Source organism: Ectopseudomonas composti, from assembly GCF_001567565.1.
Classification (GTDB): domain Bacteria; phylum Pseudomonadota; class Gammaproteobacteria; order Pseudomonadales; family Pseudomonadaceae; genus Aquipseudomonas; species Aquipseudomonas composti_A.
This window is the reverse complement of record NZ_LSSW01000021.1, coordinates 55,908-286,593: the sequence shown is the minus strand read 5'-3', so window position 1 is coordinate 286,593 and position 230,686 is coordinate 55,908. Positions and strand designations below refer to the sequence as shown.

Below are 230,686 nucleotides of genomic sequence, written 5' to 3'. Positions count from 1 at the left end.
CCGCACATGTGCGCGCTGCAGAACGTGATCGAGGCGCCGATGCAGGTGCTCGGCATGAGCAGGAAGGAAGCCAGCGAGCGTGGCGAGGAGCTGCTGGCGATGGTCGGCCTCGGCGAAAAACTGCGTCACTACCCCTCGCAGCTCTCCGGTGGCCAGCAGCAGCGCGTGGCCATCGCCCGCGCACTGGCGATGCGGCCGAAGGTGATGCTGTTCGACGAGGTGACCTCGGCGCTCGACCCGGAGCTGTGCGGCGAAGTGCTCAACGTGATTCGCCGCCTGGGCAGCGAGCACAACCTGACCATGCTGATGGTCACCCACCAGATGGGCTTCGCCCGCGAATTCGCCGATCGTGTGTGCTTCTTCCACCAGGGCTGCATCCACGAGCAGGGCACGCCGGATCAGCTATTCGGCAACCCGCAGCAGGAGCGAACGCAGGCCTTTCTCAGTGCAGTGAACGAAGCCCACTGAGACGCCCGGCGCATGTGGCAGGCGCTGCAGCGGCGACGGGACAGCCGCCACTACGACCACATGGATGCAGGAGGTAGAGCGAAGCAGGATGCCGGAGCCGACAGCCCACAAAAGCGACCGCCACAGCAATTTTCTCTGACACTTCGTAGGAGCGGCTTTAGCCGCGATTTTTCGCGGATGAATCCGCTCCTACAGAATCACGGCAATCCATTGGCATGCGTCAGCGAGACTAACGCTGCTGCCGCGCCTTGATCGCCGCCAGCATCTTCTGCGCCAGCGCCGCGTAGTCGCCGTCGAAGTGGTGGCCGCCTTTGATCATCAGGTGCTCGCCCGGGGCACCGGCTTCGGTGCAGCCACTGTCGGCGGCTTCTTCGCTGCCGTAGATGCAATACACCTTGGCCGCCGGCACCTTGCGCAGTTCGGGGCCGGTGGCCGCTTCCGCACCGTCCTTGCCGAGCCAGCCGCTGACGGCGATCTCGAAACTGCCGCTGCGGGCGAAGGCCAGCAGCAGCATGGCGTCGACCTGCTGCTGATCACTAACCGGCAGGCGGTTGTAGATCGCCGGCAGCACGTCGGCGCCGAAGGAGTAGCCGGCCAGCACGAAGCGCTTCACATGCCACTTGTCGCGGTACTGCTGCATCAGCCGCGACAGGTCGGCGGCGCTCTGCTCCGGACTCTTGTGCTGCCAGTAGTAACGCAGGGTATCGATACCCACCACCGGATAACCGGCAGCAGCCATGTATTCGGCAGAGGCGCGGTCCAGATCGCGCCAGCCGCCGTCCCCGGAATAGAACAGGGTCAGGGTATCGGCCGGTTGCGCCGAGGGATGTTCGATTACCGGCATCGCCGCGCCCTGGCCGGCGAGCATCTGCTGCAGCTGATCAGCCAACAACGTTGGCAGCGGCGTACCCAGCGTGCCGATGCGCGACTCGCCGTTGCTCTGCTCACGCAGGAAGCGCGCGTTGTCATCACCCGGATTGTCGTTCCACAAAGCGATCCAGTGGCCATGCTCGGCCTTATCCGGCAAGGGGTCGGCGCAATCGGGCTTGGCCAGGTCGAAGCCGACCGAAAGTGCCTGAGCCTGATCATCGTGCTGCGCCGCCAGCCAGCGCCAGGCCGTAGCCGCCGCTGGGCCGACACCCGCCACCAGGGTCGGCGCGCCGCCCAGGCGCTCGCTAGCCTGGCTGAGCAACTGCTGTTGCGCCTTGCAGTCGCCCGCGACGAAGGGCAATTGCAGCAAACGCAGATCGCCTGCCTCGGCAAGCCGCCGTAACCTGGTTTCGTCCAGCGCCTGGCCAGCCGACGCGATCACCAACACGCGCTGGCGCGCCTCGCCCTGACTGAGCAGTTGCGCCGACGCGCCTTGTATCTGCAGCGTCTCGATGCGGGTCGCCCCGCGCGTCGACCACCACCAACCCGCAGCGCCAGCCGCCAGGGCCGCCACCAGCAGCAATCCGCCCAGCGTCCTAATCGTCTTGCTCATCTCAACGCCTCACCAGTCCACCCAGGCCGCCCGCGATCAACGTCGCGGTATCGGCCAATGCCATCCAGGGGTCGAGCCCGGCCGGCACGGCCAGGTAACGCGGCTCCCACTGCGGCAGGAACTTGTCCTTGAAGCGGCGCAGCCCCTGGAAGTTGTAGAAACTTTCACCGCGATCGAACACCAGTGCGCCCAGGCGCAGCGGCAGCGGCGCGCCCTTGCGCGTCTGCAGGCCGGCCAGCGGCACCATGCCGAGGCTGAAGCGCGCATAGCCCTCGCTCTGGAACTGCTGGATCAGGCCGAGCATGAGGAACTCCATGGTCGACTTCGGCGCATCCGGCAGCACGCGCATCAGATCGAGGCTGGCCACCGCGCGCGTCTCGCATTCGAGCAGGTTGGCGAAAGCCACGGCGCGGCCCTCGAAACGCACCACCACGACGCGGAAATGCGCCAGGTACTCGGGGCTGAAACGGCCCAGGGAAAAGCCCTTCTCGCGCACGTTCTTGCCCTGCAGCCAGGCGCTGGAAATGCTCTGCAGTTCGTCCAGAGGCACCTGGCCAGGAGCGTGAAATTCCAGGCTCAGGCCATCGCGCTGGCCACGGTTCCAGGTATAGCGCAGGGCCTTCATTTCCTTGCCGTTGCTGGCCAGGTCGAAGGTCTTCAGGTCCACCAGTGCCTCTTCGCCCAGTTTCAGCGCGGTCAGGCCGATATCGACGTAGCCCGGCAGGTTCTCCGCGCGCACCTGGTAGAACACCGGCCGCGCATGGTGGCGGTCGCACAGGTCGCGGAACTGCCAGATCAGCTCGGCACGCGCGGCGCTCGGCCCGATCGGATCGAACAGCGCCACCAGGCTGCGCCCACGACGGGCGTACATCAGAAACGCATCGCCATCGGGGTGGAACAGCAGCGCCTTGTCGCCACTCAGGGCCAGGCTACCCTCCGGCTGCCGTGAGGCCTGGACGATGGCGCGGGCACGCAGCAGCGCGGCTTCGTCCGGCAGGCTGATGCTGGGCGGCGTGGCGCGCAGCAGCCAGGTCAGACCGACCGCCAGCAACACCAGCGCACTGCCCAGCGCCGCACGCAGGCCGCGCGGTGCATTGGCATCGAGCTCGAACTGCCACCACAGCTGATGGCTGTAGGCGACATCCTGATAGGCGAACAGCAGCAGCCAGACCGAGGCGGCGATCACACCAACCGTGGCCGCCAGGCCCAGGCCGGACGCAGGCACCTCCATCAGTCGGCTGCGGCGGTAGAACTCACGGCGAAACAGTGCCAGCAGGCCGGCGATGACCGCCAGGGCGAGCGCCTCCGGCCAGTCGAAGCCCTTGAGCAGCGACAGCACCACGCCCAGGCAGAGCAACACCAGGGTCAAGGCCCAGGCCGCCGACAGGCGCCGACGCAAGCCTTGCGCCAGCAGCAGGCAGAGCGTGCCCACCAGGCTGGCGGCCAGGTGCGAGGCGGCGATCAATTGCGGCGGCATGAGAAAGCCCAGTGCTTCCAGATGCTCGTCCATGGTCGGCGTCACCCCGGAAAACAACAGCAGCGTGCCGGCACAGAACACCAGCAACGCCAGCACAGGCACCGCCATGCCACTGGCAACACGTGCCACCTGGCGCGGGAACCACAGACGGCGAGCCTCGGCAGCGAGCAACAGCAGCCCAGCGCTTACCAGTGGCAGCACCACATAGAGCAGGCGATAGAGCAGCATGGCCGCAACCAGCCCGGCCGGGTCGATGCGCGAGGAAAAGGCCGCCAGCAGCACCGCCTCGAACACCCCGACGCCGCCCGGCACATGGCTGAGCACCCCGGCCGCCAGCGCCAGCATGTAGATCAGCACGAACGAGGAAAAAGGCGGCGCGTCGGGCAACAACAGGTACAGCACGCTGGCGGCGATCAATACGTCGAGACTGCTGATCAGCAACTGCGTCAGGCTCATGCGCGCGCCCGGCAGACGCAGGCTGAAACGCCCGAAATCCACCTGCCAGCAGCCGGGAGCAGGGCGCTCGGCCAGACGTTTGCGGCTCACCAGCAACACCAGGGCCAACGCCCCGACCAGCACGGCGACGGCTAGCACCGCCAACAACGGCTGGGGCAGGTGTAGCGCAGCGGCGGCGTCCTCCAGGTCGAACAGCGCCGCCAGCGCCGCGAGAATCGGCAGACTGACGCCAAGCGACAGGCTGGCGAACAGGCTCATGCGCGCCACATCGCCCGCACCCAGGCCGCTGCGCCCATACAGGCGATAACGTACCGAACCGCCGGACAGCGCCGACAGGCCGATGGCATTGCCGATGGCGAAGGCGCAGAAACCGCCCAACGCCAGGATCGGTGGCGGCAGATGGACGTTGGCATAACGGCTGGCCGACCACTCGTAGGCGAGCATCACCACAAAGCCCAGCACGGTTGCCAGCAAGGCGCCGAGCAGCGCCTGCGGCGGCACGGCGGCCAGCGAATCACGCACCTGATCCGGGTTGATCTCGCGCACCAGATGCCAGCAGGCGAGCAGCGCCACGCCGAACAGCAGCAGCGACAGACCGAGGCCGATCAGGTGACGGTTGCGTTGCAGCCAGCCGGGTTGTGAAGGGGGTAGAAGATCAGGCGCGTCAGCGCCCTGGATGGGAAGATCGGGTACCGCTCGACTCATGTCGAAAACGCCTCTGATGGACGCACCCTCGGAGTGAGGTTTTGATCAGAGTGTAGATGTAACAGAATGTTCCATTGATCTGAAACATTCGAGCGGCATGCAGTCGCTCAGGCCTCGCCGAGAAAACGCAGGCCCGCCCCTTCGGCATCCACACGCACCACTTCCATCTTCAATACCGGCGCGGGGAAGGGCAGATCCTGCACCTGGCCGGTCACCTCGGTGCCGACCGACAGGCCCGCCATATCCGGGTGCTTCACGTAGACGCCACTATCGGACAGGTCACGGGTCTGTGCCAGCAACTCACCGAAACTGGGGTGGCTGATCTTGATCCGGCACTTCATCGGGGTACGCACCTGCTGACGCTGGTTCGACATGGAGGCTCCGGGCTGGGCTGACGATGCAGCCTTTAATAGCGCAAAACCGAATCAATTCCCAATGGTCGACGGAAAAAAGGCGCCATCAAGGCGCCTTCGTTCAGCATCGCGCTCGCAAGCAGTACGTCAGTACCACTTCGCCTCGCCATCGGGGCGTTTCTTGAAGCGCTTCATGCTCCACATGTACTGGCTCGGGTAGGTACGCACATAACGCGCGATCACCTCACTCATTGCCGCCACGCCCTCTTCCACGTCCTCGCTGTACATGCCCTGCGGCGCGGCCTCGAGAATCACCTTGTAGCCGCTGCCGTCGTCCAGGCGCACAGCATGCAGGAACACCCCGACTGCCTTGCCACCCGCCAGCATGCCCGGCACGAACTTGCTGGTCAGCGCAGTGGTGCCGAGGAAGGGCACGAACACCCCCGCCGAACGGCTCGGTTCCGGGTCGGCCGGAATACCCACGGAACCGCCCGAGCGCACTTCCTTGATGATGCGCAGGATGCCTTCCTTGGTCGACGGCGCTACACGGTTGCCCATCTGCACGCGCTGCTGCTGTAGCAGCTCGTCGACTGCCTTGAGCTTCGGCGGGCGATAGAAAACGATCGGTTTGCACTGACGACCATAGAAGTGATTGAGCACCTCCCAGTTGCCCAGATGGCTGGTGATGCCGACCACTCCCTTGCCCGAGGCCAGCGCCTGTTGCAGTACCTCCAGGCCTTCCACTTCGCGCACCAGTTCGAGCGATTTGTGCGCCGGCCAGATCCAGGCACAGGCGCTTTCGGTCAGCGTCTTGCCGATGTCCTTGAGGCTTTGCCCAAGCAGGCGCTCGCGCTCGGCCTCGCTGAGCTCGGGGAAGCACTTGGCCAGGTTGATGCGCGCCACGTCGCGCGAGCTGTTCGGCAGCTTCCACATCAGCCAGCCGATGGCGTTGCCCGCGGCCTGCACGGCACGCCAGGGCAGCAGCGCGAACAGGCGCAAAAAGCCGACCACCAGGGCGCCCTTGAGTTTTTCCACGACAGACTCCAACCGCTCAGAAAAACGTCAATTGTAGCGATGGGGGGCAATGCAGTCAGTACAGGCCGGTCCGAAGCCTTTGCTGCAGGTCACGTTCATAGGCCTCGACGTCGAACTCCTCATAGATGCAGCGGAAGATATCGCCGGCACTGGGCAGGCTGGCGCGCTCGACCTGGCGGGCGGCATCCCACAGGCCCGAACGCAGCGCCGCCTTGGAGCACTGGAAGTAGCAGCTGTCGATATGAATACGCAGCGCGCTGCGTGGCAACTTGCCCTGGGCACGACCCAGTTCCAGCAGCTCGGGATCCAGGGATATCTCGGCACGGCCGTTGACCCGCAGGCTCTCGCCGACACCCGGAATCAGGAACAGCAACGCCACCTGCGGGTTCTGCACGATGTTGCGCAGGCTGTCGATGCGGTTGTTGCCGGGGCGATCCGGCAGCAGCAGGGTCTGATCGTCGAGGATGTGCACGAAACCGGGCGCATCGCCACGCGGCGAACAATCCAGACCATCGGGGCCAACGCTGGCCAGAACCACGAAGGGCGACGCCTCGATCAGCGCACGGTAGGGTGCGATCAGTCGGGGCAGCTCCTTGCGCCGCGAGCGTTCGTGGCTTTCGCCGTACAGTGCCAGCAATTGATCCAGTGTGGTGATGGTGGTCATGGCGCCCTCAGTTGCGCATAGCGGTCGCAGTCGGTGGTGTGGTCCATCACCATACCCGTGGCCTGCATGAAGGCATAGCAGATGGTCGGGCCGACGAAGGTGAAGCCGGCCTTCTTCAGCGCCTTGCTCATCGCCTCGGCCTCGGGCGTTACCGCCGGCATCAGGCTGCGATCACTGAAGTGGTTGATCTTCGGCACGCCGCCAACGAACGACCAGAGCCAGGTCACCGGATCCTCCAGCTTCAGCCAGGCCTGAGCGTTCTGGCGTACGGCCTTGAGCTTGAGGCGATTGCGGATGATGCCCGGGTCCTGCATCAGCACCTCGATCTCTTCATCGCGCAGGCGCGCCAGACGCTCGGGATCGAACCCATGCAACACCTGGCGATAACGCTCGCGCTTCTTCAGCACGGTGATCCACGACAGCCCGGCCTGCGCGCCTTCGAGCAGCAGCATCTCGAACAGATGACCGGCATCGCGCTGCGGCACTCCCCACTCCTCGTCGTGATAAGCCTGGTAGAGCGGATCGTCGGTACACCAGAAGCAGCGGGGCATGGCTGTGGGCCTCGGTCAGGGTCGAAGCGATGACTATAGCGGCAAAATAACTGGATATAAATACAGCTCAGCTACATCCTGGGTGATGCCGATATGCCGTACCCTGCGGCCTGCGCCGAGTTTCGATATACTCCCCGGCTTTCCCTCGCAAGCCTCCACAGGTGATTTTTTCGTGAGCCAGAACAAGCCTGCCGTGCGCACCTTCCAGGACCTGATCCTGGCCCTGCAGAACTACTGGGCCGAGCAGGGCTGCGTAGTGCTGCAACCCTACGACATGGAAGTGGGCGCCGGCACCTTCCACACCGCCACCTTCCTGCGCGCCGTTGGCCCGGAGACCTGGAATGCCGCCTACGTGCAGCCTTCGCGTCGCCCGACCGATGGCCGCTACGGCGAGAACCCCAACCGCCTGCAGCACTATTACCAGTTCCAGGTGGTCTTGAAGCCCAACCCGGAGAACTTCCAGGAGCTGTACCTGGGCTCGCTGAAGGCCATCGGCCTCGACCCGGAAGTCCATGACATCCGCTTCGTCGAAGACAACTGGGAATCGCCGACCCTCGGCGCCTGGGGCCTGGGCTGGGAAATCTGGCTCAACGGCATGGAAGTCACCCAGTTCACCTACTTCCAGCAGGCCGGTGGCATCGAGTGCTACCCGGTCACCGGCGAGATCACCTACGGTCTGGAACGCCTGGCCATGTACCTGCAGGGCGTCGACTCGGTCTACGACCTGATCTGGACCGACGGCCCGTTCGGCACCGTGACCTACGGCGACGTGTTCCACCAGAACGAGGTGGAGCAGTCCACCTACAACTTCGAGCACGCCAACGTCGAGAAGCTGTTCGAGCTGTTCGATTTCTACGAGAGCGAGGCCAACCGCCTGATCGCCCTCGACCTGCCGCTGCCGACCTACGAAATGGTGCTCAAGGCCTCGCACACCTTCAACCTGCTCGATGCGCGCCGCGCCATCTCGGTGACCGCGCGCCAGCAGTACATCCTGCGTGTGCGCACGCTGGCCCGCGACGTGGCGCAGAGCTACCTCAAGGCGCGTGCCCGCCTCGGCTTCCCGATGGCCACGCCCGAGCTGCGTGATGAAGTGCTGAGCAAGCTCAAGGAGTCGGGTCTGCTGCAAGACGAAGGGCAAGGCAACAACGCGGAGGCGCAAGCATGAGTGCACAAGATTTCCTGGTCGAGCTGGGCACCGAAGAGCTGCCACCGAAAGCGCTGAAAACCCTCGGCGACGCCTTCCTCGCGGGGGTCGAGAAAGGCCTCAAGGCCGCCGGCCTGAACTATGCCAGCGCCCGCGCCTATGCCGCGCCGCGCCGTCTGGCGGTGCTGGTCGAGCAGCTCGAAGCGCAGCAGGCCGACCGCAGCATGAACCTCGACGGCCCGCCCATCCAGGCGGCCTTCGACGCCGACGGTAACCCGACCCAGGCCGCCCTGGGCTTCGCCCGCAAGTGCGGTGTGGACATCGCCGATATCGACCGCAGCGGGCCGAAACTGCGCTTCGCCCAGCACATCCCCGGCCAGCCGGCAGTGAACCTGCTGCCGACCATCGTCGCCGACTCGCTGAACGACCTGCCGATCCCCAAACGCATGCGCTGGGCCGCCCGTCGCGACGAATTCGTGCGCCCGACCCAATGGCTGGTGATGCTGTTCGGCGATGCCGTGGTCGATTGCAAGATCCTCACCCAGAAGGCCGGTCGCGTCTCCCGTGGCCATCGCTTCCACGCCAACCGTGACGTGCGTATCAGCAGCCCGACGAGCTACGCCGAAGACCTGCGCAGCGCCTATGTGCTGGCCGACTTCGCCGAGCGCCGCGAGATCATCAGCCGCCGCGTCGACGAACTGGCCGCCGCTGAGCAGGGCACGGCCATCGTGCCGCCGGCGCTGCTGGACGAAGTGACCGCGCTGGTGGAGTGGCCGGTGCCGCTGGTCTGCTCCTTCGAGGAGCGCTTCCTCGAAGTACCGCAGGAAGCGCTGATCACCACCATGCAGGACAACCAGAAGTACTTCTGCCTGCTCGATGCGAGCGGCAAGCTGCTGCCGCGCTTCATCACCGTGGCCAACGTCGAGTCCAAGGACCCGGCGCAGATCGTCTCGGGTAACGAGAAAGTCGTGCGTCCGCGCCTGACCGACGCCGAATTCTTCTTCAAGCAGGACAAGAAGCAGAAGCTCGAAGGCTTCAACCAGCGCCTGGCCAACGTGGTGTTCCAGGCCCAGCTCGGTTCGGTGTTCGACAAGGCCCAGCGCGTCTCGGCGCTGGCCGGTTTCATCGCCCGCGAAGTCGGCGGCGATGCCCAGCGCGCGGCCCGTGCCGGTCTGCTGTGCAAGTGCGACCTGGCCACCGAGATGGTCGGCGAATTCCCCGAGATGCAGGGCATCGCCGGTTACTACTACGCGCTCAACGACGGTGAGCCGGAAGATGTCGCCCTGGCCCTGAACGAGCAGTACATGCCGCGCGGTGCCGGTGCCGAACTGCCGAGCACCCTGACCGGCGCTGCCGTGGCCGTGGCCGACAAGCTCGACACCCTGGTCGGCATCTTCGGTATCGGCATGCTGCCGACCGGCTCCAAGGACCCCTACGCCCTGCGTCGCGCCGCCCTCGGCGTGCTGCGCATCCTGATCGAGAAGGGCCTGGATCTGGATCTGGCCGCTGCGGTCGACTTCGCCGTCGCCCAGTACGCCGGCAAGGTCAAGACCGACGGTCTGGCTGCCCAGGTGCTGGAGTTCATCTTCGACCGCCTGCGTGCGCGCTACGAGGACGAAGGCGTCGAAGTGGCGGTTTATCAGGCCGTGCGCGCGGTCAACCCGACCTCGCCGCTGGACTTCGACCAGCGCGTGCAGGCCGTAAAGGCCTTCCGCACGCTGCCGCAGGCCGAAGCCCTGGCTGCCGCCAACAAGCGTGTGTCGAACCTGCTGAGCAAGGCCGAAGGTGGCGTCGCCGCTCAGGTCGAGGCGCACTACTTCGACAATCCCAGCGAGTTCGCCCTGCACGCCGCCATCCAGCAGGCCGACCACGCCGTGCAGCCGCTGGCAGCCGCGCGTCAGTACAACGAGGCGCTGGCCAAGCTGGCCAGTCTGCGTGAGCCGGTCGACGCCTTCTTTGTGGCGGTGATGGTCAACACAGAGGACGCGCGCGTGCGCGCCAACCGTTACGCCCTGCTGGCCCGCCTGCGCGGGCTGTTCCTCGGCGTGGCGGACATCTCGGTACTGGGCTGACGTCCCCCTGAAGGAGCGGGCACGGCTCGCTCCTTCGGCAGAATGTGAATTGGCTGCATGAAACTACTGATCCTCGACCGCGACGGCGTCATCAACCAAGACTCCGACGCCTATATCAAGACGCTCGACGAATGGCTGCCGATTGCTTCGTCGATCGCAGCCATCGCGCGCCTGTCGAAAGCCGGCTGGACGGTGGCCGTGGCCACCAATCAGTCCGGCATCGCCCGGGGTTATTACGACCTGGCGACCCTGGAGTCGATGCATGCGCGTCTGCGCGAGCTGGTGGCCGAGCAGGGCGGTGAAGTCGGCCTGATCGTGCACTGCCCGCATGGTCCGGACGACGGCTGCGACTGCCGCAAACCGAAACCGGGCATGCTCAAACAGATCGCTGCGCACTACGCCACGGATCTGCCAGGAACCTGGTTCGTTGGCGATACCAGTGGTGACCTGCAGGCAGCGCTGGCCGTCGATTGTCAGCCCGTGCTGGTGAAAACCGGCAAGGGCGAACGCACCCTGGCCAAGCCTCTGCCGCCAGGAACCCTGGTATTCGATGATCTGGCGGCCGTCGCCGATCAACTGCTCTCATAAGGTGCGAAGTACATGGCGATCCTGCAGGCCCTCAGAATCACGCTTTTCTACCTGCTGCTGTCGTCCAGCTCGTTCTTCTGGTGCCTGATCAGCCTGGTGGTCGCGCCCTTGCTGCCGTTCCGCCAGCGCTACCGTTTCGTCGTCCAGGCCTGGTGCAACTGCGGGGTGTGGCTGGCCAAGGTGATCGTCGGCATCCGCTATGAAGTGCGCGGTATGGAGAACATCCCTGAGCGCCCCTGCGTGATCCTCGCCAATCACCAGAGCACCTGGGAAACCTTCTTCCTCTGCGGTTTCTTCGAGCCACTGTCGCAGGTGGTCAAGCGCGAGCTGCTGCGCGTGCCGTTCTTCGGCTGGGGCATGGCCCTGCTCAAGCCCATCGCCATCGACCGCAGCAACCCCAAGGCAGCGCTCAAGCAACTGGCCAAGCAGGGCGATGAGCGCCTCAAGCAGGGCGCCTGGGTGCTGGTTTTCCCCGAGGGCACGCGAATTCCGCCCGGCCAGATCGGCAAATTCTCCCGCGGCGGCGCGGCGCTCGCGGTCAACGCCGGCTTGCCGGTGCTGCCCATCGCCCACAACGCCGGCGAGTTCTGGCCCAAGGCCGGCTGGTCGAAGCGCTCGGGAACGGTTCAGGTGATCATCGGCGCACCGATGTACGCCGAAGGCGAAGGCCCGCGTGCCATCGCCGAACTCAACGAACGTGCCTTTCAGTGGGTGTGCCAGCAGCAGACCGAGCTACGCGGTGAAGAACCGCAGCTGAGCCGCCTCGCGGAAACCGCCTGATCTGTGGATAAGCTGTGCGTCAAATATAACCAAAGGGCCACTAGCGCTTGTATCTGACTGATTTTGCTGGCCAATTCGCCGCGCTAGGAAAATCACCGTCCAGGGTATAAGTTGTGCCTCAGAGGTAGGGCTGGCGCACAAGCCATTGCTGCGCCAGCGCTGAATCTGCGTCTACCTCGATGGGTTCACAGTCTCGCCCGCGGCAATGACCGAAGATGGGACAAGAAAAGGACTTCGCTACCATGCCATCGATCTACCAGCTCAAACCGGCCTTCCAGAACCTGCTGCGCCCTAGCGTCGAGCGTCTTTATGCGCGCGGCGTCACCGCCAATCAGGTGACCCTGGCCGCGGCCCTGGTCTCCGTACTGCTCGGTGCCCTGCTCGCAGGCTTCAGTCACATCACCTGGCTGTTCGCCCTGATCCCCGTGTGGATGCTGCTGCGCATGGCTCTGAATGCCGTCGACGGCATGCTCGCCCGTGAGTTCGGCCAGCAGTCTAAGCTCGGCGCCTACCTCAACGAACTCTGCGACGTCATCGCCGACAGCGCCCTGTATCTGCCCTTCGCATTGCTGGCGGGCGTCTCACCGCTGTTAGTGGTGATCGTCGTGCTGCTGGCGGTGATCAGCGAATACGCCGGCGTGCTTGGCCCCATGGTTGGCGCGTCACGCCGCTACGACGGGCCAATGGGCAAGAGCGACCGCGCCTTCTGCTTTGGCGTGCTCGGTGCCGGCGTCGCCAGCGGCCTGCTGCCCGCCCTGTGGATCAACCTGCTGCTGGCCCTGATCCTCGCCCTGCTGCTCTATACGCTCTATAACCGCGTTCGCCAGGGATTGGCCGAAACGGCCTGAGCCCTTCCCCGGAATAAGGAGATTCCATGCGCCCCGTACAGTTTCAGACCTTCAGCACCCATGACGGCGTCGAGCTGAGCTATCGCCATTGGCCAGCGACTGCGCCTGGCGACGGCCCACGTCAGGCCGTGCTGCTGTTCCACCGCGGCCACGAACATGGCGGGCGCATGGCCCACCTGGTGGACGAGCTGGACCTGCCGCACTGCGACTTCTTCGCCTGGGACGCCCGCGGCCATGGCCTCTCGCCCGGCGCCCGTGGCGACAGCCCGAGCTTCGCCACCAGCGTGCGCGACGTACAGACCTTCATCGAGCACATCGGCAGCCAGCACGGCATCGTCGAAGAGAACCTGGCCGTGGTGGCGCAAAGCGTCGGCGCGGTAATCATCGCCACCTGGGCCCATGACTACGCACCCAAGGTGCGCTGCCTGGTGCTCGCCTCGCCGGCATTCAAGGTCAAGCTCTACGTACCCTTCGCCCGCCCTGGTTTGAAGCTGCTGCACGCCTGGCGCGGCAACTTCTTCGTCAACAGTTACGTGAAAGCCGGCTTGCTTAGCCACGACCCGCAGCGTATTGCCTCCTTCGAGAACGACGCGCTGATCGCCCGGCCCATCTCGGTGACCATGCTGCTGGGCCTGTATGAAGCCGCAGACCGCATCGTCGCCGACGCTCAGGCGATCCAGGTGCCGACGCAACTGCTGATCTCCGGCGCCGACTTCGTCGTCCATCGCAAACCGCAGGAAGACTTCTTCGAGCGCCTCGGCAGCCTGCGCAAGGAAAAGCACCTGTTACCGGGCTTCTTCCACGACACCCTCGGCGAACGCGACCGTGGCCATGCCCTGAGCCGCGCGCGACGCTTCATCCTGCGCAACTTCGAGGAGCCCGTGACGCGCCCCTCGCTGCTCGACGCCGACCGCCTGGGCGCCACCTGCGCCGAAGCTGAGGAGCTGGCCGCGCCGCTGCCGAAAAACTCGCTGCGCGATCTCTACTGGCGCGCCACTCGCGCCGGCATGCGCCTGGGCAGCACCCTGTCGGCCGGGGTCAAGCTGGGCTTCGACACCGGCTTCGATTCCGGCAGCACCCTCGATTACGTCTACCGCAACCAGCCGACCGGCAAAGGTCCACTGGGCCGACTGATCGACCAGAACTACCTGGATTCCATCGGCTGGCGTGGCATCCGCCAGCGCAAGCTGCATGCCGAGGAGCTGTTGCGCCTGGCCATGAGCAAGCTGCGCGAAGCAGGCGAAGCCGTACGCATCGTCGATATCGCCGCCGGCCACGGCCGCTACATCCTCGAAGCGCTGGAAGATCAGGAACAACGCCCGGACGCGATCCTGCTGCGCGACTACAGCGACATCAACGTGCGCGACGGCAATGCCCTAATCCAACACAAGGGCCTGGGCGACATCGCCCGCTTCGTCAAAGGCGATGCCTTCGACCGTGACGACCTCGCCGCACTCGAGCCAAAACCGACCCTGGCGGTGGTCTCCGGCCTGTACGAACTGTTCGGCAGCAACCAGATGGTCGGCGACTCGCTGGCCGGCCTGGCGGCAGCGGTCGAGGAGGGCGGTTATCTGGTCTACACCGGCCAGCCCTGGCACCCGCAGCTGGAGCTGATCGCCCGCGCCCTGACCAGCCACCGCGACGGCCAGGCCTGGGTCATGCGCCGGCGCAGCCAGGCCGAGATGGATCAACTGGTGGCAGCCGCTGGTTTCCGCAAGGTGGCGCAGCGCATCGACCAGTGGGGCATCTTCAGCGTATCCCTGGCACAACGGGTGAAGTGATGGACTCCACGCGCGAACCCGGATTATGGAAGCGCGGCGTCCTCTGGCTATTGCTGCTCGGCCCGCTGTTCTTCGCCAGCTACGGCTTCGCCAACTGGTTCAGCGGGCAGCGTGATGACGTTGGCAGCCTGGTCTTTGCCTGGGAATCGCAGATACCACTCTGGCCCTGGACCATCGTGCCCTATTGGTCGATCGACCTGCTCTATGGATTGTCTTTCCTGCTGCCGGCCTGCCGCCGCGAGATGGATCGCCACGCCCTGCGCCTGCTTGCCGCGCAAGTGATCTGCATCCTCTGCTTCCTGCTCTGGCCGCTGCGTTTCACCTTCGAGCGCCCGGCGCTGGACGGCACCTTCGGCCTGATGTTCGACGTGCTGATGGGCTTCGACAAGCCCTTCAACCAGGCGCCTTCGCTGCATATCACGCTGCTGGTGATCATCTGGGCGATGTTCGCCAATCACACCCGTGGATTGCTCTGGCGTGGCCTGCTGCACCTGTGGATGGTGCTGATCGGCGTTTCCGTGCTGACCACCTGGCAGCACCATTTCATCGACCTGCCCACAGGGGCGCTGGCCGGCTTCCTTTGCCTGTGGCTGCTGCCACTGCAGGGCGATACGCCGCTGCGGCAGATGCACCTGAGCCGCGATCCACGCCGTTGGCGCCTGGCGCTGCGTTACAGCCTTGGCGCCTTCGCATGCACGGCGCTGGCAGTCAACCTGGGCGGCGCCTGGCTGTGGCTGTTCTGGCCGGCCGTTGCCCTGGCTATGGTCGCGCTCAACTACCTGCTATTCGGCGCTGGCGGCTTTCAGAAGCAAGCCAATGGCCGCCTCAGCCCAGCCGCTACGGTATTGCTCGCACCCTATTTGCTCGGCGCCTGGATCAACTCGCGGCTGTGGACCTATAGTCAGCCAGTGCCCAGCCAGGTGGTGGAGGGCATCTACCTGGGTCGGCTCCCTGCGTCGAAGGATCTCGAGGGCTTTACCGCCCTGGTCGACCTCTGCGCCGAACTGCCGCTGCAACGTAAACCCGCGCACTACTGCAGCCTGCCGTCGCTGGATCTGGTGGCACCGGACATGCTGACCTGCCAACGCGCCGCAGCAGCCATCGAACGCCTGCGTCATCACGGGCCGTTGCTGGTGTGCTGCGCCCTCGGCTATTCGCGCAGTGCCACTGCCGTGGCGGCCTGGTTGCTGCATAGCGGTCGCTGCAAGGATGTGAATGCTGCCGTCGAGCTGATCCGCCAGGCACGGCCTCAGGTCGTACTCGGCCCACAACATCTGGCCGCGCTGCAAAGCCTGATCGATGCCAACGTCCCGCTGGAGGTCGCACATGCAGGCTGACCTGTTGCTGGTCGCGGTACTGCTGCGCCGTGGGCGCAGCCTCGATCATTGCTCCGCCGCGCTGAGCCTGGTCGCCGTACTCTTCGGCCTGGCGCCCTGGCTGGGTGCACCCGCTAGTCCGGCGTTAGCGCTGATCTGCGGCGCACTGCTGATCACCGGCCTGGCCGAGAAATACTGGGCGCTGCGCGTCGCCCTGGATGCCGAACTGTTCCAGCGCCTGGCCGAGGCCGGCGAAAAGCTCGACGACCAGACTCATGCGCTGGATCAGGCCCTGCAGAATCTGGGGCTGCAAAATGCGCAGCAGGGCAGCCGCACATGGCACGTCCGCTGTCACGGAGCACTGCGCCTGCTGCGTAAACAGGCCCTGTGCCTGCTGCTACAGATCGTCATCGTCATACTCGGGATATTCATCGCTCTCGCTTAAGGAGTCGCCATGCTCGCTGCATTGACCGCTTTCGCCATCACCTCGGCAGCCCGCCTGCTGACGGGCGCGCGCGCCCTCTGGCTGGGCAGCACCGCTCAACCCACTCAACGTCTGTATTACGCCAACCACAGCAGCCACGGCGATTTCGTCCTGCTCTGGGCGTCACTGCCGCCGGAGCTGCGCAAGCGCACCCGCCCGGTAGCCGGCGCCGACTACTGGCAGAAGCCGGGCGTGCGCAGCTTCCTGATCAATAACGTGTTCAACGGCGTGCTGGTCGACCGCGAGCGCAAGGAAGGCGCCAACCCGCTGCAGGCGATGTTAGATGCACTGGATGGCGGCGACTCGCTGATCATCTTCCCCGAGGGCACCCGCAACCTCGGCGACGAACAGCTGTTGCCGTTCAAGAGCGGCCTCTATCACTTGGCCCAGGCGCGCCCGGAGGTGGAGCTGGTGCCTGTGTGGATCGCCAACCTTAACCGGGTCATGCCCAAGGGCAGGGCGCTGCCGCTGCCCCTGCTGTGCACCTTGAGCTTTGGTGCTGCACTGGAGCCCATCGAAGGCGAGGCGAAGGACGCCTTTCTGCAACGCGCACGTAACGCCCTGCTGGCACTGGCACCCGAGGAGGCCTGAGATGGATCACAACACCCTGCTGCTGTTCGCCGGTATCGGTGCCCTGCTGTTGCTCGCCAGCCTGATCGGCTTTGTACTCAAGTGGCGCAGTGGCGACCGCCCCAACCCTGTGGTCGACAACCTCAACGCCCGGATCAACGCCTGGTGGGTGATGGTGCTGGTCATCGGCATCGCCTTCCTGTTCGGCAACATCGGCGTCGTCGTACTGTTCTACTTCGTCTCCTTCTATGCCCTGCGCGAGTTCATGACGCTGACGCCAACCCGGCGCAGTGACTATCCGGCGCTGGTCGCAGCCTTCTACTTCGCCCTGCCGATGCAGTACCTGCTGATCGCCTTCGGCTGGTACGGCCTGTTCGCCATCTTCATTCCGGTCTATCTGTTCCTGCTGCTGCCGATCCTCGCCTCGCTGGGCGGCGACACCACGCGCTACCTGGAACGCGCAGCCAAGGTGCAGTGGGGCCTGATGATCGCGGTGTACTGCATCTCCTCGGTACCAGCCTTGCTGACCCTGGACATCCCCGGCTATGAAGGGCGCAACCTGCTGCTGATCGCCTGGCTGATCATCGTCGTGCAGCTCTCCGACGTGCTGCAGTACGTCTGCGGCAAGCTGGCCGGCAAGCACAAGATCGCCCCCAACCTGTCTCCCTCGAAGACTGTGGAAGGCTTCGTCGGTGGCGTGGCCCTGGCCACGCTGATCGGCGCCTCGCTGTGCTGGATCACCCCGTTCGCCTTCTGGCAGGCGGCGCTGTTCGCGCTGCTGGTGTGCATCCTCGGCTTCGCTGGCGGCCTGGTGATGTCGGCGATCAAGCGTGATCGCGGGGTGAAGGACTGGGGCCATATGATCGAAGGTCATGGCGGCATGCTCGACCGCCTCGACTCCGTATGCTTCGCCGCGCCCGTGTTCTTTCATATGGTGCGTTACTGGTGGGCCTGACTCCGCAGCAACATCGGGGCAGCGGATTGCACTAGAGTTAGGAAAACCTGCCAGGCAGAGGGATAGCCATGGTCGCTCATACGCAGACGCTGTTTGGCGCCGTGGCCCTCGTTGCGGTGATCATGGGCAGTTGCCTGATCCTGGTCGGGCAACTGCGTCATCGCGATGGCATGCTCACCACCGGCCTGGGCATGTTTTCCCACGCGTTGGCCTACATCGGCTTCACCCTGTTCGGGCTGGCCTCGATGTGGCTGACCTACGTGCTGGCCAACACCTTGCTGTCTACCGCACTGGCGCTCTACACGGTCAGCCTGCCGCTGATCCACGGCCGTCGCCCGCCCTGGCGGCTGGCCTTCGCGTTCCCGCTGGCACTGGGCGTGCTGCTCAGCCTGCTGATTGACACCGAGGAGCCCCGCCAACTGGTGGCCTGCGTGCTGCTGTTCAGCCAATGCCTGGTGATCCTGCACCTGAGCCGCATCCATGCCGTGCTCGGCGGGCGTGCCCATCGCATCCTGATGATCGGTGCAGGCATCAGCCTGTTCGGCCTGGGCATTCGCGTGGTGGTCATCCTCAGCGGCGCGCCGGCGGAGATGCACTACGACGTCAGCAACCTCAAGCAGACGGTATCGGTCGCCCTCGGTGCAGCCACCATCATCATGTTCTCCTTTGGCCTGGTGCTGCTGTCGCGCGAGCGCATCGAATCCGAGCTGCGGCAGACCGCCCGGCGCGACACGCTTACCCAGATGCCCAATCGCCTGGCGATACTCGAACAGCTCAGCAACGAGCTGGAACGCGCCCGCCGCCAACACACACCGCTGTCCATCGCCATGCTCGATCTGGATCACTTCAAGCAGATCAACGACAGCCACGGCCATCTGATCGGCGATGACGTGCTCAGGCACTGCGCGGACCATCTGCAGCAGCGTCTGCGGCGTAACGACAGCATCGGCCGCTATGGTGGCGAGGAGTTTCTGCTGGTCCTGCCCGGCACCGATGCCAACGGCGCACTGGAGTTGGTCGATCAGTTGCGCCAGTCGCTGACCCAGCAGCCGGCGCAGATCGACGGCAAGAGCATCGCCTTGAGCTTCAGCGCCGGTATTTACGGCAGCACCAGCCCAGCCGGCGAGGACATCACCGGGATGCTGCTCAAGGCCGACGCCGCCCTCTATCGTGCCAAGCACGCCGGACGTAATACGCAGGTACTGGCCACGGTGGACTGACGTGCACCTTATGGATTTACCGGGTGATCCCTGCCGTCACTCGACCGACTCGATACGCCATTGCATACGGCTCAGCAGATTATTCTCACTGGCTTTTACAAACAGTCGATAGTCACTCAAGTACCAGTAATCTTCGGTCCAACTGACCTGCTTGGTCTTGAGCCTTGTGCAGTTGAAGTGTTTTACCGCACCAAGCAAAGCTGGATGCAGGCTGCTAGCGGGCCGTTCGGCACCAATCCGGCAGGTGACGGTGTTGGAGTGGCGGGTTGCCTCGCCAGCGGTCGAAGGGGTTCTGCTGAAAGTCCGGGTATAGCTGACCTCGGTATTGGACGGCATGCTCTGCCAGTCTCCGCTGAAACTCAGGCCGATCGGCGATGCCCCTTTGACCTCTTCCTTTCCGGTTTTGGTGTCGATCGCACGAGCAGCCAGGTCAAACAGACCAAGGAAGGTCAGGTGAATCGATGCCGGATCTACTGTGGGGTCCTGAATCTGCTGCAGGACCTGTCCAGATGCTGCGTCAACGGAGAAAAACACCTCCTGCTGCAAGCCGCTGAGATTCACTCGATTCATCACCTGCGCATCGTAGCGATAACTCAGCTTGCGCAATGTGCGCTCGGGGGCAGGTAGTTTCAGGTCCAAGATGGCCGAGATAACTGTGTCGGCAGCAACCGGAGTATCGAGCACAGGCGGCAACGGTGCACGTGATGCAGCGACCGGCAACTTGCTCAGTTCCACGACCGGCTGGCAGGCCGCCTTGAACACCCGCTGCTGATAGTCGGACGCCTCGACGAGGGGCTGCATGGCTATCTGCCGTTTGATCTGACCGCCAGCGAGCTCACCCCGTGAATCAACGTAGAACTGACTCATTTGCATCAGGGTGTTCTGCTGACAGTTCAATGCCAGACGCTCCTGGCTGCGCCCTCTCAGCATCACGCCCTCTTGTTCGACCCTGTAGCGCAAAGGATTCTGCTCGGCCCAGACATAAAGCAGGTCGCCTTCACGCTGCAGGCTATTGCGATCCAGTGCCAGCCAATCGCTGTTCTGCGTTTGCTCCAACGCACGCCAATCCGGTGATGGCCTTTGCGTACAGACATCCCGCAACTGAGCACTGTTCAGGAACTGCTGGAGTTGAGGGGCAGGCAGGCCACTATCAGCTGCCGATGGTTCAGCGAAAGCCAGCATTCCCTGCGTGGTCGGGAAATACATGCTGGCAACGCCTTGAACGCAGGAGGCCTCGAAGCGGGCATACAGTGATTGCATCTCTGGACGCATGACCACATAGGTCACCTGATCGCCCTCGCGCACAATAGAGTGCGGATTTGCAGGCAAGTCGACAGCCTTTTCGAACACCGCAAGCCCCGGGTGAACTGCCGGCGCCTTCGCTGTGGAGGTGCAACCGGCCAATGCCAGAACCGTCAGCGAAATACTCAGTGCTAAAGGGAAACGGATACCGTTGTAACGAGCGTCCATGCGCTAGATCCTTGAATAAACGAGCGAGTGCGAATTCTAAAGGCCTAAGGTGGACCGATTCGACGGCTTTGCTCTCAGTTTGAATAGAGCGCTGCAAGATGATCGAGGGCAACAGCCAATATCCGTGCCGGCAACTACACCGGTCAGGCCGATCACGTTTACGCAGGCAACAAAAAACCCGCCGAAGCGGGTTTTTTAAGACCTTCCGACATCCTGTCGTTTGCCATCCTGGCGCGGTCTGTCTTCCTTGACTCGGGACATCCAGTTCCCAGTAGGTGTGAGTAGATTAACCAGCCCACACAGGCGACGGGAGAGGACCGTTGCGCTTCGGCGTGTAAGCCTTTTGCCATAGGAACCCTGCGCGAAGACCCAAAAGGGTCGTGGCCTAGTCGCGGCTACCAGTACGAGCGTCGATAAAGGGCACGGCGCTGTTGGGCAAGACGGTACTCGGCAGCTTGCCGTCCCAGCGTTCGGCCTTGGTCAGCTCGACCAGGGCCTGGTTGGCCTTGAGGGCATCGGCACGGGCCTTGATCGCGTCAGCCTCCGCCTCACCACGCAGTCGCGTCGCTTCAGCCTCTGCGCGGGCACGGGCGAGGGAGGAGTCCGCTGCAGCCTGGGCCTGGGTCACGGCAATTTCGGCATTGACGCGCTCACGGGCCAGATCCTGCTCACGGGTCTTTACCGCCACCTCGGCCTTCATGCGCTCCTCGATGGAACGTTCGTAGGCGTCGGAGAAGTCGATGTTCTCAAGTTGCACGCTGTCGATCACCACCGGGCCGGAGATGGCATCGGTAAAGGCCTTGGCATAATCGAGCCCGAGCTGGCCACGCTCCTGCACCGCACGCACGGCGGTATAGCCGCCGAAAATGCGCTCAGCCTGAGTCCCCACCTGACGGCTGATCAGCCGCGTGACGAGCGCATCCTCACTGCCGAACTGCTTGTAGACCTGCTCGACATCGTCAGGCGATACATGCCAGGACACCGAAATCGACATGCTCGCGGTCTGCTGGTCGCGACTGTAAGCCTGCACATTCTTGTAGGTCGTGGTCTGGTTCTGTACGGAAATGATCTTGACGCTGTCGATCCACGGCACCTTGAAGCCCAACCCCGGCTCGGCAATATCGACGAAGGCCCCGTTACGCAGCACGACGCCCCGCTCCTTTTCATCAATGGTGTACCAGCTGTTCATCACGCTGATGATCAGCAGCAGGACCACCATCAACGCAAGGACAGGGCGCCACAGGGTAGAGATGCGCGTACTGAGGGCATCGGTTTCTTTCACACTTTGTTCCTTATTTAATATTTTAAAAATGGTACTTATTTATTAGTCCGCACCTGCCGTGACCGAAAATAAATTTGCCCCCTTTTCACGGGCATTACCGGAAAGAAGGGATAGATTTATTTATTAGCCCACTTCACTGGCGGCCAAAAAACAAATCCGTCCCCTTTTTGTCCCTTCTCCTTCTTTATTCGTCGACATCTTCCTCGCCGATCAACCCTTGAACGAAGCTTGAAAAATCGGGGCAAATTACCGTTTCCGATTTTTGTTGATTGCCCTCAGCACTAAGTTCGTCGTAAAAGTTATCAACGGTAAAATAGCTGATCGCCCCGCTATCCAAGTCCAAACAGAAATAATTCCCTCCCCAGTCGTTTGCAAAAGGGAGTAATCGTGCAGGTATAACCTGCTTGCTTAGCATTGACTGATAAGTTGATTGTAAACTCGACTGAGCGCTCGAAATAGGTTTAAAGACAGAAACCTCTATTGGCTCAGCGTCTGTTTCGCTGAACCAATAGGTGCGTTCTGGTATGCCTCCATTGTATTTAAGATAGTGATCTCTAAAGGAGGCAGGTAATTTTTTCCTGATCAATCTTTCCAGGTTGTCTAAATCAAGCGAACCAATGGCGGACTCAGTATTTGAGAAGATATTTTCTTCCATCATTAACTCCTGCTTATTAACATCGGCCAGCTTTTGATCTTGGTATTTTATTGGCGAGCCACCCTTTTTTCGAGGACGCCAAAATCGATTCAGATGTTTCGTACTTTACTTTAAAATGCTTTTCATATTGCGATACTGAACCTGCATGAGGGAACGTTGCCTCGTGTGCAGACGTCTTGACCAGTTGCATTGTAGTAGTACCGGTTTTCGGATTGAAGTCATCAACATGGTGCCAGGTATAACCTGCTGCCGTCTTCTTAGCGATACCAGCTTCTTTAAATGCTTGAGTAAAGTCGCGTCCCCGGCTTCCCTGCATTTTGATAACAACAATATTCTTTTGCGATCCTGTTGTAGGGAATAGATCACTACTTCCAGTGAAATCGACTCCAGTTAAAGCCCACCCCCACGGATCCACCCACCCATACGGCTCCGGCGCGTACTGGAACAGGTTTATCCCCCCCGCCAAGCCAATCGGGTCCGGGCTGATAAACCGTCCGATATCCGGATCGTAGAACCTGAAGGTGTTGTAGTGCAGCCCGGTTTCGCGGTCCAGGTACTGGCCCTGGAAGCGCAGGTTCTGCTCGTCGATAAACAGGCTTTCCTGCGTTTCGGTCAGGGTGTTGCCCCAGACCTGATAGCTGGCCTGCCAGATGCACTGGCCGTCGTCTTCGGTGACTTGCTGGGGCAGGCCGTTGGGGTCAGTGTGGTAATAGCGCAGACGCGCGTGTTCGCCCTGGCCATCGACGCGCGCCAGCGGGTCGTAGCTGGCTTCGTCGTAGAGGTAAAGGCTGTGCCGGCCGTTGCGGGTCTCGCTGAGCAGGCGCAGGCCGTCCCAGGTGAAATCGGTTTGGCCGAGCAGTGCGCCGCGAGCATCGTAGTGGCTTTTGCCGATACGCCGGCCGAGCGGGTCGTAGTGCATGACCACGCGGCTGCCGTCGTTGTTGGTGACCTCCCGCACGCGGTGTTCGGCGTCGTAGCTCAGCCGTTGCACCTGGTGACGGCCGCTGCGTTTTTCCACCAGGCGGCCAAAGGCATCGTAGCGGTAGCGCTTGTCCTGGTAGGTGAGCAGTTTGTTGTGGCGCACCCAGCCACTGCTGGCCGCGTCACCGCCGACCGGGTGGAGCAGGTTGGCGGCGGCGTCGTAGCTGTAGGTTTCCAGATTGCCGCGAATCAGGTCCTGGCTGGCGATGATGCGCCCGCTGGCATCGTAGTGCAGTTGCTGCTTTTGTTCGCGCTGGTTGCCCGGGTCACGGTCGAGACGGCCGATCAGGTTGTCGCTGGGATCAAAGGCGTAGCGCCGTTCGGCTTCGGCCGGCAATTGCACGGGCGTGTCCTGACGCCGGCGCTGACGGGCGATGAGGCGACCGCTGCGGTCGTACTGGCTACGGGTGACGAGCTGGCCCTGGGTGCGCAGCACCTCGCGGTGCAGGCGATCACGCTCGAAGCGGCTGACCAGTTGATCGTCGAGACTGAGCAGTTGCAGGTGGCCGCTGCCGTAATACAGGCGGCGGATACGGCGCTGATCGGGCAGTTGCGTTTCCAGCAGGTTGCCGAGTTCATCGTAGGCATGCTGCAGCGCGCCAGCAGCACTCTGCTCGCTGAGCAACTGGCCAAGGGCGTCGTAGGCGAAGGCCAGCGACTGCACCTGGCCGTCAGCCGCGCTGAAGTCGATGGCGGTAAGACGGTCGAGTGGGTCGTAGGCGTATTCGGTACGACCGTCATCGGTGTGCTTGGCAATCATCCGGCCCACGGTATCGCGCTCGAAGCGATGGACGATCGCTGCCGGCGGCGCCTCGGGCACGCTACCCAGGCCGGTGCCGTGCGGCGCTGGTGTGTAGGCCAGGGCGATCAGGTTGCTTTGCGCGTCGTAACGGTAATGCCGGGCGCTGTCGTCGAGGTCGTGCTGGGCACTGAGACGGTCGAGCACGTCCCAGGTGAAGCGGTAGCGCTCGTCGTTCTCGTTGCTCAATGCCTGGAGACGGCCATAGGCGTCGTATTCGAAGCCGACGCTGCGGCCCAGGGCATCGGTACGCTGACGCACCTGGCCACGCCGGTCGTAACGGTAGCGCACGGGCTTGCCGGCAGGGTCGAGGTAGGCGCTGAGCTGGCCGATGGCGTCGCGTTGAAATTCCTCGCAGCGGCCATCGGCGAGTTGCGTCTGCAACAGGCGCCCCTGGCTGTCGTAGTGGTAGCGGGTGATCTCGCCGAGGGCATCGGTGATCTGCACCAGGTTGCCGCGCTCGTCGTAGGCGAAGCGCGTGGGGTAGCCGGAGCAGTCGACCTGCTCGGTGAGCTGGCCGAGGGCGTTCCAACGCAGGGTCTTGCGCTTGCCGCTGGCGTCGGTGATCTCCACCGGCAGCCCGCTGGCGTCATAGCGGTAGCGGGTGACATGGCCCAGCGGGTCGATCTCGGCGATGCAGTTGCCGCGCTTGTCGTAGCGGTACCGCCAGGCATTGCCGGCGGCGTCGGTCTCGGCTTCCGGCAGCGACCAGTGGCCGAGCCATTGGGTGAAGTCTCGGCGCCCCAGCGGGTCGAGGGTTTCGCAGAGGTTGCCGGATTCGTCATAGGCGAATTGCCAACGCGCGCCGTCCGGTGCGACGGCGGCCAGCAACTGGCGTTCGTCGTTCCAGTCGAACAGCCAGAGCTGGCCGAGGGCGTCGCGATAGCGGGTGATCTGGTACTGATCGTTCCACTGACGTTCGCTGGTGCGGCCAAGGCCATCGGTGACCCGGGTGATCCCCGCATCCAGATCGTACTGCAGGAGGTACTCATCACCGTCGTCGGTCCAGTGCCGTGTCACCCGCCATTCACGGCCATCGGCACCCTGAAACTCGTTCCATTCGTAGAAGCAGCGCAGGCCAGTCGGGCGCTGGTGTTCGATCAGACGGCGGCCGCTGTCATAGACGAAGCGACGCAGCAACTGGCCCTTGTCGTCGCGGACCTCACTGAGATCACCCTGCGCATCATAGGCATAGGCGACCAGTACCTCGCGCCGCTCATCGGCGAACAGGCGCTCGACCCGGCCCAGGCGCTGCGGGTGGCGGGTGTCGGCGATCAGTTCGATGCACAGCTGGTTATGACCATCGCGCACAGCACGCAGCCGGCCAGCGGCGTCATATTCCAGCAGCAGGCGGTTGTCGTTGCGATCACCCAGCTTGCTCAGGCGTAGCCGCTGCGGCGCTTCGGGCAAGGGTTCGAACAGGCGGTAGAGGCCATCGACACTTTCCACCAGCAGCGCGCCGCTTTCATCGCGGCGGAAGTTCAGGCCTTCGCCCGGGCTGTAGCAGGCATCGCCCGGCGGCAGGCTGCCAATTTCGACAGGACGGCCCTGCTCGTCGATATAGGTCAGCACTTCGCCACCCTCCGGGTGGGCGCGTACCTGCACGGCGATCTCGAACGGCAGACTCCAGCCAGCCCCCAGCAGGCCGTCACGGCGCTCGTCGCGACTGCTGTAGAAGCGCTGCCACTCGATGGGCATCAGCCCTGGCAGGACGAAGTCGAGGTCGTCGTCTTCGCCGAGCACCTTGGCCCCGGTGCTGGCGTGCACCGGGTTGGGTGCACCGCTGCTGGCAGAGCCGAGGGCGTTGGCGATGGAGTTGGTGGCATAAGCGGTCGCGCCGCCCATGGCCATGTTGCCGGCGAAACCGGCGATCAGGCAGGGCAGCTTGCTGCAAAGCTTGCGCGGGTTGCCACGCAGCGCCATGAGCACAGTCAGGGCCAGGCCGATGCCGGGGGTCTTGCCGCTGCGAATCGGCTGCACCACCACGGCGTCACCACCGATGCGCACGTTCGGCGAGATATTGCCGCTTTCCACCACCGTGGCCTCGCAGGTGCTGCGATCGCCGCTGCGCACTGCCGGTTGGCCTTCGATGCTGACCTTGATCGAGCCTTCGGCGAGCAATTGCACGGGCATCGGCGGGTGTTTCTTGCACTCGATGGCATCCAGCGGGCAGGGGATGACGCCAGGTGCCGGCTGGGCAACCGTCGGCTGCCACATCTCGCTGAAGAAGCTCTTGGCCATGTCGAGGAAGCTGGGCTCCGGCTCCTCGGCGGGCGGCGCCTGCTCCAGCTCGGTACCGGACGGCGCAGCGGCGCTGCCCAACTTGCCAGCGGCGCGCGCTGAAGGCAGGCCATTGGTTTTGGTCTTGTTGGCGCCGGTGACGATCTTGGCCTGGACATTGGGCGGGGAGATGGCGTTGCCCAGGCCTTCACAGAAGGTCGTGAGCCCCTTGTCCCAGCCGGTTTTGTTCATGCCGACCCCCACGGCGATACCGACTACTGCGGCGAGGGCAAATCCACCGACGCCGAAGGTGAGGACGGTCAGGCCGGTGGCGGCGACCACCGCGGCACAGGCCACGGCGGTGATGGCGGCATAGGCGGCCACTTCCAGCACGCCACCGACGATGTCGGCAAGCAATGTGGTGTGCAGCAGATCATCGCCGAGCCGGGCAGCCCAGAGCGCATCAGACATCGCAGGTCATCCGTTGAGGCTGAGGCTGTGCTTGATCTGCGCCCAGTGCGCGGCATCGGCATCATTGAGCGGCGTCGGCTTGACATAGCTGAGGGCGAGCAAGCGGCGCCCATCGGCCAGCAGTACGCCGAGCTGGAACTGGTAAACCTGCTCCGGCCCCTTGCTGAACTGGCTGCGCAGTTCGACGCCGATAATGGCCTGGGCCGGGCCGACCTGGACATCTCGCAGGGCGCTGGAGCGCAGGTCCTTGACCTGCTTCGCCAGCTTGGCGACCTGAGCTTCGAAGTGGCTGCGCAAGGTTTCGCCATCGCCGATGGCGCCACGGGTAATCACCAGCGAGGTGCCGAGATCGTTGAGGCGCAGGATGTTGATGCTGCTGTCCTGCAGGTCCTTGCCGGGCAGTTGCAGGCTCAGCTCCTGGGTGGTGTAGCTCATCACGAGTTTCCTTTCTCTTGCCCGAACATGGATTTGACGGCAGCGTCGATGCTGCCCTGGTCACCCTGACCATCGGGCGTGGCGCCAGGGCCGCCACCGATGTTCAGGTTGAGCACGCCGCCCGTATTGAATTCGGCGTCGCCGCTGGCGTGGAAGTTGATCGCCACGCCGCTGAGGTTGATCTGGCCGCTGGCATTGAGTTCGAGAATGCTCTTGCCGCAGACCAGACGCAGGTTCTGGCCGACTTCTATCAGGTAGCTCTGGCTGATGCTGTCACTCTTGGTGGTACCAACTATCAGCGTGTCCTGCAGCTGAACCGCACGCACACGGTTGCTGCCGATGGTCACGGTCTCGTTCATACCGATACTCTTGACCCGGTTGTTGCCCACCGAGTGGGTTTCATCTACCTCGACGACGATGTCCTGATTGCGCTCGGCGTGGATGTACAGCTGCTCGGCGCCCTTCTTGTCCTCCATGCGGATTTCGTTGAAGTTGGCTGGCGTGCCGCCCTTGCTGGAGCGGCTCTTGATGCCGCTCTGGGTGGCGTTGGCAGGCAGGTCGTAGGGCACGGTCTGCTCGGCGTTGTAGACGCGGCCGGTGATGATCGGCTGGTCAGGGTCGCCTTCGAGGAAGCTGACGATGACTTCCTGGCCGATACGCGGAATCTGGATATGACCCCAGTTCTTGCCGGCCCAGGATTGCGAGACGCGGATCCAGCAGGAGCTGTTTTCGTTGGACTGGTCGTGACGATCCCAGTGGAAGTGCACCTTGACCCGGCCGTACTGGTCGGTCCAGATCTCCTCACCGGCGGGGCCTACCACCACAGCGGTCTGCGGCCCCTGGACCATGGGCTTGGGTGTGCCGCACAGTGGGCGGAAGGTCTGCTGCGCGTCGGTGCAGGTGAGCTGACAGGTGAACTGGCCGCCGCCGCCATCGCCACTCTCCAGCGATTCCTGAGCGACGTGATAACGGGCGCCGACCACCAGGTACTCGCGGTTCTGATCGGCGCGGCCAAAACCGGTGAGGCTGAACAGGTTGCCCGACGCGATACCGCGCACGCTGCCGCTGACCTCGATGCGCTCGTGCAGGCTCTGCAGCGCCTCGATACGGTTGCGCGCGTACTGCTCGCCATCGCTGCTCTGCACGTAGGTACCCGGATAGTCGTACAGCGGGTAGTCGCCGGCACTGTGCGGGCGAGGCATGACCGAGCGCACGTCGATGCGCGCGCTGGGACGCTGGAAGTCGTAGTCGTTGAGTTCCATCGAGCCCGGCTGCACGTGCTGGGCCAGGTACCAGTCATTGAAGTGATCGCGCTCGCGGTGCTGCCCGTCGGGCGGGTAGTAGGGCACGCTGGCATAGCCGGGCGCCGGCTGGTGCGCACCGTAGGCATCGGCGAGTACCAGCACATGGCGGTCGGCCTCGTGGCGGAAGTAGTAGTAGATGCCTTCCTTTTCCATCAGCCGGCTGACGAAATCGAAGCTGGTCTCACGGTACTGCACGCAGTACTCCCACTCGCGGTAGGGGCGGCTGAGTGCGTCTTCGAAGTCGGAAAAGCCGAGGTCGCGGAACACCTGCTTGATGATCTGCGGCACGCTCATGTGCTGGAAGATGCGGCAGTCGGACGTGCGGCTGAGCAGCCACAGCCAGGGCCGCAGGGTGACCCGGTAAGCCGCGAACTGGCCACGGTCTACGGTCTGCCCGCAGGCGGCGACGATGCCATGAAAATGGCGGTCGCCACCGCCATGCTGCTGCACCGAGAGCGACAGCGGCTTGCCAAGCAATTGGTTGAGATCGAGGCTGGCGTCGTGGGACACCAATTGCATCTCGTACTCGAACAGCCGGCCCAGTTCGTCGCTGCCGTGCATCGAGCGCAACAGCAGAACGTCCGGCCCGAGCGGGCTGGTGATGCGGGCAAAACGGGAAGATTGGGCGAAGAACATAGGTCGGGGTTCCGGCCTGCCATGGTGCGGGCCGGCGCTAGCCGACCCGCACTCGGGCTCAGGCGTTGTCGGCGAAGCTGTAGTTCAAGTCGTTGTCGACCACGCTGATGCGCACGCCGGCCAGCGGCTTGCCTTCCATCATGCGGGTGAGGAACTCACGGCTCATGTCCGGCAGCATGCCGTTGGTGAGAATGGCGTCGATCTGCCGGCCGCCGCTCTCGCTCTCGGTGCAGCGCGAGACCACCAGGTCGATAACCGCTTCGTCGTAATCGAACGGCACCTTGTGGGTGCTTTCGATGCGCTTCTTGATGCGCCCCAGCTGCAGGCGGGTGATGGCCTTGAGCATGGCATCGCTGAGCGGGTAGTAGGGAATGGTCACCAGGCGGCCGAGCAGCGCCGGCGGGAAGATTTCCAGCAACGGCTGACGCAGGTCGCGGGCGATGCTTTCCGGGTCAGGCACGTTGTCCGGGTTCTGGCACAGTTGCGCCACGCGTTCGGTGCCGGCGTTGGTGGTGAGCAGGATCAGGGTGTTCTTGAAGTCGATCAGGCGGCCTTCGCCGTCTTCCATCACGCCCTTGTCGAACACCTGGAAGAAGATCTCGTGCACGTCGGGGTGAGCCTTCTCCACCTCGTCGAGCAGCACCACGCTGTATGGCCGGCGACGCACCGCCTCGGTCAGCACGCCGCCTTCGCCATAACCGACATAGCCGGGCGGCGCGCCCTTGAGGGTGGAGACGGTGTGCGCTTCCTGGAATTCGCTCATGTTGATGGTGATCAGGTTCTGCTCACCGCCATACAGCGCTTCGGCCAGCGCCAGCGCGGTCTCGGTCTTGCCGACGCCGGAAGTGCCGGCGAGCATGAACACGCCGATCGGCTTGCTGGGGTTGTCGAGGCCGGCGCGCGAGGTCTGGATGCGCTTGGCAATCATCTTCAGCGCGTGGTCCTGGCCGATGATGCGCTTGGCCAGCAGGCTGTCGAGGTTGAGCACGGTCTCGACCTCGTTGCGCGCCATGCGCCCGACCGGAATGCCGGTCCAGTCAGCCACCACCGAGGCCACCGCCTGGTAATCGACGGTCGGCAGAATCAGCGGGTTCTCACCCTGCAACTGGCTCAGGCGCTGTTGCAGCTCGACCAGCTGGGCACGCAGAGCCTGATGATCGCTGGCGCTGTCTTGGTCAACCACGCCAGCACTTTCACGCAGGCTGGCGCGGGTAGCCAGCAGTTCGTCGACCAGCTGCTTCTCTTCGGCCCAGCGGCTTTCCAGCTCGGTCAGACGCTCGCGCTCGGCGGCCAGCAGGCTCTCGCTGTTGGCCTGGCGCAGGCTGACGTCGATGCCGATGGCGTGCTCACGGGCGATGATCTGCAGTTCGGTTTCCAGCGATTCGATACGCCGGCGGCTGTCGTCCACCTCGGCCGGCACGGCGTGCAGGCTGATGGCCACGCGGGCACAGGCGGTGTCGAGCAGACTGACCGACTTGTCCGGCAGCTGGCGCGCCGGGATGTAGCGGTGCGACAGCTTGACCGCAGCGTCCAGGGCTTCGTCGAGAATCTGCACCTGATGGTGCTTCTCCATGGTCGAAGCCACGCCGCGCATCATCAGCAGCGCCTTGTCCTCGGAGGGCTCGGGCACCTGCACCACCTGGAAACGACGGGTCAGCGCCGGGTCCTTCTCGATGTGCTTCTTGTACTCGGCCCAGGTGGTGGCGGCCACGGTGCGCAAGCTGCCGCGCGCCAGCGCCGGCTTGAGCAGGTTGGCTGCGTCGCCGGTGCCGGCCGCGCCACCGGCGCCGACCAGCGTGTGGGCTTCGTCGATGAACAGGATGATCGGCTTGGGCGACGCCTGCACGTCTTCGATGACCTGGCGCAGACGCTGCTCGAACTCGCCCTTCATGCTGGCACCGGCCTGCAGCAGGCCGACATCCAGGCTGCGCAGCTCCACATCCTTGAGCGACGGCGGCACATCACCGGCGGCGATGCGCAGGGCGAAGCCCTCGACCACCGCCGTCTTGCCGACGCCCGCCTCGCCGGTGAGGATCGGGTTGTTCTGCCGGCGCCGCATGAGGATGTCGACCAGCTGACGGATTTCCTCGTCGCGGCCGACGATGGGGTCGAGTTCGCCCTTGCGCGCCTGCTCGGTGAGGTCGATGGTGAAGCGCTTGAGCGCCTCCTGCTTGCCCATCGCCGCCGGCGCCATGGCGCCACTGGCCTCGCCCGGTGCGGCAGCGGCGAAACCGTCGCTGGCAGCCAGGTTGTTCTCCGGCGAATCGCCGACGTACTCATCGAAACGCTCGCTGAGGGTCTCCACCTTGATCTTGTCGAACTCGCTCGACAGGCCCAGCAACACCTGACGCAGACTCGGCGTCTTGAGGATGCCGATAACCAGGTAGCCGGTGCGCACCTGGTGCTCGCCGAACATCAGGCTGCCGTACACCCAACCGCGCTCCACCGCTTCTTCGACATGCGAGGACAGGTCGGTGATCGAGGTCGAGCCGCGCGGCAGGCGGTCGAGGGCGTCGGTCAGGTCACGCGCCAGACGCGCCGGCTCGAGGCTGAACTGACGGATGATGCGATGCAGGTCGGAGTCCTGCAGCTGCAGGAGCTGATGGAACCAGTGCGCCAGTTCGACGTAGGGGTTGCCGCGCAGCTTGCAGAATACGGTGGCGGCCTCGATGGCCTTGTAACCAACGCTGTTGAGCTTGCCGAATAACGCGGTACGGCTGATTTCACCCATGTGGAAGTCTCCTTGATTGATCCGCCGGCGAAGTCGCTACGGCGTGATGGCGGGCCAGCACCAGATCCCTGGCGTCGTGCTGTGGCTGGCCAAGCCAGGTGGTGTAGCCCAGGCGAGCCTGGCCGTTGAGGTGCAGCGCGGGGACTTCCTCGCGCTGCAGGATCAGATTCAGTTGCCAGTCGAGTTCATCGCCCATGTATTCAGCGACCCAGGCCACCAGCGCGGCGAAGGACTCGCCTTCGGGCAGCATGGCGTTGTACTGCTCGAGCGTCAGCGGGCCGAAGCAGATGCGGAAGCTGTGCTGACGGTCCCAGACCTGGCTGCCCAGGCAGAAGTCCACGCCCAGCTGACTGGACTCGATGCCCAGGCGTGTACGCTCGGGCAGGCTCAACCAGCTGCCGGCGTACTCTTCGATCTGCACCGGCACGCCGAAATAGTCAGAGAGGATGGCCTTCAAGCCATCGGGGTAACGGGTCTGTGCAGCCAGATGACCGCTGAAGTGCAGCTTCGCCGTATCGTCCAGCAGGCCCTGCTGGCGCAGGCTGGGCATGCCGCGACCGCTGAAGGCAGCGAGGCGCGCCGACCAGTAGTCGTCATCCGGGCGGTCATGGCTGACGGTCGGCCGGGCTTCGGCCCAGGCACGATAGAACAGGCTCAGCAGACGATGATGGAACAGGTCGAGGAAGTGCTTGCTGGTGCTGTCGGCGTGGTTGCGCTGACGCTCGCGCACATACTCGGTCAGGTGCAGCGGCAGCGGCCCGTTGGGCCCGCCAAGGCCGAAGAAGTACTGCTCCAGACGTGCCGGACGCTCATCGCCGGTGGGCGTCACGGCAGCCAGCGTGGCCGGGGCGAAAGTGCCTTCCTGACGTTGCCCGAGGCGCAGCGGATCGTCCGCCAGGCGCCGGGAACGACCCAGGCGCGGCAAGTGCGGATGCTCGTTCTCGATACGTCGCAGGGCCTGGAAGAAGTCGTACTCCCAGGGCTGCGCCTGCATCTGTGCAAGCGTATCTAGAGGTTCGGACGACGGCCGGGCCGGGCTTTCCATCGCATGATCTCGCCGCGCTCGGTGCTGCGCAGCACCGTCTCGGTAAAGCTGTTGAGGGATACGTAGCGCGCCAGGAAACGCTCGAACACAGCGCCGAGGAGAAACACCCCGGTACCGCGAAAGGCGTTCTCGTCGAACTCCAGGGTGATTTCCAGGCCACGACCGAAAACGATCGGGCCCGGCATCGGCAGGCGCCGCGTACAGGGTTTGGCGCTGACCTCGCGCAGGCCTTCGATCTGCAGCTGCAGGGCCGGATTCTGCACATCGCCATACAGCCGCAGCATTTCGCGCAGCGCGGCGGCGCCCTGGCCCTGCTCGGCCAGTGACAGATAATTCAGCGACAGCTGGCTGATCAGCCGCCAGGCCTGGTTGTCGTGTGCCGCGCTGGCACGCGGCCGACTCGGCCCGGCGACGCAGCGCACGCTCTGCACCGGGGCACTGTCGGCCAGGGTGAAGTCGCTCTTGCCGCTGCCGACCGTCATGAACAACGGCAGGTCGCGGTTGGTACACAGGGCGCTGAGGCCCAGCTGGCGCAGGTCATGGCGATACGGCGCCTGCTGGCTGTCGACCAGGCTGATGAAGGTTTCGCTGCCCACGTAGCTGGAGCGCGTGCCGTTGCGGCGCTGCCCGGCCGAGAGCACGCGTGGCTCGCGACGCACGATGTAGTACGCCTGGTCGCGCCCATAACGCGCGGGGTCGCGCACGGCATAGAAAGGCAGGAAGGTCTGCTCCGGGCCACTGCCATGGCCGGCGACGCCGCGCAGCGAATGGATCTCGAAGTCCATCGGGCGCGTACGGTCGGCGATGGCATGGTGCTCGTGCACCTTGTCGCTCAGGTGGATGCGATCCAGGCGCCGCGGGAACAGGTTGATCGCCGGGGTGCAGAACGGCAGGAACTGGCTGGCATCGACCTGGTTCTGCAGATGGCTGTCGAGACGGTCGAACAGCACGATCAGCTCCAGCTCGTTGCCGCTGCACTGGCGTACGGCGCGGCGCAGACCGCAAAAATCGACGAACAGGAAACGCTGCGGCAGGGCGAAATATTCCTGCAACAGGCGATAGCCCTGGAAGGCCTGCGGCACTACCGGCAGGGCTGCCTCGGCATCATCGAAGCCGCACGGACGAAGGGCGTCGGCCGGTAACCGTTCGACCCAGTCGCGCCCTGGCTGGCGGGCAAACACGGTAAGGCGGTTGCCCAGCAGCTGCTCATAGAGGCGAAACGGCAGTTCGTCGAGGCCGTTGAGGTACAGCGGCAGGTTATCCAGATCCAGACTGGCGAAGGGGATTTCGGCGCCGCTACGCAAGGTGATGCGCAGTGCGGCCTTGGCGCGCGGCTCGCTGGCGGCGAGACGGCCGAGCGCTGCGGCGGGGTTGCTGATGTACTCGGCGTCGGCCACCTGCAGCGGCCACAGGGTCACCGGATGGGCCGTGCGGTACTCGCAGGGGGTCTGGCTGTCCTTGCCGAGGGTGGCGCGCAGCACGCTGTCGCGCGGCAGGTTGAAACTGCCGTTGAGCGCGCCGTCATTGGCGTCGGTGTGCAGCTGCACGACCGTCATCGAGGGCGTCGGCGCCAGGTAATGCGGGTAGGCAATTTCCAGCAGGTTGTGGGTGAACACCGGATACTCGGCGTCGAGCTTGAGCTGCACACGTGCGGTCAGCCAGGCGAAACCTTCCAGCAGCCGCTCGACATAGGGGTCGGTGCATTCCAGGCCGGACAGGCTCAGGCGGCTGGCGATCTTCGGATACTCGCGAGCGAACTCGGCTGCACCGTCGCGAATGTGTTGCAGCTCCTGGTTGTACAGCTCCAGCAAACGGGGGTTCATGAGCGTCTCCGCTGCTCGGCAGGCAGCACCTGCACATGGCCGGACTCCAGGTCCAGCTCGGTGCGCAGCAGCAAGGGCAGGGGCGCCGGCTGCCCCCAGAGGTCGCCCTGAATCTCGAAACTCAGCGCGTTGTGGTTCATCTGTTCATGGCCGACGTGCGCCCGCACCCGCACGCTGTGAGCCAGGATGCGCGGCTCGAAGGTGATGATGGCGCGCTGGATCAGGCTCTCCAGGGCGGCGATATCGATGCCGGAAACGCTGCTGCCGGCCAGTGCCGGCAGGCCGTAGTTGATCACCGAGGTACCCGCTGGCGTGTGCCGGGTGGTGTCGGCGTCGAGCAGGGCGATGGTGTTGAACAGCCAGGTCAGATCGCGCAGCACCGAGGCCTTGAGCTGGTTCAGCGAGAGCACGCGGCGGTCCGCGCTTTCCTGCGGATTGCTCGGTTCGTCATCGGTCAGGCGGTCAAGCAGCGATGGCTGCAGGCGCTCGCGCGGGGTCATGGTTACCAATCGAACATCCCGACGAAGGCTTTCTGATCCCATTGGCTCGGGCCGCAGGCGGCGATGCGGCTGACCGGAGCAGCCTCCAACTGGTCATGGTGCAGGCGCAACGCTTGCAGATCGGTCAGGCAACTGCGGCTCGGCGCTGGCTGCGGCTCGCTGCGCTCGACCATGATGATCGGTGTCTGGCGGAAGTACTCGACCCGCAACTGCTGCTGGGGTGTTTCACTGAAGCGGCAGGGCCACTGCATGTCCAGAGCCAGCGGCGCAGCATCCGCCAGCGTCAGCGCGCAGCGCCCCTGAACATCGCTGAGCCGCACGGTCTGGCCCGCGAATTCGGCCTGCGTGATGCCGACAGAGGGATTCGCGCTCTGCTCGGCACAGGCGCCGAGACTGAACAGCATGGTCGCCAGCAATGAGTTACGCAGCATGGCGCGCATCAGCTCAGCTCCCAGAACCAGACAGCCTTGGCCCGATGGAAATAATCACCGGTCAATGTCAGCCCACGGTTCCACAGGTCGATATGGTCTCCGCTGGGGCGGCCATCCGGATCTGTGGGCTGGTAATAGAAATCCTTGTAGAAAATGATCCCGGTCTTGCCGGTCAGGCTGGTTCGGTCGGCCGCGCTGTTGCTGTAGATCTTTGGAGCACCCAGCTGACGCTTCTTCCATAACCAGTTGGCCAGTGATTCGGCCCCCCGGGCATGGCCGTGGGCGCAGCGTGGTTCGCTGTAGGTCGAGGAGTTGATCTGCAGCGTACGCTCGTTGTTCAGCGCGAGACTCAGGCGAATGGCGCACTGGTTGGCCCAGTTGCCGTCGCAGGGCTTGCGGTCCGGATGTTCGACCAACAGGTTCTCGTAGGCTTTCCAGAGATTGATGAACGAAGGCTTGGGCATGGCAAGGTCTCTTTGCGCAACGGTCTCAGCGTGGCAACCGCCTGCGGCTTGTCGAGGATATCCACCTCCGGGCGGGAGCCCGGAGGTGGAGCGCGTCAGATCTTGACGTTAGAGCGGATGTTCCAGCCGTACTTGATCGGGCCGCCTTCCTTGGTGCCGTCGGCTTTCTGCGGTTGGTAGTCGACCGTGACCTTGGCGAAGTTCAGGGTGATGTTCTCGATCAGGCGATCGTCGTTGCCCGAACCGCCGGTGCTCAGCGAGGAGATCAGCACCTCCTCGAGGTTGATGATCAGGTACTCGACCTGGGAATCACCGCCTGCCTTGCGCACGGTCAGGGTGACCTTGGGCACGTGCTTGCCGCTGGAGCAATGCATCATCAGGTTGGGGGTCGCCTTGTCGACGAACTTGGTCAGCGACAGATCCTGGATGCTCACCTTGCCCGCACCACCACCGGTGCCGGTGTGCATGTTGCCGGACTGGGACATGCCCCAGCTCCAGTTGAGCACTTCGATTTCGTCCTTGTGGGTCTTGTCCTGAGACTCGCCCTTGATGTCACCGATCTTGATGAAGATATCGACAGCCATGTTTTCTCCTGACGTGGCATGGGCCACTGCGTATATGTGGGGATGCCCCCGGTAATCTCACTCGTCTTGCGCATCCGCTGGATGTGCCGCGGGAGCGGCGCAAGCCGCGAAGACGCATTCGCGGCTGAAGCCGCTCCCACGGTTACAAGGCGGTTAGGCGCCCTTGGCCGACGGCAGCTTGGAAACCAGCCGCAGCGACACCGTCAGCCCTTCGAGCTGGTAGTGCGGGCGCAGGTAGAACTTCGAGTTGTAGTAACCCGGGTTGCCTTCCACTTCTTCCACCACCACTTCGGCGGCAGCGAGCGGGTGCTGTGCCTTGGTGGTCTCGGTGGAGTGCGCCGGGTCACCGTCGACGTACTTGAGAATCCAGTCCTGCAGCCACAGCTGCATCTCGTCGCGTTCCTTGAACGAGCCGATCTTGTCGCGAACGATGCACTTGAGGTAATGCGCAAAGCGGCAGGTGGCGAACAGGTACGGCAGGCGCGCGGCCAGGTTGGCGTTGGCGGTGGCGTCCGGGTCGTCGTACTCGGCCGGCTTCTGCAACGATTGCGCACCGATGAAGGCGGCGAAGTCGGTGTTCTTCTTGTGCAGCAGCGGCATGAAACCGTTCTTCGCCAGCTCGGCCTCGCGGCGGTCGGAGATGGCGATCTCGGTCGGGCACTTCATGTCCACGCCACCGTCGTCGGTGGGGAAGGTGTGCGCCGGCAGGTTAGGCACTTCACCGCCGGATTCCACGCCACGAATGCGCGAGCACCAGCCGTAGTGCTTGAACGAACGGTTGATGTTCACCGCCATGGCGTAGGCGGCGTTGGCCCAGGTGTACTTGTTGCTGTCGGCGCCGTCGGTGTTTTCTTCGAAGGCGAAGGCCTCCACCGGATCGGTCTTGGCGCCATACGGCAGACGGGCCAGGAAACGCGGCATGGTCAGGCCGATGTAGCGCGCGTCCTCGGACTCGCGCAACGAGCGCCAGCCGGCGTATTCCGGGGTGGTGAAGATCTTGGTCAGGTCGCGTGGGTTGGACAGCTCCTGCCAGGAGCCCATGCCCATCACGGTCGGAGACGCGGCGGCAATGAACGGCGCATGCATGGCCGCGCAGACCTTGGACAGCTCGCCGAGCAGCTCGACATCGGGCGGCGACTGGTCGAAGTAGTAGTCCCCGACCAGGCAGCCATAGGGCTCACCACCGAACTGGCCGTATTCCTCTTCGTACATCTTCTTGAAGATCGGGCTCTGATCCCAGGCCGTGCCCTTGAACTTCTTCAGGGTCTTGTGCAGCTCCGGCTTGGAGATGTTGAGCACGCGAATCTTCAGCTGCTCATCGCTTTCTGTGTTGTTGACCAGGTAGTGCAGGCCACGCCAGGCGCTTTCCACCTGCTGGAAATCGCTGTGGTGGATGATCTGGTTGACCTGGGCGGTGAGCTTGGCGTCGATGGCGGCAATGATCGACTCGATCGACTTGATCGCATCGTTGGAGATCAGATCGGTCTGCGCCAGGGCCTGCTCGGCCAGGGTACGCACGGCCGTTTCCACGGCTTCCTTGGCGCGCTCGGTCTTGGGTTTGAATTCCTGCATCAGCAGCGAAGCAAATTCGCTGGTCTGCTCGGTATTGGCCAGTGCGGCCTGGTCGTGTTGCAACTGTTCGCTCATGGTGGTCATCCGAATCAGGCCTGGGGCTCGTTGTCCTGGGGTTTCGGCGCGCTGGCCAGGGCCTGCAGCAATGCCGGGTCCTTGATCGCCTTCATGATCACGTCCTCGGCACCGGTCTTGCCGTCCATGTAGGTCAGCAGGTTGGCCAGCTGAGTGCGGGCCTCCAGCAGTTGGTTGAGGGCGTCTACCTGGCGCGCCACGGCGGCCGGGCTGAAGTCGTCCATGCTCTGGAAGGTCATGTCGATGCTGAGGTTGCCTTCGCCGGTCAGTTCGTTAGGAACGTTGAAGGCCACACGCGGCTTCATCGCCTTGAGGCGCGAGTCAAAGTTGTCGACGTCGATTTCCAGGAACTTGCGATCGGCTACTGCCGGCAGCGGTTCGGCCGGCTTGCCGGCGAGGTCGGACATGACGCCCATGACGAAGGGCAGCTGGACCTTTTTCTCGGCGCCGTAGAGCTCGACGTCGTATTCGATCTGCACACGGGGCGCGCGGTTGCGCGCGATGAATTTCTGAGAACTGCTGTTCGCCATGGTTTCTCTCCTGGTCGCCTGACGCGACGCGGCGTGTCGGCCACCGGCCGTCTACGGTAAAGCGTGATCCCGCATACCTGGGCCGGTCGGCCTAGTACTCGTCGGGGCCGCGCAGGTTTTCGAACTGGCTCATGCCATCGGGTATCAGGTTGCGCACAATGGTCGCGAAGTCGGCGTTGACCAGGCTGCGAGCCCGGTTGAGCAGCACCGGCAGCGGGCTGGAAGGCTCGTGGCGGGCGTAATAGGTGAGGATTCGTTCCAGGCTTCTGAGCACGTCGTCGCGGTTGGCGATTTCGCCGCTGGCTCGCATTGCGGCAGGCGCCGACACCTGCGCCGCGGGCTGCTCGCCAGCGGCTGACGCGTCTATCGGATCGCTCTCTGCGCTTGCCACGGCAGAGCTGTCGCCCAGTACCTGCAAGGCCAGTTTGAGTGGTTGCTGCAGCGCAGACAGGTCCACGCCCTGAGCGGAACCGACCTGCTCGCTGACCAGACGCTCGATGGCGCTCAGGCTTTGCAGGGCACGGTTCAGAGCCTGGTGAGTGAGCTGTAGCGACTCGCTGTCAGCATCCTGCAAGGCGCCGCCGAGCTCTTCGATGCTAAGACTCTCGTCGCTGGCCACGTGCAGACCGGCGGCACTCAGTGCCGCCCGGGTGGTGATATTGCCGAACACCCGCGAACGCACCAGCACGGCATTGCGCAGCAAGCCGAGATTGGTTTCACAGGTCAGGCCGGAAAGAACGTTGATGCGTACGGTGGGGTCATTGTCGTCGTCGGCATCGAGCTGCGGGTGAATCTCGGGCCAGTAGCGCGAGAGTAGCTCGAGGATCAGTTCGAGGCTGTCAGCCAGACCTTCGATACCGCGCAAAGCCAGGCGGCTCTGCAGCAGATAGTGAGTAATGCGCAGATCCTTGCTGCGTTGCAGAAGGACGTGGCAGGCCTGCTCCAGCTGGCGCCATTCGGGCGGCTCGGCGGCCTGAATGGCATCACCCATGCTGCGCTCGGGGCGCCCCAGCGCATCGCGCTCAAGCTGGAGAAAGTCGCTGTCGTATTCCAGATCTTCACCACAGGGCGAAGTATCGGAAATAGCGGCGAGCAACAACGAAATCTCCACGTTTTCGATCTCCTTATCGATTTGAACTGTGTCACAAAAGTGCAGTCGCTTCATCCTAGCTAGCACTTTGCCAGTCGCTGATTAATACCAACTGGCCACTACACAATCTCGATGACGTCGTGCATTCTTCAACTTAAAAATATATAAAGTCAAGGTAGAATCCGCGCACCAAGAACCTTTGTGAACGACCCCAAAGTTTCGGTAACTTGTGCGTTTGAGTGCATACTTGAACCACGAAATGGAAGGTAAGATCGCGTGTTTTCGCGATCCACAGCCCGCTTGATGGACCATTCTCGAAAGCTAGATGCGGCCCGAGAGCCGCATTAATCAAGGCTTTCACGATTTCGCGGGTGTCACGAAAGCCGGGCAGGGAGGCCACATGGCGCTGCGTTTGACCATCACCAGCTATCACAAGATCACCCCCGGTCAATGCCCCGAGAAAACCCTGGAATATGGCTCGATGGCAATTGGCCGCGCGCCCGATAATGACTGGGTTTTACCGGACCCGGCGCGCCTTGTTTCATCGAAACATTGCCTCGTACAAAATAAGGACGGCCGCTACTACATCACCGACAGCAGCACCAACGGTGTGGAGCTGGTCAAGGCCGGTGTGCGCATGCAACGTGGCAACAGTGAACTTCTTAATCACGGCGAAGTTATTCGTATCGGTGAATATGAAATTCAGGTAGCGCTGGAAAGTTCCATTGCCGAAGGCTCGGCACCATTTTCCACGGCCCCGTCTGGCAATAGTTTCGAGGCCCTGATGGCAGGCCATCAGGACGCTCCATCTGACCCGTTCAGCGCGTCGCCAAACCCCTTCGACGCTTCAGCCAGTGCTCATCTGCAGAGCGTCGCACCACACGAAACCCTGCCTGATCTGTTCGACTTTCTCGGCCCTAGCGCATCGGCACCGAAGCCCGTTGCCGACCACGTCCCGGCGCAGCAGCATGATTTTCGTCCTCCGGACGTCAAAGCCCCACCGCTGCCACAGACGCCAAGCGTCGAGCCAGGCCTGATCCCGGATGACTGGGACCTGCTCGATGGCCTCGTGCCCGCTGCACCAGCACCGACTGCACTGCCACCCGCGGATTTTGACCTGTCGCCGGAGCCGACCGAGCCGGTATCGCTGCCTCCTCCGACGCCCGCACCGACGCCTGCGTCTGCACCCAGTCAGCCAGTGACCGCTCAGCAGGAAGATGCGCTGCTGCAAGCCTTCCTCCGTGGCGCAGGGCTGGAGCGCCTGCAGCTGGATACCCAGCATGCCGCCGCGCAGATGGAAAACATCGGCCGAAGCTATCGCCTGATGGTCGACGGACTGATCGACGTGCTGCGCGCGCGCAGCAGCCTCAAGGGCGAGTTTCGCCTGCAACAGACCATGGTCCAGCCAGTACAGAACAACCCGCTGAAGTTTGCGCCCAATGCCGAGGAGGCCCTGCTTCTGCTGCTGCGGGGCGGCAATTCGGCGTTCATGCCGGCCGACCAGGCCGTACAGGACGGTTTCGAGGATCTACGCGCCCATCAGTTGGCGGTCATGGCAGGCGTGCAGGCGGCCATCCGCCACTTGCTCGCGCGCTTCGAGCCGCAGGCACTGGAAGCGCGCATGGGCAAGGGTGGCGGGCTGGCCAGCCTGCTCCCGGGCTCACGCCAGGCGCAGTGCTGGCAGCAATTCGTGGAGCTCTACGCGACCCTGTCGCGCGAAGCCGAAGACGATTTTCAGGACCTGTTCGGCCGCGAGTTCGGCCGGGCCTATGAGCAACATATCGCCCGTCAACGACGCCCTTAGGGGCGTGGGCAAGGATGAACAACGTGCGAAAACGAACACTTCGGCCCGTTCTGCTGGGCCTTATGCTGACGGGGCTGACCAGCGGCTGCAGCAAGGACGCAATGGAAGAGGCCAGCCCTGCGCACGGGTCGACCACGGTCGTCCTGCAACTGCGGGCTGACGATGAGCTCAACCCCACCACTGACGGATACAGCGCGCCCGTGCGCGTGCGGCTGCTGGAACTGCGCAGTGCGGCGACCTTCAGTCGCACGGATTACTTCAGCCTCGCCGAACGCGCCGAGGCAATGCTGGGCGGCGAACTGGTGGCGGAGGATGAGTGGTTGGTGCATCCCGGCCAGACCCGTGAACTGACCCGCAAGCTCGCCCCGTCTACCCGTCATCTCGGCCTGCTGGTCGGCTACCGCGAAATCGACCGGGCGCAGTGGCGCCTGGTGCTGGAGCCGAAGCAGGGCGCCCTCAGTCATTACCGCATCGACCTCGGGACCCACGCCGCCAGCGCGGCTCAACTCACCGCGCCGTCTCGTCTCGACTCTCGCTAACAGGAGCCCGTATGTCCTGGAACAACCGTGTGATCTGGTCCGAAGGCATGTTCATCGGCACCCAGCATTTCCAGCAGCACGACCGCTATCTGGAGGCACTGATCGATGCCCGCAGCCGCCCTCTGTCTGCGGCCGGCTGGGGCTTCGCCGACCTGCAACTCGATGTCGGCCTGCTGGCACAGGGCAAGCTGGCGATCATCAGCGCGCGTGGCCTGCTACCCGACGGTACGCCGTTCAACATCCCGCAGGACGACGTGGCGCCAGAACCGCTGGATATCGCCGACGACCTGCGCGACGGCGTGATCTACCTGGCGCTGCCGCTGCGCCGGGCGGGTGTGCGTGACACCGTGGAAGCGGGTGAAGCACTGGGCGGCGCCCGCTATCGTGGCCAGGTGCGCGAAGTGCGCGACGACAACGCAGCCTTCGAAAGCCGCGTGCCGGTGATGGTGGGTGAACGTGCGCTACGCCTGCTCAGCGCGGCCGACGGCCTGCAGGAATATGCCACCCTGGGCGTGGCGCGCGTTCGCGAAAAGCGCGCCGACCGTGCACTGGTGCTGGATGAGCAGTACATCCCGCCGCTGCTCGATGTGACGGCCAGTGCGCCACTGGCCGCGTTTCGTGGCGAGCTACTGGGGTTGCTGCATCAGCGCGGCGAAGCCCTGGCCGGACGCGTCGTGGCCTCCAGCGCCGGCGGCGCCTCGGAGATCGCCGATTTCATGCTGCTGCAGCTGGTCAACCGTGCCCAACCGCTGTTCGCTCACCTGGCCCAACTACAGCCCTTGCATCCCGAGCGTCTGTACAGCGAATTGCTGGCTCTGGCCGGAGAATTCGCCACCTTCTCCAGCGCCGGACGGCGCCCGTCGGAGTTTGCGCCGTATCTGCACGATGACCTGCAGACCAGTTTCACCCCGGTGATGCAGGCGCTGCGCGAAGCCCTGTCGATGCTGATCGACAGCAAGGCCGTGCCGATTCCCATCGTCGAGAAGGCCTACGGCGTGCACGTGGCCATGCTGGCCGACCGCAGCCTGCTGGACAACGCCAGTTTCATCCTGGTGGTACGCGCCGACATGCCCGCCGAAACCCTGCGCGGACGCTTCGGCCAACAGAGCAAGATCGGCTCGGTCGAGCACATTCGTGACCTGGTCAACCTGCAGTTGCCGGGCATCAACCTGCTGCCGCTACCGGTGGCGCCGAGACAGATTCCGTTCCACGCCGGTTCGACCTACTACGAACTCGACCGTGGCAGCGAACACTGGAAGCAACTGGCGCAATCCGGTGGCTTCGCTTTCCACGTGGCGGGTGAGTACCCCGGCCTGAACCTGGCCTTCTGGGCGATACGGGGTTAATCCATGACGGATCAAGACGACTGGCTGAACAAGCCACCGGCGCCACAACAGCCGAACAACGATCGCACGCAATTCATGCCACGCCCGGGTGGCCGTGGACCGCAGCCAGCCAGCGAAGCGCCGGCCGCACCGCCCCTGCAAATGCCGGCCGCACCACTGCCGACGGGCCAGGCCCGCGGCATGAACCCACTGGAGCAGGCTGCTGGGCCATTGCTGAGCATGCTGACACGGCTGCGCAGCACCCTCGCCCATCCCGCGCCAGCCAGCCTGCGTGCGCAGCTGTTGGGCTACCTGCGCCAGTTCGAGCAACGTGCCGAGGCCGCCGGCGTGCCGCGCAACGAAGTGCTGCTGGCACGCTACGCGCTGTGCACCGCTCTCGATGAGGCGGTGCTGAGCACCCCCTGGGGCAGCACCAGCGAATGGGGCAAGCAAAGCCTGCTGATCACCGTGCACAACGAGGCATGGGGTGGCGAGAAGGTGTTCCAGCTGCTCGAACACTGCCTGCAAAGCCCACGCGAACGGCTCGACCTGCTCGAACTGTTGTACCTGTGCACCAGCCTCGGCTTCGAGGGCCGCTATCGGGTCATGCACGATGGGCGCAGCCAGCTGGAGGCGCTGCGCGAGCGCACTGCGGCGACCCTGCGCAGCGTTCGCGGCGAGCGCGAGCACGAGCTGTCACCCCACTGGCGCGGCGTCAGCGTGGCACCGGACCGACTGTCGCGACTGCTGCCGCCCTGGGTAGGGCTGGCCGTGGCGCTGGCACTGCTACTGGTGTTGCTGTTGGTGCTGCGGATGAAACTGACGTCCGACGCCGAGCCGGTGTTCCGACAGATTCACGCCCTGGGCGAGGTGCCGGTGCAGAGCATCGAGCCGGCTGTGGTCAAACCGCGAGTAATCGAACGCCCGCGCCTGGCCACCTTCCTCGCCGACGACATTCGCGCCAACCGCGTGGCGGTCGAGGATGGCGTCGATCGCTCGGTGGTGACCATCCGTGGCGATGAGCTATTCAGCTCCGGCAGCGCCAGCATCCGCGACGACTTCCAGCCATTGCTGCTGCGCATCGCCGAGGCGGTCGCCAAGGTCAAGGGCCAGGTGCGCATCACCGGGCACAGCGACAACCAGCCGATTGCGACATTGCGTTTCCCCTCCAACTGGGCGCTTTCTCGCGCACGTGCCGAGGAGGTGCTGCAGATTCTCGCGGCGCGCACTGGCCAGGCCCAGCGCTTCAGCGCCGAAGGCCTGAGCGACACCGAACCGCTGGCGTCCAATGCCACGGCCGAAGGACGGGCGAAGAATCGCCGGGTAGAAATCACCGTACTGGCGGAGGGTGTGGAGTGAAGGCGCTGTTCGGATTCATCACCCGCTGGGTCATCCCTGTACTCGGGCTGATTGCCCTGAGCCTGATCATCTGGTTCATCGGCCCACTGCTCAGCGCGCTACAGCCAGCCTGGACGCGTTGGACACTGATCATCGTACTGTTCGCCCTGTGGCTGGGCTGGCGTCTGTTCTGTGCGCTGCGCGAGCGCCAGCAGGAGCGCAAGGTGCTCGACAGCCTGGCCGCGCAAACGCCGCCGGACGCCGCCAGCGTGGCCACCGCCGAGGAGCTGGCGACCCTGCGCCAGCGCATGGACGAAGCCCTGGCGCTGCTGAAGAAAGCGCGCCTGGGTGGCGATGAGCGGCGCAACCTGTACCAGCTGCCTTGGTACGTGATCATCGGCCCGCCGGGTTCCGGCAAGACCACCGCACTGGTCAACTCCGGGCTGAACTTCCCGCTCGCGGCGCAGCTGGGTGCCGGCGCCATTCGAGGTGTGGGCGGCACACGCAATTGCGATTGGTGGTTCACCGACGAGGCGGTGTTGCTCGATACCGCCGGGCGCTACACCACCCAGGACAGCCATGCCCAGGTGGACAAGGCCGCCTGGCTCGGCTTTCTCGATCTGCTCAAGACCCAGCGCGCGAGCCGCCCCATCGACGGTGCCTTCATCGCCATCAGCCTGTCCGACCTGTTGCAGAGCAGTGACAGTGAGCGCGCCGCGCACGTGGCGGCGATCCGCTCACGGGTGCAGGAGCTGTATAGCCAGCTCGGCGTGCGCTTCCCGGTCTACGTCATGCTCACCAAGTGCGACCTGGTGCCGGGCTTCATGGAGTTCTTCGACGACCTCAGCCGCGAGGAGCGTGCCCAGGTCTGGGGCTTTACCTTCGCCTTGGACGACGGCAAGAGCGTTGGCGGCCCGCTGGAACAGTTCGATAACGAGTTCGTCGCCCTCGAACAGCGTCTCAACCAGCGCCTGGTCGAGCGCCTGCAGCGCGAGCGCGACCCGGCCCGACGCGACCTGATCTACGGCTTCCCGCAGCAGTTCGCGGCGATCAAGGGCCTGCTCGGCGAATTTCTCAACGGTGTGTTCAAGCCCAACGCCTACTCGGAGCGCACCTTGCTGCGCGGTGTGTACTTCACCAGCGGCACTCAGGAAGGTAGCCCGATCGACCGTCTGATCGGCGCCATGGCGCAGAGCATGAACCTCGACCGCCAGCACCTGGCGCGACAGAGCGGCAGTGGCCGCAGCTATTTTCTGCAGCACCTGTTCAGCCGCGTGGCATTCGCCGAGCGCGGCCTGGTCGGTGTCGACCAGAAGGTCGAGCGTCGCCGTCGCTGGATTGCCATCGGTTCGCTGGCAGCCAGCGTGGCTCTGGTATTGGTGGTGAGCACGCTGTGGCTACTGAGCTACAACGCCAACCGCGACTACATTGCTCAGGTCGGTGCGCGCATCGCGCCGCTGGAGCAGCAGGTACGCAGCCTCAGCCCGGCGCAACGCGACGTGCTGGCGGTGTTGCCGCTACTCACCGCCGTGCGCAACCTGGCTGGCGATGCGCCGGACTGGGCCGAAGGCTTCGGTCTGTATCAGGGCGACATGCTCGAAGAGCAGGCCGCCAGCGTCTATCGCCGTCTGCTGGTGGCCACCTTCGCCCCGCGCCTGGTCAGCCGAATCGAGGAGCAGCTGCGCAGTGGCGGAGGCTCCGACTACCTCTACGAAGGGCTCAAGGCCTACCTGATGTTCGGCGGTGGCGAGCAGTACGACGCCGAGTTCATCAAGGCCTGGGTCAGCCTGGACTGGGATCAGAGCCTGCCGCGCGACCTGCAGGACGAGCAGCGCCAGGCTCTCGATGGGCACCTGCAGGCGCTGTTCGCACGCCGTCCGCCGGATGCCCGCCTGGATCAGCGCCTGATCGACGAGCTGCGCATGCAGTTGCAGCGCCTGCCGCTGGCACAGCGCGTGTACGACCGGGTCAAGCGCCAGAAGCTGCCGGACGGGGTCAGTGACTTCCGCCTCAGCGAGGCAGCCGGACGCGACGCCGCACTGGTGTTCACGCGCAAGAGCGGCAAGGCACTGAGCGATCCGCTGAGCGGCTTGTTCACCCGTCGCGGCTACCGCGAAGCCTTCCTGCGCGCCAGCGTCGGCCAGGCCAGCGTCGTGGCGGAGGAACAATGGGTACTGGGCCGTCAGCTCGACAGTACCCAGGACGCCGTGAGCCTGGCCGCAGATGTTCGCCAGCTGTACCTGCGTGACTACGTGCAACAGTGGGACGCGCTGCTGACCGACCTCGACTTCGTGCCAATCACCAGCGTGGCTCAGGCCGCCGACGTGCTGCGGATCCTCTCGGGGCCTTCCTCACCGCTCAAGCAACTGCTGATCGCCGTAGCGCGGGAAACCGACCTGCAGCAGGCACCTGACTCCGCAGACGCGACCAAGGCGACCGACGAGGGCGTCGAGCAGCTCAAGCAAAAACTCGGCTCGTTGCTCGGCCAGACGCCGGCAGGCACCGCCGTGGCCGCGGTTACGCAGATCGACCCGGTCAGCTCGCACTTCGCCGAACTCAACAGCCTGGTCAGCCAGGATCCGTCGGCACCGATGGCCATCGATGGACTGCTGGCGGATCTCAACGAATTCTACGTGCAGCTCAGCAGCATGGTCGGCGCCAGCGGCGAGGCGCTGCTCGGCGAGGCGAAGAATCAGGCCAGCGCCGCCGCCGCGAGGGTCAATCTGACCGCCGCGCGGCAACCGCAGCTGGTTCAGGGGCTGGTCGCTTCGGTCGTCGCCGCCAGCACCAACAGCATGATGGGCGGGGTGCGCAATCAGCTCAACGCGGCCTGGCAAAGCGACGTCGTCAACGTCTGGCGGCAGTCGCTGAGCGGCCGCTATCCGATGGTACCGGGCAGCCAGCGCGATTCCACGCTGGACGATTTCGGCCAGTTCTTCGGCGTCGGCGGGGTGATGGACAGCTACTTCCGCAAGTACCTGCAGCCCTATGTCGACACCTCGGCACGCAACTGGCGCTGGCAGCCTGGCGCGGCGCAGAAGCTGGGCATATCCGCCGGCGTGCTGCAGACCTTCCAGCGAGCGGCGCTGATTCGCGACGAATTCTTCCGCAGCGGCGGCCTGCAGCCCAGCGTGCGCTTCGAGCTCAAGCCGGTGAGCATGAACGCCACCATCAGCCAGTCGCAGCTCGATCTCGATGGCCAGTTGATCGGCTTCGACCACGGCCCGAGCCGGCCCGTTGCGGTGCAATGGCCGAACCCCAACAGCATCGGCGTCGTACGCCTGACGGTGTCACCACCGGTCGAAGGCGGTCGCTCGGCGCTGACGCTGGAGGGCCCGTGGGCCTGGTTCCGCCTGCTCGATCAGTCCGAATTGATCGGTGGTGCCTCGCCGGATCGCTTCAACCTGCGGGTACGTCTGGATCGCTCCAGCGTCGCCTACGAACTGCGTGCCAGCAGTGCCTTCAATCCTTTCAAGAGTCGCGCAGTGGCCGGCTTCACCCTGCCGGAGCGGCTATGACGATGATGGGTTTTTACGGCAAGGTCGCCAGTCGCGGCGACTTCATCGAACGCAACCTGACGAAGGACTTCCAGCACAGCTGGGACACCTGGCTGTCGGCTGGTCTGCAGACCAGCCAGCACCAGCTCGGCGAAGGTTGGCTGGATGCCTATCTGACCAGCCCGCTGTGGCGCTTCGCGCTGGCTCCCGGCGTCTGCGGCAACGAAGCCATGGCCGGGGTGCTGATGCCGAGCATCGACCGCGTCGGCCGCTACTTTCCGCTGACGGTCGCCTGCCGTATTCCCGGCGGTCAACCGCTCAAGGCCTTGCAGGCCAGCGAAGCCTGGTTCGAGCGGATCGAGGATCTGCTGCTGAGCACCCTGGAAGAGGGTGCCCAGTTCGAGGCGTTCGAAGCCGCGGTACAAAGCCTGGAACCCCTGCCGGACACCGCACTGCCCACGTACGACGAGGCGCATGGCCTGCAGCATTGGCCGGTGATCGATGCGCCTGGGCGCCTGGCTGCGCTCGCCGCCCAGGCCTGCAGCGGTGCCAGCCTGTGGTGGGGACGCGGCTCGCAACGTATCGCTGCGGGGTTGAGACGTTGCCAGGGGTTGCCACCGACCGAGTCCTTCGCGGCCTATCTGCTGGGCTCGGAGGTCATCGCGCAATGACTGCACTGCATTATCAGTCTGCGGCCTACAGCCACGTTGGCCTGGTTCGCCAGATCAACGAAGACGCCTATCTGGAGCGTCCGGAGGCGGGCCTGTGGGTAGTGGCCGATGGCATGGGCGGGCATGCCGCCGGTGATTACGTCAGCAGCCTGATCGTCGACAGCCTGCGCAACATCAAGGCGAGCGACAGCCTGTGTGACTACGAGCATGTGCTGCGGCTCACCCTTAGCCAGGTCAATTCGGCCGTACGCGAGCAAACCCATCTGCGCGGCGTGACCATGATGGGTAGCACCGTGGTACTGATGGCCAGCCGAGGCGACCAGGGCCTGTGCCTGTGGGCCGGCGACAGCCGCCTGTATCGCCTGAGGGGCGGCGAGCTGCAGGCAGTTTCGCGGGACCACAGCTATGTGCAGGACCTGCAGGACAGTGGCCTGCTCAGCGAGGCCGAGGCCCGCCAGCACCCACGCGCCAACATCGTCACCCGCGCAGTGGGTGTGCAAGACCAGCTGGAGCTTTCCAGCAGCCTGTTCGACATCCTCCCCGGAGACACCTGGCTGCTGTGCAGCGACGGCCTTACGCGCACGGCCGAAGATCACGAGATCCGCGAGGTGCTGACGCACGCCGATCCCTATCAGGTGGTGCGCAGCCTGGTCCACCTGGGCCTGACCCGCGGCGCTCCCGACAACATCACCGCCATCGTCATCAAGGCAACCGAGACCGCCTCATGGACCTGAACATTCCCGGTTTCGACATCGACGGTGTGATTGGCGAAGGCGCCATGGCCACCGTCTACCTGGCGCTGCAGCGCTCCCTCGAGCGCAAGGTGGCGTTGAAGATCATGGCTCCGGCGCTGGCCGCCGATGCCTCGTTCTGCGAACGCTTCCTACGCGAGGGCAAGACCCTGGCGCGTCTGGCCCATCCGCACATCGTCACCGTGCACGACATCGGCAACGTCGGCGAACACTACTACATGGCCATGGAGTACCTGCCCAACGGTACCCTGCGTGAGCGCATCGCCGCCGGCCTGAGCCCCGAACAGGGCCTGCAGTACATCCGCCAGATCGCCTCGGCGCTGGGTTATGCCCATAGCCAGGGGCTGATCCATCGCGACGTGAAACCGGCCAATATCCTCTTCCGCGCCGACGGCACCGCCGTGCTGTCGGACTTCGGCATCGCCAAGTCACTCGACGACCGTACCCAGTTCACCCAGGTGGGCTTCGCCGTCGGCACACCCAACTACATGAGCCCCGAGCAGGCGCGCGGCCTGGATATCGATGGCCGCGCGGACCTCTATGCGCTGGGCGTGGTGCTCTACGAAATACTGGTCGGCGAGCTGCCTTACATGGGCACTGACGCACTGTCCACGGCGCTGGCCCATCTGACCCAGCCGCTGCCGGAGTTACCGATACAGCACAGTCGCTATCAGACGCTGTTGCAACGCCTGCTGGCGAAGAACCCCGATGAACGCTTCAGCAACGCCGCAGAGCTGCTGGCGGCGCTCGATGCCCAGCCCGCGCCGGACCCGGAGGCCACCCTGATCCGTCCTGTGGTCACTCAGCAGGCCACGCTGGGCGCGCCATCGGCCAGCGAACTGGGGGATCTGCAACCGGTATCCATCGACATTCCACGCAGCACACCGGCCCCCGCGCCGACCTTGACGCCTTCCCCGGCAGCCACTAGCGGTAACGCAGCGGCGCGACCGGCCACCAGCAACAGCAAACCACGTATGGCGCTGCTGGCGGTTGCCGTCGCTGCCGCGCTGGGTCTGGGCGGCGGCGCCTACTGGTGGCTCAGCCAGTCTGCCGCGCTGCAGGCCTCGGTCAGTACACCGCAAAGCGGCGCGCAGATTTCCCCAGACACCATTCCAGCCGCCGATACGGGCGAGGCGGGCGAACATCCGCTGCTCATGCCCGGTAAGCAGACGCTCTACCAGCGCGTATTGCTCAAGCCCGGGGCGCAACTGCTCAGTGCTCCGGGTGACAGCACTGGCACGGCATTGCCGGCCTTTTCGGTGCTCTACGTGTATGCCCGGCGCAACCAGGACGGGCAGGCCTGGTTGCAGGTCGGCGCAGCCAGCGATGGCCGGGTGCAGGGCTGGATCGCCGCCGAGCAGGCCAGCGACTGGAAACAGAGCCTGGTGCTGAAGTTCACCGAACGCTCCGGGCGGGCACCGGTAATGTTCATGCAGCGGGCCGGCGACGTGGAACAGCTGATCGACCGCACCAGCCAGGCTCGCGAACTGCTGCTGCAGGCGCAGAACGAGCCCGAGCAGGTGCCGCAGGTGGTGGCGCTGGAACCCACCGCCAGCGCGGTACCGCAGGACCAGTTCTACCTGATGCCGATCTTCGACTTCCGCGAGGCCTTCGACGCAGAAGGCCAGCCGGTGCAACTGCTCAACATCGCCTCGATCGACCCCGGCAGCGCTGCCCGCAGCTCCGAACAACAGCCGCCCGCCACCGCCCATGACGCAGGATTTCGCACCGGCATCGTGCTGGTGGTCGACACCTCGGTATCCATGCAGCCCTACATCGACCGTGTGCGCCAGGTGGTCAGCGAGCTGCAGAGCCAGCTGCAGGCCCGCGGCGAGCTGGATAACGTCAGCTTCGGCCTGGTCGGGTATCGCAACAGCACCGCGCGCACACCGGGCCTGAAGTACCTGAGCAAGACCCTGGTCAGCCTGCAGGAGGGCAGTGATCCACGGCGTTTCCTGCGCGCCGCCGAACAGGTGCAGGCAACCACGGTCTCCAGCCACTCGTTCAAAGAGGACGCCTTCGCCGGCGTCATGCAGGCGGTCGAGGGCATGGACTGGTCGGGTTATGGCGGGCGCCTGATCCTGCTGGTCAGCGATGCCGGCGCGCTGCGCAAGAACGACCCCTTCAGCAGCACCCTGATGAACGAGGCCGAGGTACGCCAGGCCGCGCTGAGCAAGCAGATCAAGATCTTCGCCCTGCACCTGCGCACCCCGGCCGGCAAAGCCAACCATGCCTCGGCCGAACAGCAGTATCGGGTGCTGACCGCCGACAGCAACCCGCAGATCGGCGACCTCTACGTCTCGGTACCGGGCGGCGATGTCGAAGCGTTCGGCGAGCGCGTGCGCGAGATCGGCTCGACCTTCGCCGAACTGGCCGCACAGGTCCGCGCCCAGCAAGCGCCCGTGCCGCCGCAGCTCGCCGATGGCGGCAGCCTGGCGGCCAAATCGCAGGCCATCGGTTACGCCATGCACATGGATTTTCTCGGCCGCCGCAGCGCCAGCCAGGCGCCGCAGCTGGTCAGTGCCTGGACTGCCGACCGCGACCTGAGCAACCCGAGCCTGCCGACGCTGCAGGTGTGCGTGATGCTGACCAAGCTGCAGCTCAACGACCTGCAGCAGTCGCTCAAGCTGATCGTCGACGCCGCGCGCAAGACCAAGACCTCACCGGCGGATTTCTTCAGCGAGATCGCCAGCGCCAGCGCCTACATGAGTCGCGACCCCGCTGCGTTACGCCAGGGCGCCAACCTGGCGCAGAGCGGCGTACTCGGCGAATACCTCGACGGACTGCCGTATCGCAGCAAGGCGCTGAGCATGACCCAGGACCTCTGGCTGTCGCTGTCGGTGGCTGAGCAGGAAGACTTCATCGACGAGCTGGAATCGAAGATTCGCCTCTACGAAACCTTCCATAACGACATGGCCAACTGGGTGCGCTTCGGTAACGCCGAGCCTGGCGACGCCCTGTACCGTGTACCGCTGTCGACACTGCCATGAAGATTCATCTGCAGCAGGTCCTCAAGCAGCGTGGTCAGGGCGCTCAGCGCTACAGCCTGGCCATCGAGCACCTGCTGCTGGAGCCTGGTGCGCGAGTCGCGCTGGTCGGCCCCAGTGGCTGCGGCAAGAGCACGCTGCTCGACCTGTTGGCCCTGGTGCTGGCACCGGATACCGCAGAGACCTTCGACCTGCAGCCGGCCAGCACCGCAACCGACATCGCCGGGCTGTGGCGACAGGGCCGGCAGAGCCAGTTGGCGCAGCTACGCAGCCAGCACCTGGGGTACGTGCTACAGACCGGCGGTTTGCTCGGTTTTCTCGATGTACGCAGCAACATCGCCTTGCCTCGACAGCTCCTGGGGATGCCGGACAACGGCCAGGTGCTGCGGCTGGCACAGGCCCTGGACGTGCAGGAGCAGCTGGACAAGTATCCGGCGCAGTTGTCGATCGGCCAGCGACAGCGCGTCAGTTGTGCGCGAGCGCTGGCTCACGGGCCACGCCTGCTGCTGGCTGACGAGCCAACGGCAGCACTGGACCCACTCAATGCCGAGCGGGTCATGCAGTTGCTGCTGAACCAGGCCGAGGCGACCGGTGCGACCTGCATCGTCGCGACTCATGACGAGGCACTGGCGCAGCATGCCGGCCTGAGCATCCTGCGCATGAGCTGCCAGCGTGACGCTGACGGCGGCGTCAGCGCTCACCTGGAACGGGCTGCCTGATGCGCCCGCTGCTGATCGCCGGCCTGGCCTGGCAGGACTACCGCCGCGAGGCGCGTCTGTCGGCGTGCAGCGTACTGGCGCTGGTGGCGGTGATCGCGCCGTTGCTGGTGCTGTTTGGCCTCAAGTACGGCCTGGTCGGCAGCCTCACCGAACGCCTGCAACGTGATCCCGCCGTGCGCGAAATCATCCCGCTGGGCGGCACTCGTCTGCAGGCAGAATTCATCGACGCACTGCAACAGCGTGAAGAGGTTGCCTTCGCCATCGCCCGCACCCGGCAGATCGCGGCTACCAGCGAGCTGCAGGCGCCAGCGGGCACCACGGTCAGCGTGGAGATGCTGCCGACCGCGGCCGGCGACCCGCTGCTGCAAGGCCTGCTGGTACCCCAGACACTGCAGCAAGTGGTACTCAGCCATACGGCCGCGGAGAAGCTTGGGGTCGCTGCCGGCAGCCAGATTCAAGCACGCTTCGCTCGCCAGCAAGGCGGCATTCTGCAGTGGCAGCAGACCTCCGTGCAGGTGCTGGCGGTGCTGCCATTGGCGGCGTTCGAGCGTGACGCGCTGTTCGCCCAGGCAGCGCTGCTGGAAGCCGTCGAGGATTACCGCGACGGCCTTGGGGTCGCCGCACTGGGCTGGCCAGGCGCGGCGGCCAGCCAGGCACCGCGGATCTACCCGGGTTTTCGTCTTTATGCACGCACGCTGGAAGACGTCGAGCCGCTGCGCCAGTACTTCGCCGCGCAACAGGTGCAAGTCGTTACCCAGGCGGCGCAAATCGCTCAGGTACAAGCGCTGAGCCGCAACCTCGACCTGCTGTTCTGGCTGATCACCGCCCTGGCCCTAGGCGGTGCGCTGGCGGCCACCGGCGCCGGAGCGCTGGCAGCCGTCGAGCGTAAGCAGCGCGAGCTGGCCGTACTGCGCCTGCTGGGCTTCGGCAGTGGTGCCCTGCTGCTGTTCGTGATCCTCCAGGCGCTGTACAGCGGCCTCTTCGCCAGCGTCTTGTCAGCCCTGCTGTACCGCCTGGCAGAGGGCGGCATCAACCACCTCTTCGTGCAGGTGCCGGGCGACTACGCCAGTCGTCTGCTGCCCGAACATTACCTGGTCGCCCTTGGCGCCGTTCTGCTGGCCAGTGCCTTTGCCGCTGCGCTGGGCGGGCGGCGCGCGGCCAGGATCGACCCCTCACAAGGAATTCGCGATGTCTGACAGTCGTTTCGCTGCTTCCGCCCTGATACTCGCCACACTCGCGCTGGCAGCCTGCTCGCCAGGCGACGACGAGCCGCCTGCGGCAAACAACGCCGCCGCACCCGCTCAGTCCCAGGCCCAGCCTTCTCGCACGCTGGACCCGGAGCAACTGGCGAAACTGGACAACCCCAAGCCGTTGCCCGGCGACGTCAGCCTGCCATTGCCCTGCGGCGGCGAGATGGTCTTTCGTCATGTCTACGTCCTCACCCAGGGTAGCCTGGACGACCGGGAAGTCAGCCTCGGCTATCCGTTCAGCGAAGGCGAAGCCGGCTACAAGCAGTCGTTCATTTCCGGCTACCGCCGCGACTTCATCAACGGACAGTTCAGCCTGCAGGACCTGGCACCAGAGTGGCAGAAGCAGATCGCTGCTCGCCTACCCAAGATCGACGTTGGCAGCCCGCTGAAACCGATGATGTATTTCATCGGCAAGTACGAAGTCACCGCTCACCAGTACGCCCAGGTCATGGCCCAGGCTCAGTCGCTGGCCAGCGGCGAGCCTGCCCCCGCTTGCGCACCGGCCACCGACATGAGTGGACGCCTGCCACAGGTGAAGCTGTCGCGTTTCGAAGCCGAGCGCTTCGCAGCGGTCTATAGCGCCTGGTTGCTGGCCAATCACCGGGAGCTGCTGCCTGTCAGTGGACGCGGCAAGAAGGCAGAGGAGGGCGGCACCGCCTTCGTCCGCCTGCCGACCGAGGTGGAGTGGGAGTTCGCTGCCCGCGGCGGCTCGGAAGTCAGCCGCCAGCAACTGGAAGCACGACTCTTCCCGCGCCCGGTCGAAGGTAGCGACGATGACGGTCCGCTGGGCAAATGGGCGGTCTTCAACCAGGTGGCAGGTGGCACCGGTCAGGCACCTCGCTTGATGCCAATCGGCACCAAGCAGAGCAATCCGCTGGGCCTGTTCGACGTGATCGGCAACGCCGCCGAGATGGTGCAGGAGTCCTTCCAGCTGGTCAGTGCCGGGCGCCGCCAGGGCACCTATGGCGGCTTCGTGGTCAAGGGCGGCAATTACCTGGAAGGCGAGGGCACGTTGTTTACCGGCATGCGCCGCGAGTATCCGCTGTTCGGCGCCGATGGCAGCGAACAACGTAATGAGACCACCGGTTTTCGCGTCGCCATCGGCGCACTGTCAGCGCCCCGCTCGCGTTATGACGAGCTTTTCAGCCAATGGCAGAAACAGGGGCGCCTGGCCGGTCTGACCGATGACATCGCCGCGGCCGATGATCCGACCCAACGCCTCGACAGCATCATCGCCAACGCCACCGACCCGCGCCTGCAGGCCGAGCTTGGCCTGGTCAACGAAGAGCTCAAACGCAACGTCTCGTTGATTGCACGCCAGCGCGAGGAGGCGGCCGGCAACCTGATCCAGTCGGCCGCGCTAGTGGCTGAAACCATCAACAACTACAACATCCGCCTGACCAACCTGCGTCAGAGCCAGCGTGAGGCCCAGCAGAAGAACGACACGGCCTCAGCACAGATCTTCGGTGCCGCCATCCGCAACGGCACCAGTGCGCTGAACGGGGCCGTAGCCATTTATATCGACAACATGGCCAGCGGCACCCGCTACACCAACGACGTCATCGAGGTGCAGTTTCAGCGCATCAAGGAGGAGCTTGCGCGCAAGCCAGTGATCGGTAACAGCCTGGTCAGTCGCGCCACCCTGTTCGTCAGCCATGTCGCCCAGTATCGCCGCCAGCAACGCGCCGATTCGGCCGAGATCCTCAAACAGTTACTGGAAACGCGGGCGGTCCAGCGACCATGAACCTCTTCGCGATAGCCCAGAAAAGTGAACGACCCAGATCAATCCACCACCAGCAGAGAGCCCTAGCTATGTCATCCACTGCACAAACCTCGCAACCCCGCAGCCGCGTACTGACCCTCGCCGCCATCGGTTTCACGTCGATGGCCGTACTGATCAGTGGCTGCTCCACCTCCGCCGTGAACCGTGTCGGCAAAAGCACCGAGGTGAACTACTACCCAAGCTGCTACCAGCCGGTTCAGCACCTGCGTGATACCGACTCCAACCTGACTCGCTCGGTAGCCACCGGCGCCGTACTCGGCGCAGTGGGCGGTGCACTGACCGGCGCACTGACTGCTGACAAGGAAGATCGCAAGCGCAATGCCGCCATCGGCGCCGCCGGCGGCGCCCTGGTCGGCGGCGCAGCTGCCTATTACACCACCAAGCAACAACAGATCAGCGACGACCGTCAGCGCATCGGTGCCTACTCGACCGATATCAATGCCAGCGCCACCACCTTCGACCGTAGCATCGCCTACGCCGAGGCTTCCCAGAGCTGCTACCAGAACGAGTTCAGCAACCTGCTGAAACAGCGCAAGTCCGGTGCGATCAATGAGCAGGAAGGTCGCAAGCGTCTGGCCGAAATCATCTCCGGTCTGAACGAGTCCAACGACCTGATCACCGCTGTCAACGGTAAGGCCGGCGAAGACCTGAGCAACTACACCCAGGCTTACGAGGCTGACCTGAAGAATGTCGGCGTCGAGCGCGCCGAAGTGACCACAGCGGCCAAGGCACCCGCCAAGAAGCCGGCCAAAGTGCCAGCCGAAGCAGTCAAGACCGAACAGGTTCTGCAGCAGGCCGAAGCCAAGAAAGCCAAGAGCCAGCAAGTGGCAACTGCCGGTGCCACCCAGGTCAACAGCATGTGCAACAACCCGGACATGGGCGATTGGGCACCGATTCCTTGCCCTGTCTGAGTCATTTCGGATGAGTAACTGACCGAGTGCTCCGCCGGTTCTCCTTCCAGGGCAGAACCGGCGGCCATCGGTACTTCGACCAAGGAGGGCCAATGTCCGACTACCTGATCGGGTTGAGAAACACCCCATCACAGGTCATGGCGCGGCAACGCATCGAGGCCATGATCGACCTGCGCAAACTCTATTTCGCCATCGATGCCGACCCGGCCATTTCCGGTGCCGGTGTGGTGTATATCGATTCCAATTTCAACGTGGTGACCCTGCGCGAGTTCACCCCGATCTGCAGCATCAAGCCCAAACGCATCATCATCCGTGAGGCGCCGCGCAATATCTCGCCGCAGCAGTTTGCCCAGCAGGTCCAGGGCAACCCGCGGGAATCGCGAGTAGTCGCAGAAAGCGTCAATACCACGCTGGCCTGCGCTGGGGCGGTCTTGGGTTGGATCGCGATTATCGGCGGATCGGCCATCGTGCCGTTCACCGGAGGTGCGAGCCTGGTGATTACCAGTCTCGGTGTCGCAGCAGCCTCGGCGAGTTCCTTGCAGTGCGTCGCCGGCGCAGCGAGGGTGTATACCGAAATCAAGGATCCAGAAGCTCTCGACAGGCTGGATAGCGAGGAGTGGTACCAGAATACCTCGAAGGCTCTGGATATCATTTCCCTGGGCGGTGTTGCCGGGAGTGGTGCAACGATTCTGCGCGTCATGAACATGCGTAGAGCCATGACCGGCCGCAGCTGGTATCAGAGCCTCAGTGGGCTCAGCCGACAGGAGCGCCGCCGCCTGACCAACGAGATCCTCGAAAATCGCAACCCGGCCCTCACTCCCGCGATGCGCAAGGCCCTGCAAAGCAGTGGTCAGCTTCCCAAACGCATGGCCACCACTGAGATTTCTTCGGCATTGGCAATCAACATCAAGGACGCCCTGGGCGCCGGTATCGGTTTGCTAGGGAGCTCTACGGTGCAGACCTATGCCATCGGCCTGTATGAGGAGCTGGACGAGTGAAACAGGGGCCGGATTTTCTGACGATACTGCGCCAACACTTTCTGATTTTCATCAGTGCGTTCTACCTGGCGCTATTTTCCCTGGCGATCAGCATGATCCTGTTGCTCGAGGTGTATCCACCTAGCCAGCAGCAGTATGGCGTCTACATGATGTCCTGCAGCGCCGGGATCGCGATCTACCTGTGCATGGCCAACCTGCTGATCATCCGCGGCCGCCCCTGGGCAGTGTGGCTGGTCGTCACGGCCATGGTGGCCTGCATGCTGGTGGCGCTCGGACACTGGGGTAGACGCGCTCCAGACGTGATGTACAGCATTGGCCTGATACTGCCCCTGGCTACTCTGCTGACGCTCAACAGCAAGCGCTACCGCGCCATGCTAGCGGCCATGGTGGAAGTGCGAGGGCAGCGCACGGCGTGGCGTCAGCGCTGCAGAAATCGCCGTTAGCAGGAACCTTGGAACATGACCAAGCCGCACCTCGTCGAGCGTCTCAAGCGGCTTCCACCTTATTGAGACTGTTGATCACAGCCACGATGCCATCGGCATCGGCATCACCGAAGGCGCCATCCAGCCCTTCGTGATGCAGTGCAGTAAAGGGCGGCTCGTAGAGCTGGCCCGGCTCGATGGTGCCGTGCTTGGTCAGGCGCTCGATGATCATTTCCACGAAGCGGATCTGCTGGCTGTTGTAGCGGCTGCCGTCGAGGAATTTGCCGAATGCCTGCAGCGCCGCGTTGCGATCCAGCCCCACCAGCGAGCGGATGAACAGCGGTAGCGGGCGCTCGTTGCCGAAGCACTCGACGAAACGCTCACGGCTTTCCACAGGCTCGGACTGATAGACGAAACGCTCCAGCTCGGCCAGGTCGCTCGCCGTAAGCGGCTTGTTGTGCTTGAGCTTGGCGATGGCCAGGTGATTTTCGTTGGCGCGGATATAGGCCTCGACCTTCTTGCGGTACTGCGCCAGGTTGATGCCCGTGCTGAAGTCATTGAGCACCACCTCGCTGGCCTCACCGATCTGGTCGGTAAGGAAGGTGTAGACCGGGTTGGATGTGCGCCGCTCAATGAGCTGGATCAGCCCACGCAGCCGGCGGCGTACCTGCTCGATCATCGGCAGGGTGATGTCCTGCCAGTATTCCTCTGTCTGCAGATCCTGGATCAACGCCAGCTCGGCGCGAATCGCCGGGATGCTCTCCATCAACTCCAACTGGCTGGCCAGCTCACGTACCCGGTCGCGGTAGACGACGAAATCGCCACTGGAGCGCAGCACGGCCAACTGCAAGTTGAGGCAGAGCAGGTCGAATAGCTTGGCGGTGATGTGCTCGGCTTCGCGTTCGCTGGGCAAACCCGCGACATGGGCGCGCAAATCGCCTAACGCTGCATCGTCGAGGTCGTTCCAGGCTGCTCGCTCGGCGAAACGCACCACATGCTCACGCTCGGTACGCACAATGAAGTTGTCCTGATTCATCGCCGCCACCTCGCCGTGCAGCTCCTCGGTCACCGCCTGGCGCAGGCTGCCCAGGCTGTCATAGCCGCCGATGGTTTCGGCGAGCCCCTCGGGCATGCGGGTGTCCTTGCCGGAGAGCAGCGACAGCAGTTCCAGCCGCGCCTTGAACAGACGCTTGCCGACCGGCTCGGCCATGCCGCCCAGTGCGCCTTTCGGGTGCTCGTTGAAGTACTCGAAGTTGGCGCAGAAATCGAAGATATAGAACTCACTCTTGTCCACGCCCGGTGCGAACAGGTTTTCGCACAGGCGCGTGCCACGGCCGATCATCTGCAGGAATTTGACCTTCGAGCGCACGGCCTTGAAGAACACCAGATTGAGCACCTGCGGCACGTCGATGCCGGTGTCGAGCATGTCCACCGAAATGGCGATCTGCGGCAGGCGGTTGTCCTTGGCGCCGAAGGCGTCGATCAGCGTCTGTACATAGGGTTCGCCATGCACGATGACACGGGCAAACTCGCCCTTGTACTGCGGGTAGTGATGATCGAAACGGCGGGCGATGAACTTGGCGTGCTCCTTGTTCACCGCGAAGATGATGGTCTTGCCGATCAGCTCGCCGCCATCGACCTTCAGCCCGTGTTGCATCAGGTGCTGCAGCATCAGGTCGACGGTGTGTTCGTTGAATAGCTGCTTGTTCACCTCCGAGGCCAGCACCTCGGCAGGCGCTTCGCCTTCCTCGTCGGCGCGGTCGCCCCAGTCCAGGGATTCCCAGTGCTCCTTCTCGGCATCGCTCAACTCGTCGTAGCGAATGCCCTCGCGGACGAACTTGATCGGTACCGAATGCGCCTTGGGCGGCACCAGATAACCGGCGGCCACGGCCTCGTCGAGGCTGTAGGCATCGGTGGGCACGCCGGTTTCCAGGCCGAACAGGTGATAGGTGTCGCGATCCACCTCATCGCGTGGCGTTGCGGTCAGGCCCACCAGGTAGCTGTCGAAGTAGCGAAAGATCGCCCCGTACTTCTGATACACGCTGCGGTGTGCCTCGTCGATGATCACCAGGTCGAAGTGGCCGATGCCATAACGGCGCTGCTCGCCGTCCATCTCATTGATCAGGCCCATCATGGTCGGGTAGGTGGACAGGTAGACGCGGCCTTGGCCGTTCTTCTCGGTCACCAGATTGACCGGATTGGAGTCGGGCAAGTGCTCCTTGAAGGCGCTCACCGCCTGATTGACCAGCGCCACCCGGTCGGCGAGAAACAGCACTCGCTTGACCCAGTTGGCGCGCATCAGCAACTCCACCAGAGCGATGGCGGTGCGCGTCTTGCCGGTGCCGGTGGCCATGGTCAGCAGACCGGCGCGGCGACCGCTAGCCAGTGCTTCGGCCATGGCGCGGATGGCGCGCTGCTGATAGGGGCGCCCGACGATATTCGCGTTGATCGGCAGGCTGCGTATATCGCCTTGCAACTGCCGACGCTGCACGGCCAGTTCAAGCTCGGCGCGGGTATAGAAGCCCTGCACTTCGCGTGGCGGCGCACGGCGGTCATCCCATAGCCAGGTGTGGTTACCGTTGGTGTAGAAGATCAGCGGGCGCTGGCCCTTCTCGGCTTCCAGGCAATCGGCATAGAGCTTGGCCTGCTGGCGGCCGATATCCGGGTCTTTCAGGCTGCTCTTGGCCTCCACCACCGCCAGCGGCTTGCCGTCCGCGCCCCACAGCACATAGTCGGCGAAACCTTCATTGGCCTTGTTGGGCATGCCCTTGAGCGGCACTTCGCTGGACAGATTCTTGCCATCTTCCCAGCCCGCTTCACGCAACAGCACATCGATAAAGAAGCGGCGCGTATCGGCTTCGTCGTAATCGTGAGTATCCGGCACGGCGATATTGGCAGCCTTGGCCTTGGCCAGTTCGGCACGCGCTGCCGCCAGATCAGCATTGACCTGCGCCAACAAGGCTTCACGCTCGGCGAGGGTGGCGGCCTGCTCGGCGATGGCCGCTTCGCGTTTTTCCAGCGCGGCATGCTGCTCGGTGATCTGCTGCTGGAACCTGGCCTCCTGCTTCTTCAACTCCTCGCGGGTGAAGGTGGCTGCATCGCTGCTGCTGACCAGTTGCGGTACGCGCTTGTCATCGAAGCTGGCGACGATGGCCTTGGGATCGCTGGCGCGGGTGTAGGTGCGCGCGAGCCAGAACAGTACATGGAACAACTCACGCAGCAGCTTCATCGAGTCGCTGAAGCCAATCGCACCGCTGCCATGCACCGCCTGGTTGCCGGCCTTCTGGATCAGGCGCATCTTCTGCAACACCTGCGGCGGCGGCAGATCCTCGAAGTCGCGGTTGCTCAGCAGCGCGTTGAGGCTGCGGTCATAAGGCATGCGCAGATCGCGGTCATGCTCGTACAACCAATGCACTGCCTGCTCCAGCGCATGGCGGGTACGCATGCAGCAGGCACGCGGGTCGGAATACACCAGTTGCTCGGCGCCCTGGGCAGGTTCGAGAAGGGCTTTGAACTCCGGCGCGAGAAACTGGAAGTTACTCATGGCTGACTACTCACTTTCCGTTGTGCGGTAGGCCTGCATCTGGTGTGTAGGCGTGGTGGGGAAGGCCAGGCGTAGCTGCCCGGACACGACCAGTGGTTTCAGATGCTGTTGGCGTAATGCATCCGGGCTACGTTGCAGCAAGCTGGCCAAGCTTGGCCCTGTTACATACTGCCCCTCGCACAAGGCCAGAATGACGCTACGCATGGCGCTTTGGCTCAGCCTTCCGCTACGTGCAGCATTCGCCAATGCCTCCATTTGTGCCTTGTAGCCGTGTGGCAAGCACGCCAGCGAGTCGAGAATCGGCGCATCGAGATGGCTGCTAAGCCTTCTGCCGTACTCATCACGTTCCGCCATTGAATGTTCGGAGCTAAGGGCCAAATGTTCGGAGCTCGCCTGCGAATGTTCGGAGCTGACGGGCAAATGTTCGGAGCTATCGGGCAAATGTCCGGAGCTACCGCCCAAATGTCCGGAGCTGTCCGGCAAATGTTCGGAGCTGACGGGCAAATAGTCGGCGCTACCTCCGAATACATCTTCCGGGGTGGGCAAGCCGGCACCGGGCAGGCAATACACCGCGCCACGCCCTGGGTTATGGCTCTCCAGATAGCCGCCACGTACCAGTGCCTGCAGCAGGCGCGAGGCCTCGACAGAGTGCAGGCCGGTCATCTCCATGATTCGCCCATGGCTGATGGTGCGCTCGGAGGCAGCGGCAGCCAGGGTCAGGCGCTCGTCATGGGAGAGCTGCTCGAACACTGGGCCAAACTGCAGACGCAAGGCCTGCAGCACATCCTCCGGCCACAGATCGACCATGCGCAGCTCAAGCAGCGTTTGGTTATACGGCTCGCTGCGCTCGAACAGTGCGGGCGGGCGCCAGTGCTGATCCTTCCAGCCGGCGTAGATCTTCGGGATACCCGAGCCGGCCTGTTCACCCACACCGACGAAGCGGAACATCTTGTGCAGCGTGCGGTTGCGGCAGTCGTGCTCACCGCCGCGAATGGCCACTTCCGGCGGTACGCGCATCAGCCCGGGGTTACGAAAGCCGAACATGTCCGGGCGCTTGACCACCAGCACCGAGGCACGGTCGGAGTAGTCGGCATGCACCAGCACATTGGCCAGGGCTTCGCGTAGCGCCACATGCACCGGCGTTTCGTCCTGGCGTTCGCCTTTCTCCAGCTTGAACGGCACCTTCAGGTCTGCGGTGAGCTTGAGGTAGACCTTGCGGTAGAAGTCGTAGAGATTGCCCGACCATTTGCCGTCCAGGGTCACGCGATCCACCCAGCGCAGCTCGGTGCGCGCTTCCGGGCGCTCCTGATAGTCGAGCATGTAAATGGGCAACGCTTCCTGGATGGTGCTCATCCAGCCGAACATCAGCAGCCCGGCCAGGGTCAGGCCCGCCGTATCGGTTTCCCGATCACGTCGCCAGCCGCCGATCTGGCGCAGGAACTCGTGATCGTCCAGGGCGTTCCATGGGTGCGCGGGGTCGCGATTGGCGAACACCTGGCGATAGGCACGCAGAGTTTCGCTGCACAGGTCGTCGAGGTGATAGCCCTTGAGGATGCGATCATCGCGGCTGTCTTCCACCTGCTCGGCGAGCATGCGCTTGACGTCTTCGTCGGCGACATGACGGTCGCCTTCATTGAGCCGCCGATAGGTATGGCCGAAGGGATTGGGCGTCAGGTGTACCGGACGCTGCTTGCGGTTGGCGCGCGGAATCTCCACCAGCAACAGGGTACGCCCCTCCAGCTCCACCTCGCGTACGTCAGCATCGCTCAGCAGGTTGGTGCTGACCTTTTGGCGGTTATTGAGGTTGTCGAACAGCTCCTTGCGCACCTTGGCCGGGTTGGCGATGCCTTCAAGAAAAAACTGCCCTTTCTTCTCGCGCACACCAAGCAGCACCACACCGCCATTGGTATTGGCTAAGGCGCTGTAGGTGGGCCAGAAGTCCTCCGGTAACGCCCCCTGCCCCTCGCGCCCAGCCGCCAGCTTGCACTCCAGGTCGATGGATTCGCGCAGCAGTTCGAGGTCGGCGGGGGAGTGGAGGTCGATCATGGGTTAGAGCGTTCCTGAGAAGGCCTGATCTTGTATAGCCGCGAATAAGTGTTCAAGCCGAGCTAGCTGAGACTCACTCCGAGCTTGTTGCTGACCAAGTTGCATTTTGATTGCTACGAATTGGCGCTGGCGTTCAATCGTTGGCAAGGCAATCGGCAGCTCTTTGATTATGCCCATGTTGAGACCGGACATGATCGCGCCCTTTGCCCTGCTCTCAAGGTAATTGCGCGCAACAGGGTGCATCAGGAAATAGGAATGTAAGAACTCAGGCTCACACTTGCTCCGATCCAGAGAAATGCAGCAAAGGTGCTTGGTGTTGATCGCAAGCGGGATATCCTCTGGAACAACAGCACATCGGCCACATGTACCCATGATGGTAATCAACACATCACCTGGCAGCACCCGATAACGAGATAGCTTCGCGTACTTTTGCTCGGTGATATAACGCGGCTTGCCCCAGGCAAACTTGTTGCTCACGGCGTTATCGATGCCCAGTACCGCAATTCCTGAATCAACGAACTCGCTATGCAAAAGCTGGCTGCCAAATGGCCCTGTTCGCATGGCCGTCTCTGAAGCGGTGATATCTGCAACTGTCACGGATGCATCGGTTTCATCACCAAACATCTCCATAAACACCGACTGCAGCAACTGGTCGAGCTTGGCGACGGCTTCGCGGCGCTTGGCGCGCAGCGCGTCGGCCTTGTCCAGAATCGCTGCGATACGGCGTTGTTCGGAGATTGGTGGAAGAGGTATTTTATACATCCAGAACTCGCTCATAACCATCCTTGGCATCTTTGCACCAGAGACAACGGTATGAGCAAAGCTCAGAAATTCAGGTGAGCGCAAATAGTAGGCCAAATACTCAGGCAGCACCTGAGCCGGATCACACCTTAAAGGCACGAGCTCAGTAGTCGAATATCCATCGTCATCTGCCACGACTACTTTATTCAAATATGGGCGTAGCTTTGAATAAAGCACCGTGCCCGCAGAAAATGGATGGGTTGATGGCCCTAGCTCAGAAATTTTCGTTAATTTCTTTTCGAGAATTTTTCCTGTCCCAGATTCAATCTGGTCAAGGTTGAGCTCCCAAACCTCATCCTTGATAGCCGCTATGCGCTGCTTTTCATTAATAACTAAATAAGCAATTGCTTTTCGCGGAAAGGCGGTCATTGCAGCATGTCCTGCAATTCATCCATCCCTAGCATGATCTCCGACTCCAGCGCCTTCAGCTCATCCAGAATCGTCTGCGGCGACTCATGTTCGACCTGCTCGTAAACCACCTGCTTATAGCGGTTGATCGACAGGTCATACTCCTTCTCGACGATCTCCGCCTTGGGCACCAGGAAGCTTTGCTCGGTGCGTTCACGCGCCGTTTCGCCATCGCGGTTCTGCCAACGCGTCAGGATATCCGGCAGGTTGTTGCTTGCATGCTGGTCAGCAGCCAGCGGGTTGCGTTTGTCATCCAGCGAGTAGCCGTCGGCCTGCATATCGTAGAACCAGACGTGGTCGGTGCCGCCGCTATTGGTCTTGGTAAAGATCAGGATGGCGGTGGACACGCCGGCATAGGGGCGGAATACACCGGAGGGCATGGAGACGATGGCGTCCAGCTTGTGCTCTTCGACGATCAGCCGGCGCAGCTCCTTGTGCGCCTTGGACGAGCCGAACAGCACACCGTCAGGCACGATCACCGCCGCACGGCCACCCGGTTTCAGCAGGCGCAGGAACAGGGCGAGAAACAGCAGCTCGGTCTTCTTGGTCTTGACCATTTGCTGCAGATCCTTGGCGCAGCTTTCGTAGTCCAGGCTGCCGGCAAAGGGCGGGTTGGCCAGGATCAGGCTGAACTGCCCTTCGACGCTGGCGTGGCCTTGGCTCAGCGAGTCGCGGTTTTCGATGGCCGGGTTTTCCACGCCATGCAGCAGCATGTTCATCGAGCCGATACGCAGCATGGTGCTGTCGAAGTCGAAGCCGTGGAAGGTGTCGTGGTTGAAGCGCCGCGCCGACTCACCGTCGCGGTAGATCTCGTCGCGGTGATGCTGGTACAGGTATTCTGCCGCCGCCACGAGAAAGCCTGCCGAGCCACAGGCCGGGTCGCAGATGCTGTCGCCGGGGCGCGGCGCCATCATCTCGACGATCAGCTTGATGATATGGCGGGGCGTGCGGAACTGGCCGTTCTGCCCGGCGCTGGCGATCTTGCCGAGCATGTATTCGTAAAGGTCGCCCTTGGTGTCGCGATCGTCCATGGGGATGGCGTCGAGCATGTCCACCACCTTGGCCAGCAGCGCCGGGGTAGGGATGGTGAAGCGCGCATCCTTCATGTGCGCAGCGTAGGTGGACTGACCATCCTCACCGCCGAGGGTCTTGATGAAGGGGAAGACCTTTTCCGCAACCAGGGTGTAGAGGCTGCCAGCATCGCCCAGCAGCTTGAACTGCGACCAACGCAGGTGCGCCTGGTAGGGGCTGAAGATGGGGCTCTCGATGGGCTGGCCGGTGCGCGCGGCCTTCTTTTCCTTGACTGTTTGCAGCTCGTCCAGCCGCTTGATGAACAGCAGGTAGGTCATCTGCTCGATGACCTCGATGGGGTTGGAGATACCGCCGCTCCAGAATGCGTTCCAGATTTGGTCGACCTGGGATTTGATGGCGCCTGTGATCACTGGGTATGACTGCCTGAATGGGTAGAAAAATGTCTGGCCTGGATTATCCACGCCTGGCCACACAAAGAAAAACCCCGGCACTCAGGCCGGGGTTGGGTACTTCATGGATGCCGCACTTGGCGTATCAGAAGTCCAGGTTCGAAACCGCGAGGGCGTTGGACTCGATGAAGTCGCGGCGCGGCTCCACCGCATCCCCCATCAGGGTGTTGAAGATCTGGTCGGCGCCGATGGCGTCCTCGATGGTCACCTTGAGCATGCGGCGAACCTCCGGGTCCATGGTGGTTTCCCACAGCTGATCCGGGTTCATCTCACCGAGACCTTTGTATCGCTGTACGCTGTGGCGCTTGGTGCTTTCATGCATCAGCCAGTCCAGCGCTTCCTTGAAGGTGCTGACCGCTTTCTTGCGCTCGCCGCGCTGCACGTAAGCGCCTGCTTCCAACAGGTTGTTGAGCTGGTCGCCCAGCGTCGTGACCGTCTTGTAATCGTTGCTGGCGAAGAAGTCGCGGTTGAAGGTGGTGTAGCTGGACAGACCGTGCGCCTTGACCTCGACCACGGGCAACCAGACGTGACGCTCTTGGTCTTCACGCAGGCTGGCAGTGTAAGTCTGGCCAGATTTCTCCATGGTCTTCAGGCGCGCGCTGAAGCGCTCCATCCAGGCCTGCATGCCGGCGTGGTCGGCCAGTTGCTCGAGGCCGATGCTCGGCAGGTAGACGAAGTGCTCGGTGATGTCCTTGGGGTAGACGCGCGACAGGCGATCCAGGGTCTTCATTACACGGCGGTATTCGCCCACCAGCTTCTCCAACGCGCCGCCGGACAGGCCCGGAGCGTTCTCGTTGACGTGCAGGCTGGCGTCTTCCAGGGCCGACTGGGTCATGTATTCATCCATGGCCTCGTCGTCCTTGATGTACTGCTCCTGCTTGCCTTTCTTGACCTTGTACAGCGGTGGCTGGGCGATGTAGATGTAGCCACGCTCGATCAGCTCGGGCAGTTGACGGAAGAAGAAGGTCAGCAGCAGGGTGCGGATGTGCGAACCGTCGACGTCAGCATCGGTCATGATGATGATGTTGTGGTAACGCAGCTTGTCGATGTTGTACTCCTCACGCCCGATACCGCAGCCCAGCGCGGTGATCAGGGTGCCCACTTCCTGGGAGGAGAGCATCTTGTCGAAGCGCGCCTTCTCGACGTTGAGGATCTTGCCCTTGAGCGGCAGGATGGCCTGGGTCTTGCGGTTACGGCCCTGCTTGGCAGAACCGCCCGCGGAGTCACCCTCCACTATGTAGAGTTCGGACAGCGCCGGGTCTTTCTCCTGGCAGTCAGCCAGCTTGCCGGGCAGGCCGGCGATATCCAGAGCGCCCTTGCGGCGGGTCATTTCACGCGCCTTGCGCGCCGCTTCACGGGCGCGGGCGGCGTCGATCATCTTGCCGACCACAGCCTTGGCTTCGTTCGGGTTCTCCAGCAGGAAGTCGGCGAAGTACTTGCCCATTTCCTGTTCGACCGCAGTTTTCACCTCGCTGGAGACCAGCTTGTCCTTGGTCTGCGAGCTGAATTTCGGGTCCGGCACCTTCACCGAAATGATCGCGGTCAGGCCTTCACGGGCATCGTCACCAGTGGTGCTGACCTTGAACTTCTTGGCCAGGCCTTCCTGCTCGATGTAGTTGTTCAGGTGGCGGGTGAGGGCAGAGCGGAAGCCCGCCAGGTGGGTACCACCGTCACGCTGGGGAATGTTGTTGGTGAAGCAGAGGATGTTCTCGTTGAAGCTGTCGTTCCACTGCAGGGCCACTTCCACGCCGACGCCATCTTCTTCGCGCTGGATATTGAAGTGGAATACCTGGTTCACCACGGTCTTGTTGGTGTTGAGGAATTCGACGAAGGCTTTCAGACCACCCTCGTACTTGAACAGCTCTTCCTTGCCGGTGCGCTCGTCACGCAGCAGGATGCCCACACCAGAGTTGAGGAAGGACAGCTCGCGCAGACGCTTGGCCAGGATGTCCCAGCTGAAGTGAATGTTGGCGAAGGTACCTTCAGAGGGTTTGAAATGAATCTGCGTACCCGTGCCATCGGTATCGCCAACAGCGGCCAGGGGCGCTTGCGGTACGCCGTGGACGTAGGTCTGCTCCCAGACCTTGCCGCTACGGCGAATAGTCAGCACCAGCTCCTTGGAGAGGGCGTTCACTACCGATACGCCCACGCCATGCAGGCCACCGGATACCTTGTAGCTGTTGTCGTCGAACTTACCGCCGGCGTGCAGGACGGTCATGATGACCTCGGCTGCCGAGACGCCTTCCTCTTTGTGCATGTCGACCGGGATACCACGGCCGTTGTCACGCACAGTGATCGACTCATCAGGGTGGATGGTGATGGTGATCTCGCTGCAGTGACCCGCCAGCGCTTCGTCGATCGAGTTGTCGACCACCTCGAACACCATGTGGTGCAGACCACTACCATCGTCAGTGTCACCGATGTACATCCCGGGACGTTTGCGTACGGCGTCCAGTCCTTTCAGCACCTTGATGCTGGAGGAGTCGTACGTTTGGTTCTCGCTCATGCCTTCACTCCCGATGGTCTTGGGTCTGGGTGATACGGCCATGTTCCACGTGGAACATGGCAACCGGCGTATCCGTTTGCCAGCCTTCCCTCAACAATTCATGATCTACACAGGTGATGAACACCTGGCAGCGCAAATCTTCCAGCAGCCGGCACAATGCCTGGCGATGCTGTTCATCCAGCTCCGACGGTAGGTCGTCCACCAGATAAATACACTGACCACGCTTGGCCTCATTGACCAAGTGGCCTTGGGCGATGCGTAACGCACACACCACCAGCTTCTGTTGTCCTCGCGACAGGATTTCCGCCGCGTTATGCCCCGCCAGACGCAAACGTAAATCGGCACGCTGAGGGCCGGCTTGGGTATGCCCGAGCTGCTGGTCACGGAGGAGGGTCGAGGCGAGCACTTCGCTCAGCTCCCGCTCCTTGTCCCAACCGCGGTAATAGCTCAGGGTCAGTCCATCCAGCTGCAACAGCTCGGCAAGCGTGCGCTCGAACACCGGTTTCAAAGCCTGGATATAGGCCCTGCGATAGGTGTCGATCTCTTCGCTCGCACTGCACAATTCACGGTCCCACGCAGCCTGCGAAGCACCGTCAAGTGTACCATGGCGCAGCCACGAGTTCCGCTGCCGCAGGGCTTTCTGCAGGCGTTGCCAGGCTCCGAGAAACCGATGTTCCACGTGGAACACGCCCCAGTCGAGAAACTGCCGACGAATCTTCGGCGCGCCTTCCAGAAGGCGAAAGCTATCCGGGTTGATCAACTGCAACGGCAACAGGTCAGCCAGCTGTGCAGCGCTGCGCGCGTTCTGTCCATCGATGCGAATCTGCAACTCGCCCTGGCGATCACGAGAAATACCCAGGTTGCTGGAGCCACCTTCAGCCAATTGCACCTGACCAAAGATGGTACAGGCGGGCTGTTCGTAGTGGATGACGGGTTGCAGGCGTGTGCTGCGAAAGGAACGGGCGAGGCCGAGCAGATGGATCGCCTCGAGCAGGCTGGTCTTGCCGCTGCCGTTAGCGCCGTGAAGGATATTGATGCGGGAGGAGGGGGAGAGGGTCACCGGGTGCAGATTGCGCACCGCGGTGACCGTGATACGGCTTAGGGACATTAAAGACGCATCGGCATGACGACGTAGGCAGAGTCGTCATTATCGGCTTCCTGCAGCAGGGCGCTGCTATTGGAGTCGGAGAGGATCAGGCGCACCTGCTCGGTACCCATCACGCCCAGCACATCCAGTAGGTAGCTGACGTTGAAACCAATCTCCAGACCGGCACCGTTGTAGTCGACAACGATCTCTTCCTCGGCCTCTTCCTGCTCCGGGTTGTTGGCCTGGATTTTCAGCAGGCCCGACGCCAGGGTCAGGCGGATGCCACGATACTTTTCATTGGAAAGAATCGCGGTACGGCTGAACGCTTCGCGAAGACCCTGACGATCTGCCAGCACCAGCTTGTCGCCACCACGCGGCAGCACGCGCTCGTAATCCGGGAACTTGCCGTCGACCAGTTTGGAGGTGAAGGTGAATTCACCGGTGTTGGCACGGATGTGGTGCTGACCCAGGACGATGGCCACTTCAGCGTCCTGATCGGTGAGCAGACGAGCCAGCTCGAGAATACCTTTGCGCGGCACGATGACCTGGTGCTTGCCGTCCTGCTGGATGGTCGCTTCCATCGAGCACATGGCCAGACGGTGACCGTCGGTGGCGACGGCGCGCAGCAGACCGCTTTGCACTTCCAACAGCATACCGTTGAGGTAGTAGCGCACGTCCTGCTGAGCCATGGCGAAGCTGGTGCGCTCGATCAGGCGGCGCACCTTGGCTTGCGGCAGATTGAAGGTCAGCGAGCCCGGGCCTTCCTCCACGGTGGGGAAGTCATTGGCCGGCAACGTCGACAGGGTGAAACGACTGCGACCAGCCTTGACCAGCAGCTTCTGGTCATCCACACGAATGTCGATCAGCGCGTCGCTTGGCAGGCTCTTGCAGATATCCATCAGCTTGCGCGCCGGCACGGTGATCTCACCCGGCTCGGCGGCGTCTTCCAGCGTGACGCGACCAACCAGTTCGACCTCGAGGTCGGTACCGGTCAGCGAAAGCTGCTGGCCTTCGACCACCAGCAGGACGTTGGACAAAACCGGCAGCGTCTGGCGTCGTTCCACGACACCGGCGACCAGTTGCAGGGGTTTCAACAGGGCTTCGCGTTGAATAGTGAAATGCATGGTCTAGTCCCTTGCCTCGTGGATATACGTGTAATTAGAACCTGTAAAAAGTCTCGCGAGCTAGCGCCATGCAAGGCGAAAACAGGGGTGGAACGATCGGAGTCGCGGGCGACTGTACTTTTGTACATGAGCATTCCGAGCCTGTTTTCAACGCAGCAGAGCCGACGCGCAGCAGACTGTAACGGGTTCAGGTAGTCAGGGTGCGCAGCAGGTTCTTGTAGTCCTCGCGGATGTCCGCGTCGGATCCCCTAAGTTCAGCAATCTTACGGCAAGCGTGCAACACCGTGGTGTGATCACGCCCGCCGAAGGCCACACCGATTTCCGGCAGGCTGTGGTTGGTCAACTCCTTCGACAAGGCCATGGCCACCTGACGCGGCCTGGCAATCGAACGAGAACGGCGCTTGGAAAGCAGATCGGTAATCTTGATCTTGTAATACTCAGCGGTGGTGCGCTGAATATTGTCGATGCTGACCAGCTTGTCCTGCAGAGCCAACAGGTCCTTGAGCGATTCGCGGATCAGCTCGATGGTGATGTCCCGACCCATGAAGTGCGAGTGAGCGATCACCCGCTTCAGCGCGCCTTCGAGCTCACGCACGTTGGAGCGAATACGCTGGGCGATGAAGAACGCGGCGTCATGCGGCAGATCGACTTTGGCCTGGTCGGCCTTCTTCATCAGAATCGCCACACGGGTTTCCAGTTCCGGCGGCTCGACCGCTACGGTCAGGCCCCAGCCGAAGCGCGACTTCAGGCGCTCCTCCAGGCCTTCGATCTCCTTCGGGTAGCGGTCGCTGGTGAGAATCACCTGCTGGCCACCTTCGAGCAGTGCGTTGAAGGTGTGGAAGAACTCCTCCTGGGAGCGCTCCTTCTTGGCGAAGAACTGGATATCGTCGATCAACAGCGCGTCTACCGAACGGTAGAAGCGCTTGAACTCATTGATGGCGTTGAGCTGCAGCGCCTTGACCATGTCAGCGACGAAACGCTCGGAATGCAGATAGACCACCTTGGCATTGGGATTCTTCGCCAGCAGGTGGTTACCTACGGCATGCATCAGGTGGGTCTTGCCCAGGCCGACGCCGCCATAAAGGAACAGTGGGTTGTAACCATGCTTGGGGTTGTCCGCCACCTGCCAGGCGGCCGCGCGGGCCAACTGGTTCGACTTGCCCTCGACGAAGTTGTCGAAGGTAAAGGTGCGATTGAGGTAGCTGGTGTGCTTGAGGCCACCTTCGACCTGCACGGTGCGTTCGGTACGCGGCGCTACAGCAGGTGTCGGCGCTTGCGGCGCGGAGCCGGCCATCGAGTCGAAGCTGGCGCGCGAAGGTTCTTCCTGAGCAGGCGGCGGAACCGGCTTGCTGACGGCAGCAGCAGCCTGGACCTGAGCCGCGCGTGCGGCGGCGGGAAGCGGTGCCGTCGGTGCGACGCGCGCAGTCGCGGCGCGCTTGCTGCCTATTAATAAGGAAAGCGCAGGGACCAAACCACCAGAGCGCTCACCGAGCAATTCGAGCAAACGACCCAGGTACTTCTCGTTGACCCAGTCGAGTACAAAACGATTGGGCGCATAGACGCGCAGCTCGTCGCCTTCGGCTTCAACCTGCAGAGGACGGATCCAGGTGTTGAATTGCTGGGCCGGCAATTCATCGCGCAGAAGCTCGACGCATTGCTGCCATAGTTCCACTGACACTGACTATCCCCTCGGGCGGCGATGCAAAAACAGCCGCTATTGTAACGGTCAACGACCGAGTTATCCACATAACAGCGGTTAGATGGCCAAGTAAAATCAAAGCCTTAGTTACATTCACAAGACTTATCAGCATGCTCATAAACCTTGTGGATAAGCACCCGATAAGCGTCTGCATAAGCCTGGGGACGAATGGGCGGATAACCTGCCTGTGGGTAAACCGCCGTTTCATCCTCAGGCTACATACAGGGCACGCACAGTCGAGACACCTCTTTTGGACAGGCTTATCATCGTCGCTCAAGCCCAAGCAGCGTGGCTGGCAGAGGGTTTTCCACAGCCAAGGGCGCTGCTAATCAACATAAACATAGAAAAAGAGCTTTAAACCCTTTCCTTTCTTTCTATTTCTATCTAGCGAATAAGGCTGGTTGGAAATTGACCTGCCGCGCGGCTTTCTCTAGAATTGCCGGTCTCTTTAAACCAGGGTCATTCCGACCCTAGTCGATCACCCAGGTAACGCACCATGAAACGCACTTTCCAACCCAGCACCATCAAGCGCGCTCGCACCCACGGTTTCCGTGCCCGTATGGCCACCAAGAACGGTCGTGCCGTCCTGTCGCGTCGTCGCGCCAAGGGCCGCAAGCGTCTGACTGTCTAATTCATCCAGACAGGTGGTGAGTCGAGGCTTCGACCGGGAAAAGCGACTGCTGACTCCCCGGCAATTCAAGGCAGTCTTCGACTCCCCAAGCGGCAAAGCTCCGGGCAAAAGTGTCCTGCTGCTAGCGCGCGATAACCAGCTTGATCATCCCCGCCTAGGTCTGGTGATCGGCAAAAAGAGCGTCAAGCTCGCCGTCGAGCGCAACCGCATCAAGCGTCAAATCCGCGAGTCCTTTCGCCTGAATCAGGACAACCTGACAGGCTGGGACATCGTGGTGGTCGCCCGCAGAGGGCTAGGTGATCTGGAGAATGACGAACTTGCTCAGCAGTTCGGCAAGCTCTGGAAACGCTTGGCCCGAAGCCGGCCCAGTCGCAACGCAGACTCACCCTCCGGGACAAGCGACAATCCCCATGCGTAAAGCGGCTCTAGCCTGTATCCAGGTTTATCGCTACGCCATCAGCCCGCTGATGGCCAGTCACTGTCGCTTCTACCCCAGCTGTTCCTGCTATGCCTACGAAGCCATCGAGCAACATGGCTTCCTGCGCGGTGGCTGGCTGACAGCGCGCCGTCTGGGCCGCTGCCACCCCTGGAATGCCGGCGGATTCGATCCGGTTCCACCCGTTAAAACATCCCGTTCCCCTTCGATGGCCGAATAATCATGGATATCCAACGTTCGATCCTGATCGTCGCCCTGGCAGTCGTGTCCTACCTCATGGTCCTGCAATGGAACGAGGACTATGGCCAGGCTGCCCTGCCAGCCGAGGTTAGTACCTCGACCGCTGCGACGCCTGCCCTGCCCGATACACCTGCTGCAACTGCAAGCGCTGCTAGCGACGACATTCCGACCGCCGTGGCAGAGCCCACTGCAGCCGCTGTCGCACCGAGCGCTGCAGCCAGCGATGAGCTGATCCGCGTCAAGACCGATGTGCTCGATCTGGCCATCGACCCGCGTGGTGGTGATGTCGTGCAACTGCGCCTGCCGCAGTATCCGCGTCGCCAGGACCGCCCTGACGTACCTTTCCAGCTGTTCGACAACGGCAACGAGCGTACCTACCTGGCGCAAAGTGGTCTGATCGGCCAGAACGCCCCGGACAAATCCAGCGGCCGTGCCCTGTGGTCCAGCGAGAAGCAGAGCTACGAAATGGCCGAAGGCCAGGACAGCCTGGTGGTCGACCTCACCTACAGCGAGAACGGCGTCAACTACATCAAGCGCTACAGCTTCAAGCGTGGTCTCAACCCGCAATGCTCGGCGCGTGAGCAACAGCTGAAGAAGCCTGGCTGCATCGATCCGGCGGCCTATCAGGTCGACGTGCGTTATCTGGTCGATAACAAGAGTGACCAGGCCTGGAGCGGCAATCTGTTCGCCCAGCTCAAGCGCGACAACAGCGGTGACCCGTCCTCCACCACCGCCACCGGCACCGCCACCTATCTGGGTGCCGCCGTCTGGACGCCGGACGAGCCGTACAAGAAGCTGTCGATGAAAGACATCGACAAGCACAGCTTCAAGGAAACCGTGGAAGGTGGCTGGGTCGCCTGGCTGCAACACTACTTCGTCACCGCCTGGGTACCGTCCAAGGACAGCACCAACCAGATTCAGACTCGCAAGGACAGCCAGGGTAACTACATCGTTGGTTTCACCAGCTCGGCCTTGCAGGTTCCGGCAGGCGCTCAAGGTGAGACCGGCGCTGTGCTCTATGCCGGTCCCAAGCTGCAGGAATACCTCGGTACCCTCTCGCCCGGCCTGGAGCTGACCGTCGACTATGGCTTCCTGTGGTTCCTGGCACAGCCGATCTTCTGGCTGCTGGAAGTCATCCACGGCGTGCTCGGCAACTGGGGTTGGTCGATCATCGTCCTGACCATCATCATCAAGCTGATCTTCTTCCCGCTGTCCGCCGCAAGCTACCGTTCGATGGCGCGCATGCGTGCCGTATCGCCGAAACTGCAGGCACTGAAAGAGCAGCACGGTGACGATCGCCAGAAGATGTCCCAGGCGATGATGGAGCTGTACAAGAAAGAGAAGATCAACCCGCTGGGCGGCTGCCTGCCGATCCTGGTGCAGATGCCGGTGTTCCTCGCCCTGTACTGGGTGCTGCTGGAATCGGTGGAAATGCGTCAGGCCCCGTGGATGTTCTGGATCACCGACCTGTCGATCAAGGATCCGTTCTTCATCCTGCCGATCATCATGGGCGCGACCATGTTCATCCAGCAGCAGCTCAACCCGACGCCGCCGGACCCGATGCAGGCCCGCGTGCTGAAGCTGATGCCGATCATCTTCACATTCTTCTTCCTGTGGTTCCCTGCAGGTCTGGTGCTGTACTGGGTGGTCAACAACTGCCTGTCCATCGCCCAGCAGTGGTACATTACGCGCAAGATCCAAGCCGCGACGAAACCGGCCAGCGCCTGATTCGCCAAAGCTTCCAAGCACCAAGCAAACGCCCCATGATTGGGGCGTTTTGCTATCCGCCACACAGCGAGTGAATGCGATGAACCACGCCCGAGACACTATAGCCGCCGTCGCCACTGCCCAGGGTCGTGGCGGCGTGGGAATCGTGCGTGTGTCCGGCCCACTGGCTGGGCAGCTGGCTCAGGCCATCTGCCGGCGTGAGCTGAAACCGCGTTTCGCCCATCACGGGCCGTTCTACGCTGATCAACAACTGACCCTGGACGAAGGCCTGGCCATCTATTTCCCTGGCCCGAACTCCTTCACCGGCGAAGACGTGCTCGAGCTGCAAGGCCACGGCGGCCCGGTGGTACTCGACCTGCTGCTGCGCCGCTGCCTCGAACTGGGCGCGCGTCTGGCCCGGCCCGGTGAGTTCAGCGAACGTGCCTTCCTCAACGACAAGCTCGACCTGGCCCAGGCCGAAGCCATCGCCGACCTGATCGAAGCCAGCTCCGAGCAGGCGGCGCGCAATGCGCTGCGTTCGTTGCAAGGTGAATTCTCCAAGCGCGTGCATGCGCTGACCGAGTCGCTGATCAAACTGCGTATCTACGTCGAGGCCGCCATCGATTTTCCCGAGGAAGAAATCGACTTTCTCGCCGATGGCCACGTACTGAGCCAGCTCGACATCGTTCGCGCCGACTTATCCACAGTGCTGCGCGAGGCGGGACAAGGGGCTCTGCTACGCGACGGGATGACCGTGGTCATCGCTGGGCGGCCCAATGCCGGCAAGTCCAGTCTGCTCAATGCCCTGGCTGGCCGTGAAGCGGCCATCGTCACCGATATCGCCGGCACCACGCGCGACGTGCTGCGCGAACATATCCACATCGACGGCATGCCCCTGCACGTGGTCGACACCGCCGGCTTGCGCGATACCGACGACCAAGTGGAACGCATCGGTGTGGAGCGTGCGCTCAAGGCCATCGGCGAGGCCGATCGGGTGCTGCTGGTGGTCGACTCCACCGCCCCGGAGGCGGCCGACCCGTTTGCCTTATGGCCGGAGTTCCTCGAACAGCGGCCGGATCCGGCGCGAGTGACGCTGATCCGCAACAAGGCCGACCTGTCCGGTGAGGCGGTCGCGCTGGAAACCAGCGCCGATGGCCACGTCACCTTGAGCTTGTCCGCCAAATCCGCCGAGGGTCTGGAACTGCTGCGCGATCACCTGAAAGCCTGCATGGGTTATCAACAGACCGCAGAAAGTGGCTTCAGCGCCCGCCGCCGCCACCTGGAAGCCTTGCACCAGGCCGAGCAATACCTCCAGCACGGCCGCAACCAGCTCACCCTGATGGGCGCCGGTGAACTGCTGGCCGAGGACCTGCGCATGGCTCAACAGGCCCTGGGCGAGATTACCGGTGCCTTTAGCAGCGATGACCTGTTGGGCCGGATCTTCTCCAGCTTCTGCATCGGTAAATGAAGGTCGTGGGCTAAAGCTCGACTGGCCCCTGTGCTTAGCCGATTCGCGCCTGGCATACATGGCTGCCGGCTGCCTTGCACTTTTATCCACAGCTGTATGGCCTGTGGCACCAGCCCATTATCGATCCCTGCTCGACCCCTCCTGCCGTTCACTTCCTGGCCATGCGGATAGCTGCGTGCCGTCAGCAAGCCCTCGCAGGCTGTTCATTCAGAAGTCCACAGCCAGCTCTCTAATGGATCTGCCCGGAAAATGCGCCTGGCAGATGCTCGCCTCCTACAATCCGCAAACTCCCCAACCATTCCATGGATGGCATTCGAGCCAACTCTGATCAGCAATAAATGCATGCCTGGAAACTATTTTCAGAGTTATTCAGGCCAGGATAAACCCTGTGGAAAACCGCCCATAAACCCTGCCCATAACCCTATGACAAAGCTGGGCGTAAATGCCCCTGTGGGTAACTGGTACTTCCATCCACAGGGGTTCAGCAGCTTTCTCAATGGAACCGAGCAGGATCAACACAGGCTTATCATTCGCTGTACATTAGATACTGCGAGGCCTGCAGAGCTTTATCCACAGAAAAGTGCTGCACCATACATAAACATAAAGAACAAGCTTTATAAACATTCTCTCTTTCTATTCTTTATAAGCCTGAACGTATCGCGCATTGGCAAACAGGTCGTCAGGTAAAGGCGCTCGGTGGAATGCAGATCACCTGCCGGTTGGCTATTTTTTGTGCAGAAGGCTTCATTCAAGAGGCTGAAGTCCCTATACTTGCCGCCTTTCTGAAAACCCCCTTTCTCAACAGGCACGAGGTGCGTGGTGGATTTCCCTTCCCGTTTTGACGTGATCGTGATCGGTGGCGGTCATGCCGGTACCGAAGCAGCCCTGGCTGCAGCACGCATGGGCGTGAAGACCCTGCTGCTCACCCACAATGTCGAGACCCTTGGCCAGATGAGCTGCAACCCGGCCATCGGTGGGATCGGCAAGAGCCACCTGGTCAAGGAAATCGATGCCCTTGGCGGCGCCATGGCCATCGCCACCGACAAAGGGGGCATCCAGTTCCGCATCCTCAACAGCCGTAAAGGGCCAGCCGTTCGTGCAACGCGTGCTCAGGCTGATCGCATTCTGTACAAGGCTGCGGTACGCGAGATTCTGGAAAACCAGACCAACCTGTGGATTTTTCAACAGGCTGCCGATGACCTGATTGTGGAAAACGCCGAGGTCAAAGGCGTGGTCACCCAGATGGGCCTCAGATTCCATGCGGACTCCGTGGTGTTGACCACAGGCACCTTCCTTGGCGGACTTATCCACATCGGCATGCAGAACTACTCCGGTGGTCGTGCCGGTGACCCTCCTTCGATCGCACTGGCTCATCGCCTGCGTGAGCTGCCGCTGCGCGTCGGTCGTCTGAAAACCGGCACCCCACCGCGTATCGATGGCCGCTCCGTGGATTTCTCGGTGATGACTGAGCAACCCGGCGATACCCCTACGCCGCTGATGTCCTTCCTTGGCAAGCGTGAGCATCAGCCGCAGCAGATCAGCTGCTGGATCACTCACACAAACGCGCGTACCCACGAAATCATCGCGGCGAACCTCGACCGCTCGCCGATGTATTCGGGAATGATCGAAGGGATCGGCCCGCGTTATTGCCCGTCGATCGAAGACAAGATCCACCGCTTCGCCGACAAGGACAGCCATCAGGTGTTCATCGAGCCGGAAGGCCTGACCACCCATGAGCTGTATCCCAATGGCATCTCCACCTCGCTGCCGTTCGACGTGCAGCTGCAGGTGGTGCGCAGTATTCGTGGCATGGAAAACGCCCACATCATGCGTCCTGGCTATGCCATCGAATATGACTACTTCGACCCGCGTGACCTCAAGTACAGCCTCGAGACCAAGGTCATCGGCGGGCTGTTTTTCGCTGGTCAGATCAACGGCACCACCGGCTACGAAGAGGCCGGCGCCCAGGGCCTGCTGGCCGGTTGCAACGCGGCCCTGCGCGCGCAGGGCAAAGAAGCCTGGTGCCCGCGCCGCGACGAGGCCTACATCGGCGTTCTGGTCGACGACCTGATCACCCTGGGCACTCAGGAGCCGTACCGCATGTTCACCTCGCGTGCCGAATACCGGTTGATTCTGCGTGAGGACAACGCCGACCTGCGCCTGACCGAGAAAGGCCGCGAGCTGGGTCTGATCGATGACCAGCGCTGGGCTTCCTTCGAGGCCAAGCGCGAGGGCATCGTGCAGGAAGAGCAGCGCCTGAAAAGCACCTGGGTGCGCCCGGGCACGCCGCAGGGCGATGCCATCGCCACCCGCTTCGGCACGCCGCTGGCTCACGAGTACAACCTGCTCAACCTGCTGGCTCGCCCGGAGATCGATTACGCCACCTTGGCTGAAGTGACCGAATCCCCGGCTGTGGATAACCAGGTGGCCGAGCAGGTCGAGATCAAGACCAAGTACGCCGGCTACATCGACCGCCAGCAGGAAGAGATCGCCAAGCTGCGTGCCAGCGAGGACACCAAGCTGCCGGATGATCTGGATTACAGCGGCATTTCCGGCTTGTCCAAGGAGATCCAGTTCAAGCTGGGCAACACCCGTCCGGCCACGCTCGGCCAGGCCGGGCGCATTCCTGGCGTCACGCCGGCGGCCATCTCGCTGTTGCTGATTCACCTGAAAAAGCGCAGTGCCGGCCAGAAGCTGGAGCAGAGCGCCTGATGTCGGTCACTCAGCGTCACGCCGAAGAACTGCTCCAGGGTGCCCGCGAGCTCGGTATCGAACTCAGTGCCCAGCAGCAGGAACAACTGCTCGCCTACCTGGGCCTGTTGATCAAGTGGAACAAGGCCTACAACCTCACCGCCGTGCGTGACCCCGACGAAATGGTGTCGCGCCATTTGCTCGACAGCCTGTCGGTGGTGCCCTTCGTGGCCGAGCGTGGGGATAACTGGCTGGATGTCGGCAGTGGCGGCGGCATGCCTGGTGTGCCGCTGGCGATCATGTTTCCCGAGCGGCAGTTCACCCTGCTCGACTCCAACGGCAAGAAGACCCGTTTTCTGGTCCAGGTGAAGCTGGAGCTGAAACTCGCCAATCTCGAGGTTGTCCACAGCCGGGTCGAAGCGTACCGACCTGAGCGCCCCTTCGACGGCATCAGCTCGCGGGCTTTCAGCAGCCTGGAAGACTTCAGCAACTGGACGCGCCATCTCGGCGACGGCAACACTCACTGGCTGGCGATGAAAGGCGTGCACCCGGATGACGAGCTGCAGGCGTTGCCGGCTGACTTCAGTCTCAGTGCCACACATGTGCTGCGGGTTCCCGGTTGCCAAGGCCAGCGCCATCTGTTGATACTGCGTCGCTCGGTCTAAGGGGAAAGAAGATGGCCAAGGTATTCGCGATCGCCAATCAGAAAGGCGGCGTGGGCAAAACCACGACGTGTATCAACCTGGCTGCTTCTCTGGTGGCGACCAAGCGCCGCGTGCTCCTGATCGACCTCGACCCGCAGGGCAATGCCACCATGGGCAGCGGTGTCGACAAGCACGGCCTCGAACACTCGATCTACGACGTCCTGATCGGCGAGTGTGACCTGAGCCAGGCCATGCAGTTTTCCGAGCATGGCGGCTATCAGCTGCTGCCGGCCAACCGCGACCTGACCGCAGCGGAAGTGGCCCTGCTGGAAATGAAGATGAAGGAGAGTCGCCTGCGCTATGCCCTGGCGCCGATCCGCGAGAACTACGACTACATCCTCATCGACTGCCCGCCTTCGCTGAGCATGCTGACCGTCAATGCTCTGGTCGCTGCCGATGGCGTGATCATCCCCATGCAGTGCGAGTACTACGCGCTCGAAGGACTGAGCGACCTGGTCAACAGCATTCAGCGCATCACCCAGTTGCTCAATCCCAAGCTGCAGATCGAAGGTCTGCTGCGCACCATGTACGACCCGCGCATCAGCCTGACCAACGATGTCAGTGCTCAGCTCAAGCAGCACTTCGGCGACAAGCTGTACGACGCCGTTATCCCGCGCAACGTACGCCTGGCCGAGGCACCGAGCTTCGGCATGCCGGCGCTGGTCTACGACAAACAATCCCGTGGTGCCATTGCCTACCTGGCCTTGGCCGGCGAGCTGGTGCGCCGTCAGCGTGCCGCCGCGAAAACCGCTACCGCTTAAGGAACATCCGCATGGCTGCGAAGAAACGAGGTCTGGGTCGAGGTCTGGACGCACTGCTCGGTGGCAACACCGTCAGCGCACTGCAGGAAGAGGCTGCCCAGGTCGACACGCGCGAACTGCAATACGTGCCCCTGGAGCTGATCCAGCGTGGCAAGTATCAGCCGCGTCGCGACATGGATCAGACCGCGCTGGAAGAACTCGCCGCCTCGATCCGTGCCCAGGGCGTGATGCAACCCATCGTGCTGCGCCCGATTGGCGAGGGTCGTTACGAGATCGTTGCCGGCGAGCGCCGCTGGCGTGCCAGCCAGCTGGCCGGTCAGGACAAGATCCCGGCCATGGTGCGCGATCTGCCGGACGAAGCGGCCATCGCCATGGCGTTGATCGAGAACATCCAGCGTGAAGACCTCAATCCGATCGAGGAAGCCGTGGCCCTGCAGCGGCTGCAGCAGGAGTTCGAACTGACCCAGCAGCAGGTCGCCGATGCCGTTGGCAAGTCGCGCGTGACCATCACCAACCTGCTGCGCCTGATTGCCCTGCCGGAAGAGATCAAGACGCTGCTTTCCCATGGCGACCTGGAAATGGGCCATGCCCGTGCATTGCTCGGTTTGCCCCTCGAACAGCAGGTGGAAGCTGCGCGACACGTTGTCGCACGTGGCCTCACCGTTCGCCAGACCGAAGCCCTGGTTCGCCAGTGGCTGTCGGCCAAACCAGCACCGACCAAAGCCAAGGCCGACCCTGACATCAGTCGCCTCGAACAGCGCCTGGCAGAGCGTCTGGGCTCGCCAGTGCAGATAAAGCACGGGGCCAAGGGCAAGGGCCAGTTGGTTATCCGCTACAACTCTCTCGACGAACTGCAGGGTGTGCTCGCCCATATCCGCTGAAACAATTCGCCACATCTGACCGTGTAGCGCACGGTCGGAAATCACTACCCGGCAGTTGAATGGGGGGGATAGGCCCCCTATACTCTGCGCGCAATTTTGTTGGCACTTTTTATGCCAATTCATTGAGTTAAAGCGTTCGATAGTCGAGGACATCAGTTGATGGAACGCCGCATGCCGAAGCGCTTGCCCTTCCATCGTCTACCGGTTTTTCCGGTTCTGGTGGCTCAACTCATCGTCCTGCTGCTGGCCGCTGCGGTGGGCTGGCAATGGCGCGGTAACGTCGCCGGATATTCGGCCTTGTTGGGTGGAGTGATCGCCTGGCTGCCGAATCTGTATTTCGCCCACAAGGCGTTCCGATTCAGTGGAGCGCGGGCAGCGCAGGAAATCGTCCGTTCTTTTTATGCGGGCGAGGCAGGAAAACTGATTTTGACGTTCGTGCTCTTTGCACTAGCGTTTGCGGGTGTGAAACCGCTGGAGGCACCGATGCTGTTCGGTGTCTACCTGCTGACCCTGATGGTCAGCTGGTTCGCTCCGCTGCTAATAACTAAATTCTCAAGACCTTAAAGCGTTCGGGGCAAATAATGGCAGCAGATACCGCTTCGGGTTACATCCAGCACCACCTGACGAACCTGACCTATGGTCAGCATCCGGTGAATGGTTGGAGTTTCGCCCACACCGCACAGGAAGCCAAAGAAATGGGCTTCTGGGCCTTCCACGTAGACACCCTGGCGGTGTCGGTGGTTCTTGGCCTGATCTTCATTCTTCTGTTCCGTCTGGCAGCGCGCAAAGCGACGTCCGACCAGCCTGGCGGTTTGCAGAACTTCGTCGAAGTGCTGGTCGAGTTCGTCGACGGCAGCGTGAAGGACACCTTCCACGGCCGTAACCCGCTGATCGCCCCGCTGGCTCTGACGATCTTCGTCTGGGTCTTCTTGATGAACTTCATGGACCTGATCCCGGTTGACTGGCTGCCGATGCTGGCCGCGACCATCGTTGGGGATCCGCACCTGTACTTCCGCGTGGTTCCGACCACCGACCCGAACGCCACTCTGGGCCTGGCCCTGTCGGTATTCGGCCTGATCCTGTTCTATAGCATCAAGGTCAAGGGTGTCGGCGGTTTCCTCGGTGAGCTGACCATGCATCCGTTCAGCAGCAAGAATATCGCCCTGAAGATCCTGTTGGTCCCGGTGAACTTCCTGCTCGAATTCGTCACCCTGATCGCCAAGCCGGTTTCCCTGGCGCTGCGACTGTTCGGCAACCTGTATGCCGGTGAACTGATCTTCATCCTGATCGCCATCATGTACAGCGGCGGCATGCTGCTGGGCGGTCTGGGCGGTGTGCTGCAGTTGGCCTGGGCCATCTTCCACATCCTGATCATCGTGCTGCAGGCGTTCATCTTCATGATGCTGACCATCGTCTACCTGTCGATGGCGCATGAAGATAACCACTAAGGCGCATGACGTTCCGTGGCGTCACTCGTGACGCCACCGGGACAACCCCTGTCATGGGGACGCAGTAAAAAACGATTTCGCTTTACCGCTTCAACAAAAACCTTAACCAATACGACTGTATGTCGGGAGGAAAAATGGAAACTGTAGTTGGTTTGACCGCTATCGCCGTTGCACTGCTGATCGGCCTGGGTGCCCTGGGTACCGCCATCGGTTTCGGTCTGCTGGGTGGCAAGTTCCTGGAAGGCGCTGCGCGTCAGCCGGAAATGGTCCCGATGCTGCAAGTCAAAATGTTCATCGTCGCCGGTCTGCTGGACGCCGTGACCATGATCGGTGTTGGTATTGCTCTGTTCTTCACCTTCGCGAACCCCTTCGTTGGTCAAATCGCAGGCTAATTCACTCCTTTTCGAGTGAATTGGTGTGACGGACAACGAACGAGCGAGGTGTTGGCGTGAACATTAATGCAACCCTGATTGGCCAGTCCGTTGCCTTCTTCATCTTCGTGTTGTTCTGCATGAAGTACGTATGGCCTCCGGTCATTACTGCTTTGCAGGAACGTCAGAAGAAGATCGCAGACGGCTTGGACGCTGCCAACCGCGCGGCTCGTGATCTGGAGCTGGCCCACGAAAAAGTGGCCCAGCAACTGCGCGAAGCCAAAGGTCAGGCCGCCGAAATCATCGAGCAAGCCAAGAAACGTGCAACTCAGATCGTCGACGAAGCCCGTGATCAGGCCCGTGGCGAAGCTGAACGTGTCAAGGCTCAGGCTCAGGCCGAGATCGAACAGGAAATCAACGGCATCAAAGACGCCCTGCGCGCCCAAGTGGGTGGCCTGGCAGTCAGCGGTGCGGAGAAGATCCTGGGCGCATCCATCGACCAAAACGCGCATGCGGAGCTGGTTAACAAACTGGCAGCCGAAATTTAAGCGAGGGCGCGATCATGGCAGAACTGACCACGCTGGCCCGACCTTACGCTAAGGCTGCCTTCGAGCACGCCCAGGCCCACCAGCAACTGGCCAATTGGTCAGCCATGCTCGGCCTGGCTGCGGCGGTGTCTATCGACGACACCATGCAGCGCGTGCTCAAGGCCCCGCGTCTGACGAGTACAGAAAAGGCCACCACCTTCATCGAGGTGTGTGGTGACAAGTTCGACGCCCAGGCACAGAACTTCATCCACGTTCTCGCCGAGAACGACCGTCTGGCCCTGTTGCCGGACATCTTCGCCCAGTTCGAGCTGTACAAGGCCGAGCAGGAGAAGTCGATCGACGTGGATGTAACAAGTGCCTTCGCATTGAGCGATGAACAGCAAGACAAACTCGCCAAGGTTCTCAGTGCACGGCTCGGCCGAGAAGTGCGTCTGCACGCCGCGGAAGATGCCACCTTAATTGGTGGTGTACTGATTCGCGCCGGCGACCTGGTTATCGATGGCTCAGTTCGCGGCAAACTCGCGAAGCTGGCCGAAGCATTGAAATCTTGAGTTTGAAGGGGCAGCAGAGCTATGCAGCAACTCAATCCTTCCGAAATTAGTGAAATCATCAAGGGGCGCATCGAGAAACTCGACGTCGCCTCCCAAGCCCGCAACGAAGGCACCATCGTCTCCGTTTCCGACGGCATCGTGCGCATCTATGGTCTGGCCGACGTCATGTACGGCGAGATGATCGAGTTCCCGGACGGCGTCTACGGTATGGCGCTGAACCTGGAGCAAGACTCCGTAGGTGCTGTAGTACTGGGTGCTTACACCAGCCTTGCAGAAGGCATGAGCGCCAAGTGCACCGGCCGCATCCTGGAAGTTCCGGTTGGTCCGGAACTGCTGGGCCGCGTCGTCGACGCCCTGGGTAACCCGATCGATGGCAAAGGCCCGATCAACGCCGCCGCTACCGACGCTGTCGAGAAAGTGGCACCGGGCGTGATCTGGCGTAAGTCGGTCGACCAGCCGGTGCAAACCGGTTACAAGTCGGTCGATGCCATGATCCCGGTAGGCCGTGGCCAGCGTGAGCTGATCATCGGTGACCGTCAGATCGGTAAGACTGCCCTGGCAGTCGACGCCATCATCAACCAGAAGAACAGCGGTATCTTCTGCGTCTACGTTGCCATCGGTCAGAAGCAATCGACCATCGCCAACGTGGTACGCAAGCTGGAAGAATCCGGCGCCCTGGCCAACACCATCGTTGTTGCCGCCTCGGCTTCGGAATCTGCCGCACTGCAGTTCCTGGCTCCGTACGCCGGTTGCACCATGGGCGAATACTTCCGCGACCGCGGTGAAGACGCCCTGATCGTGTACGACGACCTGTCCAAGCAGGCCGTGGCTTACCGTCAGATCTCCCTGCTGCTGCGCCGTCCGCCAGGCCGTGAGGCCTACCCGGGCGACGTGTTCTATCTCCACAGCCGTCTGCTGGAGCGCGCTTCCCGCGTTTCCGAAGAGTACGTCGAGAAGTTCACCAATGGCGCCGTGACTGGCAAGACCGGTTCGCTGACCGCTCTGCCGATCATCGAAACCCAGGCTGGCGACGTTTCCGCGTTCGTTCCGACCAACGTGATCTCGATCACCGACGGTCAGATCTTCCTGGAATCGGCCATGTTCAACTCGGGTATCCGTCCGGCCGTCAACGCCGGTATCTCGGTATCTCGTGTGGGTGGCGCAGCTCAGACCAAGATCATCAAGAAGCTCTCCGGTGGTATCCGTACCGCTCTGGCTCAGTACCGTGAACTGGCAGCATTCGCCCAGTTCGCCTCTGACCTGGACGAAGCCACCCGCAAGCAGCTCGAGCACGGTCAACGTGTTACCGAACTGATGAAGCAGAAGCAGTACGCGCCCATGTCGATCGCCGACATGTCCGTGTCCCTGTACGCTGCCGAGCGCGGCTTCCTGACCGACGTGGAAGTGAACAAGGTTGGCGCCTTCGAAGCAGCTCTGCTGAGCTACTTCAACCGTGACCTGGCCGATCTGATGGCCAAGATCAACGTCAAAGGTGACTTCAACGACGAAATCGACGCCGCCATCAAAGCCGGTATCGAGAAGTTCAAAGCCACCCAAACCTGGTAAGCCGCAGCGGGCGTCGCGAGACGCCCGCCTGCTAACCCGATAGGTGTGAAATGGCAGGCGCAAAAGAGATTCGCAGCAAGATTGCGAGCATCAAAAGCACGCAGAAGATCACCAGCGCCATGGAAAAAGTGGCGGTCAGCAAAATGCGCAAGGCTCAACAGCGCATGGCAGCTAGCCGTCCCTACGCGGAGCGTATCCGCCAGGTAATTGGTCATCTGGCCAACGCCAACCCGGAATACCGCCATCCCTTCATGATCGAGCGCGAAGTAAAGCGTGCCGGTTATGTAGTGGTGAGCAGTGACCGTGGTCTGTGCGGTGGTTTGAATACCAACCTGTTCAAGGCCCTGGTCAAGGACATGGCGAAAGATCGCGAGCAAGGCGTGGAGATCGATCTCTGCGTGATTGGCTCCAAAGGCGCGGCATTCTTCCGCAACTTTGGTGGCAATGTCGTCGCTGCGATCAGCCACCTCGGCGAAGAGCCGTCGATCAATGACCTGATCGGTAGTGTCAAGGTCATGCTCGACGCCTACCTCGAAGGTCGCATCGACCGTCTGTCCGTGGTCTCGAACAAGTTCATCAATACCATGACGCAGAAGCCTACAGTGGAGCAGTTGGTTCCGCTGGTGGCCGATCCGGATCAACAGCTCAAGCATCACTGGGACTATCTGTACGAGCCCGATGCCAAAGAGCTGCTCGACGGCCTGATGGTTCGCTATGTCGAATCCCAGGTGTACCAGGCGGTGGTCGAGAACAACGCGGCTGAACAAGCTGCGCGGATGATTGCGATGAAGAACGCCACCGACAACGCTGGCGATCTCATCAAAGACCTGCAGCTGATTTACAACAAGGCGCGTCAGGCAGCGATCACCCAGGAAATTTCGGAAATCGTCGGCGGCGCTGCCGCGGTTTAAAGAACGGTTCAACTGTTAGAACGGTTGAAAAAAGTCAGAGGAACCAAAGATGAGTAGCGGACGTATCGTTCAAATCATCGGCGCCGTCATCGACGTGGAATTCCCGCGTGACAAGGTGCCGAGTGTTTATGACGCGCTGAAAGTAGTCGGCGCCGAAACCACTCTGGAAGTTCAGCAACAGCTGGGCGACGGTGTGGTACGTACCATTGCGATGGGTTCGACCGAAGGCCTCAAGCGTGGCCTGGACGTCGACAGCACTGGCGCAGGCATCCAGGTACCGGTCGGGGTGAAAACCCTGGGCCGTATCATGGACGTACTGGGCAACCCCATCGACGAAGCCGGCCCGATCGGCGAAGAAGAAAAGTGGGAAATCCACCGCGCTGCGCCGAGCTATGCCGAGCAAGCCGGCGGCAACGACCTGCTGGAAACCGGCATCAAGGTTATCGACCTGGTCTGCCCGTTCGCCAAGGGCGGTAAAGTCGGTCTGTTCGGTGGTGCCGGTGTCGGCAAGACCGTAAACATGATGGAACTGATCCGTAACATCGCCATCGAGCACAGCGGTTATTCCGTGTTCGCGGGTGTGGGTGAGCGTACTCGTGAGGGTAACGACTTCTACCACGAGATGAAGGATTCCAACGTTCTCGACAAGGTAGCCCTGGTCTACGGTCAGATGAACGAGCCACCAGGCAACCGTCTGCGCGTAGCACTGACTGGCCTGACCATGGCCGAGAAGTTCCGTGACGAAGGTCGTGACGTTCTGTTGTTCGTCGACAACATCTACCGTTACACCCTCGCCGGTACCGAAGTATCCGCACTGCTGGGCCGTATGCCTTCGGCAGTAGGTTATCAGCCGACCCTGGCCGAAGAGATGGGCGTTCTGCAAGAGCGCATCACCTCCACCAAGAAAGGCTCGATCACCTCGATCCAGGCCGTATACGTACCTGCGGACGACCTGACCGACCCGAGCCCGGCGACCACCTTCGCCCACTTGGACGCCACCGTCGTACTGAGCCGTGACATCGCTTCCCTGGGTATCTACCCGGCCGTTGACCCGCTGGACTCCACCAGCCGTCAGCTGGATCCGAACGTCATCGGCAACGAACACTACGAGACCGCTCGTGGCGTTCAGTATGTTCTGCAGCGCTACAAGGAGCTGAAGGACATCATCGCGATCCTGGGTATGGACGAGCTGTCCGAATCCGACAAGCAGCTGGTATCCCGTGCTCGTAAGATTCAGCGCTTCCTGTCCCAGCCGTTCTTCGTGGCCGAGGTCTTCACCGGCTCGCCAGGCAAGTACGTGTCCCTGAAAGACACCATCGCTGGCTTTAGCGGCATCCTCAAAGGCGACTACGACCACCTGCCGGAACAAGCGTTCTACATGGTTGGCGGTATCGAAGAAGCCATCGAGAAAGCGAAGAAACTGTAATCACCCATGCGCCTGGCAACGGGCGCATCAGAGTTGTGGGTAACTTCGGTTATCCACAATCTGTAACCTGAGGCAAGCGTATGGCTATGACAGTCCATTGCGATATCGTCAGCGCGGAAGCGGAGATCTTCTCCGGCCTGGTCGAGATGGTGATTGCGCACGGCAACCTGGGTGATCTAGGTATCGCTCCGGGCCACGCGCCGCTGATCACTGACCTGAAACCGGGTCCGATCCGCCTGATCAAGCAGGGTGGCGAAGCCGAGGTGTTCTACATCTCCGGTGGTTTCCTCGAAGTGCAGCCGAACATGGTCAAGGTTCTCGCCGACACCGTGCAACGCGCCGCCGACATCGACGAAGCTGCTGCTCAGGAGGCCCTCAAGGCCGCCGAGAAAGCGCTGAGCGAGCAGGGTTCTGAGTTCAACTACAGTTCCGCCGCCGCTCACCTGGCCGAAGTCGCAGCCCAGCTGCGTACCGTCCAGCAGCTGCGCAAGAAGTTCGGCGGTTAATCTCGCCGGCTTCAACCGTTGTTCGAGAAAGGGTAGCCTAGGCTACCCTTTTTCATTTCTGCCGTTTCGTACTCCGGCGCCCTGTGCCGGAGGCTGCCAAGGAATCGCCGTTCATGTCGCTCGATATCGTCATCCTCGCTGCTGGGCAAGGCACCCGCATGCGTTCCGCTCTGCCCAAGGTGCTGCATCCGGTCGCCGACAAGCCCATGCTCGGCCACGTCATCGACACTGCGCGCAGCCTGCAGCCGAGCAGCATCCAGGTGGTGATCGGGCATGGCGCCGACAAGGTGCGCGAGCGCCTGGCAGCCACTGATCTGAACTTCGTCATCCAGGCCGAACAGCTGGGTACCGGTCACGCCGTGGCCCAGGCCTTGCCGCAGCTCAGCGCTGATACCGTGCTGATCCTCTACGGCGACGTGCCGCTGATCGAGCCGGCGACCCTGCAGCGCCTGCTGGGGCTGGTCAACGACAACCAACTGGGCCTGCTCACCGTCGAGCTGGCCGACCCCGCCGGCTACGGCCGCATCGTGCGTGACGAGCAGGGCGTGGTGCAGGCCATCGTCGAGCACAAGGACGCCAGCGCAGCGCAGCGGCAGATCGGCGAAGGCAACACTGGCATCCTCGCCGTACCGGGCAAGCGCCTGGCCGACTGGCTGGGGCGTCTGTCCAACAGTAACGCGCAGGGCGAGTACTACCTGACCGATGTGATCGCCATGGCGGTGGCCGACGGCCTGGTGGTGGCCACTGAACGCGCGAGCGACGAGATGGAAGTGCTGGGTGCCAATGATCGCATCCAGCTGGCGCAGCTCGAGCGTCACTATCAATACCGTGCTGGGCGCCAACTGATGGCCCAGGGCGTGACCCTGATCGATCCTGCGCGCTTCGATGTGCGCGGCGAGGTCAGTGTGGGCCGCGACGTGACCATCGATATCAACGTGATCCTCGAAGGCCGTGTGGTCATCGAGGATGATGTGCAGATCGGCCCCAACTGCGTGATCAAGGACTCAGTGCTGCGCAAGGGCGCCATCGTCAAGGCCAACAGCCATCTGGATGGCGCCGAGATGGGCGAGGGCGCCGATTGCGGCCCGTTCGCCCGCCTGCGTCCGGGGACCAAACTGGGTGCCAAGGCTCATGTGGGTAACTTCGTCGAACTGAAGAACGCCGTGCTGGGCGAAGGCGCCAAGGCCGGCCACCTGAGCTACCTGGGCGATGCCGAGATCGGTGCCCGTACCAACATCGGTGCCGGCACCATTACCTGTAACTACGATGGCGCCAACAAATTCCGTACGGTGATGGGCGAGGATGTGTTCATCGGCTCCAACAGTGCACTGGTCGCGCCAGTGAACCTGGGCGACCGTGTGACCACAGGCGCGGGCTCGGTAGTGACCAGCGATGTACCGGCGGACACGCTGGCAGTCGGTCGCGCCAAGCAGCGCAATATCGAAGGCTGGAAGCGCCCGACCAAGAAGGTCTGAAGGAGCCGGCAAGGATGCCACTACGTAAACGCTGGATCCTGCTCCTGTTGCTGCTGATCTGGGCGGTGCTACCGGAATGGCCGCGCATTCCGGTCGACGGTGCGAGCAAGCGAGACTGGAATCCGCAAACCTTCTGGTTCGAACCCTGGGGCCGTTCCGGCGTGCACAAGGGGATCGATATCTTCGCCAAGCTGGGTACACCTGTGCGCTCTACCAGCTATGGCGTGGTGCTGTTTCGTGGCGAAATCCAGCAAGGTGGCAAGGTCGTCCTGGTGCTGGGCCCGAAGTGGCGTCTTCACTACTACGCCCACTTGCACACCATCGATGTCTACCCAGGCCAGCTGCTGTTGACCGGTAGCCGGCTCGGTTCAGTTGGAGACACGGGCAACGCGCGCGGGAAACCGGCACATTTGCACTACTCGATCGTCAGCCTGCTACCGTTGCCCTGGCGTGCGGACGACTCGACTCAGGGCTGGAAGAAGATGTTCTACCTTGATCCCAACTCGATTCTGCCTGCCCGTCAATAGCGCTGCGAGCTGAGCAGGGCGGTGATACCACGGGGTTGTGGATAACTTACCCAGTACGGAGTTTATGCATGTTCGGTGTGACGGATTACGCCGCCTTCGTGGTGGCCTTCATCATCCTGCTGGCCATTCCCGGGCCAGGTAACCTGGCGTTGATTCTGTCCACCGGCAAGGGCGGCATTCGCGGTGGACTGGCCTCGACCTTCGGCATCATCTTTGGCGACCAGGTACTGCTGTGGCTGGCAGTGGCCGGTGTCGCCGCGCTGCTCAAGGCCTACCCGGCCGCCTTCCATCTGGTGCAGTGGCTCGGTGCGGCCTACTTGGTCTACCTCGGCCTGCGCATGATCCTGGCCAAGCCCGGTGCGGCACCGACGCTGGAAATCAAGCCGCGCCGTTACCTGTGGCAAACCCTGGTGATCACCGTTTTCAATCCCAAGGCCATCATCTTCTACATGGCCTTCTTCCCGCTGTTCATCGATCCGCAGCGGCATCAGGGCCTGATTACTTTCGCTTTCATGGCCGTGACCATCATGGCGCTGACCTTCCTCTATGGGCTGCTGATCGTGCTGCTGACTCACTTTCTCGCCGAGCGCATGCGCGCCAACCCACGTATCGCGCGAGTTCTGGAGAAACTGGGCGGGCTTTGCCTGGTTGGTTTCGGGGTCAAACTGACGCTGAACTGATCAGCGGACGCTTGCGGGCGTTTCGATCATATGTTTTGATTCGCGCCATTATCTTTCGAATCGAAACTTAAGCATGTCGAAGCGCAATACGCCGCAGCGTCGCCACACCATCCTCGCCTTGCTCGCCGAGCAGGGCGAAGTGTCCGTGGATGCCTTGGCGCAGCACTTCGCCACCAGCGAAGTGACCATTCGCAAGGACCTCGCCGCCCTGGAAAAGAACGGCCTGCTGCTGCGCCGTTATGGCGGTGCGGTGCCGGTGCCGCAAGAGCTGATCAGCGAGCCGACTCAGCCCATCTCCCCCTACAAGCAGGCCATCGCCCGCGCCGGTGTAGCGCGCATCCGCGAGCACGCGCGGATCATCATCGACAGCGGCACCACTACGGCGGCGATGATTCCGCAGCTTGGCTACAAGCCTGGTCTGGTGGTGATGACCAACTCGCTCAATGTGGCCAATGCGCTGCGCGATATCGAGCATGAGCCGGTGCTGTTGATGACCGGCGGCACCTGGGATCCGCACTCGGAATCCTTCCAGGGCCAGGTGGCCGAGCAGGTACTGCGTTCCTACGACTTCGATCAACTGTTCATCGGTGCCGATGGCATCGACCTGGAGCGTGGCACCACCACTTTCAACGAGCTGCTTGGTCTGTCGCGAGTGATGGCGGAAGTTGCCCGCGAAGTCATCGTGATGGTCGAGAGCGACAAGATCGGCCGCCGTATTCCCAACCTGGAACTGCCCTGGGGCAGCGTCCATACCCTGATCACCGACGAGCGCCTCGCCAGCGAGGCCCGTGAACACCTGAGCGCGCGTGGCATCCAGCTGATCATCGCGCCGCAGCAAGACTGAGGACTTAGACATGTGTGGAATCGTAGGCGCCATCGCTGAACGCAACATCACCCCGGTACTGGTCGAAGGCCTCAAGCGCCTGGAGTACCGCGGCTACGACAGCGCCGGTGTGGCGCTGCTGACCGAGCAGGGCGCGCTGGATCGGCGCCGCCGCGTCGGCAAGGTCAGCGAGCTGCAGGCCGCCCTGCAAGCCGAACCGTTGGCCGGCCGTCTGGGCATCGCCCACACCCGCTGGGCCACCCACGGCGCGCCGAGCGAACGCAATGCGCACCCGCACTTCTCCGGGCAGGAACTGGCCGTGGTGCACAACGGCATCATCGAGAACCACGAAGAACTGCGTGAGCGTCTCAAGGGCCTGGGCTACGTCTTCAGCTCCGATACCGACACTGAAACCATCGTCCACCTGCTCGAGCACAAGCTGCAGCAGTTCGGTGATCTTAGCGCCGCGCTCAAGGCTGCCATCCCGGAACTCCACGGTGCCTACGGCCTGGCCGTGATCAGCGCCAAGCAGCCGGATCGCCTGCTGGCCGCCCGCAGTGGCAGCCCGCTGGTGATCGGTTTGGGGCTCGGTGAGAACTTCCTCGCCTCCGACCAGCTCGCCCTGCGTCAGGTCACCGACCGTTTCATGTACCTGGAAGAAGGCGATATCGCCGAAATTCGTCGTGACGGCGTGCAGATCTGGGACGCGGCCGGCCAATCGGTGCAGCGTGAAGCCGTGCAGTACCACGAAGGTGCCGAGGCCGCCGACAAGGGCGAGTACCGCCACTTCATGCTCAAGGAAATCCACGAGCAGCCCAAGGTCGTACAGCGCACCCTGGAAGGCCGTCTGGGTAGTGATCACGTGCTGGTGCAGGCCTTTGGCCCGCAGGCCGCCGAACTGTTCGCCAAGGTGAAGAACATACAGATCGTCGCCTGCGGCACCAGCTACCACGCCGGCATGGTCGCCCGTTACTGGCTGGAAGAGCTGGCCGGTATTCCCTGCCAGGTCGAAGTGGCCAGCGAGTTCCGCTATCGCAAGGTGGTGGTGCAGCCGGACACCCTGTTCGTCAGCGTCTCGCAGTCCGGCGAAACCGCCGACACCCTGGCCGCGCTGCGCAATGCCAAGGAGAAGGCGCCGGGGCAGGGCGGCTACCTGGCCAGCCTGGTGATCTGCAACGTCGGCACCAGCTCGCTGGTGCGCGAATCCGACCTGTGTCTGCTGACCCAGGCCGGTCCGGAAATCGGCGTGGCTTCGACCAAGGCCTTCACCACCCAGTTGGTCGGTCTGATGCTGCTGACCCTGGCTCTCGGCCAGGTGCATGGTTCTCTGGACAAGGCACTGGAAGTGCAACTGGTCGACGAGCTGCGCCGCCTGCCGACCCGCCTGGGCGAAGCGCTGGCCATGGACAAGACTGTGGAGAAGATCTCCGAATTGTTCGCCGAGAAGCACCACAGCCTGTTCCTCGGCCGTGGCGCGCAATACCCGGTGGCCATGGAGGGGGCGCTCAAGCTCAAGGAAATTTCCTACATCCATGCCGAGGCCTACCCGGCAGGCGAGCTCAAACATGGCCCGCTGGCCCTGGTCGACGCCGACATGCCGGTGGTCACCGTGGCGCCGAACAACGAGCTGCTGGAAAAGCTCAAGTCCAACCTACAGGAAGTGCGCGCCCGTGGCGGTGAGCTGATCGTCTTCGCTGACCAGCAGGCAGGCATGCGCAATGGCGAAGGCACCCATGTGGTGGCCATGCCGCACATCCACGACCTGCTTGCGCCGATCCTTTACACCGTGCCGCTGCAACTGCTGTCGTACTACGTCGCTGTGCTCAAGGGCACTGACGTCGACCAGCCGCGTAATCTCGCGAAAAGTGTCACGGTCGAATAAGGCAGCGGGCTAAGGCAGGTGCGTTGAGGTCTCGGTCGATACCCGGGGCCGCTGATGGGAGACAGCCATGTGAGGGCTGGCGGTCTTCCCGGCAGCGGCAGCCTTGGTTTATCGATTGACGTCCACCACGATCCGTCCTCGCACCTTGCCGTCCAGCAGGTCATTGGCAGCGCCGATGGCCTCGCTGAGGGCAATTTCCCGGGTCATTTCATCCAGTAGCGCCAGGTCCAGCTCCGAGGCCAGACGTTGCCAGGCCGTTACCCGTTCCGCGTAAGGGCGGGTCACGCTGTTTATCCCCAGCAAACTGACGCCGCGCAGGATGAACGGGGCGACAGTGGCCGGGAAGTCCATGCCCTGGGCCAGGCCGCAGGCTGCAACGGCGCCGTCGGCATGGGTGCTGGCGCAGACGTTGGCCAGGGTGTGACTGCCCACCGAGTCGATTGCCGCTGCCCAGCGTTCGGCGGCCAGAGGGCGTCCAGGGTTGCTTAGCTCGGCCCGGTCGATGATCGTCTTTGCGCCCAGGCGTTTCAGGTAATCAGCCTCCGCCGGGCGGCCAGTCGAGGCGGTTACCGAGTAGCCCAGTTTGGCCAGCAATGCGATGGCAAAGCTGCCGACCCCGCCATTGGCGCCAGTGACCAGCACTTCGCCACTTTCGGGTGACAAGCCGTGACGTTCTAGGGCGATCAGGCTAAGCATGGCGGTATAACCGGCCGTGCCGATGGCCATGGCCTGGCGTGCGCTCAGTTGATCGGGCAGGGGGATCAGCCAGTCGCCTTTCAGTCTGGCCTTCTGGGCCAAACCACCCCAGTGCTTCTCGCCTACGCCCCAGCCATTGAGCAATACCCGGTCGCCAACCTTGTACTGGGCATGATCGCTGGCTTCGACGACGCCGGCCAGATCAATGCCCGGAACCATGGGAAAGCGGCGCACTACCGGGCTGCGGCCGCTGATGGCGAGACCGTCCTTGTAGTTGAGCGTGCTGCACTCGACGCGCACGGTGACGTCGCCTTCCGGCAGTTGCGAGTCATCCAGCTCGGTCAGACGGGTCTGGTAACGGTCGTCATTTTTTTCGATGAGTAATGCCTTGAACATGGTCTCTCCTTATTTAGACTGATCGTCTATAAATGGTGAAAAAAATACTACCTCGCCATGCCGTTCAGAAAACCGGTGGCGAAGGTGTCCAGTGGTTGGGCATCCTGAACCAGCTTGGCGCGTAACACGGCACCTTCCCAGCCGATCCAGAAGTAGGCGGCAAGCGCATCGCAATCGCTGCCTTGCCGCAGCTGTCCGAGGCGGACTGCCTCGGACAGGCAGTTGGCCAGCCGTACCTGCCAGTCGAGGAGGACGTCCTCCAGCGTTTGGCGAAAACTGGCGGGTAGCGCCGTGATCTCCTGACCCAGATTGCCGACCAGGCAACCGCGGCGAAACTGATGTCTGGCCATGCCTGCTTTGGCGTCTTCGACGAAATTGCTCAGGCGCTGCAGGGGCAGAACGCTTTCGTCCAGCAGCCAGCGATCCAGTTTGCGCGCGAAGTAGCCGGCATAGCGTTGCAGCACTTCCTGGACGAAGGCTTCCTTGCTGTCGAAGTAGTGATAGAACGAGCCCTTGGGCACGCGTACACGCTTCAGTACTGCATCGATCCCCGTGGCGGCAAAGCCCTGCTCGGTCAGTACTTCCATGCCGCAATGCAGCAACGCCTCGCGAGTGTCATCGAAGCTTCTCGCGACTTTGGGCGGACGGCCACGACGGGCCTGGGGCTTGGAAGTAGTCATGGAAATATATTAGACCGATCGTCTATAGTGTCAACCTCTGCTGCCGAAGCAGCTGGCTGCGCATCGGCGGGCTTTTGATTGTCGTGCACCTGGTCCGGGGCTGCAGCCTGATGCTTCGTATCCAGGGCGACGCAGGTGTTGTGCTCTACTTGTCGATCCCACGACCTAAGCTCCACGACGAGATTCGCAGTGGTTGATTCATGATCCCCGGAGATCGCCCCTCATGAAACAAAGCTTGCCGCCGCTCAATTGGTTGCGGGCCTTCGAATCGGCGGCTCGCCACCTCAACTTCACACATGCCGCAGAAGAACTCAGCCTGACACAGGCTGCCGTGAGTCAGCAGGTCAAGGGGCTGGAGATGAGGCTGGGAGCGGCGCTGTTCAAGCGTCTGCCCAGAGGCCTGGAACTCAGCGAGGCAGGGCAGGCCTACCTGCCGGCGGTGCACGAAGCCATCGAGCGTCTGGCCGCTGCCACCGACGAGATATTTGGCCAGGGGCACCGCAAGGTGCTGACTGTGCGCGTCAATCTGGTGTTCTTCATCCACTGGCTGGCGATACGCTTGCCCGACTTTCGCAAGCAGCACCCGGATATCAACCTGCATGTCACCAGCAATATCTGGGTCGGCGACACCGATGTCGAGGCCGATCTGGAGATTCGCCATGGCCAGGGCAAGTGGGCAGGCCTGAAAGCCGATCGATTGACCTGGGACTCTCTGGTGCCGGTGTGCTCGCCCTCGTTGGCAACCGAGGCAAAGCCGCTTAACACGCCTGCCGATCTCGCCCACCACCAACTGCTGCATGTGCTGGGGTATGAAGAGGGTTGGGGCTACTGGTTGAAAAAGGCCGGGGCAGACCGCGTGGATTCATCCCAGGGGCTGCAGTTCGATACCCTGATCTCGGCGTTGAGGATGGCGGAGCTGGGCCAGGGAGTGGCCCTGGCGCGTTCTTCCCTGGTCGAGCATATGCTCTATCAGGGGGCCCTGATCGCACCCTTCGAGCAGCGCTTCACCACCCAGGAGGCCTTCTACCTGGTGTATTCCCCTCTTGCCACGGCCAACCCCCAGGCCGTGGCCTTTATCACCTGGCTGGTTGCCCAGGCTCAGGCCGGGCAGCCCGAGAACTGAGTTCCAGCTTTGGTCTCAGAGGCCCTGCCGGTTGGGCCTGCCCCAGTTTCATTCCTTGCCGTACTCGCGCCGGTTCCTGCCAGGGAGCCGGACGTCGAAGCCTGTCTATCCATAAGCAGACTTATTCAGCCATAAAAAAAACCATGTCATAGGGTTTTTTTTTATTGCTTTTCGCCTTCCCCCATTTTTCCCAAAGTAGCGCCCCAAGTCGTCTCCAAACCCCGAGGCAAGGCAGGGGCCAGGTGTACCGACGATTACTCACAACAACAAAAGCCCGTATTGCAGCGGGTCTTGTAAGCGATGGTGAATCATGGGACAGCTCAGTCAACTACCCCTCAACGGCGTCAAGGTTATCGACTTCGGTCAGTACATCGCCGGGCCAGCCGTGGCCATGATCCTCGCGGACCTCGGCGCCACGGTCATCCATATCGATCCCCCCAGCGGTCCATTGTGGGACAGCCCGGCCAACGCCGTGCTCAACCGGAACAAGCACTGCCTGCAACTTGACCTCAAATCTGCCCAAGGTCTGCAAGATGCCAAGGCGCTGATCGCCAGTGCCGACATCGTGATCGAGAACTTCCGTCCGGGCGTCATGCAGCGCCTGGGCCTGGATTTCGCTGAACTGCGCCGTCAGCGCCCCGAGCTGATCACCCTGTCCATTCCCGGCTTTGCCAGCAACGATGAGTTGCGCCGCGACTGGCGCGCCTTCGAGTCGATCATCGCCTCGGCATCTGGGGTGTTCACCGACATGGGCCAGAACCGCGTGCTGATGGGGATCAACCCGAGCTTCTCGCCGCTGCCGCTGGCTTCGTCCTACGGCACCATGCTGGCCGTGTCGGCCGTGGTGCTGGCCCTGCAAGCGCGGCAGCGCAGTGGCCTGGGCGATGAAATCGAGGTGCCGCTGGCTTCCGCCGTGATGGAGGGGCTGTCGTACAACTCGATCAAGATCGACGGTTATCCGCTGCGCTACAAGACGCTGCGCGAGAAGGAAATCGAGCGCCGTCGCGCCGAGAACCTGCCGATGAACCTCAGCTACGAGGATCTGCAGGAATATCTCGACCCGTTCTACCGCACTTACGAATGCGCCGATGGCCGCAAGTTCTACGCGGTTTGCCCCTCGCACCGTTCCCACGCCAAGCGTTGCCTGCAGGCCATGGGGCTGTATGAGGAAATGCTGGCGGCCGGCCTGCCCAAGGTCGACGACCCCTATCTGCCGCTGGAGCAGTGGGAGGGCGACGCGTCGCTGGGCGTCTATCCGCTGCCGGCGCATTGGGCCCAGCGTATTTCGGCGCGCATGAAAGAGGTGTTCCTCACCAAGACCGCCGCCGAATGGGAGAAGATTTTCGGCGAAGGCCAGTTCCCTGGTGCGCCGCATCGCTCCACGCAGGAATGGCTGCATGATGAGCATGCCAACACCGCCGGCCTGGTGGTCGAAGTCGATGATCCGCAATACGGCAAGATGAAGCAGCCGGGTGCGATCACCTGGCTGGAAGACAGCGCCGCCCTGATGCTGACACCCAGCCCGCGGCGTACGGTGAGTGTCAAAGAAGCCCTCGCCACGCTGGCCGAGTGCGCCTCGCCAGCGCTGCCGGCTCCGTCCGCAAAAGCCGCTGGCTGGCTAGAAGGCGTGCGTGTTCTCGATCTGACCAACGTGATCGCGGGGCCGCACTCGGCTTCGTTCCTCGGCCGTTTCGGCGCGGATGTGATCAAACTCGACCCGGCCAACCCCAACTACGACCCGTGGAACACTGTGGTTTTCGGCATGTCCTCGGCGCGCGGCAAGAAGAGCATTCTGGTCGACCTGAACAAGGCCGATGGCCGCGAGGTGTTCAACACCCTGGTGCGCTCGGTAGACGTCATCGTGATGAACGCGCCGGATCGCCAACTGGCGCCTCTGGGCCTCGACGAGGCCAGCCTGCAGGCAGTGAATCCGGGCGTGATCTTCTGCCAGCTGGACTGCTTCGGCGGCCCGCGTCGTGGCCCTCGCACCGACTATCTGGGCTATGACGACCTGATCCAGGCCACCACCGGCATCATGCTGCGTTTCGGCGGCGGTATGGAAACGCCGGAAGAGCACGCCCACGTCGGCACCATCGACGTGATGTGCGGCTTTGCCGCCGCCCTGGGGGTCGCTGCCGCGCTGTACCGCAAAGCGGCAACCGGTGAGGTCAGCCGCGCCCGCACCTCCCTGGCGTCGCTGGGCAACCTGGTGCAGATTCCGTTCTGCTTCGACTATGCCGGCAGGGATCCCTTCAATGAGCCCTCCGGCCGCGATGCCGTCGGCTACAGCGACCTGTCGCGTTTCTACCAGACCGCTGACCACTGGTTGTATCTGGACAGCAGTGAGCAGGAATTGGCGAGTCTGGAGCATGTATCTGGTCTGGCTGGCATCAGCGCCGCTGCCGACCGAGCTGCCTTCCTCAGCCAGGCATTGGCCTCGGAAACGGCCGCCACCTGGCAGCAGCGCCTGCACGCTGCCGGGGTCGCCGCAGTGGCGCCGGACAATCTCGACAGCCTGCGTCAGCGCTACAGCCGTCCGGCTGACGGCCGTCCCGGCACCGACAACGGCAGCTATTCGTTCAGCGTCTACGCCGATCACCCGAGTGGTCATTGCGTCACGCAGCTGGATCCCTATGCGATCCGTCCGCGCTGTGCCCCGATTCGTGCCCTGCCGCCGGCCGAGAAGTTCGGCGCCTCGACCCGCCGCGTACTGCAGGAGTTCGGCTACAGCCAAGCTCAGATCGACGCGCTGATCGAGGGCAACAGCATCAGCGAAAGCTGGAGTGAGGAGTATCTGCCGAGCTAACCGCCCGGTGTCAGCCGTCGCCCCGACATGCCTCTGCCAGGCATTGCGGGGCGATTCCCCCTGAAGCGACCTTATGAGACGCACCATGAATAACAAATACAAAAAAGCCACACCCGATGTTCATCGCCAGCTCTTTAACCGGCAGCGCTTTCGCGCTGAGTGATACGACGGATAACCCGCCACACGTTTCCGCGCATTACGGCTCACGCGGCTTTCCAAGCCAGCCGCTGTAGCCAGCCCATAAGAGGATTTAGCGATGAGCAACATCAATCACGGCTCTGCCCTGGACGGGCGAGTGTTCTGGCCCTCTATAGCGGTCATTCTCGGCGTCACCATTCCCCTGGCTCTGTTTCCTGAGTCCGGCAATCTGATCATCAAGCAGCTGTTCAACTTCGCCACCGGCAATTTCGGTTGGCTCTATCTGTTCGCGGGTCTTGGCACCGTGGTTTTTCTGCTGTGGCTTGCCCTGGGGCGCTACGGCAATGTTCGTCTCGGTCGTGCCGAGGATCTCCCGGAGTTTTCCTACTTCAGTTGGGTCGCCATGATTTTCTGCGGCGGCATCGGTATCGCCATCGCCAACTGGGCCTGGGTCGAGCCGATCTACTACTACGATGGCCCGCCCCGCGGTCTCGCCGCGCACGGCAAGGAGGCTGCCGAGTGGGCGCTGGCCTATGGGCAGTTCCACTGGGGCCTGACGCCCTGGGCCTTCTACTGCCTGCCGGCGATTCCGATCGCCTACTCGATGTACGTGCGTCGTCAGCCGGGTGTTCGCCTTTCGGTCGCCGCGCGCGGACTGCTGGGTGACAAGGCCAACGGCTGGCTGGGGATCCTGCTCGATACCGTGGTGGTGTTCGGCATCGTCGGTGGCGTCGGTACCTCGCTGGGCCTGGCCGTACCGCTGGTTTCGACCATGTCTTCGGACGTACTCGGCCTGCAACCCTCGTTCGCCTTCGACATGCTGATTCTAGGTCTGTGGACCGCGCTGTTCGGCATGAGCGTGTGGTTCGGCCTGAGCAAAGGCATCAAGATCCTCAGCGACATCAACGTCTATCTGGCGGTATTGCTGCTGCTGTTTGTCCTGGCCATTGGTCCGACCCTGTTCATCATCAACGGCTGGTCCAACAGCGTCGGCCTGATGATCAACAACTTCGTGCAGATGAGCCTGTGGACCGATCCGATCGCCAAAGGCAGCTTTCCCCAGGACTGGACCATCTTCTACTGGGCCTGGTGGATCGCCTATGCACCGATGATGGGGCTGTTCGTCGCGCGTATTTCCCGGGGTCGTACCATCCGCGAGCTGGTGTTCGCCGAGCTGATCTGGGGCAGCCTGGGTTGCTGGGTGTTCTTCGCCGTGTGGGGTGGCTATGCCCTCGACCTGCAGCTCTCTGGGGTTCTGGACGTTAGCGCCATTCTCAATCAGCAAGGTATTCCGGCGACCGTGCTGGCGATCCTGAAGACCATGCCGATGGCGAATCTGGTCATCATCACCTTCGTCCTGCTGTGCTTCATCTTCCTCGCCACCACCCTGGACTCGGCTGCGTACGTGCTGGCTTCGGTCACTTCGCGTGAGCTGTCCGGTTATGAGGAGCCACGTCGCTGGATTCGCATCACCTGGGCGCTGCTGCTGGCCGTCGTTGGCATCGGCCTGATCAAGGTGGGCGGGCTCAAGGCGGTGCAGACCTCCACCATTATCGTGGCGCTGCCATTGATTCCGGTGCTGGGCATCCTCGCCTGGTCGCTGTTGCGCATGCTCGAGCAGGACTTTGGCAAACGTCTGGGTTCGCCGATGCTCACCGTAGATGGTGCGGCGCCTTCCAGCCAGCCGGGGGCGGCCGTTGAAAGTCCTGGCTATGCCTATGGTGCAGCTCCCAACCCAGCGGCACCGATGAATTCCAACCAATAGCTACCTGCCGGGCGGCTTCGATACCCGGGCAGCGCCAACCATTTCTTCGACAACGCATGGGATGGCCTCGCGGCTTCCTCGAGGTCCTCTCATGCCCACCCAACGTGGAGTGCACATGACCAATCAAGTGATACTGCCCCGCATCATGCAGCTAGGTGCCGGTGCCAGCGAGGCCATCCCGAACGTGCTGAGCAGTCTTGGCTGTTCACGCCCGCTGCTGATTACCGACAAGATGATGGTTCAGCTCGGCTACGCAACGCGTATCCAGGACACCCTGGCCACCAGCGGGCTCAAGGCGGACATCTTCGCTGACACCGTTCCCGAGCCGACGGTCGCGTCGATCCAGGCCGGCGTGGACATGGCACGCGCCGGCGATTACGACAGCATCATCGCCCTGGGTGGTGGCAGCCCAATCGACAGCGCCAAGGCCATTGGCATCCTGGCCAAGCTGGGCGGGCAAATGCGCGACTACAAGTTCCCGCGTAACGTCACCGAGACCGGTCTGCCGATCATCGCGGTGCCGACCACCGCCGGAACCGGCTCGGAGGTGACCCGCTTCACCATCATCACCGACGAGCAGAACGACGAGAAAATGCTCTGCGTCGGCATCGGCTTCATGCCCGTCGCGGCGCTGGTCGACTACAGCCTGACCCTCAGCCTGCCGGCGCGTGTGACGGCCGACACCGGTCTCGATGCCCTGACTCACGCCATCGAGGCGTACGTCAGCCAGAAGGCCAACCTCTATAGCGACAGCCAGGCCCTGGCCGCCATGCGCCTGATCGGCCCGAATCTGCGCCGGGTCTACCACGACGGTTCCGATAAGGAAGCGCGCGAGGCCATGATGCTGGGCTCGACGCTCGCTGGCGTCGCTTTCTCCAGTGCCTCGGTGGCGCTGGTGCATGGCATGAGCCGTCCGATCGGGGCTTTCTTCCATGTGCCTCATGGCCTGTCCAACGCCATGCTGCTGCCCTGCGTGACGGCTTTCTCCATCCCTGCCGCTGCCGAACGCTACGCCGACTGCGCGCGGGCCATGGGGGTCGCCAGCGAACAGGACAGCACCGAGCAGGCCAACGCCAAGCTGCTCAGCGAACTGCAGGCCCTCAATGACGAGCTTAAGGTGCCGACACCGGCGCAGTTCGGCATCGACCGCGAACGTTTCTTCGAGCTGATGCCGACCATGGCGCAACAGGCGCTCGCCTCCGGCTCGCCGGGCAACAACCCGCGTGTGCCGACCGTCGAGCAAATGGTCGAGCTCTACAGCAGCCTTTGGTAACCCGTTCTTTTCAACATACAGGCAGCGGCCCCTTTGCCCTGCCGCCCATTTTCTAGGAGTCGCCCCATGAGCACAGTAGGACACCTGATCAACGGCCAGATCGTCAGCGACGCTGCTCGCCTGCAGGACGTGTACAACCCCTCCACCGGTGAAGTCAGCAAGCAAGTGGCGCTGGCTTCGGCCGCGACCGTCGAGCAGGCCATCGCTGCCGCCGAAGCCGCCTTCCCCGAGTGGCGCAACACGCCACCGATCAAGCGCGCACGGGTCATGTTCCGCTTCAAGGAACTGCTGGAGCAGAACGCCGAGCGCATTGCTCAGATGATCGGCGAAGAACACGGCAAGATTGCCCACGACGCGCTGGGTGAACTGCAGCGCGGCATCGAGAACGTCGAGTACGCCTGCGGTGCTCCCGAGCTGCTCAAGGGCGAGCACAGCAAGAACGTCGGCCCGAACATCGACTCCTGGAGCGAGTTCCAGCCGCTGGGCGTGGTGGCCGGGATCACCCCGTTCAACTTCCCGGCGATGGTACCGCTGTGGATGTTCCCGATGGCCATCGTCTGCGGTAACTGCTTTATCCTCAAACCGTCCGAGCGTGACCCCAGCTCCACCCTGTTCATTGCACAACTGCTGCATGAAGCCGGGCTGCCCAAGGGTGTGATGAACGTGGTCAACGGCGACAAGGAAGCGGTCGACGTGCTGCTGCGCGACGAGCGCATCCAGGCTGTCAGCTTCGTCGGCTCGACGCCGATCGCCGAGTACATCTACAAGACCGCCAATGCCAACGGCAAGCGCTGCCAGGCACTGGGTGGCGCCAAGAACCACGCCATCGTGATGCCCGATGCGGACATGGACAACGCCGTCAATCAGCTGCTGGGCGCGGCCTTCGGCTCCTCCGGCGAGCGCTGCATGGCGCTGTCCGTTGCCGTTGCAGTGGGCGATGCCGCGGCTGACGCGCTGATCGAGAAGATGCAGGCCGCCATGCAGTCGCTGAAAGTCGGTGCCTACTCGGACAAGAGCAACGATTTCGGCCCGGTGATTACCAAGGCCCATCAACAGAAGGTCGTTGGCTACATCAATAGTGCCGAAGAGCAGGGTGCGACCATCGTGGTCGACGGTCGCAAGCCGCAGGTCGCGGGCTACGAAAACGGCTTCTTCGTTGGCGGTACGCTGATCGACCGAGTGAGCCCGGAGATGCTCAGCTACAAGGAAGAGATCTTTGGTCCGGTACTGCAGGTGGTGCGGGTAGACAGCATGCAGGCCGCGATGGACCTGATCGATGCTCACGAATACGGCAACGGTACCTGCATCTTCACCCGTGATGGCGAAGCGGCTCGTTACTTCTCCGACAACATCAAGGTCGGCATGGTCGGCATCAACGTACCGCTGCCGGTGCCGGTGGCCTATCACAGCTTCGGCGGCTGGAAGCGTTCGCTGTTCGGTGACCTGCACGCCTACGGCCCGGATGCCGTGCGCTTCTACACCAAGCGCAAGACCGTGACTCAGCGCTGGCCGTCGGCCGGGGTGCGTGAGAGCGTTTCCTTCTCCATGCCGACGATGAAGTAATTCTGATCTGTCTTCACTGATACTGCGCCCTGGCAGTGGGCGCAGTACTCAACATGCTGCTAAGTTAAGGGAATCCTTACGAGGCCATAAAAATGAAGATTAGATCCAAGCTGCTGTTGAGTTTTATGGTGGCAACGCTGATCCCTGTGCTGATCGTTGCACTGCTGACCATTCGCAACGTTACAGAGCAGGCCAGAGAGAACTTTCTGGTATCCAGCAGCCTGGATATGAAACTGGTGAACAGCAGTTTCACCACCTTTTTCGATTCGGTGGGCCACACCGTTTCAGCCCTGGCGGAATATCCCGCCGTAAAAGACGCCAAGAACGGCGCACTGACTACCTACTTCGGCGAGGCCCGCAAGCCTGGCCAGGTCGCCACGTCCAAGGGCGGACGCGAGAAGCAGATCTTCGATTATTTTTCCAGCATCGGTAACAACAACCCCACGTTTGGCTACGTCTACATGAGCGATACCCAGGGCGGCTACGTGGAGTGGCCGGGTACCGGCGATTACGGTGACTGGGATCCGCGCAAGCGCGAGTGGTACACCAAGGGGCGCGACGCCAACTTCACCTTGGCTCGTCGCGATGGCTACTACTGGGAGCCTGATGACGCGGTTTACGTCTCGGTGCTCAAGGGCTTCAAGGACAATGCCGGGGAGTTTGCCGGGGTCGTCGCAGTCGACGTGTCGCTCAAGGCGCTGACGGATATGGCGCAGAAGGTGCGCTTCGGCGAGACCGGATTCCTGATGGTGGTGGAGGGCAGTGGCACCCTGCTGGTGGATGGTCATCAGCCGGAGAACAACTTCAAGAAGCTCAGCGAGCTGTCTGATGAGTACTTCGCCTCAATCGCCAAGACCGATAATGGCCTGGTCGAGGTGGACATCGGCGGCGTTCCATATATGGCCAATGTCTACAGCTCTCCTGAGCTGGGCTGGAAGTTCGTGGGCCTGAAGCAGGCTGACGAGGTTTATGCCAGCGCGCGTCATTTGACTTGGCTGACCCTTGCGGTATGCATCGTGCTGGTCTCGCTGTTCGGCGTTGCTGGGGTGATCATCGCCCGCCGTATCGTCAACCCGATCAACCTTGTCACGGATGGCTTGCGCGTCATCGCTCAGGGTGAGGGTGACCTGACTCGCCGCCTGGAACAGCTCAACGCGGATGAAACGGGAGAACTGGCCAGATGGTTCAACCAGTTCATCGAGTCGATCCAGAGCATGATCCGGGTGATCAAGGAAAACGCCATCAGGATGGATGGTGTCTCCAATGAAACCAACAAACGCACTACGGCCATGTCGGCCACGCTGCAGAGCCAGTTGAGTTCGGTGGAGCAGATCGTCACGGCAGTGACCGAGATGTCCTCGGCTGCCAATGAAGTGGCGAAAACCTGCGTGCAGACCGCCGACGTGTCGGAGCAGGGGCTGGCGGCCACGCGCAACGGCAAAGAGGTGATCGCGCGCAGCACCTCGGGGGTCAACAAGCTGGGCAGCAGTATCCAGCAATCCAGCAAGGTGATTCAGGAGCTGGAGAAGGAAACGGTCAATATCAACAACATCCTTTCGACCATCCAGCAGATCGCCGAGCAGACCAATCTGCTGGCGCTGAACGCGGCCATCGAAGCCGCTCGTGCTGGCGAGCAGGGACGGGGTTTTGCGGTGGTGGCCGATGAGGTGCGCAATCTGGCCAAGCGCACTCAGGACTCCACCGAGCAGATCAACAGCATCCTCAGCCTGCTGGTCAACCGCATCAAGGAAGTGACGGTGAGCATGGACCAGAGTCTGGTCGAGTCCGATAACGCTATCGTGCTCTCGAAGGATGTCATGGCCGCCTTCGAAAGCATCGAAGGCAAGGTGCAGATGATCCGCGACATGACCATGCAGATCGCCACTGCGACCGAGGAGCAACACCTAGTGACCGAGGAAATCAACCAGAACATCGTGACCATCAACGATGCAGTCACGCAGATCTCGGTTCAGGCGGGCGAGGTCGAGAGTTTTGCCGAGCAGCAGAGCGGCCTGAGCAGTGAACTGAAGCAGCTGGTGGTGCGTTTCCGTACGGATTGAGGCCAGGGCGTGCCGGGGCTAGCGTCGCGGCACCGTCCGGATCGCCAAGCGCTTACCCGGTCAGCTCGAAACGCTGCGCAAGTGGTGTTCCTCAGGGCGTAGCGTAAGCACGCGAACGCCGCCTCGGGTGACGGCCACGGTGTGTTCGAACTGCGCCGACAACTTGCCGTCTCGGGTCACCACCGTCCAGCCGTCGCGCAGTGTGCGCACCGCATTCTGGCCCTGGTTGAGCATCGGCTCGATGGTGAAGGTCATGCCTTCGCGCAGGGTCAGGCCGGTTCCGGGTTTACCCCAGTGCAGCACCTCGGGAGGCTCGTGCATTTCCCGGCCGATGCCGTGGCCGCAGTATTCGCGGACCACCGAGTAGCGATGGGCGCGGGCATGTTGTTCGATGGCATGGCCGATATCGCCGAGCCGAGCGCCGGGGCGCACGGCCTCGATGCCCTTGCACATCGCGTCGTAGGTGACCTGGACGAGCTGACGGGCCTGCTGCGAAACCTCGCCGATCAGGTAAGTCTTGCTCGAATCGGCGATATAGCCGTTCTTTTCCAGGGTGATATCGAAGTTCACCAGGTCGCCGCTGCACAGAATCTCGCTGGCGCTGGGCACGCCGTGACAAACCACCGCGTTGCGCGAGGTGTTCATCGAGTAGGCGAAACCATACTGGCCCTTGCTCGCCGGGCGCGCTTTCAGTTCGCCCACGATGTAGTTATCCACAAGGTCGTTGACCTGCAGGGTCGACAGGCCGAGCAGATCCAGCCGATCCAGGTAGCCGAACACGGATGCCAGCAACCTGCCGGCTTCCGCCATCAGGGTAATCTCCTCAGGTGTCTTGCTCATGAGGCGTCCGCCATGTGCGGTGGAACCATCACGCCGGCCGCACGCAGCTCGGCAGCCATCACCTCGTTGAAACTCAGGTTCGGGTTCATCTCGCAGAGCATGCCGATGCGAATCCAGAAACCCGCCTGGGCATTGATCGAGCGGCCGGACACGCCGCTCGCCCTGCGGATCTGATCGTGCAACTGATCATCGATGTTGACGATGCCCATGGCGCCTCCTCTTATATGGTTCGTATATGAAGCGTATAGATTTTGTGTGGTAATTTCACCTGCGCCATCGCGAACTGATGGTGGTCAGCGCTTATGAGGGCTCCGATCCCTTAAAATGGTTGGTGAATCCGTTGACTGACCCGGTCAGGTCGGCGGAGCGCAGGAGCATGCGGGTAGAGGAGAGAGGATGAATCGCGCAGATGTGAAACAGAGAACGGACGAAGGGGTGTTGTTCGATACCCAGGTCATGGTCAATCCGGCCAATACGGCGCAGTGGATCGTGTTCTTCAAGAAAGACGCCGGGCGCAGCTTCTTTCTGGTGGATGAGGCCGAACAGGTGGAGAGCTTCTCCGACCTGAACCAGCTGATGGTGGAGCTGAGGGCGTTGGGCATCAAGCGGGTCGAGGTGCAGCTCTGATCCACAGTTGCTAACAATTGGCGTGGATCATCTTGTGGATATCCTGGGTAAGGTCTTCTGTAGGCCTTGCCCGCTGAGGGTTACAGCGTTTTGTTCAATAATTGAACCCGATTCAGGGTGTATCCACAGGATGTTTGGATAAGTCGTTTTCAACCCTGTTGATAAGATTTGCCATGTCCCCTTCGCAGAATCATCCCAGTAGGCGCTCTAGGTTCTGGCGTTGAGCACTGGGGTTTCTGGCTCTTCGTGAGGGCTGGACAGCGTATGAACCTGGAGCAGTTCGCAAGAAGCTTGCCGTATCAGGTGCATACGACTTCCTGTTGTCCGGGTATTTCGAACAAGGCCTGACGCGGCGCCGCGAATAGGCTGAACGCCTCAGACCTTGCCTCCAGCCCAGGTCGACGCTTGATAGCGGACGTGCAATTCACGTTTTTTCGACAAGTGCTTCACTCTTTGCTGACAAGGCCCTCACTAGTCTGCGCGGCATGCTCCCTGGAGCTGTCGATCAACTGGCACAAGGCTGAAGATGTATGTCCGCGCTCCGCGCTCGAATTCACCCGGAATGGCTTGCCCCACTGGCTGCGGCGATATTGGTGCTGTTCTACAACCGACCGCTGTGGCAGCACCTGCAGCAAGTGCTCCATGGCACGACCGATGGCGGCGTGCTGGGGTTGGCCTTCGCTGCCATGCTCTGGGCGATCTTCTCCTTGGTCCTGCTGGCCTTTTCTTTCCGCCGCGTGCTCAAGCCGTTGTTGATGGTGCTGTTTATCGGCAGTGCAGTGACGCTGTATTTCATGAACGAGTATGGCGTGCTGCTCGATCGGGAAATGCTGCGCAATGTGGCCCAAACCGATGCCAACGAGGTGCGTGACCTGCTCTCCTGGCGATTGGCCGGTTACCTCCTGTTGTTTGGCGTACTGCCCTCGCTGCTGCTGTGGAAGCTGCCGCTGGCGCGCCGTACCACGCGCTGGCGCGGTCTGCTGAGCCGTCTGGCGATGGGCGTGGTGGCGCTGGCGGTGCTGCTCGGCGTGGCCTTGGCGCAATACCAGGGGCTGGCCTCGCTGTTGCGCAACCATCACGAGCTGCGTCTGCTGGCGGTGCCGAGCAACTACCTGTCGGCGAGCTATGGTTACTTGCGCGATAGCGTCGCCAGCGGCAACCAGCCGTGGCAAAAGATCGGCGAAGATGCCCAGCTCAATGCCGCCTGGAAGCAACATCGGCGCCCCTCGTTGACCGTGCTGGTGATCGGCGAGAGCGCGCGTGCCGACCATTTCGGCGTGCTTGGCTACTCGCGCGATACCACGCCGGAGCTGGCGCGCCAGGCTGACTTGCTGAGCTACCCGCAGGTGACCTCCTGTGGCACGGAAACGGCCGTATCCGTGCCCTGCATGTTCTCGCGCATGGCCCGCCACGATTACTCGGCCAGCGTCGCCGAGCATCAGGATGGCCTGCTCGATATCCTCCAGCGCAGCGGTCTGAAGGTCACCTGGCTGGACAACCAGTCCGGCTGCAAGGGCACCTGTGATCGTCTCGAGAACCGTAACCTGCGCGACAGCAAAGACCCGCAGTTCTGTAACGATGGCGAATGCCACGACGCGATTCTGGTCGATGGCCTGCAGCATTATCTGGATCAGCTGCAGGGCGATGCGGTGCTGGTGCTGCACCAGATGGGTAGCCACGGGCCGGATTACTACAAGCGTTATCCACAGGCGCTTCAGCGCTTCGAGCCGGTTTGCGCGAGCAATGCCCTCAACGACTGCTCGCAGCAGGACATCATCAACGCCTACGACAACACCATCGCTTACACCGACCACGTGCTGGCCGGCATGATCGATACGCTACGCGCCCACTCCGACACGCTCGATACGGCGTTCATCTACCTGTCCGACCATGGCGAGTCGCTGGGTGAGTTCAACCTCTACCTGCACGGTACGCCCTATGCGCTGGCGCCACCGGAGCAGACCCACGTGCCGATGCTGATGTGGTTCTCCAAGGGCTATCAACAGGACTTCGCGCTGGATCAGCAGTGCCTGCGTCAGGCCAGCAGCCAGGCGTATAGCCAGGACAATCTGTTTCACTCGATGCTCGGCCTGTTGCAGGTCGATACGCAGGAATATCAGCGCGGCTTGGATCTGTTCGCCAACTGTCGGAAGTAGTCTCAGGTGCCGCGCGGATATGCCGCTCAATGAATGAGGCCTGAGGTTGTTAACAAAGTGTGTGGATCATGCTGTGGGTATCTTGCGGGTAAAGCGCTGTAGCCCTTGAGTAGCGAGGGTTGTAGCGCTTTGATCAATAAATAATCCAGAGGCTTTGAGTTATTCACTGCAGCTTTGGACAAAGCTACGCACAATCTGTTGATAAGTATCTCCAGGCCTTTGTCTTAAAGGCCTGGAGCGATTTGTACGTTTTTTCTCCAGCAGCTTGCTCGATGGGCGAGTTGATCAGTGGCGTCAGTCGTGACCGGGGCGATAGAGGTGTTTGTGCCGGACGTCGTATAGCGCCGACTCGGCGAAGGCCCCCGGGTCGAGCACGCGTCCGACGAGTATCAGCGCCGTGCGCCGAAAGTCCTTGGCGGCGACCTTCGTTTCGATATCGGCCAGGGTGCCCAGTACCCAATCCTGATCCGGCCAGCTCGCCCTGTGGATAACCGCGATGGGGCAGTCTGCGCCGTAGTGCGGCAGCAGTTCGCTGACGATGGCGGGTAGCTGGCGCACACCAAGATGAATGGCCATGGTCGCGCGGTGCCGCGCCAGGTCGTGCAGTTGTTCGCCCTCGGGCATCGGCGACGTGGTGCCGTAGCGGGTCAGGATCACCGTCTGGGCGATGCCTGGCAGGGTCAGCTCGCTTTCCAGAAACGCGGCGCAGGCGGCGGTAGCGGTAACGCCGGGGATGATCTCGAAGGGAATACCCAGGGTGCGCAGCTCGCGAATCTGCTCGCCGATGGCGCCGTACAGTGAAGGGTCGCCGGAGTGCACGCGAGCCACGTCCTGGCCGCGCTCGTGGGCTTCGCGCAGCAGGCTGACGATCTCGCCAAGGTTCAGCTCGGCGGTGTTCACCACCTGCTCGGCACTGTGGCCCTGCAGCACGGCTTCGGGCACCAGCGAGCCGGCGTAGAGAATCACCGGGCACGAACGAATCAGGCGCTGGCCCTTGACGGTGATCAGCTCGGGGTCGCCGGGGCCGGCGCCGATGAAGTAGATGGTCATGCAGGTTCTCTATCGAAAGTGGCCAGCGCACAGGTGGCGCTGGCGCTGCGGTTCTTCATGCCGAGCAACTGGGCGTGGCCGCCCAGGCGAGCGGCGAGTGCCAGGGCGCAGGGTTCGGCGACGGCGGGGCTGCCGGTGCTAGCTTGAGTGAGCAGGCTGGCGGTGTTCGCAGCCTGGTAGGGCGCGAGGTCGTCGGGGGAGAAGAACCACAGCTCCAGGTCCAGGCGCATGGCCAGTTCATGCAGCCCTGGCTCGTCGTGCTTGTGCGCGATGCTGGCCAGTCCCGCCAGGTTATCCACAGTCAACTCATGGCGGGCCAGGCTGCGAGCCAGCAGGTCAAGCAGCTCCTCCTGTGCGCAGCCACGTCGACAGCCCAGGCCGGCAACCACTCTGAGGGCGGCGGCGGGGTGATCGAGGTGGCTACTGGTCATGAGCGGCATTCGTGTCGGAGGGGAACCTAGCTCATCATGGCACCTGCCAGCGGTCAACCGCGATTGACCGGCCGCCGCGGCCTGCGTAGCCTTCTCGCTTTCGAGGTTCTTCCGGGCAAATCGCCGGGAGGCTAAGAGGGAACAGGGTCGACGCCCTGGCTGCCCCCGCAACTGTGAACGGTCTTAAACCCTTCGATATGCCACTGCCGTCAGGCGGGAAGGTGAAGGGTACGCAACGCGCAGACCGTGAGCCAGGAGACCTGCCTCGATAATCAGCCATTTGCTCGGACGGGGTGATCCGACGCGGCCAGCACGCTCCTGCGTGCCTGCCTGCGCATACCCGTCCGCCGAACTTACCGACGCCACGGGGCCCTTCATGAAAACCCTCGCCAAACTGCCAGTCACCATCGTCACCGGTTTTCTCGGTGCCGGTAAAACTACCCTGCTGCGCCATCTGCTGGCCAATGCCGGCGGCCGCCGTATCGCGGTGATCGTCAACGAGTTCGGCGAGCTGGGCATCGATGGCGAAATCCTCAAGCAGTGCTCCATCGGTTGCAGCGAGGAGGAGGCCAACGGCCGCGTTTTCGAACTGGCCAACGGCTGCCTGTGCTGCACCGTGCAGGAAGAATTCTTCCCGGTGATGCGCGAGCTGGTGGCGCGTCGTGGCGACCTCGACCATATCCTCATCGAGACCAGCGGCCTGGCGCTGCCCAAGCCGCTGGTGCAGGCCTTCAACTGGCCGGAAATCCGCAACGCCTGCACGGTCGATGCGGTAATCACCGTGGTCGACAGCCCGGCAGTGATCGCCGGCACCTTCGCTGCCTTCCCTGATCAGGTGGACGAGCAGCGCAAGCTCGACCCCAACCTCGACCATGAGTCGCCGCTGCATGAACTGTTCGCCGACCAGTTGGCCAGTGCCGACCTGGTCATCCTCAACAAGGCCGACCTGCTCGACGCCGAGGCGCTGGCCGCCGTGCGCGCCGAAGTAGCCGAGGAGCTGCCGGCGGCGGTGAAGGTGATCGAGGCGCATGGTGGCGAACTGCCACTGGACGTGCTGCTGGGCCTGAACAGCGAAACCGAGCTGCATATCGACAGCCGTCGCACCCATCATGACGATGAAGACGAAGACCACGATCACGAAGAATTCGACTCGTTCCACGTGGAACTACCGGAAGCCGAGGAGGCGCGCCTGCTGGCTGCGCTGAAGGACGCCGTGGCCAAGTACGGCATCCTGCGGGTGAAAGGCTTCGCTGCCATCCCAGGTAAGCCGATGCGCCTGCTGGTGCAGGGCGTCGGCCAGCGCTTCGACCGTCACTTCGACCGCGCCTGGCAGGCTGACGAGCCGCGCACCAGCCGCCTGGTGGTGATTGGCCAGCAGCTCGACCGCGCGGCCATCGAGGCCGAGCTGAAGGCGGCGCTGGCCTGAGGGGTTGTGGGAGGTGCTTTAGCCGCGACTAGTAGCGAACCCGGTCGCGGCTAAAGCCCCTCCCACGATTCGCCTTCCCCGGAACGACCATGCATCTATTGCGCACCCAGCCCGGCGCCCAACTGCCGGCCGACAGCATCGCCGACCTTGGCCAGACACCTGCCGAGCTGGTGATCCTGTGCACGGGGGATTCGCACCTGTCGTTGCTGGCCGAAGCGGCGCGGCAGCTGCCGGCCGACTACCCCAGCCTGCGCCTGGCCAGCCCGGCGCAGCTGAGCAACAACGCTTCGGTGGATTTCTACGTCGAGCAGGTGCTGCAGCACGCCAGGGTCATCCTGATTTCGGTGCATGGCGGGGTGAGCTACTGGCGCTACGGTGTGGAGCGCCTGGTTGAGCTGGGCGCGCGTGGTGCCACGGTGATCATGGTGCCGGGTGACGACAAGCCCGACCCGGAGCTGAACGCCCTCGGCAACGTTGACGAGAAAGACAGCCAGCGCCTCTGGCAGTACCTGCGCCAGGGCGGCTTGGAGAATGCCCGCCAGTTGTTCCGCTGCATCGGCAACCGCTGGCTGGGCCGCGACGACACGTGGCAGGCGCCGCAACCGCTGCCGCGTGTAGGCCTCTATCACCCTCAGCGCAGCCCGGCGGCGCTGGCTGACTGGCAGACGCAGTGGCAGCCGGATGCGCCCGTCGTGGCGCTAATGTTTTACCGCAACCACGTACAGTCGGCGAATACCGCCTTCGTCGATACCTTCTGCGAACACCTGCTCGGTCAGGGCCTCAACCCGCTGCCGATTGCCGTGGCCAGCCTCAAGGAGACGGCCTGCCTGGAGCAAGTGCAGGCCTGGCTGGATGAAACCAATGCCGCACTGATCATCAATACCACCGGTTTTGCCCTGTCCAACCCCGAGGCGCCGCAGGCACGGGTGTTCCGCCGTGACATCCCGGTGCTGCAGGCCATCTGCTCGCTGGACAACCAGGCGCAGTGGCAGGCCAGCGCGCAGGGACTCGGTTCGCGCGACCTGGCCATGCATGTGGTGCTGCCCGAGCTGGATGGCCGGCTGATCGGCCCGGCAATCAGCTTCAAGGGCCTGGCCTGGCGCAGCGAGCGTAGCCAGAGCGACGTGGTGTGCTACCAGGCGCATGAGTCGGGGATGGCTTTCGTCGCCGAATTGGCGCGTAACTGGTGCCAGTTGGCCATCAAAAGCAACGATCAGAAGCGAATAGGCTTGGTTCTTGCCAACTACCCGACCCGCGACGGGCGCATCGGCAATGGCGTTGGCCTGGATACGCCCGCCGCCGCGCTGAATATCCTCCGCGCTTTGCAGGCGCAGGGCTACCCGGTGGATAACCTGCCGGGCAGCGGCTCCGAACTTGTCCACAGCCTGCTAGGCGGCGTTACCAACGACCTCGATGGCCTGGATACGCGGCCTTGTGCGCAGAGTCTGGCGCTGGATGACTACCTGGCGTTTTTCCACAGCCTGCCGCCGGCCAACCAGCAGGCGGTACGCGAACGCTGGGGCGAGCCACAGCGCGACCCGATGTTTCGCAGCGGGCGGATGATGGTCGCCGGCCTGCGCTTCGGCCTGACCTTCGTCGGCATCCAGCCGGCGCGCGGCTATCAGCTCGATGCAGCAGCGGTGTACCACGACCCCGACCTGGTGCCGCCGCACGGCTATATCGCCTTCTACGCCTGGCTGCGCACGGCCTTCGCCGCTGATGCGCTGATCCACGTCGGCAAGCACGGCAATCTGGAGTGGCTGCCGGGCAAGAGCGTCGGTCTGTCCGAAGGCTGCTGGCCGCAGGCGCTGATTGGCCCGCTACCCAATATCTACCCCTTTATCGTCAATGATCCGGGCGAGGGCGCGCAGGCCAAGCGGCGTACCCAGGCGGTGATCATCGACCACCTGATGCCGCCTTTGACCCGCGCCGAAAGCTACGGCCCGTTGCGCGATCTGGAGCGCCTGGCCGACGAGTACTTCGAGGCCAGCCAGCTCGACCAGCGCCGCGCTGTCGAGCTGCGCGGCGAGATTCTGAACAAGGTGCGCGAAGCCAGCCTCGACCGCGAGCTGGGCCTGCAACTGAACGACGATGCCGATAGCTGGCTGCCGCAGCTCGATGCCTACCTGTGCGACCTCAAGGAATCGCAGATTCGCGATGGCCTGCATGTATTCGGCGAGTCGCCCAGTGGACAACTTCGTCGCGACACCTTGCTGGCGCTGCTGCGTATTCCCCGTGGCGACGGCCAGGGGGCGAATGCCAGCCTGCTGCGTGCGCTGGCGCGTGGCCTGGAGCTGGGCCTCGACCCGCTGGACTGCGACATGGGCCAGCTCTGGGCTGGGCCGCGTCCACAGGCCCTGCTGGCTGTGGATAACAGCCTGTGGCGCAGCGTTGGCGATACCCGTGAGCGCCTGGAGCTGCTGGCGCTGAGGCTGATCGAGCAGCGTCTGGCAGGCGAGCGCAGCGAAGCCTTTGGTGATGAGGTGGCGTTGATTCTCGACGGCCTGGCCGGGCACGTTGCACCCTTGCTTGATGCCTGTGGCGGCGCCGAGATGGGTGGCTTGCTGGCGGCGCTGGAAGGGCGTTTCGTCCCGGCAGGGCCAAGCGGTGCGCCGAGTCGCGGGCGTCTGGATGTGCTGCCTACGGGGCGCAACTTCTTCACCGTCGACGTGCGCCATCTGCCCACGCCGACTGCTTGGCGCCTCGGCGTGCAAGCCGCTGACCGTTTGCTCGAACGCCATCTGCAGGACGAGGGCGATCACCTGCGCCAGCTCGGCCTGTCAGTATGGGGCACGGCGACCATGCGCACTGGCGGCGACGATATCGCCCAGGCCCTGGCGCTGCTCGGCGTGCGTCCGGTTTGGCAGCCTGGCAGCCAGCGCGTCGAACGTTTCGAAGTGCTGCCGCTGGAGCAGCTGGGCCGGCCACGGGTGGATGTCACCCTGCGCGTGTCGGGCTTCTTCCGCGACGCCTTCAGCAACCTGATTCGTCTGTTCGATGAGGCCGTGCAGGCGGTGATCGAACTGGACGAGCCGGAAGACATGAACCCGCTGTCGGCGAGGGTCTGGCGCGAGTCGTTGGCATTGAAGGATGGCGGCCTGGATGAAGCCGAAGCGCGGCGCCAGGCCGGTTGGCGGGTATTCGGCTCCAAGCCCGGCGCCTATGGCGCGGGCGTGCAGAATGCCATCGAAGAACGCCTGTGGCAGAGCCGTGCGGACCTGGCCGAGGTTTATCTGAACTGGGGCGGCTATGCCTACGGTAGCGGCGCCGAGGGCGCGCCGGCCCGCGAGCAGTTCGCCGAGCGCCTGGAGCAGATGCAGGCGGTGCTGCACAACCAGGACAACCGCGAGCACGACATTCTCGATTCCAACGATTACTACCAGTTCCAGGGCGGCATGCTGGCGGCGGTGGAAACCCTGCGCGGGCTCAAGGTGGCCAGCTATTTTGGCGACAACAGCCAGCCGGATACGCCGCGCATCCGCAGCCTCAAGGAAGAGCTGAACCGCGTGGTGCGTGCCCGCGCGGCCAACCCCAAGTGGATCGAAGGCATGAAGCGCCACGGCTACAAGGGCGCCTTCGAACTGGCCGCGACCATCGACTACCTGTTCGCCTTCGACGCCACCAGCGAACTGGTCGATGACCACCAGTACGCGCTGCTCACCGATGCCTACCTGCTCGACAAGGACACCCGCGACTTTATCCAGCAGCACAACCCCGGCGCGCTCAACGATATTCTCGAACGTCTGCTCGAAGCTCAGCAACGCGGCCTGTGGCAGAATCCCGGCGAGTACCGCGAAGCGCTGGAGAATCTGCTGCTCGATAGTGAGGAAAGTTGATGCGCGCTTTTCTCCCTTCTCCCATTTATGGGAGAGGGGCCGGAGGAGAGGGAGATCAGTCCGTAGCCCGGATGCAATCCGGGAATCTTGCAAACGGCCCCGGATTTCATCCGGGCTACAGCCGCTGTTGAATAGTGAAGAAACTTAGCCCTAAGCGGCACGCCTCAAGTGAGCGAAACCTTTGTGATTGACAGGCTTCGCTCTAGACTCACACAGCCTGTCTTTTTAGGAGTCTCGTCCAATGCGTCAGTAATGCCGTCGTGCTCGCACGACCAGTGATCGATCGCGGCCTTAGTCCGCGCGTTTTCACGGCATTGCCTGGAGGCATGGATGACCGATTCCCCGCATATCGCGCTCGAGCGCGTTTCTTTTCGCTTTGCCGACGGCGCCACGCTGTTCGAGGTGCTCAGCGAAGTCTTCGATAACCGCCACACAGGTCTGGTAGGGCGCAATGGTGTTGGCAAGACTGTGCTCGGTCGCTTGCTGGCCGGCGAGCTGCAGCCCAGCGAGGGGCATGTTTTACGCCAGGGGCGCATCGTCTATCTGCCGCAACGTATCGTGGCTGCGCCTGGCGCGAGGGTCGTCGACCTGATGGGATGTGCGCCGTGGTTCGATGCCTTGCAGCGGGTGATCCGCGGTGAGCCGCAAGCCGATGATATCGAGAGCCTCGATGGCCGCTGGGATGTGACCGAGCGGCTGCAAGGCGCCCTGCAGGGTGAAGGCCTTGCTCACCTAGACCTGCAGACGGCTGCGACGCAGCTAAGCGGTGGCGAGTGCGGTCGCGTGGCTCTGCTCGGTGCCTTGCTGGCGGAAGCTGACATGCTGATTCTCGACGAACCCGGCAACCACCTCGATCTGCCCAGCCGCAAGCGTCTGGGCCAACGTCTGGCGAACTGGCGCGGCGGTCTGGTGTTGATCAGTCATGACCGTGAACTTCTGGCCGGCATGCAGCGCACCGTCGAGCTGTCCGCAGCCGGCTTGCGCAGCTATGGCGGTAGCTATGCCTTCTACCAGGCCAGCCGCGAGCAGCAGCGTGAAGCCGCTCTGCAGGCACTGGACAGCGCCCGCGTCGAGCGCAAACGAGGCGAGCGTGAACTGCGTCAGCAGCACGAGCGTCAGCAACAGCGCAGTGCCAGCGGCCGTCGCCAGGGCAAGGACAGCAACCAGGCGAAAATCCTGCTCGACATGCAGAAGGGCCGTAGTGAAAGCAGCGCCGGGCGCACTGCCAAGCGCCTGGAGGCACGCCGTCAGCAGCTCGATGAGCTGGTACGCGAAGCCGCCGCAGCGGTGCTGGAGGAACAGTCCGGTGATTCTGCATGCACCGACCGAGCCCCTGCCGTCAGGGCGTCGGGTACTGTACTGGCGTGATCTGCGTCTGCCGTTTGGTAAAGCGCCGTTGCCGGATTTCGAGCTGTTCGGTTCGCGCCGGGTTGCCGTGCTTGGCCCCAATGGTTGCGGCAAGTCCAGCCTGCTCGCGGTACTCGCCGGTCGTCTGGCGCCGCTGGCGGGTGAGTGCCGAGTCGAGGTGCCCTGGGCCATTCTCGACCAGCATCTGCACGGGCTGGACTTGCAAGAGTCGGCTTTGGAGCATCTTCAACGATTGGCGCCGGGTAGCGCCGAGAGCCTGTTGCGTACACGTTTGGTGCATTTGGGTTTGGAGGCCGAGGCGGCGCTGCTGCCCAGCTCCAGGCTCAGCGGTGGTCAGCGCCTGAAGGTGGCGCTGGCGGGTGTGCTGGCGAGCGATCCGCCGCCGCAATTGTTGCTGTTGGACGAACCGGACAACCATATCGATCTCGACTCGCGCCTGGCTCTGGAGCACGTTCTTCGAGCATATCGAGGGGCGTTGCTGGTGATTTCCCATGATGCTGCCTTTCTCGATGCGCTGGCGTTGACCGACCAGCTGCAGTGGACGGCCAGCGGTTGGCTGCATGAGGTCTTGTGAAACGCCAGTGGCCGAGGGCTCTGGTCTACAATGCCGACTTTTGCCGCCAGTGAATGCCGCCATGACCGAACATCACTTCCCCCTCGCCGCCGTGGTCGGTGCCGATTCGTTGAAGCTGGCGCTGTGCCTGGCGGCTATCGATCCGGCCATTGGCGGGGTGCTGATCGAGGGGCCGCGCGGCATGGCCAAATCCACCCTGGCCCGTGGTCTGGCCGATCTACTCGATGGCGGGCGCTTCGTCACCCTGCCGCTGGGAGCGAGCGAGGAGCGCATCGTCGGCACCCTGGATCTGGACGCTGCACTGGGCGAGGGCCGCGCGCAGTTTTCCCCAGGTCTGCTGGCGCGTGCTGATGGCGGCGTGTTGTATGTCGATGAGGTCAACCTGTTGCCGGATCATCTGGTCGACCTGCTGCTCGATGCCGCCGCCAGCGGGGTCAACCATGTCGAGCGTGACGGCATCTCCCATCGCCACGCCGCGCGCTTCGTGCTGATCGGCACCATGAATGCCGAGGAGGGCGAACTGCGCCCGCAACTGCTCGACCGTTTTGGCCTCAACCTGGCGCTGGATGGTCAGCCGCAGCCGGCCGAGCGCGCCGAGATCGTCCGTCGTCGTCTGGCCTTCGATGCCGGCCCCGCCGCCTTTCTGCAGCGTTGGCAGCATGAGCAGGCTGCCCTGGCCGCGCGCTGCCAGAACGCCCGCCAGCGTCTGGCCGATATTGCGCTGGATGATGCGGCCCTGGGCGAGATCAGCCAGCGTTGCTTCGCCGCTGGCGTCGACGGCCTGCGCGCCGATCTGGTCTGGCTGCGCGCCGCCCGTGCTCATGCCGCCTGGCGTGGCGCTGCGGGCATCGAGCCTGTGGATATCGATGCGGTGGAAGACTTCGTTCTGCGTCATCGCCGTCGCCAGCAACAACCGCCTGCTTCCACGTCGCCCGAACAGAGCCAGGCGCCGCAACAGGCGCAGGAGCAACAGCAGGGCGAAGGCCAGTGGGGCGAACTGCCCGCGCAACCACAGGTTATGGGCGAGCGGCGCGTGCCGCCGCGCTGGCCAAAAAAGTCCTGAGCATCCGCCCGCGCACAGCCACAGGCGCGGATGCCCGTAACCGGCCCGGAAAACTTGGCGGCGGCCTGCGTGGCGCCGTACGAGCGGGCGCGCACGGGCGTATCGACTGGGCGGCGACCCTGCGTCAGGGGCGGCCGCAACGCCGTGAGCAACTGGTAATGCGACCACGCAGCCAGCAAGCCGAGGAGCTATGGCTGGTGCTGGTGGATGCTTCCGCCTCGACCCGCCGCCATGGTGCGTTGAGCCTGGCCAAGGGTGTGCTTGCCGAGCTGTTCGACAGCGCCTATCGCCAGCGCGCGCGGCTGGCGGTTTTGCAGGCCGGTGGCCGCGAGGCGCAGTGGCTATGGCAGGGGCGCAAGGCCAGCGCCGAGCTGCATCGCTGGTTGCAGGAACTGGGCGCTGGTGGTGGCACGCCGTTGCTCGATGCGCTGACTCAGGCGGGTGACTGGTTGCTGTGTCGCCAGCGCGCGAAACCGCACGAACGCCAGCGTCTGCTGATCCTCACCGACGGCCGCCTGCGTGACCTGCCAAATCTGGCGCCGCTGTCATGCCCAACCCTGCTGCTCGACACCGAGCGCGCGCCCATCCGTCTGGGCCGCGCGCGTCAACTGGCGCAGGCGCTGCAGGCCGACTACCACCATATCGACGACCTGGCGCCCGGCGTGCCGGGACGCACCTGGAGAACCTCATGAAAACCCTGCTGCTGGTCGGCATCGGCGCCGGCGACCCGGACTACATCACCTACCAGGCGATCAAGGCACTGCGCCGCAGCGACGTGATCTTCCTGATGGACAAGGGCGCGGCCAAGCACAAGCTCAACGCCCTGCGCCGCGAAATTTGCGCACGCTTCCTCGATGGTCACACGCCGCGTTTCGCCGAAGGCGTGCAGCCGGAGCGCGAGCGCGAAGCCGCCGACTACCGCGCCAGCGTCGACGAGCTCAATCGCGACAAGCAGGCGGTGTTCGAGCAGCTTATCGACGAGCAGATGGCGGACGGCGAGACGGCGGCCTTTATGGTTTGGGGCGACCCATCGTTGTACGACAGCAGCATCCGCATCATCGAGGCCATCGCCGCACGCCGTAGCGACTTCGTCTATGACGTGATCCCCGGCATCACCAGCCTGCAGGCGCTGACCGCGCGCCATCGCATCCCGCTCAACAGCATCGGCCGTGCCGTGGAAATCACCACCGGCCGCCTGCTCGCCGAAGGCTGGCCGCAAGGTGTGGACAGCGTAGCGGTGATGCTCGATGCCAAAGACACCTACCGCCGCTTCGTCGGCCAGGGCCTGCATATCTACTGGGGCGCCTACGTCGGTACCGCCGATGAAATCCTGATTGCCGGCCCGCTGGACGAAGTGGCCGAACGCATCGCCACGACTCGTGCCGAAGCGCGGGAGCGCAATGGCTGGATCATGGATAGTTATTTGTTGCGTAAGGAAGGTACGGTGCAGGGCTGAGGTCAGAAACGGTGGACAAGCAGAGCGTTGTCCACACCATACGGCAGTACAAGACCAGACCGCTTACATCATGAAGTGATCGGAGCGGTCTTCGGGCTTGAGGCTGTTTTGCACGCGGCGTATCAAGCGCGGAATCTCATCGGTCAGATAAGCCCAGAATCGGTCGTCGTTCACCGTCTGTTCAACGAGTTGGGCCGGCAGAAAACGCTGCATTTCATTGCGAAAATCCGCCTTCACCTGCTGGTCGTCGATCAGCGTAGTGGAACGCTGCGCGGCTTTTTCCAGAAAGGCTTGTGCCGTTACCTTGTGGTCGTTGAGCTTGGCTGGAAGCAGTTCTAATGCCGGCTCTATCTTCTGCTGCTTCAACCAGAGCAGATCCCAGAGATCGCGACTCTTGATTCGCCCTTGCCTGAGCGCAAAGGCGAGAATCTTGTCGACATAGATTTCCTCGAGCGCTTCGGCGTTGAGGATCAGGCCCTGAGTGCCCATGTCCACTCCATAGGGGTTGAGTAGTGTTCTGGGCGTGCTCATGTAGCTCGGGATGGCGCAGATATCGATATGAATGCGCTGGGCAGGCAGGTGTCGCGCGTCCGGGCGCGTCTGTACCCTCAGTTTCCAGGTATCGACGTTTCCGGACTCCCTGCTTGGTTCGCTGACGTCTACCTGCAGGCTGTATTTCGTCTGCAGCCTTTCGATCAGGATGGCCCTCAACTGAGCGAAATCGTCTCGGTTGAAATCGGCGCCGCCGGTGAAGTCCAGATCCTCACTCAGGCGGTTGGAGCCATAACAGGCTCGCAGACAGGTTCCGCCGATAAAGCACAGCTTCTCGAGCAGGCCGGCCTCGCTCAACACCAGCATGATGTCGTGATGCAGCAGTTCCTTTTCCACCACGACGCGCAGGTTGGCCAGCTCGGTGTGGCTGTCGATGGCCTGGTCTACCAACTGGTCAAACAAACTCATTGGCGATGCTCCAGTCGATCAGGTCGAGATTCCTTTTTGCCGCCTTCATATCACGGATGGCCTGTGCGGGCTTGGCTCGCCACATCCGGCACCTGCTGTCGTAATCGAGTTGCCCTGAGAGTGCCTCGGCTTTCTGTGCGGTGTGGACGAATTCGATGGTGCCCCACGAACCGCATTTGATCAGGCTGCTGCGGCCCGACGACATCAGCGTGATCCAGTTCATGGGGATCTGCGAGATGATGCCCGCGTCGCTCAGCGCCGTTTCCAGGCTTATGTAGTTGAATTCATGTGCGCGCAGGCGCGCTGCGGCATGAAACAGCAACAGGCCGGTTGTCGGCTTGGCTGGCCGATAGAAATAGAGTCCACGGCAGAGACGCCCCAACTTGTCGTCCCGGGCTGCGCGGCTGAGCAATGCGCGGTAGGCCTCAGCGGAAATATCCGGCACCAGGGCGCGCATGTCCGAAGGCGTGAACAGGTAGCGCTCGGGGCTCGCCAAGCGGCTCAGGCCGTCATAGAGGCGGCGTATGGGCTGGGTTGTTTCGCTGCGTTGGTTCATGAGGCTGACTCAACGGTAAGTGACGATAAGTGTAACTTACCGTTGAGTTATGGCAATGGGACAATACTTGATGAGGCGACCGCCGCTTCGTCGGCCAGGCCCTGAGTATCTACTGGGGCACGCGAGCGCAACGGCTGGATCATGGACAGCTAGTTGTTGAGGAAGGAAGGTACGGTGCAGGACTGAGGTCAGAAACGGTGGGCAAGATGGTTGTTATTTGTCCTATGCCCGGAGCCTGTTGGCCGGTCTTACTCATATCCATATATGAGTTTTCTTGCTTCTGGAATACTGATCCAGCGTTTTTGATGGGCGATAGCTTTGTGAATCAGCCTATGGCAACAAGCGCACAACAAAGCCATATCTGAAACTCTGGTACTGCGTTCGTCCCCTATCGCTAGTGGGATGACGTGGTGAGCTTCATAGATTGATTCTGCAAGTATGTCGTCAAGGACGTCTGGTTTTTTCCCACAAATCTCGCAGACAAAGCGGTCTTTTTTCTTTCTCAGTTCTATAAGGCGAGTACGAAGCTCGGGCCTTCTTTCCCGGCGAAGATGCGTTTCTGTTACGACACGCCCCTCCGCAAAAGCCTCATATTCTGCTTGGCTTTCTCGCACTTCATTCAACGTATCAAGCCCAGCTCTGATAAGGGCTGCTAGTTCCTTTACTCTGTTTTGAGATGAGCCAAGCTCCTCCCAAACCGAGCGGTCTGTTTGTGAAATGTTCCCTAGGCCTAGTCCAGTATCTACTTGGCGCAAGTTCTGAAGCTTAAAAGCAACTCCATCAGCGTTACGGAAGGAGGCTTTGCGGGCAGCAGCGCTGTGATGGGGAAAGGCTCGCAAGGTTTCGGAGAGTGCTTTGACTCTGGGATCCGAAGCAGAAGGAATACGCGGTCTGCATTCAAGGTATAGCTCCAGAGCGAGGATTACTTCTTCTCGTGTCCATTTTGGATTTCCATGTCCGGTGGTTACTGCCATAGCTACCTAAATTGCCTCGATGAATAGTCCGTAGGGTGGAAAACCGCGAAGCGTTTTCCACCATCTCCAAGTCAGTTCCGTGGTCCTACAACCAACTCCAAGAAACCCCCGTATACACCCCAACCCCTTCCCCAGGTGTGGAGCGCGCTACATCAGCGCCGTTGTCGTTATAGCCCGGCGTCACGGTGGCGGCATAGCGTTTGTCGGTGAGGTTGCGCAGGTCGAGCCAGGTTTGCCAGTCGTCTTTCGGCGAGGCGTAGCCGAGGGTGGCGCCGAAGGTGGCGTAGGCATCGGCATGGTAGGAGTTGGCGTAGTCCACCGCGACTCTGGAGGCGTATTGGGTGTTTAAGCCCGCATAGAAGCCGCTCGGGTGGTCGTAGCGCAGTTCCGCCTGGTAGTAGTGGCGCGGCAGGCCGGGCAGGCGGTTGTCGCCGAAGGTGTCGTCATCGCGGTAGTGGAAGTCGCTGAAGGTGTAGGCCTGGCGCAGGCTCAGCGCGCCAGCGGCGCCGCCTTGCCATAGCGGGCTGTTGAGGCCGGCTTCGATGCCTTGGTGCACGGTGGGGCTGGCGTTGGATTCGGCGAAGACGTTGTTCTCGACCTCGACGGTGAGCAGCTCGTGGCGTACCTGCGAGTAGTAGTAGGCCAGGTCCCACTCACCGATGGCCGAGTCGCCACGGGCGCCGACTTCGAAGGTGGTGGCGGTCTGGTTATCCATCGAGATCGGTGTGCTCTGGCGGGTGCTGTACGGCTGGTTGCCAGCCGGGAAGCGCAGCGGCGAGCTCCAGATCATCGACCAGGCATGCGGTGGCTCCACCGAGCGGCTGATGTTGCCGTACAGCTGCACGTCGGGGTTGAGCTGGTAGCGCAGGCCGATGCGTGGCGCGTAGTCCCAGCTATGTTCGCTGAGCTTGTCGTCGGTCGCGGGCCAGGTCACCTGTACTTCGCGGCGGGTGTAGATCAGCGCCAGGCCGCTGGTCAGCCACAGGTCGGGGGTCAATTCCAGTTCGTTGCCGATATGCAGCACGGTGTCCGAGCCCAGGTGCTCGTAGGCGCGCATCAGAGTACCGGCCGGGTAGGTCGTGCCACCGACGGTAATCGGCAGGGCGGCGTTTTCCTTCGACTTGCTGCTGGGCAGGTTGGTGGTGCTGCGCAGGCCGAGGGTGGTGGTGCTGTTGAGTCCGAACAGGGTATGCCGACGGGTGTAGTTCAGGGTGCCGCTGATATCGCTGTAGTCCACGCGGACGCGGTAGGTGTTGCCGTTGGGCGAGCTGTTTTCGACGATATCCATCGGGTAGTGGTGATAGGCCACACCCGCCACCAGGGTGGCGTCTTCGTCGATGTGCCAGGTGGTCTTGTTCGCCAGCCAGGTGCTGCCGGGCTGGTCGCGGTGAGCGTCGATGCGCAGGTTGTTGCTCGCCGCTGCGCGTGGGTCATGTCCGATCTGTACCTTGGTCAGGCGGCCCGGAACCTCGTGCTCGGTCTCGCGGTGGCGCAGGTAGAAGCGCGTATCCAGGTTGTCGTTGAGGCGATAGCCGACGTTGGCGGCGATGCCTTTGCCCTTGCCCGATGAGTGCTCCTGATAACCGTCGGTGTGGCTGTCGGTGAGGGCCAGGTAGTAGTCGAGATCGCCCAATACCTGGCCGGAGGCGATGCTGCGTTTCTGATAGCCGCGGCTGCCTGCTTCATAGCGCAGTTGCAGCTTGGGTGCGGTATAGCCGGTGTGGGTGATGTAGTCGATGGCACCGCCCAGGGCCAGCGAACCGCGGTCGAAACCGTTGGCGCCGCGCAGTACTTCGGCGCGACTTATCCACAAGGGTTCCAGCAGCTCATAGGGCGTGCCGCCAGAGCCGGTCAGCGGCAGGCCGTCGAGCATGATATGGGTGCCGGAGGCGTGCGAGCCGGTACCACGGTTGATCCCCGAGCCGCGCACGCTCACCTTCACGCCCTCGTTACCGGGTGACTGCGCGTAGACACCGGGCTGGTAGGCCAGCACGTCGGCGACGCCGGCCACGCGGCCCTGTTCGACCTTGTTCATGTCCACCAGGTTGGTGCCGCCGGGCACTCGCGCGAGGTCCTCGCGTGCGGCCTCCACTTCGCTCAGCTGTACTCCGTTGACCTGCAACGCGTCGAGCTGCACAGGCTCTTCGGCGAAGGCGCTGTGGCTGTTCAGGCAGGCGAGGGCGAGCAGGGTGAGGCGGGCAGGTTGGCGGGAAAACGGCAGGGGCAGCATGCAAGAGCTCCGTTGAGCGGGCGGCGAGTGTGTCAGATGAAGGCCGACGGGGATTCGTCACGCTAGCCGGGTGCTGGCGCGGGGGGCACATCATGCCGACTATGCCCGTGCCGTGCAGCGGGGCGCTCAGGGAGGAGCAAGGCAGGGCGGTCGCGCAACAGGCCGACCGCCGTCTGTGGATAAACCTCAGGCCAGGCCGGCCTTGTCCAGGCCGAATGCCTTGTCGGCGGAGCCGGGCACGGTGCGGAAGGCCACGTTGAGGCGGTTCCAGCCGTTGATGGCGACCACCAGGAAGCTCAGCTCCGACAGTTCCTGTTCGGAGAATTGCTCGCGCACGCTGGCGTAGATGGCATCGGACACACCGTGTGGTGGCAGCTGGGTCAGGACTTCCGTCCACTCCAACGCGGCGCGTTCCTGCTCCGAGAACAGCGGTGACTCGCGCCATACGGCGACATGGTGCAGGCGCAGTTCGCGATCGCCATGGATCTTCGCTTCCTTCACGTGCATGTCGACGCAGAAGGCGCAGCCGTTGATCTGCGATGCACGCAGCATGACCAGGTGGGCCAGTGGCGCGAGGAACGGGCTGCGGGTCAGCAGCATGGAGAACTCGGCGTACTTGCCGGAGGCCTTGGGAGAGAGTGCGAAGTAGTCGAGGCGCTGGCTCATGGTGATCATCCGTATCCGCGTTATGGGACAGCCGAAGGCATGTTCGGCCTGACCCGGTAGACACGAATCTACGCAGCAGTGGCCCAGTCACATAGATCCAATTACCCAGATTATGACTGGTCCACTTCGCTCAGCGCCGTGCTCACTCAGTCATGGCGATAGTTCAGCGGCCGCTTCGACGACTCCGGCAGCGCCAGGCCACCCGCGAGGGCGATCAGGGCCATGACGATGAGGTAATAGGCCGGTGCCATGCGGTCGCCGGTCTGCTCGATCAGCCAGGTGGCCACCAGCGGCGCGGTGCCGCCGAAGATGGTGTAGGCGATGTTGTAGGTAAAGGCCGAGGCGGTATAACGCACTCGGGTGGGAAACTGCTCGGACAGCAGCACTGCCGTCACCACGCCGCAGATCACCGCACCGACGGCCAGCAGCATGGCGCCCAGCGCCGATGGCAAGAGCTGTCCTGAAGTGGCCAGAGTGAAGGCCGGATAGACGGCGAAGATCAGCGCCAGGCAGGCTGTGAGGATGGTGCGTCGCCGCCCGACCCAATCCGAGTAACGCCCCACGAACGGACACAGCAGACCAGCGAAGACCAGTGCCAGCAGATTGGCCTGCAGCGCGGTGGAACGGCTGGCGCCGCCGACTACCTGCATGTAGGTGCTCAGGTAGGTGCTGAACATGTAGAACGACAGGGCTGTGGCCGAGATGAACGCGCTCAGGCAGAGGATGGTGGTGCTATGGCTGCGCAGGGTTTCACGCAGCGGCGAATGCTCGGGGGCCTGTTCTGCAGCCAGGGCCTGGAAAGCTGGCGACTCGTCCAGGCGCAGGCGCATGTACAGACCCACCAGGCCCAGCGGTGCGGCGATCAGAAAGGGCAGGCGCCAGCCCCAAGCCTGCATCTGCTCGCTGCTGATCAACTGGTCGAGGCCGAGTACCAGGCCGGCCGCGGCGGCGAAGGCGAGGAAGGTCGACACTGGCACGAAACTGCCGTAACGGGCCTTCTGCTCGGTGGGCGCGTGCTCCATGACGAAGGCGCAGGCGCCGGCGTATTCGCCACCGGCAGAGAACCCTTGCAGGCAACGCGCCACGGCCAGCAGCAGGGGCGCGAGCAAACCGATGCTGGCGTAGGTCGGCAGCAGACCGATCAGCGTGGTGGCGCCGGCCATCATCAGCACGGTGATCGACAGCACACGTTTGCGCCCGATGCGGTCGCCGAGGATGCCGAAGAAGATCCCGCCCAAAGGGCGCAGGGCGAACGACACGGCGAATACGGCGAAGGTCTGCAGCAGCGCCAGGGTTGGATTGCCCGGTGGGAAGAACAGTGAGGCGATGGTCACGGCGAGGAAGCCGTAGACGGCGAAGTCGAACCATTCGACGAAGTTGCCGATGGCCGATGCGGCGATCACCTTGCGCAAGGTGGCCGGGCTCACCTGCTGGCCCGTGTGGTTAGCATTCATTCGACGCTCCTGATCCCTGATTTAGACGGCATCCTGCAGGGTACGGAGCGTGTGCATGGCCAAGCGCCACGCAGACGACGGTGACGTTGCCGTGAGCGACCTCAAGCCAGGGCAAACGCGACGAGTCGACGATGGCGCGATACGGCTGCGCCAGGTTCGCGCTTCTCCCGGCGCTTGCGATAGCGGTCGGCACTGGCCCAGGATGCGGTCAGCGTTTTCGCTCAACGGAGCAAGGAGCCATATGTTTTCTCATATATGCGTTGGTGTGAGCGACTTTCCTCGCGCCCTGAGGTTCTACCAGCCGTTGATGGATCTGCTGGGCGTCGAGTTGCGTTTTCTCGACGCGGACAAGCCCTGGGCGGCTTGGCAGTCGAGCCCGGAGCCCCGACCGCTGTTGCTTATCAGTACGCCTTACGACGGCGCCGCGCACCATCCTGGGAACGGGCAGATGGTGGCGCTGCTGGCGCAGACCCGGGCACAGGTCGATCAGTCTCACCGGATGGCGCTGGCGCGGGGTGGGCGTTGCGAAGGCGCTCCGGGCTTGCGCCCGCAGTATCACCCGGATTACTACGGTGCCTACTTCCGCGACCCGGATGGCAACAAGCTCTGCGTGGTCTGTCACCAGCCTGAGTAGGCAGTGCTTTCGCGCGGGCTCAACGCGCCAGCGGCAAGGCCACGCCGATCAACACGAAGAGCACGCCGCAACTGCGGTTGAAGGTGCGCCCACCACGTTGCAGCCAGGGCCGCACGCGGAACGCCAGCAGCGCCAGCAGCAGTTCGACGAGGAACTCGACCACGGCGAAGGTCGCTGCCATCACCACGAACTGCCCGGCCAGGCCGCGCTGCGGGTCGACGAACTGCGGCAGGAAGGCGCCGTAGAACAGGATCACCTTGGGGTTCGACAGCGCCGACAGCAGGCCCTGGCGAAACAGGTGACCAGCGCCGGGGCGCACGCCGCTATCGGCCAGCGTCAGGTTCATCGGCGGCGAGCGCCACAGCTGCACGCCCAGCCAGATCAGGTAGGCGCCGCCGATCCACTTCAGCGCCAGCAATGCGCTGGGTGCGGTCTTGAGCAGGGCGCCGAGGCCGAACATGGCCAGGGCGATCAGCGCGCTGAAGCCGACCACGCCGCCGAGGATGGTGGCCAGCGCCATGCGCGCGCCATACAGGCCGCCGTGGGTCAGCGCCAGCAGGCTGTTGGGGCCGGGCGTCAGCGCCAGGCCGAGGGTGGCGATCAGGTAGACGAACCAGAGTTCGAGGGCCATGCGGGTCTCCTTCTGAGGGCGCGGCCAGTCTAGTCAGCGGCAGGCGCGGCAATGAGGTAAATTCTGGTCATCTAACGGTTGATTCTGGACAGTGCATGACTGAGCACCCTGATCTGCGTTTTCTGCTGCTGCCGTTGCCGGAGTTCGCCTTGCTGCCGTTTGGCGGCTTTCTCGACAAGCTGCGCTTCAGCGCCGATGACGAGGATTACAGCCGCCAGCGTTACTGCGCCTGGACCATCCTCGGCCTGCAGGCGGGGCATGTGTCATCGAGTAGCGGTGCGGCGTTGCGCATCGAGGCCACGGTCGATCAGCTCGAACTGGCCGAGCATGATTACCTGGTGCTGTTCGGCGGGCGCAACGCGCAGGCCACTGCCGCGCTGGCGCCGGCGTATCAGTCGTTGCTGCGTCGCGCCGCCCGTGCCGGAGTGAAACTGGTGGCGATCGACAACGCCAGCTTTCTGCTCGCCGCCTGCGGGCTGCTCGATGGCCATCGGGTGGCGGTGCACTGGCGCCATGAGGCGGAGTTTCGCGCCAGCTTCCCGCACCTGCGCCTGGCCCGCGAGCGTCTGTACTGTGTGGATGGTGCGCGGATTTCCTGCGCTGGCGGCACGGCGGCCATCGACCTGGCGGTGGAGCTGCTGGCCCAGGGCAGTGGCCGGGCGCGGGCGCTCAAGGGCCTGGCCGACATGCTGGTGGACGAGACACGTAGCGGCCAGCACGCGCTGCGTTCGTTGCACACTGCACCGAGCGGTGAGCGGCATGTCGACCGTGCGATTGCCCTGATGCGCCACGGCCTGGCCAGTGCCGCCGGCATCGAGCAACTGGCGGCCAGCGTCGGTATCAGCCGGCGTCAGCTCGACCGCCTGTTCCACGCCAGCCAGGGCATGAGCGCACGCGAATACTGGAACGAACTGCGCCTGCAGCACGTGCGCTGGCGCCTGCTCAATTCCAGCCACAGCCTGGCGCAGATCGCCGACGAAATCGGGGTCGGCGACACCAGCCATCTGGGCAAGCTGTTCCGTCAGCGTTTCGGTACCACGCCTGGGGCGATGCGCCGTCAAGCCAAACCCACGGCGTAGCCGCGGCTTCAGCCGCGAAGCTGGGACAGCAGCGGCAGCCACACCGAGGCCAGTAGCAACAGGGCCATGCAGCGGTTGAATAGCCGCAATCTGGCCGGTTGCCGCAACAGGCGAGCGCTGCCGATACCGAGCAGGCCCCAGGCCAGCAGGCAGGGCGTGGACACCAGCAAAAACAGCGCCGCGTAGCTCGCCACAGCGGTGAACGAAGCCTGGCCGCCGAGGAAGATCGCCGTGACCGAGACGCTCATCAGCCAGGTCTTGGGGTTGATCAGTTGCAGGCCGGCGCCCTGGACGAAGCCCTGGCGCCGGTCGATGGCGCGTTCGTCGGCGCGGGCGCTGTCGGCGCGCAGCAGCTTGCAGGCCATCCAGCTGATCCAGGCCGCGCCAGCCCAGGCCATCGCCGTCTGCAGCAGCGGCGCGCGGGCCAGCAGTTCACCGAGGCCCAGGCCGACCACCAGCAGCATCAGACTGGCGCCGAGGCTGGCACCGACGGCGATGGACAACGCAATGGACAGGCCGAAACGGGCGGCGCTGCCGAGGATCAGCAGGTTGGTCGGGCCGGGGGTGATCGACGCCGCCGAGGCGAACAGGATGAAGGGCAGCCACTGGTTCATGGCAAAGCCCGGTGGGCAGTGAAGGGCATGGGCTATCGCTCCAGATCGAGGGCATGGGGCGATTGTCCGGCGGGCTGATTCAGCGGTCTTGAAGCTTTGTGCAGAGGTTGCGGTAGGCGCCCGGGGTGACGCCATTGGCGCGGCGGAACCAGCGGCCCAGGTGGCTCTGGTCGGCAAAACCGAGGTCGCTGGCGACATCCGCCGGCGTCGTGCCAAGGGCCAGCAAACGCCGGGCGCGTACCAGGCGCAGCTGGATCAGGTAGCCGTGCGGGGCGATGCCGAAGGCGGCCTTGAAGGCGCGGCTGAGGCGAAAACGGTCGACGCCGCACACCCGCGCCAGCTCGTCGAGGCCGATGTTCTCGTGAAAGTGTGCATGCAGGTAGTCGCGGGCACGCAGGGCCACGCTGGGTATCTGCGGGTTGCCCGGCAGTTGCTGGCGCCAGTGCAGGCTGCGCGAGATGCGCTCCAGCAGCGCGTCCAGCGCCGCGTCGCGCACCATGCGCGGCTCGCCATCGCTCAATGTCTGCAAGGCGTTGGCGATGCACGGCAGCAGGCCGGGGTCGTCCGGCTGAGTGCGCGGTACGCCCGGCAGGCAGTCGCCAGGCGCCTGCTCGAACAGCGCCGGCAACGCGCGTTGCAGCCAGGCGGGTTCGAGATAGAGGGTGGAGTAGGTGAAGCCGCCTGGCGTCGGCGCATGGCCGTCATGGATGTCGCCGGGTTCGAGAAAGAAGGTCTGCCCCGGCACGCTGCTGAACAGCGCCCGACGGCAATGGAACTGCTGCACGCCCTGTTCGGTGAAGCCGATCAGGTAGCTGTCGTGCCAATGCGGATCGTAGGCGTGGCCCTCGAAATGCGCACGGATCACCTCGATGCCGGTGTCGGCGTCCTGCTTGAGGTCGACCCATGACTGCGCGTTCATCGCCTGGCCCGCGGTGGAAAGTGGAACGCCTGAGCTTACGCCCTTTGCCGGGTATGCCTAGAACGTTTGTGCAGATGGCTGGGGCTGTGGATAAAACCAAGCGCCTCGATCCGCAGGAGCGGCTTCAGCCGCGAAATTCGCGGATAAATCCGCTCCTGCAAACGTGCTGCGAGCGATGCTCTAGTCGGCCTGCGCGGGATACCAACGCGGCGTGTAGACCCACTCGCCGCCGTCGGCACGCGGGAAGCGGCGGGTCTGGCTGGAGCCGATGATCACCAGCGTGCGCATGTCGACCATCTCCGGGGTCAGCTCGCCGAGGGTGAGGCTGCGCAGCGCCTCGGCAGGGCGGCCAATATCGCGGCCAAGCACCACCAGCGTCTCGGGCGTACGGTGCTGGCGCAGCAAGTCGAGCGCGCGGCCGAGTTGCCAGGGGCGGGACTTGGAGATCGGGTTGTAGAAGGCCATGGCCAGATCGGCGAGGGCGGCATGTTCCAGGCGCTTCTCGATCACCGCCCAGGGCTTGAGGTTGTCGGACAGGGAGATCAGGCAGAAGTCGTGGCCCAGCGGTGCGCCAGCCTTGGCGGCGGTGGCCAGGGCAGCTGAGACGCCCGGCAGCACTTCCAGCTCGACGCCGTGCCAGGCCTCGTTCTGCGGGCTTTCCAGCGCCTCCATCACGGCGGCGGCCATGGCGAACACGCCAGGGTCGCCCGAGGAGATCATCACCACCCGGCGTCCGCTGGCGGCCAGTTCGAAGGCGTGGGCGGCGCGCTGCAGCTCTTCGCGGTTGTCGCTGGGGTGCAGGCATTGATCGGCACGCAGCGGGCCGGCCATCTTCACGTAGGTGTCGTAGCCGAGCAGGTCCTCGGCCTCGTCGAGGGCGCAGCGCACGGCGGGGGTCATGTGCTCGGCGGCGCCAGGGCCGAGGCCGACCACGCTGAGGCGGCCACGGCGCTGGCCGAGGCGCTCGATATCCAGAGGCTGTTCGCCCAACAGCAGGCGCAGGCCGTCGCCGCCGTGCAGCTCGGTCGGTAGCTCGGCGCTGCTGTGGATAAAGCGCAGCGGCAGCTTCAGCTCAAGAGCGGCGGCATGTAGTTCTGCGTTGGCCATCCAGCTTTTATCCGCGAGCAGGCAGGCCAGCGCCTGCGGTGCCAGCTTGGCAGCGCTCAGCGCCTGTTGCAGGCGCGCAGGCAGGTCGGCGCCGGGGCGTTCGATCAGGGCGGCGGCGCAGCGCGGGTGGATCAGCAGTTCGTCGGGTTGCGCCGGGCGCGCCTGCGCGGTGATGTGGATAACCCGGCTGGCGGCGTTATCCACAGGCAGCTGCGCGGCCTCCAGCCAGGGCGCCTGGCCTTCGATGCGTACCGTTTCGCCGCCGAGCAGGTCGCTGACGAAGCGCTTGCCCTGCTGCAGGTCGGCCAGGGCGTAGCCGGCCGGCGGCTCCAGCAGGCAGGTACCGAAGCGCAACTCGCCGCTGGTGGTGATGGCGGGTGTGACGCCCAGGTGTGCAGCGATTTCGCGGGCCAGGCGGTTGACCCCGGCCAGGCCGCCGAGCAGCGGCACCACAGCGCTGCCGTCTTCGGCCAGGGCCAGTACCGGTGGCTCGGCGCCTTTTTCCGCCAGCAGTGCGGCGAGGCTGCGGATGACGATGCCGGCAGCGCACAGCACGACAAGCGGTTGGCCTGCGCGGTATAGCGCGCGCAGGTGCTCGCCGAACTCCTCGTAGTGACGCTCGGCGCCATCGACGCGCCCGCGCAGGCCGTGGATCACAGCCTGTGGATAAAGCGCCTTGAGGCGTTGTGCAGTGGCCAGCGCGCTGGCGCCGAGGATGACGATGTTCATGCGGTAAATCCTGTAGCCCGGATGCAATCCGGGGGATGGGGCGCGATCCGTGGGAGGCGCTTCAGCGGCGACTGTCGCCTCCCATGATGCCCCCGCAATGATTGCGTAGGGCGCGTGGTGACGGGTTTTCATTCACCCGATGAACTGTAGGAGCGGCTGGGCGGCATTCCGCTTCAGCCGCGAAAGCGCTTCGCGGCTGAAGCCGCTCCCACAAGGAACCAATCACCCTCGCCACTTCTGCCCGGGCACCAGAATCATGGAGAAGTACGGCGAATCCATCGGCTCCACTTCGTCCAGCGCCATGATCTTCTGGCTGGCCATGGTCGCGCGTTCGACGTAGTGGGCGCGGTCGTCCAGGCCGAGCTTGCGCAGCACCCGGCGCACCTTGTCGAAGTTGCGCCCGAGCTTCATCACCACGGCCGCTTCGGCGTCGCGCAGGCGCTGTTCCAGCTCGTCTTCCGGCAGCACGCCGGAGAGTACGCTCAAGGATTGGTTGCGATACACCAGCGGCGTGCCGAGCACCGAGGCGCAGCCGAGCATGGAGCACACGCCGGGCACCACCTCCACTTCGTAGCGGTCGGCCAGGCGGTCGTGCAGGTACATGTAGGAGCCATAGAAGAACGGGTCGCCCTCGCAGATCACCGCCACGTCCTGGCCGGCATCGAGCAACTGGGCGATCTGCTGCGCGCAGGTGTCGTAGAAGTCGGCGATCACATCTTCGTAGGACAGCGGCGGGGCGAGCTTCTCGGTGGTCACCGGGTAGACCAGCGGCAGGCGCTGCTGGGCATCGCTCAGGTGCGCTTCGATGATGCCGAAGGCATTGCCGCCATGGCCGGCGTTGTGTTTCGCCTTGGCCACGAAGTAGGCCACCACCGGGGCGCCTTTGAGCAGGCGCAGGGCCTTGAGGGTGAGCAGCTCGGGGTCACCGGGACCGACGCCGAGGCCAAGCAGACGACCGGCCATCATTCCACCTCCGAAGCCAGGGCATTGACCGCGGCCACCGCCATGGCGCTGCCGCCACGACGGCCCCGCACGATCACGTAGGGCACGCCACGGCTGTCTGCGGCCAGGGCGTCCTTGGACTCGGCGGCGCCGATAAAGCCCACCGGCATGCCGATGATCAGCGCCGGTTTCGGTGCGCCGGCGTCGAGCATTTCCAGCAGGTAGAACAGCGCGGTGGGCGCATTGCCGATCACCACCACGCTGCCTTCCAGGTGTTCGCGCCAGTGCTCCAGGGCTACCGCCGAGCGGGTGTTGCCGACCTCGCGGGCCAGCTCCGGCACGCCGGCATCGTGCAGGGTGCAGATCACCTGGTTGCCTGCCGGCAGGCGCGGGCGGGTGATGCCTTCGGCGACCATGCGCGCATCGCAGAGGATTGGTGCGCCGGCCAGCAGGGCCGCGCGGCCGGCGGCGCCGGCACCGGCGGAGAAGCGCAGGTCTTCCACGACATCGACCATGCCGCAGGCGTGGATCACCCGCACGGCGAGTTTTTCCAGATCGGCGGGGATGCCGTCGAGGTTGGCCTCGGCGCGGATGGTGGCGAAGGAGCGGCGGTAGATTTCCTGGCCGTCGCGGATGTAATCAAGCATCGGAGGTTCCTGCGGGGTGTTGGCGGGCGAACCAGGCGCCGGCCTCGTCGATGGTCATGGCGGGCGCCAGCAGACGGCCGAAACCGGGCGCCTCGGGCGTGCGTTGGTAGAGCTGGTAGTGATCGGGTGTGCTGGCCAGCAGGGTGTAGGGCTGCACGCGCGCGCTGGCGCAACTGCGCGGGCAGGCGCTGAGGTGCACCTGCGGGCGTGCGCCGTTCTCGCGCAGGCGCTCGGCCAAGTGCAGGGCGTGGTGTTTGCTGTCGGCCAGGCCGCGCGCGCAGGCCGCCGAGCCGGTGCAGGCGACCAGGCCTAGCAGCGGTTCGTCGGTTTGGGTCAGCAGCCCCAGAGCCTCTAGGGCGTTCAGTAATTCACTGGATTTGGTCTCGGGCACATTGCCCAGCAGCACGCCTTGCCAGGGCGTCAGGCGCAGTTCGCCGTTGCCGTGACGCTCGCTCAGTTCGGCCAGCGCCAGCAGCTGTTCGGCGTGCAGGCGGCCCAGTCGAGCGCCGGCCGCCACCATGCACAGGCCCTGTTGCGCCTGTGGATAAACCCCCGCCGGCGCACGTGCGGTGCTCTCGGCCGGCTGCCAGTTGGCCGGGGCCGCTTGCAGCGCAAAGCTCAGGCGCGCCTGCAGGCGTTGCAGCAGCTCGGCGGCCGGGATCTGCGCCAGCAGTTGGCGCATGCGCGATTGCTCGGGCGTGGCCAGTTCGAGGAACAACAGCAGGAGTTGGCGCACCAGCTCGACGCCCTGCGTCACCTCGATTCGCGCCAGTGGGGCGTCATTCGGGCAGCCGGCCAGGCCCAGCAGCAGGTGCTGGTCGTCCTCGGCAAGCAGCCACAGGTCGTGGGGGTGTTCGCGCATCGCCAGGGCTTCGCCGCCGTCCAGTTGCAGGGCGAACTTGGGCGACAGCGCATACAGTGCCGGAGTGTCCTGCAGCAGGTCGAGCAACTGGCTGGCCAGCGCACGCACGTCCATGCGCGCCTGCGGGTCGAGGCCGGCGGCGGGGCTGAGCATCAGGTTGCGTACGTCATCGGCGGCGGCCACACGCGGGCCGAGGCCGGCGCCGAGCAGGGCGTCGATCAGCGGGCTTTCCTGCCCGGGCAGGACGCCGCGAATCTGCAGGTTGCTGCGGTTGGTCAGCTCCAGCACGCCGCCGGTATGACGTCGCGCAGCCTCGGCAATCACCCGCGCCTGCGCGCTACGCAGTACGCCGCCGGGCAGTTTGACTCGGCAGATGCCGCCGTCCAGCGCGGGCACGATGCGCAGCAGGCCGGGGCAGGCGGATGGGCGAACGGACGTGGGCAAAGGGTCACCTGTGGATAACGACGCGGCGACCGAACCAGCGGAATCAACCTGCAGGAAGACTCCATGGCATCGGTACACCCCGCCCGATGTTGGCACTCGCGACCAGCGTTCGTCGGCAGGTCTCCTGGCTGACAGGTCATGATCCGCTGCGCCTTCCCGGTTACCCAGTGGCCGATGGCATTGGACTCGCTGCTTACAGTTGCGGGGGCAGCTCGGTGGCGATCGATGATCGCTCCGGATTCCCTCTTAGGCCCGTTATCGAGCCTGATTCAGGGGCTGGCGAGCCAGAGCCAGGCAATGCGGAGGTGGCTGAGAACGCGCAGTTTACGAGTAGTAAATCAGCCGTTCGAAGCCACCTCCAGCGCAGCATGGCCGACACGCAGCAGTCACCTGTTCAGGCTCTTGGGCACCGACGAAGGCTGTATTATGCCCGCTTTGCCCGGAGCGCGGACAGGCGCTCCGTCGGGCCTGTGCGAGGACATTGGATGAAACCCTGGTTGACCCTGGTCGGCATCGGCGAAGACGGCTACCCCGGCCTGGGCAAGGCGGCGCGCCGCGCCCTGCTGGCGGCCACGCGCATCGTCGGCGCGCCGCGCCAGCTGGCGCTGCTGCCGCCGTGCATCAGCGGCGAGCGGGAAACCTGGCCCAGCCCCTTCGACCTTGGGCCGTTGCTGGCAAAGCGCGGCGAGGCGGTGTGCGTGCTGGCCAGTGGCGACCCGATGTTCTATGGCGTCGGCGCCAGCCTGGCGCGCCAGGTGCCGGCCGACGAACTGCTGGTATTGCCGGCGCCGTCCTCGGTGTCGCTGGCGGCGGCGCGCCTGGGCTGGCCGCTGCAGGACGCGGAGGTGGTGTCCTTGGTCGGTCGGCCGTTGGCCACGCTCAACGGCAAGCTGTTCCCCGGCATGCGCCTGCTGGTATTGAGTGCCGATGGCGATACGCCCGCACAGGTGGCTGAAGCCCTGCGTGCGCATGGTTTCGGCGCCAGCCGCCTGACTCTGCTGGAGCATCTTGGCGGACCTGACGAGCGCCGCCTCGATGGCCTGGCCGCGAGCTGGAACCTGCCGCGTGGCGCCGATCTCAATCTGCTGGCCGTGGAGTGTTTGGCCGATGCTGGTGCGCAACTGCTGCCACCGACTTGCGGTCTGCCGGATGACGCCTACCGCCACGACGGCCAACTGACCAAGCGCGACGTACGCGCGGTGACCCTGGCGCGTCTGGCGCCGCTGCCCGGCGAGCTGCTGTGGGATGTCGGCGCCGGTTGCGGCTCCATCGGCATCGAGTGGATGCGCGCACACCCGGCTTGCCGCGCCATCGCCATCGAGGCCAACGATGGGCGCCAGGCGCACATCCGCCATAACCGCGATGCCCTCGGCGTGCCCGCCCTGCAACTGGTCGCCGGGCATGCGCCCGAGGCGCTGGCCGGGCTGCCGGCGCCGGACGCCATCTTCATCGGCGGCGGCGTCACCGTGCCGGGTGTGCTGGAGGCCTGTTGGGCTGCGCTCAAACCCGGTGGGCGCCTGCTGGCCAATGCCGTGACCCTGCAGAGCGAGGCGGCGCTGGTGAGTTTCCGCGAGCAGCAGGGCGGCGAGCTGTTGCGTCTGAGTGTGGCTCAGGCGCAGCCGCTGGGCGGCTTCGACACCTGGCGCGCGGCGCTGCCGATCACCCTGCTGGCGGTGCGCAAGGCATGACGGCGCGCATCCTCCTGCTTGGCGGCACCACCGAGGCACTGCGCCTGGCGCGGCGCCTGGGGCCGGAGACGGTGTACAGCCTGGCTGGTCTCGGGCGGGTACCGGATGATCTGCCGTGCCGCGTGCGCGTCGGTGGCTTCGGTGGTGCCGAGGGCATGGCGGCTTTTATTGCCGCTGAAGGCATCGAATTGCTGCTGGACCTGACCCACCCCTACGCCGCGCAGATCAGCCGCAACGCCGCCCGCGCTGCCGAGATCACTGGCGTGCCGTGCTGGGCGTTGCGGCGCCCGGGCTGGCAGCCTGGCCCCGGTGATGACTGGCGTGAGGTGGATGGCTGGGATGAACTGACCCGCGCGCTGGCGCCGTTCAACAGACCGCTCTTCACCTCCGGGCGCGAGCCGTTGGCGTATTTGCAGGAGATTCCCGCGCACCAGCACTGGACGGTGCGCTGCCTGCAGGCCGAGGCGGCACCTCCCCGCGCCGAGGTGATCGGCGCGCGCGGGCCGTTCGCGCTGGACGAGGAGCGGGCGCTGTTCGCGCGCATCCGTTGCGATGTGCTGGTCAGCAAGAACAGCGGCAGCGCTTCCACCGAGCCCAAGCTGCAGGTGGCGCGCGAGCTGGGCCTGCCGGTGCTGTTGTTGCGCCGTCCCGTCTTGCCGACGGTGGCGCAGGAGTTTGGCGAGTTTGAGGCGCTGTGCCTGGCGCTTCAGTGCTGACGCTGAACGTGTCCGGGTGAAATCAGCTCAGGCGCCCGACCCTGAACGCTGCGTGCAGGTCGACCGTCGGCGTGGGCGCGAAGCACTGCCTGTCGAATATGCCGTTGAGATGCTTGACCAGCACCTGCCCGGCGAGGGCGCTGTCACCCGCTTGCAGAGCGGCGATCAGCGCCAGGTGCTCCTCGCAGGTACCTGCCGAATACACCGGGCTGCGGCTCAGGGCGATATTCAGCGCGGCGCGCGACAGCAAGCCGCGAAGAAACTCCAGTAGCAGCGTGTTGCCGGCGAGCTCAGCCAGCCTCAGGTGAAACTCGCCGGCCTGCTCGATCAGGCCGGCGCCATCGCCACTGGCCAGGCAGGCGCGCTGGTTCTCCACCAGGCTGTGCAGCTCATGCAGGCGTGCGTCCGCCGGACGCGTGCCGAGCAGGCGGATGACTTCGGACTCGACCAGAATGCGTGCCTCCAGTACCTGCCGGGCCTGCTGCTCATTGGGTCGGCTGATCTGGGCGATCTGTCGCGGCTCCAGCGTCACCGCGCCTTCCTCGGCCAGCCGGGTCAGGGCCCGTTGCACCGTCCAGCCGCTGACGCCGAAGATGCGCCCGAGGGTGTTCTTGTCCAGTTTGGCGGTGGGCGTCAGGCGTCGGTCGAGGATCGCCGCGTAGATGCTCTGGTAGATGAAATGGCTGGTGGGTTTGCCACCGCCGCCGCGCGTGCGGCGGGTTGGCTGATCGGCAAGACTCATGATCACACCTGTCGATGGGTTCGGAACTGCGGGCCGCTGCCAGGCGAGCCTGGTGGCGTGGGGCTCAGGCCAGGGGCACGCGGAGGTTGATGTTGAGGCGGGTGCCTTCGTTGAGGATGTGCTGGCGCATCGCCTGGCTGGCCTGCTCGCTGTCCTGGCGGCGAATGGCGCGCAGGATCGCCTCGTGTTCCTGAAGGATGTCCTCGGCATAGTCCGGGTTGTGGCGGATCAACTGGTCGCTCTGTTCCAGCGCACCGCCGATCTGCCTGGCAACGCTGAGGAAGATCGGGTTGGAACTGAGCGCCACCAGTTTGCGGTGGAAGCTGGTGTAGGCGCTGGCGAGGGCGCGCATGTCGCCGTCCTCGACCGCCTCGCGCATGTCCAGCAGCAACAGGCGCAGCTGGCTCAGCTCGGAACCGTCGAGCGACTGGGCGACCAGACCGACGATGAACGGCTCCAGTGCGTAGCGCAGTTGCAGCACGTCGGCCATGGTCGCGCTGGGCGGCGCCTGCACCTCGGGCAGCGCGGTGCCCTGGCGCTCCAGCACCATGACGCCCTTGCCGGGTAGCGAGCGCACCACGCCCAGGGTTTCCAGGATGGTGATCGCCTCACGCAGGCTGGGGCGGCTGACTTCCATCTGCTCGGCCAGTTCGCGCTGCCCCGGCAGCATCTCGCCGACTGGCCACAGGCCCTGCTCGATGGGCGCGAGCAACTTGCGAACAACCGCATCGACCAGCTTGGATGACGAAAACATGGGGCCTCCCTAAACCGCGAAACGATGAGTGCAGGCATGCGCCCGGGCAGGGCCACGCTCACCGCCGGCCACTCGTTGTGGCCTGGCGATGAGAGCAGAGCGGCCCCGGCTTGTCATCAGCCGCGCGCCTCGCTTTCCTGCGCCATCGCCACACGCGTCAGGCTGGAGTCCCGGGCAGCGCCAGGCGCGCTGGCCTCGCCCTTGAGTACCGCGTGGGCGCGCTGCAGGTCGATGTCGTTGTCCCAGCGGGCGATGGCCACGGTGGCGGTGCAGTTGCCGATCAGGTTGGTCAGCGCCCGGCCGATGCCCATGAACCAGTCGACCGCCAGCACCAGCACCAGGCCTGCCGCGGGGATCGCCGGCACCGCGGTGAGGGTCGCCGCGAGGATGACCAGGGCCGAACCGGGGATGCCGTGGGCGCCTTTGGAGGTGATCAGCGAGACCAGCAGGATGGTGAGCAGGTCGCTCATTGCCAGGTCGGTGCCGGTGGCGTGGGCGATGAACACCACCGCCAGGGTCAGGTAAATGGAAAAACCATCGAGGTTGAACGAGTAGCCGGTGGGGATCACCAGGCCGACGGTGGAGCTGCGGATGCCCATGTGCTCGAGTTTGCGCATGATCTGCGGCAGCACGGCGTCGGACGAGGCCGTGCCCATGACGATGGTCAGCTCCTCGCGGAAGTAGCGCAGGAAGGGCACCAGTGGCACCCCGGATAGGCGCAACACGCTGCCCAGGACGATCAGCACGAAGAGGATGCAGGTCACGTAGAACACCGCCACCAGCGCGCCGAGGTGGCTGAGCGAGTCGAGGCCGTACTTGCTGGTGGTGAAGGCCACGGCGCCGAACACGCCGATCGGCGCCAGGCGCACGATCATGCCCATGATGCGGAAGATCACGTGGCTGAACTCGTTGATCAGCTTGGCCACGCCGCTGGCCTGCTCGCCCACCAGGTTCAGCGCGCTGCCGAACAGCACGGCGAACAGCAGCACCTGGAGGATGTTGTTCTCGGCGAATGCACCGAGCACCGAGGAGGGGATCAGCCCCATGATGAAGGTCGCGGGGCCGTGCAGCTCCTGGGTGCGGCTGGCATAGAGCGCGGCATCGCTGGTCGACAACTCGTTGAGGTGGAGGTTGGCGCCCGAGCCCAGGCCCAAACCGTAGGCCACCACCAGGCCGAGAAGCAGGGCGAAGGTGGTCAGCACCTCGAAGTAGATCACCGATTTCAGGCCGATGCGGCCCACCTTCTTCAGGTCACCGGCGCCGGAAATGCCGCTGACCACCACGCAGAAGACGATCAGTGCGATCAGCATCTTGATCAGCTTGATGAAGCCATCGCCAAGGGGTTTCAGCTGGGTGGACAGTTCGGGCAGGCTGAGGCCGCATATCACGCCGAGCACCAGGCCTATCACGACTTGCAGGAATAGCGAGCGGGGGAGCAGTTTGCTGAACATCGTCGAGGTCTCCGTTCGGCGCGTCATCCATGCCCTCACGGAGGCCCAGAAGCGAACGCCAGATTGTTTTTATGGTCTTACCGGTCTGACCAGTTCAGGCTAAGCGCAAATTTTCCAACCGACAAGCCCCCGTCTGGCGCGTCACGCCGACCTGGCGTTGGCCAGATCCGGCGAAATGCCCGAAACAGAGCGTGTGAGTGCAGCTGAAAGACCGCTGGTCAGGGGATTTCAAGCGGCGCTGGCCGTGCTGCAGCTTGGGCCATGGCGAGGCGCGGTTACCCTGCGAAAGCGTTGCGATGACCGGTCAGACCGGATAGCGGAGTCGACGCGTGGAATGCGCTCATCGCGCCGAAGCGGCTAGACTGCCGGCCCGTTCTGGAGACCGTCATGAGCCAAACCCCCTACGCCCGCATCCTGTTCATCGGCCCCGGCCTTGGTCGTGGTGCTGCAGCCGAGCGCCTGCAGCAGCGGATCGAGACGCTGCTGGGCGAGGCGCATCTGCATGACAGTGAGCAGGAGAGTGTCTGGCAGGCCATCGACGAGGCGCCGCGCCCGTTGCTGGTGGTCGATCTGGAACCGCGTGCCGATGCTGCGCACCGTGATTGGCTGCGCGAGCGCATTGCCGAGCGTGGCGACGGGACGCAGGTGTTCGTGGTCTGCACGGCGCTGGAGGACACCTGGCTCGATGGTCTGGGCGCACTGTTGGCGCATCGCGAAGCGCATCTGCCCTGCAGTGACGTGCCGCCCGTGCCGGAACACCACGCCTGGTCGCAGATTCCGCCGCACGCGCAGCGCCTGCTGCTGTGCAACGGCCCGCGCTGCACGCGCAAGGGTGCGCTGGGCCTGTGGAAAACCCTGCGCCAGCGGCTCAAGGCCGCCGGTAAGCTGGAGTGCGAAGGCGGCGTGCACATCACCCGCAGCCAGTGTCAGTTCCCCTGCGATCTGGGGCCGACCGCGAGCCTTTATCCACAGGGCGAGTGGTATGGCATTCAGGACGAGGCGGCGGTGATCCGCCTGGTCGACGAGCGCCTAGTGGCGGGTACGGCGCTGCCGGAGTTGCGTATCGACGAGCAGGGCAACCGTTAGCAACTCGGATTACGCCTGTGGCAAATCCAGGCTACGAGCAATCGCCGCTAAAGCGCCTCCCACAATTGCCCATGCGCCTTGACTTGAGCGGGGTCGGATGGTCATATCCGCCCCGCTTCAGGTGTCTCACGCCGCCGCGCGTGAGGTGAAACGGGAAGTCGGTTGAAGTCCGACGCTGCCCCCGCAACGGTACGCGAGCGACCGCATCGAAACGCCACTGTGCGCCACGCGCATGGGAAGGCGATGCGTTCATGACCCTCGCAAGCCCGGAGACCGGCCTGGAGTCGTTATTGTCTGGCAACCCGCGGTGGGCGGGCGTTGACTCCAGTAGGGTGCCTCGTGCCCCTGTCTGCTGTTGCGCATTTCCATCGGATTGCCGTGCCTTTTCTCTTTGCGATGGAAGCAATATGGCGCGCCATTTCCGCTACAAGAACCTCACTTCTGCATGCCTGAAAGAAGGGTCAGAGCCCGACTCCGGCTATCTGCGAAACAGGATAATGTTATGTTATAACTATAACATTATCGCGCCAGGCCCAGGCTCTGAACGGTCGCTACTGACCGCTGCAAAGCCCGATTGCAAAGCCTCGCAGCGACTCGATGAGCCCCGTCAAAGTCCCGGAATTCTTCACGTGCAGTACCTCATGCGTTTCTGTTCTCTGCCTTTGGCATTGTTGGCTGGCGGTACCGCCATGGCCGATGACTCCGCTGTCGATCTCCCTGCTGTCACCGTCCAGGCGCAAGCCTCGGAGGAGGGCGAGACGACCTTGCACACGCCGACCACGGCAGGCTCGCGCCTCGATCTGTCGGCCCTGCAAACTCCGGCCAGCAGCACCAGCCTGAGCGGCACCACAGTGCGTGAGCGCAACAACCGCAGCGTGCAGGACGCGGTGACCCGCACCCCAGGCATCAGCACCATCGGCACGCCGGGTAACGGCGGCACCGCATTGTCGGCGCGCGGCTTCACCGGCCACTCGGCGACCATGCAGCTGTATGACGGCACCCGCCAATACGTCGGTGCCGGCACCGTGACCTTCCCGGTGGATACCTGGTCGGTGGCGCGCATCGACGTGCTGCGCGGCCCTGCCTCGGTGCTCTACGGCGAAGGCGCCACCGGTGCGGTGATCAACGTGGTGCCGAAGAAGCCGTTTGCCGGCGAGATCCAGAATCACCTGCGCCTGGGCTATGGCAGCGACGACCGCCGCCAGGCTGCGCTGGACAGCGGCGGTTCGCTGAGCGACGCATTGAGCTACCGCTTCAACCTCAACCAGCAGGCCAGCAACGGCTGGGTCGACCGTGGCGATTCCGACAGCCTGGCGCTGAGTGCCGCGCTGCGCTGGGATGCCAGCGATGACATGAGCTTCACCCTGTCCCATGATCAGGGCGAGCAGAGCCCGGAGCGCTACCTCGGTACGCCGCTGGTCGATGGCAAGTTCCGCGAAGGCATTCGGGATCGCAACTACAACGTCGCCAACGCCGACATCCGCTACAACGACCAGATCACCCGCCTGGTGACCGACTGGCGCATTAGCGACGTGCTGAGCGCCAGCAACCAGCTCTACTACATCAAGACCCAGCGCTACTGGCGCAACAGCGAGGCCTATCGCTGGCAGCCGGGCGATACGGTCGAGCGCAGCGAGTTCTACCGGATCAAACACACCCAGGAGCAGGTCGGCGACCGTCAGACCTTCACCCTGGAGCATCCGCTGTTCGGTCTCGATAGCCGCACGGTGGTGGGCGTGGATTACAACCGTATCCACTTCGCCCGTCAGCACGATTTCGCCAGCAGTTTCAGCGACAGCGTGCCGCTGGCCGGTTCCGGCGGCGGTCAGTACCAGAGTACCGACCCGCTCGGCTACGGTCCGCGTGAACGCAACCTGGCCCGGCAATTCTCGCTGTTCGCCGAGAACCGCACGCAACTGACCGAGCGTCTGTCGCTGGTCACCGGTGTGCGCCGCGATCAGGTGCACATCGACCGCAGCAACCTGGTCGATGACAGCCGCGTCGACCGCAGCCTTACGGGCGACAACTGGCGCGCCGGCCTGGTCTTCGCCCTGACCCCGGAGCTGTCGCTGTACGGCCAGTACGCCACCAGCACCGAAGGGGTGAGCAACCTGCTGACCCTCAACCCGACTCAGCAGCAGTTCGACCTGAGTGAAGCCAAGCAGACCGAGATCGGCCTCAAGCAGCTGTTCTGGGGCGGGCAGGGCGAGTGGACGCTGGCCGCCTATCACATCGTCAAGAACAAGCTGCTCAGTCGCGCCACGCCAACTGCGCCCACCGAGCAGATCGGCCAGCAATCCTCGGATGGCCTGGAAGCCAGCCTGGAGCTGGCGCTGGGGCGTGGCTGGCAGGTCTCGGCCAACGCCGCCTTCGTTCGTGCCGAGTACGACGACTTCGTCGAAGGCGGTGGTGACCGCAGCGGCAATCGTCCGAGCAATGTGCCCAAACGCACCGCCAACCTGTGGCTGAACAAGGATTTCGGCAGGGGCGTGGAGGCGGGCATCGGTGCGCGCTATGTCGACGCCCGCTATGTGAATACGGCCAATACCGCCGAGGTGCCGGGTTACACCGTGGTCGATGCGAATATCGCCTGGCAGGTGCTGTCGGACGTGCGCCTGGGCCTGGAGTTGAATAACCTGTTCGACCGCCAGTACGCCACCAGCGCCAGCAGCGACGGCGAGCAGTGGTACCTGGGCGCGCCGCGTTCGCTGTTCGTCAGCGCGGATTACCGCTTTTGAAGCATCTGAGCTGCGCCGCGCGCGTCACCTGCGCGCGGCAATCGGTCAATGGAGTGTTCCCGTGTCAGTGAGCCTTGCCTCGGGCTGGCCAGCCAGTCCGTCGTCGACGCCCAGCCACCGTAGCGCGGCGCCTGAGCCGCGCCTGCGCATCCGTGACCTGGGTTGGTCGCCGGATGGCCAGCGCGTCTTGCTCGACGCCATCGACCTGGAGATCGGTGACGGCGAGCTGCTCGGTTTGATCGGCCCCAACGGCAGCGGCAAGACCAGCCTGCTGCGCTGCGCTTATCGCTTCCAGCGCCCGTGCAGTGGCAGTGTCGAGCTGGGCGGCGAAGCGCTGTGGCAGCGCCCGCCGCGCTGGAGCGCGCAGCGCGTGGCGGTGGTGCTGCAGGAATTCCCGCAGGACTTCGGCCTGCGCGTGCACGAGGTGGCGGCCATGGGCCGCACGCCGCACAAGGGCCTGTTCGATGGCGACGATGGCGAGGATCAACGCCTGGTCATTGAGGCGTTGGCGCGGGTGGGCTTGAGCGAGCGCGCGCAGCAGGCCTTCGCCCAGCTGTCCGGTGGCGAGAAGCAGCGCGCCTTGCTCGCCCGCGCCCTGGTGCAGCAGCCGCAACTGTTGATTCTCGACGAGCCGACCAACCACCTCGATCCGCGCTACCAGATCGAACTGCTGCGGCAGATCAAATCACTGGGCCTGGCGACGCTGGCCAGCTTCCACGACCTCAACCTGGCGGCGGCCTTCTGCGACCGCCTCTGCGTGATCGACCAGGGCCGCCTGGTGGCCGTCGGTACGCCCGCCGAAGTGCTGACTGCCGAGCTGCTGCAACAGGTGTTCGGGGTGCAGGCACTGGTCGACACCCATCCACTGGCGGGTTATCCGCGTATTACCTGGATCCTTTGATGAGCCTGTGCCATTCGCGGCTGAAGCCGCTCCTACCCATGCTTTGGCTCTCGGCGCTGTTTTCGGCCAGCCCCGCCTGGGCGGTGACGGTCACCAGTTGCGACCGCCAGGTGACCGTCGAGCAGCCGCCGCAGCGCGCGGTCAGCCATGACGTGAACATGACCGCCATGCTCCTGGCGCTGGGCCTGAAAGAGCGTATGGCCGGCTACACCGGCATCAGCGGCTGGAAGACCCTCGATCCGAGCATGCGTGAGCAGTTGGGCGGTCTGCCCGAGTTGGCGGCGCGCTACCCGTCGCTGGAGAACCTGCTGGACGCCGGCACCGACTTCGTCTTCGCCGGCTGGAACTACGGCATGCGCATCGGTGGTGAGGTCACGCCGGCCAGCCTGGAGCGCTTCGGCATTCCTGTGTACGAGCTGAGCGAGTCCTGCGCGCATGTCATGCCGGGCCGCGTCGCCAGCCTCGATGACGTCTACACCGATCTGCGCAACCTGGGCCGCATCTTCGCCGTCGAGGATCGCGCCGACGCGCTGGTGCAGGGCATGCAGGCGCGGGTCGCGGCGGTGCAGGCGCGCCTGGGCGAGCAACCGTCGCGGCCACGGGTGTTCGTCTACGATAGTGGCGAAGACCTGCCTTTCAGTGCCGGTCGGCAGGGCATGCCGCAACCGCTGATCGTGGCGGCCGGCGGGCGCAACGTCACGGACGGTGTGGCCGGCAGCTGGATCAAGGTGGGCTGGGAGTCGGTGGTCGAGGAAGATCCCGAGGTCATCCTGATCGTCGACTACGGCGAGCGCACGGCGGCGCAGAAGCGCGACTTCCTCCTCCAGCATCCGGCGCTGCAGGGCGTCACCGCAATCCGCGAGCAGCGCTTCGTGGTGCTGCCCTACCTGGCGGTCACCCCGAGCCTGGACAACGCCGCCGCCATCGAGACGCTGGCTGCCGCGCTGCACCCCGAGGCCTTCGCCCGGTGAGTCGCTATCGCCTGTTGTTGCTTGGGCTGGCCGTGTTGCTGGCGCTGTCCTGCGCCTGGTCGCTGGGTTTCGGTGCGGCGCAGGTGCCGCTCGAGCGCGTGCTGGCGATCCTCGGCCAACACCTGTTCGGCATGGTGCCCGAGACGGCGCCGAGCGCCGGTCAGGACAGCATCGTCTGGCAACTGCGCGCGCCACGGGTGCTGCTCGGCGCGCTGGTCGGCGCCGGGCTGGCGCTGGTCGGTACGGCGCTGCAGGCGGTGACGCGCAACCCGCTGGCCGACCCGCATCTGCTCGGCGTCAGCTCCGGCGCGGCCTTCGGTGCGGTGATCGTGGTGCTCTATCTGGGTGAATTCGCCGGCCTGCTCAGCCTGCCGCTGGCGGCCTTCGTCGGTGCGCTGGCGAGCATGCTGCTGGTGCTGGCCATCGCCAGCCGGGGCGGGCGGCTGGAGAGCGACCGCCTGCTGCTGGCCGGGGTGGCGGTGTCCTTCGTGATGATGGCGGCGAGCAATCTGCTGCTGTACCTGGGCAACCCGCACGCCGCCAGCTCGGTACTGTTCTGGATGCTCGGCGGCCTTGGCCTGGCGCGCTGGGAGCTGCTCTGGCTGCCGGCGCTGTGCCTGGCGCTGGCCATGACCCTGTTGCTGGGCCTGGGTCGCGCGCTGAACGCGCTGATGGCCGGCGAGCAGAGCGCGGTCAGCCTTGGCCTGGAGCCTCGGCGGGTGCGCCTGCTGGTGTTCGTGGTGGTGTCCTTGCTCACCGGCGTGCTGGTGTCGCTGTCCGGTGCCATCGGTTTCGTCGGCCTGATGCTGCCGCACGTGGCGCGCTTTCTGGTCGGTGCCGAGCACCGCCGCGTGTTGCCGGTGGCGGCGCTGCTCGGGGCCCTGTTCCTGGTCTGGGTCGACGTCGCCGCGCGCACCTGGCTGGCGCCGCAGGATCTGCCCATCGGCATCGTCACCGCCGCCATCGGCGGGGTGTTCTTCGTCGCGTTGCTGCGGCGCCGCTGAGTCGATATTTTTTTTCAGTCCGGTTGTAACGCCCGTTCACCTCGTCGCTCTAGTTCAATGCCGGCACGCAAAACACCTTAGCCCGGCTAACCCAGATCACCCGAGGATACGCACATGACCATGAAATCCACCGCTGCTGGTGCCGCCATCGCTTTCGCTGCCGCTGCCATGTTCGCTGGCATGTCCGGCACTGTCGTCGCCGCCGAAGAAGCCCAGGTGCATTGCTACGGCGTTACATCCTGCAAAGGCCAGAACGACTGCAAGACCGCCGAGAACAGCTGCAAAGGTCAGGCTGTCTGCAAGGGCCACGGCTTCAAGGCCATGACCAAGGCCGAGTGCGATGCAGCAGGCGGTACTGTCGGCGAGTAATCGAGCCGGGGCAGCCGCCTGGCGGTTGCCCCGCATCAGCGAGCGAGGCGCGAGCGATGAATGCTCAACGCGGCAATCTGGGTTTCGGCCTGGGTTTGCGCAGTACCTACTACCAGGTCATTCTCGAACAGCAGCCGGCGATCGACTGGTTCGAGATCGTCTCGGAAAATTATTTGGTAGCGGGCGGCAAGGCCCTCTACTTCCTCGATGCCATCGGCGAACAATACCCGCTGGTGATGCATGGCGTGTCGCTGTCGATTGGCGGCCCGCATGAGCTGGACCGCGACTACCTGCGCCAGCTCAAGCAGCTGGCCGCGCGCGTCCAGCCGGCGTGGATCTCCGATCACCTGTGCTGGAGCCAGGGCAATGCCCACCAGCTGCATGACCTGTTGCCGCTGCCCTACACCGAGGAGAGCCTGCAGCACGTGGCCGCGCGGGTGCGCCAGGTGCAGGACGTGATCGAGCGACCGCTGGTGCTGGAAAACGTCTCCAGCTATCTGCGCTGCGCCGATGATCAGTTCAGCGAATGGCAGTTCCTCGCCGCGCTCAGCGAACTGAGCGGCTGCGAGCTGTTGCTGGACGTCAACAATGTGTATGTCAGTGCACGCAACCATGATTTCGATGCCTGGACCTTTATCAGCAGCCTGCCCAGGCAGCGCATCCGTCAGCTGCATCTGGCAGGCCACAGTGATTACGGCAACTACCTGATCGACACTCATGATCAGCCGGTCAGCGACCCGGTCTGGCAGCTCTATCAACGTACACTGCAGCACCTTGGGCCGGTGTCTACGCTGCTCGAACGCGATGATCATTTCCCCGACCTGGACGTGCTGCTCGACGAGCTGAATAGCGCGCGCCGGTTTGCCGCCGAAGCGCTGCAAGGAACCGCCCGATGAGCCTGAGAGACTGGCAGGCGCAGGTGCAGGCCTACCTGCTGAACCCCGATGCCCAGCCCAGCCCGGCTCTGCGCGCCAGCCTGCTGGGCAGCGCCGCGCTGAGTGCCGAACAGGGTCTGGCGATTTACCACAACGCCTACCGCGCACGCTTGCTGGAAGCCTTGCGTGGCGACTATCCGGCAGTGCATAGCTGGCTGGGTGACGAGGAATTCGACGCCCTGGCGCTGGCCTACATCGACGCACACCCCTCGCAGCACTTCAGCCTGCGCTGGCTCGGCGCCGAGCTGGCGGCGTTCATCGATGGTCACCTGATTCCTGCGCAGGCCGCGCCGCTCAGCGAGCTGGCGCGGCTGGAGTGGGCCTTCACCCTGGCCTTCGATGCGCCCGAGGGCCAGCCGCTGAGCCTGACGCAGATGGCCGAACTGCCCGCCGAGGCGTGGCCGAATCTGCAGGTGCGCCTGCTGCCGAGTGTGCAGTGGCTGGTGTGTCGGCATAACAGCCTGGCGCTCTGGCGCGCCTGCAAGGAGCAGGACGACTTCCCCGGCAGCCAGCCGCTGGGGCAGGCGCAGACCTGCCTGATCTGGCGTGAGCATCTGATCACCCGCTATCGCAGTCTGGCCGCCGACGAAGCGGCGGCGTTGCAGGGCATGGCCGTACAGGGCTGGTGCTTTGCCGAGTTGTGCGCAGAACTGGCGCATCTGGGCGAACAGGCGCCGGTTCAGGCCGTGAGCTGGTTGCGCCAGTGGCTGGCTGACGGCCTGTTGCAGCGGGTCGATGGCGTTCTGCCCTGACGCCGGCTGACGCACTTCACAGCGCATCCAGGCGCGCCCGCGCTACCCCCTCACCGCTAGTCGCCAGAATCGAACTTGGGCACATTGTTCCGGTCATCCGCTTGAAGTTCGTTTCACCTGACCAGGAGGGATGACCATGCGCGCGCAACTGCCTACTGCACTTCGTGACCTGCAGCTACCGCTGCGCCTGAAACTGTGGGACGGCAAGCAGCTCGATCTGGGGCCGCAACCGCGCGTGACGCTGGTGGTGAAGGACCCCAGCCTGGTCACCCAACTGGCTCACCCCAGCCTGGATGCATTGGGCGCCGCCTATGTCGAAGGCCGCGTCGACCTGGAAGGCCCCATCGAGGCCGCTATCGAAGTGGGCGATGCGCTGAGCACCGCGCTGCTGGGCGACGACTCTGCGCCCTCGGAGCCTTACAGCGCGCACGACAAGCGCAGCGACGCCGAGGCCATCAGTTACCACTACGACCTGTCCAACGAGTTCTACCGGCTGTGGCTGGATCGCGACATGGTTTACTCCTGTGCCTATTTCGAAAGCGGAAAGGAAACCCTGGATCAGGCCCAGCAGGCGAAGATGCGCCACCTGTGCCGCAAGCTGCGCCTGCAGCCGGGTGACAGGCTGCTCGACGTCGGTTGCGGCTGGGGCGGCCTGGCGCGTTTCGCCGCGCGCGAGTTCGACGTCGAGGTCTACGGCATCACCCTCAGCCAGGCGCAGCTGGAGCTGGGACTGCAGCGTGTGGCCGAAGAGGATATGGAGGCGCGTGTGACCCTGGAGCTGCTCGACTACCGCGACCTGCCGCAGGATGGCCGCTTCGACAAGGTGGTCAGCGTCGGCATGTTCGAGCACGTTGGCCACGCCAACCTGGCGCTGTATTGCCAGCGCCTGTTCGGCGCGGCCAGGCCCGGTGGCCTGGTGCTGAACCACGGCATCACCTCACGCTTCACCGATGGCCGCCCGGTCGGTCGTGGCGCCGGCGAGTTCATCGACCGCTACGTGTTTCCCCAGGGTGAGCTGCCGCACCTGGTGACCATCAGCAAGGCGATCAGCGAGGCCGGGCTGGAGATCGTCGACGTGGAGAGCCTGCGCCTGCACTACGCGCGCACCCTGCAGCTGTGGAGCGAGGGTCTGGAGCGGCAACTGCACAAGGCTGCGCAATGGGTGCCGGAAAAATCCCTGCGTATCTGGCGTCTGTATCTGGCAGGTTGTGCCTACGGCTTCCAGCATGGCTGGATGAACCTGCATCAGATCCTGGCGGTGAAGCCCTACCAGGATGGGCATCATGACCTGCCCTGGACGCGCGCCGACCTTTACCCATGATGGAGTAACATGCGCCTCGTCTTGATTTCGCGAGCCGCCCATGACCCTGCTGCAGCGCCCCCGCTATCGCCACCGCGTTCTGCTTACCGTTCTGGCGATTGCCGCCGGCTTGCTGGTAAGCCTGTGGCTGGGCGGGCGCTATGCCGAGCAGCGGGCCTGGGACGAGCGCAGCGTTGAGGCGCGCGGGCAGCTGCAGCTGTATGCCCAATCCATTCGCACGCTGGTCGAACGCTTCAGTTCGGTGCCCGAAGTGCTGGCGCTGGACAGCGACATCCGCAGCCTGCTGCGCGCACCGGATGATCGTCAGCTGCGCCAGGCGCTGAACCAGCGCCTGGAGCGCCTCAATGCTGCGGCTGGCTCCACCGTGCTGTACCTGCTCGATGCCCGTGGCGAAACCCTGGTGGCGAGCAACTGGCGCGACTGGAGCAGCTTCGTCGGCAACAACTACGCCTTCCGTCCGTACTTCCAGAACGCCTTGCGTGATGGTGGGGCGCGTTACTTCGCCGTGGGTGTGACCACCGGTATTCCCGGCTACTTCCTGTCGCACGCGGTGCGCGATGACAAGGGCGAGCTGCTCGGCGTGCTGGTGGTCAAGCTGGAGCTGGAAGACCTGCAGCGCGAATGGGTCAGCCAGCCAGGTGTACTAATGGTCGCCGATAGCTACGGGGTGGTGATCCTCAGCAACAGGCCGATCTGGCGTTTCCGCGCCCTGCAGCCGCTCGACGAGCAGGCGCGAGCGGAGCTGGTGGAGGTGCGCCGCTACGCCGAGCAGGCGCTGCAGCCACTGGCCCATCAGGTGTATCGACAGATCGATGCCGATGCGGACTGGGCGCGGTTCGATGGCCCGGACGGCATTCGCGACTATCTCTGGCAGCGCATGTACATGCCCGAAGAAGGCTGGACCCTGCATCTGCTCAGCGAGCCGGTCGGCCTGGCCGATAGTGTGCGCAGTTATCGCCTGGCTGCTGGCGGGCTGTGGATGACCTTCGCCTTCCTGCTGCTGTTTCTCGCCCAGCGGCGCAAGAACCAGCGCTTGCAGGCGGGTATCCGCGAGCGTCTGGAGCGCGAAGTGGCGCTGCGCACGGCCGAGTTGCGCGAGGCCCAGGATGGCCTGGTGCATGCTGCCAAGATGGCCGCACTGGGGCAGATGTCGGCGGCCCTGGCGCATGAGATCAACCAGCCGCTGACCGCCCTGCAGATGCAACTCGGCAGCTTGCGTCTGCTGGCGGACAGCGGCAGGCCGGAAGCGGTGCGCGAGGGGCTGCAGCGTATCGACGGTCTGCTGCAGCGCATGGCCGCGCTGACCAGCCACCTGAAGACCTTCGCGCGCAAGACCCCGGCCGGCCTCAGCGAGCGCCTGTGTCTGAGCGACGTACTGGAGCAGGCCCTGCAGTTGCTGGCGCCGCGCATGCGCAGCGAGCAGGTCGAGCTACGCACGCAGATCGACGCTGAGGCGGAAGTGCTCGGCGATGCCATTCGCATCGAACAGGTGATCCTCAACCTGCTGCACAACGCGCTCGATGCCATGGCCGACAGCGAGCCGCGCATCCTGCAGGTCCGCATCTATCGTGAAGACGATGGCTGCCTGCTGTGCGTCGAGGACAGCGGTGGTGGCATTGCCGAGGAAACCCTCGGCCGCGTGTTCGAACCCTTCTTCACCACCAAACCGGTGGGGCAGGGGCTGGGGCTCGGGCTGGCGGTGTCCTACGGTATCGTGCGTGATCTGGGCGGCAGCCTGGAGGCGCACAATGGCCAGCTGGGCGCGGTATTCACCCTGCGTCTGCCGGCTGCGCCCTGATACCCGTGGCCTGGGGTGGATGATGCTTCACCCATCCACCGATGGCCTCCAGGCTTGGTGGATGAAAACAGCGTCATCCACCCTACGACCAGGGTTTGCAGGCTCGGCCATCGCGGCCAAAGCCGCTCCTACGGGTTCTCATCCCTGGGTTGCGGGTGGTCTCAGCAGATTGCATCCGGGCTACACTGCCTGCCGTTTTCATCAGGAGGTGCCATGAGCGCTCAGGTCATAGTGGTCGACGACGAAGCGGCGATTCGCGAGGCAGTCCAGCAGTGGCTGGAGCTGTCCGGCTTCACGGTGCGCACCTGCGCCAGCGCTGTCGAAGCCCTGGCCGTGGTCGACCGCGACTTCCCCGGTATCGTCGTCAGCGATGTGCGCATGCCCGGCAGTGACGGGCTGCAACTGCTCGACAAGCTGCTGCAGATCGACAGCGACCTGCCGGTGATCCTGGTGACCGGCCACGGCGACGTACCCATGGCGGTGCAGGCGCTGCGTCAGGGCGCCTATGACTTCATCGAGAAACCCTTCACCCCCGAGCGCCTGCTCGACAGCGTGCGCCGTGCCCTGGACAAGCGTCGCCTGGTCTGTGAGAACCGCCAGCTGCGCCGGCAGGTGGCCGACAAGGGCCGCATCGAGAGCCAGTTGATCGGTATTTCCCGGCCGATGGAAAACCTGCGGCGGCAGATCCTCGAACTGGCCGGCACCTCGGTCAACGTGCTGATCCGCGGCGAAACCGGTAGCGGCAAGGAGCGCGTAGCGCGCAGCCTGCACGACTTCAGCCCGCGAGCGAGCAAGGCCTTCGCCGCGCTGAACTGCGCGGCGATCCCCGAGACCATCTTCGAGAGCGAGCTGTTCGGCCATGAGAGCGGCGCCTTCACCGGGGCCCAGGCCAAGCGTATCGGCCGTATCGAGCACGCCGACGGCGGCACCCTGTTCCTCGACGAGGTGGAGAGCCTGCCGCTGGCGCAGCAGGTCAAGCTGCTGCGCGTGCTGCAGGAAAAGACTCTGGAGCGCCTCGGTTCGAACAAGAGCATCCAGGTCGATCTGCGGGTCATCAGCGCGGCCAAGCCGGACCTGCTCGACGAGGTCCGGGCCGGGCGTTTCCGCGAGGACCTGGTGTACCGCCTCAACGTCGCCACCCTGCACATTCCGCCGCTGCGCGAGCGGCGCGAGGACATTCCGCTGCTGTTCGAGCACTTCGCCCACGAGGCCGCGCAGCGTCATGGTCGCGAAGCGCCGCCGCTGGCGCCGAGCGAACTGGCGCGACTGCTCGGGCATGACTGGCCAGGCAACGTGCGCGAGCTGATCAACGCGGCCGAGCGTCATGCCCTGGGCCTGTCCAGCCCGCCACCGGCCGAGCGTTTCGCCGGCCAGGCGCTGGCGCAGCAGATGGAGGCCTTCGAGGCGCAATGCCTGCACAACGCCTTGCTGCACTGCCAGGGCAACATCACCGCGGTAATGGAAATGCTGCAGCTGCCGCGCCGCACCCTCAACGAGAAGATGCAGCGTCACGGCCTGGCGCGCGGTGATTATCTGCCGGGCGGCGAGGAGTAGCGGGCGTAGCCTGCGGGCTGGCGAGCAGTCGTAGCCCGGATGCAATCCGGCGGCTGGTGTCGCACTGACTTTCCGCTTTGCATCCGGGGCACTCGATAAGCGGATTTTTGCTTATGCCTGTGCGAGGGTAAGCGGTTTCTTGCTCAGTGACCCATCAGTCTTACAGGCCGATCCCTCTATCTCGGGCGTTTCAGCCTCTGGCACGGCATCTGCTATGTCCGTTGTAGCCGCGCAGCATCTTGCCGACGTGGCGACCATAACAACGACAAGAGGTCAGCCCCATGAATCACCATGCCCCTCGCGCCCTGACGCACTCGCTACCGTGCATGGGTCGCCTCCCTTCCGCGCCCGCCGCGGCTCTTGTCCATCGCTGCACCCAGCGCTGCTGATCGCGCAACGCTGACGACGCCTCGTTGGCGTCGTCTAGAGTGAAACTCTGCATAAAGCCATAACAACGACGGAGATACTTCCATGCGACTGACCAAGAAAATCAGCCTGTTTGCCGCTGCTGCGGCCATTACTGCCAGCACCGCCGTGCTCGCTGCGCCGACCTTCATCAACGTGCTCACTGGCGGTACCAGTGGCGTGTACTACCCGATTGGCGTGGCCCTGTCGCAGCTGTACAGCAACGGCATCGAAGGCTCCAAGACCTCGGTCCAGGCGACCAAGGCCTCGGTGGAAAACCTCAACCTGCTGCAGGCGGGTCGTGGTGAGCTGGCCTTCGCCCTCGGCGACTCGGTGGCCGATGCCTGGAATGGCGTGGAAGACGCGGGCTTCAAGGCGCCGCTGAAGAAGCTGCGGGCCATCGCCGGTACCTACCCGAACTACATCCAGATCGTGGCCAACGCCGAATCCGGCATCAAGACCCTGGAAGACCTCAAGGGCAAGCGTATCTCCGTCGGCGCGCCGAAGTCCGGCACCGAGCTCAACGCCCGCGCCATCTTCAAAGCCGCTGGCCTGAGCTACGAGGACATGGGCAAGGTCGAGTTCCTGCCGTACGCCGAGTCGGTCGAGCTGATCAAGAACCGTCAGCTGGACGCTACCCTGCAGTCCTCCGGCCTGGGCATGGCGGCCATCCGCGACCTGGCTTCGACCATGAAGATCAGCTTCGTCTCGATCCCGGCCGACGTGACCGCGAAGATCGACAACGCTGCCTACCAGGCCGCCACCATCCCGGCCGGCACCTATGACGGCCAGGACGCTGACGTGCCCACCGTTGCCATCACCAACATCCTGGTCAGCCATGAAGGCGTTTCCGACGACGTGGCCTACCAGATGACCAAGCTGATGTTTGACAACCTCGACCGCCTGGGCACCGCTCACTCCGCGGCCAAGGACATCAAGCTGGAAACCGCCACCAAGAACCTGCCGATCCCGCTGCACCCGGGTGCCGAGCGCTTCTACAAGGAAGCCGGCGTACTGTAATGCCGGCTCGGGCCGCGACATGGGTCGCGGCCTGATCGCTCTGCATCCACGCCGACCTTGCTTTTGTAGGCGCGGCTTCAGCCGCGATGTTCGCGAGCAGATCGCGGCTGAAGCCGCTCCTGCAGCGCAAAGACCGGAATGGGCCGTAGCCCCCAGAATCGCGAATAAAACCGGCGCCTGCGGGCGGTGGGTTTTGTTGGCGACTCTGTCAACGCAATCGAAGTAGTCATGAGGTTTGCACTCCATGAGTGAACAAAACAACGGTCTTGCCGCCAGTCCGTCCGACTGGCCCAAGGCGCTCTTTGCCGTCGCGCTGCTGTTTTCCATCTTCCAGATCGCCACTGCGGCCTTTCACCCGGTGTCGACCCAGGTGCTGCGTGCGGTGCACGTCGGCTTTCTGCTGCTGCTGGTGTTCATCAGCTTCCCGGCACTTGGCAAAGGCCGGCCTTGGCAGCCGCTGGCCTGGCTGCTGGGCCTGGCGGGCATGGCCACGGCCATCTACCAGTGGTATTTCGAGGCGGACCTGATCCAGCGCTCCGGTGACCTGACCAGCAGCGACATGATCATCGGCCTGACCCTGATCGTGCTGGTGTTCGAAGCCGCGCGCCGGGTCATGGGCATCGCCCTGCCGATCATCTGCGCGCTGTTCCTCGCCTACGGCATGCTTGGCCCTTACCTGCCGGGCGAGCTCATGCACCGCGGCTATGGCATCGACCAGATCGTCAACCAGTTGTCGTTCGGTACCGAGGGTCTGTACGGCACCCCGACTTACGTGTCGGCGACCTACATCTTCCTGTTTATCCTGTTCGGCGCCTTCCTCGAGCAGGCCGGGATGATCAAGCTGTTCACCGACTTCGCCATGGGCCTGTTCGGCCACAAGGTCGGCGGCCCGGCCAAGGTCTCGGTGGTGTCCTCGGCGCTGATGGGCACCATCACCGGCTCCGGTGTGGCCAACGTGGTCACCACCGGCCAGTTCACCATCCCGCTGATGAAGCGTTTCGGCTACCGTCCGGCGTTCGCCGGTGGGGTCGAGGCGACCTCGTCGATGGGCAGCCAGATCATGCCGCCGATCATGGGCGCCGTGGCCTTCATCATGGCCGAGACCATCAACGTGCCGTTCTTCGAGGTGGCCAAGGCCGCGCTGATTCCGGCGCTGCTGTACTTCGGCTCGGTGTTCTGGATGGTCCACCTAGAGGCCAAGCGCGCTAACCTGCGCGGCCTGCCCAAGGACGAATGCCCGAACCCGTGGAAGGCCGTGCGTGAGCGCTGGTTCCTGCTGATTCCGCTGTTCATCCTCATCTACCTGCTGTTCTCCGGGCGCACTCCGCTGTTCTCCGGTACCGTCGGCCTGGCCCTGACCGCCATGGTCATCCTCGGTTCGGCGATCATCCTGCGGGTGTCGTCGAAGGCCATGCGCTTCGCCTTCTGGATTGCCCTGGGCGTGCTCTGCGCCGGCTTCTTCCAGCTCGGTATCGGCGTGGTGTTCGGCGTTATCGCCCTGCTGGTGGCCGCGTGCTGGTTCGTCAAGGGCGGTCGCGACACCCTGACCCTGTGCCTGCATGCGCTGGTCGAAGGTGCGCGGCATGCCGTACCGGTCGGTATCGCCTGCGCCCTGGTCGGGGTGATCATCGGCGTGGTGTCGCTGACCGGGGTGGCCTCCACCTTCGCCGGCTACATCCTCTCCATCGGCCAGGACAACCTGTTCCTGTCGCTGGTGCTGACCATGCTCACCTGCCTGGTGCTGGGCATGGGTATCCCGACCATCCCCAACTACATCATTACCAGCTCGATCGCCGCACCGGCGCTGCTGGAGCTGGGTGTGCCGCTGATCGTCTCGCACATGTTCGTCTTCTACTTCGGCATCATGGCCGACCTCACGCCGCCGGTGGCGCTGGCCTGCTTCGCAGCCGCGCCAATCGCCAAGGAGCGGGGGCTGAAGATCAGCCTGTGGGCGGTGCGTATCGCCGTGGCCGGTTTCGTCGTGCCGTTCATGGCGGTGTATTCGCCGGCGCTGATGCTGCAGGGCGCTAGCCTGCTGGCCACTGTCTACGTCGGCTTCAAGGCGATGCTGGCCATCGGTATCTGGGGTGTGGTGTTCACCGGTTACCTGCAGGCCAAGCTGACCTGGTGGGAGCGCATTCTGGGTCTGGCCGCGGGTGCCAGCCTGATTCTCGCCACCCCGATCAGTGACGAAGTCGGCTTCGCCCTCAGCGCCATCTTCATCGCTCAGCACTTCTGGCGTGCCCGTCGCGCCCAGGCTGCAACGGCGTGATCGGCCTGTGCCTGGGCTTGGCCGGGGCGGTATGGGCAGAGCTGCCCACACCGGCCTTCACCCTGGCCTGGACCCACACCATCGAGAAGATCCGCTGGGAAGAGGATTACCGCGTCACCGCCGAGGGCCTGGTCCTTGGTGAGGCGCGGGTCAAGGGTTCCGGCGCCGGAATGGAGATTCCCGACGGCGCCGAACTGCGCAATGGCAGCTGGCACTACCAGCGTCAGCTACCGCCTTTGCAACCTCTGCGAGTCGGGCGTACGCCCGAAGCCGGGGACTACCAAGTGTGTATCGACCAGCGTTGTCGCCCGATGAGCGACTGGCTCGGCCCGCCAAAAGCGAGCCAGCCGGCGCTGGAACTCTGGAGCTGTGAGCTGAGCGCCCCCGCGGCCGACGCGGGCTAGGTTCACCAGAAAAGTGGACCCAGGCTTCCGGCGCCACAAGTGCCGGATGAAAAGAAGGAAACCCCCATGTGGCGCGAGCCTGTGGGGGTTTTGTTCGTCTGCGGCCTGCTAGGCTAGGCGAACCCCCATCCAGGAGATTCGCCATGCACCCTATCTTGCGCTCCGTTATCCCAGTTGCCTTGTGCCTGTCGCCCATCATGGCCAGCGCCCTGGATATCCAACCTGGCGTCTGGGAGGTCAGCTCGCACAACATGCAGGTTGGCGGCCAGGCCATGCCGGGTATGGAGCAAATGATGGCGCAACTGCAGAACCTGCCGCCGGAACAACGCCAGATGATGGAGAGCATGATGGCCGAGCAGGGCATCAAGCTCGGTGCTGGTGGCGTGCAGATGTGCCTCACCGCCGAGCAGATCAAGGCCCAGGAAATCCCCTTGCACGACCCCGATTCAGGCTGCAGCAACGAAATCCTCGAACGCAGCGCGACACTGTGGAAATTCCGCTTCAGCTGCCCGGATGCGCAGGGTGAAGGGGAGACCCGCTTCGTCAGTGACAAGGAGTTCACCACCCAGGTCAAAGGCACCTACAAGGGTCAGCCGAGCAGCATGGAAAGCCGAGCCCGTTGGGTCGGGGCGGATTGTGGGGCTCTCAAAAGAAACTGAGATGCATCCGAAGATGTGAATTATTCGTATTGACGCAAGGGAGTCCTGCTGCGAGACTTTTGTCGCTAATTATTTGCATTTGCACTTAGTAAATGCCTGCCAGTGAGGCACTCAGCTGCGAAGGGACTATCTGCGGCTATCGACAGCGCATCAGGAGTACGTCCCTTGTTCAGCAGAAGAACCCACCTGGCCGTGGCGATTGCGGCCGCCTGCAGTTTCAATCATGCCTTAGCCGATGAGCGGGAGCAGCTCGAGCTCGATGCCCAGACCGTGGTCGGCGATAGTGCGGCGGCCGAGGTCGACAGCTACAAATCCACGCCCAGCAGTGCTGCGACCAAGCTCGACCTGACCCCGCGGCAGACGCCGCAGTCGATTTCGACCCTGAGCGGCGCCCAACTGCGCGACTTCAAGCTCAGCAGCGTCAACGATGCGCTCAAGGCCGTGCCGGGCGTGCAGGTGCAGGAGGTCGAGACGGATCGCACCTACTACACCGCGCGCGGCTTCGACATCACCAACTTCCAGTACGACGGCATCGCCGTGCCCTTCGTCTATGGCAACGTCGAGGGCGATCTGGACACCGCCATGTACGAGCGGGTGGAAGTCATACGCGGCGCCAATGGCCTGATGTCCGGCACCGGCAACCCCTCGGCGACGGTCAACTTCGTGCGCAAGCGGCCAACCTTGGCACCACAGGCGCGCGTCGATCTGACAGCCGGTTCCTGGGACAAGCGCCGCATCGACACCGATGTCTCCGGTGCGCTGACCGATGCCGGCAACATCCGTGGCCGCGTGGTGTATGCCAACGAAAACAAGAACTCCTACCTCGACCGCTACTCGCGTGAGAAGAACGTCTTCCATGGGGTGCTGGAGTTCGATCTGGATGAGCGCACGCTCTTCACCCTCGGCCACACCCTGCAGACCAGTGATGCCAACTCGCCGATGTGGGGGGCACTGCCGCTGGTCTATCAGGACGGCGGTAAAACCGACTATTCGCGCTCTACCAGCACCTCCACCGATTGGGCCTACTGGGACAACAAGGAAAATCGCAGCTTCGCCGAGCTTGCCCACACCTTTGACAACGGCTGGCAGGCCAAGGCCGTGCTCACCCGTGTCGAGAAGAAGAGCGATGGCTCGATGTTCTACATCTACGGCACGCCGAACCGCCAGACCGGTGCCGGGCTGTATTCCTATCCGTCCGAATACAACGAAAAGAACACCCAGTTGATTGCCGATCTGCAGGCCAGTGGTCCTTTCAATCTGGGCGGTCGTCAGCATGAAGCGACCTTCGGCGGCAGCTGGTCGCGCTCCGAGCTGAAGGATCTGTCCTGGTACGACTCCAGTACCGGCACCATGCTGCCGCCGCTGGAGCAGTGGACCGGCAATTACCCCAAGCCGCGTAACGACAACGGCAGCAACGGCAGTGACTTCACCGACCGCATGAACAGCGTCTATGGGGCGGCACGCTGGAGCCTGACCGACGATTTGAGCCTGATCACTGGTGCTCGTGTGGTCGACGTGAAGAGTGACGGCACCAATTACGGCCTGGCCAAGTCATCGCAGAACAGCGGCAAGGTGGTGCCCTACGCCGGCGTCGTTTACGACATCACCGATCAGTACTCGGTCTATGCCAGCTATACCGAGATTTTCGATCCGCAGACCAAGACCAATGCCGGCGGCTCACGCCTGGCCCCGGTCGAGGGGGTGAACTACGAAGCCGGGATCAAGGGCGAGCTGTTCGACGACAAGGTCAACGTATCCCTGGCGGTGTTCCGTACCGAGCAGGACAACTTCGCCGAGCAGGCCGGCATGAGAGGTTCGGTTGCCTACTACCGCGCCATTGAAGGCCTGACCAGCGAAGGCTATGAGCTGGAGTTCTCTGGCGAGCCACTGGACGGCCTGCAGCTCAGCGCCGGCTACACCTTCGTCGACATCACCAATGCCGACGGCGGGCATGGCGTGACCTATTCGCCCAAGCACATGATCAAGACCGCCGCGACCTACCGCATACCGGGGATGGACAAGCTCAAGGTCGGCGCCGCCGTGCGTTGGCAGGACGATATCAAGATCGCCGTGCCACTGACGGCCGACGACGGCCGCACCTCGATCGGTAGCGCCGACGCCAAGCAGAAGGCCTACGCCGTGGTCGACCTGATGGCCAGCTACGACATCGACCCGAACTGGAGCGTGTCGGCCAACCTCAACAACCTCACCGACGAGAAGTACCTGACCAGCCTTTACTGGAGCCAGGCCTACTACGGTGCTCCACGTAACCTCAGTGCGACCCTGACCTGGAAATACTGATCACCAGGGCCGCCCGCGAGGGCGGCCCTGTTCGTCGACGAGAGAATTCGATGCGCCCGATTCTGGTACTGCTGCACCGCTGGTGCGGCCTGTTCATCGCCCTGTTCCTGTTCACCGCCGGCTTGACCGGCGCTGTCATTTCCTGGGATCACGAACTGGACGAGTGGCTCAACCCGCACCTGTTCGATGCGCAACGCGCAGGGCCGGCGCAGGACCCGCTGCAGCTGGTGGATGCTCTGGAAGCACGCGACCCGCGCCTGCAGGTGAGCTTCATGCCGTTGGCGCTGGAGCCTGGTCATGCGCTGGGTATCTTCGTCGATCCACGTATCGATCCGGCCACCGGCAAGGCCTTTGATCTGAGTTTCAATCAACTTGGCATCGATCCGGTCAGCGGTGATGTCCAGGGGCAGCGCGAGTGGGGGGCGATTTCCCTGAGCCGGGAGAACCTGCTGCCGTTTCTCTACAAGCTGCATTACAGCCTGCATATCCCCGATGGCTTTGGTATCGAGCTGGGCGTGCTGCTGTTCGGCATCGTCGCCATCGTCTGGTGCCTCGATTGCCTGGTCGCGCTGTGGCTGTCGTTCCCCAATCTGCGCAGCTGGCGCAAGTCGTTCGCCTTTCGCTGGCGCCAGGGTGGCTACAAGCTCAACTTCGACCTGCACCGCTCCGGTGGCGTGTGGATCTGGCTGCTGCTGCTGATCCTGGCGGTTACCTCGGTATCGATGAACCTCGAACGCCAGGTGGTGCGGCCGTTGGTGGAGCTGTTCTCGCCGCTGACACCGAGCCCCTTCGCCAGCCGCACGCCGGTGACGCTGGACACGCAGATCGTGCCGCAGATCGACCGTCGCCAGGCCATCGCCATTGCCGATGCCGAAGCGCGGCGGCTGGGCTGGCAGGCACCGGCGGCTGCGCTGTTCCATTCGGCCGAATTCGGCGTCTATGGCGTCGGCTTCTACGAGCTGGGCGATGACCACGGTGAGGCCGGTCTGGGCAACCCCTGGCTCTATGTCGATAGCCGCAGTGGCGAACTGGCTGGCGCGCATGTGCCGGGTACTGGCAGCGCCGGTGATATCTTCCTGCAGGCGCAGTTCCCCCTGCATTCCGGGCGCATCATCGGCCTGCCGGGGCGGATTCTGGTGTCGTTGCTGGGGCTGGCCGTTGCCGGTCTGTCGCTCACCGGCGTGGTGATCTGGGCCAGGAAGCGCCGCTCGCGTGTGCTCGCCGAGCAGCGTCTGCGTTGCGCTTCACAAGCCGTGGCGTAAACGAAGTTCGGCGACCTGATCGGCGCGTTCTTCGAGGAAGCGGTTGAACGCCTCGATCAGCTGCGGATGGCGGATGCTCGACAGGTAGTAGTGGTCTTGCACATGCGGCAGCGAGGGGTCGTACACCAGGCTGTCTGGCGCCATGTGCATCTGCCTCAGTTGATGCGCCACGACCTTGGGGTTGAGGTAGACGGCGTCGACGCGGTCGCTGCTGGCCATGCGCAGCAGTGATTCGATCTGGTTGGCCTGGATCAGGCGAATGCGCCCGGCGCGGATGTCCGGTAGGTAGGGCCAGGGCGTGAAGCCATTCTGCGTACCGAGCAGTTCGATACGTTGCAGGTCCTGGCCGAGGCGCTGCGGCTTCAGCAGAATCCCGTCGATATAGGGCGCTGCCGGATGGCTGTAGTGGATGTCATAGCCGGCTTTCTGATCGGCGTTCCATTGCGGGTGATCGGGAAACTTGAGGTCGACCCGGCCCGAGAGGAAATCACTGAGCAGGCGCCGAACCGGCAGCGGCGTGTAGACGAAGCGATAGCCGTACTCGGCGGCGAAGGCGTCCAGCAGGTCGCGGGCGTAGCCGCGGTACTCGCCGCTCTCCACATCGGAGTAGGGCTGGTAGGGCTGCAGTTCGACGCCGACACGAATCTCTTCCTGCGCCGCGGCAGGCAGAGCGATCAGGCAGAGCAGCAGGGCGAAGCATCTGGTCATGGCAGGCTGGATCTCGCTGACAGCTAACAGCGGCTGGCCCCCTAACCATAGCCGTGCCTCAGAGAATCGGCGAGATCAGGCGCGCCACGCGCATGCCCAGTTGCTGCAGACGGTGCAGATTGCGCCGGTCGGCGTTGACCAACTCGCGTGAGCGGCTGAAGTCGTCTTCCAGCATGGCGGCGACCCGGGCATTGAAACCCTCGTCGAAGGTCAGCAGGCTGACTTCGAAATTCAGGCGGAAGGAGCGATTGTCCAGGTTGGCGCTGCCCAGCATGCTGGCGTCATGGTCGATCAGCAGGGCCTTCTGGTGCAGGAAGCCCGGCTGGTAGCGAAAGACGCGCACACCAGCGCGCAGGGCTTCGAAGGCATACAGGCTGGAGGCGGCGTAGACGATGCGATGGTCGGGGCGCGCCGGCAGCAGCAGGCGCACGTCGACGCCGCGCATCACCGCCAGGCGCAAGGCGGCGAACAGGGCTTCGTCGGGGACGAAGTAGGGGCTGCTCAGCCAGACCCGCTCACGCGCCGCATGCAGAGCCTCGACGAACAGCAGCGAGCAGGTTTCCTGCGGGTCGGCCGGGCCGCTGGCGACCACCTGGCAGAGCAGGCCGGGTTCGTCCTGCTTGCTCGGCATCAGCAGCGGTGGCAATCGCTTGCAGGCCCAGTACCAGTCCTCGGCGAAGGCTTCCTGCAGGCTCGCCACCACCGGCCCGCGCACTTCCACATGGGTGTCGCGCCAGGGCGCCAGGGGCGGCTTCTGCCCGAGGTATTCGATGCCGACGTTGAGCCCGCCGAGAAAACCGATCTCGCCGTCGACCACGACGATCTTGCGGTGGTTGCGAAAATTCAGCTGGAAGCGGTTGAACAACCCGGAACGAGTGGGGAAGGCATGCACCTCTACGCCGCCGCGGCGCAGGTGGTCGATGTAGGCGCGGGGCAGCGAGTGGCTGCCGACGCCGTCGTACAGCACATGCACCCGAACGCCGGCGGCCGCACGCTCCAGCAGCACGTCGCGCAGGCGCTGGCCGAGGGCGTCGTCGCGGATGATGAAAAACTGCAGCAGAATCACCTGCTGCGCGCTGGCCAGTGCCTTGAGGATCGCGGTGAAGGTGGCCTCGCCGTCGATCAGCAACTCGACGCGGTTGCCGGTCAGGCCAGGCAGATGCGACAGGCGGGGCAGGGCGCGGAGGCGGTTGTAGGCGGGCGACAGATGGGCAGCCTTGGCTTCCTCGACCCAGGGGCGCCAGTCCTGCTCGGTCATCGCCAGGCGCATTTCCTGATCGGCCTGGCGCCGCGCCTTGACGTAGGCGTCGAAGCGGCTGCGCCCGAACACCAGATACGGCAGCAGTGTCAGGTAAGGCATGAAGAACAGCGACAGGCCCCAGGCCAGCGCGCCCTGGGCGGTGCGCACGGTCAGCACGGCGTGGATCGCGGCCACCACGCCGAGGCTGTGAATGGTGGCGATCAGGTAGGCGAACAGATGGGGAATGCCGAAATCCGCGAGCATGCAGGGTCTTCCTTTGTACGGGCCGTGTGCTAGTGACTACGACGGTGGCAGAGCGTTGTACGTTCATCCTGCCACGGTGTTTCGTGGCGTGGCAGTACCGGGCAGATTGCCACCTTCTGGGGAATTATTCGGGCTTTTCATGTGTCTGTGGAGCCGAGTGAACGGAATTCATGTGTTACCTTTTCCAGTACGGCTCGCTTGGGAGGCCTCTGAAGACCGGATGATTTTCAGGGCTGCCTGTGTGGGGCGTCACTTAATAAGAGGAGGGCATCTGTCCTGTTCACGCTCGTCTAGCGAGTCAACGCATCAAGGAGCACGCCAAGATATGGGAAACGTCCCTTCGAATGAAACGACCCCGCCATCCGCAGCGGAAACCCACGAGGGCATCCCGGCGCCGACCGGTGAAGCCAATCTGATCGATACCGATTACGTCATCGGCCAGGACAACATCAAAGGCCAGTTCATCTTCTCGCTGGATATCCACGGCAAGGTCTTCACCATCTCCGCGCTGGTTGCGGTGATCTTCGTGATCCTCGCCCTGGCTCTGCAGAATCAGGTCGAACCGCTGTTCAGTGGTGTGCGCGACTGGCTGACCCACCACATGGCCTGGTTCTTCATCGGCGCCGCCAACATTTTCGTCCTGCTCAGCCTGGGCCTGATCGTCTCGCCGCTGGGCAGGGTGCGTCTGGGCGGCAAGGATGCCACCCCCGATTACACCTACATGGGCTGGTTCTCCATGCTCTTCGCTGCCGGTATGGGCATCGGCCTGATGTTCTACGGCGTCTCCGAGCCGATGTCGCATTACAGCTCGGCGATGGGCGGCATCAGCGTCGGGGCGGATGGTGTGCGTACCGACTGGGCACCACTGGGTGGCGCCGCAGGCAACGCCGAGGAAGCGGTGCGCCTGGGCATGGCCGCGACCATCTTCCACTGGGGTCTGCACCCCTGGGCGATCTACGCCATCGTCGCCCTGGCACTGGCGCTGTTCTCGTTCAACAAGGGCCTGCCGCTGTCGATCCGTTCGATTTTCTACCCGATCCTCGGCGAGCGCGTGTGGGGCTGGCCCGGGCATATCGTCGACATTCTCGCGGTGTTCGCCACCCTGTTCGGTCTGGTCACCTCGCTCGGTCTGGGCGCCGAACAGGCGGCTGCCGGGGTGGAGTACCTGTTCGGCATTCCGGCCACGGATACCACCAAGGTACTGTTGATCATCGCCATCACCATGATCGCCTTGGCCTCGGTCGTCGCCGGCCTGGACAAGGGGGTCAAGCGCCTGTCGGAGATCAACATGGGCCTGGCCATGGCTCTGTTGCTGTTCGTCATCATCGCCGGGCCGACTCTGGTGATCTTCACCGACTTCTTCAAGAACCTCGGCGCATACCTGCAGTACCTGCCGGCGCTGGCCAATCCGGTTGGTCGTGAGGACGTCAACTTCAGCCAGGGCTGGACGGCCTTCTACTGGGCCTGGTGGATCAGCTGGTCGCCGTTCGTGGGCATGTTCATCGCGCGCGTCAGCCGTGGCCGTACCGTGCGTGAGTTCCTCACGGCCGTGCTGCTGGTGCCGTCGCTGGTGTCGGTGCTGTGGATGACCGCCTTCGGGGGTACCGCCATCAACCAGCTGCTGGTCGATGGTTTCACCGGTGCGCAGAACGCCGGCCTGGAACTGAAGCTGTTCAGCATGCTCGGTGAAATGCCGCTGACCAGCATCACCTCGTTCATCGGCATCGTGCTGGTGGTGGTGTTCTTCATCACCTCGTCGGACTCCGGCTCGCTGGTGATCGACACCATCACCGCTGGCGGCAAGGTCAATGCGCCGGTACCGCAGCGCGTGTTCTGGGCCAGCATCGAGGGCGTCATCGCCATTGCCCTGCTGCTCGGCGGCGGCCTGGTGGCGCTGCAGGCGATGGCCGTGTCGACCGGGTTGCCGTTCACCATCGTGCTGCTGGTGGGCTGTATTTCCATCGTCAAGGGGCTGATGAGCGAGCCTCGATGAAGCTCGCTGCACACCACTGAAAAGAGCGCGCCCATCGGCGCGCTTTTTCATTCCTGCCTTGCGGTCGTTAATGGGAAAGCCTGCGCCGCTTGCGCAGCGCAGAGCCGATTTTCCTTCTGATAGCGTCAGCATCCGCGTATAGCAGCGGCGGTCGCCGCATTGCTCGCGAGTAAAAAAAGAAGGAGCAGCCCCTTGAGCCAAGGCCCCGTATCCCGCAAGAAAGATTCATCCGCAGACGGTATTCCCGCCCCGAGCGGCGCCGTCAATCTCATTGACACCGACTATGTGGTTGGCCAGGACAACATCCGTGGCCGTTATCTGGTCAACCTCGATATCCACGGTGTGGTATTCCTGATATCGGCGGTGGCCGCACTCATCTTCGTCGCGCTGGCGCTGGCCATGCACGATCAGGTGGAGCCGCTGTTCAAGGCCGTGCGTGACTGGCTGACAGTGCACCTCTCCTGGTTCTTCATCGGTTCGGCCAACATCTTCGTGCTGTTGTGCCTGGGCCTGATCGTTTCGCCGCTGGGCAAGGTGCGTTTGGGCGGCACCCTGGCCCGTCCCGATTACTCCTACTTTTCCTGGTTCGCCATGCTGTTCGCCGCAGGCATGGGCATCGGTCTGATGTTCTACGGCGTTGCCGAGCCGATGTCGCACTACGGCACCGCCCTCGGCGGTACGGCCGTGGATGCCAATGGCGTGCGTACTGACTGGGCACCGCTTGGTGGGGCTGCTGGCAACTCCGCCGAAGCGGCGCGCCTGAGCATGGCCACCACCATCTTCCACTGGGGCCTGCACCCCTGGGCGATCTACGCCATCGTCGCTCTGGCACTGGCGCTGTTCTCGTTCAACAAGGGCCTGCCGCTGTCGTTCCGCTCGATCTTCTTCCCGCTGCTCGGTGAGCGCGTGTGGGGCTGGCCGGGCCACGTCATCGACATCCTGGCGGTGTTCGCCACCCTGTTCGGTCTGGTGACCTCTCTGGGCCTGGGCGCCGAGCAGGCTACCGCTGGCCTGCACGCGCTGTTCGGCCTGCCGGCCGACACCACCACCAAGGTGCTGCTGATCACCGTGATCACCCTGATCGCGCTGTGCTCGGTACTCACCGGCGTGGACAAGGGTGTGAAGATCCTCTCCGAAATCAACATGGGTTTGGCCTTCGCACTGCTGGCGTTCGTGCTGGTCGCCGGCCCTACCTTGCTGTTGCTGACCGGTGTGCTGGATAACCTGGGTGCTTATCTGCAGTACCTGCCGGCGCTATCCAATCCGGTGGGTCGTGAAGACGCCAACTTCAGCCAGGGCTGGACCGCCTTCTACTGGGCCTGGTGGATCAGCTGGTCGCCGTTCGTGGGCATGTTCATCGCGCGCGTCAGCCGTGGCCGCACCGTGCGTGAGTTCCTCACTGCCGTGCTGCTGGTGCCGTCGCTGGTGTCGGTGATCTGGATGAGCACCTTCGGTGGCACCGCGCTGCACCAGGCCATCGGTGGTCTGACCGAGCTGGGCCAGGCTGCACTGGAGCTGAAGATGTTCGTCATGCTCGATCAGCTGCCGATCAGCGCCATCAGCTCCTTCATCGCCATCGTGCTGGTGGTGCTGTTCTTCATCACCTCGTCAGACTCCGGTTCGCTGGTGATCGACACCATCACCGCTGGCGGCAAGATCAACTCGCCGGTTTCGCAGAAGGTGTTCTGGGTGATCATGGAAGGCGCCCTGGCCGTGGCCCTGCTGCTCGGCGGAGGCCTGGTGGCCCTGCAGGCCATGGCGGTTTCCACCGGCCTGCCGTTCACCATCGTGCTGCTGGTCGGCTGCGTGGCGATCGTCAAGGGGTTGATGAGCGAACCGCGCTAAGCGCACCGCTCCGCCCGGCTGCAGTGCGCAGCCGGGTTCAGCCAACAACGCCTCTATCGCAAGATAGGGGCGTTTTCGTTTAGGGGTAGACCGAGGCGAGACCCTTCTCCGCGGCCGCAGTCGCTGCGCTGATGGAGGGACTGTGCTGCGTTCAGCGCTTGTCAGGTTGGCAGGTGGGGACGCTGATCCAGGGTGCGCTCACAGGCAGGCGCACGCGCGGATCGGGAGGCTCGTCACTCGGCCGCTGAAATCGGTGGGGCTGCGGCGCTGCGTCCCTCGACGAATGCCGCCATCGCTGTGCATCGGATCGAGGTTTGCGTCTGCGGGATCGGGGCGAGTGTGCGGCAGAGGTCAACGCTGACCGTTCGCTGGAAATGAAAACGCCCCGGCTGAGCGGGGCGTTTTCAGGACTGGCTGGGCATCAGCACTCGATGATATTCACCGCCAGGCCGCCACGAGCGGTTTCCTTGTACTTGGTCAGCATGTCGGCACCGGTCTCGCGCATGGTCTTGATCACCTTGTCCAGGCTCACGTAGTGCGCACCGTCGCCGTACAGCGCCATGCGTGCGGCGTTGATCGCCTTCACCGAGGCGATGGCGTTGCGCTCAATGCAGGGGATCTGCACCAGGCCGCCGACCGGGTCGCAGGTCAGGCCCAGGTGGTGTTCCATGCCGATCTCGGCGGCGTTCTCGACCTGCTCCGGGGTGCCGCCCAGTACCGCACACAGCGCGCCGGCAGCCATCGAACAGGCCACGCCCACTTCGCCCTGGCAGCCCACTTCAGCGCCGCTGATCGAGGCGTTTTCCTTGTACAGGATGCCGATGGCGCCGGCGGTCAGCAGGAAGTCGATGATGCCGCGCTCGTTGGCGCCGGAAATGGCATTGGCGTAGTAGTGCAGCACCGCCGGGACGATGCCGGCGGCGCCGTTGGTCGGTGCGGTGACCACGCGGCCACCAGCGGCGTTTTCTTCGTTCACCGCCAGCGCCCAGAGATTGACCCAGTCGAGCATGCGCAGCGGGTCTTCGATGTAGCTGCGTTGGAAACCGCCCAGCTTGCGCGCCAGGATGGCGGCGCGGCGGCGTACCTTGAAGCCGCCAGCGAGGATGCCCTCGGTGCGGCAGCCACGATCCACACAGGCCTGCATCACCTTCCAGATGTTCAGCAGACCGGTGTCGGTCTCTTCGTCCGTGCGCCAGTGGCGCTCGTTACGGCGCATCACTTCGGCGATGCCGATGCCGTGCTCGCGGGTCAGCTTGAGCAGATCGGCGCCGCTGCGGAAGGGCAGCGGCAGCGAGGTGGCGTCCGGGGCGATGATCTTCTGCTTGCTGCCATCGGCCAGCACCGCCTCGCTGACCACGAAGCCGCCGCCGACCGAGTAGTAGGTGGCCTCGTGCAGCTGGATGCCGGCGGCATCGAAGGCGGCGAAGCGCAGGCCGTTGGCATGCAGGGGCAGCGCCTTGCGGAACATCTTCAGGTCGGCTTTCTCATCGAAGGCCACGGCATGCTTGCCGGCCAGGACGATGCGCTTGTCGCGACGGATGGCCTCGATGTACTCGGGCACCTGATCGACGTTGACGGTATCCGGCTCATGGCCGCTAAGGCCGAGCAATACTGCCTTGTCACTGCCATGGCCCTTGCCGGTGGCGCCCAGCGAGCCGTACAGCTCGGCGACCACACGGGTCACCTTGGGCATGTGCTCGTGGTTTTCCAGGGCGTGGGTGAACAGCGCGGCGGCGCGCATCGGGCCGACGGTGTGAGAGCTGGACGGGCCGATACCCACTTTGAACAGGTCAAAAACGCTGATAGCCATGGCGGAGATCTTCTTGTCGATTGAATGAACACGCGCCCGGTTACGCGCGTGCGGTTGTTCTATCTAAGAACGGCCATATCATTATGTATACTGATTTATTTTTAACGTATTCGTTAGCGTCACTTAACTATTGAGATCGCGCCATGGACATCACCCGCCTGCGAACCCTGCGCGAACTGGCCCGCTGCCGCACCATGGCGGCCGCTGCCGAGTCGCTGCACCTGACGCCCTCGGCGGTGTCGCAGCAGGTCGCGCAGCTCGAGCGCGAAGTCGACGTGGCGTTGATCGAGCGGCGTGGGCGCGGCGTGGTGCTGACGCCGGCCGGTGAGCGCCTGGTGGCGCATGCCGAGCGCATCCTTGTGGTGCTCGACGAAGCGCGTTCCGAGCTGGCGCTGCTGCGCGGGGAGATCGCCGGTGAACTGCGCGTGGCAGCCTTCCCTTCGATCGCCGTGGCGGTGATCGCGGAAACCGTGCGTGCGCTACGCGGTGCTTACCCTCGGTTGAATGTGGTGGTGCTGGATCTGGAGCCGCAGGAAAGCCTCAGCGCTCTGGGCTCCTGGCAGATCGACGTGGCGGTGATCGACGACCTGGCCGTGACCCCGGACGAGAACCGCGAGCATTACGCGCTGATTCCCCTCACCCAGGACTTGCTGCACGTGCTGCTGCCCATCGACCATGCCCTGGCCAGGCGCGACAGCCTGACCGTCGCCGACCTGCGCGACGAAGCCTGGGCGCTGGATTCCAGCGGCAGCTCCTTCGGTGAGTTCATCGCCAACCTTTGCCGCCGTTCGGGCTTTGCCCCGCGCATCAACGCCCACTGCGCCGGCTTCGAGATGGTCGCGGCCATGGTCGCCTCGGGCAACTCCATTTCCATCGTCTCCGGCCTGCGCCTGGTGCGCCCGCTGCCCGGCGTCATCGCCGTGCCTCTGCTGCCGGATATCCAGCGCGGCGTGTTCCTCGCCTACCGCAAGGGCGAGCGCGATCATCCGGCTGTGAATGTGTTTCTCGACGAGGCGGTGTACACGGCGGACAGAGTGCTGGGTTAGCCCCGTACGGCCGGGTAGGAGCGGCTTCAGCCGCGATGCTCTTGGCTTTTCGACGGGCCCCACGCTCTACGTGCGCCCCATCATCCGTCTATCCGGTTTTTACTCACTGGGCGCGAAAGGCTCTTGAACCGCTTCAGCCTCCAGCTTCGCCCTGTCAGCTTTGCTGATGTATTTAGGCTTGTTGTTTTTTGGGGCGAGCTTGGCATTGGCCTTCTTGGCGTGGGCTTCGAGCAGTTGCTTGATCTTTTTGCGGCGATTCATGGTCGTGTGTCTGCGTTGCCCTGAATTGATGGTGCCCATACCTGGCGTGGGTATCTGCGCTTATAACGCATCGCACCGTGACTGGTGCGAGCCGAATTAGCGCAGAGCGTTCCGGATGCTTTTACACATGGGGCCTGGGGGCGATCAAGGCACCTTTTGCAGTGCAGGGCGGCAGCATTGGAGCTGCGCTGCCAGCGCGGGCAGACGCTAGAGCATTTGCTCTGACGTGTCCATGCGATGAGATCGGCCTGTGCGCCGGCAGCGGCCGGCATGCGCGAATAAAAAGCGTCGCCTCGGGGCGATCAGCTCCAGACCGCCCCCACCGGCGTATGCGCCGGGTAGTGCGCCGCCACCTGCGCCTGCAGCAGCTCTCCACAGGCCAGTGCATCGGTCAGCGCATGGTGCGCGGAATACAGCGGCAAGCCGTAGCGCAGGCGGCTGTCGGCCAGGCGGATGGAGATGCGCTCGCGACCACGCAGGCGGTCCCACCAGTTGACGCTACGTTTGGGGTGCACCCGGGCTTCCAGCTCCATGGTGTCGATGATCGGGAAGAGCAGCCCTTCGCCCAGGTGCTGGCGCAGGGCCTGGTCGAGGAAGTTGCGCTCGATCTTGCGGTAGTGCGCCACTACTACCTTGCCGGCCAAGGCTTCGAGCAATTCATCCAGTACATGAGCCAGGCGCGGGGCATGGCGGACATCGGAGTGGGTGATGTGGTGGAAGGTCACCGACTCGGCGCTCAGCTCGCTGGTGGGCTTGACCACCCAGTAACGCGACTCGGCGCAGCGGATGCGCTGCAGATCCAGCGGCACCAGGCCGAGGCTGACGATGGCGTGCTCGCGCGGGTCGAGGCCGGTGGTTTCCACGTCCAGTGCTACCAGCGGCACCTCGGCCAGGGGCGTGTCGGCGGCGATGCAACCGGCGCCGTAGTAGGCGCGCAGGCGTTCGTCATTGCTGCTGGCCGCGAGCTCGGCGAAGCGTTGCGGCCAGTCCAGGGTCTGACAATCACTCATTGCGGACGCGCCAGAGGCTGGGCCGGGTAGCGGAAGCGCAGGAATTTCTGCGCGTTGCTCACTACCTGGAAGGCTTCCTTGAGGTGGTGGCGTTCGCTGGAGCTGAATTTTTCCGGTTCGACATAGTTATCGGGTGGGTTGCCGGCTTCCACCTCACGTGCCTGGTGGCGGATGCGCACCAGGCTGAGGAACTCGAAGGCGTAGCGCAGATGATCGAGGGCTTCCTGCGGCAGCAGTTTGGTGGCGGCGATGGCGTCGAGGCGCTCCAGCGAGTTCTGCGCCTTGGAACCGCAGGCCAGGGCATGCACGCGGATCAGGTCGGTCAGCGGCGCCGTGCCACGGCCCTTGAGGTTGATGATGTTCTTCTGCCGGCCATCGGTTTCCATCACGAAGGTGCGGAAGAAGCCCAGCGGCGGCGTGCGGTTGAGCGCATTGCGCGCCAGCGCGGCGAGGAAGGCCGGCGTGGCGCTGGCCTTTTCTGCCAGCATTTCCTTGAGGTTCTCCACCAGCGCGGTCTTGCCGTACACGCCATCGAGGTCGAAGAAGATGCTGCTGTTGAGCAGGGTTTCCGGGTTGGGTCGTTCGATCCACTCGCTGAAGTATTGCCGCCAGACCTTCAGTGGCTGGCGCCACTTCGAGTTGCTGGCCATGATCCCGCCCTTGCAGTAGGCGTAGCCGCAGGCAGACAGGCCGTTGCTGACGAACTGCGCCATTTCCGCGAAGTAGGGGTCATGCAGTTCCGGGTCGAAGCTGTCGTCGAGTACCAGGGCATTGTCCTGATCGGTGAGTAGCAGTTGCTCATCGCGGGCCATCGAGCCGGCGATCATGAAGCAGTAAGGCACTGGCGGCGGGCCGAGCTTCTCTTCGGCGAGGATCAGCAGGCGACGGGTGAAGGCACGGCCGATGCTGCTCATGGCGCGGCCGACCATGTGTGCGCTGGCATCGTCGGCGACCATGCGCACGAAGGTGGCGTGCAGGTCAGGCAAAAGGTTCTTGAGGCCCTCGACGGAGTCCTTGTTGAAGATGCTGTTGACCAGATAGAGGCTGCTGCGCGACTCGTAGCGAATGACGTCGGCCAGCGAGATCATGCCCACCGGGCGACGCCGCTGCAGCACGGGCAGGTGGTGGATGTTGTTGCGCAGCATGCACAGCATGGCCTCGAACACCGACTCGTCGGCCTGCACGGTGACCGGCCCTGGGGTCATCACCTGGCTCACCGGGGTGTCGCCTGGCAGCCCTTCGGCCAGCACGCGCACGCGCAGGTCGCGGTCGGTGAGGATCCCGGCCATCACCTGATTCTGCTGATCGGCCACCTGCACCTGCGCCGGGTTGGGCCAGCGCCTGCTGGGGTTGACGATGATCACCGAGGACACGCTCTGCTCGCTCATCACCTTCGCCACCTGCTGTACGGACATGTCCAGCGGCACGCTGACCGGCGAGCGGCCGATCAGCTTGCGTACCTTGATCTTCATCAGCTCGCTGGCTTTGCCGTGACTGTCCTCGAGGGCCGATTTGAGTCGCGATTGGCCTTCGGCCTCGACGAAGTCGGCGAAGCTGTCGAACTGGTCGCAGAGCTGCTGAAACAGTGGGCCGGGGATGAAATAGATCAGGCTGTCTTCCAGTGCCCTGGCACCCAGGCGCACCTTGTTGCCCCGCAGCAGACCGGCCTGGCCGAAGATATCGCCCTCGGTCAGGCGATTGTGCAATTCGCCCCCGCGGCGATGGGTTTCCACCGCGCCGCTGCGCACGTAATGCAGCTCATGGATCGGCGCGCCGGCAGCGAGAATCTCGCTGCCGGCCTTGAAATAACCAACCTGTACTTGACGAGCGATCTCGTCGAGCGTTTGCTCCGGCAGGTTATCGAAAGGGGCGAAGCGATTAAGGTGATCGCGGATCTCGATCAGCTCGATCTGCATGGTGGACCTCGCTGGCAGGCTGGCATTAGAGGATACGAGCATAACGATAGGATGTCCTCCCGGGGTGTCGCTATGAGGACAATGGCTGTCACAACAGACTCAACAAGGAGGGTGTATGCCGCATTCGTGGTTCTGGTGGTGCCTGGCGGCGTTGCTGTTGCTGGGTGGCGCCACGGTCTTTTATTACAACCGCCTGGTGTTCAATCGGCACCGTGTGGCCGAGGCGTGGAGCGGCATCGATGTGCAGCTCAAGCGCCGTTCCAGCCTGATTCCGGCGCTGGTGGAGTGCGTGCGGCAGTACATGAGTTACGAGCAGAGCGCGCTGGAGGCGCTGGTGCAGGAGCGCGCGCGGGCGATGCAACTGGTTGACTCGCCAATGGGGCAGCGGGCACCGGTCGAGGCGCAGCTGGGTAGCCAGTTGCGCCAGCTGTTCGCCCTGGTCGAGGCCTATCCCGAGCTCAAGGCCGACGAGCAATTTCGCGAGTTGCAGGGCAACATCAGCGAGGTCGAGAACCATATCCAGATGGCGCGGCGTTACTACAACGGGGCGGTGCGCGAGCTCAACGTGCTGGTCGAGTCGGTGCCGAGCAATCTGGTGGCGCGTCTGTTTTCCTTTACCCCCGCCGATTACTTCACGCTGGATGATCCGCGTGATGGCCAATCGCCGAAGATGGAGTTCTGAACATGCAGGGATGGTTGCGTGGCCTGTTGCTGATTGTCTGCCTGTTGCCCGGCCTGGTGTCGGCGCAGGAGGCCATCGAGGATTTTGCCGTGAGCCTGCAGGTCGAGGCGGACGGCAATCTGCTGGTGACCGAACGCATCACCGTGCACGCCGAGGGACGGGATATCCGGCGCGGCATTTATCGCGATCTACCGGTCGGCTATGCGCTGCCACTGGGGCTTGAGCAGAGCAGCCCGATCAGCCTGCTGGGCGTGACCCGCGATGGCCGTCCCGAAGCGGTGCGCCGTGAGCGCAACGGCGCCTGGATACGCTTTTATCTCGGCTCGCCGAATGTGCTGCTGGAGCCGGGACGGCATAGTTACGAGCTGCGCTATCGGGTCGGGCGAGCCCTGTTGCACCACGCCGACACGGACGAGCTGTACTGGAACGTCACGGGCAACGGCTGGGTTTTTCCCATCCGCCAGGCGTCGGTCGAGGTGCATTTGCCGACGGGTGCGCGGATCGGTCAGTGGGCCGCTTATACCGGGGGCCAGGGGGCTCAGGGCAAGGATTTCCAGATAGTCGAGCAGCGAGACGCCTTCCTGCGCCTGGTCACCACCAAAGCGCTGCCGGCCCATAACGGTCTGACCGTGGCCGTGGACTGGCAAGCCGGGCTGGTGCCACGGCCGGGACTGCTGCAGAGCGCCACGCGGGTGCTGCTGGACAATCTGGGGCTGGGCCTGGGCGCGCTGTTGCTGATCGGCCTGTTGCTGTTCTACCTCAAGGCCTGGAACCGTGTTGGCCGCGACCCGCAGAAGGGCGTGATCATTCCGCTGTTCGAGGCGCCGCAGGGCATGAGTGCGGTGCAGGCCGGTTACCTCTGGCATCGCGGGTTGCGCGGCGCGTTCGGCGAGGCACGGGCTTTCAGTGTATGGCTGACCGACATGGCCATCGGCAAGCACCTGCATATCGAGGACAAAGCGCACGGCGGTGGTTTCAGCCTGGCCCGTGACCAGGGCGCAGATGGTGAGATGAGCGAGCTCGACCGTGACCTGCGCAAGCATCTGTTCCCGGCCAACAAGGCCGGCATCGCGCTGACCATCGGCAGCGAGTACGAGCCGCGCCTGGCGGATGCGGTGGCCGGGCTGAGCAGCCACTTGAGGGAACAGGGCAAGGCCTGGTTCGCCAACAACCGTGGCGTCTGGGTGTGGGGCTTGCTGTGGGCCGCACTGGCCTGTGTGGCTACCGTGCTCCTGAGTGGTCAGGGCGGCGAGGATTGGGCCGCAGGTCTGGCCGGACTGGTGTTCAGCCTGGGCTTTGGCGTGCCGACCTTGATCGTATTCAGCATGGCCCGCCATCAGCCGAGCTTCGGCAAGCAGATGGGCTTGTACCTGGTGGCGCTGATGTTCGGCTGGCCAGTACCGGTGGGGCTGCTGATGATCGCAGCGGCGGTGTCCGTGCCGGCACTGTTGCTGGTTGTCGCTTATACGGTGCTGGTGGTGGTGTTCTATTACCTGTTGCCGGCACCGACCCTGAAAGGCCGGCGCCTGCTCGATGCCCTGGAAGGCTATCGCGATTATCTGCAGTTGGCCGAGCGTGACGCCCTGGCCCTGGCCGGCGACGCCCCGGCGATGAGCATCGCCCTGTACGAGCGCCACCTGCCGTTCGCCATGGCCCTTGGCGTGGAAGACAAATGGAGCGCACGCTTCAGTGAGGCCTTGGCCAGCGGTCTGATCGACCCTGCGCAGCGCGACTACCAACCCGACTGGTACCACAGCCGTAGCAGCTACAGCTCGCCACAGGCGCTGAGTGGTGCACTGGCTGCGGGGCTTGCCAGCGCCACGGCACTGGCCTCGTCGCCGCCATCGAGCAGCTCCTCGGGCGGTGGTGGTTCGTCCGGTGGCGGCTCCTCTGGTGGAGGCGGTGGCGGCGGCGGTGGAGGGGGCTGGTAGGCGGGCGTTCAGAACTCGTTCTGCAGGGCCTTGTAGCCGCGTACCAGGTCGATATTGGTGCGCGCCACGTCTTCCGAGAATTCGCTGGCCGATACGCTTACGCGCGGCAGGCTGGCGAGGTCGGTCTGCGGCCCGATGCGCTGGGTCGAAGTGACGTGGAAGCCCGGAGGCAGGTCGCAGCCGTCGACCACGGCGTTGTGCCGTACCACGCAGCCGTCGCCGACGGCGCAATTGAACAACACGCTGTTAAAGCCGATGAACACGCGATCGCCCACCGAGCACGGGCCATGGATGATCGAGCGATGGGCGATGGAGGTGTGCTCGCCGATGGTTACCGCTGCGCCGGACTTGGAGTGGATCACCACGCCGTCCTGGATGTTGGAGTTGGCACCGATGACGATGGGCTGCATGTCGCCGCTGGCGTCCACTTCATCGGCGCGAATCACTGCGTAGGGACCGACGAAGACGTTGTCGTGAATGATCACCTTGCCGCAGATGATCGCGGTCTTGTCGACGTAGGCCGATTCGGCGATCAGCGGCAGATGGCCGGAGGGGTTCTTGCGGATCATGCAGGCTCCTTGAGCGTTGGGTGGCAGGCGCCGGCCTTGCTGCCGGCGCCAGCGGCGCGGGCTGATCATGGCTGGTTCCAGTTCCAGCGACTGGTGGCCACGGCGTCGTGGGCATGCAGGCTTTCGCCATGTACCACCTTGATGCGAAACGCCTGTGCCTGCGGCAGCTGACGCAAGGCGCGGTGCAGGCGTCGTGCGGCGTCCTCGCAGAACATCAGGTTCTGCCCGTTGGCCAGAGCGAAGGCCTGCTCGTCGGCCCGTTTGACGGCTGTCTGTACGGCGGTGCCCAGCGCCAGTTCGGCCGTATCCACCAGCTCCAGCAGCGGCAACTGCACCGTGTCGGCATCTAGGCGTATCTGCAGGATGGCGCTGCTGCGCTGGCTATGCGGCGTCGCCACGATGCCTTGGGTCGAGCCCAGCCAGTCATGCAGTTGTCGGCGGTCCACCTGATCTTCGGCAAAGTCCTCGGCAAAGCGCTGCTGGATCAGCTGGCGCGCGAGTGCGGCAGAGCAGGGGCAGGTGGACGAGTAGGTGACTTCGACCTGTAGCTCGAGGCTCAGGCCGCGGCCGTCCTGGCGGGCGTGGATCTCGAAGGGGTAGGGTTTCCAGCCATGCAGCGGGCTGACCAGTGCGGGGCGTTGCAGCACGACGTCGCCATACAGGCTCAGGCTGGCGCTGTCGGAGAGCTGCTGGTGGCTGCCGAGGCATTCGTCGAGCACCTGCTGCAGGGCGGCAACGTCCAGCTTCTGGTGTGCCAGCCGCTGCGCCGCCAGGTACAGGCGCGACATGTGAATGCCTCGGGCACCGGGGTCATCGAGGCTGACGCCGATATCGAGACGGGCACCTACGGGGCTGTCGAGCAGACGAACGGGCAGGGCGATACCGGCCATTCCCACCCAGTCCAGGCTGAGTTCATGGTGGGTGGGCTGAGCGGCGATATCGGGCAGGGTCATTTCGTTCATTGCGTATCCGTAGGTTGCTGGTGATAATAAATGTTATGTTATAACAATTAAAGTTATTCAGACGAAGCCATGACCGATACAGCCCTGAGCCAAGCCGAGCTGCTCACCCAGCCAGCCGATGACTATATGAACGACGCTCAGCAGCGCTTCTTCCGTGAGCTGCTGCTGACCCAGCGTGCCGAATTGCAGGCACGCATCGACGACGAATTCACCCAACTGCGTGAGCCCGACACCAGCAGCGACGTGGCCGACATAGGCGCCGCCGAGGAGCAGCGGCAGTGGCAGCTGCGCCTGCTGGAGCGGGAAAAGAAGCTGCTGGACAAGATCGACCAGGCGCTCGAACGCCTGGCGCGTGGCGAATACGGCTGGTGCGCCGAGACCGGCGAAGCCATCGGCCTCAAGCGCCTGCTGCTGCGCCCGACCGCGACCCTGTGCATCGAAGCCAAGGAGCGTCAGGAGCAGCGTGAAAAACACCAGCGTGACCGTGACTGAAAACGAGGAACACTCCATGAACCCGCGTCTACCCGTTACCGTGCTGTCCGGCTTTCTCGGCGCCGGCAAGAGCACCCTGCTCAACCATGTGCTGAAGAACCGCGACGGCCTCAGGGTCGCGGTGATCGTCAACGATATGAGCGAAATCAACATCGACGGCAGCGAAGTGCAGCGTGACGTCAGCCTCAACCGCGCCGAAGAGAAGCTGGTGGAGATGAGCAACGGCTGCATCTGCTGCACCCTGCGCGAAGACCTGCTCGAAGAAGTCGCGCGCCTGGCCAGCGATGGCCGCTTCGACTACCTGCTTATCGAGTCCACCGGCATCAGCGAGCCGCTGCCGGTGGCTGAAACCTTTACCTTCCGCGACGAGCAGGGCCGCAGCCTGTCCGATCTGGCGCGGCTCGACACCATGGTCACGGTGGTCGACGGGGTGAACTTCCTGCGCGACTTTCATGAGGCCGACAGCCTGGCCAGCCGTGGCGAAACACTCGGCGAGGAGGACGAGCGTTCGATCACCGACCTGCTGATCGAGCAGGTGGAGTTCGCCGACGTCATTCTGATCAGCAAGATCGACCTGATCAGCCAGGCCGAGCGCGAGGAGCTGATGGCGATTCTGCGTGGCCTCAATACCCACGCCGATATTCAGGCCATGAGCATGGGCCGCATCGCCCTGGACAAGATCCTCGATACCGGTCGCTTCGACTTCGACCGAGCCTCGCAGGCGCCGGGCTGGCTCAAGGAGCTGCGCGGCGAGCACGTGCCGGAGACCGAGGAATACGGCATCGCCTCCAGCGCTTACCGGGCGCGCCGGCCGTTCCATCCGCAGCGCTTCTTCGACTTCCTCTCGCAGGAGTGGCGCAACGGTCGCCTGCTGCGCTCCAAGGGCTTCTTCTGGCTGGCCAGCAAGTACCAGGAGGCCGGCAGTTGGTCGCAAGCTGGCGGCCTGATGCGCCATGGCCTGGCGGGGCGCTGGTGGCGCTTCGTGCCCAAGCAGCACTGGCCGCAGGACGAGGAAGGTCTGCAGGCGATCATGCAGCACTGGAGCGCCGAGGTCGGCGATTGCCGCCAGGAGCTGGTGTTCATCGGCCAGAACATCGATTTCGCGCGCCTGGTGCGTGAGCTCGACGACTGCCTGCTGAGCGACGAGGAAATGGCTGGTGGCCCGGAGGCCTGGCGCCTGCTGGCGGACCCGTTCGGCGCCTGGCAGCAGGAGGCCGCCTGATGTTCGCCCTGCAGTTGCCAAACCTGGCCCGGCAGGTGCTGGGCGAGGACATTCAGGTGCTCGGTGAGGTGCTGCACGACGGCGTCAATCTGGCCGTCTGGCAGCGCCGCCTGCCGGCGCAGATCGCCGATTTCGCCGCCGCGCTGCTGGCGCAAGGTGAGCCGCTGGCGCAGTCCATCACTCTGGAGCTGCCGCGCGCGGACAGTGAGCCGAACCTCGATGGCCTGGTGGCGCAGTACGCCGATCTGCCGGGGCAGGCGGCCTTTCTCGCCGACGTGGCCTGGTTGGTGCGCGCCTATGCTTGCCTGCTCGATGCCCAACGCATCGGTTTACGTCTGCGTGCGCTGGACAAGGCCATGTGCCCGCGCTTTCACGTCGATCACGTGCCGCTGCGGCTGATCACCAGCTACGCCGGTGTCGGCAGTGACTGGCTGAAGGAGGGGGGCATGCCGCGCAGCAGGCTCGGTCAGCCGGGCGCAGAGCCGCAGGATGAGGCGTCGATCCAGCGTCTGGGCACTGGCCATGTGGCATTGGCCAAAGGGGAAAAATGGCAGGGCAACGAAGGGCGCGGTCTGATCCATCGCTCGCCGCAGCCGCCGGCCGGCGAGCGGCGTTTGCTGCTGACCCTGGATTGGCTGGCCTGAGGCCGCGTTCAGCCTGCTGCATGGTAAAAAAATAGGCCGGAGCAGCTGCGCCGGCCTTAAGCACCAAGAGATCATGTCGAGGAGTGACTCGACATGAGGGTCATGTGAGGTACCCGCAGTCATTAGGCGCTTGTTTGGTGACGCTTTGATGTCAGGGTTTTATCCAGGTGCCCTGGTACTGAGTGCTGCAGGCCGGCTCCAGGTACAACGCGTCGCTGGCCACGCCGTAGTAGTGGATGTCCTGCAGATACAGGTTGCTGCCGGCCCGTGCGTTCTGGCAGACGCCGTAGGCGCCCTTCGGGCATTGCTCGACGAACTCCACCTCGACCGTCTGTCCCTGCAGTTGCGGCTGGCAGAAGCCGTCGCGGAACAGCGTGGCGGGAATGTTGCGATTCTCCTGGCAGACCTTCACGTCCAGGCGTTCGGCCTGGCTATGCACGATGCAGGCTTCGGCCAAGGCCATGCCGGGTAGCAGAGAGAACAGCAACAACCATGCACGCATCTTGTCGGCTCCAGAAAAAACTGCCGGCGAATCTAGCACGCCGTCGCGGCGTAGTCTGTGCTGGCACTCGCCGCGCAAACCACCGACCATGGACGCATGCTCAGTCAAATTCCCACTCACCTCATCGCTGGCCCGTTGGGCGCCGGCAAGACCAGCCTGATTCGCCACCTGCTGGCGCAGAAACCGGCGCACGAGCGCTGGGCGGTGCTGATCAATGAATTCGGCCAGATAGGCCTGGACGCTGCCTTGCTCGAGCAGGGCGAGGACGGCATCGCTCTGGCCGAAGTGGCTGGCGGCTGCCTGTGCTGCGTCAATGGCGCGCCGTTTCAGGTCGGCCTTGGGCGCCTGCTGCGCAAGGCCAGGCCCGACCGCCTGCTGATCGAGCCGTCCGGTCTGGGGCATCCGGCGCAGCTGCTGGCGCAACTGCGCCAGCCACCCTGGCGTGGCGTGTTGGCCGTGCAACCGGCGCTGCTGGTGCTCGATGCCGCTGCGCTGGCGGCAGGGCAGCCGTTGCCGGATGTGCAGCGCCAGGCGTTGGATGAGGCCGGGCTGTTGCTGTTGAACAAGGCCGAATCCCTGGACGCTGCGAGCCGGGCGCGGATTGCCGCGAACCTGCCTCCGGTGCCGCTGCACTGGACCGAGCAGGGCCGGCTCGATCTGGCGCTGCTGCCGGGGCTGGCGGCGCAGGCTTCGCCCATCGAGATGATGACGCCCGAGTTACCCGCGACCGCACCGGGCCTGGCGCAGATCTGGCGCAACGTCGCCGAGCCGATCTGTCAGGTACAGGAACAGCCCGAAGGCTGGAGCATTGGCTGGCGCTGGCACCCGAGCCAGCGCTTCGATCTTGAGCAGGTCAGCCAGTGGTTGCAGGGCCTGGATTGGCGCCGAGCCAAGGCCGTCTTGCAGGGCGTCGAGGGCTGGCGTGCGCTGAACGCCCTGCAGGGGCCAGCGCTACCGGCCTGGGGGCCGAGCGAGTGGCGCAAGGACTCGCGGCTGGAGCTGATCTTCGATCAGGCGCAGGACGCCGCCGGCCTGAGCGCCGCCTTCGCAATCTGCCGAATCCCCGCTGCCGGCTGATAAACTCGCCGCGCGCTCCTCGCTGTGGATAACCCCCATGCAATTGCTGCCCTGGTCTCACGACACCTCTGCCGGCTTCACCCTGCGCGGTTGGCATACGCCACCATCGGGCAAGCCGCTGCTGCACTTTCTGCATGGCAACGGTTATTGCGGGCGCGTCTACACGCCGCTGCTAGCGCTGTTGGCCGAGGACTTCGACCTCTGGCTGTGCGATGTGCAGGGTCACGGCGACAGTGATCACGGTGGTCGCTTCCATGGCTGGAACCGCAGCGCCGAGCTGGCGGTGGAGGCCTTCGAGACCTTGCGTGGGCCGTTCGGCGACGTGCCGCGCTACGCCCTCGGCCACAGCTTTGGCGGCGTACTCAGCAGCCTGATCCTGGCGCGCCATCCCCAGCTGTTCCGCCGCGCCGTGCTGCTCGACCCGGTGCTGTTCGGCCCGGCGATGATCGGGGTGATGGCGTTGTCCGACGTGGTTGGCCTGGCGCAGCGCACCGGCCTGGCCAAGAGGGCCCAGAAGCGCCGCCGACAGTGGCCGGATCGCGCCAGTGCACATGCCGCGCTGCATGGCCGCGGTATGTTCCGGGGCTGGGACGAGGCGGCGTTCGACGCCTATATCGAGCATGCGCTGAAGGACGTCGAGGAGGGTGTCGAACTCAAGTGCCGGCCCAGCCGTGAGGCGGATATCTTCGGCTCCTACCCGCGGCGCCTGTGGCCGTCGCTGGCCAGGGTGACGACGCCGACCGAGGTGATTCACGGCTCGCACACCTACCCCTTCGTCGCCAGGTCGGTAGCGCGCTGGTGCGCGAGTAACGCGCACGTACGCAGTCAGGTGGTGCCGGGTGGGCACTGCTTCATGCAGGAGCAGCCGGCCGACAGCGCCGAGCGCGTGGCCGATTTCCTGCTGCAGCGGGGCTGAGTGGGGCGGACTTTACTGCGCCTTGCGCCGCCAGTCTTCGAGGTGGATGACGTTACCCGGGTGCTGCACCGCAACCGGCTCGGGTTGCGGCTCCAGCACCGGGTGAGGCTCCAGTTCGATGCGGCCGAGGTGCGGGCCGAACATGCTGATGTGTCCGCGCAGGCGCTGTTCACCCGTGACAGTGAATTCGAAGTCATACAGCCGAGCCAGGCGTCGATGCCCCTTGCCATCGCGCTGGATGGCCAGGCGGTGCAACGCCACGGCGCCGTCGAGTAGCTCCACGTCGAGCTTGGCGCAGTGCTGTTTGGCCAGTTGCAGGGCGCGCTCGCGAATGCCATGACCGCGCCATAGCCAGGCGCATGCAGTGGCGAACAGCATCAGCAGGAAGACATCGAACAGGTTGATCATGGTGACTCCGACTCCGGGAGGCAGAGCTTAGCCTATCTACCTCGCAGTTCTCAGCATAGCCACTTGCCCGTGCGTCGGCTCTGCACTAGCGTTCGCCCACTCAACTCTGAAAAGGATGTCAGCATCATGCATTGCCCTGCCTGCCGCACCAGCCGCCTGCAACCGGCAAAACTCGAAGATGGCCTGCTCGGCCATGGCTGCCCGCAATGCGCAGGCACGCTGGTCAGCCTGTTGCACTACCGCGACTGGGCCGAACGCCAGCCGGCGCAGGAAACGCCAGCAGCCCTGGCGGCTGAAGCCGAAGCCGGCGAAACCAGCCATGCCCTGAGCTGCCCCAAGTGCGCCAAGCTGATGAGCAAGTTCCAGATCAGCGGTACCCGCGCCAATCGCCTGGACCTGTGCGGCACCTGCGACGAAGCCTGGCTGGACAGCGGCGAATGGCAACTGCTCAAGGCCCTGGAGCTGAGCCAGCGCATGCCGGCGATCTTCACCGACGCCTGGCAGCGCCAGGTGCGTCAGGAGGCCAGCGAACAGGCACGGCGCGAGCGCTTCAGTCGCATCGCCGGTGACGAGGCCATCGCCCGCGCCGACGAGATCCGCGCCTGGCTCAAGGATCATCCGCAGCGGCGCGAGCTGCTGTTCTACATCGGTCACGACTGAAGGGCATGCCGGGCGCCACTTTCGTGCCTAGGGCCGGTGCTTCTCCTCGCTCAGCGCCTGATAGCGCTGTTGCAGTTCTTTGCGAATCTGCCGGCGCTGCTTGGCCTGGCGCTGGCGGCGCAGGCCTTCCTGGGTGGTTGGCTGGAGTTCCGGCACCGGCACCGAGCGGCCCTGATGATCGACCGCGACCATGGTGAAGAAGCAGCTGTTGGTGTGGCGTACCGAGCGCTCGCGGATGTTCTCGGTGATCACCTTGATGCCGATTTCCATGGAGGTGCGCCCGGTGTGGTTGACCGAGGCGAGGAAGGTGACCAGTTCGCCGACATACACCGGCTCGAGGAACATCACTTGGTCCACCGACAGGGTTACCGTGTAGCAGCCGGCATAGCGACTGGCGCAGGCGTAGGCCACTTCATCGAGGTACTTGAGCAGCGTGCCGCCGTGAACATTGCCGGAGAAATTGGCCATGTCCGGTGTCATCAGTACGGTCATCGTCAGTTGCGCTGTTCCGGCTTCCATCGTTGCTCCGATTACGTGTGGGGCTTATGAGAGTAAGGCCTGCCGGCCAGGTGCATGCAAGATTCAAACTTACTACTGCAAGGATGCTATTTATGCTCATCCGCTCGAAATCGCTGTTTCTACCGCTGTTGCTGGGGTTCGTCGGTGCCGTACAGGCCGCCGAGGAATGCGCCACCGTGGTGCAGTGCAACCAGATTGGTACCGAGGCTTATCAGGACGGCCGCTTTGAGCAGGCCATCGAGGCATTCGAACGTCAGTTACGACGCGTCGATGATGGTGACACGGCACAGTTGGAGCTGGCGCTGAATAACCTGATCCTGGCCAATTTGCGCGCTGGCGATGCGGGCATGGCCCGCGCCTGGCTGGGCGTGGCGCTGGATAACCACCTCAACGGCTCTTCGACTCGCCTGCATCTGCGCAAGGTCTCCGAGGCGCTGGATTATCCGGCGCTGAGCACTTACCCCGTGGGTCGCTACCTGCGCTACAGCGGTCAGGCGGTATGGAGCGAATTGCTGATCAGCGAGGACGGTAATGGTGGTTATCTCGCCAGTTTCGCGCCCGTGCGCGTCGGTGCCAGGGTCGAGCAATACGGCCCGGCCGCGATTGGCGAGCTGGACGGCAAGCTGGTCGGCGACGGCGTGCAGATGCGCCTGGAGGATGCCGGCCTGGGCCGCGACTGTGCGGTGCAGCTGCTGCGTGAGGGCATCGAGCTGCGCGTGCAGGAGGTATATGGCGATGGCTGCCAGGACTATGGCGGTATGGGTATCAGCGTGGATGGTAGGTACATCAAGGTCGATGCGCAGGTGCGTCCGTGAATCTGCGTCGTGCCGCTCTGTTTGGTGGCGGGATCCTGGTGCTGACGTTGCTGGCCGGCGCTAGCGCCTGGCTGCAGGATGAGCCGCTCAGTGCCGACGCGCAGGCCTGGCTGGAACAAGCACAGGTGGATAAGAGGCAGAGTCGGGCCTATGTGTTTCTCAATGGTCTGGATGCCGCTCCTGGACAGGCGCCAGAGGCGCTGGGTGCCGAGCGCCTGCAGGCATATCGCAGCTGGCGCAGTAGTCACGGCCCGATGGATGAAGGCTTTACCGAGCCGGTGGTTGCCACCCTGGCTTTACCGCAGGGCCCCTTGTTCTGTGCGATAGAAAAAGAGGACTGTCTGACGACGTTGCTGAGTGGGGTGTCTGGCTGGGTCGAGACGGATGAGCAGCGTCTTCTGCGCGAGCGCTACTGGCAGTTTCTCCAGCTCGATGACTACCGCACTCTGCTGGAGGCCAGCATCGTTGCCCCGTTGCCGCCGCACCGTTACCTCGTGAGTGGCCAGCAGCTGCTGACTCTGCAACTGCTCAAGGCCGCTAAGGCGGGGGAAGGTGAGCAGGTTCGGGCGCGTCTCGATGAGGAGCTGCACCTGTTGCGAGGGCAACTGCGCCGCGCCGATACGCTGATAGCGAAGATGATCATGGCGCGTATGGTCGATCGCAATATGCGCTGGCAGGCCGTGCTCTATCGCCAGGGGCTGATGCCCGCACCGAGCAGCGTGCCTGCATTCGATGAAGCCGAACGCAGCTTGCTGAAGCCGTTGCAGCATGAGTTTCAGGGGATGGCGTTACTTTTCGAGGCGCTGCCCAAGGCGGAGAACAGCTTGGGCGAGTGGCTGATGCTGCGGTGGGGTCTGCGTCCACAGATGAGCATCAATGCCGGCGTGACGTTCTATCAGCCGATGGCTGAGCTGTCGCAGCTGCCGCCTGCGGAGTTTGCCCGTGAGGTCCAGCAATTGCCTGACCCTCAGTGGCAGAAGAGTCGGCGCAATCCGGTGGGTAACGTGCTGCTCGGTCTTGCCATACAGGACTTCCGTGACTACGCCCTGCGTGTGCAAGACCTCGAAGCCCTGCGCCGACTGTTGCAGGGGCTGGCGCAACTGTCGGAAGGTAGTCCTAGTGCCGAACAGTTGCGCGCCTTCGACAATCCCTACTACCCGGGGCAGCCGGCGCAGCTCGATGAGCGGGGCCAGCTGTGTTTTGCCGGTCCCCTGCGCGAGGGTGACGGCGCGCGTTGTCTGCCACTGTGAGCGATGTGGGGTGGATGACGCTTTTTCATCCACCCGCCCGGCTCAGGCGTGATTCAGGTACCAGCGCCAGTCCTGCTCACCCACTTCACCCATGAACTGGCGGAACTCGGCCCACTTGATCGCCAGGAACACCTTGAGGAAGTCCTCGCCCAGCGCTTCGCGCGCCCAGCTCGATTGTTCCAGGTTGCGCAGGGCGGTCAGCCAGTCGGTGGGCAGGGTCTCGCGGGCCTGCTCGTAGCCGTTGCCGACGATAGCCTGGCCGGGATCGATCTGCTCGCGGATGCCCTTGTGGATGCCGGCGAGAATCGCCGCAGCAGCCAGGTAAGGGTTGGCGTCGGCACCGCAGATACGGTGCTCGACGTGGCGGCTCTTGGCCGGCCCGCCGGGTACGCGGAACGACACGGTGCGGTTGTTCACCCCCCAGCTCTTGGCCAACGGCGCGTAGCTGTTGGCCTGGAAGCGGCGGAAGGAGTTGGCGTTGGGGCAGAAGATCGCCAGGGCGTCGTTGAGCGTGGCCATCATGCCACCGATGGCATGGCGCAGCAGCGGCGTACCCTGCGGGTCTTCGCTGGCCATCAGGTTGTTGCCCTCGGCATCGGCCAGTGACACGTGCATGTGCATGCCGTTGCCGGCCAGGTCGCCGAACGGCTTGGCCATGAAGCAGGCCTGCAAGCCATGTTTGTTGGCCACGCCCTTGACCAGGCGCTTGTAGCGCACGCCTTCATCCACGGCCTGCAGCGCGTCGAAACGGTGTTCCAGGGTCAGTTCCAGCTGGCCGGGCGCATATTCGGAGATCGCCGTGCGTACCGGCAGGCCCTGCGCCTCGCAGGCGGCATAGAGGTCGTCGAGGAACGGCTGCACCTGTTCCAGTTCATACACGCCATACACCTGCGGCGCCTCTGGGCGCACGCCGTTCATCTGCACGGCTGGTTGCGGGCGGCCATTGGCGTCGCGTTGCTTGTCCAGCAGGTAGAACTCCAGTTCCACTGCCATTACCGGGTGGTAACCATCGGCCTTGAGTGCCTCGACGGCGCGCACCAGTACATGGCGCGGGTCACCCGGCGTGGCTGGCAGACCCTGGGTCGGGTGCATGCTCACCTGCAGCTGGCCGGTGGGTACCGCGCGCCAGGGTTGCAGGGTCAGGCTGCCGGGCAGCGGGTAGGTCCAGCAGTCGGCATCGGCCACTTCCCAGACCAGGCCGCTTGCTTCGACGTCCTCGCCCTGGATGGTCAGAGACAGGATGGAACTGGGCAGCGGCCGGCCATTTTCGTAAATCGCCAGCAGTTCGTCGCGATGCAGCAGCTTGCCGCGCGGGATGCCGTTGGCGTCGATCAGCATCAGCTCGATGCTGCGTACCTCGGGGTGGCGTTCGAGGAAGTCGTGCGCTTCTTGGGGGTTGGCGAATTGCATGGTGGTTCTCGCAAAAGGTCGTGGGGCGCAGTTCATCCTGTGGGAGGGGCTTCAGCCGCGATTGTCGCCGCTGAAGCGCCTCCCACGAGGATTACTCGCGGGCGCCGGGAATGGCCAGCAGCTCGGTGAGGGCCTGATCGAGCATGGCGACCAGTTTGTCCACATCCTCGGTCGTGGTGCTCGGGCAGCACAGGGTCATGTTGTGGAACGGCGTGATCAGGATGCCGCGGTTGATCAGGTACAGGTGCAGGGCCATCTGCAGCTCGTCGTGGAAGGCCGCTTCGGCCTCGGCGCCGGTACGCGGCGAGGTGGCGCAGAACTGAAATTCGCAGCGCGCGCCCAGCTCGGTCACCGACCAGTTCAGCCCGTGCTTGCCGATCAACTGGCGGAAGCCATCGGCCAGGCGCGCCGCCAGGGGCAGCATGTGGTCGTACGCCGCCTGGGTCATCACCTGCTCCAGGTTGGCGCGCATGCAGTGCATGGCCAGGGCGTTGGCCGACAGTGTGGTGCCCATGCCGCTGTGGCCGTGACCGTGGCTTTCTTCGCTGGCGCGCTGGCGCGCCTGGTTCATGCCGTCGGCCATGGCCGCACTGCAACCGAAGATGCCGCATGGCACACCACCGGCGATGGGCTTGCCGACCACAAAGAAGTCCGGGTCGAGGTCCCACAGCCGGGTGCAGCCGCCGATATCGGTGGAGATGGTGTGGGTTTCGTCGATGATCAGCAGGCTGCCGTACTTGCGCGTGAGTTCGCGGCATTTCTGCATGAAGCCCGGATCGGGCAGGACCATGCCGATATTGGTCATCGCCGGCTCGCAGAGCAGGGCGCAGACGTCGCCCTGAGCCAGCGCGGCTTCCAGGGCTTCGACATCGTTGAAGGGAATGGCGCGGCTGTGCTCGGTCAGGTCGTAGGCCTGGCCGACCAGGCCGGAGCGGTGCATGGTCTGGCCGTCACGATTGCGCACCATCACGTCGTCGACGGTGCCGTGGTAGCAGCCGTCGAATACCAGCAGGGTCTTGCGGCCGGTAATGGCGCGCGCCCAGCGCAGCACATAGCGGTTGGAGTCGGTGGCGGTAGCGGTCACCTGCCAGTAAGGCAGGCCGAAGCGCTGGGCCAGCAGTTCACCGCAGACCACAGCGTCCTCGCCTGGCAGCATGGTGGTCAGGCCGTTGTTCGCTTGCTCGGCGAGGGCGCGAGCCACCGGGTCGGGCGAGTGGCCGAACATGGTGCCGGTGTCGCCCAGGCAGAAGTCGATGTACTCATGACCGTCGACATCGAAGAAGCGCGCGCCCTTGGCCCGCTCGACGAACAGGGGCACCGGAGTCGACCAGTCGGCCATCCAGTGCATCGGCACGCCGCCGTACAGCGAGTGACGGGCGCGTTCGGCCAGTGCTACCGACTTTGGATTGCGTTCGAGAAAGCGGGCCCGTTCACGGGCAGCGAAGGTTTCCACGGCGGTTGGGGCGATGCCACTGGCAGTCATTTTGAACACCTCGTTCGAATTTCCACACATGGTATTTTGTGATCACAGAAATTACAAGCTATCTCGTTATACTTAGAATACGTTAGTATTTCCCCTGTTCTGTGATCACAGAATAACGATTTGATCGGGTGGATATCACCACCTTCGTCATCAGGCGCCCCTCTGGAGAACATCATGCGCGAATGCCTGCTCACCCTGTCCCAGCTTCCTGCACCGCCACAAGGACGTTGAAACCATGAGCGACAATCTGCAGGAACAGCTATACCAACGAATTCGCAAGGGCCTGCTGGCCGGCCACTTTCGGCCGGGGCAGGCCTTGAAGATCCGCGATCTGGCGGCCGAATGGGGCACCAGCCCGATGCCGGTTCGCGCGGCCCTGCAGCGGCTGGTGGCCGAGGGCGCGCTCGAGGGTGAGCAGCAGCGTTCGGTGCGAGTTCCCGCGATGACTCGCGAACGCTACGAAAGTATTTTTCAGGTGCGCCTGGCGCTGGAGGGGTTGGCAGTGGAGCTGGCCACCCCACGTCTGAGTCGCGACGACCTGGCCCTGCTGCGTGACTGTGTGAAGCGCATGGACGCGGCCATCGAACAGCGTCAGGTGCAGGACTACCTCAACGCCAACAGCCAGTTCCACCTGTATCTGTATGGCGCCTGCGGCAACCCGGTGCTGCTGCGTTCGATCGAGTCGCTATGGCTGCAGATCGGCCCTTTCTTCAATCGTCTGTTCACCGAGGCCGATCTGTCGCTGCGGCTCAACGATTTTCATGAAGACGCCTTCGCCGCCATCGAGGCCGGTGACGCCAAGGGCGCGCGTCAGGCAATGGAGCAGGACCTGCTGTACTTCGCGCGCTTTCTGCTCAACCTGCTGGCGCTGGAGCAGGGCGAGGTGTGAGCCGGGGTTAGCTGATGTGCTGTGCCGGTCGCGGCTGAAGCCCCTCCCACGGCGTCACGTGTGACCGCCAACTGTGGGAGGCGCCTTAGCGGCGACGCCGCTCAGCTTTCCAGCCAGACGTCGCGGCACCAGTGCCAGACCGAGTCCCAGCTTTCGTCGGTCAGCTCGCCTTCGTCGCCGTCCCATAGCCAGACCTGACCTTCCACGTCCACGGCGTAGTAGTCGCGGCCGTCCTGGCACAGCGGCACCAGATCGCGCGGCAGGCCGAGATCCCAGGCCACCGAAGCGACTTCGGGCAGGTAGGTGTGCGATTGCGGATCGCTGGCGGTCACCGGCTCCAGGCGGCCGTACACCACGTCGCTGACTTTGAGCAGGTATTCACGCAGCTCGAAGGGCAGGTGGATTAGGATCTGCTCCTGAATCTCCACCAGGGTCTCTTCTTCCGGCAGCTCCAGCGGTACCGGTACCGGCTCGTTGAGTTCACGCAGCTGTTCGATGACTTCTTCCACGGCGTTGGCTCCTCATCAGGGGGATCGGCTTTATACAGTAGCTGGCCGGCAGAATGAAAACATGTCGTCGTCACTGCATACTGGCGCTTTTGCGGAGCCCATTCATGTCCTCTGTTTCTTGGCACTGCCTGCACCATAGTGCGCTCGACACGGCCACCCTTTATGAGCTGCTGGCCCTGCGCACCCAGGTGTTCGTGGTCGAGCAGAACTGTCCCTATCTGGAAACCGATGGTCAGGACCTGGCAGGTGACACCTGTCACCTGCTGGCGCGCGACGCGTCTGGGTTGCTCGGCTATCTGCGCCTGCTCGACCCGCAGCGCATGGACGGCGAGGTGGTGATTGGCCGCGTGGTGATCGCCGAGCGGGGGCGCGGTACTGGCCTTGGCCACAGGCTGATGGAGCAGGCGCTGGTCGAGTGCCGTCAGCGTTGGCCGGGTGTGCCGGTGTATCTGTCGGCACAGGCGCACTTGCAGGGCTACTACGGGCGTTATGGGTTCGTGGCAGTGACCGAGGTGTACCTGGAGGACGACATCCCGCATATCGGCATGCGCCGGGCGGCTGATCCATCGTGATGTAGGAGCGGCTTCAGCCGCGATAGCATGCGAGCGCTTAAACGAAAAACCCGGGCAAGCCCGGGTTTTTTGTGCGCAGTAGCGATCAGTTCTGGCGAATGCCTGCGATCAGCCAGGGCTGGTTGTCGCCCTGAGCGCGCTCCAGGCGCCAGCTTTCGCTGAACGGCTCGCCCTGGTCGAAGCGCGAGGTCTTCGACACACCGCTGAAGGTCAGGGTGGCGATGGTCTTCTCGGCGTTGTCGTCGACACCGTCGAGTTGCACGTCGAGGTTGTCGACGTAGGTGGACTGGAAGCCGTCACCCAGTTCGGCGCGCTCGCGCTTGAGGAAGTCCAGCAGTTGCGGGGTGACGAACTCGGCGATCTTCTCCATCTCGTTCGCGTCCCAGTGCTGCTGCAGGTTCATGAAGTGCTCACGGCCAGCGGCCAGGAAGCTCTGCTCGTTGAACCAGGCCGGGGCGTTGATCACCGGAGCGGCCGTAGCCAGGCGACCGCCGAAGATGTTGCTGCCAGCGGCCGGAGCGTTTTCGGCGTTCGGCATCTCACGCTGGTAAGGCGCACCGGCAGCGGCCATTTGCGGCTGTTGGCGAGCGCGACGGGCGGCGAGGAAGCGGAACAGCAGGAAGGCGATCAGGCCGAAGATCAGCATGTCCATGATTTGCAGGCCTTCGAAACCATCACCCATGAACATCGAGGCCAGCAGGCCACCGGCGGCCAGACCGGCCAGCGGGCCGAGCCAGCGCGAAGCGCCGCTGGCGGCAGCGGGTTGACGACCTGCGGCGGGCGCAGCGGCGGCCGGTTGCGATTGCGGCGCAGCCTGGCGGGACTGGTGGCTGGGTGCGGAGCCGAAGGATTTGCCACCGCCAAAACGCTTGGCGTGGGCTTCGAAGCTGAAGGTCAGTGCCAGGCACAGAACCATGGCGATACTGAGGAAACGCTGCATCACGGTTTTCTCTCTTTTGGAAAAGCTTGGGCGGCATCTTGCCCGGCAAGGGTGGGCATGGCCAGTGACAGAATGTTTCTTGCTTTTGCCTGGGGGACGGCAGACCCGGCGCGGATCAATCCCGCCGTATTGCCCGAGCGACAAACGGAGCCTGAGGCTCCGCTCATTCAGCGCCAGTCGTACAGCTCTTTTTCCGATAGCGCCTGCATCGAGGTGGCCAGCGCCTGGAAGGCTTTCATCGAGGCCCAGATACGGCCGTTGAGCTCGCTTTGCGCGGCCAGCTCGCCGAGTACCTGTTCGGTCTCGTGCTGCATGGCCTGCAGCACCGGATCGGGGAAGCGCTTGAGCTGGGTGCCGCTTTTCTTCAGTTCGTCCAGGGCCAGGGCGTTGTTGAACACGTAGTCGTCCATCATGTCCAGGGTCGAGGCGCGCGCGGCCTCGGTGACGATGGCTTGCAGATCGGCCGGCAGGGCGTCGAAGGCCTTCTGGTTGATCAGCAGTTCCAGCACCGACTGCGGCTCCTGCCAGCCCGGGTAGTAGTAATACTTGGCGGCTTTTTGCAGGCCGAAGGCCAGGTCGTTGTAGGGGCTGACCCAGTCGGTGGCATCGATGGCACCGGTCTGCAGCGCGGTGAAGATTTCGCCGCCCGGCAACACCACGGTGGTGGCCCCGAGCCGGCTCCAGACTTCGCCGCCGATGCCCGGCATGCGGATCTTCAGGCCCTTGATGTCATCCAGGCTGTTGATTTCCTTGTTGAACCAGCCGCCCATCTGCATGGTGCTGTTGCCGGCGGTCAGCGGCTTGAGGCCGAAGGGCGCATAAGCTTCGTCCCACAGCGCCTGGCCACCGCCATGGCTGAGCCAGGCGTTCATCTCCAGGGTCGACAGGCCGAACGGCACGGCGCCGAAGAACTGCGCAGCCGGCACCTTGCCCTTCCAGTAATACGGCGTGCCGTGGCCCAGTTCGGCGGTGCCGCGGGAAACGGCGTCGAACACCTCCAGCGCCGGTACCAGTTCGCCAGCGGCGTAGACCTTGATGGTCAGGCGCCCGGCGCTCATGGCGTTGATTCGCTCTGCCAGGCGTTCGGCGGCGGTGCCGGTACCCGGGGCGTTCTTCGGCCAGGTGGTGACCATCTTCCAGTGGAAGCTTTGCGTAGGCGCGGCGGCCTGGTTGGCGGGAGCTGAATCGTCCTTGCAGCCGATCAGGCCGAAGGCGAGCAGGGGCAGAAGCAGCAGAGAGCGAAGATGCATGGGCAGGATCTCTAAGAAAAACGGGGCCAGAACCCAATGCCATTCGCTGCAGTGTCATCTGGCTGCGTAACGACAGGAGAGGTTAAGGCTTTCGCGCTATCTCAGCCCTCTCCCCCGGTCCCTCTCCCATGAATGGGAGAGGGGAACGAGCGGCTCAACGCCAGTTGTACAGCTCTTTCTCGGTCAGCGATTGCATGGCGCTGGCTTGTTCGAGGAAGGCTTTCTGCGAGGCCCAGATGCGGCCGTTGAGATCGTTTTCCGCGGCCAGGGACTCGAGCACCACGCTGGATTGCTCACGCATGGCCTGCAGCACCTCGTCCGGCAGGCGCTTGAGCTGCACGCCTTCGGCCTTGAGGCTTTGCAGCGCCTTGGCGTTGTTGAATACGTAGTCGTCCATCATGTCCAGGGTCGCGGCGCGCGCGGCCTCGACGACAATGGCCTGCAGGTCGGCCGGCAGTGCGTCGAAGGCCTTCTGGTTGACCATCGACTCGACCACCGCCTGCGGCTCCTGCCAGCCCGGGTAGTAGTAGAACTTGGCTGCCTTGTGCAGGCCGAAGGCCAGGTCGTTGTAGGGGCCGACCCAGTCGGTGGCGTCGATGGCGCCGGTCTGCAGCGAGGTGAAGATCTCACCGCCAGGCAGGTTGACGGTGATAGCACCGAGCTTGCTCCAGACTTCGCCGCCGAGGCCCGGCATGCGGATCTTCAGGCCCTTGATGTCATCCAGGCTGTTGATTTCCTTGTTGAACCAGCCGGCCATCTGCATGGTGGTGTTGCCAGCGGACAGCGGTTTGACGCCGTAGGGTGCGTAGGTTTCGTCCCACAGCGCCTGGCCACCGCCATGGCTGAGCCAGGCGTTCATCTCCAGGGTGGAGAGGCCGAACGGTACGCTGCTGAAGAACTGCGCAGCCGGAACCTTGCCTTTCCAGTAGTACGGCGTGCCGTGGCCCATTTCGGCGGTGCCACGGGAGACGGCGTCGAACACCTCCAGCGCCGGTACCAGCTCGCCAGCGGCGTAGACCTTGACGGTCAGGCGCCCGGCGCTCATGGCGTTGATGCGTTCGGCCAGGCGTTCGGCAGCGGTGCCCAGGCCGGGGAAGTTCTTCGGCCAGGAGGTGACCATCTTCCAGTGGATGGTTTCTGCCGGCTTGGCGGCGGCTTGCTCGCTGGCAGGCTTGTCTTCTTTGCAGCCAACCAGGCCGATGGCGGCGATCACTGCCAGGGCGGCGCCGAACAGGTTGCGGCGATTCATCGATGTTTCTCCAGATACGGTAGGTTCTAACAGGCTTCCAGCTTGGCGTACGCCAGCATCAGCCACTTGCTGCCTTCGTTTTCGAAATTCACTTGGACCCGCGCCTGGGCGCCGGCACCCTCGAAGTTGAGGATGGTGCCCTCGCCGAACAGGCTGTGGCGTACGCGTTGGCCCAGGTTGAAGGGCGTTTGCGGTACGGCGCTACCGGCGAACAGGCTGCTGCCACCCATGGAACTGGTGCTCACCGGGCGGCTGACGCTGTTGGAGAGGCGTACTTCCTGAATCAGCGGTGCGGGGATTTCGCGGACGAAGCGCGACACCTTGTTGTAGGTCTCGCTACCGTAGAGACGCCGGGTTTCGGCGTAGCTGATCACCAGCTTCTGCATGGCACGGGTAATGCCGACATAGGCCAGGCGGCGCTCTTCTTCCAGTCGGCCCGGTTCTTCCAGGCTCATCTTGTGCGGGAACAGACCCTCCTCCATGCCAACCAGGAACACCAGGGGGAATTCCAGGCCCTTGGCGCTGTGCAGGGTCATCAGTTGGATGCTGTCTTCGTTCTCGGCGGCCTGGGTATCCCCGGCCTCCAGCGAAGCGTGGGTGAGGAAGGCCTGCAGCGGGCTCAGCTCCTCGTCCTCATCGTTCTCGAAGGCGCGTGCGGCGCTGACCAGTTCCTCGAGGTTCTCCACCCGAGCCTGGCCTTTCTCACCCTTTTCCGCTTCGTGATAGGCGAGCAAGCCGCTCTGCTCGATGACCACCTGAGTCATCTGATGCAGCGGCATGGCCAGTGCCTTTTGCGCCAGGCCCTCGACCAGCTCGATGAAGCCGCTCAGGGCGCTCGAGGCACGGCCTGGCAATACCTTGCCCGCGAGCATCAGGCGGATCGCTTCCCACATGTGCACGTCATGCGCGCGGGCGTACTCGCGGATGGTCTCGATGGTTTTCTCGCCGATGCCGCGCGCCGGCACGTTGACGATGCGCTCCAGCGCCGCGTCGTTACCGCGCCCGTCGAGCAGACGCAGGTAGGCCATGGCGTTCTTGATCTCGGCGCGTTCGAAGAAGCGCTGGCCGCCGTAGATGCGGTAGGGAATCTTTTCGCGCAGCAGCGCCTCTTCCAGTACCCGCGACTGGGCGTTGGAGCGGTAGAGAATGGCGATCTCGCTGCGCTTGAGGCCGTCCTTGCGCAGGGCGTCCTCGATGGTCTCGACCACGTAGCGCGCTTCGTCGTGCTCGTTGAAGGCGGCGTACAGGGCCAGCGGCTCGCCGTCGCTGCCGTCGGTCCACAGCTCTTTGCCGAGGCGCCCGTTGTTGTTGGCGATCAGGGCGTTGGCGGCCTTGAGGATGCCGGCCGTGGAGCGGTAGTTCTGCTCCAGGCGGATCACCTGGGTATCGGCGAAGTCGCTGGAGAACTGCTGGATGTTCTCGATACGTGCGCCGCGCCAGCCGTAGATCGACTGGTCGTCGTCACCGACCACCATCAGGCTGTCGCCGCCCTTGGCCAGCAGCCGCAGCCAGGCGTACTGCACGGCGTTGGTGTCCTGGAACTCATCGACCAGGATATGGCGGAAGCGCCGCTGGTAATGTTCGAGCAGGCCCGGCTTGTCGCGCCACAGATCCAGCGCGCGCAGCAGCAGCTCGGAGAAGTCGATCACCCCGGTGCGGGCGCAGGCCGCTTCGTAGGCCTCGTAGATGCCACGCATGGTAGCCAGGAACAGGTCGCCGCCGGCCTGGATGTGCGCCGGGCGCAAGCCCTCGTCCTTCTGTCCGTTGATGAACCACTGCGCCTGCTTGGCCGGCCAGCGCTGTTCGTCCAGGCCCAGCTCGCGGATCACCCGCTTGATCAGGCGCTGTTGATCATCGGAGTCGAGGATCTGGAAGTTCTCGGCCAGCCCGGCTTCCTGCCAGTGCGCGCGCAGCAGGCGGTGGGCCAGGCCGTGGAAGGTGCCGACCCACATGCCGGCCGGGTTGTGCCCGAGCATCTGTTCGATGCGGTGGCGCATCTCGGCGGCGGCCTTGTTGGTAAAGGTCACCGACAGGATCGAATGAGGCGAAGCGCCCATTGCCTGGATCAGGAAGGCAATGCGGTGCACCAGCACACGGGTCTTGCCGGAGCCGGCGCCGGCCAGCACCAATTGGCGGCCGAGCGGAGCGGCCACAGCCTGGACCTGGGCGTCGTTGAGCGAAGCGAGGAGGAGTTCGGGGTCGTTTTGCATCGCGGCATTCTAGGGGGCCGGACAGGGGAGGGCAAACCGCCGGTTCGTGGCGGCGAAACCACCAGGGCGCAACCGACGAATGGCAGATCAGGGCATGGAGATGCGCGGATGGCAGGCCGGTGGCAATCATGGGTTACCGGCGCTCTCCCTGCGTGGGGTGTCAAGCAGTGAAATTGCCCACATCCATGTTGGGCAGCGCGTCTGTCTCGGGTATTCTCCCGCGACGTCAGGGCTGAGGGTGCCGATATTTGCCCCGCAGACCCTTAGGCAACCATTACAAGAAAATCGCCTATGACCGCCACGACTAGCGCCGTAATTCAAGAGGTGACGCTGGACCCGCACCAGGCTGAACGTCAGTTCGCCACGGATATTGCCGTCGAGCGTACCCGTCTGTTGTTCCAGGGCTCACGCCTGCCCACATTGCTCATGCTGCTGGTCGGCCTGGCCTGCAGCCTATTGCTGTGGAATCAGCAGGGCGCACCGATGCTCGCTGCCTGGCTGGGCTGGGTGGTCCTGCTGGTGCTGTTGCGCCTGACCCAGGTGAATGCCTTCAACGAGGCGCTGCCCAGCCGGCAGGCCGAGCCCTACTGGCGGCGCATCTTTCTCTTCGGCGCCGGTGCATCCGGGCTGACCCTGGCCTTCGCCGTGATCGTGCTGGTGCCTGCCGATGTGTTCTACCAGCAGGCGCTGGTCTATGGGCTGATCGCCGCGGCGATTCTCTCGGCCAGCGTGGCCTATGCCGTCAGCCTGTCCGCCTTCCTCACCTTCGCACTGCCCTGCTTGCTGCCGTCGGCGGCCTTCTTGCTGCTCAGCGACAATCCCCTGCAACGCGGCTGGGGACTGATCAGTGTGATTCTGTTCCTCGCCTTGCTGGTGGTGGCCTGGCAGGTCAATCGCCTGGTGCAGCGCAGCCTGGTACAGCGTTTCCACAACCTGGCGCTGATCAGCAATCTCGAACATGCCAAGCAGTGCGCCGAAGGCCTCAACGAAGAGCTGGCGCGCGAGGTCGAGCAGCGCCGCCGCGCCGAGCGCGAATTGCGCAGTGCCCACGGCGAACTGGAAATGCGCGTGGCCGAGCGCACCCTGGAGCTGGACGAAGCGACCCACGCCCTGGGCAAGAGTCAGGCACGCCTGAGTCTGGCGCTGGAGGCCAGCGAGCTGGGACTGTGGGACTGGGATCTGCAGAGCGACCAGGTGCATCACTCGCACCTGCGCGAGCTGTTCGGCCTGGATCCCGAGCTGGTGCAGGTGATGCTGCGTGACCTGACGCCGCGCCTGCACCCGGACGATCTGCCGGCATTGCGGCGGGCGCTGGTGGCGCACATGAAGGGGCGCAGCGAGGATTACCACATCGAATACCGCGTGCGCCATGCCGATGGTCACTGGGTCTGGGTCGAGGACCGTGGCCGGGCGGTGGAGCGCGACGCCGAGGGGCGCGTGCTGCGCATGCTCGGCACCCGGCGCGACGTCAGCGCGCGGCGCCAGCAGGAGCAGCAGCAGCGCCTGGCGGCAACGGTGTTCGAGGCGGCCAGCGAAGGCATCTTCATTCTCGATCCCGACTATCGCGTGCTGGCGGTCAATCGCGCGTTCAGCGCAGTCACCGGCTACAGTAGCGAGGAAGTGGTCGGACGCACGGTGACCAGCCTGATCGGCAGCCGCGAGATGCGCAGGCAATACCAGATGATCCGCCAGGAGCTGGACAACAGTGGCACCTGGCAGGGTGAGCTGATCGAGACGCGCAAGAGCGGTGAGCTTTACCCCCAGTGGCTGCAGCTCAACCTGGTGCGCGACGCGGCTGGCCGGCCCAGCCAAATTGTCGGCTTCTTTGCCGACCTGACCGCACGGCGCGAGGCCGAAGAGCGCCTGCGTTACCTGTCGCATTACGACGACCTGACCGGTCTGGCCAACCGCAGCCTGTTCCGGGAGCGCTTGCACGACGCCAGCCAGCGCGCGCGCCAGAGCGGCCGCAGCATCGCCCTGGTACATATCGATCTGGACCGTTTCAAGCTGCTCAACGACAGCCTCGGCCATGAAGTGGCGGACCAGCTGCTGCGTCAGATGAGCCGCCGCCTGACCCAGGCGGTGCCGGAAGCCGACTGCATCGCGCGGCTGTCGGGCGACGAATTCGTCATCATCCTCGATGCCTACGGCAGCCTGTCCAGCCTGGCGCGGGTGGCCAGCCGGCTGCTGGCCAAGCTGCGCGTGCCGATGACCGTCGGCGGCCACGAACTGGTGGTCAGCGCCTCGCTGGGGATCAGCCTGCTGCCCGACTACGCGCGCGAGATCAGCGCATTGATCAGTCAGGCCAACATGGCCGTGCAACACGCCAAGCACCTAGGCGGCAACACCTTCCAGTTCTTCACCGACAACCTGCAGGCCTGCACCCTGGAGCGTCTGCAACTGGAGAACCAGCTGCGCAAGGCCATCGACGAAGGCCAGCTTGAGGTGTTCTACCAACCCAAGCTGAACCTGGCCGACGACCAGCTCAATGCCGCCGAAGCACTGGTGCGCTGGCGCCATCCGCAGCACGGCATGATAGCGCCGAGCGAGTTCATCGGTCTGGCCGAAGAAACCGGGTTGATCGCGCCGATTGGTGAGTTCGTGCTGCGCCAGGCCTGCCAGCAGGCCTGCGCATGGCAGCGCCAGGGGCTGGCGAAAATCCGCGTGTCGGTGAACATCTCGGTGCATCAGCTGCGTCAGGGCAACCTCACCAGTCTGGTCCGTCAGGTGCTGGAAGAGACCGGTCTGGCGCCGCAGTACCTGGAGTTGGAACTGACCGAAAGCCAGCTGCTGGACAACGTCGACAGTGTCATCGTCACCTTCCGCCAGCTGCGCGAACTGGGGGTCAAGCTGGCGATCGACGACTTCGGCACCGGCTACAGCTCGCTCAGCTATCTCAAGCGCTTCCCGGTGCATTACGTGAAGATCGACCAGACCTTCATCCGTGACCTCTCGCCTGGTGGCGAGGATGCGGCGATCACCCGCGCGATCATCGCCATGGCCCACAGCCTGGAGCTGAAAGTGGTGGCCGAGGGCGTGGAAACCCAGGCGCAGATGGATTTCCTCAAGAGTCAGAACTGCGACGAGATCCAGGGCTACCTGATCAGCCGCCCGGTGGAAGCGGGCGCCTTCGCCGAGCTGCTACGGGCGCAGATCGACAACCCGCTGGCTTGAGCGGCGTTTCTTCTCTACCCAGTCGCTGAAACCGGGCGCGGACGCGACCGGCGCAAAGATGGCTGTGCCATAACGGCCACTGCGCGATGCTGCTGGCCTCGCTCACGACAAGGAGTACCCGATGGCCAAAGCCCCGTCCCTGAGCATGGCCCAGCGCTTGCTGCTGGCTTCGCAGAGCATGGCGCCGGTGGCGGTGAAGGCCGCGCTGGTGCAGAAGCTCGGCCCCGAACAGGCCGCGCAACTGTCGCCGCACATGCCGCCGGCGCAACTGCGTGAGCTGATCCTCGAACTGCCCATCGACTTTCTCGCCCGGGTCACTACCCACCTCGACCCGCAGATGATTCTGCAGACCTACCTGGCACTGCCGGATGACGTGCACCTGCAGGTGGCACGCCAACTCTGCGCCATCGGTGCCTTCGCCACTGCCGCGCGTTATGCCGAATGCCTGTCGGCCAAGCAGGTGAAGGTGCTGATCTATGGCATCAACGACACCGACCACGTGCTGCAGATCGCTCGCCATATCGTCGACATCGACCTGATCGTGCAGAGCCTGCGCAGCTTTTCCACGGGCTACCTGTGCCGGCTCACCGAGGCCGCCGCGGCCGATGACAATGTGGCCATCTCCGCCCGCGTGTTGAGCGGCCTGGCGCTGCCACGCCAGGCCGATGTCTGCGCGCACCTCGATCCGGCGTTGCTGCACGAGTTGTTGCCGCTGCTGCTGGAGGCCAACGACGGGCTGCGCGAGCTACTGCCAGAACGTCTGCAGGCTGCTTCGGAGCGGCTGGAGGCGCCCGCTACGGCCGCTCCAGCACTGATCGCCGGCAAGCCGGCTCCTACGCAGACCTAGCGAGCGAACAGCTGACCGATATCCTTGAACGCCTTGAACTCCAGGGCGTTGCCGCAGGGGTCGAGGAGGAACATGGTGGCCTGCTCGCCGACCTGGCCCTGGAAGCGCACGTAGGGTTCGATGACGAACTGCGTTTCGCGACCGCGCAGGCGCTCGGCCAGCGCTTCCCAGGCCTCCCAGCCGAGCACCACGCCGAAGTGCGGCACCGGCACGTCGTGGCCGTCTACCGGGTTGCTCACGGCCGACTCCTGATAGGCCATCTTTGGTGCCTCGTGGATCACCAACTGGTGGCCGAAGAAGTCGAAGTCGACCCAGTGCTCGCTGCTGCGACCCTCGGCGCAGCCGAACACCTCGCCGTAGAAATGCCGGGCGGCGGCCAGGTCGTACACGGGAATTGCCAGGTGGAAGGGGGACGGTGTCATGTGCGGGCTCCTCAGGTCGGTAGCTGTCGATTCTAGATGCAAGGATTTTGATTTAAAGCGAATATCCTTGAGGTCGAGCTCCAAAGAAATCGATCAATGATCCGTGAACTGAAAACCTTCGTGGCTGTGGCCCGGCATGGCACCTTCGCTGCTGCCGGGCTGCGCGTGGGCCTGACCCAGTCTGCGGTCAGCGCGCAGATGCGTGTGCTGGAGCAGAACCTGGGCGTGCGCCTGTTCGACCGCAGTGGCCGTGCGGCCGTGCTCAACGCCGCTGGCCGCCATGCTCTGCCACTGGCCGAGCAGATGCTGGGTCTGTACGCGCAGATGGCCGTGCCGACTGCGCTGGCGGAATGGCAGGGCGAGCTGAAAATCGGTGCCATCGCCAGTGTCCAGACCGGGCTGCTGCCCGAAGCTCTGGTGCGTTTCCGCACCCAGGCCGCACGGGTCGAGTTGAAGCTGGTGCCAGGCGTCTCGCTCGATCTGCTGGGGCAGGTGGATGCCGGTGAGCTGGACCTGGCGGTGCTGATTCGTCCGCCTTTCGAGCTGCCCAAGGAGCTGATGCAGGTCGCCCTGGCCCGCGAACCCTTCGTGCTGATCGCGCCGCCCGGCCTGCCGGGTGACGACCCACTGCAATTGCTGCGTGAGCAGCCCTTCGTACGCTATGACCGGCGTTCCTTTGGCGGTCGCCAGGTCGAGCGCTTTCTCCGCGAACAACGGCTGACGCCCCACGAAGCGCTGGAGCTGGACGAGCTGGAAGCCATCGTGCGCATGGTCGAATGTGGCTTGGGCGTGTCGCTGATACCGCGCGCCGGCCTGTGGTGCCAGCGGCCTCAGGCGCTGCGCGTGCTGGAGCTGGGTGAACTCACCTTCCACCGCGAGCTGGTGGCCACGTTGCGCCGCGCCCAGCGTCAGCCGGCTCTGGACTGGCTGCTGCAGTGCTTGACCGAACCAACCTATGATGGCGCCTCCTGTCGGGCGGAGGTATGACGGATGAACAAGGATATCGGTGCAATCAACGGCGCCTGCCATTGCGGCGGCGTCCGCTTTCACGTGACCTTGAGCGATGGTTTGCACAGTGCGCGGCGTTGCACCTGTTCCTACTGCCGCATGCGTGGGGCGGTGGCGGTTTCGGCGGAGTTGGCCGGCTTTCGCATCCTGCAGGGAGCAGACCTGCTGAGCACCTATAGCTTCAACACCCACAGCGCGCAGCACTTCTTCTGCTCGCGCTGCGGCATCTACACCCACCACCAGCGCCGCTCCAATCCCCATCAGTACGGGGTCAATGTCGCCTGCCTGGAGGGCATCAGCCCGTTCGACTTCGCCGAGGTGCCGGTCAGCGATGGCATCGCCCACCCCAGCGATGATCCGACTGGCGCCGGGCCGCGGCAGGCCGGTGTACTGCGCTTCATCCCGTCGTGAGCGGCACAGAGATGAAAATGCCGCGTGGCTTTGCAGCGGCGCGGCATTGGGTACTACTCAGGGCGTAAGCGGCGCTCAGAACGCCGGTACGACAGCGCCCTTGTACTTCTCTTCGATGAACTGCTTGACCTCGGCGCTGTGCAGGGCCTTGACCAGTTTCTGTACGGCCTCGGCATCCTTGTTGTCGGCGCGGGTCACTAGGATGTTGACGTAGGGCGAGTCGCTGCCTTCGATGGCCAGGGCGTCCTGGGTCGGGTTCAGCTTGGCTTCCAGGGCGTAGTTGGTGTTGATCAGGGCGAGGTCGACCTGGCTCAGCACGCGCGGCAGGGTCGCCGCTTCCAGTTCACGCACCTTGATGCCTTTCGGGTTCTCGACGATGTCTTTCGGCGTGGCGAGGATGCCGGCGTCCGGCTTGAGTTTGATCACGCCGGCCTTCTGCAGCAGCAGCAGGGCACGGCCGCCGTTGGTGGCGTCGTTGGGGATGGCGACGATGGCGCCTTGCGGCAGTTCGTCGAGGCTCTTGATCTTGCTGGAGTAGGCGCCGAAGGGCTCGACGTGTACACCGGCAACGCTGACTAGCTCGGTCTTGCGGCTGGCGTTGAACTCGTCCAGGTACGGCTGGTGCTGGAAGAAGTTGGCGTCCAGGTTGCCCTGTTGCACCTGCAGGTTGGGCTGCACGTAGTCGGTGAACACCCGCACCTTCAGCTCCACGCCTTCTTTGGCCAGAGCCGGTTTGACGAATTCGAGGATCTCCGCGTGCGGCACCGGGGTGGCGGCGACGTTGAGGGTTTCGGCCTGGGCCGAGAAGGCGGCGCAGGCCGCCAGGGCAGTCAGCAGTTTCTTCATTTCAAGGTTCCTTTTGGGAAGGTTATTGCGGGTCTCGCGGGTGGCGAGTCGCCGCTTGTCGTGATTACTTACGAGAAAAATGTACAACCAGCCGGTCACCGATCATCTGCAGCACCTGCACCAGGATCAGCAGCAACACCACGGTCACGGCCATCACGTCCGGTTGATAACGCTGGTAACCGTAGCGCACGGCCAGGTCGCCCAGGCCGCCGCCGCCGACCAGGCCGCTCATGGCGGTGTAGCCGACCAGGGTGATGGCGGTGACTGTGGTGGCCGCGAGCAGGCCAGGCAGTGCCTCGGGCAGCAGCGCGCGGGTGATGATCTGCCAGGTGTTGGCGCCCATGGCCTGGGTCGCCTCGATGATGCCGCGCTCCACTTCACGCAGGGCGGTTTCCACCAGGCGGGCGAAGAACGGGGTGGCACCGACCACCAGTGGCGGGATGGCGCCGGCCACACCCAGCGAGGTACCGACCACCACTTCGGTGACCGGCAGCATCAGGATCAGCAGGATGACGAAGGGCACCGAGCGCAGGATGTTCACCACCAGCGACAGCACGCCATACAGGGCCTTCTGTTCGAACAGCTGACGCGGGCCGGTGAGAAACAGCAGGACGCCGAGCGGCAGGCCGAGCAGCACGGTGAACAGCATCGAGCCGAGCAGCATGTTCAGGGTGTCGAGACTGGCCTGCCAGATTTCCGGCCAGAAGACGTTGGGCAGCAGTTGTTCGAGCATCAGCGCAGTACCTCCAGATGCACGTCGGCGGCTTCGAAGCGCGCCAGCGCGGCGTCGATGTCGCCGCCAGTCAGAGCCAGGGTGAGCTGGCCGTAGGGGCTGTCCTTGATGCGGTCGATGCGCCCGGCGAGGATGCTGTAGTCCACCCCGGTCTCGCGCGCCACGGTACCGAGCAGCGGTGCGTAGGTGGCCTCGCCCTGGAAGGTCAGGCGCAGGATGCGGCCTTCGACATGGGCGAAGTCGTCGCGCTGCTCGCTTTCATCGACGTGCTCGGACTCCTGCACGAAGCGCCGCGTGGTCGGGTGCTGCGGGTGCAGGAACACCTCGGCCACCGGGCCTTCTTCGACGATGACACCGGCGTCCATCACCGCCACGCGGTCGCAGACGCGGCGGATCACGTCCATCTCGTGGGTGATCAGCACGATGGTCAGGCCCAGCTCGCGGTTGATCTCGGCCAGCAACTGCAGCACGGCGGTGGTGGTCTGCGGGTCGAGGGCGCTGGTGGCTTCGTCACACAGCAGGATCTTCGGTCGGGTGCTCAGCGCCCGGGCGATGCCGACGCGCTGTTTCTGCCCGCCAGAGAGCTGCGCCGGGTATTTCTTCGCATGTTCCTGCAGGCCGACGCGGGCCAGCAGCTCGGCCACGCGGGCGTCGATCTCGGCGCGGCTCAGCTCGCCGGCCAGGCGCAGCGGCATGGCGATATTGTCTTCGACGGTCTTCGACGACAGCAGGTTGAAGTGCTGGAAGATCATCCCGACCTGCTGGCGGAAGCGGCGCAGGCCACCGGCGTCGAGGGCGGTGACATCGACATCGTCGATCTCGATGCGCCCGCCGGAGGGCTCCTCCAGGCGGTTGATCAGGCGCAGCAGGGTGCTCTTGCCGGCGCCGGAGTGGCCGATGATACCGAACACCTGGCCGCGACCGATCTGCAGCGTGGTGGGCTGCAATGCCGGAATCTCGCGGCCCGCGACGCGGTAGGCCTTGTGGACGGATTGAAAGTGGATCACGCGAACGACCTTTTGGGTATGTTCAGGGCGGGCTGCGTGGGTATCGAGCCGGCCATCGGGCGCCGGGTGAGGCGCAAAGGGGCGCTAGTCTACCCGGCGGGGTTTAGGCCGAGAAAATCTTTGTTGGCCTATGGTTATTACAAAATGGCATTACCGATCCGCGACCGGCGTTGCGCCCTGCATCAGTTGTGCTGTGGGCTCAACAGCAGGCGTGGTACCTGTTGCGGCGCGATCCTCTGGCTCAAGCGAGGATGGAAGGTCGGGTCGAGCTTCTTGATCCGCGCCGAAAGCAACGCCGCGACCCAGGGATAGTCCTTGGCCTGGCGTACTTCGATGCGCACGGCGCAGCGAAAGGTCACGACATCGGCGGCCACGCTATCGAGCAGGCGCCGCAGGTTCTCGTTGTCCTGGTTGTCCAGCATCGGCAACGCCACCGTGCTGCTGGCGGCGTTCGGGTCGATCAGGCGCGCTGTGGGCTTGCTTTCGGCCTCTGCTGTCGGCTGGCTGGCCGGCGCCTTGACGATTGCCGCCTTGGCTGCGACCTGGCGCTCACTGGCCAGGCGCTGCTGGCGCTCGGCGTCGAGTCTGGCGGCCGCTTCGCGGGCCTGTTGCTCGGTTGCCGCCTGGCGGGCGGCGCGGGCGCTGTCGATGGCCCGGTTGAGGTCGTGACTCAGGGCCGGGGCTTGCGGCATCAGGCTGCGGGCCTGGCCCAGCGCCTGCGCGGCGCGATCCAGATCGCCCCGTTGCAGCGCTTGCTGGCCCTGTTCCATGTAGGCTTCGGCGAGCTGGCGCTGGTACTGCTCCAGGCGGGTGTCACGGCTGGCGCGCTGCTGCAGGGCGTCGAGCTGGCTGCGAGCATCGTCGAGGCGTTCTTCGGCCAGGCTCAGGTCAAGCTGGCGGAAAGCGATGACCAGGTCATCGACTGGCGGAACGCTGTGCGGCTGCGTGTTCTGGCAGCCGGCCAGCAGCAGAACCAGAAGAATAGGAAGACCACGAAAAGCGAACGACTTCATGACTACGCGTCTCGAATTGTGCAAAAAACGCGCAATCATACAGGTTCGTAGCGCCGATTTCACCTTGCCCGGGCTACGAGCCACTGGCGATCAGGCGCTGCGCCTGGGTAACGCAAAGCTGGCCAGGAAGAGGGCGGCGGCGCTGACCACGATGGACGGCCCGGCCGGCGTGTCCTGATACCAGGACAGCGTCAGGCCGCAGCATACGGCCAGCAGCCCGAGCAGGCTGGCGCCCACGGCCATCTGCTCCGGCGTGCGTGCGTGGCGCTGGGCGGCGGCGGCGGGGATGATCAGCAGGGAGGTGATCAGCAGCACGCCGACGATCTTCATCGCCACGGCGATCACCACGGCGATCAGCAGCATCAGCGCCAGGCGGATCGCCGCCACCGGCAGACCTTCGACGCGCGCCAGCTCCTCATGCACGGTGATCGCCAGCAGCGGGCGCCAGAGCCAGGCCAGCAGGGCCAGCACCAGCGCGCTGCCGCCGACGATCCAGGCCAGATCGGTCGTGTTCACGGCGAGCAGGTCGCCGAACAGGTAGCTCATCAGGTCGATGCGCACGTCGTGCATGAAGCTGAGCGCGACCAGGCCCAGTGACAGCGTGCTGTGGGCCAGGATCCCGAGCAGGGTGTCGGAGGCCAGCGGCTGGCGCTGTTGCAGGGTGACCAGCAGCACGGCGAGCAGCACGCAGCCGACGGTCACGGTAAGGGTTGGGCTGACGTCGAGCAGCAGGCCCAGCGCCACGCCGAGCAGGGCGGCGTGAGAAAGGGTGTCGCCAAAGTAGGCCATGCGCCGCCAGACCACGAAGGAGCCGAGCGGGCCGGCCACCAGGGCCAGCACCAGGCCGGCGAGCAGGGCGTTGAGAAGAAAGTCGGGCATCAGTGTTTGCAACCTGGGCCGTGAACGTGAGCCGGGCCGTGAATGGTCAGGCCGGGCTTGACCACGCCGCCGTGCAAGTCGTGAGCGTGGTCGTGATGGTGGTGATAGACGGCCAGGCTCTTGGCGTCCTGGCCGAACAGTTCGATGAAGGCGGGGTCGCCGCTGACCTGTTCCGGGTGGCCGGAGCAGCACACGTGGCGGTTGAGGCAGACCACCTGATCGGTGGCGCTCATCACCAGGTGCAGGTCGTGCGAGACCATCAGCACGCCGCAGCCATGGCGCTCGCGCAGCCGCGAGATCAGCCGGTACAGCTCGGCCTGGCCGGCCACGTCGACACCTTGTACCGGCTCATCGAGCACCAGCAGTTGCGGCTCGCGCAGCAGGGCGCGGGCCAGCAGCACGCGCTGCATCTCACCGCCTGAAATGCTCTGCAGCGGGCTGTCGATCACCTGCTCGGCGCCGACCTCGGCCAGTGCCGCCAGCGCGCGTTTGCGATCCACGCCCGGCACCAGGCGCAAGAAGCGCAGCACCGACAGCGGCAGGGTGGCATCGACATGCAGCTTCTGCGGCATGTAGCCGATACGCAGGCGCGGGGTGCGGCGCACGCTGCCGCGCTCCGGTTGCAGCAAACCGAGCACCACACGCACCAGGGTGGTCTTGCCGGCACCGTTGGGGCCGATCAGGGTGACGATCTCGCCGGGCCGCACGCTCAGTTGCACATCGTCGAGCACCGCCTGGCCGTTGAAGCTGACCGCGACGCCCTCGAGCTGGATCAAGGCCTCGCTCATGCCTTGCCCTTGCAACCTGCGCACAGGCCAACGACTTCGACGGTCTGGCTTTCCACAGCAAAGCCGACACCGGCCGCGCCATCGACGATGGCCTGGCTGATCGCCGACTGCTCCAGCTCGGTCGCCGCGTGGCACTCGCGGCAGATCAGGAACTGGCCCTGATGCGCGTGCTCGGGGTGACTGCAGCCTACGAAGGCATTGAGCGAGGCGATACGGTGCACCAGGCCGTTTTCCAGGAGGAAATCCAGCGCGCGATAAACCGTGGGGGGCGCGGCGCGGCGGCCGTCTTCGTCGCTCAGTACGCCGAGGATGTCGTACGCGCCGAGCGGCTTGTGGCTGGCCCACACCAGCTCTAGCACACGCTTGCGCAGGGCGGTCAGGCGCAGACCCTGGCGCGCGCAGATGGCTTCGGCTTCGGCCAGGGCATGGCTGACGCAGCGGGAGTGGTCATGGGGGCGTGAAGCCAGGGGCGTGTCGGTCATGGGCAAGGACGGCGCTGGGAAGAGACGTTATTATGTTACCTGTTCAATCCCGCTTGAGTATGCCCCGTGTCGCGTCTTTTCTGTCTTATTGCCCTGTTTTTCGTCACCAGCGCCCAGGCCGAGGTGCGCGTCCTGACCAGTATCAAACCGCTGCAACTGATCGCCGCAGCAGTGCAGGACGGGGTTGGCGAGCCCGAGGTGCTGCTGCCGCCGGGCGCCTCACCGCATCACTATGCATTGCGCCCATCCGACGTACGGCGCGTGCGTGACGCCGACCTGCTGTACTGGATCGGCCCGGACATGGAGGCCTTCCTGCCTCGCGTACTGAGCGGCCGCGACAAACCTCAGGTGGCGGTGCAGGACCTGCCCGGCATGACCCTGCGCCACTTCGGTGATGGCGATGGCGAACACGATCATGACCACGATGCTCATGAGCACGAAGCGGATGGTGGCGATCTGGGCCATGACCACGATCACCGCCCGGGTAGCCTGGATGCCCATCTGTGGTTGGCTGCCGCCAACGCCAAGGTCATCGCCGCGCGCATGGCGGCAGACCTGAGCAAGCTGGATGCCGCCAACGCCGAGCGCTACGCCGCCAACCTGAACGCATTCGAGGCACGTCTGGATGCGCTCGATGGCCGTATCCGTCCGCAATTGGCTGCCTTGCAAGGCAAGCCGTACTTCGTTTTCCACGAGGCTTTCGACTATTTCGAGGCCACCTACGGCCTCAAGCACGCCGGCGTGTTCAGCGTACTGACTGAGGTACAGCCGGGTGCGCGGCATGTCGCTGCCATGCGCGAGCGTCTGCAGCAGACGGGGCCGAGCTGCGTGTTCAGCGAACCGCCACTGCGTCCCCGCCTGGCTGAGACCCTCACTGCGGGTTTGCCGGTCAAACTGGCCGAACTCGATGCCCTGGGCGGTACCTTGCCGGTCGACGCCAACGGCTACGAACACCTGCTGCAGAATCTGGCAAACGGTCTGACCGAGTGCCTGAATAGTCTGTAGGGCGGAACACGTCCTGTTGCTCCACCGTGGGAGCATCTGCCGAGCCTTTATGGTGGATGAAAAAGGCGTCATCCACCCTACGCACTGTGTAGGAGCGAATTCATTCGTGATTGACGCGGCCCCTGATTGCATCCAGGTCGGGGGCTAACCAGGCTTTTGTGGGAGGGGCTTTCGCCGCGACCCGCCAAGCTACGAACTGTAACCAGCGCCTCGTTGCTGCATGCCGGCGCAAACCACTAGGCTTGCGCTTTTGCCGCGAGCGCCCGCCATGTCGCCAACCGCACCTCGTCCGTCCAATGCCACACTGGTGCTGCTGGCCTCGCTGTATTGCGCGCAGGGCCTGCCTTCCGGGCTGATCGCCCACTCGCTGCCGGTGCTGCTGCGTCAGCATGGTGTCGACCTGGCGCTGATCGGCCTGCTCAAGCTGCTGGCGCTGCCCTGGTTGCTCAAGGTCTTGTGGGCGCCCTGGGTCGACCGTCTGGCTTCACCTCGACAGGGTCACCACCGTGGCTGGATTCTGCCGCTGCAGGGCGGGGTGATGCTCTGTGTTGCCGCCTTGGCAATGCTCGCCCCGCAGACCTTGTTCGGCAGCGGCCTGTGGCTGTTGCTCGGTGTGCTGCTATTGATCAATCTGCTGGCTTCCACCCAGGACATCGCCACCGACGGCCTCACCGTGCGCTTGCTGCCCGAGCGCTGGCGCGGCCTGGGCAACAGTCTGCAGGTGGGCGGCTACAAGATCGGCATGATCGTCAGCGGTAGCGGCCTGCTGCTGGTGATCGATCCGCTGGGCTGGAACCTGGCTCTCGGCCTGCTGGCGGGTCTGATTCTGCTGATGAGCGTGCCGATCTGGCTGTTCCCTGAGCGCCGCGTCCTGCCCTTTCAGCCTGCCCAGGCGGAGCGCGCCCTCGGCCCGCGCCTGTTACTCGATCACTACCGTGGGCTGCTGGCGCAACCCGGCATGTTGCTGTGGCTGGCCGTGGTGCTGACCTTCAAGCTCGGCGACTCGCTGGGCTCGCCAATGATCAAACCGATGCTGGTGGATCAGGACTGGAGCACTGGAGACCTTGGCCAACTGACCCTGATCAGCAGCCTCGCTGGCATCGGCGGAGCCCTGCTTGGCGGCCTGCTCTACGCCCGCATCGGTGTGCTGCGCGCGCTGATCCTGTTCGGCGCTCTGCAGGCCATCGGCATCGCCGCACTGGCCGTGCTGGTGGGGCAGGGTGCCAACACCGGGCTGGTGTACGCCGTGACGCTGTTCGAGCAGGTGGCCGACGGCATGTCCACCGTTGCCCTGTTCGCCGCCATGATGCGCATGTGCCGCCCCGAACACGAAGGCGCCGACTTCACCCTACAGGCGTCGGCGCAGTTACTGCTATCAGGCTTCGTCGGCGCCAGCAGCGGCGTGCTGGCCAAGGCGTTGGGGTATGAGGGGTTGTTCGTGGTTGCCGGCGGGGTGGGGATGCTGGTGCTGGCGGTTGTGTGGGGGCATGCGCGCCGCAGTCCCGCCTGAGCAGCGCTGACATGCGGGGCGGATCACTCCGCCCAGTGCCGACCATGGCGTTCCAGCAGGTGCTGCAACTGCTCCGGGCCGTCGCTGCCGGCCGGGTAGGGGCGCGGGCTTTGGTAGTGCTGGTGCCAGCCCTGCAGAATCGGGTCGACCCATTGCCAGGCGGCTTCCACTTCGTCACGGCGCATGAACAGTGTCGAGTCGCCTTCGATCACGTCGAGCAGCAGGCGTTCGTAGGCGTCCCAGCGACGTTGCTGGTTGAAGGCGTTGGCCAGGTTGAGGTCCAGCTCCACCGGTTTCAGGTGCATGCCCTTGCCGGGATTCTTGGCCATCAGTTGCAAGCTGATGCGCTCTTCCGGCTGCAGGCGGATCAACAACTGGTTGGCTTCGCCACCGTTGAACAGGCGGTGCGGGACCGGCTTGAACTGGATGAGAATCTCCGAGGCCTTCTTCGCCAGGCGTTTGCCGGTGCGCAGGTAGAAAGGCACCCCGGCCCAGCGCCAGTTGTCGATTTCCACCTGCACGGCGACGAAGGTCTCGGTGTCGCTGTCGTTGTCGACGTTCTTCTCGAAGTAGTAGGCGGGCACGTCCTGGCCACCGATCTTGCCGGCGGTGTACTGGCCGCGCACGGTCTTGTCCTGCACGTCGAGGCCGCTGATGGGCTTCAGGGCTTCGAGAATCTTCACCTTTTCGTTGCGCACCGCTTCGGCGTCGAAGCGCACCGGCGCTTCCATGGCCACCAGGCAGAGCAGTTGCAGCAGGTGGTTCTGGATCATGTCGCGCATGGCGCCGGCTTTGTCGTAGTAGCCGCCGCGGTTCTCCACGCCGAGGGTTTCGCACACGCTGATCTGTACGTGATCGATATGCCCGGCGCGCCACACCGGCTCGAACAGGGCGTTGGCAAAGCGCAGCGCCATCAGGTTCTGCACGGTTTCCTTGCCCAGGTAGTGATCGATGCGAAACACCCGCGCTTCGTCGAATACCGCGCCGATGGCGGCGTTGATCGCGCGGGCCGACTCCAGCGAGTGGCCGATGGGCTTTTCCAGCACGATGCGCGCCGCAGGGCCTGCCAGGCCGGCGTTGGCCAGGTGCGCGGCGATGTCTTCGAACAGGCTCGGCGCGGTGGCCAGGTAGTAGACCCGCACACGTTCGTCGTCACGCCCCAGGCGTTTGGCCAGGCGGCCGAAGTCGGCGCTCTGCGCGGCGTCCATGGCGAAGTAATCGAGGCGTGCGGAGAAGCTGGCCCAGGCCTCGTTGGTAAAGTCGGCGCGCGCGACCTGGGCGCGGCAGTGACGCTCGGCCAGCGCCTGGTAGGACTCGCGGCTGTGGCTGCTGCGGGCCAGGGCGAGGATGCGCACGTCGGCGTGCAGACGTCCGTCGCGGTGCAGGTGATAGAGCGCGGGCAGCAGCTTGTGCAGGGCCAGGTCGCCGGTGCCACCGAATACCAGCATGTCGCAGGGAATGCTCAAGGGAAGACTCCGATTCGTTGGGGCGGGCCGTCATGCATGCAAAGAGGCCGCGAAAACGTCCTCAAATATGCCTGTGTTGTTTGGCATGCGGGCATGCCCGAAAGGTTCGTTCAGCGAATTGGCAGGCGCTTGGTTGTGCGCGATAGCGAGCTATGTAGTATAACTACAAGGTCACTACAACCGCCGCCCGCCGATCATAACCGAGCTATGAGTCGCCGGGTGCCGCCGTAGACCCTTTTCTGCATAGAGCCTATCTCAGTGAATCTGTTGCAACACATCGCCCAGTCGCGCCACCTGCTGCGCAAGTCCGAGCTCAAGGTGGCCGATTACGTTTTGCTCGACCCTGCATCGGTGATGCACAGCTCCATGGCCGAGCTGGCACACAGCGTGGGTATCAGCGAGCCGACTATCGTGCGCTTCTGCCGGGCCATCGGTTGCACTGGCTTTCAGGACCTCAAGCTGAAGCTGGCGCAGAGTCTGGCCGCTGGTGCCAGCTTCGGGCAGTTCGCCATTCACGAGGATGACTCGGTCGCCGACTTCAGTCTGAAGATCTTCGACACCACCTTGCATACGTTGATCGAGGTGCGCGAGAAACTCGACCCCGAGGCGCTGCAGCGCGCCATCGCCGCCTGCTCCAATGCACAGCGCGTGGAGTTCTACGGCTTCGGCGCATCCGGCGCCGTGGCGGCCGATGCCCAGCACAAGTTCTTCCGCCTGTTGCTCAACGCCGCGGCCTATTCCGACCCGCACATGCAGGCGATGAGTGCGGTGACCCTGCAGCCGGGCGATGTGGCGGTGTGCATATCGCAGTCCGGTCGTTCCAAGGACCTGTTGATCAGCGCCAACCTGGTGCGTGAGTCCGGCGCCAGCCTGATCACTCTGTGCCCGAGCCAGACGCCGCTGGCGGAGCTGTCGACCGTCAACCTGGCGATCGACGTGCAGGAGGACACCGAGATCTACACGCCGCTGACCTCGCGCATCGCCCACCTGGTGGTGATCGACGTGCTGGCCATGGGCGTGGCCATGGCGCGCGGGCCGAGCCTGGTCAATCACCTCAAGAGCGTCAAGCGCAGCCTGCGCGGCCTGCGCCTGTCGCCGAAGTCGATCAAGACCACGGAAGACTGATTCCCCTCAGAGCGTTCTGATGGAGGTTCGGATCGCTCGCGCGCATTCGATGACCGCTGGCGCCAGGCGGCGCTCGGCCTCCTCGAGCGTCCAGCGGCTGGTCGGCGCCACCACATGTACCGCTGCTACTGGCTGTCCCTGACTGCCGATGATGGGCGCGGCGATGGTCATGTCGCCGAGGAACAGTTCTTCGTTGTTGATTGCATAGCCCTTGCGCCGAGTCGTCTCGATCTGTCGGAGAATTTCCTCGAAATCGATGATGGTCTGCTGGGTATGGCGCTTCAGATCGCTGCTGATCAGTACCTCGCGCGCCTCGTCGCTGCCCAGGGCGCTGAGGTAGGCACGGCCAGAGCCTGTGCAGTACATGGGAATGCGGCTGCCGATGGGCATGTGGATGGGGATGAACTTCGGCGCCACGAAGCGCGCCACATAGACCATCTCCAGACCGTCCGGCTCGGTCAGGTTGGTGGTCTCGCCGGTGGTTTGCGCCAGCTCGGCGAGAAAGGGATTGGCCACGTCCACCAGCGTATCGGCCGCCAGGTAGTTGTAACCGATTTCCATCACTCGCGGCGTGAGCTGGAAGCGCTTGGTCTGTGGATGCTTGCGTACGTAGCCCAGGGTTTCCAGCGTATGAATCATGCGTTGCGCCGAGCTCTTGTTGATGCTCGCCGCCTCGGCGACTTCCGCCAGGTTCATGGTGCGTCGCTGCGCATTGAAGGCGCGCAGGACTGCGAGTCCCTTCTCCAGAGACTGATTGAACAGTGAGTTTTCGCTCTCGCTCACGGCAGCTTCCTTTTGTTTTAAGTGCTTAAATATCGATATTCGATATTTATAAATCTCTTTACGATTCTTGTAAATTGTTTATATTGAATTCGACGCCTCCTGCCGATAACCAAGAGGCCATCCATAGCGCACTAAAGACAATAAAACAGCGTCCAATGGGAGTACCGCCATGCGTCTCAGTCTTCGTAGTCTTACCTGTGCCTGCGCTCTGTTCGCCGGCCTCGTGTCCGTCACCGCCAGTGCCGAAACCCTCCGCGTCGGTGCCACCGCCACCGGCGTGCCTTTCACCTTTCTCGACGTCAAGACCCAGAGCATCCAGGGCATGATGGTCGACGCCGCCCAGGCCGTGGCCAAGGCCGGTGGTTTCGAGGTGGAAATCCAGCAGACCAATTTCGCCGCATTGATTCCTTCGCTGACCACCAAGAAGATCGACCTCATCTCCGCCGCCATGCTGCGCACGCCCGCCAGGGAGAAGGTGGTGCAATATTCCGAACCGGTGTTCAGCTATGGCGAAGGCCTGATCGTGCGCGCCGATGACGACACCGCTTACACCAGCATGGAGGACCTTGCCGGCGAAGTGGTCGGTGCCCAGGTCGGTACCGTGTTCATCGACGAGTTGAACAAGCGCGGCATCTTCAAGGAAGTGCGCAGTTACGACTCCATTTCCGACCTGATGCGTGACCTGACGCTTGGGCGGGTCAAGGCCGGCTTCGCCGACCGCCCAATCCTCGCCTATCAGCTCTCCCAAGGGGCCAATGAGCGCGTGCGACTGGTGCAGAGCTACCAGCCGGTGATCATGGGCGACGTCTGTCTGATCGTACGCAAGGGTGAGCCGGCGTTGCTCGAGCAGGTCAACCAGGGCATCGCCGCGATCAAGGCCGATGGCTCGCTCGAGAAGATCATCGAGAAGTGGCAACTCGACTGATCGGCCTCCGGCCCGCGCATTCGTGCGGGCCGTTCCTTCTTTCTGCGAGCGAGTAGCCCCATGTTTCTCCAGAACGCTCTGGACTTCCTCCCCATTCTTCTGAAAGGGGCGGTGGTCACCGTGCAGGTCACGGCTGGTTCCTTCCTGCTCAGCTCCGTCGTCGGCCTGGTCTTCGCGCTGATGATGGTTTCCAAGGTGCGCGCGATAGCGTTGTTCGCCATCGGCGTGGTCAACGTGATCCGCGGCCTGCCGATCATCGTGCAGCTCTTCTATATCTACTTCGTGCTACCGGATTTTGGCATTCAGCTCACCGCCTTCCAGGCCGGTGTGATCGGCCTCGGTATTGCCTACTCGGCCTATCAGGCAGAGAACTTCCGTGCCGGTATCCAGGCCATTCAGCAAGGCCAGGTCGAGGCCGCCGAGTCCCTCGGCATGCGCGGTGCCATGGTGATGCGCCGGGTGGTGCTGCCGCAGGCGTTCCGCATCGCCCTGCCGCCTTACGGCAATACCCTGGTGATGATGCTCAAGGATTCCTCTCTGGTATCGACCATCACCGTTGCGGAGATGACCCGCGCTGGTCAGCTCATCGCGTCCTCCACCTTCGAGAACATGACGGTGTACACCCTGGTCGCCTTGCTCTACCTGGCGTTGAGCCTGCCGCTGGGCTACGGGCTGCGTCGTCTGGAAGCGCGTATCGGCAAGAGGGGCAAGGCATGATCGAGATCAAGCAACTGCACAAGAGCTTCGGCGACCTGGCCGTGCTGGAAGGCATCGACCTGAACATCGAAAGCGGTGAGGTGGTGTGCCTGATCGGCCCGTCGGGCTCGGGCAAATCCACTCTGCTGCGCTGCATCAACGGGCTCGAGACCCACGACCGTGGCGAGATTCTGGTCAGCGGGCAGCTGGTCAACCGTCACCATGACAGCATCCACCAGATTCGCACCCAGGTGGCCATGGTGTTCCAGCGCTTCAATCTGTTCCCCCATCGCACGGCTGTGGAAAACGTGATGGAGGGGCCGATCTACGTGAAAAAGGAAGCGCCGCGCGAAGCTCGCCTGCAGGCCGAGGCGCTGTTGCACAAAGTCGGCCTCGCGCATCGCATGAATGCCTATCCGGATGAGCTTTCCGGTGGTCAGCAACAGCGTGTGGCGATTGCCCGCGCCCTGGCGATGAAGCCCAAGGCGATCCTCTTCGACGAACCCACATCGGCCCTTGATCCCGAACTGGTCGGCGAGGTGCTGGCGGTAATGCGCAAGCTCGCCGACGAAGGCATGACCATGGTCGTGGTCACCCACGAGATGGGTTTTGCCCGGGACGTGGCCGACAAGGTGTGCTTTCTCCATGGCGGCCGCATCGTCGAGTCCGGCCCGGCTCGTGAGGTGCTTGGTGCGCCCAGCCATCCGCGTACCCAGGAATTTCTGCGGCGCCTGCTGAACAACCCCGAGGCCTCGGCATGAACGCGATCGCCAATCCCGTATTGCCCGCCTCCCTCTGGGCCGCCACCGCGCTACCCGCAGTCAACGCACCTCCCTTGTACGAAAGCTGTGAAGCCGATGTGGCCATCGTCGGTGCCGGTTACACCGGGTTGGTCACGGCGCTGCACCTGGCCGAGGCCGGCGTGCGCGTCTGTGTACTGGATGCCGGCGAGCCAGGCTGGGGGGCGTCCGGACGTAACGGTGGGCAAGTCATTCCGGGGCTCAAGTACGACCCGGAGCAACTGCTCGCCAAGTTCGGCACGCGCGGCGAAGCGATGATAGAGGCCGCCGGTGGTGCTGCCGACGAGGTGTTTGCCTTGATCGAGCGGCTCGGTATCCAGTGCGATGCCAGTCGCAAGGGCTGGATCCAGCCGGCGGTTTCCAGCGTCGCCTTGCGTGGCCTGGAGCAGCGCGCCAAGCAATGGAGCACCCGTGGCGTTGCCGTCGAACTGCTGGATCAGCCAGCCGTGACGCGGCGCATCGGCAGCCAGGCCTACCTCGGCGCCTGGGTCGATCCGCGTGCCGGCAGCCTGCAGCCCTTGAGTTATGCACGTGGCCTGGCCGCTGCCGCGCTTGCTGCCGGTGTCGCCCTGCATGGGCACAGTCGGGTCACCGCGCTCACTCGCGAGGGGCAACGTTGGAAGCTGAGTACCGCGCAGGGTGCCAGCGTGCATGCCGAACGCGTGCTGCTGGCGGGCAACGGCTACACCGACGATCTGTGGCCAGGGTTGCGGCAGACGCTGATCGCCGCCAACAGCTTCATCATCGCCACCGAGCCGCTGCCCAAGCACCTGCGCAGAACCGTCTTGCCGGGAGGCGAGGTGTGTTCGGATGCGCGCCGATTGCTGCTGTACTTCAAGCAGGATGCTCAGGGACGCGTACTGCTGGGCGGCCGTGGCCCCTTTCCGGAGCCGCGTCAGGCGAGTGACTGGGCTCATCTTGAGCGCTCCCTCAGCGGGCTTTTCCCGCAACTCGCCGGTGTGCCCATCGAGTACCGCTGGAGTGGGCGCGTGGCCTTGACCCAGGATTTCCTGCCTCATGTCCATGAACCGGCGCCTGGCTTGTCGATGCTGCTGGGTTACAACGGTCGCGGCGTGGCCCTGGCCACCAGCCTCGGCCGGCATATGGCCAAGCGTCTGGTCGGGCAGGCTGAGGACTTTCCCTTTCCCGTGACGCCGATCCGGCGCATTCCCCTGCATGGCCTGCAGCGTCTCTATCTGGGTGCCGGGATCGCCTGGTATCGGCTGCTGGACGCGCTGTTGTAGGTGGCTGCGCCGGCTCCATGGTCACTGGACTTTCACTGCGTTGCCGTCAAAGCGTCATCTGCCCGGAGCAAGCTGAGGCCTCCAGTCCTCGCTCCGGGAGTACCGAGATGCCTCGTATCTTCGATGACGCGCAACTGCACAACCAACCTGACGCCAAGACCCGGCGCAAACTGCAGGATCAGCGCCGTATGGCCTATCGCCGGGCCATCGAACACTATGCCGAGCAGTGCCAGCTGCAGCGTGAAATTGCCGATTTCCCCGAGTTGTTGGCCGCTGGCTACTCGCGACAGGCCGAGCGCACGCCGCGCCGCGCTGCCTGACCTTTGCTCGCCGCCCTGCCCATGCAGAGCGGCGATCTTGCCCGATTCTACGAACTTGTTGCCCGGTTCTGCTGATCTCTGCGGTTGGCGGCGACAGCCGCTTTGACGCCCTCTACAGTGATGGCCTGGCCCGCCTGCGTGCGGGGTTGACCGTGACCACCGGCAAGCCATGCCGGAACCATCAGACACCATCAGAACAAGGTGGGCAGACCATGATTACCCTGAATCTCAATGGCCACGACCACGAGCTGGACGTAGCCGATGACATGCCGCTGCTGTGGGCGCTGCGCGATGTCGCCAATCTCACCGGCACCAAGTATGGCTGTGGCATGGCCCTGTGCGGCGCCTGCACGGTGAACGTCGAGGGGCAGCCGACGCGCTCCTGTGTCACCCCGGTATCGGCGGTGGTCGGCAAGCGTATCAGCACCATCGAAGCGGTCGGCGAAGACGCCGTGGGCAAGGTGGTTCAGGACGCCTGGCGGCAACTCGATGTGGTGCAGTGCGGCTACTGCCAGTCCGGGCAGATCATGGCGGCAACGGCGCTGCTGAGCAGCAACAAGGCGCCGAGCGACGCCGATATCGATGCGGCCATGAGCGGCAATATCTGCCGCTGCGCCACCTACGTGCGGATTCGTGCCGCTATCCATCAAGCGGCCGAACAACTGGCCTGAGGAGGCGCGTCATCATGGGCAAGATCGAAACCCCCGATAGCGCCGCTCGCGGCATTCTCAATGTCAGCCGTCGTTCGTTGCTCAAGGGCGCGGGCGGGCTGGCGCTGGGCATTTTCTTCGCGCCGCTGATACGCGGCATGGATGCACTGGCCGCCGCTGCTCCGCTGGAGCCGAACGCCTTCGTGCGCATCGATCTCGATGGCAGCGTGACCGTGCTGGCCAAACATCTGGAGATGGGCCAGGGCAGCTACACCGGCCTGGCCACGTTGCTGGCCGAAGAGCTGGATGCCGACTGGGACAAGGTACGCGTCGAAGGCGCGCCGGCCGATGTGAAACGTTACAACAACTTCGCCTTCGGCCCGATGCAGGGCACCGGCGGCAGCACCGCCATGGCCAACTCCTGGGAGCAGATGCGCAACGCCGGGGCCACGGCCAAGGCCATGCTGGTGGCCGCTGCGGCGCAGCGCTGGGGCGTGCCGGCCAGCGAAATCCGTGTCGACAAGAGTGTGCTCAGCCACGCCTCCGGTCGCAGTGCCGGCTTCGGTGAGCTGGTCGAAGCGGCGGCAGCGCTGCCGGTGCCCGAGCAGGTGCAACTCAAGGACCCCAAGGATTTCAAACTGATCGGCAAGCGTGAACTGCGCCGCAAGGACAGTCCGGGCAAGACCGATGGCAGCGCCGTGTTCACCCAGGACTTCAAGTTGCCGGGCATGCTGGTGGCCGTGGTCGCATATCCGCCGCGTTTCGGTAGCGTGCTGCGCTCGGTCGACAGCAGCAAGGCCAAGGCCGTGCGTGATGTGGTCGAAGTGGTGGAATTTCGCGACCTGCCCCATGGTCGCTCCGGGGTCGCGGTGCTGGCGAAGAACACCTGGGCCGCGCGCCAGGGTCGTGATGCCCTGGTGATCGACTGGGACGAGAGCCAGGCCTTCACTCTTGGTAGCGAGGAGATTCTCGCGCAGTACCGCGACAGCGCGGGCAAGCCCGGCTTGCCGGCAGCGAGCAAGGGCGACGCCGATGCGGCGCTGGCCCAGGCGGCGAAAACCGTCGAGGCCGACTACGAGTTCCCTTACCTGGCCCATGCGGCGATGGAGCCGATGAACTGCCTGGTGAAACTCTCCAGCGACCGCTGTGAAATCTGGAACGGCGAGCAGTTCCAGACCGTCGACCAGGCCATGATCAGCGGCTACCTGGGCCTCAAGCCCGAGCAGGTTGCCCTGACCCAGCTGTATGCCGGCGGCAGTTTTGGCCGTCGCGCCAGCTCGGTCTCGGACTATCTGCTGGAGGCGGTGGCGATCACCAAGGCTGCGCGTGACAAGGGCGTGGATGCGCCGGTGAAGATGGTCTGGACGCGCGAGGACGATACCCGTGGTGGTTCCTACCGCCCGCTGTACCTGCACCGCGCACGCATTGGTCTGGATGAGGCTGGCAAGTTGCAGGCCTGGCACAACCGCATCGTTGGGCAATCGATCATTACCGGCACCTCGCTGGAGCCGTTCATGGTCAAGGATGGCGTCGACCACACTTCCGTCGAAGGCGTCTCCAACCTCTCCTACGCCGTGCCCAACCTGCAGGTGGAGCTGAGCACCCCGAGCAATATCAAGGTGCCGGTGCTGTGGTGGCGCTCGGTTGGCCACACCCACACCGGCTATGTCGCCGAAACCATGATCGACGAGGCTGCGGTCGCAGCAGGGCAGGACCCCTACGCCTACCGTCACGCGTTGCTGGAAAGCCACCCGCGTCACCGCGGCGTGCTGGAGCTGGCCGCCAAGCAGGCCGGTTGGGACAAGCCGCTGGCCCCCGCTGGCGAAGGCGAGAAGCGTGGCCGTGGCATTGCCGTGCACGAGTCGTTCGGCTCCTTCGTGGCGCAGGTGGCCGAGGTCACGGTCAAGGCCGATGGCAGCTACCGCCTGGATCGCGTGGTGTGTGCTGTGGACTGTGGCATCGCCATCAACCCGGACGTGATCAAGGCGCAGATGGAGGGCGGGATCGGCTTCGGTCTGGCGGCGGCCCGGCACAGTGCGATCACCCTGAAGGAAGGGCGGGTCGAGCAATCGAACTTCCACGACTTCCAGGTGCTGCGCATGAACGACATGCCCAAGGTCGAGGTGCATATCGTGCCGTCTGCGGAAAACCCCACCGGTGTCGGTGAGCCGGGTGTGCCGCCGTTGGCGCCGGCCCTGGCCAATGCGCTGTTCGCCGCGACCGGGGTGCGTTTGCGCAAGCTGCCGTTCCCGGCGCAGATCAAGGCCTGAGTTCAGGTGCGCTAGACACGACGCCCGGGCAATTGCCCGGGCGTTTTGTTTCGGCCAGTCGCGGCTAAAGCCCCTCCCACAAGGGGCGCGCCAGGCGGTAGGTCGGATGGGGTTAGAGGGGGCGCTTTCGGCTCGGGCATCCTGCTTCGCTCTACCTCCTGCATTTATGCAGTCGTAGCGGCGAGTTTTTTGAGTATTGATCGCGGCTGAAGCCGCTCCTACGGGGGCTGTGTCGGGTGGTAGATCGGCGGCAGCGCGCGGTGTCGCTTTGTGTGTGGGCGCTTTCGGCTCGGGCATCCTGCTTCGCTCTACCTCCTGCATTTATGCAGTCGTAGCGGCGAGTTTTTTGAGTATTGATCGCGGCTGAAGCCGCTCCTACGGGGGCTGTGCCGGGCGGTAGATCGGCGGCAGTGCACCGTGCCGCTCTTTGTAGGAGGCGCTTTAGCGGCGAGCTTTTGCGGTTGATCGCGGCTGAAACGGAGCGCCGCTCCGACAGAGGTGCTGCGTCAGGCCGTAGCCCGGATGCAATCCGGGGGCGCTCAGGAGGCGGTCAGCCTGGTCGTGGTTTCGATCTCGCTGCAATCCAGCGGCGTTGGCGTGTGGATTGCCGCCTGGCGATGCTTGAGCATGCCACCGTCGCGTTGATTCAGCGCGGCCGTCATCTCGGCGAGGATGGCCGTGGCCACGCTCTCCGGCGTATCACCGCCGATATCCAGGCCGATGGGGTAGTGCAGGCGATCCAGTGCCGGCAGTTGCCTGGTGTTCTGGCTGATCTCGCCCAGCAGGCGCTCGGTGCGGTCACGCGGCCCCAGCTGCCCGATGTAGGCCGGGCTGCCCTGCAGTACATGGCCCAGCCAGTGGCGGTCCTGGCTGTAGCTATGGCTCATGATCGCCACCAGGGCGCCGTCGGTGAGCGCGTGCAGGTCATAGGGCGGACGTGCATCGACCTGCAGCACGGCGTCGGCATCGGGGAAGCGCTCGGCGCGGGCGAAATGGGCGCGGCCATCGACCACGGTGACATGCCAGTCCAGCAGCTTGGCCATGTGGGTCAGCGGCTGGGCGTCGTGGCCAGCGCCAAAGATCACCAGGCGGCGTTGCGGCGCCAGGTATTCGCAGAACACTTCGATCTCGCCACGCTCGTCGCGGTAACTGCGCAGCGAGGAGCGGCGCTGGCTGAGGCTCTGCTGCAGGTCAGCACGCACCTCGGCGTCGAGTGCCGGGTCGAGCAGGCGGCTGCGGTCGGTCAGCGCCGGATGCAGGTACAGGCGTTCGCCCACGCGGACACGGGCATTGCGGTAGCTGCCGATCACCGTCGCCACCGCCCCGGCCTGACCGCTTTCACGCACCCGGCGCAATAGATCGAGCACCGCCAGCGGCTGTTCCGCGCTGTGGCGTTCGAGCAGTACGTGCACGGTGCCGTTGCAGCCGAGGCCGAAGGTCAGCGCGGCGTCCTGGTCGTCATCGTCGTCCTCGGTGGCCGTGCTGTAACGGCGGACCACGGCGTCGCCGCCATCGGTCAGCCACCAGGCCTTCTTCGCCACTTCGGACTCCAGGCAGCCGCCGCTGATGGTGCCCACGGTGCCGCCGTAGAGCGGGATCAGCATGCGTGCGCCGGGGCGGCGGTAGGCCGAGCCTTCGACCTTGACCACGGTGGCGAGCACGGCCTGGCCGTTGTCGTGTTCGAGCGCGCGGAGGGCGCCGAGCAGGGCGCTGGTTCCCGACAGCATAGGTTTCTCCCAGGCAGTTGAGGCAGGCCGATACGAGGCGGCTGCCAGGCTGCCAATGTCCTGTATGGCAGTTGAGAAGGGTTAGGCCGATCCTGCGAGATTCTTGCCCGATCCTGCGCTGCAGGCCTGAAAACGCTCGGCCAGCTTGCCGATATGGGCGCGTTCGGTGCGGATGAAGTCGACGAAGGCCTGCGCCACCGGTGACAGGCGCCGGCCACGGATATTCACCACGCACCAGCTGCGCTGCAAGGGCAGCTCCACCACCGGCAGCTCGCGCAGCAGGCCATGCTGCAACTCCAGGCGCACGGCGTGACGGGGCAGCAGGGCAAGGCCAAGGCCGGCCAGCACCGCCTCGCGCTGCGACTCCAGTGAGCCGATCTCCAGGGTGTGTGGGAAGTGCGCGCGTTTCTGGTGGCAATACTCTTCGCAGGCGCGACGGGTGCCCGAGCCGCTTTCGCGGATCAGCAGCGGGTAGGGGGTGAGATCCGGCAGGTGCAGGCTGTCTGCCTCGCACAGGGGGTGGTCCGGTGGCGCCACGGCGATGATCGGGTTCTCGAGGAAGGGCATGAAGTCGAGCGCCATGTCCTGCGGCACCTGGCTCATGATCATCAGGTCGTCGCGGCTCTGGGTCAGGCGGCGCACCACCAGGGCATGGTTGACCACGGTCAGGTTCAGGCTGACTTCCGGGTAACTGCGGCGAAAGTCGGCGAAAAGATGGGGAATGAAATACTTGGCACTGGACTCCACGCACAGGTTCAGCTGCCCCTGCAGCGAGCCCTGCAAGTCCGACAGCTGCATGTCCAGGCTTTCCAGGCGGCCGAAGATGTCGCTGCTGGCGCGGCGCAGTGCCTGGGCGGCTTCGGTGAGGTAGAGCTTCTTGCCGACGTATTCGAACAGCGGCTGGCCGACCAGCTCTTCGAGCTGACGAATCTGCAGGCTGACGGCTGGCTGGGTCAGTGCCATTTCTTCGGCAGCGCGGCTATAGGAGCCGTGTTCGCACACGGCGCGAAACACCTGAAGCTGGCGCAGCGTCATGCGAAGCAGGGTTTTACGCACGTTTTCGTCCTCGTTCGGTCAATACATAAGTAATTACTTATGCATGATCAAATAATTATTCATTTTTGTTAATTCGTATAGCCGGATAGGGTTTGCCCACGTTTGCAACCAACTGTTGCAGCGGCCCTTGCAGCTCTGCGCTGAGGATTGGATCGTGATAAGAAAAATACTGATCGCTAACCGTGGTGAGATCGCCGTCCGCATCGTGCGGGCCTGCGCCGAGATGGGCATCCGTTCGGTTGCGATCTACTCCGATGCGGACCGCCATGCCCTGCATGTAAAGCGTGCCGATGAAGCGCACAGCATTGGCGAAGACCCGCTGGCCGGCTATCTGAACCCGCGCAAACTGGTCAACCTGGCCGTTGAAACCGGCTGCGATGCACTGCACCCCGGCTATGGTTTTCTGTCCGAAAACGCCGAACTTGCAGAGATCTGCGCCGAACGTGGGATCAAATTCATAGGCCCAAGCGCGGAAGTCATCCGCCGCATGGGCGACAAGACCGAGGCCCGCCGCAGCATGATGGCCGCTGGCGTACCCTGCACCCCGGGCACCGAAGGCAACGTCGCCGATCTGGCCGAGGCCCTGCGTGAAGCCGAGCGTATCGGTTATCCGGTGATGCTCAAGGCCACTTCCGGTGGCGGCGGGCGCGGCATTCGCCGTTGCAACTCGCGCCCCGAGCTGGAGCAGGCCTACCCGCGTGTCATCTCCGAAGCGACCAAGGCCTTCGGCAGCGCGGAAGTGTTCCTGGAAAAATGCATCGTCAATCCGAAGCACATCGAGGCGCAGATCCTCGCCGACAGCTTCGGCAATACCGTGCACCTGTACGAGCGTGACTGCTCGATCCAGCGCCGCAATCAGAAGCTCATCGAGATCGCCCCCAGCCCGCAGCTCACCCCCGAGCAGCGCGCCTACATCGGCGACCTGGCCGTGCGCGCCGCGCAGGCCGTGGGGTACGAGAACGCCGGTACCGTGGAGTTCCTGCTCGCCGAAGGCGAGGTGTACTTCATGGAAATGAACACTCGGGTGCAGGTGGAGCACACCATCACCGAGGAAATCACCGGCATCGACATCGTCCGCGAGCAGATCCGCATCGCCTCGGGGCTGGCCCTGTCGGTCAAGCAGGAAGACATCATCCACCGTGGTTATGCCCTGCAGTTCCGCATCAACGCCGAGGACCCGAAGAACAACTTCCTGCCCTCGTTCGGCAAGATCACCCGTTACTACGCGCCCGGCGGCCCTGGCGTGCGCACCGACACGGCGATCTACACCGGCTACACCATTCCGCCTTATTACGACTCGATGTGCCTGAAGCTGATCGTCTGGGCGTTGACCTGGGAAGAGGCGATGGACCGTGGCCTGCGCGCACTGGACGACATGCGCGTGCAGGGCGTGCGCACCACCGCACCTTATTACCAGGAAATTCTGCGTAACCCGGAATTCCGCAGCGGCCAGTTCAATACCAGCTTCGTCGAAAGCCATCCGGAACTGACCCAGTACTCGATCAAGCGCAACCCGTCGCACCTGGCCATCGCCATCGCCACCGCCATCGCTGCCCACGCGGGCCTGTAGGGGACATCATGAGCAAGAAGATCACCGTTACCGATACCGTCCTGCGCGATGCCCACCAGTCGCTGCTGGCCACACGCATGCGCACCGAAGACATGCTGCCGATCTGCGACAAGCTCGACCGCGTCGGCTACTGGTCGCTGGAAGTCTGGGGTGGCGCCACCTTCGACTCGTGCGTGCGCTTCCTCAAGGAAGACCCGTGGGAGCGCCTGCGCCAGCTCAAGGCCGCGCTGCCCAACACCCGTCTGCAGATGCTCCTGCGCGGGCAGAACCTGCTCGGCTACCGCCACTACAGCGATGACGTGGTCAAGGCCTTCGTCGCCAAGGCTGCCGTCAACGGCATCGACGTATTCCGCATCTTCGATGCGATGAACGACGTGCGAAACCTGCGCGTGGCCATCGAAGCGGTCAAGGCGGCTGGCAAGCATGCCCAGGGCACCATCGCTTACACCACCAGCCCGGTGCACACCACCGACGCCTTCGTCGCCCAGGCCAAGGCCATGCAGGCGATGGGCATCGACTCCATTGCGATCAAGGACATGGCGGGCCTGCTCACGCCGTATGCCACCTTTGCGCTGGTCAAGGCGTTGAAGAGCGAAGTCGACCTGCCGGTGTTCATCCACAGCCATGACACCGCCGGCCTCGGCGCGATGTGCCAGCTCAAGGCCATCGAAGCCGGCGCCGACCATATCGACACCGCCATCTCCAGCCTGGCCTGGGGCACCAGCCACCCGGGCACCGAATCGATGGTCGCCGCGCTCAAGGGCAGCGAGTTCGACACCGGCCTGGACCTGGAACTGATTCAGGAAATCGGCATGTACTTCCAT

The 230,686-nt window shown here is 63.9% G+C and carries 196 protein-coding genes, 1 pseudogene and 3 riboswitches (2 of these 200 only partly in view); of the genes and pseudogenes, 115 read left to right on the top strand and 82 right to left on the bottom strand.

All coding sequences use genetic code 11. The annotated features are described in order from the left end of the window. On the top strand, positions 1-468 hold the 3' portion of the coding sequence (gene ehuA, locus PCLY_RS08555; protein ID WP_061238862.1) for an ectoine/hydroxyectoine ABC transporter ATP-binding protein EhuA. 312 nt of this gene lie to the left of the window's left edge; 468 of the gene's 780 nt are visible here — the last part of the coding sequence; the start codon falls outside the window, past its left edge; it ends in the stop codon at positions 466-468. Positions 469-697: 229 nt separating this feature from the next. Here ehuA and PCLY_RS08550 read toward each other — a convergent pair whose 3' ends face one another. From PCLY_RS08550 to PCLY_RS08525, 6 genes are all read right to left on the bottom strand, one after another. Then, positions 698-1,951, bottom strand: a complete 1,254-nt coding sequence (locus PCLY_RS08550; protein ID WP_061238861.1) for a virulence factor family protein — start codon at positions 1,949-1,951, stop codon at positions 698-700. Position 1,952: 1 nt separating this feature from the next. Next, positions 1,953-4,589 carry a bifunctional lysylphosphatidylglycerol flippase/synthetase MprF gene (mprF, locus tag PCLY_RS08545; protein WP_061238860.1) on the bottom strand — a complete coding sequence of 879 codons (2,637 nt, stop codon included), beginning with the start codon at positions 4,587-4,589 and terminating at the stop codon, positions 1,953-1,955. 107 nt (positions 4,590-4,696) lie between these two features. Next, on the bottom strand, positions 4,697-4,963 hold the full coding sequence (locus tag PCLY_RS08540; protein ID WP_061238859.1) for a PilZ domain-containing protein: 267 nt from the start codon (positions 4,961-4,963) through the stop codon (positions 4,697-4,699). 126 nt (positions 4,964-5,089) lie between these two features. Next, the gene (locus PCLY_RS08535) at positions 5,090-5,977 is read right to left on the bottom strand and encodes a lysophospholipid acyltransferase (protein ID WP_061238858.1); all 888 of its coding nucleotides are present in this window, start codon (positions 5,975-5,977) and stop codon (positions 5,090-5,092) included. A gap of 55 nt (positions 5,978-6,032) precedes the next feature. Next, on the bottom strand, positions 6,033-6,641 hold the full coding sequence (locus PCLY_RS08530; protein ID WP_061238857.1) for a pyridoxamine 5'-phosphate oxidase family protein: 609 nt from the start codon (positions 6,639-6,641) through the stop codon (positions 6,033-6,035). Continuing rightward, positions 6,638-7,192 (bottom strand): DNA-3-methyladenine glycosylase I, encoded by a 555-nt coding sequence (locus PCLY_RS08525; RefSeq protein WP_061238856.1) that lies wholly within the window; start codon positions 7,190-7,192, stop codon positions 6,638-6,640. Before PCLY_RS08525 ends, PCLY_RS08530 begins: the two co-directional genes overlap by 4 nt. Before the next feature lie 172 nt (positions 7,193-7,364). On the opposite strand from PCLY_RS08525, the gene glyQ reads away from it, so the two are divergent. The 11 genes from glyQ to PCLY_RS08470 all read left to right on the top strand — a co-directional run bounded on the left by glyQ (position 7,365) and on the right by PCLY_RS08470 (position 18,950). After that, complete coding sequence (gene glyQ / locus PCLY_RS08520) at positions 7,365-8,357, top strand: glycine--tRNA ligase subunit alpha (protein WP_061238855.1); 993 nt, start codon at positions 7,365-7,367, stop codon at positions 8,355-8,357. After that, positions 8,354-10,408 (top strand): glycine--tRNA ligase subunit beta, encoded by a 2,055-nt coding sequence (gene glyS, locus PCLY_RS08515; RefSeq protein WP_061238854.1) that lies wholly within the window; start codon positions 8,354-8,356, stop codon positions 10,406-10,408. The genes glyQ and glyS overlap by 4 nt, the downstream gene beginning before the upstream one ends. A 57-nt stretch (positions 10,409-10,465) precedes the next feature. After that, positions 10,466-10,996: a D-glycero-beta-D-manno-heptose 1,7-bisphosphate 7-phosphatase gene (gmhB, locus tag PCLY_RS08510; RefSeq protein ID WP_061238853.1), complete on the top strand. Its 531-nt coding sequence runs from the start codon at positions 10,466-10,468 to the stop codon at positions 10,994-10,996. 12 nt (positions 10,997-11,008) lie between these two features. Further along, positions 11,009-11,776: a lysophospholipid acyltransferase family protein gene (locus tag PCLY_RS08505; RefSeq protein ID WP_061238852.1), complete on the top strand. Its 768-nt coding sequence runs from the start codon at positions 11,009-11,011 to the stop codon at positions 11,774-11,776. Positions 11,777-12,018: 242 nt separating this feature from the next. Then, positions 12,019-12,624: a CDP-alcohol phosphatidyltransferase family protein gene (locus PCLY_RS08500; RefSeq protein WP_061238851.1), complete on the top strand. Its 606-nt coding sequence runs from the start codon at positions 12,019-12,021 to the stop codon at positions 12,622-12,624. Between the two features lie 26 nt (positions 12,625-12,650). Beyond that, complete coding sequence (locus PCLY_RS08495; RefSeq protein WP_061238850.1) at positions 12,651-14,405, top strand: bifunctional alpha/beta hydrolase/class I SAM-dependent methyltransferase; 1,755 nt, start codon at positions 12,651-12,653, stop codon at positions 14,403-14,405. Continuing rightward, positions 14,405-15,742, top strand: coding sequence for a phosphatase PAP2/dual specificity phosphatase family protein (locus tag PCLY_RS08490; RefSeq protein ID WP_061238849.1), 1,338 nt, complete (start codon positions 14,405-14,407; stop codon positions 15,740-15,742). The genes PCLY_RS08495 and PCLY_RS08490 overlap by 1 nt, the downstream gene beginning before the upstream one ends. Further along, positions 15,732-16,166, top strand: a complete 435-nt coding sequence (locus tag PCLY_RS08485; protein ID WP_061238848.1) for a hypothetical protein — start codon at positions 15,732-15,734, stop codon at positions 16,164-16,166. Before PCLY_RS08490 ends, PCLY_RS08485 begins: the two co-directional genes overlap by 11 nt. Before the next feature lie 9 nt (positions 16,167-16,175). Then, on the top strand, positions 16,176-16,796 hold the full coding sequence (locus tag PCLY_RS08480; RefSeq protein WP_061238847.1) for a lysophospholipid acyltransferase family protein: 621 nt from the start codon (positions 16,176-16,178) through the stop codon (positions 16,794-16,796). A gap of 1 nt (position 16,797) precedes the next feature. Further along, positions 16,798-17,730 carry a phosphatidate cytidylyltransferase gene (locus PCLY_RS08475; RefSeq protein WP_061238846.1) on the top strand — a complete coding sequence of 311 codons (933 nt, stop codon included), beginning with the start codon at positions 16,798-16,800 and terminating at the stop codon, positions 17,728-17,730. 68 nt (positions 17,731-17,798) lie between these two features. Then, on the top strand, positions 17,799-18,950 hold the full coding sequence (locus PCLY_RS08470; protein ID WP_061238845.1) for a GGDEF domain-containing protein: 1,152 nt from the start codon (positions 17,799-17,801) through the stop codon (positions 18,948-18,950). Between the two features lie 36 nt (positions 18,951-18,986). Here the strand turns inward: PCLY_RS08470 and PCLY_RS08465 are convergent, their stop codons facing one another. From PCLY_RS08465 to tssA, 16 genes are all read right to left on the bottom strand, one after another. Next, positions 18,987-20,420, bottom strand: coding sequence for a hypothetical protein (locus PCLY_RS08465; protein WP_061238844.1), 1,434 nt, complete (start codon positions 20,418-20,420; stop codon positions 18,987-18,989). A 385-nt stretch (positions 20,421-20,805) separates the two neighbouring features. Next, positions 20,806-21,639, bottom strand: a complete 834-nt coding sequence (locus tag PCLY_RS08460; RefSeq protein ID WP_061238999.1) for a prohibitin family protein — start codon at positions 21,637-21,639, stop codon at positions 20,806-20,808. 247 nt (positions 21,640-21,886) lie between these two features. Further along, positions 21,887-22,357, bottom strand: coding sequence for an SMI1/KNR4 family protein (locus PCLY_RS08455; RefSeq protein ID WP_061238843.1), 471 nt, complete (start codon positions 22,355-22,357; stop codon positions 21,887-21,889). Positions 22,358-22,373: 16 nt separating this feature from the next. Further along, complete coding sequence (locus PCLY_RS08450; protein ID WP_061238842.1) at positions 22,374-26,828, bottom strand: RHS repeat-associated core domain-containing protein; 4,455 nt, start codon at positions 26,826-26,828, stop codon at positions 22,374-22,376. 6 nt (positions 26,829-26,834) lie between these two features. Beyond that, positions 26,835-27,263: a DcrB-related protein gene (locus PCLY_RS08445; RefSeq protein WP_061238841.1), complete on the bottom strand. Its 429-nt coding sequence runs from the start codon at positions 27,261-27,263 to the stop codon at positions 26,835-26,837. Continuing rightward, entirely contained in the window at positions 27,263-29,203 is a 1,941-nt protein-coding gene (locus PCLY_RS08440) for a type VI secretion system Vgr family protein (protein ID WP_061238840.1), read from the bottom strand. Before PCLY_RS08440 ends, PCLY_RS08445 begins: the two co-directional genes overlap by 1 nt. A 58-nt stretch (positions 29,204-29,261) precedes the next feature. After that, entirely contained in the window at positions 29,262-31,934 is a 2,673-nt protein-coding gene (gene tssH, locus PCLY_RS08435) for a type VI secretion system ATPase TssH (protein WP_061238839.1), read from the bottom strand. Beyond that, positions 31,927-32,979 (bottom strand): type VI secretion system baseplate subunit TssG, encoded by a 1,053-nt coding sequence (gene tssG / locus PCLY_RS08430; protein WP_061238838.1) that lies wholly within the window; start codon positions 32,977-32,979, stop codon positions 31,927-31,929. Before tssG ends, tssH begins: the two co-directional genes overlap by 8 nt. Further along, positions 32,943-34,802, bottom strand: a complete 1,860-nt coding sequence (gene tssF / locus PCLY_RS08425) for a type VI secretion system baseplate subunit TssF (protein WP_061238837.1) — start codon at positions 34,800-34,802, stop codon at positions 32,943-32,945. The genes tssG and tssF overlap by 37 nt, the downstream gene beginning before the upstream one ends. Next, positions 34,799-35,302 carry a type VI secretion system baseplate subunit TssE gene (tssE, locus tag PCLY_RS08420; RefSeq protein ID WP_082768043.1) on the bottom strand — a complete coding sequence of 168 codons (504 nt, stop codon included), beginning with the start codon at positions 35,300-35,302 and terminating at the stop codon, positions 34,799-34,801. Before tssE ends, tssF begins: the two co-directional genes overlap by 4 nt. Before the next feature lie 2 nt (positions 35,303-35,304). Continuing rightward, the gene (locus PCLY_RS08415) at positions 35,305-35,742 is read right to left on the bottom strand and encodes a hypothetical protein (RefSeq protein WP_061238835.1); all 438 of its coding nucleotides are present in this window, start codon (positions 35,740-35,742) and stop codon (positions 35,305-35,307) included. Next, on the bottom strand, positions 35,742-36,197 hold the full coding sequence (locus PCLY_RS08410) for a type VI secretion system amidase effector protein Tae4 (RefSeq protein WP_061238834.1): 456 nt from the start codon (positions 36,195-36,197) through the stop codon (positions 35,742-35,744). Before PCLY_RS08410 ends, PCLY_RS08415 begins: the two co-directional genes overlap by 1 nt. A 95-nt stretch (positions 36,198-36,292) precedes the next feature. Further along, a complete protein-coding gene (locus tag PCLY_RS08405) occupies positions 36,293-36,781 on the bottom strand; it encodes an Hcp family type VI secretion system effector (protein WP_061238833.1) in 489 nt (162 codons plus the stop codon). A gap of 153 nt (positions 36,782-36,934) precedes the next feature. Next, the gene (tssC, locus tag PCLY_RS08400; protein WP_061238998.1) at positions 36,935-38,428 is read right to left on the bottom strand and encodes a type VI secretion system contractile sheath large subunit; all 1,494 of its coding nucleotides are present in this window, start codon (positions 38,426-38,428) and stop codon (positions 36,935-36,937) included. Positions 38,429-38,442: 14 nt separating this feature from the next. Then, positions 38,443-38,958 carry a type VI secretion system contractile sheath small subunit gene (tssB, locus tag PCLY_RS08395; protein ID WP_061238832.1) on the bottom strand — a complete coding sequence of 172 codons (516 nt, stop codon included), beginning with the start codon at positions 38,956-38,958 and terminating at the stop codon, positions 38,443-38,445. A gap of 91 nt (positions 38,959-39,049) precedes the next feature. Further along, positions 39,050-40,069: a type VI secretion system protein TssA gene (gene tssA, locus PCLY_RS08390; RefSeq protein ID WP_061238831.1), complete on the bottom strand. Its 1,020-nt coding sequence runs from the start codon at positions 40,067-40,069 to the stop codon at positions 39,050-39,052. Positions 40,070-40,448: 379 nt separating this feature from the next. Between tssA and tagH the strand changes: the two genes are divergently transcribed. The 14 genes from tagH to PCLY_RS08320 all read left to right on the top strand — a co-directional run bounded on the left by tagH (position 40,449) and on the right by PCLY_RS08320 (position 59,065). After that, entirely contained in the window at positions 40,449-41,852 is a 1,404-nt protein-coding gene (gene tagH / locus PCLY_RS08385) for a type VI secretion system-associated FHA domain protein TagH (protein WP_061238830.1), read from the top strand. Positions 41,853-41,866: 14 nt separating this feature from the next. Next, complete coding sequence (gene tssJ / locus PCLY_RS08380; protein WP_061238829.1) at positions 41,867-42,391, top strand: type VI secretion system lipoprotein TssJ; 525 nt, start codon at positions 41,867-41,869, stop codon at positions 42,389-42,391. Between the two features lie 11 nt (positions 42,392-42,402). Next, complete coding sequence (gene tssK / locus PCLY_RS08375) at positions 42,403-43,737, top strand: type VI secretion system baseplate subunit TssK (RefSeq protein ID WP_061238828.1); 1,335 nt, start codon at positions 42,403-42,405, stop codon at positions 43,735-43,737. 3 nt (positions 43,738-43,740) lie between these two features. Continuing rightward, positions 43,741-45,075, top strand: coding sequence for a DotU family type VI secretion system protein (locus PCLY_RS08370; protein ID WP_061238827.1), 1,335 nt, complete (start codon positions 43,741-43,743; stop codon positions 45,073-45,075). Next, positions 45,072-48,572, top strand: a complete 3,501-nt coding sequence (gene tssM, locus PCLY_RS08365; protein WP_061238826.1) for a type VI secretion system membrane subunit TssM — start codon at positions 45,072-45,074, stop codon at positions 48,570-48,572. Before PCLY_RS08370 ends, tssM begins: the two co-directional genes overlap by 4 nt. Continuing rightward, on the top strand, positions 48,569-49,222 hold the full coding sequence (gene tagF / locus PCLY_RS08360) for a type VI secretion system-associated protein TagF (protein WP_061238825.1): 654 nt from the start codon (positions 48,569-48,571) through the stop codon (positions 49,220-49,222). The genes tssM and tagF overlap by 4 nt, the downstream gene beginning before the upstream one ends. Beyond that, a complete protein-coding gene (locus PCLY_RS08355; protein WP_061238824.1) occupies positions 49,219-49,956 on the top strand; it encodes a PP2C family protein-serine/threonine phosphatase in 738 nt (245 codons plus the stop codon). The genes tagF and PCLY_RS08355 overlap by 4 nt, the downstream gene beginning before the upstream one ends. Beyond that, complete coding sequence (locus PCLY_RS08350) at positions 49,947-52,964, top strand: serine/threonine-protein kinase (RefSeq protein WP_061238823.1); 3,018 nt, start codon at positions 49,947-49,949, stop codon at positions 52,962-52,964. The genes PCLY_RS08355 and PCLY_RS08350 overlap by 10 nt, the downstream gene beginning before the upstream one ends. Then, positions 52,961-53,680 carry an ABC transporter ATP-binding protein gene (locus PCLY_RS08345; RefSeq protein WP_061238822.1) on the top strand — a complete coding sequence of 240 codons (720 nt, stop codon included), beginning with the start codon at positions 52,961-52,963 and terminating at the stop codon, positions 53,678-53,680. The genes PCLY_RS08350 and PCLY_RS08345 overlap by 4 nt, the downstream gene beginning before the upstream one ends. After that, a complete protein-coding gene (locus tag PCLY_RS08340) occupies positions 53,680-54,876 on the top strand; it encodes an FtsX-like permease family protein (protein WP_061238821.1) in 1,197 nt (398 codons plus the stop codon). Before PCLY_RS08345 ends, PCLY_RS08340 begins: the two co-directional genes overlap by 1 nt. Continuing rightward, positions 54,869-56,674, top strand: a complete 1,806-nt coding sequence (locus PCLY_RS08335; protein WP_156458574.1) for a formylglycine-generating enzyme family protein — start codon at positions 54,869-54,871, stop codon at positions 56,672-56,674. The genes PCLY_RS08340 and PCLY_RS08335 overlap by 8 nt, the downstream gene beginning before the upstream one ends. A 68-nt stretch (positions 56,675-56,742) precedes the next feature. Next, positions 56,743-57,624, top strand: coding sequence for a type VI secretion system-associated lipoprotein TagQ (gene tagQ / locus PCLY_RS08330; RefSeq protein ID WP_061238820.1), 882 nt, complete (start codon positions 56,743-56,745; stop codon positions 57,622-57,624). A 92-nt stretch (positions 57,625-57,716) separates the two neighbouring features. Next, positions 57,717-58,622: a hypothetical protein gene (locus PCLY_RS08325; RefSeq protein ID WP_061238819.1), complete on the top strand. Its 906-nt coding sequence runs from the start codon at positions 57,717-57,719 to the stop codon at positions 58,620-58,622. Further along, a complete protein-coding gene (locus PCLY_RS08320; RefSeq protein WP_061238818.1) occupies positions 58,619-59,065 on the top strand; it encodes a hypothetical protein in 447 nt (148 codons plus the stop codon). The genes PCLY_RS08325 and PCLY_RS08320 overlap by 4 nt, the downstream gene beginning before the upstream one ends. A 43-nt stretch (positions 59,066-59,108) precedes the next feature. Here PCLY_RS08320 and PCLY_RS08315 read toward each other — a convergent pair whose 3' ends face one another. From PCLY_RS08315 to dnaA, 8 genes are all read right to left on the bottom strand, one after another. Further along, the gene (locus PCLY_RS08315) at positions 59,109-62,588 is read right to left on the bottom strand and encodes a DEAD/DEAH box helicase family protein (RefSeq protein WP_061238817.1); all 3,480 of its coding nucleotides are present in this window, start codon (positions 62,586-62,588) and stop codon (positions 59,109-59,111) included. 6 nt (positions 62,589-62,594) lie between these two features. Beyond that, a complete protein-coding gene (locus PCLY_RS08310) occupies positions 62,595-64,634 on the bottom strand; it encodes an RNA-binding domain-containing protein (RefSeq protein WP_061238816.1) in 2,040 nt (679 codons plus the stop codon). Between the two features lie 3 nt (positions 64,635-64,637). Beyond that, on the bottom strand, positions 64,638-65,804 hold the full coding sequence (locus PCLY_RS08305; protein WP_082768042.1) for a restriction endonuclease subunit S: 1,167 nt from the start codon (positions 65,802-65,804) through the stop codon (positions 64,638-64,640). Continuing rightward, entirely contained in the window at positions 65,801-67,285 is a 1,485-nt protein-coding gene (locus PCLY_RS08300) for a type I restriction-modification system subunit M (protein WP_061238815.1), read from the bottom strand. The genes PCLY_RS08305 and PCLY_RS08300 overlap by 4 nt, the downstream gene beginning before the upstream one ends. A gap of 124 nt (positions 67,286-67,409) precedes the next feature. Beyond that, positions 67,410-69,830 (bottom strand): DNA topoisomerase (ATP-hydrolyzing) subunit B, encoded by a 2,421-nt coding sequence (gene gyrB / locus PCLY_RS08295; protein ID WP_061238814.1) that lies wholly within the window; start codon positions 69,828-69,830, stop codon positions 67,410-67,412. Between the two features lie 4 nt (positions 69,831-69,834). After that, on the bottom strand, positions 69,835-70,938 hold the full coding sequence (gene recF / locus PCLY_RS08290) for a DNA replication/repair protein RecF (protein WP_061238813.1): 1,104 nt from the start codon (positions 70,936-70,938) through the stop codon (positions 69,835-69,837). Further along, a complete protein-coding gene (dnaN, locus tag PCLY_RS08285) occupies positions 70,938-72,041 on the bottom strand; it encodes a DNA polymerase III subunit beta (protein WP_061238812.1) in 1,104 nt (367 codons plus the stop codon). Before dnaN ends, recF begins: the two co-directional genes overlap by 1 nt. A 187-nt stretch (positions 72,042-72,228) precedes the next feature. Then, on the bottom strand, positions 72,229-73,719 hold the full coding sequence (gene dnaA / locus PCLY_RS08280; protein WP_061238811.1) for a chromosomal replication initiator protein DnaA: 1,491 nt from the start codon (positions 73,717-73,719) through the stop codon (positions 72,229-72,231). Between the two features lie 517 nt (positions 73,720-74,236). On the opposite strand from dnaA, the gene rpmH reads away from it, so the two are divergent. From rpmH to glmS, 23 genes are all read left to right on the top strand, one after another. Continuing rightward, positions 74,237-74,371, top strand: a complete 135-nt coding sequence (gene rpmH / locus PCLY_RS08275) for a 50S ribosomal protein L34 (protein WP_003246698.1) — start codon at positions 74,237-74,239, stop codon at positions 74,369-74,371. Between the two features lie 13 nt (positions 74,372-74,384). Continuing rightward, positions 74,385-74,789, top strand: coding sequence for a ribonuclease P protein component (gene rnpA / locus PCLY_RS08270; RefSeq protein WP_061238810.1), 405 nt, complete (start codon positions 74,385-74,387; stop codon positions 74,787-74,789). Further along, on the top strand, positions 74,782-75,027 hold the full coding sequence (gene yidD, locus PCLY_RS08265; RefSeq protein ID WP_061238809.1) for a membrane protein insertion efficiency factor YidD: 246 nt from the start codon (positions 74,782-74,784) through the stop codon (positions 75,025-75,027). Before rnpA ends, yidD begins: the two co-directional genes overlap by 8 nt. Before the next feature lie 2 nt (positions 75,028-75,029). Beyond that, positions 75,030-76,775 carry a membrane protein insertase YidC gene (gene yidC / locus PCLY_RS08260; RefSeq protein ID WP_061238808.1) on the top strand — a complete coding sequence of 582 codons (1,746 nt, stop codon included), beginning with the start codon at positions 75,030-75,032 and terminating at the stop codon, positions 76,773-76,775. A gap of 79 nt (positions 76,776-76,854) precedes the next feature. Further along, positions 76,855-78,222, top strand: a complete 1,368-nt coding sequence (mnmE, locus tag PCLY_RS08255) for a tRNA uridine-5-carboxymethylaminomethyl(34) synthesis GTPase MnmE (protein ID WP_061238807.1) — start codon at positions 76,855-76,857, stop codon at positions 78,220-78,222. Positions 78,223-79,041: 819 nt separating this feature from the next. Further along, a complete protein-coding gene (gene mnmG / locus PCLY_RS08250) occupies positions 79,042-80,934 on the top strand; it encodes a tRNA uridine-5-carboxymethylaminomethyl(34) synthesis enzyme MnmG (RefSeq protein WP_061238806.1) in 1,893 nt (630 codons plus the stop codon). Further along, complete coding sequence (gene rsmG / locus PCLY_RS08245) at positions 80,931-81,578, top strand: 16S rRNA (guanine(527)-N(7))-methyltransferase RsmG (protein ID WP_197432166.1); 648 nt, start codon at positions 80,931-80,933, stop codon at positions 81,576-81,578. The genes mnmG and rsmG overlap by 4 nt, the downstream gene beginning before the upstream one ends. An 11-nt stretch (positions 81,579-81,589) precedes the next feature. After that, complete coding sequence (locus PCLY_RS08240) at positions 81,590-82,378, top strand: ParA family protein (protein WP_061238804.1); 789 nt, start codon at positions 81,590-81,592, stop codon at positions 82,376-82,378. Positions 82,379-82,389: 11 nt separating this feature from the next. Next, the gene (locus PCLY_RS08235) at positions 82,390-83,259 is read left to right on the top strand and encodes a ParB/RepB/Spo0J family partition protein (protein WP_061238803.1); all 870 of its coding nucleotides are present in this window, start codon (positions 82,390-82,392) and stop codon (positions 83,257-83,259) included. 159 nt (positions 83,260-83,418) lie between these two features. Then, positions 83,419-83,823 (top strand): F0F1 ATP synthase subunit I, encoded by a 405-nt coding sequence (locus PCLY_RS08230; protein WP_061238802.1) that lies wholly within the window; start codon positions 83,419-83,421, stop codon positions 83,821-83,823. Positions 83,824-83,840: 17 nt separating this feature from the next. Next, positions 83,841-84,707 carry a F0F1 ATP synthase subunit A gene (gene atpB, locus PCLY_RS08225; protein ID WP_061238801.1) on the top strand — a complete coding sequence of 289 codons (867 nt, stop codon included), beginning with the start codon at positions 83,841-83,843 and terminating at the stop codon, positions 84,705-84,707. A gap of 134 nt (positions 84,708-84,841) precedes the next feature. Next, a complete protein-coding gene (atpE, locus tag PCLY_RS08220) occupies positions 84,842-85,099 on the top strand; it encodes a F0F1 ATP synthase subunit C (RefSeq protein WP_003097235.1) in 258 nt (85 codons plus the stop codon). A 56-nt stretch (positions 85,100-85,155) separates the two neighbouring features. Then, a complete protein-coding gene (locus tag PCLY_RS08215) occupies positions 85,156-85,626 on the top strand; it encodes a F0F1 ATP synthase subunit B (protein WP_061238800.1) in 471 nt (156 codons plus the stop codon). Positions 85,627-85,640: 14 nt separating this feature from the next. Beyond that, positions 85,641-86,177 carry a F0F1 ATP synthase subunit delta gene (locus PCLY_RS08210; protein ID WP_037000976.1) on the top strand — a complete coding sequence of 179 codons (537 nt, stop codon included), beginning with the start codon at positions 85,641-85,643 and terminating at the stop codon, positions 86,175-86,177. A 21-nt stretch (positions 86,178-86,198) separates the two neighbouring features. After that, complete coding sequence (gene atpA / locus PCLY_RS08205) at positions 86,199-87,743, top strand: F0F1 ATP synthase subunit alpha (protein WP_037000975.1); 1,545 nt, start codon at positions 86,199-86,201, stop codon at positions 87,741-87,743. A 50-nt stretch (positions 87,744-87,793) separates the two neighbouring features. Beyond that, positions 87,794-88,654, top strand: a complete 861-nt coding sequence (atpG, locus tag PCLY_RS08200; protein ID WP_061238799.1) for a F0F1 ATP synthase subunit gamma — start codon at positions 87,794-87,796, stop codon at positions 88,652-88,654. Between the two features lie 49 nt (positions 88,655-88,703). Continuing rightward, entirely contained in the window at positions 88,704-90,080 is a 1,377-nt protein-coding gene (gene atpD / locus PCLY_RS08195) for a F0F1 ATP synthase subunit beta (protein WP_061238798.1), read from the top strand. Between the two features lie 80 nt (positions 90,081-90,160). Next, the gene (locus PCLY_RS08190; RefSeq protein WP_037000971.1) at positions 90,161-90,586 is read left to right on the top strand and encodes a F0F1 ATP synthase subunit epsilon; all 426 of its coding nucleotides are present in this window, start codon (positions 90,161-90,163) and stop codon (positions 90,584-90,586) included. 113 nt (positions 90,587-90,699) lie between these two features. Further along, positions 90,700-92,061, top strand: a complete 1,362-nt coding sequence (gene glmU, locus PCLY_RS08185) for a bifunctional UDP-N-acetylglucosamine diphosphorylase/glucosamine-1-phosphate N-acetyltransferase GlmU (RefSeq protein WP_061238797.1) — start codon at positions 90,700-90,702, stop codon at positions 92,059-92,061. 14 nt (positions 92,062-92,075) lie between these two features. Next, entirely contained in the window at positions 92,076-92,588 is a 513-nt protein-coding gene (locus tag PCLY_RS08180; protein ID WP_061238796.1) for a M23 family metallopeptidase, read from the top strand. Positions 92,589-92,656: 68 nt separating this feature from the next. Next, positions 92,657-93,268 carry a LysE family transporter gene (locus PCLY_RS08175; protein WP_061238795.1) on the top strand — a complete coding sequence of 204 codons (612 nt, stop codon included), beginning with the start codon at positions 92,657-92,659 and terminating at the stop codon, positions 93,266-93,268. 73 nt (positions 93,269-93,341) lie between these two features. After that, positions 93,342-94,112 (top strand): DeoR/GlpR family DNA-binding transcription regulator, encoded by a 771-nt coding sequence (locus PCLY_RS08170; protein ID WP_061238794.1) that lies wholly within the window; start codon positions 93,342-93,344, stop codon positions 94,110-94,112. Positions 94,113-94,122: 10 nt separating this feature from the next. Further along, the gene (glmS, locus tag PCLY_RS08165) at positions 94,123-95,973 is read left to right on the top strand and encodes a glutamine--fructose-6-phosphate transaminase (isomerizing) (RefSeq protein WP_061238793.1); all 1,851 of its coding nucleotides are present in this window, start codon (positions 94,123-94,125) and stop codon (positions 95,971-95,973) included. Positions 95,974-96,081: 108 nt separating this feature from the next. On the opposite strand, the gene acuI is transcribed toward glmS, so the two are convergent. Next, complete coding sequence (gene acuI / locus PCLY_RS08160) at positions 96,082-97,065, bottom strand: acrylyl-CoA reductase (NADPH) (RefSeq protein ID WP_061238792.1); 984 nt, start codon at positions 97,063-97,065, stop codon at positions 96,082-96,084. Positions 97,066-97,112: 47 nt separating this feature from the next. Continuing rightward, the gene (gene acuR / locus PCLY_RS08155; protein WP_197432160.1) at positions 97,113-97,745 is read right to left on the bottom strand and encodes an acrylate utilization transcriptional regulator AcuR; all 633 of its coding nucleotides are present in this window, start codon (positions 97,743-97,745) and stop codon (positions 97,113-97,115) included. A 223-nt stretch (positions 97,746-97,968) separates the two neighbouring features. Between acuR and gcvA the strand changes: the two genes are divergently transcribed. From gcvA to PCLY_RS08125, 6 genes are all read left to right on the top strand, one after another. Further along, on the top strand, positions 97,969-98,868 hold the full coding sequence (gene gcvA, locus PCLY_RS08150) for a transcriptional regulator GcvA (protein ID WP_061238790.1): 900 nt from the start codon (positions 97,969-97,971) through the stop codon (positions 98,866-98,868). Positions 98,869-99,178: 310 nt separating this feature from the next. After that, positions 99,179-101,674 (top strand): CoA transferase, encoded by a 2,496-nt coding sequence (locus tag PCLY_RS08145; protein ID WP_061238789.1) that lies wholly within the window; start codon positions 99,179-99,181, stop codon positions 101,672-101,674. A 256-nt stretch (positions 101,675-101,930) separates the two neighbouring features. Further along, positions 101,931-103,577, top strand: a complete 1,647-nt coding sequence (locus PCLY_RS08140; RefSeq protein WP_082768041.1) for a BCCT family transporter — start codon at positions 101,931-101,933, stop codon at positions 103,575-103,577. A gap of 115 nt (positions 103,578-103,692) precedes the next feature. Further along, positions 103,693-104,850 carry an iron-containing alcohol dehydrogenase gene (locus PCLY_RS08135; protein WP_061238788.1) on the top strand — a complete coding sequence of 386 codons (1,158 nt, stop codon included), beginning with the start codon at positions 103,693-103,695 and terminating at the stop codon, positions 104,848-104,850. A gap of 66 nt (positions 104,851-104,916) precedes the next feature. Then, positions 104,917-106,413, top strand: a complete 1,497-nt coding sequence (locus PCLY_RS08130) for a CoA-acylating methylmalonate-semialdehyde dehydrogenase (RefSeq protein ID WP_061238787.1) — start codon at positions 104,917-104,919, stop codon at positions 106,411-106,413. A 92-nt stretch (positions 106,414-106,505) separates the two neighbouring features. Then, on the top strand, positions 106,506-108,473 hold the full coding sequence (locus tag PCLY_RS08125; protein ID WP_061238786.1) for a methyl-accepting chemotaxis protein: 1,968 nt from the start codon (positions 106,506-106,508) through the stop codon (positions 108,471-108,473). A gap of 60 nt (positions 108,474-108,533) precedes the next feature. Here PCLY_RS08125 and map read toward each other — a convergent pair whose 3' ends face one another. Both map and PCLY_RS08115 read right to left on the bottom strand, forming a co-directional pair. Beyond that, entirely contained in the window at positions 108,534-109,313 is a 780-nt protein-coding gene (gene map, locus PCLY_RS08120; protein ID WP_061238785.1) for a type I methionyl aminopeptidase, read from the bottom strand. Further along, on the bottom strand, positions 109,310-109,522 hold the full coding sequence (locus tag PCLY_RS08115) for a ParD-like family protein (RefSeq protein WP_061238784.1): 213 nt from the start codon (positions 109,520-109,522) through the stop codon (positions 109,310-109,312). Before PCLY_RS08115 ends, map begins: the two co-directional genes overlap by 4 nt. 187 nt (positions 109,523-109,709) lie before the next feature. Here PCLY_RS08115 and PCLY_RS08110 point away from each other — a divergent pair, with 187 nt between their 5' ends. Continuing rightward, on the top strand, positions 109,710-109,940 hold the full coding sequence (locus PCLY_RS08110; RefSeq protein WP_061238783.1) for a hypothetical protein: 231 nt from the start codon (positions 109,710-109,712) through the stop codon (positions 109,938-109,940). Positions 109,941-110,470: 530 nt separating this feature from the next. Continuing rightward, complete coding sequence (locus tag PCLY_RS08105) at positions 110,471-112,096, top strand: phosphoethanolamine transferase (protein WP_061238782.1); 1,626 nt, start codon at positions 110,471-110,473, stop codon at positions 112,094-112,096. Between the two features lie 294 nt (positions 112,097-112,390). On the opposite strand, the gene cobM is transcribed toward PCLY_RS08105, so the two are convergent. Both cobM and PCLY_RS08095 read right to left on the bottom strand, forming a co-directional pair. Further along, entirely contained in the window at positions 112,391-113,146 is a 756-nt protein-coding gene (gene cobM, locus PCLY_RS08100; RefSeq protein ID WP_061238781.1) for a precorrin-4 C(11)-methyltransferase, read from the bottom strand. After that, the gene (locus PCLY_RS08095) at positions 113,143-113,577 is read right to left on the bottom strand and encodes a cobalamin biosynthesis protein (RefSeq protein ID WP_061238780.1); all 435 of its coding nucleotides are present in this window, start codon (positions 113,575-113,577) and stop codon (positions 113,143-113,145) included. The genes cobM and PCLY_RS08095 overlap by 4 nt, the downstream gene beginning before the upstream one ends. A gap of 86 nt (positions 113,578-113,663) precedes the next feature. Beyond that, positions 113,664-113,859: riboswitch (cobalamin riboswitch) on the top strand. Positions 113,860-113,953: 94 nt separating this feature from the next. Between PCLY_RS08095 and cobW the strand changes: the two genes are divergently transcribed. The 6 genes and pseudogenes from cobW (at position 113,954) to cobF (ending at position 123,300) form a co-directional block, all read left to right on the top strand. After that, positions 113,954-115,003, top strand: a complete 1,050-nt coding sequence (gene cobW, locus PCLY_RS08090; protein WP_061238779.1) for a cobalamin biosynthesis protein CobW — start codon at positions 113,954-113,956, stop codon at positions 115,001-115,003. Between the two features lie 89 nt (positions 115,004-115,092). Further along, complete coding sequence (cobN, locus tag PCLY_RS08085) at positions 115,093-118,839, top strand: cobaltochelatase subunit CobN (protein ID WP_061238778.1); 3,747 nt, start codon at positions 115,093-115,095, stop codon at positions 118,837-118,839. Between the two features lie 330 nt (positions 118,840-119,169). Then, positions 119,170-120,781 (top strand): annotated as a pseudogene (locus tag PCLY_RS08080) (ATP-binding cassette domain-containing protein). 61 nt (positions 120,782-120,842) lie between these two features. Beyond that, positions 120,843-121,844: an ATP-binding protein gene (locus PCLY_RS08075; RefSeq protein WP_061238777.1), complete on the top strand. Its 1,002-nt coding sequence runs from the start codon at positions 120,843-120,845 to the stop codon at positions 121,842-121,844. Further along, entirely contained in the window at positions 121,826-122,536 is a 711-nt protein-coding gene (locus tag PCLY_RS08070; RefSeq protein WP_231740135.1) for a vWA domain-containing protein, read from the top strand. The genes PCLY_RS08075 and PCLY_RS08070 overlap by 19 nt, the downstream gene beginning before the upstream one ends. After that, positions 122,533-123,300, top strand: coding sequence for a precorrin-6A synthase (deacetylating) (gene cobF / locus PCLY_RS08065; RefSeq protein WP_061238776.1), 768 nt, complete (start codon positions 122,533-122,535; stop codon positions 123,298-123,300). Before PCLY_RS08070 ends, cobF begins: the two co-directional genes overlap by 4 nt. A gap of 63 nt (positions 123,301-123,363) precedes the next feature. Here cobF and PCLY_RS08060 read toward each other — a convergent pair whose 3' ends face one another. The 6 genes from PCLY_RS08060 to PCLY_RS08040 all read right to left on the bottom strand — a co-directional run bounded on the left by PCLY_RS08060 (position 123,364) and on the right by PCLY_RS08040 (position 130,140). Beyond that, complete coding sequence (locus PCLY_RS08060) at positions 123,364-124,260, bottom strand: nucleotidyl transferase AbiEii/AbiGii toxin family protein (protein WP_061238775.1); 897 nt, start codon at positions 124,258-124,260, stop codon at positions 123,364-123,366. Next, positions 124,247-124,816 (bottom strand): type IV toxin-antitoxin system AbiEi family antitoxin, encoded by a 570-nt coding sequence (gene abiEi, locus PCLY_RS08055; protein ID WP_061238774.1) that lies wholly within the window; start codon positions 124,814-124,816, stop codon positions 124,247-124,249. Before abiEi ends, PCLY_RS08060 begins: the two co-directional genes overlap by 14 nt. A 248-nt stretch (positions 124,817-125,064) precedes the next feature. Next, on the bottom strand, positions 125,065-125,790 hold the full coding sequence (locus PCLY_RS24430) for an HNH endonuclease (RefSeq protein WP_082768039.1): 726 nt from the start codon (positions 125,788-125,790) through the stop codon (positions 125,065-125,067). Positions 125,791-125,875: 85 nt separating this feature from the next. Beyond that, complete coding sequence (locus PCLY_RS08050; protein ID WP_061238773.1) at positions 125,876-128,020, bottom strand: TonB-dependent receptor family protein; 2,145 nt, start codon at positions 128,018-128,020, stop codon at positions 125,876-125,878. A 186-nt stretch (positions 128,021-128,206) separates the two neighbouring features. Next, complete coding sequence (locus tag PCLY_RS08045) at positions 128,207-128,695, bottom strand: carboxymuconolactone decarboxylase family protein (RefSeq protein ID WP_082768038.1); 489 nt, start codon at positions 128,693-128,695, stop codon at positions 128,207-128,209. A gap of 137 nt (positions 128,696-128,832) precedes the next feature. Next, positions 128,833-130,140, bottom strand: a complete 1,308-nt coding sequence (locus PCLY_RS08040) for an MFS transporter (RefSeq protein ID WP_061238772.1) — start codon at positions 130,138-130,140, stop codon at positions 128,833-128,835. A 241-nt stretch (positions 130,141-130,381) separates the two neighbouring features. On the opposite strand from PCLY_RS08040, the gene PCLY_RS08035 reads away from it, so the two are divergent. Beyond that, a complete protein-coding gene (locus tag PCLY_RS08035; RefSeq protein WP_061238993.1) occupies positions 130,382-130,774 on the top strand; it encodes a VOC family protein in 393 nt (130 codons plus the stop codon). Between the two features lie 19 nt (positions 130,775-130,793). On the opposite strand, the gene PCLY_RS08030 is transcribed toward PCLY_RS08035, so the two are convergent. Continuing rightward, complete coding sequence (locus tag PCLY_RS08030) at positions 130,794-131,405, bottom strand: LysE family translocator (protein ID WP_061238771.1); 612 nt, start codon at positions 131,403-131,405, stop codon at positions 130,794-130,796. Between the two features lie 95 nt (positions 131,406-131,500). Between PCLY_RS08030 and PCLY_RS08025 the strand changes: the two genes are divergently transcribed. Beyond that, positions 131,501-132,484, top strand: coding sequence for a GlxA family transcriptional regulator (locus PCLY_RS08025; protein WP_061238770.1), 984 nt, complete (start codon positions 131,501-131,503; stop codon positions 132,482-132,484). 8 nt (positions 132,485-132,492) lie between these two features. Here PCLY_RS08025 and PCLY_RS08020 read toward each other — a convergent pair whose 3' ends face one another. From PCLY_RS08020 to cobG, 6 genes are all read right to left on the bottom strand, one after another. After that, a complete protein-coding gene (locus tag PCLY_RS08020; RefSeq protein WP_061238769.1) occupies positions 132,493-133,098 on the bottom strand; it encodes a LysE family translocator in 606 nt (201 codons plus the stop codon). 79 nt (positions 133,099-133,177) lie between these two features. Then, the gene (locus PCLY_RS08015; RefSeq protein ID WP_061238768.1) at positions 133,178-134,017 is read right to left on the bottom strand and encodes an AraC family transcriptional regulator; all 840 of its coding nucleotides are present in this window, start codon (positions 134,015-134,017) and stop codon (positions 133,178-133,180) included. A gap of 180 nt (positions 134,018-134,197) precedes the next feature. After that, entirely contained in the window at positions 134,198-135,853 is a 1,656-nt protein-coding gene (gene cobJ / locus PCLY_RS08010; protein ID WP_061238767.1) for a precorrin-3B C(17)-methyltransferase, read from the bottom strand. A gap of 222 nt (positions 135,854-136,075) precedes the next feature. Then, entirely contained in the window at positions 136,076-136,816 is a 741-nt protein-coding gene (locus PCLY_RS08005) for a precorrin-2 C(20)-methyltransferase (protein WP_082768047.1), read from the bottom strand. Beyond that, positions 136,816-137,442 carry a precorrin-8X methylmutase gene (locus PCLY_RS08000; RefSeq protein WP_061238765.1) on the bottom strand — a complete coding sequence of 209 codons (627 nt, stop codon included), beginning with the start codon at positions 137,440-137,442 and terminating at the stop codon, positions 136,816-136,818. Before PCLY_RS08000 ends, PCLY_RS08005 begins: the two co-directional genes overlap by 1 nt. Beyond that, positions 137,435-138,748: a precorrin-3B synthase gene (cobG, locus tag PCLY_RS07995; protein WP_061238764.1), complete on the bottom strand. Its 1,314-nt coding sequence runs from the start codon at positions 138,746-138,748 to the stop codon at positions 137,435-137,437. Before cobG ends, PCLY_RS08000 begins: the two co-directional genes overlap by 8 nt. A 97-nt stretch (positions 138,749-138,845) precedes the next feature. Further along, positions 138,846-139,052, bottom strand: a riboswitch (cobalamin riboswitch). 181 nt (positions 139,053-139,233) lie between these two features. Between cobG and PCLY_RS07990 the strand changes: the two genes are divergently transcribed. Then, positions 139,234-140,436 carry a bifunctional cobalt-precorrin-7 (C(5))-methyltransferase/cobalt-precorrin-6B (C(15))-methyltransferase gene (locus PCLY_RS07990; protein WP_061238763.1) on the top strand — a complete coding sequence of 401 codons (1,203 nt, stop codon included), beginning with the start codon at positions 139,234-139,236 and terminating at the stop codon, positions 140,434-140,436. Further along, positions 140,433-141,152, top strand: coding sequence for a cobalt-precorrin-6A reductase (locus PCLY_RS07985; protein WP_061238762.1), 720 nt, complete (start codon positions 140,433-140,435; stop codon positions 141,150-141,152). Before PCLY_RS07990 ends, PCLY_RS07985 begins: the two co-directional genes overlap by 4 nt. Before the next feature lie 22 nt (positions 141,153-141,174). Here PCLY_RS07985 and PCLY_RS07980 read toward each other — a convergent pair whose 3' ends face one another. The 3 genes from PCLY_RS07980 to PCLY_RS07970 all read right to left on the bottom strand — a co-directional run bounded on the left by PCLY_RS07980 (position 141,175) and on the right by PCLY_RS07970 (position 144,126). Beyond that, positions 141,175-141,894, bottom strand: coding sequence for a GntR family transcriptional regulator (locus PCLY_RS07980; RefSeq protein WP_061238761.1), 720 nt, complete (start codon positions 141,892-141,894; stop codon positions 141,175-141,177). Positions 141,895-141,958: 64 nt separating this feature from the next. Then, positions 141,959-142,648: a FadR/GntR family transcriptional regulator gene (locus PCLY_RS07975; protein WP_061238760.1), complete on the bottom strand. Its 690-nt coding sequence runs from the start codon at positions 142,646-142,648 to the stop codon at positions 141,959-141,961. A gap of 116 nt (positions 142,649-142,764) precedes the next feature. Next, a complete protein-coding gene (locus tag PCLY_RS07970) occupies positions 142,765-144,126 on the bottom strand; it encodes a C4-dicarboxylate transporter DctA (protein ID WP_394326849.1) in 1,362 nt (453 codons plus the stop codon). A gap of 360 nt (positions 144,127-144,486) precedes the next feature. On the opposite strand from PCLY_RS07970, the gene PCLY_RS07965 reads away from it, so the two are divergent. The 17 genes from PCLY_RS07965 to PCLY_RS07885 all read left to right on the top strand — a co-directional run bounded on the left by PCLY_RS07965 (position 144,487) and on the right by PCLY_RS07885 (position 165,851). Beyond that, positions 144,487-145,185 (top strand): (2Fe-2S) ferredoxin domain-containing protein, encoded by a 699-nt coding sequence (locus PCLY_RS07965; protein WP_061238758.1) that lies wholly within the window; start codon positions 144,487-144,489, stop codon positions 145,183-145,185. Between the two features lie 102 nt (positions 145,186-145,287). Next, positions 145,288-145,481: riboswitch (cobalamin riboswitch) on the top strand. A 345-nt stretch (positions 145,482-145,826) separates the two neighbouring features. Continuing rightward, entirely contained in the window at positions 145,827-147,923 is a 2,097-nt protein-coding gene (locus PCLY_RS07960; protein ID WP_197432159.1) for a TonB-dependent receptor, read from the top strand. 142 nt (positions 147,924-148,065) lie between these two features. Further along, complete coding sequence (locus tag PCLY_RS07955) at positions 148,066-148,824, top strand: ABC transporter ATP-binding protein (protein WP_061238992.1); 759 nt, start codon at positions 148,066-148,068, stop codon at positions 148,822-148,824. 38 nt (positions 148,825-148,862) lie between these two features. Next, positions 148,863-149,795, top strand: a complete 933-nt coding sequence (locus PCLY_RS07950; protein WP_156458573.1) for an ABC transporter substrate-binding protein — start codon at positions 148,863-148,865, stop codon at positions 149,793-149,795. Then, positions 149,792-150,799 (top strand): FecCD family ABC transporter permease, encoded by a 1,008-nt coding sequence (locus PCLY_RS07945; RefSeq protein WP_061238755.1) that lies wholly within the window; start codon positions 149,792-149,794, stop codon positions 150,797-150,799. Before PCLY_RS07950 ends, PCLY_RS07945 begins: the two co-directional genes overlap by 4 nt. 114 nt (positions 150,800-150,913) lie before the next feature. Next, positions 150,914-151,168 (top strand): BufA2 family periplasmic bufferin-type metallophore, encoded by a 255-nt coding sequence (gene bufA2, locus PCLY_RS07940; protein WP_061238754.1) that lies wholly within the window; start codon positions 150,914-150,916, stop codon positions 151,166-151,168. Positions 151,169-151,224: 56 nt separating this feature from the next. Then, the gene (gene bufB, locus PCLY_RS07935) at positions 151,225-152,064 is read left to right on the top strand and encodes an MNIO family bufferin maturase (RefSeq protein WP_061238753.1); all 840 of its coding nucleotides are present in this window, start codon (positions 151,225-151,227) and stop codon (positions 152,062-152,064) included. Further along, on the top strand, positions 152,061-152,855 hold the full coding sequence (locus tag PCLY_RS07930; RefSeq protein WP_061238752.1) for an HvfC/BufC N-terminal domain-containing protein: 795 nt from the start codon (positions 152,061-152,063) through the stop codon (positions 152,853-152,855). The genes bufB and PCLY_RS07930 overlap by 4 nt, the downstream gene beginning before the upstream one ends. A 136-nt stretch (positions 152,856-152,991) precedes the next feature. Continuing rightward, complete coding sequence (gene cfaB / locus PCLY_RS07925) at positions 152,992-154,176, top strand: C17 cyclopropane fatty acid synthase CfaB (RefSeq protein WP_061238751.1); 1,185 nt, start codon at positions 152,992-152,994, stop codon at positions 154,174-154,176. Positions 154,177-154,216: 40 nt separating this feature from the next. After that, positions 154,217-155,974: a sensor histidine kinase gene (locus PCLY_RS07920; protein ID WP_061238750.1), complete on the top strand. Its 1,758-nt coding sequence runs from the start codon at positions 154,217-154,219 to the stop codon at positions 155,972-155,974. A gap of 213 nt (positions 155,975-156,187) precedes the next feature. Then, positions 156,188-157,528, top strand: coding sequence for a sigma-54-dependent transcriptional regulator (locus PCLY_RS07915; RefSeq protein ID WP_061238749.1), 1,341 nt, complete (start codon positions 156,188-156,190; stop codon positions 157,526-157,528). A 471-nt stretch (positions 157,529-157,999) separates the two neighbouring features. Next, positions 158,000-158,953, top strand: a complete 954-nt coding sequence (locus PCLY_RS07910) for a TAXI family TRAP transporter solute-binding subunit (RefSeq protein ID WP_061238748.1) — start codon at positions 158,000-158,002, stop codon at positions 158,951-158,953. Positions 158,954-159,197: 244 nt separating this feature from the next. Then, positions 159,198-161,225, top strand: coding sequence for a TRAP transporter permease (locus PCLY_RS07905; RefSeq protein WP_061238747.1), 2,028 nt, complete (start codon positions 159,198-159,200; stop codon positions 161,223-161,225). Next, the gene (locus PCLY_RS07900; protein WP_061238746.1) at positions 161,222-161,629 is read left to right on the top strand and encodes a DUF1850 domain-containing protein; all 408 of its coding nucleotides are present in this window, start codon (positions 161,222-161,224) and stop codon (positions 161,627-161,629) included. Before PCLY_RS07905 ends, PCLY_RS07900 begins: the two co-directional genes overlap by 4 nt. A gap of 143 nt (positions 161,630-161,772) precedes the next feature. Further along, on the top strand, positions 161,773-162,288 hold the full coding sequence (locus tag PCLY_RS07895) for a DUF3617 domain-containing protein (RefSeq protein ID WP_061238745.1): 516 nt from the start codon (positions 161,773-161,775) through the stop codon (positions 162,286-162,288). Positions 162,289-162,453: 165 nt separating this feature from the next. Further along, positions 162,454-164,589, top strand: coding sequence for a TonB-dependent siderophore receptor (locus PCLY_RS07890; protein WP_061238744.1), 2,136 nt, complete (start codon positions 162,454-162,456; stop codon positions 164,587-164,589). A 50-nt stretch (positions 164,590-164,639) separates the two neighbouring features. Continuing rightward, positions 164,640-165,851 (top strand): PepSY-associated TM helix domain-containing protein, encoded by a 1,212-nt coding sequence (locus PCLY_RS07885; RefSeq protein ID WP_061238743.1) that lies wholly within the window; start codon positions 164,640-164,642, stop codon positions 165,849-165,851. Here the strand turns inward: PCLY_RS07885 and PCLY_RS07880 are convergent. Then, positions 165,834-166,559: a substrate-binding periplasmic protein gene (locus tag PCLY_RS07880; RefSeq protein WP_061238742.1), complete on the bottom strand. Its 726-nt coding sequence runs from the start codon at positions 166,557-166,559 to the stop codon at positions 165,834-165,836. The genes PCLY_RS07885 and PCLY_RS07880 overlap by 18 nt on opposite strands. 58 nt (positions 166,560-166,617) lie before the next feature. After that, positions 166,618-168,063 carry a cardiolipin synthase gene (gene cls, locus PCLY_RS07875; RefSeq protein WP_061238741.1) on the bottom strand — a complete coding sequence of 482 codons (1,446 nt, stop codon included), beginning with the start codon at positions 168,061-168,063 and terminating at the stop codon, positions 166,618-166,620. A 325-nt stretch (positions 168,064-168,388) separates the two neighbouring features. Between cls and PCLY_RS07870 the strand changes: the two genes are divergently transcribed. Beyond that, entirely contained in the window at positions 168,389-170,056 is a 1,668-nt protein-coding gene (locus PCLY_RS07870; RefSeq protein WP_061238740.1) for a BCCT family transporter, read from the top strand. Between the two features lie 192 nt (positions 170,057-170,248). Continuing rightward, entirely contained in the window at positions 170,249-171,901 is a 1,653-nt protein-coding gene (locus PCLY_RS07865; protein ID WP_061238739.1) for a BCCT family transporter, read from the top strand. Positions 171,902-172,322: 421 nt separating this feature from the next. Here the strand turns inward: PCLY_RS07865 and PCLY_RS07860 are convergent, their stop codons facing one another. After that, positions 172,323-173,711: an L-serine ammonia-lyase gene (locus tag PCLY_RS07860; RefSeq protein ID WP_061238738.1), complete on the bottom strand. Its 1,389-nt coding sequence runs from the start codon at positions 173,709-173,711 to the stop codon at positions 172,323-172,325. 143 nt (positions 173,712-173,854) lie between these two features. Between PCLY_RS07860 and PCLY_RS07855 the strand changes: the two genes are divergently transcribed. After that, the gene (locus tag PCLY_RS07855; protein ID WP_061238737.1) at positions 173,855-174,757 is read left to right on the top strand and encodes a LysR family transcriptional regulator; all 903 of its coding nucleotides are present in this window, start codon (positions 173,855-173,857) and stop codon (positions 174,755-174,757) included. A 99-nt stretch (positions 174,758-174,856) separates the two neighbouring features. Here the strand turns inward: PCLY_RS07855 and PCLY_RS24425 are convergent, their stop codons facing one another. The 3 genes from PCLY_RS24425 to PCLY_RS07845 all read right to left on the bottom strand — a co-directional run bounded on the left by PCLY_RS24425 (position 174,857) and on the right by PCLY_RS07845 (position 177,944). Beyond that, positions 174,857-175,018, bottom strand: coding sequence for a DUF2986 domain-containing protein (locus PCLY_RS24425; protein ID WP_082768036.1), 162 nt, complete (start codon positions 175,016-175,018; stop codon positions 174,857-174,859). Positions 175,019-175,320: 302 nt separating this feature from the next. Continuing rightward, entirely contained in the window at positions 175,321-176,028 is a 708-nt protein-coding gene (locus PCLY_RS07850; RefSeq protein WP_061238736.1) for a 3'-5' exonuclease, read from the bottom strand. Continuing rightward, positions 176,025-177,944 (bottom strand): DUF294 nucleotidyltransferase-like domain-containing protein, encoded by a 1,920-nt coding sequence (locus PCLY_RS07845; RefSeq protein ID WP_061238735.1) that lies wholly within the window; start codon positions 177,942-177,944, stop codon positions 176,025-176,027. The genes PCLY_RS07850 and PCLY_RS07845 overlap by 4 nt, the downstream gene beginning before the upstream one ends. 115 nt (positions 177,945-178,059) lie before the next feature. Here PCLY_RS07845 and PCLY_RS07840 point away from each other — a divergent pair, with 115 nt between their 5' ends. Both PCLY_RS07840 and PCLY_RS07835 read left to right on the top strand, forming a co-directional pair. Continuing rightward, positions 178,060-178,626 carry a LemA family protein gene (locus PCLY_RS07840; protein WP_061238734.1) on the top strand — a complete coding sequence of 189 codons (567 nt, stop codon included), beginning with the start codon at positions 178,060-178,062 and terminating at the stop codon, positions 178,624-178,626. 2 nt (positions 178,627-178,628) lie between these two features. After that, on the top strand, positions 178,629-180,557 hold the full coding sequence (locus PCLY_RS07835) for a DUF2207 domain-containing protein (protein ID WP_061238733.1): 1,929 nt from the start codon (positions 178,629-178,631) through the stop codon (positions 180,555-180,557). 8 nt (positions 180,558-180,565) lie between these two features. Here the strand turns inward: PCLY_RS07835 and PCLY_RS07830 are convergent, their stop codons facing one another. Continuing rightward, on the bottom strand, positions 180,566-181,126 hold the full coding sequence (locus PCLY_RS07830) for a gamma carbonic anhydrase family protein (protein WP_061238991.1): 561 nt from the start codon (positions 181,124-181,126) through the stop codon (positions 180,566-180,568). Positions 181,127-181,191: 65 nt separating this feature from the next. Next, a complete protein-coding gene (folE2, locus tag PCLY_RS07825; RefSeq protein ID WP_061238732.1) occupies positions 181,192-182,088 on the bottom strand; it encodes a GTP cyclohydrolase FolE2 in 897 nt (298 codons plus the stop codon). 69 nt (positions 182,089-182,157) lie between these two features. On the opposite strand from folE2, the gene dksA reads away from it, so the two are divergent. The 3 genes from dksA to PCLY_RS07810 are packed head-to-tail and all read left to right on the top strand — an operon-like array spanning position 182,158 to position 184,446. Next, positions 182,158-182,580 carry an RNA polymerase-binding protein DksA gene (dksA, locus tag PCLY_RS07820; protein WP_394326848.1) on the top strand — a complete coding sequence of 141 codons (423 nt, stop codon included), beginning with the start codon at positions 182,158-182,160 and terminating at the stop codon, positions 182,578-182,580. A gap of 16 nt (positions 182,581-182,596) precedes the next feature. Beyond that, positions 182,597-183,802: a zinc metallochaperone GTPase ZigA gene (gene zigA / locus PCLY_RS07815; protein ID WP_061238731.1), complete on the top strand. Its 1,206-nt coding sequence runs from the start codon at positions 182,597-182,599 to the stop codon at positions 183,800-183,802. Continuing rightward, entirely contained in the window at positions 183,802-184,446 is a 645-nt protein-coding gene (locus tag PCLY_RS07810) for a DUF1826 domain-containing protein (RefSeq protein ID WP_061238730.1), read from the top strand. The genes zigA and PCLY_RS07810 overlap by 1 nt, the downstream gene beginning before the upstream one ends. A gap of 151 nt (positions 184,447-184,597) precedes the next feature. Here the strand turns inward: PCLY_RS07810 and PCLY_RS07805 are convergent, their stop codons facing one another. After that, positions 184,598-184,948 (bottom strand): hypothetical protein, encoded by a 351-nt coding sequence (locus PCLY_RS07805; RefSeq protein WP_061238729.1) that lies wholly within the window; start codon positions 184,946-184,948, stop codon positions 184,598-184,600. Positions 184,949-185,044: 96 nt separating this feature from the next. Here PCLY_RS07805 and PCLY_RS07800 point away from each other — a divergent pair, with 96 nt between their 5' ends. Then, positions 185,045-186,025, top strand: a complete 981-nt coding sequence (locus PCLY_RS07800; RefSeq protein WP_061238989.1) for a CobW family GTP-binding protein — start codon at positions 185,045-185,047, stop codon at positions 186,023-186,025. A gap of 37 nt (positions 186,026-186,062) precedes the next feature. Then, entirely contained in the window at positions 186,063-186,941 is an 879-nt protein-coding gene (locus PCLY_RS07795; RefSeq protein ID WP_061238728.1) for an alpha/beta fold hydrolase, read from the top strand. 12 nt (positions 186,942-186,953) lie between these two features. Here the strand turns inward: PCLY_RS07795 and PCLY_RS07790 are convergent, their stop codons facing one another. Next, complete coding sequence (locus PCLY_RS07790) at positions 186,954-187,349, bottom strand: DUF3301 domain-containing protein (protein WP_061238727.1); 396 nt, start codon at positions 187,347-187,349, stop codon at positions 186,954-186,956. Positions 187,350-187,475: 126 nt separating this feature from the next. On the opposite strand from PCLY_RS07790, the gene PCLY_RS07785 reads away from it, so the two are divergent. Next, positions 187,476-188,009, top strand: coding sequence for a TFIIB-type zinc ribbon-containing protein (locus PCLY_RS07785; protein ID WP_061238726.1), 534 nt, complete (start codon positions 187,476-187,478; stop codon positions 188,007-188,009). 27 nt (positions 188,010-188,036) lie between these two features. Here the strand turns inward: PCLY_RS07785 and PCLY_RS07780 are convergent, their stop codons facing one another. Next, positions 188,037-188,528, bottom strand: coding sequence for an acyl-CoA thioesterase (locus PCLY_RS07780; protein WP_061238725.1), 492 nt, complete (start codon positions 188,526-188,528; stop codon positions 188,037-188,039). Positions 188,529-188,620: 92 nt separating this feature from the next. Here PCLY_RS07780 and PCLY_RS07775 point away from each other — a divergent pair, with 92 nt between their 5' ends. Both PCLY_RS07775 and PCLY_RS07770 read left to right on the top strand, forming a co-directional pair. Then, positions 188,621-189,343: a tetratricopeptide repeat protein gene (locus tag PCLY_RS07775; RefSeq protein WP_061238724.1), complete on the top strand. Its 723-nt coding sequence runs from the start codon at positions 188,621-188,623 to the stop codon at positions 189,341-189,343. Beyond that, positions 189,340-190,593 carry a hypothetical protein gene (locus PCLY_RS07770; RefSeq protein ID WP_061238723.1) on the top strand — a complete coding sequence of 418 codons (1,254 nt, stop codon included), beginning with the start codon at positions 189,340-189,342 and terminating at the stop codon, positions 190,591-190,593. Before PCLY_RS07775 ends, PCLY_RS07770 begins: the two co-directional genes overlap by 4 nt. A 42-nt stretch (positions 190,594-190,635) precedes the next feature. Here the strand turns inward: PCLY_RS07770 and PCLY_RS07765 are convergent, their stop codons facing one another. Then, complete coding sequence (locus tag PCLY_RS07765; protein ID WP_061238722.1) at positions 190,636-192,003, bottom strand: glutamine synthetase family protein; 1,368 nt, start codon at positions 192,001-192,003, stop codon at positions 190,636-190,638. A gap of 91 nt (positions 192,004-192,094) precedes the next feature. Next, entirely contained in the window at positions 192,095-193,486 is a 1,392-nt protein-coding gene (locus PCLY_RS07760) for an aspartate aminotransferase family protein (protein ID WP_061238721.1), read from the bottom strand. A 235-nt stretch (positions 193,487-193,721) separates the two neighbouring features. Between PCLY_RS07760 and PCLY_RS07755 the strand changes: the two genes are divergently transcribed. Then, a complete protein-coding gene (locus tag PCLY_RS07755; RefSeq protein ID WP_061238720.1) occupies positions 193,722-194,375 on the top strand; it encodes a GntR family transcriptional regulator in 654 nt (217 codons plus the stop codon). 101 nt (positions 194,376-194,476) lie between these two features. On the opposite strand, the gene PCLY_RS07750 is transcribed toward PCLY_RS07755, so the two are convergent. Beyond that, positions 194,477-194,884 carry an SMI1/KNR4 family protein gene (locus tag PCLY_RS07750; protein WP_037005543.1) on the bottom strand — a complete coding sequence of 136 codons (408 nt, stop codon included), beginning with the start codon at positions 194,882-194,884 and terminating at the stop codon, positions 194,477-194,479. Between the two features lie 104 nt (positions 194,885-194,988). Here PCLY_RS07750 and PCLY_RS07745 point away from each other — a divergent pair, with 104 nt between their 5' ends. After that, positions 194,989-195,456, top strand: coding sequence for a GNAT family N-acetyltransferase (locus PCLY_RS07745; RefSeq protein WP_061238719.1), 468 nt, complete (start codon positions 194,989-194,991; stop codon positions 195,454-195,456). A gap of 85 nt (positions 195,457-195,541) precedes the next feature. Here PCLY_RS07745 and PCLY_RS07740 read toward each other — a convergent pair whose 3' ends face one another. The 4 genes from PCLY_RS07740 to uvrD form a co-directional block, all read right to left on the bottom strand. Continuing rightward, entirely contained in the window at positions 195,542-196,396 is an 855-nt protein-coding gene (locus tag PCLY_RS07740) for a Tim44 domain-containing protein (protein WP_061238718.1), read from the bottom strand. Between the two features lie 167 nt (positions 196,397-196,563). After that, on the bottom strand, positions 196,564-197,646 hold the full coding sequence (locus PCLY_RS07735) for a TRAP transporter substrate-binding protein (protein WP_061238717.1): 1,083 nt from the start codon (positions 197,644-197,646) through the stop codon (positions 196,564-196,566). A gap of 154 nt (positions 197,647-197,800) precedes the next feature. Beyond that, positions 197,801-198,895 carry a TRAP transporter substrate-binding protein gene (locus tag PCLY_RS07730; RefSeq protein WP_061238716.1) on the bottom strand — a complete coding sequence of 365 codons (1,095 nt, stop codon included), beginning with the start codon at positions 198,893-198,895 and terminating at the stop codon, positions 197,801-197,803. 26 nt (positions 198,896-198,921) lie between these two features. Continuing rightward, on the bottom strand, positions 198,922-201,105 hold the full coding sequence (uvrD, locus tag PCLY_RS07725; protein ID WP_061238715.1) for a DNA helicase II: 2,184 nt from the start codon (positions 201,103-201,105) through the stop codon (positions 198,922-198,924). Positions 201,106-201,396: 291 nt separating this feature from the next. On the opposite strand from uvrD, the gene PCLY_RS07720 reads away from it, so the two are divergent. Both PCLY_RS07720 and PCLY_RS07715 read left to right on the top strand, forming a co-directional pair. Further along, the gene (locus PCLY_RS07720; protein ID WP_061238714.1) at positions 201,397-204,279 is read left to right on the top strand and encodes an EAL domain-containing protein; all 2,883 of its coding nucleotides are present in this window, start codon (positions 201,397-201,399) and stop codon (positions 204,277-204,279) included. A gap of 121 nt (positions 204,280-204,400) precedes the next feature. Next, positions 204,401-205,126: a hypothetical protein gene (locus tag PCLY_RS07715; protein WP_231740124.1), complete on the top strand. Its 726-nt coding sequence runs from the start codon at positions 204,401-204,403 to the stop codon at positions 205,124-205,126. Here PCLY_RS07715 and PCLY_RS07710 read toward each other — a convergent pair. Further along, on the bottom strand, positions 205,123-205,548 hold the full coding sequence (locus PCLY_RS07710) for a VOC family protein (RefSeq protein WP_061238713.1): 426 nt from the start codon (positions 205,546-205,548) through the stop codon (positions 205,123-205,125). The genes PCLY_RS07715 and PCLY_RS07710 overlap by 4 nt on opposite strands. A gap of 96 nt (positions 205,549-205,644) precedes the next feature. Here PCLY_RS07710 and PCLY_RS07705 point away from each other — a divergent pair, with 96 nt between their 5' ends. Further along, positions 205,645-206,535: a LysR family transcriptional regulator gene (locus tag PCLY_RS07705; RefSeq protein WP_061238712.1), complete on the top strand. Its 891-nt coding sequence runs from the start codon at positions 205,645-205,647 to the stop codon at positions 206,533-206,535. Positions 206,536-206,538: 3 nt separating this feature from the next. Continuing rightward, positions 206,539-206,967, top strand: coding sequence for a GFA family protein (locus PCLY_RS07700; protein WP_061238711.1), 429 nt, complete (start codon positions 206,539-206,541; stop codon positions 206,965-206,967). A 75-nt stretch (positions 206,968-207,042) separates the two neighbouring features. Here the strand turns inward: PCLY_RS07700 and PCLY_RS07695 are convergent, their stop codons facing one another. The 7 genes from PCLY_RS07695 to zur form a co-directional block, all read right to left on the bottom strand. Beyond that, a complete protein-coding gene (locus tag PCLY_RS07695) occupies positions 207,043-207,813 on the bottom strand; it encodes a MetQ/NlpA family ABC transporter substrate-binding protein (RefSeq protein WP_061238710.1) in 771 nt (256 codons plus the stop codon). Between the two features lie 64 nt (positions 207,814-207,877). Beyond that, a complete protein-coding gene (locus tag PCLY_RS07690) occupies positions 207,878-208,546 on the bottom strand; it encodes a methionine ABC transporter permease (protein WP_061238709.1) in 669 nt (222 codons plus the stop codon). Continuing rightward, complete coding sequence (locus PCLY_RS07685; RefSeq protein ID WP_061238708.1) at positions 208,546-209,553, bottom strand: methionine ABC transporter ATP-binding protein; 1,008 nt, start codon at positions 209,551-209,553, stop codon at positions 208,546-208,548. Before PCLY_RS07685 ends, PCLY_RS07690 begins: the two co-directional genes overlap by 1 nt. Before the next feature lie 182 nt (positions 209,554-209,735). Then, positions 209,736-210,566 (bottom strand): PA5502 family lipoprotein, encoded by an 831-nt coding sequence (locus PCLY_RS07680; protein WP_061238707.1) that lies wholly within the window; start codon positions 210,564-210,566, stop codon positions 209,736-209,738. 90 nt (positions 210,567-210,656) lie between these two features. Continuing rightward, on the bottom strand, positions 210,657-211,445 hold the full coding sequence (gene znuB, locus PCLY_RS07675; protein WP_061238706.1) for a zinc ABC transporter permease subunit ZnuB: 789 nt from the start codon (positions 211,443-211,445) through the stop codon (positions 210,657-210,659). Continuing rightward, complete coding sequence (gene znuC, locus PCLY_RS07670) at positions 211,445-212,233, bottom strand: zinc ABC transporter ATP-binding protein ZnuC (RefSeq protein ID WP_061238705.1); 789 nt, start codon at positions 212,231-212,233, stop codon at positions 211,445-211,447. The genes znuB and znuC overlap by 1 nt, the downstream gene beginning before the upstream one ends. Beyond that, a complete protein-coding gene (gene zur, locus PCLY_RS07665; protein ID WP_061238704.1) occupies positions 212,230-212,715 on the bottom strand; it encodes a zinc uptake transcriptional repressor Zur in 486 nt (161 codons plus the stop codon). Before zur ends, znuC begins: the two co-directional genes overlap by 4 nt. Positions 212,716-212,781: 66 nt before the next feature. Between zur and znuA the strand changes: the two genes are divergently transcribed. Continuing rightward, positions 212,782-213,720, top strand: a complete 939-nt coding sequence (gene znuA / locus PCLY_RS07660; protein WP_061238703.1) for a zinc ABC transporter substrate-binding protein ZnuA — start codon at positions 212,782-212,784, stop codon at positions 213,718-213,720. Positions 213,721-213,988: 268 nt separating this feature from the next. Beyond that, positions 213,989-215,230, top strand: a complete 1,242-nt coding sequence (locus PCLY_RS07655) for an MFS transporter (RefSeq protein ID WP_061238702.1) — start codon at positions 213,989-213,991, stop codon at positions 215,228-215,230. Positions 215,231-215,253: 23 nt separating this feature from the next. On the opposite strand, the gene zwf is transcribed toward PCLY_RS07655, so the two are convergent. Further along, positions 215,254-216,678, bottom strand: coding sequence for a glucose-6-phosphate dehydrogenase (gene zwf, locus PCLY_RS07650; RefSeq protein ID WP_231740128.1), 1,425 nt, complete (start codon positions 216,676-216,678; stop codon positions 215,254-215,256). 276 nt (positions 216,679-216,954) lie between these two features. Between zwf and hexR the strand changes: the two genes are divergently transcribed. Continuing rightward, the gene (gene hexR, locus PCLY_RS07645) at positions 216,955-217,821 is read left to right on the top strand and encodes a transcriptional regulator HexR (RefSeq protein WP_061238700.1); all 867 of its coding nucleotides are present in this window, start codon (positions 216,955-216,957) and stop codon (positions 217,819-217,821) included. Positions 217,822-217,827: 6 nt separating this feature from the next. Here the strand turns inward: hexR and PCLY_RS07640 are convergent, their stop codons facing one another. Continuing rightward, positions 217,828-218,604, bottom strand: a complete 777-nt coding sequence (locus PCLY_RS07640; RefSeq protein ID WP_061238699.1) for an IclR family transcriptional regulator — start codon at positions 218,602-218,604, stop codon at positions 217,828-217,830. Between the two features lie 169 nt (positions 218,605-218,773). Here PCLY_RS07640 and PCLY_RS07635 point away from each other — a divergent pair, with 169 nt between their 5' ends. From PCLY_RS07635 to PCLY_RS07605, 7 genes are all read left to right on the top strand, one after another. Then, positions 218,774-219,529, top strand: coding sequence for a substrate-binding periplasmic protein (locus tag PCLY_RS07635; RefSeq protein ID WP_061238698.1), 756 nt, complete (start codon positions 218,774-218,776; stop codon positions 219,527-219,529). Positions 219,530-219,589: 60 nt separating this feature from the next. Further along, the gene (locus tag PCLY_RS07630; RefSeq protein WP_061238697.1) at positions 219,590-220,246 is read left to right on the top strand and encodes an amino acid ABC transporter permease; all 657 of its coding nucleotides are present in this window, start codon (positions 219,590-219,592) and stop codon (positions 220,244-220,246) included. Further along, positions 220,243-220,986 (top strand): amino acid ABC transporter ATP-binding protein, encoded by a 744-nt coding sequence (locus PCLY_RS07625; protein WP_061238696.1) that lies wholly within the window; start codon positions 220,243-220,245, stop codon positions 220,984-220,986. The genes PCLY_RS07630 and PCLY_RS07625 overlap by 4 nt, the downstream gene beginning before the upstream one ends. After that, a complete protein-coding gene (locus PCLY_RS07620) occupies positions 220,983-222,269 on the top strand; it encodes an NAD(P)/FAD-dependent oxidoreductase (protein ID WP_061238695.1) in 1,287 nt (428 codons plus the stop codon). The genes PCLY_RS07625 and PCLY_RS07620 overlap by 4 nt, the downstream gene beginning before the upstream one ends. 107 nt (positions 222,270-222,376) lie before the next feature. Next, positions 222,377-222,589, top strand: a complete 213-nt coding sequence (locus tag PCLY_RS07615; protein ID WP_061238694.1) for a PA3496 family putative envelope integrity protein — start codon at positions 222,377-222,379, stop codon at positions 222,587-222,589. A gap of 212 nt (positions 222,590-222,801) precedes the next feature. Further along, positions 222,802-223,260 carry a (2Fe-2S)-binding protein gene (locus tag PCLY_RS07610; protein ID WP_061238693.1) on the top strand — a complete coding sequence of 153 codons (459 nt, stop codon included), beginning with the start codon at positions 222,802-222,804 and terminating at the stop codon, positions 223,258-223,260. Positions 223,261-223,274: 14 nt separating this feature from the next. After that, positions 223,275-225,509: a xanthine dehydrogenase family protein molybdopterin-binding subunit gene (locus PCLY_RS07605; protein ID WP_061238692.1), complete on the top strand. Its 2,235-nt coding sequence runs from the start codon at positions 223,275-223,277 to the stop codon at positions 225,507-225,509. Positions 225,510-226,048: 539 nt separating this feature from the next. Here PCLY_RS07605 and PCLY_RS07600 read toward each other — a convergent pair. Continuing rightward, positions 226,049-227,236: an XdhC family protein gene (locus PCLY_RS07600; RefSeq protein ID WP_061238691.1), complete on the bottom strand. Its 1,188-nt coding sequence runs from the start codon at positions 227,234-227,236 to the stop codon at positions 226,049-226,051. An 81-nt stretch (positions 227,237-227,317) separates the two neighbouring features. Then, positions 227,318-228,292 (bottom strand): LysR family transcriptional regulator, encoded by a 975-nt coding sequence (locus PCLY_RS07595; RefSeq protein ID WP_061238690.1) that lies wholly within the window; start codon positions 228,290-228,292, stop codon positions 227,318-227,320. Between the two features lie 154 nt (positions 228,293-228,446). Between PCLY_RS07595 and PCLY_RS07590 the strand changes: the two genes are divergently transcribed. Next, complete coding sequence (locus PCLY_RS07590) at positions 228,447-229,862, top strand: acetyl-CoA carboxylase biotin carboxylase subunit (RefSeq protein ID WP_061238689.1); 1,416 nt, start codon at positions 228,447-228,449, stop codon at positions 229,860-229,862. Between the two features lie 8 nt (positions 229,863-229,870). Further along, positions 229,871-230,686: the 5' end (the start) of a sodium-extruding oxaloacetate decarboxylase subunit alpha gene (oadA, locus tag PCLY_RS07585; protein WP_061238688.1), read on the top strand. 996 nt of this gene lie beyond the right edge of the window; only the first 816 of its 1,812 coding nucleotides appear in the window; it begins with the start codon at positions 229,871-229,873; its stop codon lies off the right edge, out of view.

What these genes read in the sequence shown, in the direction of transcription:
- rpmH (WP_003246698.1), top strand. Translation starts at nt 74,237, where the DNA reads ATGAAACGCACTTTCCAACCCAGCACCATCAAGCGCGCTCGCACCCAC.
- PCLY_RS08415 (WP_061238835.1), bottom strand. Translation starts at nt 35,742, where the DNA reads ATGCGCGCCATGCTGCGTAACTCATTGCTGGCGACCATGCTGTTCAGT.
- bufB (WP_061238753.1), top strand. Translation starts at nt 151,225, where the DNA reads ATGAATGCTCAACGCGGCAATCTGGGTTTCGGCCTGGGTTTGCGCAGT.
- cobF (WP_061238776.1), top strand. Translation starts at nt 122,533, where the DNA reads ATGAAAACCCTGCTGCTGGTCGGCATCGGCGCCGGCGACCCGGACTAC.
- PCLY_RS07905 (WP_061238747.1), top strand. Translation starts at nt 159,198, where the DNA reads ATGAGTGAACAAAACAACGGTCTTGCCGCCAGTCCGTCCGACTGGCCC.
- glyS (WP_061238854.1), top strand. Translation starts at nt 8,354, where the DNA reads ATGAGTGCACAAGATTTCCTGGTCGAGCTGGGCACCGAAGAGCTGCCA.
- PCLY_RS08325 (WP_061238819.1), top strand. Translation starts at nt 57,717, where the DNA reads ATGTCCGACTACCTGATCGGGTTGAGAAACACCCCATCACAGGTCATG.
- tssJ (WP_061238829.1), top strand. Translation starts at nt 41,867, where the DNA reads ATGAACAACGTGCGAAAACGAACACTTCGGCCCGTTCTGCTGGGCCTT.
- PCLY_RS08505 (WP_061238852.1), top strand. Translation starts at nt 11,009, where the DNA reads ATGGCGATCCTGCAGGCCCTCAGAATCACGCTTTTCTACCTGCTGCTG.
- PCLY_RS07730 (WP_061238716.1), bottom strand. Translation starts at nt 198,895, where the DNA reads ATGAATCGCCGCAACCTGTTCGGCGCCGCCCTGGCAGTGATCGCCGCC.
- PCLY_RS07850 (WP_061238736.1), bottom strand. Translation starts at nt 176,028, where the DNA reads ATGAGTGATTGTCAGACCCTGGACTGGCCGCAACGCTTCGCCGAGCTC.
- PCLY_RS08240 (WP_061238804.1), top strand. Translation starts at nt 81,590, where the DNA reads ATGGCCAAGGTATTCGCGATCGCCAATCAGAAAGGCGGCGTGGGCAAA.
- cobM (WP_061238781.1), bottom strand. Translation starts at nt 113,146, where the DNA reads ATGACCATCTACTTCATCGGCGCCGGCCCCGGCGACCCCGAGCTGATC.
- yidC (WP_061238808.1), top strand. Translation starts at nt 75,030, where the DNA reads ATGGATATCCAACGTTCGATCCTGATCGTCGCCCTGGCAGTCGTGTCC.
- PCLY_RS08130 (WP_061238787.1), top strand. Translation starts at nt 104,917, where the DNA reads ATGAGCACAGTAGGACACCTGATCAACGGCCAGATCGTCAGCGACGCT.
- PCLY_RS07710 (WP_061238713.1), bottom strand. Translation starts at nt 205,548, where the DNA reads ATGACACCGTCCCCCTTCCACCTGGCAATTCCCGTGTACGACCTGGCC.
- zwf (WP_231740128.1), bottom strand. Translation starts at nt 216,678, where the DNA reads ATGCTGGTATTCGGTGGCACCGGCGACCTGGCCCTGCACAAGCTGCTG.
- PCLY_RS07610 (WP_061238693.1), top strand. Translation starts at nt 222,802, where the DNA reads ATGATTACCCTGAATCTCAATGGCCACGACCACGAGCTGGACGTAGCC.
- gmhB (WP_061238853.1), top strand. Translation starts at nt 10,466, where the DNA reads ATGAAACTACTGATCCTCGACCGCGACGGCGTCATCAACCAAGACTCC.
- bufA2 (WP_061238754.1), top strand. Translation starts at nt 150,914, where the DNA reads ATGACCATGAAATCCACCGCTGCTGGTGCCGCCATCGCTTTCGCTGCC.
- PCLY_RS08525 (WP_061238856.1), bottom strand. Translation starts at nt 7,192, where the DNA reads ATGCCCCGCTGCTTCTGGTGTACCGACGATCCGCTCTACCAGGCTTAT.
- PCLY_RS07795 (WP_061238728.1), top strand. Translation starts at nt 186,063, where the DNA reads ATGCAATTGCTGCCCTGGTCTCACGACACCTCTGCCGGCTTCACCCTG.
- acuR (WP_197432160.1), bottom strand. Translation starts at nt 97,745, where the DNA reads ATGACTACTTCCAAGCCCCAGGCCCGTCGTGGCCGTCCGCCCAAAGTC.
- PCLY_RS07760 (WP_061238721.1), bottom strand. Translation starts at nt 193,486, where the DNA reads ATGACTGCCAGTGGCATCGCCCCAACCGCCGTGGAAACCTTCGCTGCC.
- PCLY_RS08060 (WP_061238775.1), bottom strand. Translation starts at nt 124,260, where the DNA reads ATGAGTTTGTTTGACCAGTTGGTAGACCAGGCCATCGACAGCCACACC.
- mprF (WP_061238860.1), bottom strand. Translation starts at nt 4,589, where the DNA reads ATGAGTCGAGCGGTACCCGATCTTCCCATCCAGGGCGCTGACGCGCCT.
- PCLY_RS08540 (WP_061238859.1), bottom strand. Translation starts at nt 4,963, where the DNA reads ATGTCGAACCAGCGTCAGCAGGTGCGTACCCCGATGAAGTGCCGGATC.
- PCLY_RS08210 (WP_037000976.1), top strand. Translation starts at nt 85,641, where the DNA reads ATGGCAGAACTGACCACGCTGGCCCGACCTTACGCTAAGGCTGCCTTC.
- tssH (WP_061238839.1), bottom strand. Translation starts at nt 31,934, where the DNA reads ATGGGTGAAATCAGCCGTACCGCGTTATTCGGCAAGCTCAACAGCGTT.
- PCLY_RS08170 (WP_061238794.1), top strand. Translation starts at nt 93,342, where the DNA reads ATGTCGAAGCGCAATACGCCGCAGCGTCGCCACACCATCCTCGCCTTG.
- PCLY_RS07735 (WP_061238717.1), bottom strand. Translation starts at nt 197,646, where the DNA reads ATGCATCTTCGCTCTCTGCTGCTTCTGCCCCTGCTCGCCTTCGGCCTG.
- PCLY_RS08030 (WP_061238771.1), bottom strand. Translation starts at nt 131,405, where the DNA reads ATGGCCCTCGAACTCTGGTTCGTCTACCTGATCGCCACCCTCGGCCTG.
- PCLY_RS08455 (WP_061238843.1), bottom strand. Translation starts at nt 22,357, where the DNA reads ATGGAAGAAAATATCTTCTCAAATACTGAGTCCGCCATTGGTTCGCTT.
- tssG (WP_061238838.1), bottom strand. Translation starts at nt 32,979, where the DNA reads ATGGAAAGCCCGGCCCGGCCGTCGTCCGAACCTCTAGATACGCTTGCA.
- mnmE (WP_061238807.1), top strand. Translation starts at nt 76,855, where the DNA reads ATGAACCACGCCCGAGACACTATAGCCGCCGTCGCCACTGCCCAGGGT.
- PCLY_RS08370 (WP_061238827.1), top strand. Translation starts at nt 43,741, where the DNA reads ATGACGGATCAAGACGACTGGCTGAACAAGCCACCGGCGCCACAACAG.
- PCLY_RS08405 (WP_061238833.1), bottom strand. Translation starts at nt 36,781, where the DNA reads ATGGCTGTCGATATCTTCATCAAGATCGGTGACATCAAGGGCGAGTCT.
- zigA (WP_061238731.1), top strand. Translation starts at nt 182,597, where the DNA reads ATGAACCCGCGTCTACCCGTTACCGTGCTGTCCGGCTTTCTCGGCGCC.
- PCLY_RS07915 (WP_061238749.1), top strand. Translation starts at nt 156,188, where the DNA reads ATGAGCGCTCAGGTCATAGTGGTCGACGACGAAGCGGCGATTCGCGAG.
- PCLY_RS08020 (WP_061238769.1), bottom strand. Translation starts at nt 133,098, where the DNA reads ATGAACCAGTGGCTGCCCTTCATCCTGTTCGCCTCGGCGGCGTCGATC.
- zur (WP_061238704.1), bottom strand. Translation starts at nt 212,715, where the DNA reads ATGACCGACACGCCCCTGGCTTCACGCCCCCATGACCACTCCCGCTGC.
- PCLY_RS07600 (WP_061238691.1), bottom strand. Translation starts at nt 227,236, where the DNA reads ATGCTGTCGGGAACCAGCGCCCTGCTCGGCGCCCTCCGCGCGCTCGAA.
- PCLY_RS08440 (WP_061238840.1), bottom strand. Translation starts at nt 29,203, where the DNA reads ATGTTCTTCGCCCAATCTTCCCGTTTTGCCCGCATCACCAGCCCGCTC.
- PCLY_RS07855 (WP_061238737.1), top strand. Translation starts at nt 173,855, where the DNA reads ATGGACATCACCCGCCTGCGAACCCTGCGCGAACTGGCCCGCTGCCGC.
- PCLY_RS08460 (WP_061238999.1), bottom strand. Translation starts at nt 21,639, where the DNA reads ATGGTGGTCCTGCTGCTGATCATCAGCGTGATGAACAGCTGGTACACC.
- PCLY_RS07655 (WP_061238702.1), top strand. Translation starts at nt 213,989, where the DNA reads ATGTCGCCAACCGCACCTCGTCCGTCCAATGCCACACTGGTGCTGCTG.
- PCLY_RS08335 (WP_156458574.1), top strand. Translation starts at nt 54,869, where the DNA reads ATGTCTGACAGTCGTTTCGCTGCTTCCGCCCTGATACTCGCCACACTC.
- PCLY_RS08005 (WP_082768047.1), bottom strand. Translation starts at nt 136,816, where the DNA reads ATGGCCGGTCGTCTGCTTGGCCTCGGCGTCGGTCCCGGTGACCCCGAG.
- PCLY_RS08075 (WP_061238777.1), top strand. Translation starts at nt 120,843, where the DNA reads ATGACCGAACATCACTTCCCCCTCGCCGCCGTGGTCGGTGCCGATTCG.
- znuB (WP_061238706.1), bottom strand. Translation starts at nt 211,445, where the DNA reads ATGCCCGACTTTCTTCTCAACGCCCTGCTCGCCGGCCTGGTGCTGGCC.
- PCLY_RS08445 (WP_061238841.1), bottom strand. Translation starts at nt 27,263, where the DNA reads ATGAGCTACACCACCCAGGAGCTGAGCCTGCAACTGCCCGGCAAGGAC.
- PCLY_RS07680 (WP_061238707.1), bottom strand. Translation starts at nt 210,566, where the DNA reads ATGAAGTCGTTCGCTTTTCGTGGTCTTCCTATTCTTCTGGTTCTGCTG.
- PCLY_RS07840 (WP_061238734.1), top strand. Translation starts at nt 178,060, where the DNA reads ATGCCGCATTCGTGGTTCTGGTGGTGCCTGGCGGCGTTGCTGTTGCTG.
- PCLY_RS08310 (WP_061238816.1), bottom strand. Translation starts at nt 64,634, where the DNA reads ATGATCGACCTCCACTCCCCCGCCGACCTCGAACTGCTGCGCGAATCC.
- PCLY_RS07970 (WP_394326849.1), bottom strand. Translation starts at nt 144,126, where the DNA reads ATGACGCGCCGAACGGAGACCTCGACGATGTTCAGCAAACTGCTCCCC.
- PCLY_RS08345 (WP_061238822.1), top strand. Translation starts at nt 52,961, where the DNA reads ATGAAGATTCATCTGCAGCAGGTCCTCAAGCAGCGTGGTCAGGGCGCT.
- PCLY_RS07975 (WP_061238760.1), bottom strand. Translation starts at nt 142,648, where the DNA reads ATGTTTTCGTCATCCAAGCTGGTCGATGCGGTTGTTCGCAAGTTGCTC.
- PCLY_RS07625 (WP_061238696.1), top strand. Translation starts at nt 220,243, where the DNA reads ATGATCGAGATCAAGCAACTGCACAAGAGCTTCGGCGACCTGGCCGTG.
- PCLY_RS07950 (WP_156458573.1), top strand. Translation starts at nt 148,863, where the DNA reads ATGCTTTGGCTCTCGGCGCTGTTTTCGGCCAGCCCCGCCTGGGCGGTG.
- uvrD (WP_061238715.1), bottom strand. Translation starts at nt 201,105, where the DNA reads ATGCAAAACGACCCCGAACTCCTCCTCGCTTCGCTCAACGACGCCCAG.
- PCLY_RS08110 (WP_061238783.1), top strand. Translation starts at nt 109,710, where the DNA reads ATGAATCGCGCAGATGTGAAACAGAGAACGGACGAAGGGGTGTTGTTC.
- PCLY_RS08550 (WP_061238861.1), bottom strand. Translation starts at nt 1,951, where the DNA reads ATGAGCAAGACGATTAGGACGCTGGGCGGATTGCTGCTGGTGGCGGCC.
- tssK (WP_061238828.1), top strand. Translation starts at nt 42,403, where the DNA reads ATGTCCTGGAACAACCGTGTGATCTGGTCCGAAGGCATGTTCATCGGC.
- atpB (WP_061238801.1), top strand. Translation starts at nt 83,841, where the DNA reads ATGGCAGCAGATACCGCTTCGGGTTACATCCAGCACCACCTGACGAAC.
- tagH (WP_061238830.1), top strand. Translation starts at nt 40,449, where the DNA reads ATGGCGCTGCGTTTGACCATCACCAGCTATCACAAGATCACCCCCGGT.
- tssF (WP_061238837.1), bottom strand. Translation starts at nt 34,802, where the DNA reads ATGAACCCCCGTTTGCTGGAGCTGTACAACCAGGAGCTGCAACACATT.
- PCLY_RS08500 (WP_061238851.1), top strand. Translation starts at nt 12,019, where the DNA reads ATGCCATCGATCTACCAGCTCAAACCGGCCTTCCAGAACCTGCTGCGC.
- PCLY_RS08495 (WP_061238850.1), top strand. Translation starts at nt 12,651, where the DNA reads ATGCGCCCCGTACAGTTTCAGACCTTCAGCACCCATGACGGCGTCGAG.
- PCLY_RS07745 (WP_061238719.1), top strand. Translation starts at nt 194,989, where the DNA reads ATGTCCTCTGTTTCTTGGCACTGCCTGCACCATAGTGCGCTCGACACG.
- tssB (WP_061238832.1), bottom strand. Translation starts at nt 38,958, where the DNA reads ATGGCGAACAGCAGTTCTCAGAAATTCATCGCGCGCAACCGCGCGCCC.
- PCLY_RS07960 (WP_197432159.1), top strand. Translation starts at nt 145,827, where the DNA reads ATGCGTTTCTGTTCTCTGCCTTTGGCATTGTTGGCTGGCGGTACCGCC.
- PCLY_RS07835 (WP_061238733.1), top strand. Translation starts at nt 178,629, where the DNA reads ATGCAGGGATGGTTGCGTGGCCTGTTGCTGATTGTCTGCCTGTTGCCC.
- PCLY_RS07755 (WP_061238720.1), top strand. Translation starts at nt 193,722, where the DNA reads ATGAGCGACAATCTGCAGGAACAGCTATACCAACGAATTCGCAAGGGC.
- PCLY_RS07785 (WP_061238726.1), top strand. Translation starts at nt 187,476, where the DNA reads ATGCATTGCCCTGCCTGCCGCACCAGCCGCCTGCAACCGGCAAAACTC.
- PCLY_RS07800 (WP_061238989.1), top strand. Translation starts at nt 185,045, where the DNA reads ATGCTCAGTCAAATTCCCACTCACCTCATCGCTGGCCCGTTGGGCGCC.
- tagF (WP_061238825.1), top strand. Translation starts at nt 48,569, where the DNA reads ATGACGATGATGGGTTTTTACGGCAAGGTCGCCAGTCGCGGCGACTTC.
- atpD (WP_061238798.1), top strand. Translation starts at nt 88,704, where the DNA reads ATGAGTAGCGGACGTATCGTTCAAATCATCGGCGCCGTCATCGACGTG.
- PCLY_RS08115 (WP_061238784.1), bottom strand. Translation starts at nt 109,522, where the DNA reads ATGGGCATCGTCAACATCGATGATCAGTTGCACGATCAGATCCGCAGG.
- PCLY_RS08190 (WP_037000971.1), top strand. Translation starts at nt 90,161, where the DNA reads ATGGCTATGACAGTCCATTGCGATATCGTCAGCGCGGAAGCGGAGATC.
- PCLY_RS07630 (WP_061238697.1), top strand. Translation starts at nt 219,590, where the DNA reads ATGTTTCTCCAGAACGCTCTGGACTTCCTCCCCATTCTTCTGAAAGGG.
- PCLY_RS08485 (WP_061238848.1), top strand. Translation starts at nt 15,732, where the DNA reads ATGCAGGCTGACCTGTTGCTGGTCGCGGTACTGCTGCGCCGTGGGCGC.
- tssE (WP_082768043.1), bottom strand. Translation starts at nt 35,302, where the DNA reads ATGACCCCGCGCGAGCGCCTGCAGCCATCGCTGCTTGACCGCCTGACC.
- PCLY_RS07720 (WP_061238714.1), top strand. Translation starts at nt 201,397, where the DNA reads ATGACCGCCACGACTAGCGCCGTAATTCAAGAGGTGACGCTGGACCCG.
- dnaN (WP_061238812.1), bottom strand. Translation starts at nt 72,041, where the DNA reads ATGCATTTCACTATTCAACGCGAAGCCCTGTTGAAACCCCTGCAACTG.
- PCLY_RS08340 (WP_061238821.1), top strand. Translation starts at nt 53,680, where the DNA reads ATGCGCCCGCTGCTGATCGCCGGCCTGGCCTGGCAGGACTACCGCCGC.
- PCLY_RS07910 (WP_061238748.1), top strand. Translation starts at nt 158,000, where the DNA reads ATGCGACTGACCAAGAAAATCAGCCTGTTTGCCGCTGCTGCGGCCATT.
- PCLY_RS07620 (WP_061238695.1), top strand. Translation starts at nt 220,983, where the DNA reads ATGAACGCGATCGCCAATCCCGTATTGCCCGCCTCCCTCTGGGCCGCC.
- PCLY_RS07635 (WP_061238698.1), top strand. Translation starts at nt 218,774, where the DNA reads ATGCGTCTCAGTCTTCGTAGTCTTACCTGTGCCTGCGCTCTGTTCGCC.
- PCLY_RS08450 (WP_061238842.1), bottom strand. Translation starts at nt 26,828, where the DNA reads ATGTCTGATGCGCTCTGGGCTGCCCGGCTCGGCGATGATCTGCTGCAC.
- PCLY_RS24425 (WP_082768036.1), bottom strand. Translation starts at nt 175,018, where the DNA reads ATGAATCGCCGCAAAAAGATCAAGCAACTGCTCGAAGCCCACGCCAAG.
- PCLY_RS08135 (WP_061238788.1), top strand. Translation starts at nt 103,693, where the DNA reads ATGACCAATCAAGTGATACTGCCCCGCATCATGCAGCTAGGTGCCGGT.
- PCLY_RS08480 (WP_061238847.1), top strand. Translation starts at nt 16,176, where the DNA reads ATGCTCGCTGCATTGACCGCTTTCGCCATCACCTCGGCAGCCCGCCTG.
- PCLY_RS07930 (WP_061238752.1), top strand. Translation starts at nt 152,061, where the DNA reads ATGAGCCTGAGAGACTGGCAGGCGCAGGTGCAGGCCTACCTGCTGAAC.
- PCLY_RS08050 (WP_061238773.1), bottom strand. Translation starts at nt 128,020, where the DNA reads ATGCTGCCCCTGCCGTTTTCCCGCCAACCTGCCCGCCTCACCCTGCTC.
- PCLY_RS07990 (WP_061238763.1), top strand. Translation starts at nt 139,234, where the DNA reads ATGAAACCCTGGTTGACCCTGGTCGGCATCGGCGAAGACGGCTACCCC.
- PCLY_RS08025 (WP_061238770.1), top strand. Translation starts at nt 131,501, where the DNA reads ATGACTGAGCACCCTGATCTGCGTTTTCTGCTGCTGCCGTTGCCGGAG.
- PCLY_RS07810 (WP_061238730.1), top strand. Translation starts at nt 183,802, where the DNA reads ATGTTCGCCCTGCAGTTGCCAAACCTGGCCCGGCAGGTGCTGGGCGAG.
- PCLY_RS08305 (WP_082768042.1), bottom strand. Translation starts at nt 65,804, where the DNA reads ATGACCGCCTTTCCGCGAAAAGCAATTGCTTATTTAGTTATTAATGAA.
- PCLY_RS24430 (WP_082768039.1), bottom strand. Translation starts at nt 125,790, where the DNA reads ATGGCAGTAACCACCGGACATGGAAATCCAAAATGGACACGAGAAGAA.
- recF (WP_061238813.1), bottom strand. Translation starts at nt 70,938, where the DNA reads ATGTCCCTAAGCCGTATCACGGTCACCGCGGTGCGCAATCTGCACCCG.
- PCLY_RS07895 (WP_061238745.1), top strand. Translation starts at nt 161,773, where the DNA reads ATGCACCCTATCTTGCGCTCCGTTATCCCAGTTGCCTTGTGCCTGTCG.
- PCLY_RS07830 (WP_061238991.1), bottom strand. Translation starts at nt 181,126, where the DNA reads ATGATCCGCAAGAACCCCTCCGGCCATCTGCCGCTGATCGCCGAATCG.
- glmU (WP_061238797.1), top strand. Translation starts at nt 90,700, where the DNA reads ATGTCGCTCGATATCGTCATCCTCGCTGCTGGGCAAGGCACCCGCATG.
- atpE (WP_003097235.1), top strand. Translation starts at nt 84,842, where the DNA reads ATGGAAACTGTAGTTGGTTTGACCGCTATCGCCGTTGCACTGCTGATC.
- PCLY_RS07965 (WP_061238758.1), top strand. Translation starts at nt 144,487, where the DNA reads ATGAGCCAAACCCCCTACGCCCGCATCCTGTTCATCGGCCCCGGCCTT.
- PCLY_RS07775 (WP_061238724.1), top strand. Translation starts at nt 188,621, where the DNA reads ATGCTCATCCGCTCGAAATCGCTGTTTCTACCGCTGTTGCTGGGGTTC.
- znuC (WP_061238705.1), bottom strand. Translation starts at nt 212,233, where the DNA reads ATGAGCGAGGCCTTGATCCAGCTCGAGGGCGTCGCGGTCAGCTTCAAC.
- PCLY_RS07700 (WP_061238711.1), top strand. Translation starts at nt 206,539, where the DNA reads ATGAACAAGGATATCGGTGCAATCAACGGCGCCTGCCATTGCGGCGGC.
- map (WP_061238785.1), bottom strand. Translation starts at nt 109,313, where the DNA reads ATGAGCAAGACACCTGAGGAGATTACCCTGATGGCGGAAGCCGGCAGG.
- PCLY_RS07860 (WP_061238738.1), bottom strand. Translation starts at nt 173,711, where the DNA reads ATGGCTATCAGCGTTTTTGACCTGTTCAAAGTGGGTATCGGCCCGTCC.
- PCLY_RS07695 (WP_061238710.1), bottom strand. Translation starts at nt 207,813, where the DNA reads ATGAAGAAACTGCTGACTGCCCTGGCGGCCTGCGCCGCCTTCTCGGCC.
- gcvA (WP_061238790.1), top strand. Translation starts at nt 97,969, where the DNA reads ATGAAACAAAGCTTGCCGCCGCTCAATTGGTTGCGGGCCTTCGAATCG.
- PCLY_RS08015 (WP_061238768.1), bottom strand. Translation starts at nt 134,017, where the DNA reads ATGAACGCGCAGTCATGGGTCGACCTCAAGCAGGACGCCGACACCGGC.
- PCLY_RS08235 (WP_061238803.1), top strand. Translation starts at nt 82,390, where the DNA reads ATGGCTGCGAAGAAACGAGGTCTGGGTCGAGGTCTGGACGCACTGCTC.
- PCLY_RS07920 (WP_061238750.1), top strand. Translation starts at nt 154,217, where the DNA reads ATGACCCTGCTGCAGCGCCCCCGCTATCGCCACCGCGTTCTGCTTACC.
- PCLY_RS08490 (WP_061238849.1), top strand. Translation starts at nt 14,405, where the DNA reads ATGGACTCCACGCGCGAACCCGGATTATGGAAGCGCGGCGTCCTCTGG.
- PCLY_RS08045 (WP_082768038.1), bottom strand. Translation starts at nt 128,695, where the DNA reads ATGATCACCATGAGCCAGCGCCTCGACTACTTCGCACTCTCTCCCAAG.
- PCLY_RS08035 (WP_061238993.1), top strand. Translation starts at nt 130,382, where the DNA reads ATGTTTTCTCATATATGCGTTGGTGTGAGCGACTTTCCTCGCGCCCTG.
- PCLY_RS08175 (WP_061238795.1), top strand. Translation starts at nt 92,657, where the DNA reads ATGTTCGGTGTGACGGATTACGCCGCCTTCGTGGTGGCCTTCATCATC.
- PCLY_RS08000 (WP_061238765.1), bottom strand. Translation starts at nt 137,442, where the DNA reads ATGCTTGATTACATCCGCGACGGCCAGGAAATCTACCGCCGCTCCTTC.
- tagQ (WP_061238820.1), top strand. Translation starts at nt 56,743, where the DNA reads ATGTCATCCACTGCACAAACCTCGCAACCCCGCAGCCGCGTACTGACC.
- PCLY_RS07985 (WP_061238762.1), top strand. Translation starts at nt 140,433, where the DNA reads ATGACGGCGCGCATCCTCCTGCTTGGCGGCACCACCGAGGCACTGCGC.
- atpA (WP_037000975.1), top strand. Translation starts at nt 86,199, where the DNA reads ATGCAGCAACTCAATCCTTCCGAAATTAGTGAAATCATCAAGGGGCGC.
- glmS (WP_061238793.1), top strand. Translation starts at nt 94,123, where the DNA reads ATGTGTGGAATCGTAGGCGCCATCGCTGAACGCAACATCACCCCGGTA.
- gyrB (WP_061238814.1), bottom strand. Translation starts at nt 69,830, where the DNA reads ATGAGCGAGAACCAAACGTACGACTCCTCCAGCATCAAGGTGCTGAAA.
- PCLY_RS07690 (WP_061238709.1), bottom strand. Translation starts at nt 208,546, where the DNA reads ATGCTCGAACAACTGCTGCCCAACGTCTTCTGGCCGGAAATCTGGCAG.
- PCLY_RS08475 (WP_061238846.1), top strand. Translation starts at nt 16,798, where the DNA reads ATGGATCACAACACCCTGCTGCTGTTCGCCGGTATCGGTGCCCTGCTG.
- PCLY_RS07845 (WP_061238735.1), bottom strand. Translation starts at nt 177,944, where the DNA reads ATGCAGATCGAGCTGATCGAGATCCGCGATCACCTTAATCGCTTCGCC.
- PCLY_RS07705 (WP_061238712.1), top strand. Translation starts at nt 205,645, where the DNA reads ATGATCCGTGAACTGAAAACCTTCGTGGCTGTGGCCCGGCATGGCACC.
- PCLY_RS07885 (WP_061238743.1), top strand. Translation starts at nt 164,640, where the DNA reads ATGCGCCCGATTCTGGTACTGCTGCACCGCTGGTGCGGCCTGTTCATC.
- PCLY_RS08040 (WP_061238772.1), bottom strand. Translation starts at nt 130,140, where the DNA reads ATGAATGCTAACCACACGGGCCAGCAGGTGAGCCCGGCCACCTTGCGC.
- PCLY_RS08410 (WP_061238834.1), bottom strand. Translation starts at nt 36,197, where the DNA reads ATGCCCAAGCCTTCGTTCATCAATCTCTGGAAAGCCTACGAGAACCTG.
- PCLY_RS08465 (WP_061238844.1), bottom strand. Translation starts at nt 20,420, where the DNA reads ATGGACGCTCGTTACAACGGTATCCGTTTCCCTTTAGCACTGAGTATT.
- PCLY_RS08230 (WP_061238802.1), top strand. Translation starts at nt 83,419, where the DNA reads ATGGAACGCCGCATGCCGAAGCGCTTGCCCTTCCATCGTCTACCGGTT.
- cobJ (WP_061238767.1), bottom strand. Translation starts at nt 135,853, where the DNA reads ATGAACATCGTCATCCTCGGCGCCAGCGCGCTGGCCACTGCACAACGC.
- PCLY_RS08140 (WP_082768041.1), top strand. Translation starts at nt 101,931, where the DNA reads ATGAGCAACATCAATCACGGCTCTGCCCTGGACGGGCGAGTGTTCTGG.
- PCLY_RS07870 (WP_061238740.1), top strand. Translation starts at nt 168,389, where the DNA reads ATGGGAAACGTCCCTTCGAATGAAACGACCCCGCCATCCGCAGCGGAA.
- tssC (WP_061238998.1), bottom strand. Translation starts at nt 38,428, where the DNA reads ATGAGCGAACAGTTGCAACACGACCAGGCCGCACTGGCCAATACCGAG.
- cobN (WP_061238778.1), top strand. Translation starts at nt 115,093, where the DNA reads ATGCATCTATTGCGCACCCAGCCCGGCGCCCAACTGCCGGCCGACAGC.
- abiEi (WP_061238774.1), bottom strand. Translation starts at nt 124,816, where the DNA reads ATGAACCAACGCAGCGAAACAACCCAGCCCATACGCCGCCTCTATGAC.
- PCLY_RS07715 (WP_231740124.1), top strand. Translation starts at nt 204,401, where the DNA reads ATGGCCAAAGCCCCGTCCCTGAGCATGGCCCAGCGCTTGCTGCTGGCT.
- cls (WP_061238741.1), bottom strand. Translation starts at nt 168,063, where the DNA reads ATGCTCGCGGATTTCGGCATTCCCCATCTGTTCGCCTACCTGATCGCC.
- PCLY_RS08350 (WP_061238823.1), top strand. Translation starts at nt 49,947, where the DNA reads ATGGACCTGAACATTCCCGGTTTCGACATCGACGGTGTGATTGGCGAA.
- acuI (WP_061238792.1), bottom strand. Translation starts at nt 97,065, where the DNA reads ATGTTCAAGGCATTACTCATCGAAAAAAATGACGACCGTTACCAGACC.
- PCLY_RS07615 (WP_061238694.1), top strand. Translation starts at nt 222,377, where the DNA reads ATGCCTCGTATCTTCGATGACGCGCAACTGCACAACCAACCTGACGCC.
- PCLY_RS08355 (WP_061238824.1), top strand. Translation starts at nt 49,219, where the DNA reads ATGACTGCACTGCATTATCAGTCTGCGGCCTACAGCCACGTTGGCCTG.
- dksA (WP_394326848.1), top strand. Translation starts at nt 182,158, where the DNA reads ATGACCGATACAGCCCTGAGCCAAGCCGAGCTGCTCACCCAGCCAGCC.
- PCLY_RS08105 (WP_061238782.1), top strand. Translation starts at nt 110,471, where the DNA reads ATGTCCGCGCTCCGCGCTCGAATTCACCCGGAATGGCTTGCCCCACTG.
- atpG (WP_061238799.1), top strand. Translation starts at nt 87,794, where the DNA reads ATGGCAGGCGCAAAAGAGATTCGCAGCAAGATTGCGAGCATCAAAAGC.
- PCLY_RS08095 (WP_061238780.1), bottom strand. Translation starts at nt 113,577, where the DNA reads ATGACCAGTAGCCACCTCGATCACCCCGCCGCCGCCCTCAGAGTGGTT.
- PCLY_RS07805 (WP_061238729.1), bottom strand. Translation starts at nt 184,948, where the DNA reads ATGCGTGCATGGTTGTTGCTGTTCTCTCTGCTACCCGGCATGGCCTTG.
- cfaB (WP_061238751.1), top strand. Translation starts at nt 152,992, where the DNA reads ATGCGCGCGCAACTGCCTACTGCACTTCGTGACCTGCAGCTACCGCTG.
- PCLY_RS08530 (WP_061238857.1), bottom strand. Translation starts at nt 6,641, where the DNA reads ATGACCACCATCACCACACTGGATCAATTGCTGGCACTGTACGGCGAA.
- yidD (WP_061238809.1), top strand. Translation starts at nt 74,782, where the DNA reads ATGCGTAAAGCGGCTCTAGCCTGTATCCAGGTTTATCGCTACGCCATC.
- PCLY_RS08180 (WP_061238796.1), top strand. Translation starts at nt 92,076, where the DNA reads ATGCCACTACGTAAACGCTGGATCCTGCTCCTGTTGCTGCTGATCTGG.
- PCLY_RS08470 (WP_061238845.1), top strand. Translation starts at nt 17,799, where the DNA reads ATGGTCGCTCATACGCAGACGCTGTTTGGCGCCGTGGCCCTCGTTGCG.
- PCLY_RS08315 (WP_061238817.1), bottom strand. Translation starts at nt 62,588, where the DNA reads ATGAGTAACTTCCAGTTTCTCGCGCCGGAGTTCAAAGCCCTTCTCGAA.
- PCLY_RS07880 (WP_061238742.1), bottom strand. Translation starts at nt 166,559, where the DNA reads ATGACCAGATGCTTCGCCCTGCTGCTCTGCCTGATCGCTCTGCCTGCC.
- PCLY_RS07790 (WP_061238727.1), bottom strand. Translation starts at nt 187,349, where the DNA reads ATGATCAACCTGTTCGATGTCTTCCTGCTGATGCTGTTCGCCACTGCA.
- PCLY_RS07740 (WP_061238718.1), bottom strand. Translation starts at nt 196,396, where the DNA reads ATGCAGCGTTTCCTCAGTATCGCCATGGTTCTGTGCCTGGCACTGACC.
- PCLY_RS08125 (WP_061238786.1), top strand. Translation starts at nt 106,506, where the DNA reads ATGAAGATTAGATCCAAGCTGCTGTTGAGTTTTATGGTGGCAACGCTG.
- folE2 (WP_061238732.1), bottom strand. Translation starts at nt 182,088, where the DNA reads ATGAACGAAATGACCCTGCCCGATATCGCCGCTCAGCCCACCCACCAT.
- cobW (WP_061238779.1), top strand. Translation starts at nt 113,954, where the DNA reads ATGAAAACCCTCGCCAAACTGCCAGTCACCATCGTCACCGGTTTTCTC.
- PCLY_RS07780 (WP_061238725.1), bottom strand. Translation starts at nt 188,528, where the DNA reads ATGGAAGCCGGAACAGCGCAACTGACGATGACCGTACTGATGACACCG.
- PCLY_RS07605 (WP_061238692.1), top strand. Translation starts at nt 223,275, where the DNA reads ATGGGCAAGATCGAAACCCCCGATAGCGCCGCTCGCGGCATTCTCAAT.
- PCLY_RS08145 (WP_061238789.1), top strand. Translation starts at nt 99,179, where the DNA reads ATGGGACAGCTCAGTCAACTACCCCTCAACGGCGTCAAGGTTATCGAC.
- PCLY_RS07980 (WP_061238761.1), bottom strand. Translation starts at nt 141,894, where the DNA reads ATGAGTCTTGCCGATCAGCCAACCCGCCGCACGCGCGGCGGCGGTGGC.
- PCLY_RS07765 (WP_061238722.1), bottom strand. Translation starts at nt 192,003, where the DNA reads ATGCAATTCGCCAACCCCCAAGAAGCGCACGACTTCCTCGAACGCCAC.